This window comes from Faecalibacterium sp. OF04-11AC (genome assembly GCF_003460645.1).
In the GTDB taxonomy this organism is placed as follows: domain Bacteria; phylum Bacillota; class Clostridia; order Oscillospirales; family Ruminococcaceae; genus Faecalibacterium; species Faecalibacterium prausnitzii_I.
Genome location: NZ_QTVP01000001.1, coordinates 57672 through 249235, shown reverse-complemented (window position 1 = coordinate 249235; position 191564 = coordinate 57672). Strand labels below are relative to the sequence as shown.

At 49.0% G+C, this 191564-nt stretch carries 179 protein-coding genes, 1 tRNA gene, 18 pseudogenes and 1 riboswitch (1 of these 199 only partly in view); of the genes and pseudogenes, 20 read left to right on the top strand and 178 right to left on the bottom strand.

Annotated elements, in window-relative coordinates; translation table 11 throughout:
* Positions 1 to 242: IS3 family transposase (locus tag DXA70_RS01215; RefSeq protein WP_147341633.1), on the top strand; the 242-nt coding region annotated here is incomplete at its 5' end.
* A gap of 114 nt (positions 243 to 356) precedes the next feature.
* Here the strand turns inward: DXA70_RS01215 and DXA70_RS13690 are convergent.
* The 10 genes and pseudogenes from DXA70_RS13690 to DXA70_RS01170 form a co-directional block, all read right to left on the bottom strand.
* Positions 357 to 527 (bottom strand): hypothetical protein, encoded by a 171-nt coding sequence (locus DXA70_RS13690; protein ID WP_172678648.1) that lies wholly within the window; start codon positions 525 to 527, stop codon positions 357 to 359.
* Between the two features lie 134 nt (positions 528 to 661).
* A complete protein-coding gene (locus DXA70_RS13905; protein WP_243000928.1) occupies positions 662 to 805 on the bottom strand; it encodes a hypothetical protein in 144 nt (47 codons plus the stop codon).
* 158 nt (positions 806 to 963) lie between these two features.
* Positions 964 to 2703: an adenine deaminase gene (gene ade / locus DXA70_RS01205; RefSeq protein WP_128117353.1), complete on the bottom strand. Its 1740-nt coding sequence runs from the start codon at positions 2701 to 2703 to the stop codon at positions 964 to 966.
* A 171-nt stretch (positions 2704 to 2874) separates the two neighbouring features.
* Positions 2875 to 3909, bottom strand: coding sequence for an alcohol dehydrogenase (locus DXA70_RS01200; RefSeq protein WP_097785050.1), 1035 nt, complete (start codon positions 3907 to 3909; stop codon positions 2875 to 2877).
* A gap of 107 nt (positions 3910 to 4016) precedes the next feature.
* Entirely contained in the window at positions 4017 to 4874 is an 858-nt protein-coding gene (locus DXA70_RS01195) for a YitT family protein (RefSeq protein WP_128117352.1), read from the bottom strand.
* A 248-nt stretch (positions 4875 to 5122) separates the two neighbouring features.
* Positions 5123 to 5305, bottom strand: a pseudogene (locus DXA70_RS01190) (Hsp20 family protein); the annotation flags it as partial.
* Positions 5306 to 5360: 55 nt separating this feature from the next.
* Positions 5361 to 5651: pseudogene (locus DXA70_RS13900) on the bottom strand (pyridoxal-phosphate dependent enzyme); the annotation flags it as partial.
* A gap of 35 nt (positions 5652 to 5686) precedes the next feature.
* Positions 5687 to 6043 (bottom strand): PfkB family carbohydrate kinase, encoded by a 357-nt coding sequence (locus DXA70_RS01180; RefSeq protein WP_128117350.1) that lies wholly within the window; start codon positions 6041 to 6043, stop codon positions 5687 to 5689.
* 7 nt (positions 6044 to 6050) lie between these two features.
* Positions 6051 to 6874: pseudogene (locus tag DXA70_RS01175) on the bottom strand (purine-nucleoside phosphorylase).
* Between the two features lie 165 nt (positions 6875 to 7039).
* Positions 7040 to 7198, bottom strand: a complete 159-nt coding sequence (locus DXA70_RS01170; RefSeq protein ID WP_199522833.1) for a hypothetical protein — start codon at positions 7196 to 7198, stop codon at positions 7040 to 7042.
* Between the two features lie 113 nt (positions 7199 to 7311).
* Between DXA70_RS01170 and DXA70_RS01165 the strand changes: the two genes are divergently transcribed.
* Entirely contained in the window at positions 7312 to 8433 is a 1122-nt protein-coding gene (locus DXA70_RS01165) for an AI-2E family transporter (RefSeq protein ID WP_128117349.1), read from the top strand.
* 98 nt (positions 8434 to 8531) lie between these two features.
* On the opposite strand, the gene DXA70_RS15005 is transcribed toward DXA70_RS01165, so the two are convergent.
* Positions 8532 to 8660 carry a hypothetical protein gene (locus tag DXA70_RS15005; RefSeq protein ID WP_278321296.1) on the bottom strand — a complete coding sequence of 43 codons (129 nt, stop codon included), beginning with the start codon at positions 8658 to 8660 and terminating at the stop codon, positions 8532 to 8534.
* A gap of 682 nt (positions 8661 to 9342) precedes the next feature.
* On the opposite strand from DXA70_RS15005, the gene DXA70_RS01160 reads away from it, so the two are divergent.
* On the top strand, positions 9343 to 10020 hold the full coding sequence (locus DXA70_RS01160; protein ID WP_128117348.1) for a hypothetical protein: 678 nt from the start codon (positions 9343 to 9345) through the stop codon (positions 10018 to 10020).
* 99 nt (positions 10021 to 10119) lie between these two features.
* Here the strand turns inward: DXA70_RS01160 and DXA70_RS01155 are convergent, their stop codons facing one another.
* On the bottom strand, positions 10120 to 10527 hold the full coding sequence (locus DXA70_RS01155; protein WP_243000926.1) for an aminoacyl-tRNA hydrolase: 408 nt from the start codon (positions 10525 to 10527) through the stop codon (positions 10120 to 10122).
* Here DXA70_RS01155 and DXA70_RS01150 point away from each other — a divergent pair.
* Positions 10492 to 10761 carry an alpha/beta hydrolase gene (locus DXA70_RS01150; RefSeq protein WP_243000925.1) on the top strand — a complete coding sequence of 90 codons (270 nt, stop codon included), beginning with the start codon at positions 10492 to 10494 and terminating at the stop codon, positions 10759 to 10761. The two genes, DXA70_RS01155 and DXA70_RS01150, sit on opposite strands and share 36 nt — an antisense overlap.
* 80 nt (positions 10762 to 10841) lie before the next feature.
* Here the strand turns inward: DXA70_RS01150 and DXA70_RS01145 are convergent, their stop codons facing one another.
* The 26 genes and pseudogenes from DXA70_RS01145 to DXA70_RS01025 all read right to left on the bottom strand — a co-directional run bounded on the left by DXA70_RS01145 (position 10842) and on the right by DXA70_RS01025 (position 29644).
* Positions 10842 to 11294 (bottom strand): aminoacyl-tRNA hydrolase, encoded by a 453-nt coding sequence (locus DXA70_RS01145; RefSeq protein WP_128117347.1) that lies wholly within the window; start codon positions 11292 to 11294, stop codon positions 10842 to 10844.
* A gap of 12 nt (positions 11295 to 11306) precedes the next feature.
* On the bottom strand, positions 11307 to 11894 hold the full coding sequence (locus tag DXA70_RS01140) for a pentapeptide repeat-containing protein (RefSeq protein ID WP_015536933.1): 588 nt from the start codon (positions 11892 to 11894) through the stop codon (positions 11307 to 11309).
* Between the two features lie 12 nt (positions 11895 to 11906).
* Complete coding sequence (locus DXA70_RS01135; protein ID WP_128117346.1) at positions 11907 to 12356, bottom strand: low molecular weight protein-tyrosine-phosphatase; 450 nt, start codon at positions 12354 to 12356, stop codon at positions 11907 to 11909.
* 149 nt (positions 12357 to 12505) lie between these two features.
* Positions 12506 to 13342, bottom strand: a complete 837-nt coding sequence (locus DXA70_RS01130; RefSeq protein ID WP_347553449.1) for a site-specific integrase — start codon at positions 13340 to 13342, stop codon at positions 12506 to 12508.
* A 74-nt stretch (positions 13343 to 13416) separates the two neighbouring features.
* Positions 13417 to 13701: an integrase DNA-binding domain-containing protein gene (locus DXA70_RS15190; RefSeq protein ID WP_347553448.1), complete on the bottom strand. Its 285-nt coding sequence runs from the start codon at positions 13699 to 13701 to the stop codon at positions 13417 to 13419.
* 84 nt (positions 13702 to 13785) lie between these two features.
* Positions 13786 to 13980 (bottom strand): excisionase, encoded by a 195-nt coding sequence (locus tag DXA70_RS01125; RefSeq protein ID WP_128117345.1) that lies wholly within the window; start codon positions 13978 to 13980, stop codon positions 13786 to 13788.
* Between the two features lie 55 nt (positions 13981 to 14035).
* Entirely contained in the window at positions 14036 to 14374 is a 339-nt protein-coding gene (locus DXA70_RS01120) for a replication initiator protein A (RefSeq protein ID WP_128117344.1), read from the bottom strand.
* Positions 14375 to 14479: 105 nt separating this feature from the next.
* Positions 14480 to 16141, bottom strand: coding sequence for a relaxase/mobilization nuclease domain-containing protein (locus DXA70_RS01115; RefSeq protein ID WP_158565120.1), 1662 nt, complete (start codon positions 16139 to 16141; stop codon positions 14480 to 14482).
* Positions 16113 to 16508, bottom strand: coding sequence for a plasmid mobilization relaxosome protein MobC (gene mobC / locus DXA70_RS01110; protein ID WP_128117342.1), 396 nt, complete (start codon positions 16506 to 16508; stop codon positions 16113 to 16115). Before mobC (DXA70_RS01110) ends, DXA70_RS01115 begins: the two co-directional genes overlap by 29 nt.
* A gap of 812 nt (positions 16509 to 17320) precedes the next feature.
* Complete coding sequence (locus DXA70_RS13895) at positions 17321 to 18112, bottom strand: hypothetical protein (protein WP_243000922.1); 792 nt, start codon at positions 18110 to 18112, stop codon at positions 17321 to 17323.
* Between the two features lie 2 nt (positions 18113 to 18114).
* A complete protein-coding gene (locus DXA70_RS01100; RefSeq protein ID WP_128117341.1) occupies positions 18115 to 18498 on the bottom strand; it encodes a VOC family protein in 384 nt (127 codons plus the stop codon).
* A 118-nt stretch (positions 18499 to 18616) separates the two neighbouring features.
* Complete coding sequence (locus DXA70_RS01095) at positions 18617 to 18946, bottom strand: hypothetical protein (RefSeq protein ID WP_128117340.1); 330 nt, start codon at positions 18944 to 18946, stop codon at positions 18617 to 18619.
* A 71-nt stretch (positions 18947 to 19017) separates the two neighbouring features.
* Positions 19018 to 19926, bottom strand: coding sequence for a hypothetical protein (locus DXA70_RS01090; protein WP_128117339.1), 909 nt, complete (start codon positions 19924 to 19926; stop codon positions 19018 to 19020).
* Positions 19919 to 20365, bottom strand: coding sequence for a type II toxin-antitoxin system antitoxin SocA domain-containing protein (locus DXA70_RS01085; protein WP_128117338.1), 447 nt, complete (start codon positions 20363 to 20365; stop codon positions 19919 to 19921). Before DXA70_RS01085 ends, DXA70_RS01090 begins: the two co-directional genes overlap by 8 nt.
* A 171-nt stretch (positions 20366 to 20536) precedes the next feature.
* A pseudogene (locus tag DXA70_RS01080) lies at positions 20537 to 21438 on the bottom strand (sugar phosphate nucleotidyltransferase).
* A gap of 16 nt (positions 21439 to 21454) precedes the next feature.
* The gene (locus tag DXA70_RS01075) at positions 21455 to 22141 is read right to left on the bottom strand and encodes a glycosyltransferase (protein WP_158565119.1); all 687 of its coding nucleotides are present in this window, start codon (positions 22139 to 22141) and stop codon (positions 21455 to 21457) included.
* 540 nt (positions 22142 to 22681) lie between these two features.
* A complete protein-coding gene (locus DXA70_RS01070) occupies positions 22682 to 22921 on the bottom strand; it encodes a hypothetical protein (protein ID WP_199522832.1) in 240 nt (79 codons plus the stop codon).
* A gap of 56 nt (positions 22922 to 22977) precedes the next feature.
* Positions 22978 to 23133: pseudogene (locus tag DXA70_RS01065) on the bottom strand (UDP-glucose 6-dehydrogenase); the annotation flags it as partial.
* Positions 23134 to 23608: 475 nt separating this feature from the next.
* Positions 23609 to 23839: a DUF6718 family protein gene (locus DXA70_RS01060; protein WP_128117335.1), complete on the bottom strand. Its 231-nt coding sequence runs from the start codon at positions 23837 to 23839 to the stop codon at positions 23609 to 23611.
* A 63-nt stretch (positions 23840 to 23902) separates the two neighbouring features.
* The gene (locus DXA70_RS01055) at positions 23903 to 24433 is read right to left on the bottom strand and encodes a hypothetical protein (protein WP_243000918.1); all 531 of its coding nucleotides are present in this window, start codon (positions 24431 to 24433) and stop codon (positions 23903 to 23905) included.
* 358 nt (positions 24434 to 24791) lie between these two features.
* A complete protein-coding gene (locus tag DXA70_RS01050) occupies positions 24792 to 25100 on the bottom strand; it encodes a helix-turn-helix transcriptional regulator (RefSeq protein WP_128117334.1) in 309 nt (102 codons plus the stop codon).
* Complete coding sequence (locus DXA70_RS01045; protein WP_128117333.1) at positions 25091 to 25504, bottom strand: hypothetical protein; 414 nt, start codon at positions 25502 to 25504, stop codon at positions 25091 to 25093. Before DXA70_RS01045 ends, DXA70_RS01050 begins: the two co-directional genes overlap by 10 nt.
* 14 nt (positions 25505 to 25518) lie before the next feature.
* Positions 25519 to 26343 carry a hypothetical protein gene (locus DXA70_RS01040; protein WP_128117332.1) on the bottom strand — a complete coding sequence of 275 codons (825 nt, stop codon included), beginning with the start codon at positions 26341 to 26343 and terminating at the stop codon, positions 25519 to 25521.
* 13 nt (positions 26344 to 26356) lie between these two features.
* Complete coding sequence (locus DXA70_RS01035) at positions 26357 to 28183, bottom strand: recombinase family protein (protein WP_128117331.1); 1827 nt, start codon at positions 28181 to 28183, stop codon at positions 26357 to 26359.
* On the bottom strand, positions 28180 to 28671 hold the full coding sequence (locus DXA70_RS01030) for a hypothetical protein (protein ID WP_128117330.1): 492 nt from the start codon (positions 28669 to 28671) through the stop codon (positions 28180 to 28182). Before DXA70_RS01030 ends, DXA70_RS01035 begins: the two co-directional genes overlap by 4 nt.
* A complete protein-coding gene (locus tag DXA70_RS01025; RefSeq protein WP_128117329.1) occupies positions 28655 to 29644 on the bottom strand; it encodes an AAA family ATPase in 990 nt (329 codons plus the stop codon). The genes DXA70_RS01030 and DXA70_RS01025 overlap by 17 nt, the downstream gene beginning before the upstream one ends.
* 602 nt (positions 29645 to 30246) lie before the next feature.
* Between DXA70_RS01025 and DXA70_RS01020 the strand changes: the two genes are divergently transcribed.
* Positions 30247 to 30588 carry a helix-turn-helix transcriptional regulator gene (locus DXA70_RS01020; RefSeq protein ID WP_158565118.1) on the top strand — a complete coding sequence of 114 codons (342 nt, stop codon included), beginning with the start codon at positions 30247 to 30249 and terminating at the stop codon, positions 30586 to 30588.
* A gap of 153 nt (positions 30589 to 30741) precedes the next feature.
* Here DXA70_RS01020 and DXA70_RS01015 read toward each other — a convergent pair whose 3' ends face one another.
* The 28 genes and pseudogenes from DXA70_RS01015 to DXA70_RS00885 form a co-directional block, all read right to left on the bottom strand.
* Positions 30742 to 32355: a recombinase family protein gene (locus DXA70_RS01015; RefSeq protein ID WP_158565117.1), complete on the bottom strand. Its 1614-nt coding sequence runs from the start codon at positions 32353 to 32355 to the stop codon at positions 30742 to 30744.
* Between the two features lie 7 nt (positions 32356 to 32362).
* Positions 32363 to 32746, bottom strand: coding sequence for a TnpV protein (locus DXA70_RS01010; RefSeq protein WP_128117326.1), 384 nt, complete (start codon positions 32744 to 32746; stop codon positions 32363 to 32365).
* A 19-nt stretch (positions 32747 to 32765) separates the two neighbouring features.
* A complete protein-coding gene (locus DXA70_RS01005) occupies positions 32766 to 34343 on the bottom strand; it encodes a recombinase family protein (protein WP_128117325.1) in 1578 nt (525 codons plus the stop codon).
* 16 nt (positions 34344 to 34359) lie between these two features.
* Positions 34360 to 36033, bottom strand: a complete 1674-nt coding sequence (locus DXA70_RS01000; protein ID WP_128117324.1) for a recombinase family protein — start codon at positions 36031 to 36033, stop codon at positions 34360 to 34362.
* A gap of 238 nt (positions 36034 to 36271) precedes the next feature.
* The gene (locus tag DXA70_RS00995; RefSeq protein ID WP_128117323.1) at positions 36272 to 36547 is read right to left on the bottom strand and encodes a DUF6870 family protein; all 276 of its coding nucleotides are present in this window, start codon (positions 36545 to 36547) and stop codon (positions 36272 to 36274) included.
* 15 nt (positions 36548 to 36562) lie between these two features.
* A complete protein-coding gene (locus DXA70_RS00990; protein ID WP_128117322.1) occupies positions 36563 to 37399 on the bottom strand; it encodes an ATP-binding protein in 837 nt (278 codons plus the stop codon).
* Positions 37396 to 38097, bottom strand: a complete 702-nt coding sequence (locus DXA70_RS00985; RefSeq protein ID WP_128117321.1) for a replication initiator protein A — start codon at positions 38095 to 38097, stop codon at positions 37396 to 37398. The genes DXA70_RS00990 and DXA70_RS00985 overlap by 4 nt, the downstream gene beginning before the upstream one ends.
* A 104-nt stretch (positions 38098 to 38201) precedes the next feature.
* Entirely contained in the window at positions 38202 to 39809 is a 1608-nt protein-coding gene (locus DXA70_RS00980; RefSeq protein WP_128117320.1) for a relaxase/mobilization nuclease domain-containing protein, read from the bottom strand.
* Positions 39781 to 40065, bottom strand: coding sequence for a plasmid mobilization relaxosome protein MobC (gene mobC / locus DXA70_RS00975; RefSeq protein ID WP_158565116.1), 285 nt, complete (start codon positions 40063 to 40065; stop codon positions 39781 to 39783). Before mobC (DXA70_RS00975) ends, DXA70_RS00980 begins: the two co-directional genes overlap by 29 nt.
* An 855-nt stretch (positions 40066 to 40920) precedes the next feature.
* Positions 40921 to 41130 (bottom strand): annotated as a pseudogene (locus tag DXA70_RS00970) (phosphoglucosamine mutase); the annotation flags it as partial.
* Position 41131: 1 nt separating this feature from the next.
* Positions 41132 to 42253, bottom strand: a complete 1122-nt coding sequence (gene aepY, locus DXA70_RS00965; protein WP_128117317.1) for a phosphonopyruvate decarboxylase — start codon at positions 42251 to 42253, stop codon at positions 41132 to 41134.
* Positions 42254 to 42264: 11 nt separating this feature from the next.
* Positions 42265 to 43560: a phosphoenolpyruvate mutase gene (gene aepX, locus DXA70_RS00960; RefSeq protein ID WP_128117316.1), complete on the bottom strand. Its 1296-nt coding sequence runs from the start codon at positions 43558 to 43560 to the stop codon at positions 42265 to 42267.
* Between the two features lie 2 nt (positions 43561 to 43562).
* Positions 43563 to 44711: a 2-aminoethylphosphonate aminotransferase gene (locus DXA70_RS00955; RefSeq protein ID WP_243000915.1), complete on the bottom strand. Its 1149-nt coding sequence runs from the start codon at positions 44709 to 44711 to the stop codon at positions 43563 to 43565.
* A 32-nt stretch (positions 44712 to 44743) separates the two neighbouring features.
* Positions 44744 to 45634 (bottom strand): sugar phosphate nucleotidyltransferase, encoded by an 891-nt coding sequence (locus DXA70_RS00950; RefSeq protein ID WP_128117315.1) that lies wholly within the window; start codon positions 45632 to 45634, stop codon positions 44744 to 44746.
* 161 nt (positions 45635 to 45795) lie between these two features.
* On the bottom strand, positions 45796 to 46887 hold the full coding sequence (locus DXA70_RS00945) for an NAD/NADP-dependent octopine/nopaline dehydrogenase family protein (RefSeq protein ID WP_128117314.1): 1092 nt from the start codon (positions 46885 to 46887) through the stop codon (positions 45796 to 45798).
* Positions 46888 to 46938: 51 nt separating this feature from the next.
* The gene (locus DXA70_RS15000; RefSeq protein ID WP_278321295.1) at positions 46939 to 47217 is read right to left on the bottom strand and encodes a hypothetical protein; all 279 of its coding nucleotides are present in this window, start codon (positions 47215 to 47217) and stop codon (positions 46939 to 46941) included.
* Entirely contained in the window at positions 47175 to 47903 is a 729-nt protein-coding gene (locus DXA70_RS00940) for a hypothetical protein (RefSeq protein ID WP_278321294.1), read from the bottom strand. The genes DXA70_RS15000 and DXA70_RS00940 overlap by 43 nt, the downstream gene beginning before the upstream one ends.
* A gap of 56 nt (positions 47904 to 47959) precedes the next feature.
* The gene (locus tag DXA70_RS00935) at positions 47960 to 48793 is read right to left on the bottom strand and encodes a LicD family protein (RefSeq protein WP_158565115.1); all 834 of its coding nucleotides are present in this window, start codon (positions 48791 to 48793) and stop codon (positions 47960 to 47962) included.
* 22 nt (positions 48794 to 48815) lie between these two features.
* On the bottom strand, positions 48816 to 49532 hold the full coding sequence (locus tag DXA70_RS00930) for a LicD family protein (protein WP_128117312.1): 717 nt from the start codon (positions 49530 to 49532) through the stop codon (positions 48816 to 48818).
* A gap of 4 nt (positions 49533 to 49536) precedes the next feature.
* The gene (locus DXA70_RS00925; RefSeq protein ID WP_128117311.1) at positions 49537 to 50250 is read right to left on the bottom strand and encodes an acyltransferase; all 714 of its coding nucleotides are present in this window, start codon (positions 50248 to 50250) and stop codon (positions 49537 to 49539) included.
* On the bottom strand, positions 50240 to 51655 hold the full coding sequence (locus DXA70_RS00920; protein WP_128117310.1) for a flippase: 1416 nt from the start codon (positions 51653 to 51655) through the stop codon (positions 50240 to 50242). Before DXA70_RS00920 ends, DXA70_RS00925 begins: the two co-directional genes overlap by 11 nt.
* Positions 51648 to 52880 carry a hypothetical protein gene (locus DXA70_RS00915; RefSeq protein WP_128117309.1) on the bottom strand — a complete coding sequence of 411 codons (1233 nt, stop codon included), beginning with the start codon at positions 52878 to 52880 and terminating at the stop codon, positions 51648 to 51650. Before DXA70_RS00915 ends, DXA70_RS00920 begins: the two co-directional genes overlap by 8 nt.
* Before the next feature lie 31 nt (positions 52881 to 52911).
* On the bottom strand, positions 52912 to 53955 hold the full coding sequence (locus DXA70_RS00910; protein WP_128117308.1) for a glycosyltransferase: 1044 nt from the start codon (positions 53953 to 53955) through the stop codon (positions 52912 to 52914).
* 8 nt (positions 53956 to 53963) lie between these two features.
* On the bottom strand, positions 53964 to 55148 hold the full coding sequence (locus DXA70_RS00905; protein ID WP_128117307.1) for a radical SAM protein: 1185 nt from the start codon (positions 55146 to 55148) through the stop codon (positions 53964 to 53966).
* A gap of 25 nt (positions 55149 to 55173) precedes the next feature.
* Positions 55174 to 56373 carry a glycosyltransferase gene (locus DXA70_RS00900; protein WP_128117306.1) on the bottom strand — a complete coding sequence of 400 codons (1200 nt, stop codon included), beginning with the start codon at positions 56371 to 56373 and terminating at the stop codon, positions 55174 to 55176.
* 6 nt (positions 56374 to 56379) lie between these two features.
* Positions 56380 to 57279 (bottom strand): annotated as a pseudogene (locus DXA70_RS00895) (glycosyltransferase family 4 protein); the annotation flags it as partial.
* 134 nt (positions 57280 to 57413) lie between these two features.
* Positions 57414 to 58253, bottom strand: coding sequence for a nucleotidyl transferase AbiEii/AbiGii toxin family protein (locus tag DXA70_RS00890; RefSeq protein ID WP_128117305.1), 840 nt, complete (start codon positions 58251 to 58253; stop codon positions 57414 to 57416).
* A complete protein-coding gene (locus DXA70_RS00885; protein ID WP_128117304.1) occupies positions 58254 to 58832 on the bottom strand; it encodes an abortive phage infection protein in 579 nt (192 codons plus the stop codon).
* Positions 58833 to 59019: 187 nt separating this feature from the next.
* On the opposite strand from DXA70_RS00885, the gene DXA70_RS00880 reads away from it, so the two are divergent.
* Positions 59020 to 59499 carry a flavodoxin gene (locus tag DXA70_RS00880; RefSeq protein ID WP_128117303.1) on the top strand — a complete coding sequence of 160 codons (480 nt, stop codon included), beginning with the start codon at positions 59020 to 59022 and terminating at the stop codon, positions 59497 to 59499.
* 104 nt (positions 59500 to 59603) lie between these two features.
* On the opposite strand, the gene DXA70_RS00875 is transcribed toward DXA70_RS00880, so the two are convergent.
* The 5 genes from DXA70_RS00875 to DXA70_RS00855 form a co-directional block, all read right to left on the bottom strand.
* Complete coding sequence (locus DXA70_RS00875) at positions 59604 to 61199, bottom strand: recombinase family protein (protein WP_128117302.1); 1596 nt, start codon at positions 61197 to 61199, stop codon at positions 59604 to 59606.
* Complete coding sequence (locus DXA70_RS00870; RefSeq protein ID WP_128117301.1) at positions 61192 to 62883, bottom strand: recombinase family protein; 1692 nt, start codon at positions 62881 to 62883, stop codon at positions 61192 to 61194. Before DXA70_RS00870 ends, DXA70_RS00875 begins: the two co-directional genes overlap by 8 nt.
* The gene (locus DXA70_RS00865) at positions 62867 to 64396 is read right to left on the bottom strand and encodes a recombinase family protein (RefSeq protein ID WP_128117300.1); all 1530 of its coding nucleotides are present in this window, start codon (positions 64394 to 64396) and stop codon (positions 62867 to 62869) included. The genes DXA70_RS00870 and DXA70_RS00865 overlap by 17 nt, the downstream gene beginning before the upstream one ends.
* The gene (locus tag DXA70_RS00860; protein WP_128117299.1) at positions 64393 to 66042 is read right to left on the bottom strand and encodes a recombinase family protein; all 1650 of its coding nucleotides are present in this window, start codon (positions 66040 to 66042) and stop codon (positions 64393 to 64395) included. Before DXA70_RS00860 ends, DXA70_RS00865 begins: the two co-directional genes overlap by 4 nt.
* 169 nt (positions 66043 to 66211) lie before the next feature.
* Entirely contained in the window at positions 66212 to 66481 is a 270-nt protein-coding gene (locus DXA70_RS00855; RefSeq protein WP_243000913.1) for a DUF6870 family protein, read from the bottom strand.
* Positions 66482 to 66855: 374 nt separating this feature from the next.
* On the opposite strand from DXA70_RS00855, the gene mobC (DXA70_RS00850) reads away from it, so the two are divergent.
* Both mobC (DXA70_RS00850) and DXA70_RS00845 read left to right on the top strand, forming a co-directional pair.
* Entirely contained in the window at positions 66856 to 67248 is a 393-nt protein-coding gene (gene mobC / locus DXA70_RS00850; RefSeq protein WP_158565114.1) for a plasmid mobilization relaxosome protein MobC, read from the top strand.
* A complete protein-coding gene (locus tag DXA70_RS00845; protein ID WP_128117297.1) occupies positions 67220 to 68824 on the top strand; it encodes a relaxase/mobilization nuclease domain-containing protein in 1605 nt (534 codons plus the stop codon). Before mobC (DXA70_RS00850) ends, DXA70_RS00845 begins: the two co-directional genes overlap by 29 nt.
* 66 nt (positions 68825 to 68890) lie before the next feature.
* On the opposite strand, the gene DXA70_RS00840 is transcribed toward DXA70_RS00845, so the two are convergent.
* The 37 genes and pseudogenes from DXA70_RS00840 to DXA70_RS00665 form a co-directional block, all read right to left on the bottom strand.
* Positions 68891 to 69745 (bottom strand): hypothetical protein, encoded by an 855-nt coding sequence (locus DXA70_RS00840; RefSeq protein ID WP_128117296.1) that lies wholly within the window; start codon positions 69743 to 69745, stop codon positions 68891 to 68893.
* A gap of 132 nt (positions 69746 to 69877) precedes the next feature.
* Positions 69878 to 70453, bottom strand: coding sequence for an ImmA/IrrE family metallo-endopeptidase (locus DXA70_RS00835; RefSeq protein WP_243000910.1), 576 nt, complete (start codon positions 70451 to 70453; stop codon positions 69878 to 69880).
* 80 nt (positions 70454 to 70533) lie between these two features.
* Complete coding sequence (locus tag DXA70_RS00830) at positions 70534 to 70896, bottom strand: helix-turn-helix transcriptional regulator (RefSeq protein ID WP_128117295.1); 363 nt, start codon at positions 70894 to 70896, stop codon at positions 70534 to 70536.
* Positions 70897 to 71040: 144 nt separating this feature from the next.
* A complete protein-coding gene (locus DXA70_RS00825) occupies positions 71041 to 71847 on the bottom strand; it encodes a YodL domain-containing protein (RefSeq protein ID WP_128117294.1) in 807 nt (268 codons plus the stop codon).
* Positions 71844 to 72077 (bottom strand): transposon-transfer assisting family protein, encoded by a 234-nt coding sequence (locus tag DXA70_RS00820; RefSeq protein WP_128117293.1) that lies wholly within the window; start codon positions 72075 to 72077, stop codon positions 71844 to 71846. Before DXA70_RS00820 ends, DXA70_RS00825 begins: the two co-directional genes overlap by 4 nt.
* Positions 72074 to 76114, bottom strand: a complete 4041-nt coding sequence (locus tag DXA70_RS00815) for a DUF3849 domain-containing protein (protein WP_128117292.1) — start codon at positions 76112 to 76114, stop codon at positions 72074 to 72076. Before DXA70_RS00815 ends, DXA70_RS00820 begins: the two co-directional genes overlap by 4 nt.
* The gene (locus DXA70_RS00810; RefSeq protein ID WP_128117291.1) at positions 76104 to 76565 is read right to left on the bottom strand and encodes an XF1762 family protein; all 462 of its coding nucleotides are present in this window, start codon (positions 76563 to 76565) and stop codon (positions 76104 to 76106) included. Before DXA70_RS00810 ends, DXA70_RS00815 begins: the two co-directional genes overlap by 11 nt.
* A gap of 64 nt (positions 76566 to 76629) precedes the next feature.
* Positions 76630 to 80451 (bottom strand): DEAD/DEAH box helicase family protein, encoded by a 3822-nt coding sequence (locus DXA70_RS00805; RefSeq protein WP_347553447.1) that lies wholly within the window; start codon positions 80449 to 80451, stop codon positions 76630 to 76632.
* Positions 80452 to 80516: 65 nt separating this feature from the next.
* Positions 80517 to 82373: an N-6 DNA methylase gene (locus DXA70_RS15185; protein WP_347553451.1), complete on the bottom strand. Its 1857-nt coding sequence runs from the start codon at positions 82371 to 82373 to the stop codon at positions 80517 to 80519.
* A 1799-nt stretch (positions 82374 to 84172) separates the two neighbouring features.
* Positions 84173 to 84514: a TnpV protein gene (locus DXA70_RS00800; RefSeq protein WP_128117290.1), complete on the bottom strand. Its 342-nt coding sequence runs from the start codon at positions 84512 to 84514 to the stop codon at positions 84173 to 84175.
* 494 nt (positions 84515 to 85008) lie between these two features.
* Entirely contained in the window at positions 85009 to 85374 is a 366-nt protein-coding gene (locus tag DXA70_RS00795) for a hypothetical protein (protein ID WP_128117289.1), read from the bottom strand.
* Between the two features lie 14 nt (positions 85375 to 85388).
* Positions 85389 to 87437, bottom strand: coding sequence for a type IA DNA topoisomerase (gene topB, locus DXA70_RS00790; protein WP_128117288.1), 2049 nt, complete (start codon positions 87435 to 87437; stop codon positions 85389 to 85391).
* Positions 87438 to 87504: 67 nt separating this feature from the next.
* Positions 87505 to 87936 carry a CD1107 family mobile element protein gene (locus tag DXA70_RS00785; protein ID WP_243000908.1) on the bottom strand — a complete coding sequence of 144 codons (432 nt, stop codon included), beginning with the start codon at positions 87934 to 87936 and terminating at the stop codon, positions 87505 to 87507.
* 11 nt (positions 87937 to 87947) lie between these two features.
* A complete protein-coding gene (locus DXA70_RS00780; RefSeq protein ID WP_128117286.1) occupies positions 87948 to 88148 on the bottom strand; it encodes a hypothetical protein in 201 nt (66 codons plus the stop codon).
* Positions 88132 to 88404 carry a DUF4315 family protein gene (locus DXA70_RS00775; RefSeq protein ID WP_055187021.1) on the bottom strand — a complete coding sequence of 91 codons (273 nt, stop codon included), beginning with the start codon at positions 88402 to 88404 and terminating at the stop codon, positions 88132 to 88134. The genes DXA70_RS00780 and DXA70_RS00775 overlap by 17 nt, the downstream gene beginning before the upstream one ends.
* Before the next feature lie 11 nt (positions 88405 to 88415).
* Positions 88416 to 90368 carry a C40 family peptidase gene (locus tag DXA70_RS00770; protein WP_128117285.1) on the bottom strand — a complete coding sequence of 651 codons (1953 nt, stop codon included), beginning with the start codon at positions 90366 to 90368 and terminating at the stop codon, positions 88416 to 88418.
* A gap of 73 nt (positions 90369 to 90441) precedes the next feature.
* Positions 90442 to 90762 (bottom strand): hypothetical protein, encoded by a 321-nt coding sequence (locus DXA70_RS00765; RefSeq protein ID WP_128117284.1) that lies wholly within the window; start codon positions 90760 to 90762, stop codon positions 90442 to 90444.
* Positions 90759 to 93065, bottom strand: a complete 2307-nt coding sequence (locus tag DXA70_RS00760; protein WP_347553450.1) for a conjugal transfer protein TraE — start codon at positions 93063 to 93065, stop codon at positions 90759 to 90761. The genes DXA70_RS00765 and DXA70_RS00760 overlap by 4 nt, the downstream gene beginning before the upstream one ends.
* A gap of 85 nt (positions 93066 to 93150) precedes the next feature.
* The gene (locus tag DXA70_RS00755; RefSeq protein WP_128117282.1) at positions 93151 to 93519 is read right to left on the bottom strand and encodes a PrgI family protein; all 369 of its coding nucleotides are present in this window, start codon (positions 93517 to 93519) and stop codon (positions 93151 to 93153) included.
* 78 nt (positions 93520 to 93597) lie between these two features.
* Positions 93598 to 94434: a VirB6/TrbL-like conjugal transfer protein, CD1112 family gene (locus tag DXA70_RS00750; RefSeq protein WP_330577007.1), complete on the bottom strand. Its 837-nt coding sequence runs from the start codon at positions 94432 to 94434 to the stop codon at positions 93598 to 93600.
* Between the two features lie 65 nt (positions 94435 to 94499).
* Complete coding sequence (locus tag DXA70_RS00745; RefSeq protein WP_113998658.1) at positions 94500 to 94715, bottom strand: Maff2 family protein; 216 nt, start codon at positions 94713 to 94715, stop codon at positions 94500 to 94502.
* 233 nt (positions 94716 to 94948) lie between these two features.
* Positions 94949 to 95773: pseudogene (locus DXA70_RS00740) on the bottom strand (TraG/TraD/VirD4 family protein); the annotation flags it as partial.
* Positions 95774 to 95814: 41 nt separating this feature from the next.
* Positions 95815 to 95973, bottom strand: coding sequence for a transposon-encoded TnpW family protein (locus tag DXA70_RS00735; RefSeq protein ID WP_128117280.1), 159 nt, complete (start codon positions 95971 to 95973; stop codon positions 95815 to 95817).
* Positions 95974 to 96115: 142 nt separating this feature from the next.
* Positions 96116 to 97986 (bottom strand): annotated as a pseudogene (locus DXA70_RS00730) (AAA family ATPase).
* Positions 97983 to 99478, bottom strand: a pseudogene (gene mobQ / locus DXA70_RS00725) (MobQ family relaxase). Before mobQ ends, DXA70_RS00730 begins: the two co-directional pseudogenes overlap by 4 nt.
* Entirely contained in the window at positions 99444 to 99803 is a 360-nt protein-coding gene (locus DXA70_RS00720) for a DUF3847 domain-containing protein (RefSeq protein ID WP_128117279.1), read from the bottom strand. Before DXA70_RS00720 ends, mobQ begins: the two are co-directional and overlap by 35 nt.
* Before the next feature lie 360 nt (positions 99804 to 100163).
* Complete coding sequence (locus tag DXA70_RS00710) at positions 100164 to 100682, bottom strand: ClbS/DfsB family four-helix bundle protein (RefSeq protein ID WP_117485977.1); 519 nt, start codon at positions 100680 to 100682, stop codon at positions 100164 to 100166.
* A 135-nt stretch (positions 100683 to 100817) separates the two neighbouring features.
* A complete protein-coding gene (locus DXA70_RS00705) occupies positions 100818 to 101162 on the bottom strand; it encodes a TnpV protein (RefSeq protein ID WP_117553333.1) in 345 nt (114 codons plus the stop codon).
* Complete coding sequence (locus DXA70_RS00700; RefSeq protein ID WP_199522837.1) at positions 101159 to 104080, bottom strand: DUF4368 domain-containing protein; 2922 nt, start codon at positions 104078 to 104080, stop codon at positions 101159 to 101161. The genes DXA70_RS00705 and DXA70_RS00700 overlap by 4 nt, the downstream gene beginning before the upstream one ends.
* 116 nt (positions 104081 to 104196) lie before the next feature.
* Positions 104197 to 104703 (bottom strand): PcfB family protein, encoded by a 507-nt coding sequence (locus tag DXA70_RS00695; protein WP_347553446.1) that lies wholly within the window; start codon positions 104701 to 104703, stop codon positions 104197 to 104199.
* 21 nt (positions 104704 to 104724) lie between these two features.
* Complete coding sequence (locus DXA70_RS00690; RefSeq protein WP_055185257.1) at positions 104725 to 104910, bottom strand: hypothetical protein; 186 nt, start codon at positions 104908 to 104910, stop codon at positions 104725 to 104727.
* Between the two features lie 4 nt (positions 104911 to 104914).
* Positions 104915 to 105217, bottom strand: coding sequence for a phage antirepressor KilAC domain-containing protein (locus tag DXA70_RS00685; RefSeq protein WP_158565113.1), 303 nt, complete (start codon positions 105215 to 105217; stop codon positions 104915 to 104917).
* On the bottom strand, positions 105214 to 105576 hold the full coding sequence (locus tag DXA70_RS00680) for an antA/AntB antirepressor family protein (RefSeq protein WP_128117275.1): 363 nt from the start codon (positions 105574 to 105576) through the stop codon (positions 105214 to 105216). Before DXA70_RS00680 ends, DXA70_RS00685 begins: the two co-directional genes overlap by 4 nt.
* Before the next feature lie 12 nt (positions 105577 to 105588).
* Positions 105589 to 106470, bottom strand: a complete 882-nt coding sequence (locus DXA70_RS00675; RefSeq protein WP_128117274.1) for a DUF6017 domain-containing protein — start codon at positions 106468 to 106470, stop codon at positions 105589 to 105591.
* Positions 106471 to 106846: 376 nt separating this feature from the next.
* Positions 106847 to 107002: a hypothetical protein gene (locus DXA70_RS13555; RefSeq protein WP_158565112.1), complete on the bottom strand. Its 156-nt coding sequence runs from the start codon at positions 107000 to 107002 to the stop codon at positions 106847 to 106849.
* A 14-nt stretch (positions 107003 to 107016) separates the two neighbouring features.
* Complete coding sequence (locus DXA70_RS00670; RefSeq protein WP_243000934.1) at positions 107017 to 107679, bottom strand: sigma-70 family RNA polymerase sigma factor; 663 nt, start codon at positions 107677 to 107679, stop codon at positions 107017 to 107019.
* Between the two features lie 400 nt (positions 107680 to 108079).
* Complete coding sequence (locus DXA70_RS00665) at positions 108080 to 108265, bottom strand: hypothetical protein (RefSeq protein WP_128117272.1); 186 nt, start codon at positions 108263 to 108265, stop codon at positions 108080 to 108082.
* A 292-nt stretch (positions 108266 to 108557) separates the two neighbouring features.
* On the opposite strand from DXA70_RS00665, the gene DXA70_RS00660 reads away from it, so the two are divergent.
* Positions 108558 to 108995, top strand: coding sequence for a helix-turn-helix transcriptional regulator (locus DXA70_RS00660; protein WP_158565111.1), 438 nt, complete (start codon positions 108558 to 108560; stop codon positions 108993 to 108995).
* Positions 108996 to 109041: 46 nt separating this feature from the next.
* Positions 109042 to 109590 (top strand): ImmA/IrrE family metallo-endopeptidase, encoded by a 549-nt coding sequence (locus DXA70_RS00655; protein ID WP_158565110.1) that lies wholly within the window; start codon positions 109042 to 109044, stop codon positions 109588 to 109590.
* Positions 109591 to 109737: 147 nt separating this feature from the next.
* On the opposite strand, the gene DXA70_RS00650 is transcribed toward DXA70_RS00655, so the two are convergent.
* The 29 genes from DXA70_RS00650 to DXA70_RS00510 form a co-directional block, all read right to left on the bottom strand.
* Positions 109738 to 110400: a hypothetical protein gene (locus DXA70_RS00650; RefSeq protein WP_128117269.1), complete on the bottom strand. Its 663-nt coding sequence runs from the start codon at positions 110398 to 110400 to the stop codon at positions 109738 to 109740.
* A gap of 432 nt (positions 110401 to 110832) precedes the next feature.
* The gene (locus DXA70_RS00645; protein ID WP_128117268.1) at positions 110833 to 111237 is read right to left on the bottom strand and encodes an NUDIX domain-containing protein; all 405 of its coding nucleotides are present in this window, start codon (positions 111235 to 111237) and stop codon (positions 110833 to 110835) included.
* Complete coding sequence (locus DXA70_RS00640) at positions 111221 to 111877, bottom strand: hypothetical protein (RefSeq protein WP_128117267.1); 657 nt, start codon at positions 111875 to 111877, stop codon at positions 111221 to 111223. Before DXA70_RS00640 ends, DXA70_RS00645 begins: the two co-directional genes overlap by 17 nt.
* 351 nt (positions 111878 to 112228) lie before the next feature.
* Positions 112229 to 112567 carry a helix-turn-helix transcriptional regulator gene (locus DXA70_RS00635; RefSeq protein WP_128117266.1) on the bottom strand — a complete coding sequence of 113 codons (339 nt, stop codon included), beginning with the start codon at positions 112565 to 112567 and terminating at the stop codon, positions 112229 to 112231.
* Positions 112568 to 112584: 17 nt separating this feature from the next.
* A complete protein-coding gene (gene glmS / locus DXA70_RS00630; RefSeq protein ID WP_128117265.1) occupies positions 112585 to 114453 on the bottom strand; it encodes a glutamine--fructose-6-phosphate transaminase (isomerizing) in 1869 nt (622 codons plus the stop codon).
* An 89-nt stretch (positions 114454 to 114542) separates the two neighbouring features.
* Positions 114543 to 115928 carry a phosphoglucosamine mutase gene (gene glmM / locus DXA70_RS00625; RefSeq protein ID WP_128117264.1) on the bottom strand — a complete coding sequence of 462 codons (1386 nt, stop codon included), beginning with the start codon at positions 115926 to 115928 and terminating at the stop codon, positions 114543 to 114545.
* A gap of 109 nt (positions 115929 to 116037) precedes the next feature.
* The gene (locus tag DXA70_RS00620) at positions 116038 to 116490 is read right to left on the bottom strand and encodes a hypothetical protein (protein WP_128117263.1); all 453 of its coding nucleotides are present in this window, start codon (positions 116488 to 116490) and stop codon (positions 116038 to 116040) included.
* Between the two features lie 40 nt (positions 116491 to 116530).
* Positions 116531 to 117238: a metallophosphoesterase gene (locus tag DXA70_RS00615; RefSeq protein ID WP_158565109.1), complete on the bottom strand. Its 708-nt coding sequence runs from the start codon at positions 117236 to 117238 to the stop codon at positions 116531 to 116533.
* A 102-nt stretch (positions 117239 to 117340) separates the two neighbouring features.
* Positions 117341 to 118417, bottom strand: coding sequence for a hypothetical protein (locus DXA70_RS00610; protein ID WP_128117261.1), 1077 nt, complete (start codon positions 118415 to 118417; stop codon positions 117341 to 117343).
* Positions 118418 to 118421: 4 nt separating this feature from the next.
* On the bottom strand, positions 118422 to 119543 hold the full coding sequence (locus DXA70_RS00605; protein ID WP_128117260.1) for an ATP-grasp domain-containing protein: 1122 nt from the start codon (positions 119541 to 119543) through the stop codon (positions 118422 to 118424).
* 47 nt (positions 119544 to 119590) lie between these two features.
* Entirely contained in the window at positions 119591 to 119929 is a 339-nt protein-coding gene (locus tag DXA70_RS14995; protein WP_278321291.1) for a hypothetical protein, read from the bottom strand.
* Positions 119926 to 120699, bottom strand: coding sequence for a Coenzyme F420 hydrogenase/dehydrogenase, beta subunit C-terminal domain (locus DXA70_RS13885; RefSeq protein ID WP_278321297.1), 774 nt, complete (start codon positions 120697 to 120699; stop codon positions 119926 to 119928). Before DXA70_RS13885 ends, DXA70_RS14995 begins: the two co-directional genes overlap by 4 nt.
* Before the next feature lie 9 nt (positions 120700 to 120708).
* Positions 120709 to 122133 (bottom strand): oligosaccharide flippase family protein, encoded by a 1425-nt coding sequence (locus DXA70_RS00590; RefSeq protein WP_128117257.1) that lies wholly within the window; start codon positions 122131 to 122133, stop codon positions 120709 to 120711.
* A gap of 32 nt (positions 122134 to 122165) precedes the next feature.
* Positions 122166 to 123086 (bottom strand): deacetylase, encoded by a 921-nt coding sequence (locus tag DXA70_RS00585; RefSeq protein WP_128117256.1) that lies wholly within the window; start codon positions 123084 to 123086, stop codon positions 122166 to 122168.
* Between the two features lie 11 nt (positions 123087 to 123097).
* Positions 123098 to 123694 (bottom strand): DapH/DapD/GlmU-related protein, encoded by a 597-nt coding sequence (locus DXA70_RS00580; protein ID WP_243000906.1) that lies wholly within the window; start codon positions 123692 to 123694, stop codon positions 123098 to 123100.
* Positions 123691 to 124773: a polysaccharide pyruvyl transferase family protein gene (locus DXA70_RS00575; protein ID WP_128117255.1), complete on the bottom strand. Its 1083-nt coding sequence runs from the start codon at positions 124771 to 124773 to the stop codon at positions 123691 to 123693. The genes DXA70_RS00580 and DXA70_RS00575 overlap by 4 nt, the downstream gene beginning before the upstream one ends.
* Positions 124774 to 124791: 18 nt before the next feature.
* On the bottom strand, positions 124792 to 126282 hold the full coding sequence (wzy, locus tag DXA70_RS00570; RefSeq protein ID WP_128117254.1) for an O-antigen polysaccharide polymerase Wzy: 1491 nt from the start codon (positions 126280 to 126282) through the stop codon (positions 124792 to 124794).
* A 20-nt stretch (positions 126283 to 126302) separates the two neighbouring features.
* Positions 126303 to 127184: a glycosyltransferase gene (locus DXA70_RS00565; protein WP_128117253.1), complete on the bottom strand. Its 882-nt coding sequence runs from the start codon at positions 127182 to 127184 to the stop codon at positions 126303 to 126305.
* Between the two features lie 263 nt (positions 127185 to 127447).
* On the bottom strand, positions 127448 to 128653 hold the full coding sequence (locus DXA70_RS00560; RefSeq protein WP_128117252.1) for a glycosyltransferase: 1206 nt from the start codon (positions 128651 to 128653) through the stop codon (positions 127448 to 127450).
* Positions 128654 to 128837: 184 nt separating this feature from the next.
* Positions 128838 to 129455 carry a glycosyltransferase gene (locus tag DXA70_RS00555; RefSeq protein WP_243000904.1) on the bottom strand — a complete coding sequence of 206 codons (618 nt, stop codon included), beginning with the start codon at positions 129453 to 129455 and terminating at the stop codon, positions 128838 to 128840.
* Between the two features lie 203 nt (positions 129456 to 129658).
* Positions 129659 to 130909 carry a nucleotide sugar dehydrogenase gene (locus tag DXA70_RS00550; RefSeq protein WP_278321290.1) on the bottom strand — a complete coding sequence of 417 codons (1251 nt, stop codon included), beginning with the start codon at positions 130907 to 130909 and terminating at the stop codon, positions 129659 to 129661.
* A 28-nt stretch (positions 130910 to 130937) separates the two neighbouring features.
* Entirely contained in the window at positions 130938 to 131678 is a 741-nt protein-coding gene (locus tag DXA70_RS00545) for a nucleotidyltransferase family protein (protein ID WP_128117251.1), read from the bottom strand.
* A gap of 13 nt (positions 131679 to 131691) precedes the next feature.
* Positions 131692 to 132864: a galactokinase family protein gene (locus DXA70_RS00540; RefSeq protein ID WP_128117250.1), complete on the bottom strand. Its 1173-nt coding sequence runs from the start codon at positions 132862 to 132864 to the stop codon at positions 131692 to 131694.
* 22 nt (positions 132865 to 132886) lie between these two features.
* A complete protein-coding gene (locus DXA70_RS00535; protein WP_128117249.1) occupies positions 132887 to 133963 on the bottom strand; it encodes a GDP-mannose 4,6-dehydratase in 1077 nt (358 codons plus the stop codon).
* A 243-nt stretch (positions 133964 to 134206) separates the two neighbouring features.
* Positions 134207 to 134710 carry a DUF1972 domain-containing protein gene (locus DXA70_RS00530; protein WP_128117248.1) on the bottom strand — a complete coding sequence of 168 codons (504 nt, stop codon included), beginning with the start codon at positions 134708 to 134710 and terminating at the stop codon, positions 134207 to 134209.
* Between the two features lie 18 nt (positions 134711 to 134728).
* A complete protein-coding gene (locus tag DXA70_RS00525; protein WP_128117247.1) occupies positions 134729 to 135976 on the bottom strand; it encodes a nucleotide sugar dehydrogenase in 1248 nt (415 codons plus the stop codon).
* Positions 135977 to 136209: 233 nt separating this feature from the next.
* Positions 136210 to 136485, bottom strand: coding sequence for a hypothetical protein (locus DXA70_RS00520; RefSeq protein WP_341458695.1), 276 nt, complete (start codon positions 136483 to 136485; stop codon positions 136210 to 136212).
* An 89-nt stretch (positions 136486 to 136574) separates the two neighbouring features.
* Entirely contained in the window at positions 136575 to 136841 is a 267-nt protein-coding gene (locus tag DXA70_RS00515) for a hypothetical protein (protein WP_128117246.1), read from the bottom strand.
* A 340-nt stretch (positions 136842 to 137181) separates the two neighbouring features.
* Positions 137182 to 139545, bottom strand: a complete 2364-nt coding sequence (locus DXA70_RS00510; protein ID WP_243000902.1) for a Helicase associated domain protein — start codon at positions 139543 to 139545, stop codon at positions 137182 to 137184.
* A gap of 278 nt (positions 139546 to 139823) precedes the next feature.
* On the opposite strand from DXA70_RS00510, the gene DXA70_RS00505 reads away from it, so the two are divergent.
* Complete coding sequence (locus DXA70_RS00505) at positions 139824 to 140939, top strand: site-specific integrase (RefSeq protein WP_128117244.1); 1116 nt, start codon at positions 139824 to 139826, stop codon at positions 140937 to 140939.
* Between the two features lie 230 nt (positions 140940 to 141169).
* On the top strand, positions 141170 to 141412 hold the full coding sequence (locus tag DXA70_RS00500; RefSeq protein ID WP_112148272.1) for a helix-turn-helix transcriptional regulator: 243 nt from the start codon (positions 141170 to 141172) through the stop codon (positions 141410 to 141412).
* 242 nt (positions 141413 to 141654) lie between these two features.
* Here DXA70_RS00500 and DXA70_RS00495 read toward each other — a convergent pair whose 3' ends face one another.
* From DXA70_RS00495 to DXA70_RS00455, 8 genes and pseudogenes are all read right to left on the bottom strand, one after another.
* The gene (locus DXA70_RS00495) at positions 141655 to 142431 is read right to left on the bottom strand and encodes an HAD family hydrolase (protein ID WP_128117243.1); all 777 of its coding nucleotides are present in this window, start codon (positions 142429 to 142431) and stop codon (positions 141655 to 141657) included.
* The gene (locus DXA70_RS00490; protein WP_117535089.1) at positions 142416 to 142877 is read right to left on the bottom strand and encodes a DUF523 domain-containing protein; all 462 of its coding nucleotides are present in this window, start codon (positions 142875 to 142877) and stop codon (positions 142416 to 142418) included. The genes DXA70_RS00495 and DXA70_RS00490 overlap by 16 nt, the downstream gene beginning before the upstream one ends.
* Before the next feature lie 413 nt (positions 142878 to 143290).
* Positions 143291 to 143668, bottom strand: coding sequence for a desulfoferrodoxin family protein (locus tag DXA70_RS00480; protein ID WP_128117242.1), 378 nt, complete (start codon positions 143666 to 143668; stop codon positions 143291 to 143293).
* 110 nt (positions 143669 to 143778) lie between these two features.
* Complete coding sequence (gene sfsA, locus DXA70_RS00475; RefSeq protein ID WP_128117241.1) at positions 143779 to 144444, bottom strand: DNA/RNA nuclease SfsA; 666 nt, start codon at positions 144442 to 144444, stop codon at positions 143779 to 143781.
* A gap of 14 nt (positions 144445 to 144458) precedes the next feature.
* Complete coding sequence (locus DXA70_RS00470) at positions 144459 to 145541, bottom strand: hypothetical protein (RefSeq protein ID WP_128117240.1); 1083 nt, start codon at positions 145539 to 145541, stop codon at positions 144459 to 144461.
* 18 nt (positions 145542 to 145559) lie between these two features.
* Positions 145560 to 146077: pseudogene (locus tag DXA70_RS00465) on the bottom strand (O-acetyl-ADP-ribose deacetylase).
* Between the two features lie 10 nt (positions 146078 to 146087).
* Entirely contained in the window at positions 146088 to 146615 is a 528-nt protein-coding gene (locus tag DXA70_RS00460) for an isochorismatase family protein (protein WP_055191168.1), read from the bottom strand.
* Between the two features lie 114 nt (positions 146616 to 146729).
* On the bottom strand, positions 146730 to 146891 hold the full coding sequence (locus tag DXA70_RS00455) for an HFLK protein (RefSeq protein WP_128117239.1): 162 nt from the start codon (positions 146889 to 146891) through the stop codon (positions 146730 to 146732).
* 177 nt (positions 146892 to 147068) lie between these two features.
* Between DXA70_RS00455 and DXA70_RS00450 the strand changes: the two genes are divergently transcribed.
* Positions 147069 to 147665, top strand: a complete 597-nt coding sequence (locus DXA70_RS00450) for a sigma-70 family RNA polymerase sigma factor (RefSeq protein ID WP_243000900.1) — start codon at positions 147069 to 147071, stop codon at positions 147663 to 147665.
* A 19-nt stretch (positions 147666 to 147684) separates the two neighbouring features.
* Here DXA70_RS00450 and DXA70_RS00445 read toward each other — a convergent pair whose 3' ends face one another.
* The 6 genes from DXA70_RS00445 to DXA70_RS00420 all read right to left on the bottom strand — a co-directional run bounded on the left by DXA70_RS00445 (position 147685) and on the right by DXA70_RS00420 (position 151734).
* Positions 147685 to 148464, bottom strand: a complete 780-nt coding sequence (locus DXA70_RS00445) for a ZIP family metal transporter (RefSeq protein ID WP_022256201.1) — start codon at positions 148462 to 148464, stop codon at positions 147685 to 147687.
* A gap of 128 nt (positions 148465 to 148592) precedes the next feature.
* The gene (bilS, locus tag DXA70_RS00440; RefSeq protein ID WP_128117237.1) at positions 148593 to 149084 is read right to left on the bottom strand and encodes a flavodoxin family protein BilS; all 492 of its coding nucleotides are present in this window, start codon (positions 149082 to 149084) and stop codon (positions 148593 to 148595) included.
* Positions 149085 to 149128: 44 nt separating this feature from the next.
* Positions 149129 to 149326 carry a hypothetical protein gene (locus DXA70_RS00435; protein ID WP_128117236.1) on the bottom strand — a complete coding sequence of 66 codons (198 nt, stop codon included), beginning with the start codon at positions 149324 to 149326 and terminating at the stop codon, positions 149129 to 149131.
* Positions 149327 to 149353: 27 nt separating this feature from the next.
* On the bottom strand, positions 149354 to 149965 hold the full coding sequence (locus DXA70_RS00430) for a sugar O-acetyltransferase (protein WP_128117235.1): 612 nt from the start codon (positions 149963 to 149965) through the stop codon (positions 149354 to 149356).
* Positions 149966 to 150033: 68 nt separating this feature from the next.
* Complete coding sequence (bilR, locus tag DXA70_RS00425) at positions 150034 to 151161, bottom strand: bilirubin reductase (RefSeq protein WP_128117234.1); 1128 nt, start codon at positions 151159 to 151161, stop codon at positions 150034 to 150036.
* 500 nt (positions 151162 to 151661) lie between these two features.
* Positions 151662 to 151734, bottom strand: a tRNA-Ala gene (locus DXA70_RS00420).
* Between the two features lie 200 nt (positions 151735 to 151934).
* Here DXA70_RS00420 and DXA70_RS00415 point away from each other — a divergent pair.
* The 5 genes from DXA70_RS00415 to DXA70_RS00400 all read left to right on the top strand — a co-directional run bounded on the left by DXA70_RS00415 (position 151935) and on the right by DXA70_RS00400 (position 154886).
* Complete coding sequence (locus tag DXA70_RS00415) at positions 151935 to 152702, top strand: threonine/serine exporter family protein (RefSeq protein ID WP_128117233.1); 768 nt, start codon at positions 151935 to 151937, stop codon at positions 152700 to 152702.
* Between the two features lie 222 nt (positions 152703 to 152924).
* Complete coding sequence (locus tag DXA70_RS13880; protein ID WP_243000899.1) at positions 152925 to 153158, top strand: threonine/serine exporter family protein; 234 nt, start codon at positions 152925 to 152927, stop codon at positions 153156 to 153158.
* Positions 153159 to 153179: 21 nt separating this feature from the next.
* Positions 153180 to 153950, top strand: a complete 771-nt coding sequence (locus tag DXA70_RS00405; RefSeq protein WP_347553445.1) for a pyruvate kinase — start codon at positions 153180 to 153182, stop codon at positions 153948 to 153950.
* A complete protein-coding gene (locus tag DXA70_RS15180) occupies positions 153869 to 154129 on the top strand; it encodes a pyruvate kinase (RefSeq protein ID WP_347553444.1) in 261 nt (86 codons plus the stop codon). Before DXA70_RS00405 ends, DXA70_RS15180 begins: the two co-directional genes overlap by 82 nt.
* Before the next feature lie 256 nt (positions 154130 to 154385).
* Positions 154386 to 154886 carry a hypothetical protein gene (locus DXA70_RS00400; protein ID WP_128117232.1) on the top strand — a complete coding sequence of 167 codons (501 nt, stop codon included), beginning with the start codon at positions 154386 to 154388 and terminating at the stop codon, positions 154884 to 154886.
* 140 nt (positions 154887 to 155026) lie between these two features.
* Here DXA70_RS00400 and DXA70_RS00395 read toward each other — a convergent pair whose 3' ends face one another.
* The 20 genes and pseudogenes from DXA70_RS00395 to DXA70_RS00300 form a co-directional block, all read right to left on the bottom strand.
* Entirely contained in the window at positions 155027 to 155539 is a 513-nt protein-coding gene (locus tag DXA70_RS00395; protein ID WP_022256723.1) for a nitroreductase family protein, read from the bottom strand.
* A gap of 102 nt (positions 155540 to 155641) precedes the next feature.
* Positions 155642 to 156539, bottom strand: a pseudogene (locus tag DXA70_RS00390) (hypothetical protein).
* 36 nt (positions 156540 to 156575) lie between these two features.
* Complete coding sequence (locus DXA70_RS00385) at positions 156576 to 157376, bottom strand: DUF975 family protein (protein ID WP_128117231.1); 801 nt, start codon at positions 157374 to 157376, stop codon at positions 156576 to 156578.
* Between the two features lie 211 nt (positions 157377 to 157587).
* Positions 157588 to 158888 (bottom strand): annotated as a pseudogene (locus DXA70_RS00380) (TRAP transporter large permease).
* A 3-nt stretch (positions 158889 to 158891) separates the two neighbouring features.
* On the bottom strand, positions 158892 to 159446 hold the full coding sequence (locus DXA70_RS00375; protein WP_022256719.1) for a TRAP transporter small permease: 555 nt from the start codon (positions 159444 to 159446) through the stop codon (positions 158892 to 158894).
* A 12-nt stretch (positions 159447 to 159458) separates the two neighbouring features.
* Complete coding sequence (locus DXA70_RS00370; RefSeq protein ID WP_243000896.1) at positions 159459 to 160490, bottom strand: TRAP transporter substrate-binding protein; 1032 nt, start codon at positions 160488 to 160490, stop codon at positions 159459 to 159461.
* 211 nt (positions 160491 to 160701) lie between these two features.
* Entirely contained in the window at positions 160702 to 161490 is a 789-nt protein-coding gene (locus DXA70_RS00365) for a response regulator (protein WP_022256717.1), read from the bottom strand.
* Complete coding sequence (locus DXA70_RS00360; RefSeq protein ID WP_128117230.1) at positions 161487 to 162956, bottom strand: histidine kinase; 1470 nt, start codon at positions 162954 to 162956, stop codon at positions 161487 to 161489. Before DXA70_RS00360 ends, DXA70_RS00365 begins: the two co-directional genes overlap by 4 nt.
* A 159-nt stretch (positions 162957 to 163115) precedes the next feature.
* Complete coding sequence (locus tag DXA70_RS00355; protein ID WP_128117229.1) at positions 163116 to 164681, bottom strand: MFS transporter; 1566 nt, start codon at positions 164679 to 164681, stop codon at positions 163116 to 163118.
* 129 nt (positions 164682 to 164810) lie between these two features.
* On the bottom strand, positions 164811 to 167816 hold the full coding sequence (locus DXA70_RS00350) for a glycoside hydrolase family 3 protein (RefSeq protein WP_128117228.1): 3006 nt from the start codon (positions 167814 to 167816) through the stop codon (positions 164811 to 164813).
* A gap of 78 nt (positions 167817 to 167894) precedes the next feature.
* Positions 167895 to 169816 (bottom strand): annotated as a pseudogene (locus tag DXA70_RS00345) (glycoside hydrolase family 2 TIM barrel-domain containing protein).
* Positions 169817 to 170086: 270 nt separating this feature from the next.
* The gene (locus DXA70_RS00340) at positions 170087 to 171337 is read right to left on the bottom strand and encodes a GHKL domain-containing protein (RefSeq protein ID WP_128117227.1); all 1251 of its coding nucleotides are present in this window, start codon (positions 171335 to 171337) and stop codon (positions 170087 to 170089) included.
* A gap of 31 nt (positions 171338 to 171368) precedes the next feature.
* The gene (locus DXA70_RS00335; RefSeq protein WP_112115289.1) at positions 171369 to 172079 is read right to left on the bottom strand and encodes a LytTR family DNA-binding domain-containing protein; all 711 of its coding nucleotides are present in this window, start codon (positions 172077 to 172079) and stop codon (positions 171369 to 171371) included.
* Positions 172080 to 172115: 36 nt separating this feature from the next.
* Positions 172116 to 173333, bottom strand: coding sequence for a M20 family metallopeptidase (locus DXA70_RS00330; RefSeq protein ID WP_128117226.1), 1218 nt, complete (start codon positions 173331 to 173333; stop codon positions 172116 to 172118).
* A 61-nt stretch (positions 173334 to 173394) separates the two neighbouring features.
* Positions 173395 to 176234, bottom strand: a pseudogene (gene secA / locus DXA70_RS00325) (preprotein translocase subunit SecA).
* A 245-nt stretch (positions 176235 to 176479) separates the two neighbouring features.
* Positions 176480 to 177133: an HAD family hydrolase gene (locus tag DXA70_RS00320; protein ID WP_112115286.1), complete on the bottom strand. Its 654-nt coding sequence runs from the start codon at positions 177131 to 177133 to the stop codon at positions 176480 to 176482.
* A gap of 22 nt (positions 177134 to 177155) precedes the next feature.
* Positions 177156 to 177677, bottom strand: coding sequence for a QueT transporter family protein (locus DXA70_RS00315; protein WP_128117225.1), 522 nt, complete (start codon positions 177675 to 177677; stop codon positions 177156 to 177158).
* A gap of 6 nt (positions 177678 to 177683) precedes the next feature.
* Positions 177684 to 177786, bottom strand: a riboswitch (PreQ1-III riboswitch).
* Between the two features lie 175 nt (positions 177787 to 177961).
* On the bottom strand, positions 177962 to 178834 hold the full coding sequence (locus DXA70_RS00310) for a DegV family protein (RefSeq protein ID WP_128117224.1): 873 nt from the start codon (positions 178832 to 178834) through the stop codon (positions 177962 to 177964).
* 7 nt (positions 178835 to 178841) lie between these two features.
* Positions 178842 to 179347: pseudogene (locus DXA70_RS00305) on the bottom strand (tRNA (cytidine(34)-2'-O)-methyltransferase).
* A 12-nt stretch (positions 179348 to 179359) separates the two neighbouring features.
* The gene (locus DXA70_RS00300) at positions 179360 to 180193 is read right to left on the bottom strand and encodes a pyridoxamine kinase (RefSeq protein ID WP_243000894.1); all 834 of its coding nucleotides are present in this window, start codon (positions 180191 to 180193) and stop codon (positions 179360 to 179362) included.
* A 178-nt stretch (positions 180194 to 180371) separates the two neighbouring features.
* On the opposite strand from DXA70_RS00300, the gene DXA70_RS00295 reads away from it, so the two are divergent.
* Both DXA70_RS00295 and DXA70_RS00290 read left to right on the top strand, forming a co-directional pair.
* Positions 180372 to 180551, top strand: a complete 180-nt coding sequence (locus DXA70_RS00295; RefSeq protein ID WP_243000891.1) for a hypothetical protein — start codon at positions 180372 to 180374, stop codon at positions 180549 to 180551.
* A 160-nt stretch (positions 180552 to 180711) separates the two neighbouring features.
* On the top strand, positions 180712 to 181644 hold the full coding sequence (locus tag DXA70_RS00290; protein ID WP_128117222.1) for a carbohydrate kinase family protein: 933 nt from the start codon (positions 180712 to 180714) through the stop codon (positions 181642 to 181644).
* Positions 181645 to 181819: 175 nt separating this feature from the next.
* On the opposite strand, the gene tuf is transcribed toward DXA70_RS00290, so the two are convergent.
* The 7 genes and pseudogenes from tuf to DXA70_RS00260 all read right to left on the bottom strand — a co-directional run.
* A complete protein-coding gene (tuf, locus tag DXA70_RS00285) occupies positions 181820 to 183022 on the bottom strand; it encodes an elongation factor Tu (RefSeq protein WP_128117221.1) in 1203 nt (400 codons plus the stop codon).
* A 164-nt stretch (positions 183023 to 183186) separates the two neighbouring features.
* A complete protein-coding gene (gene fusA, locus DXA70_RS00280; protein ID WP_128117220.1) occupies positions 183187 to 185319 on the bottom strand; it encodes an elongation factor G in 2133 nt (710 codons plus the stop codon).
* A gap of 24 nt (positions 185320 to 185343) precedes the next feature.
* Positions 185344 to 185814, bottom strand: coding sequence for a 30S ribosomal protein S7 (gene rpsG, locus DXA70_RS00275; RefSeq protein ID WP_005930552.1), 471 nt, complete (start codon positions 185812 to 185814; stop codon positions 185344 to 185346).
* A 159-nt stretch (positions 185815 to 185973) separates the two neighbouring features.
* Entirely contained in the window at positions 185974 to 186402 is a 429-nt protein-coding gene (gene rpsL, locus DXA70_RS00270; protein ID WP_128117219.1) for a 30S ribosomal protein S12, read from the bottom strand.
* A gap of 305 nt (positions 186403 to 186707) precedes the next feature.
* Positions 186708 to 190282 (bottom strand): annotated as a pseudogene (gene rpoC, locus DXA70_RS14985) (DNA-directed RNA polymerase subunit beta').
* Between the two features lie 127 nt (positions 190283 to 190409).
* Positions 190410 to 190571 carry a hypothetical protein gene (locus tag DXA70_RS13865; protein WP_243000938.1) on the bottom strand — a complete coding sequence of 54 codons (162 nt, stop codon included), beginning with the start codon at positions 190569 to 190571 and terminating at the stop codon, positions 190410 to 190412.
* A 12-nt stretch (positions 190572 to 190583) separates the two neighbouring features.
* Positions 190584 to 191564 (bottom strand): annotated as a pseudogene (locus DXA70_RS00260) (DNA-directed RNA polymerase subunit beta); its annotated part runs 2669 nt beyond the window's last position; the annotation flags it as partial.

The following is a 191564-nucleotide window of genomic DNA, read 5'->3' as shown; positions in this document are numbered from 1 at the left end:
GAGCGAAAGGCATTACACAAAGTATGTCCCGGAAAGCCACTTGTCTGGATAATGCGGTTGCTGAAAACTTCTTTGGCTTGCTCAAGACGGAACTGTTCTATTTGGAAAAATTCGATTCCGTTGAACAGCTCGAAAAGGCCATTGTTGAGTATATCGATTACTACAACAACTGCCGAATCAAATTAAAACTAAACGGCCTGAGCCCTGTGCAATACAGGATTCAGACCGTTCAGGTTGCTTGATTTTAAATATTGTCTAACTTTTGGGGTTCATTTCATTCATCGGCCGTGAAATCTTTTGTTTGTTTATACTCGATTTCCATGATGCACCCCTTTATAACTTCCACAAACGCGAATTTAGTAACGCAAAAGGAAGTATATGACATACACCCAACTAAGTAATCCATGAAAAATCGCCCAACCGACAGACTTCCACGCTGTATAACTAATAACCATAGCTAATGCACTTCCAAAAGTTATTCCTGATTTTACCGTTTTCTTGACATTCGTTGATTTATTATCTTCCATATTTGTTTCCTCCACAAATTCTAAGTTGCTATTGTAAATCATTTTTTGATATTTCAATCGATGGATAGTGCTCTAAACTTGTTAAGTCAACATCTAATGGAGTAACGTATTCCATATAAAATTTTTCAGGATTTTTATCTTGCAATTTTTTTAAGTTTATTCTTAATTTTTTCCTCCTCTGTAGAAACAAAAACCACTGATACTACTCCTACCTTTTCACTTGGATTCATTCTGCTATCTTCAACATTTCCACATAAAATCATTCTAACTGTATTCATAATAATCCTCCTCCACATATAACTTACGATTTATCAAATAAGAATTTCCGTCAATTTTTCTCTTGATGCGGCTCGCTTCTAAGAGTAGGAACGAACTGTTCTGTTGCCGGAGACGGACCATTTAGGTCGATCTCCGGCAGTATTTTTGTTATCGCCTATTAAAAAACAGCCGGAACGACTTTCTGCTGTGCTACATCGATGATGCCGTATGTATTCAGTCTGAGTTTGGGAATGACCGGAAGGCTGACGAAGGCGAGGGTCATAAAGATGCCGATATCTTCCGCCACGCCATGTGCCTTGAGGGCATCGTTCAGCGCCTGCATTTTCGCCGCAACGCTCTCTGCGCTTTCGGTGCTCATCAATCCGGCCACCGGAAGCGCAAGTTCTGCCACGACCTGTCCATCTGCCACAAACGCAAGTCCACCTTTGTTTCTCCGCACAGTGTTGCCGGCCAGCATCATATCGGTATCGTTGTCCCCTGCCACAATCAGGTTATGGGAATCATGTGCGATGCTCGATGCAACGGCTCCGCATTTCAGGCTGAAGTTCCCTAAAAAGCCAATGCCCACATGGCCGGAGTGATGATGCCGCTCAAAAACGGCGAGTTTTACGATGTTGTGTTCCGGGTCCACACCGGGAGCTTTGCCCAGATGCCGTTGGAACGGGATGATTTTTTCCTCCGTAAGCAGCTCGCCCCGGTTCAGGCAGATGACACGCTCCTGCTCCCCGCTTTCCCGAAGTTCCAGGTCCTGCAGTGTGATCTCATCCAGATCAAAGGAATCCATAACGTGGGAAAATCTCACACGGTCGATGTCAAGCGGTGCGGGTTTCAGCGTTTTTCCGTGCTCGGCCACCAGCGTGCCATTCTTGTAAACCTGTTCGACCGTAAAGGATTCCAGATCAGGAACCACAACCAGATCTGCCCGGTACCCCGGTGCTACGGCACCGCGCTGCTTGAACCCAAAATACTGTGCCGGGACTAGCGTTGCCATTTTGACGGCCACTGCTGGATCTGCGCCCAGCCGGATCGCTTTACGGATGTTGGAATCGATGTGGCCGCTGTCCAGCAGGTCACCGGGGTGCTTATCATCCGTCACCAGCATACAGCGGCTGCAATAGGGCTCCCGGAACAGCGGCATCAGGGCCTCCATATTTTTGGCAGCCGTTCCTTCCCGGATCATGATGTATTGTCCGAGCCGGAGTTTTTCCATGGCTTCCTCGATGTTGGAGCACTCGTGATCGGACTGAACGCCTGCCGCAATATAAGCATTCAGGTCCTTATCGCTCAAGAGCGGTGCATGGCCATCCACGATCTTTCCCGCTTCGGTGCAGTCGCGGATCTTCTGCAGGATCTTCGGGTCGCAGCGCACCGTCCCATAGGCATTCATCAGCTCCGCAAGCCCCAGCACGCGGGGATCGCCGTAGTAAGGCCGGAGCTGTTCTGCGTTCAGCACCGCGCCGGATTCATCCAGATCCGTGGCCGGAACACAGGAGGGCAGCATGAAATAAACCGAAAGGGTCAGATTTTTTGTCGTTTCCCGCATAAAATCCAAGCCTTCCAGCCCCGCAACGTTCGAGATCTCGTGTGGGTCTGTGACCACCGCAGTGGTACCGTGGGGCAGCACTGCCTGCTCGAAAGCCGGACCACAGAGCATGGAGCTTTCGATGTGGATATGCCCATCGATCAGGCCCGGGCAGACATATTTGCCGTGCAGATCAACTTCTTTCCGGCCATGATACGTGCCCACGCCCACGATCGAATTTCCGCTGATGGCAATATCAGCGGTGTCGATCTCATCGGTAAACACATTGACAATTCTGGCATTTTTCAAAACCAGATCGGCCAGAGCATCTCCTCTGCCTGCCGAGATCCGGCGTTTCAGCTCATCAGACTGCATAGAAACATCTCCTCTCTCTGAAGTTCGATTTTCTCACCTGTGGATTGGTTCTGCCTTATTCTACCACGCCTTGCCGCTGCGGAAAAGATGTCGGGAAACAAAAATGGCCCCGGAGGGCTTGTTACAGCTCTCCGGGGCCACCTTATGTGCGTTGTGCCTTGGCGCAGACCGTCAGCACTCCACTGCCACCTTGATCACGCCGTCCCGTTTCTTTTCAAACAGCTCGTAGCCCTCTGCGATCCGGCGCAGGGGGTAGGTGTGGGTGATGAGCGGTTCGGTATCGATCTTGCCCTCTGCGATGAGACGCAGCGTTTCTTCACAATCGCAGCCGTCCACGCCGCCGGTCTTAAAGGTGAGGTTTTTGCCGTACATTTCCGGCAGCGGCAGGGTCTGTGCCTTATCGTACAGCGCCACCACCGTCACAACGGCGTTGGGCCGTGCACACTCCCATGCCAGCCGGAAGGTGGAGTCTGCCCCTGCCACCTCCAGCACCACATCGGCCCCGCCGTGGTCACTGTGGGCACGCACAAAGGCGGCGCAGTCCTCCGGCTGCACGGTGAGCACCTGCGGGTAGTGCCGACGGATGAACTGCAGGCGGCTTGCGTCCTTTTCACAGACGATGATGCGCTTGGGGCTGTGCAGCATGACGCACAGCAGCGTGCAGATGCCGGTCGGCCCTGCACCGAGGATCAGCACGGTATCCTCGGGAGTGATCTCCGAGATGCGTGCCGCCCAAAAGCCAGTGGCCAGCACATCGCCCACCAGCAGCGCCTGCCGATCGGTAACGCCGTCCGGGATCTTGTTCAGTCCCTGATCCGCAAAGGGCACCCGGACATACTCGGCCTGCCCGCCGTCGATGCGGCAGCCCAGCGCCCAGCCGCCGTTTTGATCGGTGCAGTTGTTCACGAAGCCTTTTTTGCAGAAAAAGCACTCTCCGCAGAAAGTCTCCACGTTCACGGTCACCCGGTCGCCGGGCTTCACGTTGGTCACTGCACTGCCCACTTCTTCCACGATGCCCACCATCTCGTGCCCTACCGTGATGCCGGGCACCGCCCGGGGCACGCTGCCGTGCTTGATGTGCAGATCGCTGGAGCAGATACTGGCAAGGGTCACCTTTACAATGGCGTCCCGCTCGTGCTGCAGCACCGGCTTTGGTTTTTCCATCAGGGCAAACGTCCCCTTTGAAACATAGGTATAGGTCAGCATGCTTTTTCCCTCCATGCGCTTTGATCTTTCCGGACTTGAGTATACCACGCAGCGATGGCAAAGAGCAAACCGCAAAAGGCCCACCCTTTGCGGCAGCTCTCCGCCGATCAGATCTTGGGCTGATACTGCATGCTGGACACATTGTAAATGGTAACAAAAGCCTTGGGGTCTTCCCGGTTGATAAAGTTCATCAGCTTCTGATATTCGCTCTTGTCCACGATGGTAATGATCTCGTTGTGCTTTTCCAGATTGTATGCACCGATGGCCTCGTACATGGTCGCACCGCTGTGCAGGTCATAGAGGATGAACTGACGCAGCGCCTCCTCTTTTTCGGTGATGATGCAGACGCGGCGTTTGATGCTGTTATCAAAGATGAAATGGTCCAGCACGATGCCGTTGAAGTAAGTACCGAGGATACTCAGCACCACGGTCTTTTTATCGTAGACCAGGGCCGCGGAAAGCGCCACACACATTCCCGACAGAGACATGGCTTTTCCCAATTCCATGTGCAGGTACTTGTTCATGATCTTTGCCACGATATCCAGCCCGCCGGAGGATGCATTGCGGTTGAACAAAATACTCAGCCCGACGCTGACCACCAGAATATAGCACAGCACGTCCAGCTCCTGACTGCCGGTCATCGAGCCGAACTCCGGGAACAGCTTTTCAAACAGCCCCAGAAACACCGGCAGCAGCACACTGGTGTATACGGTCTTTGCGCCAAATTCTCTGCCGCAGGTAAAGAACCCGATGATGAGAAGCACGACGTTCAGGATCATCGTAATGACCGACAAGGGCAGCGGCACAAAATTGGACAGCACGATGCCAAGGCCGGAAATGCTGCTGACGGATGTATGGCTCGGCACCAGAAAAAAGAAAACGCCCGCCGCAATGATCGCCACCGCCCCGGTCAGGACTGCCGTCTCCCTCAGGACTGCGCCGGTCTTTCCTTTTGCATCGCTCATCTTTGTCCCCCTAAAATCAAATTTGTTTCACCGATTTCCTCATCTTTGTCGATGCGGACAAGGAGCTTACCGCCAAAGCGTTTGTATTCCATAGTGAAGTACCTCCATAAATTCTGAGTTGCTGTTCTCAGTATACCATGGTTTTCCCTTACGGAAAAGATAGCGAAACAAAAATGCCCCCGGAGGCTTGTTGCGGCTCTCCGGGGGCATCTTATGTGCGTTGTGCCTTGGCGCACACGACCGGCGTTTTACTCGATCTCGATCAGGTTCGGGTTCTCAGGCAAAGCCTTCGTCTGCTGAGGAGCAGGCAGCTCAACGTGCAGGACTCCATCCTCGAACTTTGCGTGGATGTCTTCCTTCTTCACATCGCCCACGTAGAAACTGCGCGCGCAGGTGCCGGAGAAAGATTCGCGCCGCAGATAGCGACCCTTCCCTGATTCTCTGGTCTGGGCCCACCTGCACCGCTGCGTGCAAAGCCGCTGCTGCCGATGTGCCCAGAAACAGTCCTTCCGCCCGCAGCACCTCATGGGCCGTTTCGTAGGCTTCCTCGGTGCGGACATTGATGCACGCATCGCTCCAGTCTGGCCGCAGATAGTCGGAAAGTGTGCTTTCCGGCACATCATACGCCGGCAAAACGCCATCTATGATCTGCGCATCCGGGTGCTCCGGGGTCAGGCGGGAGTCCGGATGGGGCTGCACCAGAACCACTTGCAGATTCGGGTTGCGGCTGCGCAGATAACTTGCTGTGCCAAAACCCGTGCCGCCGGTGCCCGCCATGCAGACCAGAATATCCACATGGCCTTCTGTATCATTCATTTCAACTCTTTGATTTCCGAGATGGATGCCGCTGCACCTTTGCGCTGCACGGCAATTCCGGCTGCTTTGGTAGCAAGCCGCATGGCGTCCTCTACTGAACTGCCGCTGCAAAGGCCCGCCAGAAAATAGCCGCTGTAAGTGTCCCCGGCAGCTGTAGTATCCACGGCCTGCACCTTTTCGCAGGGGACAAACAGCCGCCGCTCTGCATCCAGATAGTAGCTGCCCGCACTCCCGGCTGTCAGAAGCAGACGGGTCTGCGGGTATTTTTCGTGCAGCAGGGTCAAAACAGCGTCCGCTTCAAAGGTCTCGGTTCCGGCAAGGGCGCAGGCTTCCACCTCGTTGACACAGAGCACATCTTTTTTACTCCATTCTCTGAATCACCGCGCCCAGCCATCGGCACAGGGTATCGCCTGCCTGATTTGCGATCTCCAGCACGCGGGCGTGGCTATGCTTGACCGTCTGGATGCCGGTGGCCATGTTAGTGATGCAGCTGACGGCCAGTACCTTCATGCCCATGTAGTTGCAGACCATGGTTTCCGGCACGGTGCTCATGCCCACGGCATCGGCTCCCATCCCCGCAAAGGCGCGAATTTCAGCCGCCGTTTCATAGCAAGGCCCATAAAGCCCATGTAAACGCCCTCCTTGTAGGCAATGCCCAGTTCATCGGCGGTCTGCTTGGCAAGGTTCCGCAGCTCCAGACTGTAAGGTTCGGTCATGTCCGGGAAGCGGGGGCCGAAGCGCTCATCGTTGGGGCCAATGAGGGGGTTCGTGCCCATCATGTTGATGAAGTCGGTAATGAGCATCAGGGTGCCCGGCGCAAACTCCCGGTTGATGCCGCCGCAGGCGTTGGTCAACACCACCTTTTCCACGCCCAACAGCTTGAACACATAGAACGGGTAGCAGACTTCCTTCATGGAGTAGCCCTCATAGAAATGGAAGCGGCCTTCCATGGCGTAGACTTCCGTGTCCCCCAGCTTGCCAGCCAACAATGCGCCTTTGTGTCCTGCCACCGTGGATACCGGGAAGTTGGGGATATCCTTGTAGGACAGTTCTTCCGTGTCCGTAAAGTCCGCGGTCAGCTTGCCAAGGCCGGAGCCCAGCACCACCGCGATCTTCGGGCGCTTTTTCGTGTGCGTCTTGATATATTCCGCACTTTCCAGTGCCTTTTCATAAAGATGTTCCATACCATTCTCTCCTTTTCCCAAAAAATTCGATATACTCTCTGGGTTCAGTATATCGGATTTTTCAGGCCGATGCAAGACGCCCTTCATCGAGTCTTATTAAAAACCAAGGAGCAGATACTTCACATCACGAGTGTGTTGTATCTGCTCCTTGGTTCTCCGAATGTCTTATCTCTGGCCGATGTTCCACCGAAACAGCTCATATCCTTCCCGGATATCCTCCGGCAGACGTTTCAAAGTCTCGTCCCGCAGTTCCTGCGGCATCCCATAAAAGGCTTCGGCAATGCCGCCGGTGATGCAGGCAGGGCCATCGCTGCGGGCCGCCACTCCCCTTCCCGGCGTCTTGACAAGCCTGTTCCTTCCCATTACAATACGATAAAAGAGTCCGCTGAGGAGCTTTTGCAATTTGCAGCTACAGGCTCCGGGAAAGGAATGTCGTCATGGAACCAAAAGCAAAACAATATCTGCTCGTGACCGTTGTGGGGGTAACGCTTTTTGTCGCACTGCTGCGGCTTTCTGCCGTTCTGGCCTTTGCCGCCGATCTAGTCGATCTGATCCTGCCCATTCTGGCCGGCGGCATTCTGGCGCTTTTTCTCAGCGTGCCTATGACCGGGCTGGAAAAGCGGCTGAGAAGCCTGTTCCGCAGGGCCAAAAAGCAGCCCTCGGGCAGCGCCATCCATCTTCTCAGCTTTTTCATCACCCTGCTCGGCGTTGTTCTTGTGCTGGTGCTGGCGCTCACCCTGCTGATCCCGGAGCTTGTGCAGTCGTTTCACAGCCTCTATCTGCAGATTGAGTCCAATATCCCCCGCTGGACCGCCTATCTCAGCGCACAGGACACCAACATGGACTGGTTGATGCACTGGCTGGAGGGCATCGACTGGGAGCAGCTGCTGCACAGGATCACCAACAGCATCGACACCGTGCTGGTCAATGCGGTCGGGGCGGTATCTGCCACCGTGAACATCGTGGTGACTGCATCTTTTGCCCTGATCATCTCCATCTATATGTCCCTCGGGGCCGAGAGTCTCTGCCACCACGCCCGCACACTGGTATGCGCCTATCTGAAGCCCAGCCACGCCGCCGGGCTGCTGAAATTCTGTCGGCTGTTCCGCCAGTCCTTTGCAAACTTTCTGACGGGACAATGCAGTGAGGCCGTGATCCTCGGTGTCCTCATGACCCTTGCATTTTCGGTTTTCCGGATCCCCTACGGCAGTCTGGTGGGGATGCTCACCGCCATCTGTGCCATCATCCCCTATGTGGGGGCACTGATCTCCTGCGTGGTCAGCGTGTTCCTTGTGCTTCTGGTGGATCCTGTGCTGGCGGTGCGCTGCCTCATCGTCTACCTTGCCGTGCAGTTTATCGAGAACCAGTTCATCTATCCCCGCGTGGTGGGAAAGTCCGTGGGGCTTTCTCCGTTTTACACCCTTGTGGCCGCCATGATCGGCGGAAAGCTTTTTGGCATCATCGGCATCATCTTCTTTATCCCTCTGACTGCGGTGGTCATTGAGCTTGTAAAAGAGGACGCTTTCCGACGCCTGCATACAAAAGAGACCCTGTCCTGACAACAGCGACCCCGGAGAGTGATTCCCACCGCTCTCCGGGGTCGCTGTTTTTTTATTCTGTGTTTCCCGTGTTAACGTGGCAGAAAAGGCTCCGCTCGTCAATGAGCCGCAGCAGCCGATGGCGGCAAAGTCCTCGCCGCCGCAAGATCGCGGCTGGTCATGTTGTTTACTTTCATGCGTTTTCTCACTTCGCCCATCCATTCAGGCGTAACGGTCGTCCGTTTCATTCTTTCACCTCGCTTGCGTACAATTGTTCATGTCCCCCCCCCAAAAAAAAAGCATTGCCAAGCCATACAAGATGGTGTAAAATGATATTGTGGGTATGTTTTACTCTTGGCAATATTTTTGGATTTAGGGCGGAAAGCAGATCGGAAGGTACGCGCGACCCTCTGCTTTTTGCACCCGGTGCCCGCGCATTGACACCTGATCAACAGGACGGTGTGGGGGAAAAACCCCTGCTGCTGTTGCAGAAGAACTTGTTTTTTCAAACTCTATGCCGACAAGCTGGAAAAACGGCGCTTTACCCAGAATGTCTAGCCGCAAAAAAATTGCGGACTACTTTGGCATTACCGTTGAAGAGCTTATTGGCACAAAAAAAGAGCCCGCCGGGATGGGCGAGCTCGACAAACAGATGCAGGAAATTGTGGAGTTGCTTAACAGCGCAACGCGGTGGAAACGCTGCTGCGCTCCAGGGCAAAGCCGGAGTGAATCAGCCGACAAACGGCAGATCTGTTTTGGCAGGGGCTTCGGTCAGGATGGCCAGAACCTCGGGGACCAGATCAGGGTACTGCCGCAGGATAGCAAGGATTTCTTCATTTGTCATTATGCCAAAACGCTCCTTTTTGTTGTATCTATGATTTTATGTTACAACAGCTATGAGCCGACGTCAAGAGAAAAGAGGAAAATCAAATGAAAATTTCGGAAAAATACAAAGTTATTGCGGCAGGCACAATTGTGGCAGCACTGATGGCAGGCACTGCGTTACCCGCGCTGGCGATCAGCCCCGCCGGGTGCACCTCGCTTGCGCAGATCGAAGAAATGAATGACGACGAAGAAGCCCAAGTTCAGGCATTGAAAGCCGCCATTGCGAAGGTGAACGTCAAGTATGACGAGGTACTGCGGAGCTGGCAGTTTGACAGCCCGATCTATGACAAGGCCGAGAAAAACAAGACCTGCTGCCTTTCTCCGTGGATCTACATCTTCGACGGATGCAAGGACGTGTATTTCGACGAGGACTTTTCCTACAACGGCTCTTCCTGCATCGACCTGAACACAGTCTATGTCCGCGCTGGAGATAATCTGTACACTTACGAGTGCGACCCGGATTATACAGATTACGCCTATGATACAGACCAAAAAGTTTGGTGGGCCTTCTCCAATTTTGAGATGGAGCCCAGCGAAATCGATTGGCTGCGTGAGATGCTCAGTGCCAAAACCATCATCACAAGATATTCCGGTGCATCCGGTACGCAGTACGATTACACATGGACTGCCGACGACCGACAGGCCGTCACCGATATGGTCAACCTCTACGATCTACTTGTCGCAGCGTCGCCGGAAGTGCGTGAAAAAGCACTGCGTAACTAATACGTTCGGCCTAGGGAATAGAAGCTTGGAAGATTTTTATGCGATTAAAGAAAAAGCATATTGCGGCAATTGCATTGAGCGTGGCTATTTGCGTAGGTGCTACCGGTTGTAAATCGGAAGAAGTCTGAACACGGAAAAGCTTATTAAAGAAATCGACAGCACCATCACATTATAGCAATTTTCAATAATACAGCACAGTACTTTAACTTTTGAGCAAAAAGAGGTATAACAAAGGAAGAAGTCTTTGTTTTCCACAAGGCCCAATTCCTCGGCAATTGTCTTTGTTTTCAGCAGTTGATCGCGGTTCTTTGCCCCGCAGATAGTTTTGGTAAAAGAGCCATCGAACCATTCTTCATAGGTTGCTTTCTCCAACATGATTTCTGCCCGATAGCCGGTAATTTCTCCGTCTTTCTCGATGGGTTCCACGCCCTGTCCCATACCGATGGGGTCGGTGAGGAATGCCAGCGAAGCATGGCAGCACTGCGCCGCCAGCTTACCGGGAGACATCTGCAGGTCTATGCCGCCTACGGCAGCGAGGACGGCGTACTGAACCGCGAAAAGTACGAAGCCGACCGCGTAAATCTTCCGCAGGACACTACCGAAACGGTCATTGACGGCGGCTGTCATGCCGGATTCGGCAGCTACGGTGCCCAGAAGGGCGACGGCGCGCCTGTTATCTCCGCCGAGGAACAGCAACAGCAGACAGCGGATGCACTGGCGGCGTGGATGAATCTTCAATAAAAAGCAAAATATCCCGACCATTTTCCTGCAAATCACAGGAGAATGGCCGGGACTTTCTTTCGTATTCTGTAAATCAGGAATCAATACAAATGAAATTTATGGCTGATCTGATGTGCAATTTCATCCGGCAGCGGGCGGAACCCGATGCAGGTCAGGGTCATTCCCTCTCCGTTTTCATCAAATTCTTCCGGTTCCAGCTCGGTGTGGCAGGCATCCCGGATGAGGAAGAAGTCTTTGTTTTCCACAAGGCCCAATTCCTCGGCAATTGTTTTTGCTTTCAGCAGTTGATTGCGGTTCTTTGCCCCGCAGATAGTTTTGGTAAAAGAGCCATCGAACCATTCTTCATAGGTTGCTTTCTCCAACATGATTTCTGCCCGATAGCCGGTAATTTCTCCGTCTTTCTCGATGGGTTCCACGCCCTGTCCCATGCTGATGGGGTCGGTGAGGAATGCCAGCGAAGCATGGCAGCACTGCGCCGCCAGCTTACCGGGAGACATCTGCAGGTCTTTTCGGGCAATGATGAGTTGACGCATTTTTTCTCCTTCTTACGACAGTTTGATCTTCAAATCTGCCAACAGATTCACCGCTTCCGGCAGGGAAAATTTCGCATCCTTCAGGCGGCTGCCCAGAATGTCCACCTTATAACCGGCGGCATCCCGGAAATCCGCCTTGCGCAGGTCACACTGGTAGAATTCCGTTTCGTGAAGTTCCACGCCCTTGAAATTCGCCAGCTGCATCTCGCATTTGGCAAACATAGAGCCGACAATTTCGTTGCCATCCGAAAAGTCGAAGCGGTTGAAGTTCATTTCGGTGAAGGTGTTATATTTCAGACTGCACTCTTTCAGCGTGTGGATAGGGTCCGGGAAGGCACCGTTGGACATCAGCGGTGCCCACTCAATTTCATTCAGGCGGCAGTCCTCAAAATCCAGCGACTGCACCGAGGAATGGGTACTGCGCAGACCTGTGATCTCACACCGCACGAATTTGCACTCATTCAGCGTGGTATGATCCAGTTCGCATTTGGTAAAGGAGCAATCCACAAACACGCAGTCGGTAAAGTCGCAATCCTCAAAAGCCTCCTCGGTGAACGACAGGTCAGCAAACCGTTCACCTTCACAATAACGCTCTGTCATAAAATTCTCCTGTCAGCGCAGTTCTTCCAGCAGGGCGGTGCAGCCCTCCAGCACATCCTGCCAGGTAGCTTCAAAGTCCCCGGTATACCATGGGTCGGCCACATCGCCGGGGCGGCGGGTATGATCCATCAGCAGAGACACTTTATGCTCCGGGTCGCCGCCCACAAAGCGCGCCATATTGCGCAGGTTGTTGTGATCCATGGCGATCAGGTAATCGTAGGTTTCGTAATCCCTCCGGGTCATCTGCCGGGCGGTTTTACCCTCGCAGGAGATGCCGTGCTCGGCCAGCTTCCGCCGGGCGGGCGGATAGACCGGGTTGCCGATCTCCTCGGTGCTGGTGGCGGCAGATGCGATTTCAAATTTATCAGAAAGCCCGGCTTTGGCCACCAAGTCTTTCATTACAAATTCGGCCATTGGGCTGTGGCAAATGTTGCCGTGGCACAAAAAAATTATCTTTGTCATTCCTTACGCATCCCTCCACAAGTCTTTATAATGCGATACATCGCATTATTTTTCAGCATCAGTTCTGCGTGCTTTTCACGCGTCTCTACGCTGCTCTCCACAACTTTTCAGCAAAATGGTGTAGTAATGGTGTACCAAACTGTGCTATATCAACCTGACATTTTTCGCTCCTGCCGGTCAGACGACCCCGGAAAATCGACCAGTTTCGCCATCTGTTCTGCAGCGTGGTCATAGCTTGCATGGGTGTAGACATTCAACGTGATGCTTGCATCGGAGTGCCCCATCACATACTGCAGTGCCTTGATATCCATCCCCGCATTTGCCATGTTGGTGCAGAAGGTATGCCGGAACACATGAGGCGTGATGTGCGGCAGCGGAGCATCCGGGTACAGCTTGCGATACTTTTTCATCGCCCACCGCATCTCGTTCTCGATGTGCAATGCCACCTTCGGGTGATCGTTTTTATCCAGCAGTAGAAACCCACTGTAGCCATCAATGATAACCTCATTCTTCAGCCGTTTGCGATTTGCAAGCAGGTTCTGCAAGCTCTGGAACACGTCCTCCGTCATCGGGATAAACCGGCGGCCACACTCTGTCTTGGTTTTCTCAACGTAGTATTTGCCGCCGCTCTCCCGGATCAGCTGATGATCCACACGGATCCTGCGGTTTTGAAAATCCAGATCCTGCAGGGTCAGACCGCAGAATTCGCTGACACGCATTCCGGTTCCCAGCAGCACCACAAATTCATCGTAGTACTTGGCGTAGCTCTTGTCCTCTCGGATGAAGTTCATCCAAACCTTCTGCTGTTTCTCGGTCAGTGAAATGCGTTTCTGCGAATCGTTGACCACCACATCCGTCAGCTTGAAATCAACCGGGTTGCGCCGTACAACTTCCTCGTTATAGGCCATCTGAAAAGCCGGTTTTACAACACCCCGGATGCTGGTCAGGGTGCTGTACCCCTTTCCTTCCTTTTGCAGTTTGATCATCCAACGCTGAGCATCCGACACCTTGATATCCCGGATCTTTCGTGCCCCGAATGGTTCTTTTTGTACGATGTTCATCACAAAGCCGTACCCGACCTCGTGTTATAGCGGACACCGCACTTCAGCGAAAGATAGCGCTGCAGCAGTTCGTATACCGTAATTTCGCCGCCTGCATAGTCAAGGCCATCTTCAAGGCTTTTCTGCAATTCATCCTCTTTTTCACGCAAGGTTTTGAGATCCGACGCATAGATGCACTTTCGGTTTCCCAAAGCATCCGTGTAGCGATATTGATAGATCAGGTCTTTTCGCTGGCTCTCTCCTGTCCGAAGAACACGTCCTTTATTGTCTTTTCTTCTTGACATCGTCAAACTCCTTTCCTGAATGGAAAGAGCCTTGATATGACACCCTCAGTATACCACATCAAGGCTCACTTGGCACGTCTGATTTTAGATGGAGTAGGCTTTATCGAGATATTCGTCCAACCTTCGGCGTTTGATGAGCCGTTTTGAACCGATCCATAAAACAAATTGACAGCGTTCATGGTCTGACAATGAGCGCAGCTTATTGATTCCCACCCCGGAGTAAGCTGCAGCTTCTTCCAGTGTTAAATTGCTTTTCTCCCAAATCGGGACTTCTTTCATAGGCAGTTCTCCTTATTTTTTATAAGTAGCATATTATTTCTTTTACCAAACCGCTTCAAACCTGCATTGTTTTCAACAGCTGCAGTTTTTCCTGTCCAGCGCGCGTTCTCATACTGGGGCCTGTGCAGGCAATCGGCGTACACAGTTCCAGCAGGGCACGGGTGACACTGGAAATGCTGCTCTGAAGATCTTCCGCCAGCCCTGCCAACGGATAGAGCACATATGCCCGGCCCTGCACATCCACCCAGCTGTTCTTCTGAGAAAGGGTCATGCGGTCCAGCAGCAGAACATATGTTAGCCGCGCTGTATGGGACAGGCTCATCTGCAGCAGAAATTTCGGATAAGGGAAATAAGCGGGTAGTGGGGTTTGTGCCTTGATGTACTCTTTACTCAAACTTCCTCCTAATCGTTTTCAAAAGTCCCTGCCGAATGGGAAAGTCCTGCACGGGCTTACGCATCCGGCAGGGTTCCGGGGTGCGGGGTGGAAGACCCTGCTAATTTACAGGCTCATATCGTAGCTACGCTTCTTGCGTTTCGGTTGACGTACGCGCTGTTCCTGTCGAACCTGCTCCTGCCTTGCCTTTTCGCGGACATTAGCCTCCCACTCGCGTTTCCATGCAAGGTCGGATTTCATCTCATTGGTTTTTCGGAAGATGCTGTACACATTATCCGATGCAATTTCCAGACGCCTGGATTCTTCCCTCAGGGGAGCATATGCTTTTTTCCTCTCCGCGATTTCTTTGGTCAGTTCTTCTTTCCGTTTTTTCAAGGATTTCAGCGATGGCAGTTTTCCATCGTTTTCTTTTCGGAAATATTTCACGGATTCTGTATAGGCATCCAATTCCTTGGAATGCTCTGCACGGAATTTTTTCTTAAAAATTGCTTTCGCAAGTTGCTGTTGGACATCTTTTGTAGAAAGGTACTGCCCTGCATAATGAATCTGTTCATTGGTTTTGTACAGTTCATCCTCTGCCTGTGACAGCCGTTCATACGCAGCCTGCGCGCTGGCCTTCGCCGTCTTACACAGATCGTTCAGTTCCGTCAGGTCGTTGATGTTGTTTTCCTGCACCCATACCAGCGTTTCGGCCATTTTCTGCAAATTGCTGATTTTGACCTTTAGTGCATAGGCCAGATTTTCCTGTGCCTTGACATTCTCCTGCAGGTCCACAACGAGCCGCAGTTTGGTTCTGGTTGTAAAGATCAGTATGGGTTCTTCCTTGTACCGCAGATTCTTTTTGGCATTCTGAACAAAGAATCCTTCCAGACATTCTCTTTTGCAGCTTTCTCCCAGAGAACGCTCCGATATGAACTTGTTCCGTTCCGGCGGCAGATAGCTATAACGCCCACGTTGGGTTTTGACGAAAATGTTGTATTCGTCCTGCAGGATGTCTTGAAAATCTTCATACGAGATTGCTTTCTCACGAACAGCGGCAACGGCATCCCGGATAAGCTGCTTCTGTGTTTGAAACTTTGTCGGATTGGGCGTAAATCCTTCCGTTTCGATTTTCTGTTTTTTCTCATCCAGCCGCCGCTGTGCCCAATACTCCGCTTCGGTCACACCCGTTTTGGATGGTGACAGTAAATCGACCTGATGCAGAAATTCGCGGCGGCACAAATCCATGAGGGATTTCTGCAGGTGTTTCAGGTACTCGTTCGTCACATGGTGCTTGTACCCTGCTTTGCAGTCAATGGGCCGCTCAATAAAGGGCTGCTTAGGCACATCCAGTTTTCGCAGACTGTTGATTACGATATGGACATGAATGTTGCCGCTGCCATTGTGACCGTCCATGTGCGTACAGACCAATGCCTGATGCCCCGGAAAATTTGCTTTTGCGTATTCCAGCCCAAGCTCCTGTGCCCGTTTCCCCGTCAAGCAATTTTCTGTGCTGTCCCGTGGGTCAAAGCTGATGATGTAATGGTGCGATTTAATTTCATCCTTGTTTTTGTTCTTCTGATATTCGCGGTTCAGTTGCTGACAGGCAGCATCGAAGGAGTAGGGTTCACAGTTCAGACCGTCCAGATAAAACTCATCTCGCATGATACGATTTCCGTTCTGGTCAAGGATCGGAGTTTTCCGAAGCTCGTCATGCTTGAAAATCAGATACTCCAGTGCAGCACCATAGTTGGAACTCTTACTTACGATGTGCTTTAAGATTGCCATAGTTCTTTCCTGCCATTTCTGCGACCTGCTCCCGCATTTCAAAAATACAGGAAATCGCATGGTTGATGTTTTCGAGCATAGCGCGCGACTGGATACCGCCGCTGTTGAAGAACGCTGCAATCTGGTTCAGGTTGTTCCCGATGGCGGCAAACTCCCGTGTGATGGCTTCGATCTCGTCCGGGTGGACATAGAATACATACGAGGTATTCACGCGACCTTTCATCAGCATCTGCGCTGCAAATTCAGAGAGCGTCATTCCGGCATCTTCGGCCTGCTGGTGTAAAAGTTCATGTACTACTTCTGTAACTCGTGCGGAGATTACTTTTGTCTTTACGATAGATTTCACTTTTTTCTTCGTTCTTGGCATGGAGTCTCCTTTCCAAAATCAAAAATTTGATTTTCCCGGCAGTGCGTTTGCACTCCGGCTGTGACCTGTTGCAGCAGGCCACCAACAGGCAAAATCATGTGATTTTGCACGATGTGAGGGTATGGGGAGCACAATCCCCATCAAGATGCCGCCGTAGAAAAATCGCCCGTAGGAGCGGTTTCGTATACAAAGGCGAATCTTGCTCTTAACTACCGTCCACTCTGTCCCAGCCTGTTCCTGCCCGATTTTCTCCGACGTATTTTCCGATAAGACGCGCAGAATGCACATTCAGTACCAGAGGTATCCTGCTGGGGTGGCTCATGTGATTTTCAAGGTGCGATGTGACTTTGTAAGGAATCGGGGAATTTCATCAGTGATACCGTAGTGAATTGGCTTACTTTTGAAAACACTTCCTATACCCTATACAAACTTTAAGGGGTGTTTTTAAACCGGGTCTTTTGAAAGTTCAAAGAAAATTCATTTTTCCAACGTTCCCCTCTACCTATAACAATCTAAAATGGATTTATGGCATACAGATTTTCAAATTTTATTTGAACTTCTTCTTACTCCTTACACCAATATGAATCTATAAGGCCGTTTTGGAATACAGTTTTGAAAATTTCACAATTTTGGATAAAAAGAGAAACGGCAAAGTTCAAAATTAAACCTTACCGTCATTCATAAAGACACTGTATAAAACGAAACGCCCACGATAAGCAGGTGGCGTGCCTGTTCATCGTGGACATATTGCTATTTTAACGTTGTGTAACTGTTATCGATGTTCCTACACGGGCAACCTTGACACATCCGTGTCAGGACGATTCACTGAACGATCTCTTCATCTTCTCCTTCACTTCATCCGGCACATCGATCAATCCGAACCGATAGAACATGCCATAAATGTAAGTCACTCCCCGGATATCGCCCAGAGCTTTCGGGCGGTCTACCACCTCTCCCACCTTTTTAATATTCCGTAGTGCCAGCAGCACTGAACTCCACGCCAAACTTTTACTCTTCTCCCGACGGTCGATCCACAGCTCTTTTGTGTACTCGCCATTCCTGCCTTTTTTAATTTCGTAAGTGAATGGCAACCCAGAGTAGGTTTTGAATTTCACACCAGCATAGGCCAGAACCACGCTCCAGAAGTTTTCTTCTGTCGAATCAGCTTTCCACCGCTTCATCGCCCTGTATCTCCGCTGCCGCTCGGCTCCGACACTGATCTTTTCCTTTTCTGTACTGGGGAAGTACACACCTTTCTGATAAGGCAGGTACGAGGTGACGGAGGCTTTGGATAGGTCAAGGGCTGCTGCGGTTGAAAGGATGGAGGTTTTGTAGTCCTGTGTTTCACGGTATTCTTCAAAAGTGTTTTTTACTTTCTCCGCCACATCCGATTCATACACACCAGCCGTGATGAGGAGCTTTCTTACTTTGATGTGGTTTAAAGCCAGAGCGTCTGCGATGAATTGAAGGGAGCACTCCTCCTCATAAAGTGCCACAGCACTTGCCATCTGCTCTTTCAGATTCTTCCCGGCATCGTACTCCGGCTTCAACTTCTTTCGACCGCCACCGGGCTTTCGGGGCTTATACGCTCTTTTCTCTCCCATAATTATTCGTGCAGCTCCAGCGGCAGACCATCCGGGTCATGGAAGAATGTCATCTTCTTGCCGGTGTAATCATCCACACGAATTGGCTCACATTCAATTCCTACCTCCGCCAGCTCCCTCACCGTCTGCTCCACACTGTCTACGCAGAATGCAAGGTGACGCAGCCCACAGGCCTCCGGGCGGTTCACACGCTTCGGCGGGTTTTCTTCTGCAAAAATCTCCAGCTCTGTGTGCTCATTGACACGAAGATCTAGCTTCCAGTCCTTACGCTCCGGGCGATAGTTTTCCCTGATAACAGAGAAGCCCAGCTTGTTCACATAGAAATCCTTTGCAGCTTCGTAGTCAGATACGATAATTGCGATGTGGTGTATTTTAGATAGGTTCATTTTTTTCACGCTCCATTTCTTTTAATTTTGTTCTTCTTTTATTTTCGTTACAAACTATACTACGGCCTCAAAAAAACCGTGTGAACTTCTGGAGTTCAGTTTGTCCACACGGCCGATCTTATTTCAGTTTTTCGAGGATTTCATCCGCACTCATGCCGCTAGCCAGCAGCTTCTTCAGCACAGCCTCTGCTTCGGTCTTCTTCGCTTCTTCAGCGGCCTTAGCATCTGCCTTTGCCTTCTTCGATTCCAGGGATGCCACTTCTTTTTCGGCCTTCTTCAAAGCAGTCTTTTTTGCTTTCAGATCAGCCTTCAAAGTGTCAATGTTTGCGGTGATGGATGAAATCTCAGCAGTCAGGGAAGTGATAGATTCCTGCTTCTCCGCGATCTGAGATGCGTAGTCGGTATGGGTAGTTTTGGGACGGTTTTTGCTGCCTTTTGTTCTGGGCATAGGTGATAACCTCTTTCCTTTTTAGTGGTTTAAGTATAGCACTGTGTCGGTACGCATACAATCCTCGAATCTCATTTCTCTTGCTGCTCAGGACAAGCAACATCAAGCTTATTTGCTGAATCTTCAGTCGATTCCTCTACAAGCTGATACCGATGTTGACCAATATTAATTTGCTGCGGAAACGACATACGCGAAATTCCAATACAAATCACTGTAACAACAGCTATCAAGGTTAAAAGTGCGATTCCACTCACTACTTTTTTATTCCATTTTTTCTTCCCATTTTTATCGTAAACAACTTTGTCGTTAATGTCTCGCAGAAAATCTATTAAAATTGATATTAAAAGGACAAAGACTAATCCTATTACTATCGCCACAACCACAAGTTCTAATGTATCTGCTTTTCCAAGATTGTTAAGCACTGAAGTTGAAAAAGTAAATGCCCCAACAAATGCAAGCATTATTGCAGCAAAAATTCCAAGTATCGTTATATATTCTTTTTGAATTCCTTTAATCTCTTTATGAGATTCTTCAACTTCGTCTTTCATAGCTGCAGCAATCCCAGCTTTTGTAATGACGCTTGCGCTTTCTATCTGTATAAGATTTAATTGAAAATGGTCATACAGTTTTACGCATATTTTTCTAGTATCTTCCGATACTTGATTCTCATCATCTAAAACATATTGAAGTAGTTTATCAACATTTGTAGAAAAAACGCCTCGCGACTTTTCATCAAGACCAACAATAAAACCACTTATCACCGAATACAAAATTCTGTCAACTTTTTCAGTCGATGCTATATAGGCATCAACACTATTGGCTGTTCTCTTAGGTTCATAAGCTTCTGTATCAATCAGCAACGAACGGCAAATGCCATTCAATCTCTTTTTTGATTCTCTCAGTTTCTTCTGTGATGCTGCCGGTTTAATTAGACTGCTGCTATCTTCATTTTTCAAAAGTTTACCAATTTCATCAGCCATTAAAATATTCCTTTATCGCTTCGGGTGTAATTTCTCTGTTCATATGTGGGATATACGCATCAATCCACGGGGACTGTTTATGTGTCAAACCAACTAAGTCCGTTGCTGAGTAATCCGCAAATTTATCAATTACGGTCTTAATAAGATTTTTATCATCGCCAGTTATGCAATCGTTACTGTCAGACTTTTCAAAGTCTATAATTGTCGGTATATCACTACTGCCAAATTGTTTGTATTTTCTATATGCTTTTGGAACAACCGGGCCAAAATCCCAGGCTTCAATCTTATCATCAAAGCAACATCTATTAGGTTGTTTTATCAAAAAATATGCTTGGATAAAGTAAAGAATCTTCTGCAATTTCAAATTAGAAATTCCGTATTCTTTTTCGTTACTATAATCAATCACATATTTACACACATCTAAAACTTTATAGCTCATTCACCCAGCCTCCCTTCATTTATTTTATTGGATTTTATAGTATATCATAAATTTCAGCTAAAATCCATCTTTTTCTCACATCTCAGTCGACCATAAGATCGTTGCCTGCTGCTCACCACGGAGAGGTGTGTGATTATCAGAGCAGCACAGGGAGCTTCCGCTCCCAGTATATCACAAATCTGCAAATAAATCAGCCTTATACACGCCGTTCTCCAGCATCTCCTTGAAACTGCCCTTTACTGCTGCGACATCCTCATGATAGGTCATGCCATACCATGTATCATTGGTTTTCAGAACCCTCACAGACATCTTTCCCTGCTCCAGTAATTCTCCAATGAAAATGGGAATCAGATACTCTGCCTTCAGCGGATTGCTCGGTACTTCTTTCTCGAAGAACTCTTTGAATCCGTCCTCCAACACATCCAGAAAATCAGGAGTCAAGCCCCACATATTCATGGAAACCAGAGAATTCACATCAACAACCACGCCGTCTGCCTCTGCTCCATCTGCTGTCTTTACGATGTTCTTAGTCTCAACAACCTCTGTCAGATTGTTTGATCATCCATTTTGCAGATGCCACGGGTCACACCGCCATTATCAGACAGCGTGTTCTTCAGCACAAAGCCTGCCATGCAGGACTTGCCACCATTCACCAGATACTCATGTACGGCTTTGAAACCTTCCTTGCCGTAGTAATCGTCTGCATTGATGACGATAAACGGGGTCTTGATGACCTTCTTGGCGGCAAGCACAGCCTGACCGGTTCCCCACGGCTTTGTACGGCCTTCTGGCAGAGTTCCCGGGATATCATTGATATCTTGGAAAGCATAGTCAACAGTTACATTATGAGAAGAACAAATGGAGGCAATGCGATTGCCGATAACCTCTTTGAATTCCTTCTCAATATCCTTGCGGATGATAAATACCACATGGTTAAAGCCTGCCTCAATCGCATCATGAATCGAGTAATCCATGATGCTGTGATTTGAAGCATCCACCGGCTCCAACTGCTTAATTCCCGTTCCGAAGCGGCTACCGATACCAGCAGCCATGATAAGTAATGTTGTTTTCATAATCTCTTTTCTCTTTCTACTCTGTAAGTTCTTCTAACAACTGAACCCAATTTGCAACAATTTTATTTTTTGAAAACTGGTACATATTTCGCTGGGAATCTTCTGTAAAATGTGCTCTCAGCTTATCATCTTTTATAAGCACTTTTAATTTTTCAGCAAACATACTTATGTCAAAAGGTGGTACTATATAGCCATCCACACCATTCGAAACAATTTTATTTGGTCCATTTCTTATATCAAAGCTAACTATTGGAAGTCCAAATGCTTTAGCTTCAAGCAAAACAAGGGCAAATCCTTCAAATCGACTTGTCATCACATAGATAGATGCATTTTTATAATTTTCCTCAATGTGCTCTGTAAATGGCAGCCATTGTACTCGATCCAACCCTAAAGTCTTTTCTTTCTCATGCAGTTTCTGTTCAAGAGAACCACTACCTACAATTTGCAGTTTCCAGTTCGTCAGTTCTTCATCGCTTTCAACCAGCTTCCATATATCAAGTAAATAATCAAATCCCTTTTGTTCTTCAAGTCTACCCACTGCTAAAACCGTCCTACAGTCGGCATCAAACTTAAGACTTTCTAAATCAAAACACGGGAAATTATAAATCTGTTTTAAGCATTCTGTATGTTTTACATCTGCTTTCCACGCCTCGTAATCAGCTTTTGAAAGGACCACAACGACATCACTTATTCTTGCCGCCACTCTTCTTCCCCACCATCTCGGAGAATATTTTCCACCAAAATTATAGTTGAAATGTTCCCATGATATTAACTTTGTGTTTTTCTTCTTTAGCAAAGGCATGAGTGGAAGAAAACACAGAGATTTATATGTATCTACTACTACAAATGCATCGTCCCCCCCATAATCTCATGTCCTAAGCACTTGAATGTTTTAATACGCCTACTTATAACATTTTCTATTTTTTGTGAATTGAAGACTTTGACAGTCACACTGGAATTTATCTCGTATTTACTTCTTTTTTTACTTGCATTTATTGACAAAATAGAAACATCAAATCCAATATCAGCAAGCAAATTAGACAAAACTGCTGTGCATCTCATCTTTTGTAATATCAGCAAGCAAATTAGACAAAACTGCTGTGCATCTCATCTTTTGTAATATCATCAATAAAAAAGGCTACTTTCATTATTTTATTCCTTTCAATCTTTTACTAGGTCGTTCAGCTGTATTTCAATCTTCAACCGAAAATTATTTTTTAGGCAATAATTTATTTTGCAACGCCTATCCAAATTTCTCCAAATCAGGTAATCTAAAAAGTTTCCTCATTACTTTATTTTTGTTAAACAAAACAGTAAATACTACTGGTATACCTACCCCAATCAATACGTAAACACTGCGACCATAAGCCAATTCAGTTTTCCAGTGATTCAGCGGGATATGCATAAACATGATTGGAATAGTTGCTTGCCCGCAAAGCACAAGGAAACGATTCAAGCCATCAATCCGGTTGATTTTTTCCATCCAATAAACCAACCTTGCAAATACCATTCCAAATGCACACGGAATCAATAATGCGGATAATCATCTTGAATCGGAGATTTCTTGTTGTTGATCATATCGACCTTAGCCTGCACAATATCGACTGCAACTACCTGATGATGCTGGCTCAGAAGCACTCCCAGCGAAAGCCCTACGTATCCCGTGCCGGCCACAGCGATTTTATAATTTTTCATAGTTCTGTTCTCCCTCACTAATTTTTCATTTGATAAAACAGCAAACAAGCCCACGGCGGATCACTCAATGGCAATCCACCGTAGGCTCGATTCGTTCTCCTTAACTCTTTACTTGCTGCTCATTTTGTGGGTCAAAACAGCGCTGCGCCAAAGCCTCCCACCTATAACCTCTGGATTTCAGCTTCTCCGCAGCCTGTCAGCAAATAAATACTTTTGTTGAACGAGTCGAGCCGTCAAAACCCTTTAGTTATCGTGGTTTTTCTTGGTTGACCCTATGCGGTTGTCAAGTAAGGAACAAAAATTTTTGCAAAAAATAAGCCCTACAAGGCTTTCAATCGGTTCTTACACCAATTTGAGCCTTGTAGGGCTTATCTTCTTATTCATAATTCGGGGGCTTAACCTGACTACAGATGATATTATTCCAGCATACACCAATCGCCTGAACTGAAATACACCGCTCCCACGTACAGCATTTTTATGGACGAAGACTCTTTACAAGAATCTGAAATTCCTGTTCTGTATCCACAAAGTGGTAAGGCGCATACTCACCATACGCTGTTGGCCTGCTGATTGTTACAAGCTGTACTCCCTTATATCCAACCTCTCTGTTCAATTCTCTTTTTAATTCCACCAGATGCTTCCCATGCGTCGTTTTTAGAGCAAAGCAACCATGTGCATTACGATCTTTTGCTACCAAATAGCACATTATTCAGCACCTCCTTAAATTCATGTTCATTCCGAATCAATCCATTTTCATACATTTCACGCATTATCTTCCTGTTTCCACGGGATAACTCTTTTTATACAGATAATCATGAAGCCAGTTATTTAATTGCCTATCAAACAACGTATTAAATTGGATTTCTATGGGGTAATGCCTTCCACTTTTCTGATAGTACACATGGACACCCCTGTAACCATCATCCACTGCCTTTCCTTTTGCCATATCAGCAATCCGGAACGGTGAATGCTCTTCCTCCAATATTTGATCGTAGCTATCACAAAAAGCCCGGAAGCCCAGAATATCATTAAATACTTTTCGTGTCTGATGATCCGGGTAGTAACGATCATACTTCAAAAGCATAGAATCCAAGCTCTTAACCCTGTAGTCTAGCGCAATATTAGAAAGGATTTCCTGTTCATCCAACCACTCAGTCATCGAAATCAGTTCAGCAATTAACAAATCTTTATCAAAATAATGCAAGTTCTTCTTCAACGGAATTCCCAAATGCGACTCAAATGATAGTGCATCTAAAATTCCCACCGATAAGCCATTCATTTTCAGCAATTGCTCATTCATAGAGATGCCCCACTGTTTATTAGGATTCCTATGTTATCGGTTTTCAATTAATTGAGCCTCGTATAGCCTATCTGCTCATTCGATATAGTTTTAGTGACCAGCTGTTCTTAGCAGCCTTATCATCACTCGAATTATATTTCGTCTGAGTTATCGCATGAGCAAGCTGGTTTTCCATCAGCATTCACTTCCCAGCAACAGGTTCAACGGGAGTGTATACTCTTCCTATTATGCTTTCATCTTACCATAAAACGCTTTGCATATCAAGCTGACATATGTAAACTTTTCGGCACAGATTTGTCCGTATCGCTCTTTTCGGCATCATGCCGTCATTTAAATTGATGTTTTCCCCTGCCACCAATCATTTGCTTTCAATAGTTTTCAGTTCTTCAAGGTAATAGTCGCCATGATAGAATTCAGAAACATCCATATCAAGAGCTTCAATTACTCGACACGCCAAGCCAAAAGAACAGGTCAAAATACTTCTTTCCCCAGATTCCAACCTTTGATATTGACGCAAGGTTATTTTTGCGCGATCAGCAATCTCTTGTTGCGTCAGCCTTAACATTTGTCGTTTTTTCAATAAGACGGCTGCCGCTGTTGGAATTATCGTTTGAAAGCCATCTAAAATTCCGGCATGCATAATATCGGCTCCCTTCATCACGTCCATTTGGACGTATTATACGTCCAAGTGGACGTGATGTCAAGTTCTACACTTTTGAGGCGAGAGGGCACTTTGTTCATCTTTTCAAGCGAAATGATAACCGCATTTTTCTCGGCATCATATCGCCCCTTAAATTGATGATCCTTTCCTGCCACTAGGCCATTTGCCTCCAGCAGTGCCTGAATGAACTGTATTCCGTTAATCATCATCCGGCACTGCCCATCGGTCAGCAGCCTGTCCGGGACCTTAAAGGACATGGGATGTTCGGCGGTACACGGTGTAATCACAATAGACTTCCGATCTTTCCTCTGCAAAACGCAGATATAGGCCGGACTCCCAAGAATGCGAATAACGTCTTTTCCTACATTCATTCTTCGGCTTTCCGCCGGAATCGTCACCCGCAGGTTCATAAGTCGTCCCGAATTCATGTCGGCATTCCTCTCTCGTCAAGCTCATAACTCGATTGCTGCATATTCACAGGTTGTTCCGGCAAATGGGGCAACGCTGTATTTTCTGGTAGTTCGTTTTTCTGTGTCATCGGTAGCTTCGGCACTGTATCCTCTTCCCGTACAGATTCATCCAATACTGCTGACCCCTGATACCCAATGAAGTCCTCAAACATATTCAGCTGGTGGTCCGCAACGTAATCATTATAAGATTTTCCGATTCGATTCTTATAGGCATCCGGGAAGAATTTCATTTGTTTTTTCTTCATTTCACCAGTAATCGGGTCCGTATATTCCTGTGGTTTTGGGGTGAACATGATTGCTTCTTCCAAATCGAACAACATACAAAGCCCCTGATCTGAGTTGGCTACCCGTCCGAGCACTTTATAGCGGCATTCCCGGTTCCAGTTCATGATTTTGAAGATATTTTCCACAAATTCCAAAGAGGTAATATCCTTATTTACCCAGTTTTCGCCCTTTTGCCTTGCCCACTCAACAGATGCGCTGTCCTCTTCCGGGCACATAATCAGCGCAAGTCGCTTTTTGTTTGGATGCAAAATCGGAAGGACGTACTTAATTCCTTCAAAAAGCCGGATGCAGGCCATATTGAATTTCATAACACCGTACTTTATGCTCACTGCGGGCTTATTCAGCATGGAAAACTGTGTGCGTGGCGGCAATCCATAACCATCGAATTTTTCGTACTCCAATTCTCTTTTATGTTCTTTCCGTATCTGCGCCAGTTCGCGAATCAAGGAGATTTCCCGAACGCTTAGTTCCTGCTCCCTGCTTTTTTCTTCCATTTTACAAATCCTCCTACATCGACATTAAAAGGTCGTCCAGTTCACGCTGAACTTCATTTCTGCTCGGAATTGTGCCAATCATGGGATTTTCTACGACTTGGCCAGATTCCATCACATCACGCGCCGTAATGCTCTGAATCCACTTGCTCCGATACAATCGGCATTCCAGATTCATCGAACGATTCTCCGCCTGTTCATACTGATTTTTCCTAGTCAAAATCCGGGACTCATCCAATTCAAAAAGCAGGAATTGTGCATTTTCCTGTCCACGGCAGATGCCACGGCACTGATAACGGCAATTCATTCTCCAGTTCAATGTTTGAAAGACCAGACCAGAAAATGCTCTGGCTGAAAAAGCACTATGAACGTCATTGCCCTCTCGCCATTGCATCGCCGTTGAAGAGTCACAGTTGCTCTTTCGCAGGATCACGACCTGTAAAATCGGATGATAAAGCAGTTCCACATACTCGCAGTCGTCCAACCGGGTATGGCAAGCCTTGCTGAAACGGATTCCGTTTTGGGAGATTGTCATAACCGGGCTGCTTTGATTGATAAAAAACGCACCGGAAAGCGTCAAATAATCAGATGGCAATGCCATATCTGACTTCTTTCCAGATCGCATTTCTGCCATCTTGTTCAGTTCGGTCACTTCTTCTGGCATATAAGCACTCAGACTAAGGCTGCGAATACTTTCAACATTGATACCACTCCAGTTCGGATGGATGCCCACAAATCCTTTTAATGCTCCCTGCCGGATTACCACAATATCCTGCACCCCGCACTTTTTGCTGCTGGATGCCACAAGATGTGCAGCCCTTGCAATCTCCGGCGAAACAATCGCTTCGTGATGTTCTGGAACGTAGGCAGAGCAACGATTTCCGTTATTCTTTGTGACCTTACCCAACTTGTAGTCCACCACAATGCTCTTCCGAGCTTCCAGATCACCCCAGCGGCGTTCATTTTTCATGATGTTTGCTACCATCACACCGTTCCACTCCTGCCTGCCGCGCAGGGTGCTGCGCTTTTTCTGCGTCAGGATCATTGCAATCTGATCGTAGTTATACCCTTGAATAAATGCCAGAAAGATAAACCGCACCGTCTTTGCTTCTTCCGGCTCGATCACCAACTGGCCATCCTTAGTATGCCGATACCCCATCAGGTCAGCCACCGGGTACTGACCTGTCATAATGCGCTGATCATACGAAAGGATCATCCGGCGGCTCTTGTTGCCCGATTCCCAGTCTGCCAAAAGTGCCTGTATATCGAGGTTGTACTGGCTATTCGGGTTAAGCGTGTAGATATTTTCGGTTTCAAAGTACACACCGATGGGATGCGCCGGGTGCATGGTTTTCAGTGCTGCGATCTGTGTCATGCAATCCGAAAAATTTCGCGCAAACCGCGAAATGCTGGCACAGATAATCAAATCCATCTTCTGGTCTTTGGCATCCTGCATCATGCGCTTAAACGCATCCCGTTTCCGCAGTGAAGTACCCGATTTTCCTTCGTCACTGTAAATATCCTGCAAATTCCAGTTTTCCGTTTCTGCAATCTTTTTGGTGTAATATAGAGTCTGGTTTTCAATGGAAGAAATCTGTTCTTCGCTGGAAGTGCTGACACGGGCATAAACGGCTACACGCTTCAGGTCGCTGTCGTAAATCGACGGTGTCGGTTTCGCCGGACGAAAGTAGTCTTTTGCCGTTTTCTGGCCCTGTTCTGCCTGCTTATGGATTCTGTCACGAATTTCTGCTTTTCGCCTTTCAGATTCCAGATGTCGGCTCTGCCAGTCTGCTTCACTCGGCAGAACGTCCACATCTTCTGCCGGGATATGTTCTACGTTCATTTCTTTTCAGCCTTTGTCATTTCATGTTCCAGTCGGATTCTCCACTCAAGATAATCTTTCCTTCGGATCGATGTATATTTTTCAGCCAATTCTTTCAGGCTCTGCCGTTGGTTATCAACATCAAGAATGGTGTCGATTCTCTGGTCGTCATCATCCGTAACAACATCCACTCGCATCGGCATGTCAAACAGATATTTCAGCAGAAAACAGAAATCACAGGTATTTGCTGCAAGATAGGCCCTTGTCTGCGAGAAAATCAGATTTACGGAACCATTTTTGCAATCTTTGAGCAGATGCACCATTTCCGGGCGTTTATAAATTTCCTTATTTCCTGTAATGTCAATATAGACACCAACCAGCCTTTTATCCGCATCATCCCTGAACTTTTCAGCATAGTAGGAGCTATGATAGGCTACCGCTGCGTCTTTGGAACGCTCCCACAGCTTTGCAAGTTTCACATAGCCGCCAACTTTATGCCTGTGGTCCATTTACAGCACCTTCTTCCGGCTGAACACTCCAATACCATCTCCGCTTCTTCTGATAGCAGTGGATTCCCATTTCCGTTTTTACCATCCGTGCTACTCGCCTGCTGATACCCTCATTGTCCAGACGACAATACATTTCATTTGCGCTCATATCGCCTTTTTCAAGGAAATGCTTGATCCAGTAAACAGCTTTCTGCTGCTCGGTATCAAATTTAGGTTCGGTATCCGACTGTTGATTTTCAAAGGGTTGTGGTCTGCATTCCAGCCACCGAAAGCCCTTGTCGGCAGAAATGGAAAAACGGATGTCTTCTGCCGTAGGCGCAAGACTGTTTTTGATTTGATGTACGATTCTTATATCAGGGTTCTCGGCATCCCGTTCAACCTGCAAAACACTTCGTGCTGCTGCCACAACATCAATGCTGCCAAGGCTGCGGTACAGCCCTTTGGAACCTTCTTTTTTGTTGAGATGTCCAATCAGAACGATAGCGCAGTCGTAACCAGCAGCCCACATTCCAAGGCGGCGCATGAGTTTTCGCGCTCTGCCTGCAATCTGCAAATCAGAATCACTGCCAAGATAAGCCTGAATCGGGTCGATCACGACCAATCGCGGCCGGAATTCAATGATTGCCTGACGGATACGCTCATCGTCCAATGTAAGGCCGTTATAAACTTCTTCGTTGATGAAAGCAATCTTCTTGCAGTCTGCTCCGCAGCGTTCCAGACGGGGCTTTATCGTGTCTGAAACGCCATCCTCGGAGCACTGATAAATCACTTTTTGCGGCGCACCGATCTTACAGCCGTCCGGGGTCTTACCACCCGTTGAAAGTTCCGCAATCAGATTCATCATCATGGTGGATTTTCCATCGCCGGGATCACCCTGCAGCAGTGTGATTTTCCCGATTGCAATAAAGGGATACCACAGCCACCGTACATCCGTTGACTGAACTTCGCTATACAGTGTCAGCAGCCGTTCCATTTCGTTTTCCCCACTTTATTTTGCAGTTTGATTTCATGCTTTTATTATACGCTTATCAGATGATTTTTTCTGTGAACCAGCAGTTCACTTGTTCCTTAAAATGTGACCTACTGGATCACATTTTGGCCTCAGAAGCCATCTCCGCTAGAGGGGAAAAATAATAATTCTGACTTCTATGCAAATTGCCTCTTTGGTTCTTATTGATTCATTTCTCCATAAGTCAAAGCATTCTTATGCGGACCATATCCAGCCTTTTCTCTATACAGTTCTTCTGACCGAAAATGGTAGTATATCTGTGTTAACTGTGCCCCACTATGCAGCGCCAGTAAGCATTTTTCTTCGTCTGCATCCGTTTTATCATGCAGTTCGATTCCACGCTCTTATTATACACTTATCAGATGATTTTTTCTGTAAACTGCCAGTTTACACATGCCCCAAAACGTAAACCAGCAGTTACATTTTGCCCTCAGAATACACGCCTGCTGGGGGTGTGCCCACCGAATTCTGAGCTATACATTCGGTTCTTTTCTCTATTGTTATAGTGCTGCAAATCTAAAATAATAGTATTGGCTTATGTGGGGCATGTGAAAGGAATGTTTTGTATGTCCATTAATTGTATTGCTTTGGGGAAACGAATTAGTTTCTATCGTTTGAAGTTCAACATGACTCAGGAAAAGCTTGCTGATTTAACCGACTGTAGTCGTGAATATATTGCTTATCTTGAAAGCGGTGCTAAGACTCCCAGTTTGCCAATCCTGATTAATCTTGCCAACGTTCTACATATTTCTGTCGATGAGTTACTGGTTGACAGCCTTGATTATTCGATTTCCTCTTCTGATTCCGATTTGCATCGCCTCTTGTTGGACTGTAGCGAAGTCGAACAGACTGTCATTATTCGCATGGCAAAGGAGTTAAAGGCCACTCTTGTCAGCCTTGGAATTTAACATTTTTTCGCAGTAAAAACACAAAATAAAACGGCCCGCATAAGCTGCAGACGCACCCTCGAATCTTCCTGGGTGCCGTCTGTGGTTTATGCGAGCCTTTGTTTTTTGATTATCAGAACGCTGTATTTACCTTAAATCAGGAAATCACTGCACTCACTTTTCCTCATAGCTGTTCAATGTGTCCTCAAATGTAAAACGGATTTTCACACGCTCATCGTTGAAAACCTCAATACGGTCAATAAAGGTTTCCACCACATTCTGCGATAAGTGCATCACATCGCCTGCTTCTCCCACCTTATTCATCACGGCTTGCAAATTATCCGTATCCTTTTTCACAGGATGGAAAATTTGATTTTTCTCGGTACGCAGCCGTTGAATCTGCTCCATCCGTTCATCTTCCTGCACTCTGTAGGCATCTCTCTGCCGGATAAATTCTTCCTTGCTCATGTTTCCATCGGCATACTGCTCATACAGTGCAACGCGCTGTTTTATGATTTCTGCCTTTTCTGCACTCAGCTTTTCTTCCTGCCGTTCCAGTGCGGAAAAGCAGATCAACGCTTTGCGTTCCCGTTCGTGCAGAATTTCCAGTATATGCTCCGCCTGTTTTATTTGCGCTGTCAGTGCACTTCGGGCAATCTCTTCCAGCAGTTCCTCAGAAATCGGGATTCGCTTGCAGGGGCTGTCCACCGCTGTGGCCGAAAATCTGCAGTTAAAAGAAGGGCCAAGTTTCTTGAGAACACGGTATTTCATCAATTTCTGGCAGTAGCCGCAGTAGACCTTTCCTTTCAGCGGATACTGGCGTTTTGTGTAGTTCCCGGTTTGGTGATTCCCATGCTGCAGCATAATGACCTTTTGTGCCTGTTCAAATTCTTCCGGGGTCACAATGGCGGCATGACTGTCTTCAATTCGTACCTGCTGTTCCAACGGCGCGCGCAGGACCCGATGCTTGCACGGAACAGGCATAATGAATTTCGCGCCCACATAGGTGCCCTTATACTTCTCATTTTTCAGAACATGATAAACCGTTCCGCTTGTCCAATGGCTGCGCTGCAAGTCCCATGCTTTCTGCTCGCTGTACACATGGTTTTCCGCCACATGATATGCTGCCGGGGTCGGGATCTGCTTTTCATTCAGGATTTTTGCGATGGTGCCCGTTCTGTTGCCCTGCAATGCCAGTTCAAAGATCAACCGTACATACTGGCTGGCTACCGGGTCAAGGATCAGCTTATGGCAATCGTTCGGGTCCGGTAGGAATCCGAACGGGCGGTATCCTCCGAGATACATTCCTTTCTTCTGCATCACATGGTCGGCTGCTGCGATTTTGGCAGAAAGGTCCCGGCTGTAGGATGCGTTGATGATGTTCTTGATGGCCACTTCCAGCCCTCGCACATCGTTTCCGGCGTGTATTCCACTGTCATACCCATCGTTGACAGAAATAAAGCGAACGCCCAGCAGCGGGAAGATGCGCTCCATATAATCGCCTGCCTCAATGTAATCACGGGCAAACCGAGAAAAGTCCTTTACAATAATTGCTTTCACCTTTCCGGCCTGCGCGTCCTCAATCAACCGCTGAAACGCAGGGCGGCTTGTAGAGGTGCCGGAATAGCCATCGTCAACGTACTCCTGACGCGGCTCTGCAGCCAGTTCCGGGCGAGCCATGATATACCCCTCTACCAGTCCGCGCTGGCCCTGAATGCTGTTGCTCTCGGCCTTATCAGCACCCACATCCTCGTCCGCAAGGGAAAGTCGGTAATAGGTTCCGATCATCTGCTGCTCACCGCCTTTCATACGTGTAGATCAATTCTGTCTTTACAATTTCCGCTGCACGATTTTCCAGATTGCTCATGCGGCGCACCCATTCCATCTGATTTTCTTCTTTCAGTTTTTCCGATACCCCCTCCCGCTGGCTCATCTGCTCAATCAAAACCTCATATCGCTCTGCTGCCTGTTCTTCCACATCTGCCAAAACAGTATCCAGCTTTCCACTCAGCAGCAGGCTCTGATAATAAGCTGGTTTTCGCAGTTTCAGGTACGCCTTGTATAGCATTCCCCAGCGGCCAATCGGACGAGTCCGTGGCAGTTTCAAGGCTGGCAGGTAATAATCGCCAACCAAAACATATTCCATCCCTGTCCGGGCATCATAGATTTTTTCTTTCATTGTCTGTCCTCCTTCTTCTTTAGAACACAAATTCCGTGTAAGTATTTTTCTTGTGATCCACTTCAATTTTCTTTACATACTGCTGCAGATTGTCTGCCGTCAAAAGGACTTCTGTGCTGCCTGCAATCTGCTTTTTCTGCTGCAGTTCTTCTTGAACAACGTCCAGTTCTTTCTCTTTTTCAGCTTTCGTCTGTCTCAGTGTTGTGATTTCATTTTCCAAACCCTGCTTCAGTTCCAGAAATTTTTCTTTTGAAATTTTCCCAAGGACATACTGCTCATAGCTGCTGCGCTTCTGTGATTCCAGTCGAACGATGCTGCCCGACAGCTGTTCAATTTTACGGTTTAATGCCACTTTCTTTGTTTCAAGTACGCTTTTCCCGGAATTCTTCTGTATCAGCTTTTTCAAGTTCTTATGTTCTTCTAACCGCTGGTGCAGTTCCTTATGGATGCCGTTCCAGAGGTCTTTCTCGGAGATGGAAACATGGCAAGATGCACAGTAAAAATACAGCGTACCATCACTTTGCCAATGACAAACCAATTTTTCTCCGCACTTTTTGCAAGAGATTCTGCCTTTGAAGATGTTCGGATTGTTCTTTCTGCGCTGTCTGCACCACTTTTTTCGCTCTTCCTTGACTGCTTGCTCGGCTTCCCGTAATGCGGAAACTTCATCAAACAGTTCCCAGCTGATAATCGCCGGATGGCTGTCCGGCACCATCCGCCAGCTTTCCCGTGGATTCTGCCCGATTTTCCGATTCGTTTCATCGTAGGCGATGCGGTTATAGACCATTGTTCCTGTGTAGATTGGATTTTCCAGCACCTTTGTCACGAACACGGTCTGCCATGCTGGGTCCTTTACCCGCAAGGTGTTTTTCAGGTATCCCAGCTGACAGCGGCGTGTAAAAGGTGTCGGGATTCCCTGCGCAGACAGCTTCTTTGCAATCTCGCGCTCTTTCATGCCGGATTTCTTCCAGAGAAAAATCCGAACTACCACATCGCTGACTTCCTCGTCCAGAATCAAATGATTCTGCTGATTTCTCTTGTAACCGAACGGAACAGGCGTATAGATTTCTCCTCGTGCTTCCTTGGAACGAAAGCACGACTGAATCTTCTTGGACAGGTCTTTCGAGTACATTTCATTGATCATGCTCTTGATCGGCACCAGCATCCCGTCCCGACTTTGGCTGTTCAGGCTATCATAATTATCATTGATGGCGATAAATCTTACGCCAAACAGTGGAAACACTTGCTCCAGATACTGACCTGTTTCTACGAAATTACGACCCAGTCGGGAGAAATCCTTTACCACGATGCAGTCGATTTTCCGCTCCTGCAGTGCTTTTAGAAGCCTCTCAAATTCCGGGCGGTCAAAATTTGTTCCTGTACACCGCTTGTCTGCAAACACATCCAGCAGCATCAGGTCATCTCGATGGTTAATGTACTCCTTGATATAGGAAATTTGCACTTCCAGTGATTCCGTATTCCGAAGCACATCATCGAAATCAGACAATCGTGCGTAAATTGCGGTTTTCCAGATACGGTGCTGCGCGTTCTCGGCTTCCCGCTGCGCCGCACTTACCTTCTTGCTTACTCTTGCCATAAGTCACAGCCTCCTTTCAAGCGGACACTTCATGCTGCCCCATCTGCTTTTGATGCAGTTCTTCCAGCAGGTCCGAAATTTCATCCTGAAATCGGAACGTGATTTCCACCCGGTTGCCCTCATACACTTCAATTTTCTCAATCAACTCAACGACCATTGGGCGGGTGACTTCTTCCAGTTTCCGATACTTGCGGTACACGTCCAGAAACGGATAAGCATTCGGGGCAGTCTGCAGATTTTGCTGTTCCGCTTCCAGTTCCATGATTTTGCGGTCATATTCTTCGATCCGCTTGCTGTACAGTTCGTTGTAGTTCAGAAAATCTTCCCGTGTGAGGATTTCGTCTGCATAGTCCCCGTACAGCTTTTCCTTAATGCCCTGCGTATGGGCCTTTTCTGCGGTCAACTGCCGAATCTGCCGCTCGATACGCCGCACACGGTATGGCTCCTGCCGGGCCTGCCGGATGCTTTCTACAAACTCGGCTTCCTCCATCACGATCTGGATCTGCATCTGGAGTGCGTTCCGCACGATGTTATAGAGCTTTTCATCCCGCAGGTTATGGCTCGTGCAGCTGCCTTTGTTCTGCTTGCTGCCGGAGCACTGATAATAGATGTACCGCTTGTCTTTATAGCTGGCTGACCTGCGCACCAGCCGACTGCCGCAGTCCCCACAGTAGAGAAAGCCTGCAAACAGAGCCACCGTTTCGGCATCGTTCGGCCTGCGGGTTTCGGTTTTCAGAATCCGCTGCACCAGCTCAAACTGCTCTGCCGGAACGATTGCCTCATGGGTGTTGTCCACGATCGTCCAGTCCCGCATCGGCACGTTCATTTTCTTTTTAGAGCGATAATCCAGTCGCCGGGTTTTTCCTTGTACCAGTTTCCCGGTATAAACCTCATTGTGCAGAATGCGATCTATCGCCTTGGCAGACCACGGCGGCTCATCGCTCTTGCGGAAATGCAGGCTCAGCTTTGCCCCGCTCTGCAGCTTTCGCGCGGCTGGGGACGGCACTTTCTCTGCATTCAATCGGTCTGCGATGCCCTGATTGCTCATGCCGCTGATCTTCCAGCGGAAAATATCTTGCACCGTTTCCGCTGCCAGTTCGTCTATAATCAGTTTGCTGTGATTTGTAGGGTCTTTCTGGTATCCATACGCTGCAAAGCTTCCCACAAAATCGCCGCGCTTGCGCTTGACCGCAAGCTGGCTCTTGATTTTGACGGAAATATCCCGGCAGTAGGCATCATTGAGCAGATTCCGCATCGGGACCATGATGGAATCACTGGTCTTCCACGCAGATTGGCTGTCATAGTTATCTGTTACTGCAATCAGCCGGACCCTCATGACCGGGAAAATCCGTTCCAGATAACGCCCCACTTCAATGTAATTTCGACCGAAACGGGACAAATCTTTCACAAGAATGCAGTTGATAGTCCCTTGTTCCAGTTCCTGAAACAGCCTTTGAAACGCAGGGCGTTCAAAGTTCGAGCCGGAGTAGCCATCATCCACAAACTCATCCACAATGCACAGTTCCGGGTGGTCTGCGGCATAGGCTTCCAGCAAGGTACGCTGGTTTGCAATGCTGTCGCTCTCTGTTTTATCGCCATCCTCACGGGATAAACGTAAATACAGGGCTGTACGATAACGAGTTGAATTTTTCTGCGGTTTCTTCTGCGAATTTAAATCAGGGTATAACAAAAGCCTTCCACCTCCTTAACGAATCGGCAATACTGTTCGTCAGAGAAGCGAAAGGCTCCACATTTTTCTATGTAGAACAAGCCTGCCGAGCATACTTTACTCAGCTGGCACATTCCTATTTTCTTACCCACAAACAGCTTACCAGAATCATCACCCTTTGTCCAGCACTTTATCGCATTAAAGCTCGAAATTTTTCTGTGCGATTTTTCAGCAGCTTGCCGAAACTTTCTCTACCGTTTCAGCTGGCAGACTGAAAACATCTGCCAATGCGCTCAGACAGTGTGCTGCTCCCTCTCGGTGCGAAATTCAGCTTCACAATGATTCCGTTGTCCAGATAGCAATAAGGATTTCTGACCTTATCCAGCAGATTTTTCAGCCTTTCCTCCTGCTGCAATCCGTGTTCCACTGCATCCTGCGGCAGTTCCTGCAGTTCATGCTGTTCTATCGTGCGGATGTCCCGGTTCTTCATCTGGTGGATCTGCTCCAACCAACTCATTGTGCTGTTTTCTTTCAATCGCGTACCTCCCATTCAAGCCAGAAGTGTTTTCAGCAAGTTCAATTTTTCCTGTCCTATGTTCTTTCTCATGCTGGGACCCGTGCAGGCAATCGGGGTACACAGTTCCAGCAGACGGTCATAGATACGGGCGTGAGCGGTATCCTGTGGGTTCTTCAACTCCGTCAGGGTCAGGTTCGTGGTAACAATCAGCGGTTTCCGACTGCGGTAACGGCTGTCGATGATGTTATAAATCTGCTCCAGCGCATATTCCGTGCCGCGCTCCATACCGAAATCATCAATGACAAGCAGCGGATAACTGCACAGCCTGCCCACGACTTCGTTTCGCCCGGCAAAAGCACTGTTCAGTTCGTTCATAATTCGGGCAAAATTCGTCATGCAGACTGCCACCTCCTGCTCTATCAGGGCATTGGCAATACAGCCCACCATGAAACTCTTGCCTGTACCAACACCGCCCCAGAGCAGCAGCCCCACATTCTTCTCCCGCATTTCCGGCCAGTGATTCACATACCGCTGTGCCAGCTGCATCTGTGGATTTTGCCCATTGTCGTTTTCAAACGTCCAATTCTGCATCGCCCAGTCGGTAAAGCCCTGCAGCTTCAGCCGCCGCACGTTCTCGTGATGCAGCCTTGCTTTTTCTTCGGCTTCTTGCTTTTCTCTCACCGCCTGCCTGCACAGGCATTCAGCCGGATGGCGGTCACGACCAAACAGCTTTCTTCCGTTCGGGAAGAACGCTTCCTTAGGGGTATTGCAGCTGCCGCAGTACAGCAGCCCATCTTCTGCAACGTAATCCTGCGGTTCTGCCGAAATCGTCATAAGCCTGTCCATCGCTGTTTGGATCGTTTCCGTCATAAACTTTCCTCCTTGCTGTAGGTGTAGTCAGGGATTCCTGTTCCCGGTTTCTGTTGTTTTTTCTTTCGTGCCGACCAGCTGCGCAGGGTCGCCGCATGGTCTGCGTACTTTTTGCCTGTAGACTGCATATAGGCCGAAAGGTCTTCGATCAGAGTATCCAACTCTGCAATTTCGATTTTCAGTTCCGAATAATTTTCCAGAAAAACATTCTGATACCGCCCATATGCTTCTTTGGTTCTATTTATTTTGTTTAATCTTAGGTTATTCTTATTTATTTGGTTAGGTGTGCAGTTTTGCGCAATCGTATTGCTCACTTTTGAGCAATCAGGCTGCTCATTTTTGACCATCTCGCTTGCGCATTTCTGCACAGTCTGAGGAACGCCGAGAAATATCTGATTGGGCTTGGAAAAGCCATTGGACCGCCGTTCGATCAGCCGTGCGGCTTCCAGTTCCCGCAGAGCACGGGTGACACTGGAAATGCTGCTCTGCAGATCTGCCGCCAGCCCTGCCAGCGGATAGAGCACATATACCCGGCCCTGCGCATCCAACCAGCTGTTCTTCTGGGAAAGGGTCATGCGGTCCAGCAGCAGAACATAGGTCAGCCGTGCTGTATGGGACAAGCTCATCTGCAGCAGAAATTTTGGATAAGGAAAATACGCGGGCAGTGGGGTTTGTGCTTTGATGTACTCTTTACTCAAGCTTCCTCCTAATCGTTTTCAAAAGTCCCTGCCGAATGGGAAAGCCCTGCACGGGCTTACGCATCCGGTAGGGTTCCGGGGTGCGGGGTGGAAGACCCTGTTGCTTACAGGCTCATATCATAGCTGCGCTTCTTGCGTTTCGGTTGACGCTCTCGCTGCTGCACTTTTTCCATTTCAAGGATGCTATCCACATTGGCAAGTACCGTCTGTATTTCTGCATTGCGTTCCTTAAAATAGTGATATGTTTCATACCGTGCATCCTTTGTGCGCATCAGAAGTTCTTTTTCATCCCGGAGGTCTTTCATCAGAGGGAATTTTTCGTCCAGGAAATCCTGCTTTAGAAATTGACGCGCTTCTTCATATTTGGTAATATCCTCTGCATGGGCCTGACGGAAACATTTCTTATTGGTAGATTTCAGAAAGTCACCATAGACTGATTTTGTAGAAAGATACTGTCCCAAATAATGAATCTGCTCATTGACCTCTTTCAGTTTGACTTCCGTGAATCTCGCATCACTTCGCGCTGCTGCCATTTTTCGGTCAATACTTTCTGCAGTTTTATAGAGTTCTTCATAAGAATCATACCCGTGCTCTTGCACATAGAGAACGGTCTGCGCCATCTTCTGTAAATTTGAGATTTTGACCTTCTGGGCATAGGCATAGCTTTGCTGAGCCTTTACGCAATCCTGCAAATTTACAACCAGCCGGAGATTCGATTTGATGTACAGTGCGTCCATAGGATCATCAACACGCCACTGCTGCTTTTCTTTCTCAGCTGCATTGCACTGAAAAAGCAGCAAAAGATGCTCACGGTCAAAACTGGCTCCCAGTGTTCTGGCTGAGATGAATTTATCTCTGTCTGCCGGAAGATAGCTGAATCGTCCTCGATGGTCTTTCACCAAAATGCCGTATTCCAGCTTTAATAGGTTTTGGAAATCCATAAAAGATACAGATTGTTTTGCTATATCGGTAATGGCATTTCGGATTTTTTCCTTCTCCGTTTCAAAAGTCGTCTTTGCTGGTGTGAACCCATCGCCAAGAAGTTCCAGATTGGTAAGGTCCAGGTTGATCTGTCCGCGCCGTTTAGCGTAATATTCCTGCTCCGAAACTTTCGCAAGAGAGGGGGAAAGCAAATCAACCTGATACAGATTTTCCCTCATGCAAATATCCATCAGAGATTTCTGTAAATGTTTCAAGTAGTCTTTTGTCAAATGGTGCTTGTAGCCAGCCTTGCTATCAATGGGCCGTTCCATAAAAGGCTGCGACGACACATCCAGTTTCCGCAGACTGTTGATTACGATATGCACATGAATGTTGCCGCTGCCGTTGTGCCCGTCCATGTGCGTACAGACCAATGCCTGATGCCCCGGAAAATTAGCTTTTGCATATTCCAGTCCGATGGCCTGCGCACGTTCTCCTGTCAGACCGCACTCATCCTTATCAGCAGGGTCAAAGCTGATGATGTAGTGGTGGGATTTGATTTCATCCTTGTTTTTATTCTTCTGATATTCGCGGTTCAGCTGCTGGCAGGCTGCATCGAAAGAATAGGGTTCACAGTTCAGGCCGTCCAGATAAAACTCATCCCGCATGATGCGATTGCCGTTTTTGTCCAGAATCGGCTTTTTCCGAAGTTCGTCATGTTTGAAAATCAGGTACTCCAGCGCAGCACCATAGTTGGAACTCTTACTTGCGATATGCTTTAAGATTGCCATAGTTCTTTCCTGCCATTTCTGCAACCTGCTCCCGCATTTCAAAAATGCAGGCAATCGCATGGTTGATGTTTTCGAGCATAGCGCGCGACTGGATACCGCCGCTGTTGAAGAACGCCGCGATCTGGTTCAAGTTGTTCCCGATGGCGGCAAACTCCCGTGTGATAGCTTCGATCTCGTCCGGGTGGACATAGAACACATACGAGGTATTCACGCGGCCTTTCATCAGCATCTGCGCTGTAAATTCAGAGAGGGTCATTCCGGCATCTTCTGCCTGCTGGTGTAAAAGCTCATATACTGCTTCTGTAACTCGTGCGGAGATTACTTTTGTCTTTACGATAGGTTTCACTTTTTTCTTCGTTCGTGGCATGGGGTCTCCTTTCCAAAATCAAGAATTTGATTTTCCCGGCAGTGCATCTGCACTCCGGCTGTGACCTGCTGCGGCAGGCCACCAACAGGCAAAATCATGCGATTTTGCACGATGTGAGGGTATGGGGAGCGCAATCCCCATCAAGATGCCGCCGTGGAGAAACCGCCCGCAGGAGCGGTTTCGTATACAAAGGCGAATCTTGCTCTTAACTACCGTCCACTCTGTCCCGGCCCGTTCCTACCCGATTTTATCCGGCGTATTTTCCGGTAAGACGCGCAAAATGCACATTCAGTACCAGATGTATCCTGCTGGGGTGGCTCATGTGATTTTCAAGGTGCGATGTAACTTTGTAAGGAATTAGGGATTTTCGGAAGTGAATCCAAGCAAATAGGTCTGTTTTGGAATATAGCCCTTACACCCTATACAAACTTTAAGGGGTGTTTTTAAACTACCTTTCCGAAAAATTCAGAATTTTTTCACTTTTTTAAACAACTTTCTACACCTATAGCATTTTAAAATAGGCATTTGGCAACCAAATTTTCAAATTTTATTTGAACTTTTTCTTACTCCTTACACCAATATGAATCTATAGAGCCATTTTGGAATACAGTTCTGAAAAAATTTATAATTTTAAATAAAAAGAAAAACGGCAAAGTTCAAAATCGAACCTTACCGTTTTATATGCACTTACGCTATTTCAATTTTTTCTAATGATGGTTTATCTCTAGTGGCTGGCCTTTCAATTTACAGGCTATATCCTCTATCACGAATTACATCGACAACTTCGGAAACATATTTCTGACAAGTGTCATGGTCGGGGGCTTCCACCATCACGCGCACCAGAGGTTCAGTGCTTGACTCGCGGACAAGGATACGCCCGGTATCGCCCAGAGCTTCAGCCACCTTAGACCCTGCTTCCTGCATGGCAGTATCATCATGAGTTTCTTTTTTATCGTTACAATGTTTTCAGGTATTCCATAAAATTAATCTTGTTTTCCAACGCCGTTGTCGTGGGGCGTCCAAGATTATCTCTCGCACCAATAGAACACTTTGCTTCAATGAAACTGAGCTCATTCCGAGATTTTGCGGCCTCCAGCTCGTCATCTAAATCCTTAAAATTATCTACACTCACCGCATTAGGATATCCACAAGCTTTTGCAATAGCTACAAGATCAATCTTAGAGGCAACTGTAGGCATACCGCCAACGGTCTCATGCGCACCATTGTTAATGACAATATGAATCATATTCTTTGGTGCATTGGCTCCCAAAACAGCCATTGAACCCATATGCATCAAAACTGCGCCATCGCCATCGATGCACCACACTCTTGTATCCGGCTTATTGATTGCAACACCAAGTGCAATACTGCTGCTATGCCCCATAGAGCCAACCGTTAAGAAGTCATATTTGTGACTCTGCCCATTGGCCACACGTGTTTCAAACAGTTCGCGACTGGCTTTTCCAGTGGTGCTTATAATAGGATCTTCTCCGCTGACATTCACTATATGCTGGATAATTTCTTCCCGAACCATCGTGTTATCATTCGCATACGTCACTTTTCCATCATAAGAAAGTGCGCCTTTACGAATAACAAAAGCCACATCTTTTCCGTCAGCAAGAATTGTCTTAAACTCCTGCATAGCAGACTCTACCTCTTCATCAGTCGTATCTTTACCAATGATGAAAGATTTGATTCCCATATCATCCAATAACTTAACAGTAACTTCGCCTTGATAAATGTGCTGAGGCTCATCGTGAATACCTGGTTCGCCTCTCCAACCAACTACAAACACAACTGGAATCGCATAGACCTTATCATTCAACAAGGACGCGACCGGATTGATGACATTACCTTCCCCAGAATTCTGCATGTACACTACAGGGATTTTACCGGTTGCAAGATGATACCCAGCAGCAAGTGCAGTACAATTACCTTCATTTGCAGCAATAATATGATGCTTCTGATCAATTCCATACTCTTTAATCAGGTAATTACACAGTGCCTTCAGCTGCGAATCAGGGACACCTGTGTAAAAATCAGATCCAATGATTTCTAATAGTCTCTCAACTTTCATATTATTCCCTCTCAGATTTCGTCGATCAATGTAATAATGTCCTTAATCGGAAGAAGCCTGTCATCAACTTCCTTGGCGCGATGATATTTCAAAATATCCTCTGCCGTTTTCTTCATTGCAGGAAATGCACTTCTTGTAAGCTGATTTGCATAAATTACAATGTTGACCCCATGCTCTGCCAGTTCAGCTTCCGTAATCGTGTTGAACGAAGAAGGAACGACTACGATAGGTGTCGTTTTGTTTTCTGCTCTAAATTGATCACAGAATTCCAAAATCTCTGTGGGATCTTTCTTTCTACTGTGAATCATAATCCCATCTGCCCCTGCTTTCACAAACGCATGAGCACGAGTCAATGCATCTTCCATTCCCTGTTCAAGAATCAGGCTCTCTATACGCGCAATAATCATAAAGTCATCTGTCAGCTGCGCTTTTTTCCCTGCCGCAATCTTAGCAGAGAAATTTTCAATACTATCCTGTGTCTGTTTTACCTCAGTTCCAAACAAAGAGTTCTTCTTCAAGCCCGTTTTGTCTTCAATAATGATTGCAGAAACACCCATCTTCTCCAAGGTGCGAACAGTGTATACAAAATGCTCCGTAAGCCCGCCAGTATCGCCATCAAAAATAATCGGCTTGGTGGTAACCTCTGTCACATCGTTAATCGTCTGGAACCGGGAAGTCATATCAACCAACTCAATATCAGGTTTTCCCTTAGCCGTAGAATCGCATAGAGAGCTAATCCACATCGCATCGAACTGATCCAACTCACCATTATGTTCGACAACCGTTTTCTCCGCAATCAAGCCGGTAATGCCATTATGCACTTCGATTGCCTTCACGATCGGGCGGATGGAAATCAGCTGTTTCAGCCTCTTGCGGCGATACTCCGGCATCGCAAGTTTTGCCTTAATGCGGTCATCTGTATTCTTGACATCTTCATTGTAGGTATAAGGAACATCAATGATCTCACCGCCATACGGCTCTAACAGGGCAGCCACATTGTCCCGAATAGCTTTCATTGGTCCATGCAACCAATTATCACCATGAATCACATAATCCGGATGAAGCTCTGCAACGACCTCATCGTACATCACATCATTCTGTATTACGACATTGCTTACCTCTGGAATGTCTTTTACAAGCTGAACTCGTTCCTCAAAACTCACTGTTGGGAAGCGATTGAAACGGATCATTGCAGCATCACTAAGCACGCCTACTACGACTTCCCCATATTTTCTTGCTTCATGAATAATATTTAAATGTCCCTCGTGAATAACATCAGTGCAAAAACAAGTATAAACTCTCTTCATATTTATGCCTCCTCTTTGTATACAACCGGAATTTGAATGTTATTTACTTCCAAAGCATCCCGGAACACCTTGAAGAAATCTTTAATGTCATTCTCGTCAATGGCTCCTAATGCGCAAAGCCGGAATGTATTCGTTGTGGAAATCTTGCCTGGATAGATGGTAAATCCCCTCTTGTAACAATAATCGTGAACTTTCTCAAAGTCCCAGTTGGGGTCATCAGGATAAATTGCAGAAACGACCAGACCCGATTGCCATTCCCGCTTAATCACATCTTTGAATCCCAACTCGTCCAAGCCAGCATGGATCGCCTCAAAAACGCGAGTATGGCGTGCCCACTTTGCCTCTTCTCCCTCTGCCCAGTATTCTTTCAATGCCTGAATCGTTGCATAAATAGTTTGCACCGGTGGAGTAAAGTGCATCTCACCTGTCTTTTCAAAGAATTCATATTGTAGATACAAGTTGCAATAATAAGAACGCTTAGGAAAATTCTTAGAATCCTCAATAATGGCACGGTTTCCCACCACAAAAGACAATCCTGTCATAGCCATCAATCCCTTTTGAGCAGATGCCATACAGAAGTCGATATTATCTTTTTCAATATCAATGGGTCGCATCGCATAGGTGGAGGTGGTATCAACGGTGAAAATCGCACCATATTTATGTGCAAGCGCACCAATTTCACGAATTGGATTCAGGATTCCTGTTCCTGTTTCGTTATGGGTTGTATGTACAAGACCAATATCAGGGTTATTTTTTAAAGCATCCTCAACCACCGAAAGCACCGGTCTCTGATTCACTGGGAATCGAAGATCAATATGAGGCAACCCATAATACTGGCATATTTCCACCGCTCTTGTACTATAAGCACCATTATTCACTACCAGAACCTTCTTGCCTTCGGGAAGTAACGAATTAATACACACATCAATGTTTATTGTTCCCGATCCGCAGAACAGAACACTGGTGTACTTGTCCAGATTTCCATGCACAATTCTCACCAAATCTTCTCGCAATCCCTTCATTAGGCCTGCAAATTCTTTTTCTCTAGGGCAAATATCAGGAACAACCTGCGCTAATTTCACTGTATCTGTTGTAGTCGAAGGACCCGGGTTCAAAAGTACATTCCTCTTAATGCTAATTCCATCTGACATTTCTCAGTTTCCTCCTATTGTTCATTTTAATTTTACACATCATAGGTTTTATCGATTGCCTTCAGTTCACAGAAGGTATCAATTTCCACAATATCCTCATCTTTACACTCACGGACTTCTACTTTATAATGGTCCTTTTTATATACAAGCGGAACTTGTTCCCAATAACGTTCCTTTCCGCCCGGTGCAGCATAAACATCTGGAATATCCTGAGAAAGCCTATGTCCATCATTTTCATTCCAGTAAGATATACCAACCATCTGCCAACAATCTTCACCACCAACTTTTTCTTCGGTGATAATGCCGTCATTTACCTCAAAGCACCAGTCATCTGTCCGATCTTTCTTGATTGCAAGGAAGTCCGAGTTGTAGTGGTATTTGGTTATAATTTTCGGATTAGAAATCAGCAAATCCGCTTCAAACACATAAGCATTTGACAGCATATAACGCGCTACCATCGAAGAAGAAATGTTATTTGCTTCGTTGTAAACAGGGTTTTCCAAGAACTTAATCATCGGATACTTGTAGAGCAACTGGTCAAACTGATCTGCCAGATAGCCGCGTACAATATAGATTTCATTGATACCAGCTTCCAAGCAGGCATCAATCAGACGGTCAATAATACGAACGCCATGAACACGAACCAGTGGCTTAGGGGTATTAAATGTAATGGGAACCAGCCGGGAGCCAAAACCTGCTGCAATAAAGATGGCGCGCTTAGCACGGTAGGGTTCCAGTGCAGCCAAGCCCTCATTCGTAATTTCTCCCTCATTTACATATTTAAGTTCGGTGAGTTCCTTCATCACGCGATTTACAGTTCCAAGAGAATGGCCGATTTTCTCCTCAATTTGACGCTGAGAGGGCGGACTTTTTTCTTTTGCCAGAAGTGCTAAAATGTCGAATTGCTTTCTTGTGAGTATCATTCTGTTTTCTCCTTTCATCTTATTCAGTTTATCTTTCATATTTTTATAGCAATGAACGCGAAGCATTCATTTTTGCTAATAAAAAACCTATAAATCGGCCGCTGTTCATCACATGCAGCCTTATTCTGTACTTGTGAACGGCAAAATCGCCGTCACTCTGTTCACTGTTTGTAAATACCATATAAATCATCTACTGTGTAAATCCCGTAATCAGAAAACTTAAAGTGCTCTGTATTGCCTGTCACAGAGCGATACCAGTCCATCGTTTTGCAAATATTTGGCATCCCAAATGCAACAATTTTTCCAAGATCTTCAATAATAGCCAGTCCATATGGAAAATCCGCTGTAAAATATCTTGATTGAAAATCAGGAATCCAGCCATTGTTTGTTTGAATCATTGGTGAGTGTAAATTGTGCAAGCTTTTGATGCTACATAGCTTTTCGGTCATTGCTTTCACTGTTTCACTTTCATAGTGCAGTTTTAACGAGCGAACATTACTCATGTCCAATTTCGTCAGCTTTTTGCACAGTTCTTGTAATTCTTCATCACAGGCAATTAAAAGTTCAGACGATTCATCATTCCACTCTCCATAGAAGAGAGGATTTTTCGAGTACACTTTGCCATCTTTATAATTCCTAAATAGCGTACTCAACCTGGCGGTGTGCAGAATTGGATTGCTCGGTGTCAACGTTACACTAAGATAATTAGGTAATACATGGCACGGAATTTCCCATAACGAAGAAATAAACATTGCAATCCTTTCAGCAGTGTCTGCTGGAATTGCCGCCAAAAACAATTCATTTCGCAGACCTTCGCAGCGAACTCTCTTTCCATACTGCTCAAGTCTTGCCACAGATGGCACACGCTGTAATCCGCACAAAACAGCTCCTGCGCGAATACAATCGCTAAATGCGAATTCAGCACCTCCTGTGCCGGGCATTACGCATATGACCATTCCCCTTTTCACAAAGGGAAGCATCTCCTCTGCCAGTTCTTTTAACTTGAAAGCCGGATATGTAACAAACACAAATTCGCTTCCCTCAATCGCATTTTTCAGGGATGATGTCACACTCTTCATTTTTCCTGTCGTAATGCAATCATTCGCATCTACGATTTCAAGTGTTCCATCGTAAGCATACGGACGTGAACTGTAAACCGTTACATCACATTCCTTTGACGCACAAACACAGGCCACCTGCGTTCCTATGTTTCCGCCGCCAATAACAGAAATCCTTTTATAAGAAAGATTCACCTAATTCTCCCTCCTGAATCAGCACCAACAGGAAAGAGGAATTTGCCAAAGTCAAATCCAAAACTTCTCTGTTGGTTCTTTCATATCTATTTCCTGCATCTGTTCCAATTTTCCGGTTTCCTTGAATAACTGATAAATAGAAGCCGCAAAATATATATCGTGAATTGATACGCCAATGTTATATGCCAGAATTCTTTCACTATCGTTTTCTCGCCCCGGTTTTACTCCATTGACGACATCCGAAACTTCTGCAAGTCGTTTAAATTTATCAAAATTCTTGAAGTTCTTTACATGCCCCACATCATCGGCAAAAACCTTGTCAAAAAACAAATCACAGTTTGTAAATCCCAACGTATGGATAGCTGAACTAAGACACCCTCGTCAAAGAACTTATCTTCACAGACATCGTTCGGAAGATAAGTGGCCCCGGATAATACCACATCCGAGCCTTTCACCATTTCTTCGGGAGTATCAACAAATGTGAAATGATAATTCTTATTCGCACAAAATCTCTCTGCCAAGTCCACTTCCTGCCCTTTGTATTTAAGGAGCTTAATGTGTAACTCTCTGTCGGGTAATTTATCTTCTAAGATTAAAAGCGTTGCGCGAACAACGTTTCCAAGACCCATAATGCCTATCGTAGAAAAATTTTCCTTTGCCAATAATAAAATCGAATGTGCTGCAACTGCTCCCGTGCGCATAGTGGTGATCCACGTTCCATCCATTAGAGCCAGAAACTCACCCGATGCTGCATCCATAAGGAGGATTCTGCTTTCAAGACTTGGCACCCGATTGGGATAGCGAGTTACAATCTTTACCCCCCCCCAGCTGAGATTTCCAGTTTGTGAAATAATGCTGGGCATCACATTACAAAATGTTCCATCAAACGGTTTCATGCTGATTTTAGGCGGCAGAATCGTATTCTTTTTATTGCGTATCATTTGCTCTGCCCAATCAAAGCATTGGCATGGACGGATATTCAATTCTTGAATATCTTTAAAGGTAATCAATTTCATATTAGTTTATCTCCCATTTGATATATCTTTTCTATACATCAGATCAGCAATAGCAGTTATTGAGTAAAATAACTTTCAAATGGCCTTTCCAACTCTACACTCTTTACCGAATGTCCAACAGATCTTTCTTCATCTGATGGATATTCGAGATAATTTCCATATGCTGATTTCAAAAAATCATCATAGTTTTTGGGAGCCTTAAATAAAGTGTCTTCAAACTTCACATCAATAAGCTCATCCACATATTCTCTTCTAAACACATATGTTCCTTTGAACATACCATCCCTCTCAATGTAATACTCGTTCCCGGATACGATTCCTTTTTGTATTTCACTTTCGATTTTATTGTCAATTTTTTCTTTTGATACTGGAATCCAAGCCAATATATCGTTAACCAATCGATTCAACGGATTTTTTGTTATATTATTCAACCCATACCCAGCTTTTAACATTTTTATTTTGCAAAGAAGCTGTAATTTTCTCATGTGGGAAGAACGTATCATACTTGAATTGGCTTTATCGTATGGGAGAATATCCACAAAAATCCCATCTTGTATGCCTAGTCCATCAGTGACTTTTTCTATAAAGTGTGTATGCTTCATCCGTACTTTTGCAAAAACATAACCGATATTTTTATCAATACTACTTGTCTGTAGAAAGAACCTCTCATCTAATTGATTTGGAGCAACTTCCAAAAATCGATTATAGTTTTCAGTAGTCATTCCGATGTCCATATCATCATCCCATGGGATAAATCCTTTATGTCGAATGGCTCCCAGTAATGTCCCATCAATAAGGAAATAATCTATTTGATTTTCTTCACATATTCTTTTGATCTCTTTTGCAATTTCCAATTCTAATAATTGTAATTTTCTGATTGGTATTCCCATAATATCTCCATCATCTATTCGCTTAATCAAAGTATTCTGCATATGCTTTAGCACTTGGAATTTCGTTCCATGCAGGACCCTTTTCAGAAATCCAATTAGGATTTGGTATGCGCCATGTTTCTGAATAAACACTAGCAAGATAAGATTCAGCCTTGTATGGAACTGAAACTTTAACGCCGTTAAAATCTCGAATCTCCGATTTGCCAAATCGATACATCTTTAATAATGTAAGATGATATTCATTATCCTGTGTATAGTCATAACCTTTTTTCTTGTAGGCCAGATAGACATTATCGTTGTTCTCAGTAAAAAAGTGCAGAAAAAAATCTATCGTCAAAACACCGCTGCTATAGGTTTGCTCAATGATTCTTCCATCATAAGTACAAGTTTTCTTCTTTCTGAGGCCAACATTCTTTAACGCATTTTCCAAAGCGTTCCACATATCAGCCTCATTTTTTTGGTCATCAGAAAGAACGCCAAAATCCATATCCGAATCCCATTTCATAAAGGCATTGTCTCGAACCAATCCAAGCAATGTTCCGAAATCAGCAAAATATGTAATGCCTGTATTCTTTAATGCTTCATCAACCTTTACAAGAACGTTCCCACCGTTTTCCTGCAGTTCTCTTTTCTTGTTCTCTACTTCTTGCCGCTCTCTTTTCTGGCCAATCAATTTATAATAAATCGCGTAAAGATGCTTTAGCTTTTTCGCTCTTCTTTTCAATTCTGTCATTTTCATAACTTCAATCTTTCTTTCTGCACCAATTCAAAAAATCTTCATAGTTGTCAAACTGAGGGTTTGTAGAATGAAATCTTCTGTCTGCTTTCTCGTATTCCCCCCCCAATTTTAGAACATCCTGAAAGCATGGGATAAGTTCTGCATTTCTATCTTCAAAAAGCCAAAAGAATTCTCTAAATATTTCTTTTGGAGGTTCTGAATCATATGACTTCTTATAGTTTTTATATAGTTCTTTCGCTTCACATAGTTGTGCTGCGGCTCTTTTCTTATAGTAGGTATTCAAGTCGCACATTACCCTAGCAGGGGAGCCAACAATAACACTGTTATCAGGATATATCCCCCCCGTCAGTAGACTGTTAGCACCAATAATACAGTTGTTGCCTATCGTGCTGCCTTTAAGAATTGTTGTGTTCATACCGATAAACACATTATTACCAATCGTCACTTCACTACAGCTTCCCATGCAGTCGCCGCTATAATGTTTAAACACAGACCAATCATAGCCGTGCGTAAGAATTGTAACGCCTTCTGTTATTTCAACGTTGTCTCCTATTTCAATCATAAAAGGACGCGTTTCATCAATGCTGCATTTTGTAGGAGCATAAATAGTTACATTTTCTCCAATTCTCATACCCTTACTTTTTAGCCATAACACATAGGTTGAAGAATCTGCTTTGTGACCGTAGATTAGCTTTTTAAGTATCTTTTTAATCTTCATTTTTATTATCCTTTTTCTGTAGAATCAATAAAAATCCGCGAATAATTTCTTGATTTTGCCAACAACCCCATACAACCAATACAAACAATACAATCATGCTCAGCATGATGTTTCTTAAGAAATAAGCCGTTGAAACAAGTGCAAGTATTATTGCTAACTGCACAGAATAGTTCAGTGAAAAACGCACTTTAATGGATTTGCAAACGACTTTATATCGACACAAGAATATAACGCAATAAGAAACAAGCGTTGAGATTGATGCTGCATATAGTCCAATCTTTTGAATCAGGCAAAGATTGATAAGGAAATTTACAGCTGCACCTACGGCCGTTGTCCACCCGGTAGCTTTAGAGTCTTTTAATCCTGTTAAAACACCACCCAGCAAGGAACACATAGAATTTGCAAAAATTGCTACAAGCAAAATGTAAATTTGACTATATGCTTGCGCATAGTTTTCTCCCACTAGAAGATCAAACATAAAGCTCATACAAATAATGATTCCCAAGTTCAAAAATGAAAAAAATTTGTAGCTTCTGTTCAGCATTGCATTGATGTACTGCTGATGATCCTTATCTTTCATAGAAAGGGAAACAGATTCAGACCATGCAAGGTTGAATACAGAAAAAAGCGTTGTATAAATTGTAGGAATTTTATTTGCCGCCGCATAAATACCATTGGCCGCAGAGCCAAGAAACATGAGAATCAAAATTCGGTCTGAAGTATTGGCAATCCACCATGAGATAGCATTCGGAATCAGTGGCACAGAGTATGCAAGCATCTCTTGCATTTTCGCTTTTCTAAATGCGTGGAAGGAAACCAACCGCCATACTTTAAGGCGAAATACCAAATATAGGCTGCCAAATACTTGAGATCCAGCTAAGGCCAAGAGAATTGATGAAGCACCTTTTCCTAGGCTGACAATAAAAACGATATTAATAATCAAGGAAGATAATGTTACAATAAAACTTGCTATCGAATAATCTGTATTTTTCCCCAGACCGCGTGCCAAATTGGATAAAAAGAAATAAAACGCTAGTGCCCATAGTGAAAGCAGAAACAGGCTCAAATAAGGAACGTTGTAATATCTATTTACCAACAATACAATCAGCGTAGTGATTCCTGTCATAGAAACCACAATAAAAAGCCCCGTAGAGATATATTCTTTTTTTATTTCCGTATTGTCGCGGTTATCAATAAGGAACCTAAATATTGCAGACTCAATTTGCAGTGTTGCAACATACAAAACAAGGTTAATCACGGTTTGCAGAACATCTACCACACCATAATCTTCCGGGAGCAGCAGAGATGTATAAACAGGCAGAAGCAGGAATGTAAACAGCTTCGAGCTTAATTGTCCTATCGCCAAAATTCCGGTATTCTTTATTAAGTTTTTTTCTCTACTCATTTATTTGCTCCCGGGCGCTCTTTTCCAATTCAGCCATGACAATAACTATAAACGATGCTTGAAATATCATATAAGTAAATGTATTGTCTGTCATGTAAGTTATCATGATATATACAATCAATAGCAAATATAGCTTTACTGTTTCTGTACTTTTGTGACCAAGTTTATATGGGATATATGCCAGATAATAGGAAATCCAAGCGAGAAAGCCCAAGAATCCAAAGTCGATATAGTTTCTCATAATGTCATTATGCACACCCTGCTTCAACATATCGGCAATCAGAGAAACCGTTCCCCACCCTCTACCAAAATAAAAAGGGGTAACCGAAAAATATTGGGTCAATTTTTCAAACCATCCCAATCTTGACATAAAATTGATTCCATATTGTGCCGCAAGTCTTGCAATTATATCAGTAGAAATAACCTCCAAATAAACATACATAAAAAGTGTTGTTCCAAGCCAAACCACACCATCAAAGAATTGAATACTTCGCACCTTATTTCTACGCTTAATCACAATATATATTGCAAGCATTAAAACCAATCCTATGAACTGTATTCGCTTAAAACCAAGATACAGAAGCACAGCACATATGATCAGATATACGCAATATGTTTTTCTTATTTCTCTCCGTTTTCGATTTTGATAGAAAGAATAAAAGAAGGAAATAAAGAAAAGCCCCAACGTAAATGTAACTTCATGGAGTTCAAGCGCATTTGAAATCCGTCCACCTGCCACCCATGTATTCCAAACATCGGCAAAAGGATTAGAAACAAACATTACAAACTGTCCAATTCCAAATTTAGCAATAGCCCAAATGACGCCGATGATATTATTTACCACTAATCCTCGAAAAAAAATTCTCGTGCTATCTATGCCAAACAGCCGGAATCCGGCATAAGCGAAGCCGATTGTCAAGCAAGCTTGAAGCATTTGACTTACCATTCTGGAAACAGATGAAACAAATGAAATTCCACTCACCGGATTAGCCAGAACCTGCAATGGAAATATAACGAACATTATTATGTAGGGCACAAAAACCAGCCTTGAAGTTTGCGTTGCCACTTTATTGCTTCCCATGCCAGTCACTGACAAGGCATATATTATCCACAGCAAAGCAAGTCCAAACTTTGCAAAAAAGGGGAATGTTATAAATTTGAATCCACACATCAAAACAACTGTTGATTCAAATAATAATTCTTTTACGTTTATTTTTATTGTCATTCTGTCTTTGCAATACTCCTATAAACTAGTCTCAGAACAATTCTTTTCTTTTTCTGTGGTTCTGAAGTGAAGCCATCGCATAAACTAACATTGTATTTTTATTACTGATTGCCTCGCAGAACAGCTTTTGTTTGGGCGGCATTTTAGAGTAATCATATGCCTTAATGGCTGTTTGTACACATTCATCGCAAATCATATTTTTTATGGAAGTTCTTGAACTGTGAAAATTTCTCCTGTAAGCCACCTCTTGCATAATGGTTACGCGCAAATTTGCCAAAAACATACTTGTAATACGCTCACACAGTTCTACGTTATATTTTCGGTTTTGCACCAGATGCTTTTCATATAGGTAAAGCTTTTTTATTTGCTCAAATCTTTCTGGTCTATATTTTGTCGTCAGTGTCCCGGCATTGTGATAGTAGTGATACCCCACAGAATCAATAATTGCAGCCGTATTACAGCAACTCAAAAAGTCAATGTCAAAAATTGCATCTTCGGAAATATATTCTCGCTCCGAGTGAAATTGAATATTATTATCTGCAATAATTTTCAGTGAATAGATACCTTTGCACACAGACATTCCTGCATAATTTGCGCCATATTTGTCATACCCCAACATACTTGGAAGTAACTCGTTCTGAATATCCCGTCCAAGAAATATTTTTCCTGCAAAGAGGTGAGGACTTGCTTTTTGTTGCGTTTCATACATGTCTGTCATTCCGCCAATGCAGATATCTGCATTGGCTTTCCGTGCCGCATCTAAAAGTTCTGAAAAGAAGTCCTGAGAAACCGCATCATCTGAGTCAACAAAGGCTATGTATTTTCCTTCTGCCATAGCAATTCCACTGTTTCGGGCAAAGCCCAGCCCCCCATTCGTCTTGTGCAGTACTTTAATATGTGCATATTTTTGCGCGTACTCATCGCACATAGCGGGGCTGCTATCAGACGAGCCATCATCTACTAAAATGATTTCATAATTATCCACTTTTTGCTTCAAAAGTGATTCAATGCATCGCTGCAAATGCTTCTCAACGTTATAGACGGGCACTACAATACTTAACTGTCGTTTCATCATTCACCCATTCAATCTTTCATCTGCTGTGCAATATCTGCATCCACAATTTCCTCACCGGTCTTATACTTCAGCTGCTCCTTAGAAGCTTCACTCAGACCGTTGTTGATTACACAGTTCATATCGCAAGTGCTGCACTTGTCCAGGTCCTCTTTAGTGACTTTGCCATCACGGTAGTCACGGCAGATCTTCAGCTCATACATGCTGTACGGATGCTTGGTGAACAGAGCCTTGAACTTATGAACCAGAACCCAAGTAACAGGCTTCCAGATGTACTTGTGCATAGCCGGGGAAACAGAACCGATCATCCAACAGTCACGGTCGCAGCAACGAACCTTTGCACGAACCTTCTCTGCTTCCGGGCTGTTCCACAGTTCGTCCCAAGTCTGGTTATTAAGGTTGCCCATGACCTCTTTATCCTTGGTACCATTGCAAGGCATAACATCGCCATACGGATCGATGAAGAAGGTGTCGAAACTCATGTCGCAAGGCAGCAGACGCTTCTGACCATAGATGTAGTTGATCAGGCCATGATTGAAGTAGGCACGGAACCACTTCTTCGGGCTGTTGCTGCGGAGCAGTTCGTTGACCAGATTCTCGAAGTTCTTTGCAACCATCGGACGATCACGGATGATGTTCTTAGCTTCGACAAAATAGAAGCTGTTGTGCAGAGAAGCCGTTGCAAACTCCATGCCCATCTCGTTGGAAATCTTGTACAGAGGTACGAGGTCAGGAGCATTCTTGTCCTGAACGGTCATACCAAAACCGACATCCTTCATGCCCATTTCACGCAGCTTCTTCAGTGTGCCGTAACCACGCTGGTAGCCGTTCTGCAGGCCACGAATCTCATTGTTGGTCTGCTCCAGACCCTCGATAGAGATACGAATACCGATCTGAGGGAACTCCTTACACAAATCAACGATACGATCTGTGAAGAAACCGTTCGTGGAAATAACGATACGGTCAGACTTCTTGTACAGTTCACGCACGATATCCTTCAGGTCGGTACGGATGAACGGCTCACCACCGGTGATGTTGGTAAAGTACATCTTCGGCAGTTTCTTGATGGTTTCGATGCTGATTTCCTCTTCCGGCTTGGAAGGTGCTTTATAACGGTTACACATGGAGCAACGAGCGTTGCAGCGATAAGTGACGATGACCGTACCATTCAGTTTCTTTTCGTTATTGTTATCCATTTTCTAATACCCCTATCTCTCTTTTTTATCTATAAACTTTCATAATTTTCTCGTAATACTCATCGATGGTATCGAAGCTGATGTCCTTACAGTTCTTGCTATACTGTTCACACAGCTTTTTATCACCCCAGAGCTTCTCGATCTTCTTCTTCAGATCTTCGGCATTACCGCTCTCGAACAGCTCGCCGGTCTTGCCAACCTGAATCAGTTCCGGGATGCCGCCGATGTTTGCACCCAGCACCGGCGTGCCGTACATCTGGGATTCCATCACAGAGAACGGGCAGTTCTCGTACCACTCAGAAGGGTAAATGGAGAACCGTGCCTCACGGATCAGCTTCTCCAGTGCCTCGCCTTTCTGGAAGCCAACGTTCTTGATGTTCTTAATACCATTTACTGTCTCTTCCAGCGGGCCAGTACCGGCGAAGATGAACTGCACATCCGGCAGTTCCTTACAGACCTTGATGAGCGTGCCGATGCCCTTCTCCTCAGAGAAGCGGCCAAAGTAGAGGACGTAATCCTTCTTCGGCGTCTCTTTCCACTCAACCTTGTCGATGAAGTTGTGCATCGCCACAGTCTTGGTCGCAAACTGCGGATTGCTGTCCATCTTGCTCTTCATGAACTCCGAGCAGCAGATCATGGTATCAATGTACTTGTAGGTACCCTTCCACTTCCAGAACTCTGCTTCCATCATGCCGATGGCAGATTTCGCCGTGGAGCCGTGGATGCACTTGCCTTTCATGCAATTCACGAAATGGCCGCCGAGGCACTTCTCACAGTTCTGGTGAGTGTTCGGATTATTCAGCATATGGTTCGGGCAAACCAACTGGTAGTCATGTGCCGTGAAGATGATCTTACAATCCCTTCCGGTCTCCTTGCGCCACTTCACGATTTCCAGAATGATGGAAGGTGTCAGCTGGTAGTTGAAATTGTTCAGGTGACAGACGTCCGGCTTGAAGTCATCCAGAACTTTCCGCAGCTGCACTCTTGCTTCCTTGCTGTAGATAGTTTTGATGGGGTAAGTCAGCTTGCTCAGTTTGCTGCCGCCGTGGAAGTCCATACCAGATGTATAAGCATTGACCCGGTTGCCCACGCAGCGGCCTTCATGCTCCATACCGAAGTACTGAACCTCATGTCCGTGCTGCTCTAGCGCCTCACCCAGCTTAAATATGTAGGTTTCTGATCCACCGTTTGGATATAGAAACTTATTTATTATCAATACTCTCATCTATTATTATCTCCTGTACAGTTCCATCGTTTTCTTTACAACTTCATCCCAGTTATATTTCTCGCAGATAAAGTCAGCTGCCTGCTTCTTCATTTTCATAACCATTTCAGGATGGTCACAGGCCTCTTGCAGTTTTTCTCGCAAGTTCTCTACATCTGACTTTTTGAAAATCAATGCCTTATCTTCCACAACCTCTGCGCACTCCGGAATATCCGAAACCAGACAGCAATTGCCGTAGCTCATTGCCTCCAGTAGGCTTAATGGCATTCCTTCCAGATCAGACGGCAGCGTGTAAATGTAAGCATTGCTGTACAGTTCATCCAGCATTGCTCCCTGCACAAACCCGGTAAAGAGAATCCGATCGTCACCCTTCGCCAGTTCTTTCAATTTCTCCATAAAGGAATCCGTATCACTGGAGCCGCCTGCAATGACCAGTTTTTTATCTGTCTTGACATTCTTGAAGGCCTCAACCAGATATCGAATGCCTTTCTCCGGCACCAGACGACCGAGGAACAATATGTAGGAATCCTTTTCCAGTCCAAAATTATCTCTGATCAGCTTCGCTTTCCGAACCTCTGGCCGATTTACACCATTAGGGATAAAGTGCGTCTCTCTTCCATAAGTTTCCTTAAAATAGTCCTGCACTCCTTTGCTCAGAACAATGACCTCGTCCGCATACTTCGCAGCATTTTTTTCACCTTGGTGGATAAACTTAGAACCAAGTCCTGATTGCCATTTCTCGCGCTGCCAGTCAATGCCATGGACGGTAACTACAACTCTTTTCCCAAACATCTTCGGCAGCCATGCAAAGAACGCCGGCCCTTCGGCATGGATGTGCACCACATCGTATTTTCCAAATGCACTATAAAGTGCCGCAAATGCGGAGGAGCTGACTGCAGCAAGTCCCCCTGATGTCAAGATAGGGGCAAAAACTTTTTAGAAAAAATCGCAAAAAAATAAGCCCCACAAGGCTTCCCGTCAGTTCTGAACCGACTTGAGCCTTGTAGGGCTTTACTCGCTATTCTATTTTCAATAGTTACTTATCGAATCCAATCCATCAATTTTCTTACGCCGTTTATCACACTGGCATAATCAATTTCTGCTGCATACGAGTATTTCTTCTGATATGCTCTCCACAGCACTTGAAGCTGTTCATCTGCTTCAATAATTTTGATAATCTCCTCGGCCTGCTCCTGCAGATGATCTGTTCCTCTCTTGTTACAAGTTGCCGCAAAAGCATCCTTCAAAACAACCTTATTGACTTTATCTTCGTATGTATCAAGCAGCATCCGTATATCGTAAAAATCTCTCATTCGGGTGTTTAAGATGCCCCTCGCCAAAACTGTCTGCAACTTCTCGGCTAATATAGTTTCCAAATTATACGACCATAGACTGATAGAACGATCTTCCAGCAAGAGATCATAATTGAACTCGATTGCCCGTGGGGTAATCACGTCGCCCGTGGAAATATCAATTTTCAAGGGCGTAATCAATCTTCCCACATTGGCATTCATGGTAACGCGGATTCCCGGATACTCCATTTCATCCATGATATTGGAAACGTCTTTAACATCAAAAGAAACACCATCGTCAAGGTCAATATCTTTGACCTGATTGACAACTCGCAAGGCATCCTCCGCAGATAGATTTAGATTCTTCATGCTGGTGTCTATGTCCATCGTGGAACGGTGCGCAACACCAATCATTGCCGTAACCAGTATTCCGCCTTTGATAATGAAGTTATCCCGATATTCTGATTGTGCCAGTCTTTCCAGAAAACGCTCCATCATATAGATTCGCATGAGTGTCCTTGCGTCCGCATTGTTCTGTTTTGCAACGCTCTTGATACGCCCTTTTATCTGTTCAGGTGTAAATCCCATTTACAGTAGTACCTCCATATAATTTCGGATGATCTTATCCACTCGAAATAGCTTTGCATACTTCATCAGTTTATTAAGGTCCTTATCTTTTCTCCCGACATACGCTTTTAATACTGCATTGAAATCCTGTACTTCTATAGAACTTCTACTCCGCACCAAGTCGCAAATTGTCCGTTCCAAATCGTACATAGGAATTTCATTTCCCTGATTGCTTTTTACGATTTGCTTGCCAACGTCAACAAGTTCCTTTTTTACTGTATAAACCTTATAGCCATCCTCTTTTAAGCGGTGAGCATTATACCCACTATAAATCGTGAGCGTATGAACAAGCGGTTCCCGATCTGTCAGCCCATAATAATAGAACGCTTCATCATGAGAAAACACTCCCATCGGGCAGCGGCGGTGTAGCATTTCTAATTCGTCAATCCAAGTATCTTTTGCTGCGTATACGCCATGTCCGACTTGTTCGTATTCATTGGCCTTTACATATTTATAAAACTCAAATTTCGTTAAACCTACTTTTGTTGCAAGCTGCGGTGTTAAAATCTCATGTGTCTGAGCCAAATTGTTCATGTTCATTATAAGCGTCACCTCGCCTTCGTGCTTATATTGTATTCCAAATAAGCACGAAAGTCAACGCAAATTTTCTTTTGTGCTTATTTTATTTGCAATATTAGCACATTCGTCCACTCAGACTTACTTGATGCTCCCTATTCAACGTGCTATACTTAAACTATGAAAATCAATCAAAGGGAGTGCATTTGTCATGAGCAAACGACTTGTTGCTTACTTCTCTGCCAGCGGCGTTACCGCAAGGGTTGCTGAAAATCTGGCTGATGCTATCGGTGCAGACATTTTTGAGATTCAGCCGGAAGTTCCGTACACCAAGGCCGATCTGAACTGGATGGACAAGAAATCCCGCAGCACCATCGAAATGAGCGATCCTACCTCTCGCCCTGCCATCGCTGCCAAGCGTGATAACATGGACGAATACGACACCATCTTTGTCGGATTCCCTATCTGGTGGTATATTGCTCCGACGATCATCAATACATTTCTGGAAAGCTACAACCTAAAAGGTAAAACCATCATCCCCTTTGCCACATCTGGCGGCAGCGGTATGGGCAAGACCAACGAAAAACTCGCGCCAAGCTGCCCCGGTGCCAAACTCCTGCACGGCAAGGTATTCAATGCTTACTCCAGCAAAGCCGACTTGTCTGCATGGGTGGAAACCCTTAGCCTCTAATAGACACATTCCTGCGGAATGAAATACCCGCCTGGTCGAGAAGATTTTCTGAATCCTCTCACCCAGACGGGTATTCTTTTTCTTATACCACTTCTTCCATCCAATTATGTGCCATACTTTTCCAACGCTCTCCGAATCACATCCTCACAGTTGAACTCTATTTTCATCGTTTGATCGTCATACAGATAAACCATGCTCACAAAAGCATCCACACATTCTTTTGTCAGCCCGCCGATGTACGTTTTCTCGCTGGCCTGCTTTGTCAGAGCGCGGATTTCTTCATCCAGTTCATCAGCACACTCCTGTTCTTCCTTTTCTGTCCGTATGCTATCCTGCAATGCGACAAGTTTTTCCGAAAGGATCTTTTTCTTTTCTATGTACGCATCTCGCCGCAGCACACCGTCCGCATACGATTCATATAGTTTGATTTGTTCTACCCGAATGGCTTCTGCTTGCTTTTCCAAGTCCTCAATGTCCATGCAGCGCACCGTGACAGACTGCTTTTCCTGCATCCCCTGATTTACCACATCCAGCGCATAGAATACTGTTTTTATCGCACGAGCCACTTTTGCGTTCACCGAATGTTCTCTGTAATAGCCGCCGTAGCATTTAGAGAACTTTCCGGCTGACCGTTTATAGCCGCAATAGAAAACCATTTCCCCATATTGCCTTTCGTGGCGAAGCTGCCGATTACAGTTTCCGCAGCAGATTTTTCCTTTTAACGCAAAATCATCGCCCACCTTATATTGAATTGGAGTTACGTTACGGATCGCTTTCTGTGCCTGATAGTATTCATCTCTTGTCACGATGGCCGCATGAGCGTTTTCTGCGATGATCCACTTATCCTCCGGGAGTGTCCGAATAGATGTAGTGTTTACATCAATTTTCTTTCTTCTCCCCATAACCAGCGCGCCCGTGTATTCATACCGTCTAAGGATTCTCCATACGATTGCCGCATTCCACAGCATTTCACTGTCCGGGGCAATAATAGGATTACTGCCCATCAGCAGATTCTTACGTTTCGCATACAATCCCGGCGTAGGAAGATTTAATTCGTTCATGCCATAGGCGATCTGCGTTGTATTGCGACCGGACAATGCCAATTCAAATACTTTTTTCACGCAGGATGCGGCCTCCGGGTCAATCTCCCACCGCTGCCCACCTTTCTTGTTCCACACATATCCAAAAGGAACATTCGTGCAGGTGGCTTTCCCATTCTTCCAGTTCGTTTCCAGAGCAGCCCGAATCTTTTTCGCAATATCCCGGCTATACATATTATTCACCAGATTGCTGACCGCCACTTCGATTCCCGGTGTTCCGTTGTTCAGTTTCATGCTGTCAAAGGAATTATTCACAGCAATAAACCGAACTCCCATCAACGGAAAAATCTGTTCAATGTAATCGCCAACACCGATATAGTCACGACCAAGGCGGGATAAATCCTTTACCATGATGACTTTTATATCGCCCTGCTTCAAATCCACGATCATTTTCTGAAAAGCCGGACGATTAAAATTTGTTCCAGTATAGCCATCATCTACATATTCTACAATCTCGCCAAACAAATCTTCCTGCTTCCCAATGTAATCGTGGAGCAGCATCCGTTGGTTCTCAATGCTGTTACTTTCATCCTTGCTGCCCTTTTTCAAATCTCCGTCTGCCAATGATAAGCGGAGATAGATTGCAATTTTATCATTCATTCTGAACCTCCGACATGATTGCAAGCACTTCCTGATAGGGGTCGCTACACTTAAATTCGACCTCCACAGAATTGTCCATTCCTACATAGATTCTCTTGATAAGTTCATGCACCAGTTCTTCATCAAATTCATTTTGATTCAGAATCCCGCGCATCCGCTCCATCTGCGCATCGCAGATTCTAATTCTCTTTTCCAGTTCCAATGCGCGCTGACGCTGCTTTTGCAGTTCATGTTCCAACCGCTGCTTTTCTGCTATGTAGTGTTCCTTTAGCTGACTATATTCATCTTCGTCCAGAATTTCAGCTTTATAGTCCTCATATAAACGCAACCACCGTTCTTCGGCTTCCTGAATCCGAAACAGGATAGAGTTTTCTTTCATCTTGATGGAACGGGCTGAATCCAGATTGCTGCCGCGCATCATGTCTTTTACCATCTTTTCTTCTTCACACATGGTAGACACCAGATGATGAATCTGATCCATCGCCACCATCATCAGCATTTTCTCCGGCACCGCATGATAGGCACAGGGAGTCGTGTTCTTCTTTCTTTTGCAAATGAACACTCCATAGTGCGTTTCTTTCACCGTACCATGCACACGCCGTTCAAACGTCATGTTGCGTCTGCAGCAGCCACAGTAAACCATTCCCGATAGATGGTTATAACACTTCTCTCTGGTTGCTTTGGAACGAGCCATCGCCCTTTCCCGTTTTTCCTTATTCTGCTCCCGCCGTGCCTGCACTTTTTCAAAATCCGATTTCAGAATGATTGCTTCATGAGCGTTTTCAACAATGTGCCATTCTTTCTTTTCCACTGGATGGAGGCCAATCCCTTTGTATGATGCAGTTTGCGTTTTCCCAGATACCAGTTCTCCAATATAGGCACTGCTGTTTAAAATACGAAGAACCGTACTGGGGTGCCATTTATTATAGGTAGGGTCATCTCCCTCATGCAATTTGCGATTCAGCCGTTCGTTCGGCCTTGCTACTTCTAAAAATTCTAACCTGTGGGCAATTTCGTTTGTGCTTACTCCTGCAAGATACCATTGATAGATCAGTTTGACCCACTTCGCATCCTCAGTCGCTTCAAACTTATTTCCCTGTTGGTTCAACTGATAGCCATACGGTGTACACCACGATGTGGGGATTCCCTTTTCGCGGCGCATTTGGTAACTAAGGCTGATTTTCTTTGAAATGTCCTTAGCGTACAAGCTGTTTACCATGTTCTTGATGGGAACCGCAAGACTATCCACATCCGACTGCCGGATGTTGTCAAAATCATCGTTGATGGCGATAAAGCGAACATGGAGCATCGGGAAAATAGTTTCCAGATAGCTTCCCGTTTCGATATAGTCACGACCAAATCGAGATAAATCCTTCACTACGATGCACTGAATTTTGCCTGTCCGCACATCTTGCATCATACGCTCAAATTCTGGTCGGTCAAAACGTGTTCCCGTAAAACCGTTGTCTGCATAGGTATCGGTCAGCGTCAGTTCCGGGTTCTCCCTGATATAATTATGAATTTGCAAAATCTGTGTGTGCAGGGAATCTTCTGTTTCATGCCCGCCGTTCTCAACCGACAGCCGCGCATACGCTGCCGTGCGCAGAAGTTCTTTTTCGTTTTGCTGTACGGCCTCCTGCGCAGCGGCCTGCGGCATCAGATTCTTTCTACTCTTTCTTGCCATTACAATCTTCCTCTCCGTTGTTCAGCCATTCTTCCGGGAAGAATCCCTTCCACTTACTTTCTTGTAGGATCACTTCTACCTGTTCAAAATCTACGATCCATACATGGTCAAGCCATTCTTTAAAATGTGTGCGCTCCAATTTTTCAGGAATTGAAATCGCTCGGAACTTCATCAACCAGGGATTCCCATGGCTAAATGCTTTTTCTATATCATTAACAGCTAGCATTACTTTTTTAAAGGCCGTTTCCTGCTTTTGGACTGCCATCTGATACTGATGTTCATACTCCTCTACCTGTTCTAGCGAAATTGATCCCTGCTCGTATTCCCGATAAACTGCTGTTCGTTCATCGTCCTTGGCCATCAAGTGCGTAACAATCTCATTTGCTTTTTTTCTGTACTGCAATAGTCCAGCATCCATGCACTGCTTGACTTTCTCAGGATTCAAGTCCAGCACCCTATCAATATGCGCAGCTTGCATTTTTTCTTTTTCCAAAGCTGAAAGAATCTCTCGAAAGATTTTCTCGCTTTCGATGAAAGGGGCTTTTCCAGAGAAGCATTTATACCCCTTGTCAAACGAATAGATTTGCTGGCTTTCATCTTCTGATGTTCTGCACAGCAGACCTTTTCCACTTTCCTTGTCAAAGATTTTTTTGAAGAGCAGATTTGGTTTTTTTCGGGCCTTTTTTCTCGAAGGCAACCTCGTAGATTCCAACTTTTTCTGAGCTTTCTGAAATTCCATCTCTGAAACAATCGCCGGAACCTCCAATTCTCGCTTTGCCTTTGCCAGTGTCAGCGTACACTTTCCGATATAGAGTGGATTTTTCAAAATCGAGCGAATTGTTGAATCCGGCCACTTGATTTTTGCTCTTGACCTTTTTTTCTTTGCCATCTGGATTTGTGGAGATGGAACGCCCTGTGCATCCAATGCTCTTGCGATTTCCGGGATTTTCATATCTTCCAGATACATCTGAAAAATCAGCTTTACAACCTGTGCGCTCTCAGGATTAAGAACAAGGTTTCTGCGATCTTCCGACAGCGCATAACCATATTTAGCCTGTCGATGAGTCAATGTACCTTCTTCAAAGTGATTCTGGCGATTGGTAATAAATTCCGAACGGATCTTATCAATGGTCTTTCCATTGAAATACTCTGCAACTTCTTCGGCAGTTTTGTCTGCACTGCAAAAGTCATCTTCCACAACTGCAAATTGGATACCAAGCGGATAGAACGTCCTCTGCAGTGCTTCAATGGCAAACGGAAGGGTTCTTCCACAGCGGAAGATAGAATCCACAACAACTGCATCAAATTTCCGAGCCATCCCATCCTGTACCAATTTGTCAAAGCCCTCTGTGGCTTCTGCTGTTCTCTTTCGGTCACTGTATTTTTCAGATACGTTGCACCCAAGCTTTTTTAGATACCGTGCAATGCGCTCATTCTGCTCCGCAATCGTATTGGATGGATTTTCGTCTCCGATCCTGCTGGAAATCGACCTTGTATAACTGACCCATTTCATTCCTCTGCCACCTCATTTCCGTGATGTGCTTGATATTCCATAAATTTTTCTGTGATACTGTGCAGTTCATCCTCGAAGCAGAAATGAATTTCAATCTCTGTTTTGCTATGAACATCTATGTGGTCGATCAGTTCCACCACGACCCTGCGTTCGAGCGTTTTGATATGTTCGTACTGCTTAAATTCTTCCAACCAAGTAGGAAGCAGTGTGTCGTGCTTTAATGCCTCCTGCTTCTTTTCGCGGATTTCCTGAATCTTATCCTGTGCCTCTTTTATCTTCTGCGCAAAGCGAGTATTCATTTCTCCGTACTCTTCGCGACTGACAACATCATCGCATAAGTCCTGATACAGACGGATTTTCAAATTACTGTACCGTTCTAATTCAGCTTCCAGTGCAGTGATCTGGCTGTCCAGAATCTTTATGCCAATCTGTTCGCCGCTTGCCAACTCTGCATTGGAGAGTACCTTTTCCGCTTCTACAAGAAGTGTCACTTGATGCCGAATCGCAGCCAGAACACTTTCCGTCAGCTTCTCACTGTTTATCATGTGCGGTGTGCAGCCGCCGCCATTCTTATAGGTAGAGCAGTGATAGTATTGATACTTCTTTCCGTTTTTCGTCACCGTGCGGCGAATCATATTCTGCCCGCAGTCTGCACAGCGCAGAAAACCTGATAATGGATAAACTGTTGTCTGCGATGGTGCGGTACGAGTGTCCAGTTCCAACAACTGTTGTACTTGCTGGAACTCGCCTTTGCTGATAATGGCATCATGCGCATCTTCCACCCGAATCCAGTTTTCACTTCCAACATCATGGCTCTTTTTTACTTTGTAATTGATTTTCCTGCGTTTACCCTGAATCAATGTTCCCGTATAGGATTCATTTTTCAAAATACGATTGACGGAAACCACTGTCCACTTCTGATTCAGCCCAGCCTGAAAACCGCAGGTATAGTTGAATCCATTGGCTCTCTTATACTCGTTCGGCGGCAGGACCCCAAGTTCATTCAAGTGACTGGCAATGCGCTGTGAACTCATTCCGTTCAATTTCTGTTTGAATATTTCCTGCACAATGCCCGCAGCGTATTCATCTATAATCAGATGATTTTTGTCTTTGGGGTCTTTGCGATACCCATACCCTGCGAAACTGCCAATGAACTGACCTTCTTTTCGTTTCACATCCAAGTGACTGCGAACGCGCAGTGAAATATCCCGGCAGTAGGTGTCATTGATAAGATTGTTGAACGGAATCAGAATACGGCCCTTATCATCGTTTTCCTCTGCACTGTCATAATGATCGTTGATGGCGATAAAGCGCACACCCATGAATGGAAAGATTCGTTCCAGATAACGACCCGTTTCAATGTAGTTTCTGCCGAAACGAGATAAATCCTTGACGATGATGCAGTTGACGTTCCTTTTTTCAATGTCCTGCATCATCCGCTTAAAATCCGGGCGTTCAAAATTTGTGCCGCTGTAACCATCGTCCACATACTCGTCGAACTTGTGCAATTCCGGGTGCTTTCCCATGTAATCGTTCAGCAACGCTCTCTGATTTTTTATGCTGTTGCTCTCCTGCTGGTCGCCATCCGAACGCGACAATCGAAGATATGTGGCACAGTTGTATTTTTCATTTTCCTGAAAAAACATAAAAAGCCGATAACCTCCTAATCTATTTGTCGTTCAGACAATAAACCAAGAAATTATCGGCTTTATCAGCATATTCTGTTTTGACCCAAAGCCATTATCTCATATTTCGCGGTTTATGTCAACGCTTTAATGTGCTAAAGTGTAAATTTTCTTCTGCTTTCTTCTTTTTTTATTTTCGATGTGTCCGTGCGCATTTTTTCAGCGTATCCTCCAATCGGTTCTCTCCGGCAAAACTGATCTTTACGACCATTCCCCGGTCAAGATAGCAGTAGGGGTTCTTGATCTGTGAAACAAAATCAACCATCCGTTCTCGTTGCGACAGGTCTTTCTTGATTTCCACATCGTTGATGTCCACCAGTTCTTCACGGTTCACATCCCGAAGTTCCACCGCTGCCAATTTCTTCAAATCCTCAAGTGTATGCGTCATTTTCTGGTACATCAAATACCTCCCTTCACCTATAGCATTCTAAAAGGGGTGTTTGGCAACCAAATTTTGAAATTTCACAAAAATATTTTTTTAAGCGGTTGCCAAAAGGTGGTTCCAGAATGATATAGGTATAAGGACAATTCTCGATTTTCCAGGTCGTGGGGCTTTTTTCTCTCTTAGCGCAAGATTCGCCCATAGCCGCTCAAAACTCACTTTCGTGGTTTTTCCCAGCGGGCAATCTTGATGGGGATTCCGTTCCCCATTCCCACGGTACGCACAAAATCTTGGATTTTGGCTATCCGGCTCCACATAAATGTGTTCGCAGCCGAACGCCTACGGCTTATCGGGAGTTGTTCTGCAACTATAAAATGCAGGAGGATTATGCTATGGCTCGACCAAAGAAAGAGAAATCTCTTCATAGGGGAAAGCGAGTTTACATCCGTTTCACAGAATTGGAATATGAGCTGGTGGCCGGATACGCTAAAGATGCCGGATACCCGATTGGTACTTTTGTACGCAAACAGGCTCTCCGCGAAAAGCTGGAAGTCAACTATAATATCGTTGCCGATCTTGGCGAGATTCAGAATTTGACGGTGCAGGCCGCAGGCATTGGAAATAATCTCAACCAGATTGCCCGCTATTTCCACGGCGGCGGTCTGGCATCACGCGGAATGTTGGAAGAACTGAAAAAGTGCATTGCGGAAATCCGTGAATTGCGGCAGGAAATCGTTCAGCTTGGAGGTGTGTATCGTGGCAATTCTAAAACACATCGCAAGTAAAAATGCCAATTATGGGAGTGCCATCGACTATCTCAAATACCAGCACGATGAGTTTCATCTGGTTCCCGTTCTGGATGAAAGCGGGAATATGCTGCTTCGGGAAGAATTTTATCTTGACGGTTTGAACTGCAATCCCGAAACCTTCGACCTTGAATGTGAACTGTTAAACCAGCAGTACCATAAGAACAACACCTATGATGAAATCAAAAGCCACCACTACATTATCAGCCATGACCCCAGAGATAACGCCGACCACGATTTAACAGGAGAACGTGCACAGGCCATCGGGCTGGAATACGCAAAAGCTAATTTTCCGGGGCATCAGGCTTTGGTCTGCACCCATACAGATGGCAATAACGGAACAGGCAACATCCACACCCACATCATAATCAACAGCCTGCGCAAATCCGATATAGAGCCTCAGACCTACACCGAACGGCCAATCGACTGCAAGGCTGGATACAAGCACCACCTTACCAAAGACTATTTGAAGCACCTGCAAAAATCTTTGATGGATATTTGCCAGCGCGAAGGGCTACATCAGGTCGATCTGCTCTCCCCTGCTGCGGATAAAATCACACAGCAGGAGTACCATGCGCAGCGGCGTGGGCAGCTGAATCTGGACATTGCAAACATGGAACTTCTGGGCGATGGCATCACCCCCATGCACACTACCTTTGAAACAAACAAAGAAAAATTCCGCAATGCCATTTCTGACATTGCGGAACGTGCCACATCTTTTGAGGAATTTCAACGGTTATTAAAAGCGGAATACGGAATTTTGGTAAAAGACCATCGTGGACGATTCAGCTATCTTCCTGCTGACCGGCAGAAATTTATTTCTGCCCGCGCTCTCGGTTCTAATTATGACCGCGACAGGCTTCTCCGCATTTTTGCAGAAAATGCGCGGAACAAAGAACGGAACAATCCTCATTGGGCAGCAGATGATCCTATGGCTATTTTGTTCATTAAGTCTGACCTGCGCCTTGTGGTTGACTTGCAGACCTGCGTAAAAGCACAGCAGAGCCGCGCCTATGCGCAGAAAGTCAAGATTTCCAATTTGCAGCAGATGGCACGAACAGTCGCTTATGTGCAGGAACATGGATACGATTCTTACGAAAAACTCTCCGATACCACTGACGCCATTCAATCTAAAATGGCAAAAGCCCGAAGTGATGCCAAATTCACCGAAGCAAAATTGAAAAAAGTCAATGAGCAGATTCGTTATTTAGGCCAGTATCTTTCTACAAAATCAGTCTATGGTGATTTCTTGAAATCCGGCAATAAGAAATCTTTCCGTCAGGCTCATGCAGAGGATATTGCCAAATATGAAGAAGCCCTCCGCATCCTAAAGCAGCACTCCCCAGATGGAAGGTTCCCGACCATGAAAGACCTCCGGGCTGAAAAGGAGCAGCTTACCATTCAGAAAGATGCCCAGTATGACACCTACCACTATTTCAAAGATTACCACAGGGAACTCCAGACTGTATGTGCCAATGTAGATAACATTCTGGGAACAGAACGAGAAGCACGGCGCGAACAGCAGCAATCCCGAAAGAACGAACACTCTCTATAAAACAAAAAGCCAGCCCTGGTCTTTCCTGCGAAAGACCAGGGCTGACCCTTTTCTACCATATTACTCTTAGAACAGGATTTGAACTGTCGCATCCTGAATCAAATCAATGAACTGCTCTTTCGTTATAACTTCTTTGCGGCAAATAATCGACTTATCCGCTTGCTGCCGTGTATAAGTCAATTTTCTATCATCGTGGCGAAGCTGCCGCACCGCATCCAAAGTCAAGGCTCCCTCACGATACATCTGACACAAAATAAAGTCATTTGACTTAAATGCCACCGAAATCGGAGAATCCAGTGCAGGAGTAAATTCAGAATTTCCCGTTAAAATGCGCTCTGCATTCGTTTGGAACTCATGCGCATCCGTATCCTGCGTATAGATTGTCAGGCTGTCCACTCCATCATGATACCACGCGAATATTTCAGCAAGGATCGTCAACGAGATTTCTCCCGCATTCTTTTTAAGAGTGCGACCCGTTGACAGCGTTCTTCCATGAATCGGCCATTCATCGTACAGCCGGTTCATCCATTCCTCTGCGGAAGGCAAATCAATCAGATCTTCGGTTTTTACTTTTCTGCGAAGGAAGCGCATCAACTCTGACACACGCGATACCGCAGCTTCAACGATGTAGTACAGGTTCACATCTTCATCATTGACAAAAGCACCGTACTTTGTTTCATCAATCCAACGAATAGGATACCCTTGTGCCTGAAGCTGCTCAACATAGGTGCTTCTGTATGTAGAATCCTCAATTTCCTCCATTACCCACTTTGGTATCAGAATCAAATCGTATACGCTGAGGATTCCATCAGATGGATAACTTCTCTGGCTCAACTCGTGCATAAATGCCAGTGATGAGTTATCCATAAGTGCTATTTTGGTTTCCCCAGCATATTCTTTATACTCTGGTATATTAAGCATCGGCCTCTCCCGTCAGCATTTTAAATTCACTTAAAACCGTTTTTAGAAATGCTTCATTGTCTTTATGGTATTCCACTTCCGGCTCATTGCGAATCGTCTTATTGATTTTCTCTTGTAGCGGACTTACATTTACTACATACGAGGCCGTACAAGGGAATCATCCAATCCCAAATCGCGGAATCTCTGTGCAATATCTTCAACCTGCACATCAAAGTTTTCCTTAACTTCTTCCACAATAGCCGTGTTCCCATTCTTTACTGCACTTTCATACAGAGAAATCAGCACCGCCTTATAGGGAGCTTGGAAAGCGTTCATGCACTGAAACGCTTTTGCTTGGAACTCCATATCCTTTAAGCCCTCAAAGTACGGCATAAGGTTTCCCAGAAGCATAAGCGCAGCAAAGTATTCTGCTTTTCGTTCTTCCATCAGGATTTCGGATTCAATTAAATGGTCAAAAGAAACTTCATCAAACAATAGATGATAAATTTCATGCCATGCCGTAAAATACTGATTTGCTCTCGGAAGTGCCGTATTTATCAAGGGGATTCGTTTTCCATCCCGAACAAAAATTGCTCCGCTTAAATAGCGATTATCAATCGGCAGCTGTATCAAACCATATGGTCTTAAAATCTGTAACGCCAACTGTATCGGAGAATTTATCTGCATCGGATTGTATTTTGACCAGATAAGCGAAGCACTCTGCTTCATCTGTTCCTCGATAACTTCGTTCCTTTTGATAACTTCATCTAAGTTGCTGCTGTAATTCGCTCACTCATAGCCTTCCGCCTTTAATAATAAACACTGCAAAGGTTTAGAATATCCTGCAACAGATCGTACTCCATTTTTGCCTTATCATTCATCTGATAATCAATCGGCGCATTCTGCGAGTACACGGCATCTACACTTTGCACTCTCGGTGAAAATCCCATCAAAGTATCCGGGTCAATGCTCAAACTGGTAAGAATCTTGTTCAAGTGCTTATCGAACGTGCTTTTGCTATCTATCTCGCCATTCAAAATCTTATCTAAAGTAGGGCGAGAAATCTCTGTTTTCTTGCAGAACGATACTTTTGAGAATCCATTGCTGCGAATATAGTCCTTTAATTTTGTTCCTGTCAGTTTTCTCATTTCAAAAAGTTCATCAAAACGCATTTTTCATCTCTCCCTTCTGCTATTATTATATACCATCAGCTTCGTGAAATCAATCGTAATGTAAAAAAGTTTTTACATTACGACTCTAACGCAAAAAAGATGGCCTCCTTTTGGGGGAAGCCATCTCAACGACATTACGGCATTTTAACTTTTTCGACTTCTTTCCTGCTCCTGCTGCGGTGCATTGTCTTTTTGTCGCCGCTCGGCCTGCTTAATATGCAGCCGATCAAGCACCGACCACCTACCACCGATGCGCCGGGGCTTTTTCGGCATATTATTGACGCAGCCATCTATCATATTGTAGTTTTGCTCTGTGCCGGATTCCTTTGCACGTTCAGCTGTGCCGTTTTCAAAGAATTTTTGGTGGTGCAACAGTTCAGGCTTTGGGTCTTGCAAGAAAGCGCGTATCTTTCTGGTAGCTTCTCCATCGAAACCTAAAGCTGTCTGCGTCACAAAGGCTCCGCTCTCGTGAAGAATAATACTCGGCGGCGGATTATTTGTTTGTTCACTTCTCATCTGAACAAACCGCTGACCATCGACCTCCACTTCATCCGATACCAGCCATGTGCCTTTTTGTCCTGCCACCTGATAGCCGCCCTCATCAAGAATCAGGTATGTGCCACTCTGGGGCTTTGGGAAAAAGCCGTTGAATCTCACCAACCTATCCTTATCAACATAGAAAAAAGATGTTTTGCCTGCCGCAGTCAATCCGATGACATCACTGACCCCAAATTTTCTAATTTTGAATTTGTCCGGGTTAATGCTTTCCATCTTTTTACGAATCGCTTCCGCGCCCATTCCTCGCGTAGCCGTACCAGAATAGCCCGTACCATAATTATCTGCGGTTATCATAAAGCCATGCTCAATCTGATACGCATAACTGCGGCAGCGATACTCACGATTTTTCTCAGAATTGTCGATCTGGTAAATCACAAATATATCTGAACTCATTCTCCTGCATCATCCTCCGGCCTATGCCATTCCAGTTCCAGCCCCTTAAACTGCTGCTCATTCAACTGCTGCATCTTCGGGATGGTCTGCTGGACAAGCGCAGCCATCTCTGCATCCTCTGCCACAAGCGGCTGGATCTCCGTCAACACCTGAATCGTGTCTTTGAGTGTCGGCTGCTCAAACATCGCCATCAGCATCAATTCCAGTTCATCAAAACGCACATTGCTCATAACTCAATATCTCCCCTCTTTTTGCTTTTCTGCGGTTTAGGCTGATCCTGTTCAGGCTGCTCCTGTTTCTTGGCTTTCAGACTGCGCAGGGCATCCAGAACAGACTTTTTCGTGTTGCTGCGTTCCTGCTCCTTACTCTGCTGCCGTGCCGCCATCAGTTTTTCCATATCGGAGATCGCCTGCTGCACCAGCTTATCATCCCTGAAATAGTTGATGGAGTTGATGTTCTCGCGCTGCACTTTATCGTTCACGACCAGCTCATACATTCCAACAAAGCCGCCATCTTCCTCGATGCAGAATCCAATGCACTTGTCGGCATTCATCCGTTCGGACGGAATCTTGTCGTAGGCTTCCAATGCTTCTTCCATTGTCAGATGGTCGTGGAACTCTCCAGCAAACGTGAACTCCAAACACTCCGCAACATAAAAGCTGAGCGTTTCTTCCGGCGCAGGTCTTTCTGCGGCGAGTTTTTCTTTCAAAACTTCTGCCTGCTGTTCAGCCACCGTATCAGCCTGTTCCCGCAGTTCTGCCGCGTCCATGACTTTACCCTCTGCCGCATCGCAGCTAAACGCTGCCAGCAACTCCGTCATAGCCTCCTGCACAGACTTATCTCCGTCCGTTTCAAGGACACCGCCATCCCGCTCCGTGAAGTCCTTATTATATAAGGTATAGTCGAAACCATCCTCACAGGTCTGGATATGGAAATAGGCATCCGGCAATTCGTAGGCCAGTTCCACATCCTGCACGGCTAAGGCCCCCTGCAACGGCTGGACAACATGATTCTGGATATACGGGTTATCCCAGCCCGGAACCGTTTTGTAGTCCTCCACAATGGTGTCAATGCCGTTCCTGCACTGCAAAATATCCAGCGAACCCGGCAGAGGATCAGGATTCTTCTCCACGCCCAAGGCTTTCATGCAATGGTGCGGAAGTGCCTGATACTGCGACATTGCATCGTCGAGATTTCCGAACCGCTCAATTTTCAAAGGCGCGGCCTGCAAATTTTCGACCACATAGAACTGCTTTACGAAAGGCCGCTCCTGTTCCAGTTCTTTCTGTGCATCCAGTTCTTCCCGGAACATCGTTGCAAAGCCATCCAGAATTGCCGGATGGCTGTCAACCACCCAATCCGTGCGGAAGGTCATGCGGTCTGCATTATGCTCCGGGGTGCTGACCTGCTCTGCCCATTTCTTATTGCCAGGAGAAAAGCGGCCATCGCAACTTTTATGATGCAGCGTGTTCGCCAGAATGTAGCCCACACGCTCCATGCCGTACTGCCGCACCACCTGATCGACTGCACCATCGCCAAGGTACATCCCGTCATAATTATCCGCAATCGCTTCTTGGATTGCCTGCTTGCACTCACTGTTCAGCCGATAGGAGGTGCGGTATAAATCCACCTCGTCATTTTCTTTGGCATAGCTGAACGGCTCATAGTAGACAGGCACATCCGAATAATCCTGTGCGCTGTTGTCCGGCACAGGCGCAGCCTTTTCAATGATCTCTGCTACCACATTTTCTTTTTTCGGCATATTCCATTTTTCAGAGAGATATTTCTGCACGGCCTCCTGAAAATCTTCATCGAAGCCATTCCATAAATCCTCTGCCACCAGCTTGCCCTGCTCATTGACTGCAACACAAGCCGCCATATCGCCGTGTTCCTCATGTTCCAGCAGGAAGAACTTTTCGCCACCGATTTCCGTTTCATCAATAGCGTACCATGTACCGATATGCCCCTCGACTGTGATGTGGTCGGAATCGCCATGGATCAGCGCATTGTTTTTCTGCTGCTGTTCCTCCATGAACTCTCGCACGGTCAACTCTGCGCCTGTGAAGTTCAGTCCTTCCTCACCCAGTTCCAGCCGTCCCTCTGCGCCAAGGTCAAGTTCTTCGGCCATCAGAACAGATGCCGCATGGTTCACCACCACAGTTTTCTCCACTGTAATGGGCTGGCCTGGGTCATAGTCCGAACCGCGCAGATCATAGCGATATAAGCCCTCCGGCACATCTTCATCCCGCAGTCGGCCATTGCTGAAAAGACCGGGCTTATCAAAGATTTCGATTTCCTGCAATTTTTCGTTCAAAAGGTTCTCTTTCTGCAAATCCATATTCCTTTCCTTAAAAAATTCCGGCAGTTTAGCAAATCCAATACTGTCCACATAGTAGGCTTTGACCGTACTGCCATCATTGAGCACCACCACATCACTGACCGACAGCGAATGCCCCGTAAAGTCTGCTGGACGCTGAATATTGAATCGTTCATAAATGCCATCTAGCGTATCCTTGTCCGTAAGCGGTGCGGCATAGATCAGGTCATAATCTGCACGGGAAACCGTCATGCCTTTCTTCTGCACATAGTCCAGCCCCATGAAACGATAGTTATGTTCCGGGTCACGCTCTATGATCTGATAAATACCGAACTGCTTTTCGTTGCCATACAGCAGCACATTTTCCTGTTCTGTCATGTTCCGCTCCTGCTCCAAATCTGCTATTGCAATCTGGAAGGTATCACTTCCGCGCTCGATTTCCTCTCGTGCCGTGACAAGAATCGGCCACGGGCTGACGCGGACGAGATAAATCTGCTTTCCCTCGTCATACAGCCGCAGAGCCTGTTCACGGTTTATTACTGTCAACTGAAAGTCTGGACGCGCGTACTCGTCCTCAGCATAATCTTCCCGTTGTTCTAACAAAATCGCATCCCATGCGTCAGCCTTAATGCCGAAAATGCCATCGTGCAGCTCGATTTCCTCTTGGCTTACATAATCACCTGCCGTACCATCACGGAACAACGGATAGATTCTCTCACCAAGCCGATGCCATTCCCGTGCGCCTTCTTTCGTCAGCGGCAGCACATCATCTTTCCGGTAGCCATAGTCGTGCATTTCCGAAAGACCAATCATCCCATCCGGGAGATTTTCGATTTTCTCCTGCGCATCGTACATCAGGCGGTTGACTTCTTCTTTGTCATCCTCGGCCAGTGCCGCCGCCAGACCGTTCACCAATTCTTCCGTTGCAGCCCGGTCATCCAGCTTGAAAGCAAAATTCACGATGAGATTTCGCTGCTCATCATCGAAAATCGTTATTTCCTGCTCCTTGTCGGCAATCAGCTTTTCCGCGTACTGCATCGCGGTCATGCGCTCTGCACTCCTTTCTGCCACCGCCGTTTCCAGCTTTTCCAGAAAGTCGGCAGCGGTCAATCGAATCGTATCCATCGAATCTTTCAGTTCCTTCATCTCCTTGCCGCTGGCCCAGCTTGCCACATACGGGAAAGAGTAATCGGACGTATCAATGCCCAGAGCCGAGCAGACCGTAAATGCAATGCTTTCCGCTTCGGTTTCTTTCGTAAGTCGGTCTTTTTCCTCGCCGTTCTTCTTCATGAAATCGCTGTTATGCAGCATCGCATGAGCAACCTCGTGGATCATCGTCTTGACTGTCTGGCTCTCGCCCATGCCGACCTGAATGCAGATTTCTTTGTCTGCATCACTGTAATAGCCTTTGGCATCCCCTTTGATTTCATCAAACCGCATCGGCACGGGCGATACCTGCTCGATTGCCGCCGTAAGCAGCGCATAGTCTTTAACGCTGGCGGTCAGTTCGTTCACTTCCAGCGACGGAATCGGTTCCCCATCGGTCTGTGAAACATCAAAAACCGTCGTCACTCGGAAACGCGGAACCACATACTCCACACGTTCCATTTCCGGCTCACCGTTTTCGTTCAGCACAGCAAGACCCGTATCCTTGTCGATTTTCTCGCGTTCCTCGACCTCCTTAATGGGAGCCGGAGCAATGATCTGGATGCCCCTTTCGCCTTTTTTAACGTAGCGGTTGAACTTGTTTTTCCATGCGTTGAACCCTGCCACCAGTGTGGCATCAGGCCGCTGCATAGCGATCAACAGCGTATTGTTGAAGCTGTAATTGTGGAATTTTGCCATCGTGCGCAGGTACGTCGTGTACATTTCCGATGTAAAAATATCCTTTACGCCCTGCTCCAGCCGTTCCGTGATTTCTTTCATCTGCTGTTTGCGGTCAACTGCCATGCAAGCCCTCCTTTTTCTTGACCCATCGTGTTTTCATCTGGCGCGGATACTGGTTGGCCTGTTTCGGTGCTTTTGCGCCGTTCCATTCCAATCCTCCAGCTCTGCCCTCACAGGTGTACCCGGCAGCTTTCAGGGATGCACCATTTTCCGTATCCAGAATGTAGGTGATCACTTTGTTGTAGCCCATTGCCCGTGCTGCGCGGTATGCCGCCGCATACAGAATGCTGCAGGCGTTCGGTGTTCCATCCGTACACAAGCGGTTGACTTCCAGCGTATAGCCATCATCCAGCCGCCGCGCCACTGGCCTGCCGCAGATAGCAACGCCCACCAGCGCACCATTGTCCGATACGCCGATAGAAAACTTATGCCCCTGCGTCGGTTTATGGTGGCGGTGATACTGCTGCACAAATGCGTTTGCCGTTTTCAGGTTGATTGGTGTTAATGTCAGCAAATGCCCTCCTTTTTCAAAAATGCCCCGTTAGATTCCTTGCAGAGATCTAACGGGGTTATCCTATTTACAGTTCCATATTGTGACTTTTCCGCTTGGGAAGATTCTGGGATTCTGCGCTGCGCTCTGCCTGCTTTGCATGAAGCTGTGCCAGCACAGAGGGTTTACGCACATTGTCCGCAGTGCGCTCTGCAACACGGCCTGCATAGTTCACAGGCTGGCGCGGCCTATCTGCGACTTCGGTTTCGGCTGCATCCTCATCCACTCCCAGCGCATCCTCACTACCCTTTTCATCCATGTTGAGCAGGGAGTTCAATTCAGCAAGGCGCGCAGATTTTTCTGTCAGTTCCGCTTCCTGTGCAAAAGGACGTTTGGCTTCTTCCTTTGCCTGCGCCAACTGCTGTTCCAGATTTTCCAGTCTGCGTTCCACCTGCGGCAATGCTCTTTCGATGCCTGCCAGTGCATTGGTAACGCGCAGGATATTACCCAGCGGGTCTTTGCCGACTTCCATCGAATAGTTCCATGCGCCCTTGATGGACAAACGGAACACCTTATCGAAGTTGTCAAACCGGGAATGCAGTTCAAACGCACCGTAGCTGCCGATTCTGCCCTCGGTACCAGCCGCCTTCAAAGCCTTACAAGCCTCGATAATGGCCGCGCCCGCTTCCTTGCGTTCGGTGTATACCTTGCCGCTGATTTCCATAGAGAAGTGGTCTTTATCCTGCGCCAGAAGCGGTTTTGCCGCTTCCATATCCGTTTTCAGTGCTTCGATCTGACCCTTTGCCGCAGTAATTTCTCGTGGATAGCGACGCGCAATATCGGATTCCAGACTATAAATCTGACTGGTGTGATTGGCTTTCAGCAGTTTGAGCTTGCTGACCTGAATATCCAAATCCATCTTTTCCTTGATGTAGGGATTGCCCGTCGCCAGTGCCTTGATTTCGGCATAGGACAGTGCAGTGTCATCTACATCATCGCAGGCGCGGACAGGAGATTTGGACGTCATGATCTGAGAAATGAACTTCTGCTTGTTTTCCAGAATCTGCCACATGTACGAATCAAACGTATTTTCAGTGACGTAACGATAGATTTTCACCTGCTTATTCCGGTTTCCCTGCCGGAGAATACGTCCTTCCTGCTGTTCCAGGTCAGAGGGTTTCCACGGGCAATCCAGATGATGCAGGGCAATCAGCCGATCCTGAATATTGGTTCCTGCGCCAAGTTTCGGCGTAGACCCCATCAGAATACGCACCTGACCAGCGCGCACCTTTGCAAACAGGTCAGCCTTTTTGGTTTCCGTGTTATACTCGTGAATGAACGCCACTTCCTCACGAGGAACACCTCTCGCCACCAGCTTCTCCCGCACATCATCATAAACATTGAATGTGCCATCGGCTTTTGGTGTCGATAAGTCGCAGAAAATCAACTGTGTTCCCTTGTCCGGCGCAGATTCTTCCCAGACCTTGAACGCATTGTCCACGCAGCGATTGACCTTGCTTTCCGGCTCGTCCGGCAGCATATCATTGATAAGCCGCTGGTCGAGTGCCAGTTTTCTGCCATCGTTGGTGATCTTCAGCATGTTATCGAACTTCGGATTCACGCTGCCGTTGCGTACAGCCTCGGCGCGATCTGCAAAAGAACTCACCATTTCTTCCTGCGTTTCGCTCGGTTTCAGCACTTCGTTGATGTACTCTGCTTGCGGCACAGGTAGGTTCAGCATGTCCGCCGTCTGCACATCTGCGGATTCTTTGAACAGAGAAATCAGCTCCGGCAGATTGAAGAACCGGGCAAAACGTGTTTTCGCACGGTAGCCGGTTCCTTCCGGGGAAAGTTCGATTGCCGTGACGGTTTCACCGAAGGATGCTGCCCAATCATCGAAGTGGCTCAGTCCCATCTTCTGCAGGGTGTCATACTGGAGATACCGCATAATGGTGTATAGCTCCACCATCGAATTGCTGACCGGGGTTCCGGTTGCAAAGGTCACGCCCTTGCCGCCTGTCAGTTCGTCCAGATACTGGCACTTTGCAAACATATCGCTGGACTTCTGTGCATCGGTCTGGGCGATACCTGCGATGTTCCGCATTTTTGTGTAGAGGAACATATTTTTATAGAAATGTGACTCGTCCACAAACAGACGGTCAACACCCAGTTCCTCAAATGTAACCACATCATCCTTTCTCGTCTGGTCGTTCAGCTTTTGTAGCTTTGCTTCCAGCGTTTTCTTTGTTTTTTCCATCTGCTTGACCGTAAAACTGCGGCTATCCTCACTCCGGGCATCGGCCAGAGCCAGCGTAATATCGTCAATCTGACGCTCGATAATAGCCTTCTGCCGTTCCGGGGAGAGCGGCACACGCTCAAACTGCGAATGACCGATCACGATGGCATCGTAATCGCCGGTTGCGATACGGGAGCAGAACTGCTTACGATTGCTGGGTTCAAAATCCTTTTTCGTTGCCACCAATACATTGGCATTGGGATAGAGCCGCAGGAAATCTGCGCCCCACTGCTCTGTGAGGTGGTTCGGCACCACATAGAGATTTTTCTGCGATAGGCCCAGCCTGCGGCTCTCCATGCCGGCAGCAATCATCTGGAAGGTCTTGCCTGCGCCCACGCAATGCGCCAGCAGCGTATTGTTGCCGTACAGAATGTGCGCTACCGCATTTTTCTGGTGCGGCATCAGAGAGATTTCCGGAGTCATGCCCTCGAAACGAATATGACTGCCATCGTACTCACGGGGACGAATCGCATTGAAAATCCGATTATAGGTCGCACACAAATCCTCACGGCGGTCTAAATCCTTGAAAATCCACTGCTTAAACGCTTCCCGAATAGATTCCTGTGCCTGCTGTGCAAGCATGGTTTCCTGCTTATTCAGTACACGGTGATCTCCATCCGCATCGTGAATCGTATCGTAGATTTTGGTATCCCGGAGGTTCAGTGCATCTTCCAGCAGCTTATAGGCATTGACCCGCATTGTTCCGTAGGTATTGGTAACAAGCGGATTGCCGCGATCCAGCGACTTGCCCGAAATGTTCCATGCACCAGAAATTTCGGAATAGGTTGCCTTAATGTCAATCCCGGCATAGTAGTTCGGTGTTTTGAACACTTCTTTCATAAACTGCGTGATATACTCCGGCTTCACCCAGTTCGCACCCAGCCGCACTTCGATTTCCGAAGCGTCCAGGTCTTTGGGCTGTACCCGTTTCAGGTAATCCACATTGATTTGGTACTCTGCATGGTTCGCCGCAAAGGTTTCTGCCGTGGCTAGTTTTTCACGAACATTGCCGGACAGGTATTCATCCGAGGTTTCCCACTGCTGTGTCACAGGATTTCGGAAAATCGCACCTGCCAGTTCATCCGTGATCTCGTGTTCCGGTTTACCGCAGAGCTGCACCATAAACGGCACATCCACCTTTGCTTTTTCTCCAATGGAAAGTGCCAGGGCTTCGCTTGGCGTGTCCACCGAGGTAACAGGCTCCGGCTTACGGATGGTGCGCTTTGTAAAAATATCGGCAAGCCGTTTGAGATTCTTCTCTTCATCCAGAATTTCCAGCGATGCCAGCAGACAATAACTGCTGTCCTGTCGGAACGCCCGCTTGTTGGCGGTGCTGTTGATTAGGCCATACTGCGCCTTAAATGCGGTGTACTGCTGTTTCAGTTCATTCTGCAAAAGCTGTACTTCCGCATCCGAACCATCATGCAGCTGACAATCCAACAGTTTTCGGGTGGTTTCTCGCAGAGCGATCATGCCCAGCACTCGCTCTGCAGTTACGGCAGGCAGTTCCACCTTATTCATAAAGGAATTTTCGCGGTAATAAATCTGCCCATCTACGTTCGTAAAGCTGAAATTCTTCACGCTGGGGTCTGCCGGGATAGGTTCCTCCTGCACATCCAGTTCATCGTCGGAGATTTCCGGCTCCGTGATGGTGGCATGGATGTTGCCGACCGCCTCTTTTAACTGCTTGGCAAGGTCTGCGCCTTCGATGGGCTTAACCGTAGTTCCTGCTTGCCGTACTGGGTGCTTTCCGTGGTGATCTCGCCCAGCACCATCTCAGGATGCTTTGCAAAATACTGGTTGATGGAATAGCCCTCCGGTGTTTCACCGAGATCCACCCAGTCAGCCCGCTCCACCGCTGCACGGTCACGCTTCTGCAGGAACAGAATGTCAGCAACCACGCCCGTGTTGGCATTGCGTTGGAACGCATTGTTCGGCAGACGAATCGCACCGACCAGATCGGCACGGTTGGCAAGATACTCACGGACAGAGGAATCTTTCTTATCCATCGTACCGCTGGATGTTACCACCGCCACCACACCACCCGGACGCACAAAGTCAAGACTCTTGGCGATAAAATAATCGTGGATGAGGAAATTGTGGCGGTCATACCGCTTATCCGGCACTTTGTAATTACCAAAGGGTACGTTGCCAATAACGCAGTCGAAGAAACTGTCCGGGAACTGCATTGTTTCAAAGCCCTGCACCGCAATCTTGTTTTTCTGGTACAACTGCTGTGCAATGCGGCCCGAAATGCTGTCCAGCTCCACACCATACATCCGAATCTTCTCCATGCTGTCCGGCACCAGACCCATGAAATTGCCGACACCACAGGACGGTTCCAGCACATTGCCTTTGGACAATCCCATATTGCCCAGGGCTTCATACATTGCCTTGATGACCGTAGGAGAAGTGTAAAACGCATTCAGGGTACTGGCGCGGGCTTCCTTATACTCATCTGCCGTGAGCAGGGACTGTAGTTCGGCATACTCTTTCGACCACTCCGCATTGCTTTCATCGAACGCCTGCGGAATGCCGCCCCATCCCACATACCGGGAAAGTATCTCCTGCTCTTCTGCGGTAGCCTGCCGCTGCTCTACATCCAGTGTCTGCAGCACCCGAATGGCTTCCACATTGGCTTTATACTTTGTTTTCGGCCCTCCTGCGCCGAGATCATCGTCCGTAATGCGGAAGTTCATAGGTTTCTGTTTGGGCTGTGCAGGCTGTTCTGTTTCTGCTCCACTGTCCAGCGGAAGATTGTGCTGCCGCCGTGCATGGTTGACCTCTGCCGGGGTCATAGGCTGCTGGGTCAGCGGTTCAAGGGCTTCCTCTGCTGCTGCACGGCTGATGGCATCCGTGCGGTTCTGCACATCTGCGATCAGCTGCATCTGTTCTGGCGGGAAGTCAGGATTCAGCAGTTCTTCCAACTCGCCGCCTGCTTCTGCCACCGAATAGATCACATCCATCTGCTCCGGGGAGAAATCCTCGTAGGCCACACCAGCATTGTGCAGAGCCGTAAAGACTGTGATTTCCACCGCTTCTTCCATCGGTACATCTGCCTGTTCATACACATGCCGAATGTACTCCAGTGGTTCCGTTCGGAAGATCGGATACCGGGCTTCTTTCGCAAGGGTCATGTCCTGCAAGCTGACCGTTCCCTGCTCAAAGTTGACCGAATCCACACGGAACTCTCTATCGTCCAGTTCAATGAGGGTATTAACAGGCAAGTATTCCTCTTTACGGAAATACTTTGTCTGCGCATGGGTTCCATCTTCCTGCTGGCCGGACAGATAGACGCTCTCCCCCTGCTTCCAGAGCTTCATTGCCTGTGAAGCCCACTGTTCACGCGGAAAACCAGATACCTCAACCTTGCCGAGTGCGGTTTCCTTTTCCAACAGCTTGCTGCCAAGAAGTTCTGAAACGCGCTTTGCATCCTCGCCGTAGAACTCAAAGTTACCGTACTGCTCATAGCCGACCAGAGCATCCGGGTAACGCTCTTTCAGAGCGTTATACTCGTTGGCAGCATCCAGCGGCATGGGCTGCAAGGTCGGCTCAACAGCCTTTTCTTCCGCTGCATCTTCTCTCGTTTGACGAATGACAGACTTTGCATCATTCAGACTGTTAAACGGCCCTGTTTCTGCTGTACCTGTTCCCGTTTCTTCGTCATAGTTGTAATGGTTATAGAACTTGCCATCGGAATATTGCAGAATTGCAATATCCTCGATATATCCCTCCTGCATCATCACCGTTGACTGATACCGCGCAACGACTTTTGCCTTTTGGGGTTTCTCAACCGCTGCGGCGATTGACTGCTCTTTCGATTGCGGCTCCTGCTCCATGAAGTCAAACATGGACATCTGCCCCTGCTCAGGAACCGCAATCTCAACAGCCTGCTTCTTTTCCGGGAAAATCGTGTACGTTCCCTCAACATACTGGTGCAGGATAGAGAGGAATTCTGCCTTGCGCTCATATTCTTCGGAATCCAGCGGCACAGACAGCAGTGCAGTGTCCATCTGCTCCAGAAGTTCCGTTGCTTGTTCAGGGTCTGCCAGCTTTTCGACGAGAGCCTTTCGACCATCTTCATGGTAAAGGTCTTGCGGATAAGGCCGTTCCACTTCGTTCGGCAGGTGATGATAGAAGCCCATCACCCGCATTGCCATCCGCTCGCGCTCATAAGCAGGCATCTGGGAGTAGTCTGTCGGCTTCAAATACTCACTGTCACGGATCAGCTGGTCGATTCGGCCTGCGGCCTGATTCCAGTTCAGATGAACGCTTGCATCCGGGTTCCCGTATGAGCCACGCTCCAAAGAAATGCCCCTGCCATCGTGATCTTCGTGAGAATCGTCTGCCCCGCAGAGTGCATGGCTGCTGCCGCCGATCCCGTAATGCTCTTTCAGGAAGTCAGCCCGTTCTTTTTTGTCCTCATGATTCAGGAAGAACGAATAGATTGCCAGCCGACTGTCCGAATAATTGCTGCCCCGTGTGAAGTAAGCATTGATTTCATCTTCCGTGATGAACTTCTTATACTCATTCCAGTGAAAGCCATCCCGCGCCGAGTAGTTCTGATAAGGTTTTGCAAACTGGTGGAACAGCGCCGCCACCTTATCCGGCTTATAAAAGTGCATCCGCATCAGGTCTTTATCTTCGGCGTAGGCTTCCCCCAGCGCAGATAATCTGTCGTTTAGGTCAGTCAGAAAATTCGTATCATCAAGCAAGCCTGCCAGCCTGTCTGTCAGTTCCGGGAAACCACCCCTGAAGATTTCTGTATCCTGAAACACTGCTTCGGCAACACCATCGGCCAAGTCACGTTCCATATAAGCCAACGTCTGCGCGTGTTCCTGCAAAGCATTCTGCCGTGCAGCGTCCAGAACCGCCTGCGGCGCATACTCGCCCTGCCGGAGCAGTTCATGGATACGGTTGCTCACATCCTCCCAGGATAAAAACGCATTGGCAATCGTACCGCCCCTTGCCGTGCTGCCTGCTGCAATACGCAGCCCTAAATCATCGAACCAGACCGCATACTTTGCACCGCCAATTTCAAAGCCTTTGCCGCCCGTACCATATTCGTTTTTCACGAACTCTGTATATTCTTCCGGGGTTTTCTCGACCATAAAATTGTAGATCAGACGAAGCTGACCTTTGCTGCGGTTGCTGCCCGTGCGCAGGATTTCATCGACCACTTCGGAATCAAGTGCAATTTCATCCGCATACCGCGCCTGGATCGGTGCTTCAATGGCGCGAATCTGCTGTTCCACGGTCGGCAAATCAGGAAAAGAAAAAGCAGAGGCAATTTCTTCCTCTGCTTCGCTCAAATCCTGTTCTGTTGTCGGTTCAGTTAATTGTACACCAATTCCTTCAAAACGATCTCTTCTGCCATCGCCGTCAGGTTGTTCTGGTGTGCCACCCATGCCAGCGGGTCCTTCTCCTTGCTCGGTGCCGGAAACTTCTCGTTCAGGCTGTCCAGCAGGGTTTCCATCCGGTTCTCCGCTGCTTCCTCGATCTGCGCCAGATGCTGGTTCAGTCTGCCGCTCATCAGCATACTCTGATACCAGTTCTTGCGTTTCTCTTTCAGGTACGTCCTGCGCAGCATCCCGTACTTCCCGATAATCTGCGGCTCGTCCTTCACGGCCAGATTCGGGAACAGATAATCTCCCTTGCGGTAATACGTCAACTCCATTTTCTTGTCCTCCTTTGGTCGTGTTTTCTTTGGTTTCGCGCTTTAATGTGCTAAAGTCCGTATTGGTATTATACAAGCTGTCAACGGATTTTTCAAGCTGCTGCGTGATTTCTTTTTTGTAAATTTTCCGCATCTCGCGGCCAATGTCAAAAAGAACCGCTTCGCACTGTTCGGAAACCGCGTTGCCAAGGAACGACAGCACCGGCAGCTTGTTGAAATCCACAATGCGGATAAAGTCATCATCGTCCAGCGCATCCATAGGCTCCTGCCCGCAGCGGCGGGAAAGCGTATAGAAAATACTGTTGGTCATCAGTTCCCGGAAGCGGACACGGATGTTATCTTCGTCCAGTTCTTCCAGAAAAGTGCCTTCCACCTCATAAGCCAGACCATCCATCGCTTCATCCAGATTGTCGGCAGTCAACTGCTGTGCCAGCTCCATCAGGCAGTATTCATGCTGTCTGTCTGCGACAGGCCGTAGGTATCTGCCAAATGGTCTAGGATAATCTGCCCATGCTCGTGGCTGTCCAGATTCCATAAGAGCGGTGTTTTTCCGCCGCGCACCAGATGGGTGTCAGCAATATCGACACATACCGCAGTTTGGTACGCGGTCCGGTATCATCCAGAAGCGCGATGCCTTTTGCGCCACGGTTGACCCATCGGCTCATTTTCTGATTCCAGAGTTCCATTTCTGCGCAGGCGGTTGCATCGGGCCGCTGCGCGTGGATCAGGAGCGTATCGGTGAACGAATAGCGGTACAGCCGCGCCGCCACATCCAGATAGCTCATCCAGTCCTGTGGCGAGTTACTGACATACCGGGCGTTCTGCTGCGCCAATTCTCGAATATCGTTAATCTGTGGCAAGGGTCAAACCTCCTTTATGTTTTCATTTTCATCGGTGCTTTGGGAAATTCCAGGCTGTACTGTGCGCGGCCATCTTCGATGCGCATCACAAGGTCAGCAGCAAACGTCTTATCTTTTTTCGCGGAATAAAAGTCTTTTACATGGGTGCGGCCTTTCTTCAAAAGGTCTACCGCCATCTTCTTGTCCAGCGTCTTTCTCATGTTGGACAAGTATCTGCTTTCTTTCCAGAGGGCAAATTTGCAGCTGCGGTCTGCACAACAAAAGCTGAGTTTACTTTCATGTACAGGGTTGCCACAGACCGGGCAGTTTCCTACGCTTACCTTATTATGATGGGGAGCCGCCGCAACGGTAGGAATCTGCCGGAGGTCAGCCAGCATCTTGTCGATCAGTCCGTGGATGCCCTGCATAAAATCATAGGGCTTGATCTCGCCGCGCTCCATCCGCAGCAGGTCATTTTCCCATTCGGCTGTCATGCTGGCAGATTTCAGGTAGTCCGGGATATTGCGGATCGCGGCCACACCGTCCTCCGTGGGAATCATCTGCTTGCCTTTACGCTGCACATAGCCGGAGGATACCAGCTTTTCCAAAATCGCAGCGCGCGTTGCAGGGGTCCCCAGACCTTTCTTCTCAGTGTCCTTTTCAAATTCCTTGTTGCCTGCTGTTTCCATGGCCGACAGCAGGGTATCTTCGGTGTAGACTTTCGGCGGTGAAGTAAAGCCCTGCTTTTTCTCTGCCCGTACCACCGGAATAACCATCCCCTGTTCCAGATCGTTCGGAAGTGACGCATCCTTGTTCTTCTCCGGCTCCACAAGCGGAACAGGTTTTGCAGTATAACCGGGCTGCAAAATTTCCTTATACTTTGCTGTAAAATTCTGTCCCTGGCAGCACACGGTTACCAGCACATCCTCATAGATGAACGGCGGCTGCACAGCCTGCACCAGTTTCCAGATGATAAGCGAAAGAATCTTCTGTTTGGTTTCGGACAACTTTTCCTTATTACACTTTGCGCTCTGCATGGTCGGCAGGATCGCATGATGGTCTGTGACCTTGCTGTTGTTGATAACACAGCTTACGTCTGCCGCCGTGCCATCCAAGGCCAGCACCAGAGATTCCACTGTCGTTCTCATATCCTCGGTCACAAACTGGCTGTCCGTTCTGGGATATGTCACCAGCTTTTCTTCATACAGTTCCTGCAACACCTGCAAGGTCTGGCTGGCGGTCAGGCCATAATAGCGGTTTGCTTCTCGTTGTAAGGTCGTCAGGTCATACAGCTTCGGGGGCTTCTTTTCTACCCTCTTGCGTTCGATGCTGCCAACCACCGCGCACTGCCCATCGCAAGCAGCCTGCATGGTATCGGCATCCTGCTCCTGCGTCATCTGTTCCGATGCCGCCACGACACCCGCACCGGATAGTTCCACTTTGTAATAGGGTTCTTTTACAAAGTTCTGGATTTTGGCCTGCCGTTCGGCCAGCATCGCCAGCGTCGGGGTCTGCACCCGGCCAATGGTCTGTTTTCTGCCGTACTTTTTCGTAAAAGCGCGGGTTCCGTTCATGCCGATCAGCCAGTCTGCTTTTGCCCTACACTCGGACGCTGCAAACAGGTTGTCGTAGGCCGCACCATCTTTCAGGTTTTCAAAGCCCTGCTGGATGGCAGCATCCTCCATGCTGCTGATCCACAGCCGCTTGATGGGGAGTTCACTTCCGGAAAGAGCATACACACGGCGGAAAATTGCTTCACCCTCGCGTCCTGCGTCGCAGGCGTTCACCACATAATCAAATTTCTTGCTGCGGAGCAGTTTGCGCAGGACATTGAACTGCGGCTTCTTTGTATTGTGTACCAGCAGTTTCCACTCAACAGGGAGAATCGGCAAATCCTCAAAACGCCAGCTTTCATAGCGTTCATCGTAGTGTTCCGGGGCTGCATACTCTGCCAAATGCCCCAGACACCAGCTTACCACGCAATCCCCACCTTCCAGATACCCGTCCTCCTGCCGATATGCACCGATCACTTTTGCAATGGATTTCGATACGCTCGGTTTTTCTGCAATCACCAGATATTTCAACGCTTTCTCCTTTTTGAAAAAAGCAGGGATAGCCTTTCGACTACCCCTGCCCCCTTATCTCATGGTTTTACTCCTGCTGGCTGTCCTCGTTCACAGTCGCAAGGCTCTGGTCGGTTTCCAGATTTTCACTCTGCGGCGTTTCTTCTTTCGGCTTCGGCTTATAAATGTAGAAGTAGAAGAAAGCACCTGCGCCGCCCAGCGCAGCCACGAACACCAGCAGCAGAATCTTATTCATGCCGCCGCTCGATTCTTCTTTCGGTTCTTCGATTTCCACATCCGGGGTAGGTTCGGGTTTGGTTTCGGGCAGAATTACCGCAGGCGTTTCTTCTTCCTGCTGGCCGTTCCGCTCTTCATCATCCAGAAACTCCTGCAAATCGTACTCGTCGATCATCGAGAGCATATAGACGTTTTCGCTGTTCCGCGCCCGGTCAATCACCAGAAAGAATGTGTTGCCGCCCTTGGTCTTGACCGTGAAGAACTCCTTGCTGGGGTCATCCACGATATTGTCCTCTACCTCGCCGTTGCCTGCGATGGTAAACGGAATCTTTTCTTCCTCCGTCGGCTCTGCTCCTCAATCACCTGTGTCGGTTCCTCCGTCACCTCAGTGGTGTCCACAAAGGCAAAGGCCGGGGTCGAAAAGCCCACCGCCATCAGCAGGGTCAGAATTGTGCTGGGGATAACAACACCCAGCCGTTTAAGCATCTTTTTCAATCGCTTCCTCCGTTTCTGCTTCCTCCGAAGCGTTGTTTACAGCGGTCAGGAACGTCACATTGCCTGCCTGAATGTTGTCCAGCAAAGCCAGCAGTTCGCGCCCGCCCATCTTGGTGCTGCGGATGGCACGGATGATCTCGCTGTCCTCCTCCTTTTTCTGTGCTGCCCGGATGGTTCTCAGCCGTTCTTCCAGTTCCGCGATCTGCTGTTCTGTCTTTTCGGCTTCATCCAGATATTTCTGTAATTTTTTGCCCATCGTTCCTCCTCTCAGTTGATACGGCCAAAGCCTAAAAAGTGGCTTTGCCAGTAGGTCGAATTGATGCTGGTATAGGAAATGGGGTCGCCGCAGTGGATCATCATGCCATTGCCGACATAGATTCCAACGTGCGATGCGCCAACGGTGTTATAGGTTTTCTCGAAGAAGATCAAGTCACCGGGCTGTGCATCCGCAGGGGAAACATAGCTGCATTTCCCGCGCAGGCCGTTGGCTGTTGTACGCCCAACGCTCCACCCATTGCCGCTGTTATTGATGACCCAGCAAACGAAGCCGGAGCAGTCAAAACTGGTGCTTGGGGAACTTCCGCCCCACACATACGGCATACCGAGATATTTTTCGGCTTCCTCAATCATCCTTGCGAACTTTTCATCCGAAAGGGCTTCCGAGGGAATGTCGTACTTGAAGCCACCGCCGGAGCCACCAGCACCACCACCTGTGCCGATACTGCCCGTTGTTCCGCCGCTGTAAGTCGGTGATCCTGCGCCGAACAGTTCAGGGCGGTTGCCGTAGGTCAGGTTATAGGCATCGTATCGCCCGGTCTGCTTCCGGTTCATATTCTTCCGCGCGATGGTATCGAAACCCTTATTTTTCAGCAGGATATTGAGGATTTTATACTCATACTCCACTTCTTCCTGATAGGTATAGGTTTCCATGCTGACATTTCCAAAAGCGTCAATCGTTGGCCGAACCCCTACTCTGATTTCCATGCGAGTGCGAATCTCAATAGTTTCCCACACTTTCAGGAGATACTGCTGCTTGAACAGTTCCTTGATAACAGGCTTGACCTGTCCTCTGGTGAACTGCTCATAAACTGCCGTCAAATGAGAAATCAGCTGATACGGGTCATGGCCGATCTCGTCCAGCTGATAGCGGTATTCATCATAGCCCGGATGTGTGGATTCCATCTGCCGGATCTGCTTATCCAGTTCCTTTTCCAGTTCCAGATAATCTTCTTCCGCGCCTTTCATGTCAGCATCCTTGCTGGGGTAGGTCGTTCCCACAAAGGTACTGCCCGTTCCCTGAATCGCTGCACCACAGCTTGAAAAGGCCCCCAGCATGACCATCACCAGCAGGATACCCACACCAATACCAACCCACAAAGTTTTATGCTGCACGACGATCTCCTGCACCGCCGCTTTCGCTTTCTCCGTAATGGTGTTGGTTGCCGCTGCTGCCTGCTTGCTGGCAGCAGTTCCGGCTTTCTGGCCGCGCTTGGCGGCTGCATAGGCATCCTTATACTGCTTTTTCTGGTAAAACTTCGCACCGACTGTTTTTGATTCACCTCCTGCGGCAGTCGGCGGTGGCTGGGGCTGTTTCTTTTTCAGCGACGGTTCTGCTGCATTTTCCACCGTACCACCCTCGCTCTCGGAAAATTTCAGGCGGCTGGATTTCTGATCCTCGCCACCTCTTTTCTCCGCTCTGGCAGATTTGTCTTTGGGCTTTTTTCTGCCTTTGACAAAGTGGTGCAGGCGTTCGGCGGCTTCTTCCGACTTGTGAGCAGCTTCCACGCCGGAATTGTCCTTTTCTACCTGATGTACTTTCTGATGGGCGAACCCGGTGGCGGTATCCACTCCTTTCTTGGCCACCTTCTTAACGCCCATCCCCATGCCACGGACAATGCCGCCTTTTTCATCCTCAAAAGAAAGTCGGCCTTTCTTTGTGGGCGGCTCTGCATTCGCTTCCGCAGGCGCATCCTTCGGCTTCCCATCCTCCTGATGGGCTTTATAATAGTCTGCGCTCTGCTTGGCGGTGCTGTGATGCCGGGGTACATCCTCCTCGTCCTCGGCATCCATGCACCGTTCTTCTTCCACGATAGGTTGTTCATCTGTTTCTTTTTCCGAAGTTTCCTTTGCCGAATCTTCCTGCTCCGGCTTTTCTGCTGCGGTTGCGGACTTCTGTTCCCCGGTGCGGAGGTTTTCATCCACCAGACCGTCTTTGGTCATTTTCTGGACGATTTTATCTCTGCCCCGAAATTTTTTGTCTGCTATGGAAATCACCTCCTTCCGGCTGGAACCGTCATGCGATCAGGGCTGCGTGGGTTTCCCACTTATCAAGCACCTGTTCCAGCTTCCGGGCAAAGGCGATCAGACGGGCATTCACTTCCTCACGGTCCAGATAACCGTGGGCTTCCATGTGAAAGCCGTCAGTCAGTTCATCGGCCAGTGTGCCAACGGCGTAAAAGTCCTCCAGCACCGTATGCACTACCGATTCTTCATCGTGGAAGTTGAGCGGCTCCACCTCACCAAAGGGCGGGCCGGAATCGCTTTCGTGCGGCTCCATGTCAGAGTGATGATGAATTTTGCGGCTCAGTCGGTCAAAAATATTCGATGTGTTCATGCTTCTTTTTTCTCCTTATATTTTCCCATCTCATTGGGCTTCGTGGTCATCAGGCTGTACAGTTTCAGCGAAGTGTCGAACTTATCCTTGAATGGGATAATCGTGTTGCCGTAGAACAGCAGCCCTTCACCCTCGTTGCTGTTCGTCACATACGACAGCTGGAACGGCGAGATATTCAGCTGCTTTGCAAGGATTTGCCGGTCGCCGGATGCCTGATTCAGCATATAAATGAAATCGCTGTTCTCGAAGATATTTTCGATTTCTCGGCTGGCCAGCAAATCCTTGATGTTCTGCGTAATTCCTGTCGGTACACCGCCCCATTTTCGGAACCGCTTCCAGATTTCGACGCTGTATGCTGCGGTCTGTTCCTCTTTCAGCAGGAGGTGGAACTCGTCTATATAGTACCGGGTGTTCTTTTTGCTGTTGCGGTTGATGGTGACACGGTTCCAGACCTGATCCTGGACGATGAGCATACCCAGCTTTTTCAGCTGTTTGCCCAACTCCTTGATATCGAAACAGATAATTCTGTTATCCAGTTCCACATTCGTCTGATGGTTGAACACACGCAGCGAACCATTGACGTAGATTTCCAGTGCCGTGGCGATACGCTGCGCCTGCCGTTCCTTCTGTTCCCGCAGGCAGTCGTACAGATCACCGAGCGTCGGCATATTCTCTGGCTTCGGGTCGTTCAAATATTTCTGGTAGACCAGCGGCAGGCAGCGGTCAATGACCGACTTTTCTTCCGGCTCCATGCCATCCCGTGCGCCCATGATAAGTTCGCACAGGGAAAGAATAAAGTCCGATTTCATACCCAATGGGTTATCATCGTCCGCATAATTGAGGTTGATGTCCATCGGGTTGATGTAGTCCTTACTGGTGGACGAGATATGAATGACCTGACCGCCCAACGCTTCCACCAGCGGATAATACTCTCCCTCCGGGTCTGCAACGATAATATCGTCCGTTGTGGTGAAAAACACGTTTGTAATTTCACGCTTTGCCGAGAAACTTTTACCGCTGCCCGGTGTACCCAAAATTAAGCCGTTCGGATTTTTCAGCTGCTTCCGGTCTGCCATAATCATGTTGTTGGACACTGCATTCAGACCGTAATAGAGGGAATCGCCCTCCATGAAAAGCTCCTGTGTCGTAAACGGGACAAATATTGCGGTGGAAGTGGTCGTCAGTGCGCGCTTGATGGGAACGAGATTATTTGCCAGCGGCAGGCTGCTCATAAGGCCCTGCTCCTGCAAATAATCCAGACGGTTCAGCGTACAGTTGAACTTCTGAGCGATACCAGCAGTCTGAAACACAGCACTATCCAACTCCTGTTTGGTCTTGGCCGTATTGAGGAACAGCACCGTAACAAGGAACATACGTTCATTACGGCTCTGCAGATCATCCAGAATCTTTTTGGCCTCGCCTCCATAAGTTGCAAGGTCGCTCGGAATAATTTCCATATCATAACCAGATCTCACAGCTTTCTTCTGTTCCTCAATTTTCATACGGTCCAGGTCAGTAATTTTGCCTTTGATAAGTTTGATTGCTTTCAACTGGTCTACCGACTGCACATGGATGCTGACCACCAGATTTTTGTCCATATCCAGAAACTCGGCCAGCACCTTATCCGTCAGTTCTGGGGCAAGGATGTTCAGATAGGATGCAGCACCATAGGTGTCCCCCATCATAAAGTCCTTGCCGCTCTTGAACAGGAAACTGGTCGGGGCAATGAAGTCTTTGGTCGTCATGCCGCTCTGCAGGATGCGGTCATATCTGAAATCGAACTTCTGCTGTTCCTCCTGATGAAAGGTTTCGTACATGATCTGAAGCCGTTCCACGCCGTTCAGCGGATAGGCTTTCACGCCCAGCACCTTGAAATTGTTGAGAATATCGGTTTCGATACGCTCTAACCGGGGCTTTGCTTCCCGGACGCTCTTTGCTTCAATGCTGAACGTGATGTACTTCGTCCGAACCAGACCGTTATTGCCCTTGGCAAGCTGCTGTTTCAGCATCTGCGCATATTCCATACGCACATCATCGAACTGGTCGTGCTGTGGTTCGATCTGAATGACCTTGTTGTACTCGCTCATATCGCTCTTATGGTTGATGAACGACAACTGAAAGCGAATACTGGCATCGAAGTAGTTGAGGAAGTCGCACCAGCTTTCAAAGATGGTGTTCTTGTCCTCGTTCTGCGCCAACTGATAGTTAATGTCGTAGAATCGGACGGTTTTGGAATACAGATGTTCCTCCACCCGGCAGATACCGTCGCGCCCCATTTCCAGATATGGAATGGAACGCTGCACGGTGAGCCGCTGCTCTTTTTCACTCTTTTCGGGCTTGCGGAAGAACTTCTGGAAGAAGCCGCCGAGGGGCAGTTTCTTCTTCGGTTCACTTTTTACCAAGAATGCCTCCTTTCTTCTGGATCGGTGCTGCGTTTTCCAGTTCCCTGCCATACAGGTTTTCGACCTCATAGCGGCGTACCGCAGGGCGTTTGAATCGGACGCTGATGAAATTCGTCAGGATGGTTTCAAGGTGCATCCCATTTTTCTCGTACAGCGCAAAGAAAAACTCCGGCAGCATCAGGAGCACCATGCCTGCCGCCGCATTGCTCGTTCCAAGCGTACCGCGCATGAGAAAGTAGAACGGAACACCAATTCCTGCCGCGAAACCCATACACACGAGCTGGCGTTTCGTCAGGTTCAGAAAGACCTTGTTTTTCACTTTGGAAAGGTCTTTGGGAATCGTTACATAGGCCATTGATTACCAGAACAGCCAGACCACCGCCGGGAAACGGCGTTGTCTGCTGTCTTTTCCTTTCATTGGATTTTCCCGGATTTAGTGACTGCCGAAGATCTGTTTGGACAGACTTCCCGTTTTGAGCAGCGAGAAGCAAAGAATCACCGTGTAGGCCATCGTGCCGAACAGAGCCGAGTGAATATCCGAAGATACCCGGATGCTGCCGATGAGAGCTGCATAGATCGCCACGCAGACCATCATCAGGAACGCCTGGAATGCCAAAGCGAACAACCCCCGGAAGTAGTTCGTACCCACATGACCCCATTCACGGTTGCTCATAGTTGCAAATGGAATCGGAGCAAGCGAAGTGTAGAGGTATATTTCTATCATTCTGCCGTACATAATTACCGTGATAACCACCGACAGAATTTTCAGACACCAGCTTACAACAAGGGTTTCCAATGCCAGCGTCACCAGTTCGCCAATCGCCATTGTTGCCATTGCCGCCTGCATCTGCATGGAAAGAGAACTAATATCAATGGCGGTATTGCCACGGATAATGCCGGAGGAAGAATTTACCACCGACTGTCCAATGTCAAATACCGCCATTGCAATATCGAACGTATGGCTGACGAGATAGACCGCGATCCACATCTTCACGAAATACTTGAAGAACATCCAAGTGTCTACATCGTGCAGATTGTTCCGTTCCGTCAGCATCGAAATCAGTTCGTAGCAGAGGATCAGCGTGATGATGATTCCCGCAATGGGGATCACCACCGAATCCGAAATGTTACGGATCATGCTGAAAATGCTGCTGTTCCACCCTTGCGGTGTCTGCCCGACCTGAGCAGCGATTTCACTGGTCTGTTGGTTGACTGCTGTGAACATCGTACTCAGGTTGGACTCCACCATGCCGGAAAGAAGTTCCCTCATCCATTTTTCGATTGCTGCGAAAATATTATCGAACAATGGCGGGTTTTCCTCCTATCGCTTGTTGATTAGCCGAACAGACCAGAGAGCAGCGGGATCAGCTGGGTGCCGATGAGAATGACACCGCCGCCGGACATGAGCTGCTTCATGCCCTGCGACTTTGCGCCAGGGTTATCGTTTCCGTACCCTTCCATGAGGTTCACAACGCCCCAAACACCAAGGCCCGCGCCGATGGCAACAACGAGAGTCTGCAGAACGGTAATAGCCTGATTAAAGAATTCCATAGTGTTGTTTCGCCAGATTGCAGCAATGATAAAATACACGATTCCAAAAGAAAAACAGGCTGGCACATCTTCGGTGCTGCCTGCTTCCTGCAATGCTGGCTTCTCCTTTCATTTTCATAAAAAATCAGCCTTTTGGAATCGCAAAATGTAGAGATTAGTCGGGTGAATTTCCTGCCACGGGGTCTGCCCGGACAGGCGGGCGGGCGAATTTACTTCGGATAATGACCTCCTTCCTATGCTGTGCTTTCTTCGGACACATCCACCTCGTAGCAATCAAATTCTTCATCCATCCGCAGCCTGAGTTCGTGCTTCAGATAGCGTTCTACATCGAAAGCATTCTTCTTATCAAAGTCCGAAAGCTCCTTGTACCGCTTATGCTTGGTAATGTCGAATTTGTCGCTCAGGAATGGCCTGACTCCGCGCAGCTGCAGGATGCACTTACTGCCATCCATGACAGAAAGCTCGTCCCGGCTCATAAGCTCCTTTCCGGTCTTTTGGTAGGTTGTACCAAAGGATGGGCTTTGACCGCGTGTATCGGATGTGTTATATAGGTCGATTGTTTCTTTTCCCAGCGTTTCGGAAATTTCTTTGAGCGTCGAACTTTCCTTGCCGCCGAGGAACAGCATGGTGTCGCAGTTACCGATGATGGTTTCTGCGGCATCCTTGTAGATGGTTTTCAACTGGCTCTGAGATTGCAGGATGATGGATGCCGAAATCTCGCGGCTGCGGATGGTGGCGATCAGCTTATCAAACTTCGGGATCAGCCCGATGTTTGCGAACTCATCGAGCAGCAGCCGCACATGATACTTTAGCTGACCTCCGCATTGATCGTCTGCACGGTCACAAAGTAGATTGAAAAGCTGGGTGTACATGATAGACACCACGAAATTGAATGTATCGTCCGTATCGGAAATGATAACGAACAAGGCCGTGCGGCGATCCCCCAGCAAATCCAGTTCCATTTCATCGTAGGCCATCAGGTCACGCAGCTCCGCAATGTCAAATGGGGCTAATCTGGCACCACAGGAAATCAGAATCGACTTAGCCGTTTTGCCAGAGACGAAAAGTCAAGGACTTTTTCATCAAATTCAAAAAGAAGTCACATTCTGCGGACTTCTTCACGGAGCAGACGCTTGATTTTGTCCTCCATCGTCTCTTTTGCGGTCTCGCTGAAATGGACACGGACGATATAGGTTGTCTTGCCGATCTGCTTTCTGACAGTCGGGCAAGGGGTGCTGTTGGTTGCGGTATTGTTCATTCAAAATCCTCCTGTAAATGAAAAATGCCCGGTGACTGTTCATCATCGGGCGGTGTCAGTATGAGGGAACAAGGCAAGGCGGCAACATTAAGGTATCTATAAAAACCTTGCCGTCTTTGCCACGCTTGCCGTGTTCCTGTTGTCAGTCTCGGAGATAGCAGACCCATGCTGTGCCGTCTTTCTCGGTCACAAGCCTGTCCCCGATACGGCTCTTTGCCGTTCTCATGGTGCGTGAGGAAATCCCACGCTCATTGACTGCCTTTTCCAGCTCTGCGCTCGGCATACGCTTTCCGTCCGCAAGCAGTTCCAGAATGAGCATTTGCGCCTGTGCGGTCTTGCTCTCGGTCTTAGCGGTGTCCGTCCCGGCAAGAAGCTCGTCAGCGGTAATGTCATAAGCCCCTATCCACTCAAAGCCTTTCTCGTCTCCCAGAGAAAATGCAAGGGACTGTCCGGGCGGCGCAAGGGAGCTTTTCTCATGGATAAGCACCCTCGTTGTGGGGCTGTCCTTCAGCTTGCCGATAAAAAGCAGACTGCGGACTGCCGCCGTAATGTCGATAGACCCCAATCCCCGGTAGGTGCTTTGCGTTCCTGCGGCTTTGTTCAGGTGTCCAATCAGCACGATAGCGCACCCGGTAGCCTGTGCAATGTCTCCCAGACTGCGGAATATCGGGCGCACCTCGTTTGCCCTGTTCATGTCCACATCTGCGCCCAAAAACGCCTGTACCGGGTCAATGATAACCAGCCTTGCGTTGTTTTCCCGGATTGCCCTTGCTATGCGTTCATCGGCAAGGGTCAGCGGCGTGTCTCTATCGTCAATGACAAGCACTTTTTCGAGGTCTGCGTCTGCTTCCATCAATCGGGGCTTGACCGTATCGCCCAGACCGTCCTCGGCGGTTTGATAGATGATGTTGAACGGCTCAAGGGTTTCCATACCGGGCAAGGGCTTTCGGTTGGTGCAAGCCGCCGCAAGACGCATGGCAAAGTAGGTCTTGCCCTCGCCGGGGTTGCCTGTATGATCGTCAGCTTTCCAAAGGGGATATACGGAAACCATAGCCAATCCACGCTCGTCAGCTCCACATCTGCCATGCGGAGCATGGGGACAGGCTGGGCGGTGGGCAGCTCTCGCAGCGTGATTGTCTCGGCTATGAATTTGCGGCTGGGAATGTCCCCTTGCTGACGGAGAACATCGTTCCAGTCTTTCCTTGCCGGGACAAGGCGAATGACGGCGATCTCGCCGGGAATGTCCTGTGCCAGCCGGGTGCAGGCTTCACTTCCTGCGGTGTCGCTGTCAAGGCAGAGGAACACTTTTCTGGTGTCCTTGCGTTCAGAAAGAAAACGGTCAAGGGCTTTGCCTGAAACGCCGCCCAGGGCAAGGTAGCTCCTTGTCTGCCAGTCCTGCGGATAAAGGCAGATAAAGGACAAAAGGTCAATCGGTGCTTCAAAGACAAAGAGCTGGTTGCCGTTTCCCTCATAGTGGAACGGATAGGATTTGTCAGACCCGGCAATGTCCTGTCTGAATGAGTCTGCCGTTCCTCGCACATGGGCGTATCTCGGCGTACCGCTTCGGTCTCTGCCGACAAACACAACATTGTGCCGCTTTGCGTCCTCGTAAATATCCCCGGAAAGAAGAAAAGCCTCAACAAACGTTTTGTTGAGACCTCGGCTTTCTGTGAGATATTGGATTGCTCTGTCGGCTGTCCTGTTGTGCAAGGGCAAGTGAAACGCTGTGGGCGGTGCTATGCTGGCTTCGGTCTGCCCCTCGCCGCTTTCGCCGGTCAGGAGCTGGACGGCTTCGGGAAAGGATTTTCCGTAAAACTCCATGACAAAATCAATGGGATAGCCGCCCTTGCTCTGGCTGTGGCGAAACCATTTGTTTCCCCGGACTGTCAGGCTGTCATGTTCTTTCCAGCGGTATTCCCGTCCGCTTTTGATAAGTGTCTCTCCCTGTGTGCGGAGAAAATCTTCCAGACTGACGGCGTTCGCCCGGTCAATCTGTGCTTGGGTGTAATTCATCGGGATAGTTCCTCCTTTTTCTGTCGTGTTTGGGGTCGATTTTGGTGCATTTGTTCCTCTGTACGCTCGTTAAATCGGGCGGCAGTATCTACACATGACTTGACCTTCCAAAGACGGTGTAAATCGTCTCTGACAGCCTTAAACTCGCCGTAGGTGGTGTTGTGCGCCTGTTCCAGCTCGTCATACTCTTCGGTCAGCTTTTTCATATCCACCTTGCCGTCCGGGAACTCTCCGGTCAGCTTGCGTCTGGCGGCGTAGAACTGTTTCAGTTCCGCTTCATGCTCTGCCTTGTACTTGGCTCTGGGCTTCTCAAACTTGATTTTCTGCAAGCCGTCATAGACAGGCTTCAAGCTCTGGAAAGCAGCGGAGCTGTCATAGAGCTGCTTAATTGCTTTCATTCGGGCGGTCTGTTCGTCCAGCGTTTTCTTCAAGCTCCCTGTGGCAGCACTGTGTTCGCTGACACGGCTTTCCAAATCTTCAAGGGTGTAAATGCCGTTTGCCCGGAGATAATTGAAAGTCTCGTTCATCTCCTTTAGGTTGCTGATTTTGCCTTTCTGGGAATAAGCACCGGCTTTGCGCTGAGTGTAATAGGCGTTCAGCAGAGAAACAAGGTCGGGTGCCTGTGGCTTGGCAAGTTCCGCTTTTGCTTCGGCAATCCAATCGAACAGGAGAGAGATTTTCTTTTTGATGTCACGGATAACGGCGTTGGTGGCTTTTATCCATCGGTTGAACTCGCCTTTCTCGGTGCGGATGCCTTTCTTCTCCATTGCCCGGACGGTTGCGCCCTCATGGACGGTGGGAAGTAAATCCACGCCCTGACGCTCATAGCTCCGGTGGTCGATACGAACGTCAAGCCCCTTTTCTGCAAACTTGGCGTTGCATAGCTCCGCCCATGTCTGCCGCCAGTGTTCCAGCGTTTCGGGACTGCCCCAGTCGGTAGTGGGAACGGCGTTGAACACAAACTTTCCGTCTGCGTCCCGGATACGGTTGCCGTCCTCGTCCAGCTCGTACACCCGGCGTTGCTTTAGCCCCATTTGCCGTTCTGCTCAATGGGACGGATAGGGCAAAGAACATGGAAGTGCGGGTTTGGTATGCCGCCGTCCTCCCGGTCTGGCTGGTGTACGGCGAAGTCAACCACCATGCCCCGGCTCACAAAGTTCTCCAATAAAAATTGCCTTGCAAGAGCGATGTTTTCCTCAAGGGAAAATTCATTCTGCAAGGCAATGTCAAAGCTGTATGCAAGCTGGGCGTTCTTTCCTCGCTCGGCTTTTTCCACGGCGTTCCATAGCGTCTGGCGGTCTGCGTATTCTGGCGGCGCATGGGACGGCAGGAGAATGTCGGAGCAGATCACACCGCCCTTGCGGGTGTAGTCGCTGTATTCGCCGTAATACTCGCTATACAATCGCTCCCCGGCTCGGTAGGCAGCAGAAGCGATAGCGGACTGTCCTGCGCTTCGCTTAGTCTGCGTGACACTCAGATGAAATAGTGCCATCGGCTTTCAACTCCTTTCCTACGTTCGCTTTGTTGATGTGGGTAATCGCCATGTGACGGACGGCTCGCTGGACTTCGGACAGAGAAAAGATGTGTTCCATCAGCTCTGTCATTTCGGTGCGTGTGAGATCTTTGACCTCCGGGGCAAGGCTCTCAATCGTGCCGCCCAGATTGCAAAGGCGGTGGGTGCGTTTCTTGCGTTCGCCTTTCTCCAGATACTTCTTTCTGTTCTCAAGACGGTTGAGCTTGTGCTGTTCCTGTGCAAGCTGCGTCTCGGCTCGTTCCTTTTCGGTTCGGAGCTGTTCAAGAGTTTTCGGTTTTGTCATTGTGATTGACCTCCTTTTTTGATTTTTGGGATAAAAAAAGACCGTCAACTTTTCGCACATTGCGACCAGTCAACGGTCTGATTTTCGGTATTCGGTTTTTCAAACTTGCTGGCGGCGAACAGCATTTTATGCTGTTTGCGGACGGCAAGTCCACAAGGGATAGCCGCTTTAGCGGCGCAAGGGGGTGTAGCCACCTTGACGGAACGAAGTGACGCAACATTCTCGGTCAAGCAGTTTTCTTCTGCTGACGGAGAATGAAGCTCCGCAGGACGCACGATACTCCCGATAGGAGAGTATAGAAGTGCGCCCTTTAGTTCCTAAAGGGATTTGCTCCGGCTTAACTTCTCGACAAACTTGAAGTTATAGTGCTATCTTTTTCCATTTTCTAATCTTAGTTCTAAAGGTTCCGAATGGAGCAACTGTGTTAACATGTATGAATTTGTATACTTCCCAGACAGCTGTTTTAGTTGCCTCGTCAGCCCATTTTCTCATATGTGGTTTGAATAATTCTTCCTCACTTAGCGAATCAATCATTGCATAAATAGAATTGATATTCTCATTCAACATATCTTTCAACTCTTGCAGTGACAGGTGCGCATATGTATCTGTGAACCACTGATATAATTCACCAAGCTGATTCCACTTAAAGTTATCAGAGGGAGTTTTGACCTGAATACCCTTTCTTTCGTCTGCTTCCCATTTAAGAATGAGCGCTGTCCATCCAACCTGATAAGCAAGATTTTCTGCAGGAGTTCGATCAACCTCATCAATTCTCTCATCTTTTAAGGATTCTGGAATATCATTAAATTCTGATATATACTTTGCAAAGCTTTTATTTATCTCGTTTTTAAGTTCGTCTTTATTCACATATGTTCTCACTATTCTATCTCCTCAAATTCCGATTTGTTTCTCAATTTCGTATTCAAATTATACCATAAAACTTGTGAACAATTCTACCGCAACTTTGGACTGTATGAGAAAAGTCCGGACGGTTTTCTGCCCGGACTTTCTCACTCAATCATAAATCAATTCCGCTTTCACAATCTCATCTGCCTGTGCCTTGCAAGCGTTCATCTGCCGCACCCATTCCATTTGGTTTTCGGCTTTCAGCTGTTCGGTCACGCCGTACTGCTTTGCCAGTGACCGCACGATCAGCTCCATGCGGTTTCGTGCCGCTTCGTCAATCTCGGCGCAATGCTCAAAGAGCTTGTCGGATAGCACCAGCTCATTGAACAGTATCGGGCGGCGCATTTCCAAATATGCTTTGCGAAGTCTGCCGTGGTGTCCGAGGGGCTTTGTCTTGCGGATAACGATGTTCGGGATAAGATAATCTCCGTTCTGTGTGTAAGTGATATTCATGCTGATTGCACTCCTTTCATCGGCTCTCTCTGCGGTAAACTGCTGACAGGGACGAACACTCCCTTTGCAATGTCCTCCGCACGAATGGCGGCTTTCTTGGCTTCGATTTCTGCCTTTTTTCTCCCCTTGATTTTGTCCTCGTATCGCTTCTGCGCTCCGCTGGCTTTCCGCTTCAAGTAGTTCTGATGAAGCCTGTCCTTGCGTTCCTCACGCTTGCGGATTTCCTCTAATTCTTCCGGGGTCAGCTCCACTTCTCCAAACGCCGGGGGAACGAATCGCCCAACAAAATTGAAGTAAATCTCGACCTCCTGTGTGGTCTGTATACTGCCTTTGCGGTCACGCTCATGCACAAGGATTTTCTCGATAAACTCGTTGAGCATGGCAATGGTCAGCTTGTCGAAGTTCTCATATTTATCAATCAGAGCGATAAAACGGTCAGCGTCCTTTTCGTGCGTTTCATAGCTCTTGACAGCCTTTTCCAGAGCAGAGATTTCAGCGGTAAGCTCGGCTTGCTCCTTTGCGTATTGAGCGTCCAGAGTGGCGTATCTGCTGTCGGACAGCTTTCCTAAAATGTTGTCCTCATAGATTTTGCAGAGCAGGACTTCCAGCTCGGAAACTCTCTGCTTTGCTGTGGCAAGGCGTGTCCGCTGTTTCCTGACCTCTGTGGTCTGCTGGCTGGACTGCGCTTCCTGCACCACACGGACAAACTCGGCTCGGTCATGCTTCGCATACTCGGCAATGGCTTTGAGCATTTCCGAGACAAGGGACAGTACCACATCTTCATTGATACGGTGCTGGGTCTTGCAGAGCGTTCCGCAAGGAACTTTGGTGTACTGTGAGCAGGTGTATTGAGAAATGCGCTTGCCGTTGTTGGTGCGGTGGACATACATCTTGCCGCCGCAATCGGCACAATAAAGCAAGCCTGTGAGGGGAGCTGCTTCGCCCCAGCCGTCCGGGTAGCGTCTGACATTCCCACGGATTTTCTGCACAAGGTCAAAGGTCTGCTGGTCAATGATAGCTTCATGGGTATTCTCGAAAATCGTCCATTCGTCCTCCGGGACATAATGGCTTTTCTTGTCCTTGAAGTGCTTTCGGGTCTTGAAGTTGATGGTGTGTCCCAGATATTCACGCTTTTCAAGAATGTTGCAGATGGTGGAAGAACCCCAGCCGTACACATCTTTGAAAGTCTTGTTTTTATTCACACCCTCGCCGTGCCGGGCAAGGTAAGCGGACGGAATGAGGATTTTTTCTTCTTTCAGCTTGCTGGCGATCTGATACGGACCGTAGCCGTCAATCGTCATGGAAAAGATACGCTTTACCACTTCGGCGGCTTCGGGGTCAACCAACCATTGGTCTCTGGCTTCGTTCCAGAGATAGCCGTAAATAACCGTGCCTGTGAGGTGCTTGCCGGACTTGCCTTTGGATTGAAAAGTGGAACGGATTTTACGGCTGGTGTCTCTGGCGTAGTATTCGTTCATAATGTTGCGGAAAGGGGTAAAATCATCGTCCCCTCTGGCGCTGTCCACGCCGTCATTGATGGCGATAAGGCGCACGCCACGCTGACGCAGGATTTCCATAATCTGACCGACTTTCAGATAGTCACGACCCATGCGGCTCATGTCCTTGATACACAGGTACTCCACATTCCCGGCTTCCACTTCTTTCATCATTGCCAAAAATCCGGGACGGTCAAAGCAAGTACCACTAATGCCATCGTCCGTGAAATGGACAATGTTCGTAAACCCCTGCCGTGCGGCGAACTCCTCCAACATAGCCTTTTGATTGGAAATGGAATTGCTCTCACGCTGCTGGTCATCATCTTTGCCAAAGTCATCACGGCTCAATCGTTCATACAGAGCAGTGATTTTCTCGTTTTTTCTCATAACTTGCGCTCCTTTCTTCGGTTTTAGGTTGTGTGTTCTAAGAGACTTCCCAACCGCTTGATTAAGAAGTCTTTTAGAGCATACAACACCGGCAGCCAACTTGTATTTCTTATACTGACGGACTGCAAAATGCTCCGGCTTCTTCTGTTCCAGTTCCTCGAACAGTTCATCCACAGGATTCTTAAATTCTTCATCATCCTCGCGGGCTTCGCTGGCGTTGATGAACTCCAGCAAGGTGGAGAAGTTCTGCTCTTCCTCCGGGGCTTCATACCAGATGTAGCCGATCAGTGCGCAGTAGAGCAGGCGTTCGGCCTTGACCCAGAAATCCTCGCCGGATTTTTCTCCATCGCCCTTTGTATTGGCGATGATGGTATTGACCAGCTTCAGAATATCTTTTTCGCTGCGGATGTAATGGAACGGATTGTACCGCATGGATTTTTTGAAGTTGATGGTGTTCAGGACTTTGATTTTATACCCGGCATCCGAGAGCATCTTTCCGCACTCGACAATAATTGTGCCTTTGGGATCGGTCAGGACATAGCTGACCTTTTCGGGCATCTGCATCAGATTCGGCTTGACGTAGAATCGCGTCTTGCCGCTGCCGCTGCCGCCGATCACAATGACGTTTTTATTGCGGGCATACTTCGGATGCTTTGGTCTACCACTCATCATCAGCCGTTCGGTCTGTGTGAGTAAGACGTTGTTCTCGAATACCGGGTCAATAAAAGGTTCGATGTCCTTCTGGTTGCCCCACCGGGCAGAGCCATATTCCTCACCTTGCCGATACTTCTTCGCGTTCTTTCCTTTGAAGTAGATCACTGCTTTCAGCGCAGCTGCGCCGACCAGCCCCACCATCAGGTCGAATGGGTGAAAACTGGGCAAGACACTTTTGTAGGCCAGGCCAAAATTCATAAAAAGTACCATCAGTCTGTCCACCACGGAATCGCCATTGCAATGGCGGTAGAGCCATGCGGCTTTCTCCACCATGTAAAAGGCGATGATGTACGGAAAATTCAGCAGGATCAGCTTTTTCATATCTGCTGCCTGCACTATCCTGCTGATTTCCGCAGCCAGTTTTTTGCCCCATGCCGTGCCGCCCGTCTGGTTGGACGGTGCTTTGCGCGGACGCTGGGCAGGTGTTTTCGGATTTTTCATCGTGTCGGTTCCTGCTCCCTCTTCTTTTCTTTTTTGAGCTGGCGGTGATTGGAAAGTTCTGCTTTCACCTTTTCCAGCTTTTGGCGCACCGATTCGCGTTTCTGCTTTTTCAGCGTTTCGCTGGTGTACTCCTTAAAGGCGGCGGTCATAATATCCACATCCTTGGCCTTGAAAAAGACGAGATACTCCGTCTTTCCTTCCTGCTCCACCTTTTTCAGACTATAATCAATGCCATATTTCCGGGCTACCCGGTCAAACGATTTGATATTATTGTCTGTGACAACGATGTTCGTGATCTGCGCGCCGCTCTTTTGCAGACTTTTAATGCTCTGCTTCCCGGTTTTCCTACATTGGACTTTTACTCCTTTCGCCTGCTTTTTCTTCTTGTTCAGTTCTGCCAGCAGCTTTATCAAAGCCGCTTTCAAAATCTGTGCCGTGATTTTTCCTCCTTTGATGCACAGTGAGATGGTTTTCTCATTGACTTCTTCCTGCAAGATGCTCACCTCCCATCTGTCACCGCTGTATCAGGGGCGGACTGCCCCGGCTGCAGGCGGTGCGGTATCCCCCAGCACCGAGCGAAACTTCTTACGGCACTGGTGCAGCAGATAGCCGCACTCCCATTTGTGCCGACAGTGCTTGCAGGGATGGCCGCTGTCCGTTCCCGGACGCTGGCGCATCATGCGTTCAAACGGGTTGTCTGTGAAATTCATAGGCTTAACCTCCCTGTTCAGCCAGCGGCAGCACACCGTGCCTCTTCAAAGTGTGATAAAGGAACTTCCGGCCTTTCTGCGTCCATGCCGTATGCAGCTTTTCCACCTCGGAGCCATCGCTGCGCTGGAGCCGAAACGTCAGGCTGGACGTATAGCCCTTGCCGTGGTGTTCCGAATACAGCACCCACTGGCCGTTGGCCCGGTACTGGATGCCGTGCAGATGCAGCAGCCGATTGAACACCTTGGCTCCGCAGCCGTACTCTTTGGCAATCTGCGTAGTCGTCACCAGTGAATCCGAATCGCTCAACTGCGCTTCGTAGCTGCTCCGGCGCGGCGGCTTCTTATGCAGCAGGCCCAGCAGTGTATCCCAGTCAAACGGCTGCGATGGTACGCCGCACCGACTGCCGTGTGGTGCAGCTTGCAGAGCTTCTTTGCCATGTCCTGTGTGATGCGGTAGTCTTTTACATACCGCTGGACCGTGCGCCCGCCCTCATCCTGAAGCCGGACACGGGGCATATACTCGTAGTCGCGGCCCTCGATGAAACCATACTGACACATACGCGGAAACCACTTGCGGAAATCGCTGCGAATGTGCATCTGGTCATACAGATCACGCGCCCACAGCGTAGAGGGCAGCGTGTCCAGATTCATAAAAACGATGTTCATGGGGTTGTCCTCCTAAATTTTATTTTCCCTGCCGCCCCACCCAAATTCATGCTGAACCTGTGCGGAATAATAGCTGTCCACGGTCACAGGTGCGTTATAGAGTGTTGCCAGCAGGTATTGCTTGATGTTCCGAATCTGAGTGCTGTTTTCTTTTAAGCACTCCAATATGTACTGGATGTGCGAGGAATCCAGCTTCATCAGGCGGCTTTTCACCACCTCCTTCGGCTTTTCTTCTCCACAGATACGCAGGAGCTTCTTCCTGCTGGTGACAGTTTCCACCAACAGTTCCAGAATCTCATACAGGACCGCTTTATCCGCTGGATAGCCCTGTTCCAGAATTTCCAGTTCCAGAGCTTCCTTGAAATAGCGGCGGTACTGTTCTTCTTCCTGCAATTCAGCCGGATAGATAAGATCAGTTTCACTATTATCTGTCTTATTCATCTTCTCAGTATTACTTCCGTTTGATTTTGGAACTCCCGGAAGTTCGTTTTTCAAACCGCCGGAAGTATGATTTTCATACTTCCAGTAGTTCGATTGCGAAAGCCCCGCATAAAGGTCTTTCACATACAGCAGATTGGGTTTGCCAAGTCCTTGTCTGCGCCGCTCGATAAGCCGGAACTCCCGTTCCAGTTCATCCAGCAGTTTGACCGCCTTTTGTCTGGCACAATGAATAGAGTCCATAACTTCCTCTATCGTGCAGATAATGTAGGCGTTGCCGTGCTTGTCCTGCCAGCCGTTCTTAATGGAAAGGCTCATACGATCCAGCAGCACAGCATACAGCAGCTTGGCGTCCCCGGACATCTTCTGGAACAGATCTGCCTTGACCAGTGCTTTCGGCACACGGTAAAAGCTGTATCGGTCTGCTTCAAGACCTTTGAAATACGGGTACTCCATGTAAATTCATCACCCCCTGTCTGTCGGATTGGATTTGCACTATTTGAAATAACAGTACATTCCTACGGTGGAACACGTTTCCTTGCTCCACCGCAGTGTATCTGCTGTTATTTGAGCTTTGCCATTCTGCCCCAGCCCGTTCCTGCCCCATATTTCAGCGGCGTTTTCTCTGGTAAGACGCGCAGGATGCACATTCAGTGCCAGAAGTATCTCTCTGGGATGGCTTATTCAGTTTTCAAGGAGCTTCGTAAGGTTCTCTTCTCTAACCCTTACACTAATATGAATTTGAAGGTGCCTTGGGGGATACAGTTCCCAAAGATTTTTTGAATTTTTTTATCATGCATTCATTTTTAACGGATTATCGAAACATTCATTCTTATTCAATTTGATATTTTTCATTGAGATAAGCTGCAATGCAGCTTTCCAACGAACTACTGCCTGCAAATTCGGCCTCGATGGTATATTCACCGCACCTATTGATATAAGGAGAACCGCTTGCTATGTTTTCTGTTTGCCGGGTATTCTTGCTCATCTGCTGTTTCCTTTTCATGTAAAATCTCCCACTGCCAATTCATAATGTGCTTCAAAATCAAATTTGCGGCGAATCCGTTCAAGTGCCTGATTGACAGACCTTGTAACCGACCCACGCGCGATTCCCATACCATCTGCGATTTCCTGATGGGTCTTGTCAAGAACATAATTCTGGTAGATCAGGTTACGCTGCTTTTCCGTTAGAACCGTCATCATTGCATGAAGTGCTTCCTTCTCAATATATTTATCCAGAACATTGATTTCAGAATCTGCCATCTCGCCCCAATCTTCCGCTACGGCATGATACGAAACACACACTTTGGTTTGACCCACGCCCTCGCACTTCAGCTGTGATTCCTCCACTCTCTGTTCGCCCTCAAACAGTGCGCGAATATGCCACTCGCAGTTTTCAAAGTATTCTTCCTTGATCACTTCGCCCTTTCCCTTTGATGCACCGTAGGCATAGTCCCCACGGCAGTCATGGATATGGAACACAGTATTGCGCTTTCCAGCAGAAAACCAAACATAGCCGCTGTGATAAAGCGTCAGGTGACTGTCGTGCTCAAATTCTTTACGCAGAAGAATCCGCCCATCTTCCAAAAGCACCTTTGGAGAGGGTACGCGCTTGGTATGTACAGGTGCTTTCACCATTTCCTTGACCTTTTTCAATGTAAGCATTTTATCCACCTTTCTGCCTTCCGGCTCCGGGTGAACTGAAAAAAGCAGCAAAAATCGTCTCAGATTCACCCGTTTTTTTGAACGGGAATCTAAGATTCCTCTTGCTGCTTTCTATTTGTCTGATACTCCCTATACTAATAGGAGTCCGCAGAGCCGTTTTGGAATACAGTTTTTCAAAAAATTTTGAAAAACAAAAAGGCCGGAACAGGATGAACTACTTGCAGGTGCACTGCTGCGCTGCATTCGCTCATTCTGTTCCGGCCTATACTCGTCATGCGGTATCGCTCTTATCAAACAGTTTTATTCTATTGTAGCATGACTGCCGTTTTGCAGAACTGGCCAGCTACTCATGGTGCTTACCTAGACTTCTGCAACAGCACACCCATTGCCTGCTTCCATCTTACAAGTCGCTGCACATGGTATCACTTGCAGCCGCATGATGGATTTTCTCTATCAGACGTTCCAGCAGGATGCAATCTTGCTTCTTTCCCTGTTTCACATGAAGTACAACCTTGCCATCAATCACTCCGCTGGTTCCGATCCGCACTCCACCATCGGTGCGGACAACAAACTGTTCTTTGTCCAAACTGCATCCTCCTTTTTAGTGTTTTACTTTTCCAATCCTCTATTGTATGACTATTGCGGAACTTAACTTTCTTTCATCTTTCTTATAATCATGCTCCTTTCATCTTGCAATCACTGGATTTTTCATGTATAATGCAAGCATTACATCGAATATAGCAATATTATATGCAACTAACGGCATCTTGTCAAGAAGAAAGTCGGAAACTTACTTTCTATAACAATTTTCAGAGATTCCGCTACATATCCCCTACTACCTGATGAACACACACCACACCAGAAAGGTATGCAATCACATGAAATTTGGAGAAAAACTCTATGATTTGCGGAAAAGAAATGGCTATACCAAGGTTGAACTAGCAAAAATGCTTGGTGTCACTACCCGAACGATTGCCGGATACGAAAAAGAAGAACGCTATCCCAAAAAACGAGAAATATACCAGAAACTCTCTGACATCTTTCATGTTCCCCTGAATTACCTGTACACCGAAAACACATCTTCCGATGAGTTTATCGCCAAGGCCGGGAAAGTTTTTGGAGAGCGTGGACGGATGGAAGCACAACAGCTTGCATTAGATTTATCAGAACTGTTTGCTTCCGGGGAACTATCTGATGAAGATATGGATGGTATTATGATCGTAATGCAAAAAGCCTATTTCAAGCACAAAGAAGAAAAGCTGCGAAAAGAAGCGGAGCATGTTCGCACTCAAAAATCAAGCGGCCAGACCGAATGACCTATCTGTTGCTCCCAGCAGCAGATGCCCCGAAAGGAGTATTTGTATGGATTCTCTTTTAATTCATCAACAGGCCAACGATCTCGTTCAAAATTTCGGAACAAGAAACATTAAGAAAATTGCCTTAAATGTCGGCATGGAAGTCAGCGAAACTGACTGTTTCCACGACTTGCTCGGATTGTTTGCTTTCCAGTGGCACGATCACATGATTTTCATTAACCAACACATTGATAAGTACACAAAGCAGATGGTATGTGGTTATGCCCTTGGGCATTATCTGAAGCATCCTGATGTGAACTCTATGAAAAAGTTCATCGCCATCAAGGACAAGCATATCATCCTGCATGAGCAAAATGCGTTCACATCTCATCTTATGCTGGACAGCAACGAGATTTATAATCTCACAAAGCAAGGATTAGACACTGCGCAGATTGCCGCCTTAAAGCGGATTCATCCTAACTTGGTACTTGTCAAATTGCTGGAGCTGTATCGCATGGGTTACGACCTCCGACACTACTATGCGCAGCATCACGCCTTTATTGAGTGCTTCAAACTTCCGGTCCATTTCAGATTTGATGCAACAGCCCTTGGCTAAAATACTATTCTAATAATGTAAAAGCCCGTAATGAACAGTCGTTGTGCTTGTCCATTACGGGCTTTGTCGTTGTTTGCGAGGACTATTATAAATCCATATTTATCAGGAAATATATCCCTCACTTTTTCATTCTTCTAACAAACTTTACTACGTTTTTATGACTTCATAGCCTACGGTACCATATTTGATTACCACATCTGACATTCTTATCAAATCTGCTTTAATTTCCTTTTTTATCGAATCTGGTTCTATAAATAAGGAAATCATTCCATACGACTTTTCCGATGCTATAACGTGCCTTATAAATAGAAAATATAATTCTTCACTTGAAAATCCAATCAGCGAAGACAACGTATCGTATATTGTTCTGTGTGGTATTCTGTATTGATTTTCTTCCGCTTTACAAATCTTTCTAAACCTATACCATGAATCATTCGCCGCTGTATGAACATCGGCAAATGATTCCGCATCAAAAAACTTAAACCCTTTTTGCGAAAATTCTTGCTTACTAAATTTTACCACTTTATCATCAAATGAATAGTGCGGTGAGAAGCAGTCTATAATTGATAAGTGTTTAGTAATCGTAGACAATTCTTCGTCCTTGAATGATCGACATATATCGAGGGGACTTCTATATGTTGTAGTATAGTCAACGGTGTCACCATCAGATATAGTTTCTTTAATATAGTCTGTCAAGATTTTTGTATAATCAACATTATCATCATACAAAAGCAATAGCGTTCCGCCTTTTTTCATCTTTTCAAGCTTTAGGCTATCAACTCCACTCTCACTAAAAATATCAAAATTCACTACGCCTCTATCCCTATAATTTTTTTCATAAAAAGTTTTATGTATAAATTTTCATAAAACCACGCCACAGGTCTAGTATATTTAATAAAACGTTTCTTCCTCAGATGATATAAGCTCCCATATATTGTGTAAAAAATTTTACACATATATATCCAACTGGCCATATAGGAGAATAAAAAAAGTAGTACAAGCACACTAGACGCTTTTGAACTTACATTATAGAATACAGAGTCCTCTTCACTTTTCGATATTATGAAATCCGTAACTAATGCGCCTGCGCAAAACATGATTGCAATAAGTTGTAGCATTACTGTTCCCCAAAACTTTTTTCCGAACTCTCTAAACTTAGAGTTATTCGACAAAAAAGTGTACAGAGCAATACATAGTGCTAAACTTGGTATTCCAACAGACAAATAATCCTTGATATTTATATTACATCAACCCCATATCAACCAATTTGGGAATCACAAACTTTCCCAACACACTACCCAATTTTATGCCTTCGGTAGTGTAATTTTTATCAATCCAAACCAAATCTTTGATTTCGCTATCACATTTGGGTTCACCCCGCGTCTCTGCAAAATAGACCTCAATATGAATTGGAATGTTTTCAAATATTGCAATGTCATCAAAACCGCCAAATGGCCGCATTTCAAAAAGTTCTACTTGAATTTCTTCTAACAGTTCTCGTTTCAATGTTTCAAAGTCGGTTTCGTTTCCTTCTCTTTTTCCTCCGGGTATAATATATTCTTCTCTATTATCTTTAGTTCTTTTTCTTACTACTAAGAGTTTCTTTCCTCTCAGAATGATGCCGCCAACTTTATCTATTTTTTTCATACGATAATCCCCTTTCTATTAGTTCTTTACACAAGCTCTTCTTTTCATCCAAGTATTGCTTTATCACCTCATCCTCTGCTATTGAAAATGTATTACTAAACAAGCACGTATCTTCTAACGGTTGTATTGTCATTCCACGATCAAATAGACCATATTTTATCTCTTTCTTTTCCATTTCATAGACCGGATTTTTATAAGAGATTCCATACTCGCCATAGAGTCCTTTAATAAAATCTAATGCAATTCCTCGTTGTTCTCCATACCGCTGCTGTCGCTTTGTAGAGCCATCAGCCATTGTAGTTATTTCAAATTTATTACAGAATATAATGCTTTGTACATGCATTGCTAGTTTACATCCAACACATATGAGGCTAACATTATACTTTTTTATATCTTCCTCCATAGAAACCAATGCTAGTTTTCTAAACATTCCTCCAATCTTATAATGGCACATATCTAAAATCTTATTTCCATATACCTCTTTTAACTCTTTGTAGCGAATATCAACTAAGTTATTTGAAATCAAAGCCCCTGTGTCGTAATGAAACAAATATGCCCCATAGCCATTTTCGATCATTTCACAAACAGCCAAACTTGAATCTAGTCCACCTGAAAAGAGAATCCCACAAGTCTTATCCATTTTATCCCCTCCTAGTGAATTCATTTTATCCTGCTTATGACAACTATAAAAATGCTCTGCCATACTTATATCCGCACTACATCTACGGAAACAAGTTTGACAGAGCATATGGGTAAATGCCCATCCTGACACTAGTACATTCTCTTATTGCGTTTCCAGATTCACATTTTTCTAGTGTGAATCAAGTCAGGACACGGTTTATAAACTTCTCCATTAACAGCATATCATATTTTCCATTCCGTTTGTATTTCGTTATAAAGAATCTCATATGTCGTTATAACTTCACACCCATTTAGATGAACGATCCCGTTATGCTCTCGCTCATTCTAAAGCAACAACTCTTTTCAAAAATCACAATTTTCCATTATATTCTATTAACATATCAAGATAAATTCTAATCAATTTCTTTTTCTCTTGTGATAGCATCCGATAGGTATGTATAATATGTTGCTCTTCGCTATTTCCTTCTTTATTATCTCCAAACAAATCCATTATAGATATATCTAACGCTGAGCATATTAACAGTATCGTATAAAGATATGGCTTTGTTTTTCCACTCATCAAATTGCTAATGCTCGAATTTGACAAGTTTGTTGCCTTTGCTAGTGCGTAATTTGTTATATTTTTCTTTTGACAAATATCTTTTAATCTAGCAAACATAAGCTGATAGTCTTTCTCTGGATCATACATAAGCGACTTTCCTGCTTTTACTCTACTGTTACACTTTTGGCAAGGTTTCGCGGTTTATCAACATCCAGTCCCTTCGCAACAGACACATAATAGCCCATCAGCTGCAGAGGAATCACTGCCAAACTGCCAACAAAGTGTTCGTCCACTTTTGGTACATAGACTGTAAAATTCACCTGATCCTCAATCTCATAGTTGCCATAGGTTGTCAGGCCCATCAAATATGCACCACGGCTCTTGCACTCCAACATATTGCTGATGGTTTTTTCATACAATTCTTTCTGTGTCAGCACACCTATAACCAGCGTTCCCTGCTCAATTAGGCTAATGGTTCCATGTTTCAATTCGCCTGCAGCATATGCTTCTGAGTGGATATAACTAATCTCCTTCAGCTTCAAACTGCCTTCCAAACAAACCGCATAGTCAATACCACGGCCTACAAAAAACACATCATGTGCATTAGCATACTTAGCTGCGAACCACTGGATGCGTTCCTTATCTTCCAGTACTTTTTGCATTTTTTCCGGAAGGGTCAGCAATTCAGAAATATAGTAGCTGTACTGCTCCTCTGTAATCTTTTCTTTGACTTTTGCAAATTGAACAGCCAAGCAATACATCGCCGCAAGCTGTGCGCTGTATGCCTTAGTTGTCGCGACAGAGATTTCTGGTCCAGCGAGTGTGTAAAACACCTTATCCGCTTCGCGAGCGATGCTGCTTCCAACCACATTAACAACCGCCATCGTGGTAATGCCTTTTTCTTTTGCAAGTCGTAGTGCGGCCAATGTGTCCGCAGTCTCACCCGACTGGCTGACCACAATAACTAACGCTTTCTGATTGACTGGCATCTTGCGATAGCGAAACTCAGATGCAAGTTCCACACGCACCGGGATATCCGCTATATCTTCCAGCACATACTGAGCAGCCATGCCCACATGCCATGCAGAACCGCAGGCAACGATATAGATCTGCTCAAAGTTCTTAATTTCCTCTTCGGTGATTTCCACACCGGACAGGTCGATAGCTCCATCTTTGATCACAGAATTCAGGGTATCTTGGACAGCTTTCGGTTGCTCATGGATTTCTTTCATCATGAAATGCTCAAAGCCGCCCTTTTCTGCTGCTTCTGCATCCCATTTGATCTCAGTGGTCTGCTTTTCGATTTCATCGCCGTTCAGGTCATAGAAATGTGCCTCACCCGGAACGAGCTTTGCGAACTCAAGATTTCCAATGTAATACACATTGCGAGTGTATTTCAGAATTGCCGGGACATCCGAAGCCACATAGGTCTCACCATCCGCAATGCCGATGATCATCGGGCTATCCTTACGTGCCACCCAGATCTCGCCCGGATAATCCCGGAACATCAGCTCAAGAGCGTAGGAACCACGGACACGCACCATCGTCTTAGCGATGGCATCAATAGGACCGAGGTTGTACTTTTTATAATAGTAGTCCACCAGCTTGATGACCACTTCCGTATCCGTCTGACTATAGAATGTATAACCGTGCTTCAGCAACTTTTCTTTCAGTTCGGTATAGTTCTCGATGATGCCGTTATGTACGCCAACGACCTCAGACTCCACTGTTCCGGAACCAGAACGGGTACAGTTACCTGAAACATGCGGATGTGCATTGGTTTGACTCGGCTCACCGTGGGTCGCCCAACGAGTATGACCAATACCACAGGTTCCTTTCAATGCCTTGCCGCCATCTGTTTTCTCGATCAGATTGGACAGGCGCCCCTTCGCTTTCACGACCTGTGCCAGATTTTCTCCGTCACGGACAGCCAGTCCAGCCGAGTCATATCCTCTATATTCCAGTTTTGACAGACCGTCCAGCAGGATCGGTGCTGCCTGTCGATTTCCTGTAAATCCAACGATTCCACACATAGGTTTTGCCCCTCCTATTATTCATTTTTCTATGATACTTTTCCACTTACACAAAACGACTCCGGACACTGCCAGAGTCGTCATTGACTTTATACCTTATATCCCTTTTCGCAGATCACATTGACCACTTCATCAACATACTTCTGGCAGGTATCATGGTCAGGTGCTTCCACCATAACACGAACCACCGGCTCAGTGCCAGACTCACGCACTAGAATACGGCCGGTATCGCCCAGAGCCTCAGCAACTTTAGACACTGCTTCTTGCACCGCCGGATCACTCTGTGCAGCCTTCTTATCAGTCACACGGACATTCTCCAACACCTGCGGATAAATCTTCAGAGGTGCCGCCAACTCGCTCATCGGCTTCTTCTTAGCCAGCATAACTTCCATCATCTTCAAACTGGTCAGGATGCCATCGCCGGTGCTTGCATACTTGCTGAAAATGATATGGCCGCTCTGCTCACCACCGATACGGCAGCCGTTCTTTGCCATATACTCATAGACGTACTTGTCGCCCACGGCAGTCTTAGCATAACCAATGCCCTGCTCATCAAACGCTTTGTACAGACCAAAGTTAGACATAACGGTCGTAACCACAGTATTGGTCAGCAGTTTGCCACGCTCTTTCATGTAGCAGCCATAGATATACAGGATATGGTCGCCAGTGATGACATTACCCTTCTCGTCCACGCACAGGCAGCGGTCGGCGTCACCATCGAAGGCAAAACCAACATCCAGACCTTTCTCCACAACGAACTTCTGCAAGCCCTCAATATGAGTAGAACCAGCGTTGTTGTTAATGTTCAGTCCATTAGGCTGATTGTTGATTACATAGGTATCTGCGCCCAGTGCGTCAAAAACGGACTTTGCAATGTTCCAAGAACTACCGTTAGCACAATCCAAACCAACTTTGATGCCCTTGAAAGAGTAGATGCCCAGAGAAATCAGGTAGCCCATGTAGCGGTTACGACCTGCCACATAGTCCACCGTGCAGCCAATATGCTCACGATGAGCAAAGGGCAGCTCCGGCCAGTCCTGGTCGAACACCTGGAGCTTACCGTCAATGTAATCCTCTACCAGCAACAGAGTCTCTTCCGGCATCTTCTCGCCGTAGCAGTCGATTAGCTTGATGCCGTTGTCGTAGTACGGGTTGTGGCTGGCAGAGATCATAATGCCACAATCGAAGTCATCCACGCGAGCGATGTACGCCACAGATGGAGTAGTGGTAACATGGAGCAGATAAGCGTCTGCACCGGAAGCGGTTAACCCAGCGACCAGGCTGTACTCAAACATATAGGAGCTACGGCGGGTATCCTTGCCGATGACGATACGAGCTGGATCAGTATCACCGTTGCGCTCATGCAGTGCATTGTAGTACCAGCCAAGGAAGCGCCCCACTTTATAAGCATGGTCTGCTGTTAATGTAATTCCGGCTTCACCACGGAAGCCATCGGTTCCAAAATATTTTCCCATTATAGTTTTCCCTATTACAAAGAGTGAATTAACGAATATATGCTTTAGCCGGAGTATAATCCGTTGCCTATTTATTCATCTTCAACTTGCTCCCTTCAAAACACACAGTTTATCTTCCTAATTGACTTTTCCAATCTTTAAAGCCTAAATCGTCGCTAATAAGATTCTTAAAAACACGATTAAGAGAATCTTCTGAAAGAGTATGCACCCACACTGCACCTATACCATATGCTTCCATCGGAACCGGACTAGAAAGTTGCAATTTTACAACGACGAGTTTCTTTCTACAACTTGCATTTTCCGCGATTGCAAAAGATATCCAGTTCCTAAATCCGTCAAGGCATGGATATGAATCATACCCATGCTCCCCAGCTATAACCATCATAAAATCCGATTCATGCACAGCTTTTGTTATTTCATCTTTTTTCTTCACTATCTCGTTCACGCCACTATAATCATCACAACATATGCCCCAAAACTCACAATAAGACAGTGCGTTCCATTTCAAAATGTTTTCAAATCTTTCTTTATCGCAACTGTTATAAAGAACAACGCATTTCATAAAATTTCCTCGTTAAGCTCACTAAGATGGTATCAGTTACCTACAATAAGGTCTTTTGTCTAGGAAGTAAATCAATATACACAAGCTCTATTGGGTTCCAAAAACGCGGAATCGGCAGCGTGTTGGATAATCCTCTACTAACAATAAGGCGGTTATCAAATATTCCTCCATCATATTTGGGAAATAGTCCCTGGTTTCTTGCATATACCCCCTTCCCCAGCAGTCGAATCTGTCCACCATGATTATGCCCAGACAATATTAAATCGATTTCTCGCATCCTAGTGTACTGATCATAATTTTCGGGATGATGATCTAATAATATCCTATACCCATTCTGCTTTTCAAAAAGATTAAGCCAGTTAGTATTGGGATACAGTTTCATTGGCACCTTAGGATCGTAATGTTCACATTTATGATAAAAAGATGATGTGAGCCCTCCTAGAACAATCTCGGAATTAAACCTCTCCCATGTATCATTCAAAACATGAACTCCTTGATTTTTCATGATATGAAAATCATTTTCACATATTAAATAATCATGATTTCCTAATGAAAGGGCGGTAAAACAAATATTAGCGCATTCTTTTAGAAAAGAAATAGCCTCTGAATTATCCTGCAACGACGAATCAACAAAATCACCCACAATTGCAATGATATCAGGATTTTCAGATTTTAAACTCTGTAATATTTCTGCATGAAACATTCCATGTAAATCTGAAATCAAAGCAATCGTATATTTCGTATCCATGGCTGTGTTTACTCTATATCGGACTATTCTCATTTTATCCCCGCCTAAATACAAATACAAAATCCGTACACACATTTGATGTGTGTATTCAATTGTAAGATATCACAGATTCATCTTAATAAACCTTTTGACATCGTGAACAACCATAAAAACGATCAGTAGGAATCCCATATATCCGTTTAGCCCATACAAAAAATTTAGTAGCCCTTTATATGGAAAAAAGCAAGAAGTAAGACACCCAATCATCCCCATGCAAACAGTAATCAGTTTATATTTACTTGCAAAACAGGTTATGTCAGACAATTTTTTTATGCCAGCCCATAGCAAAGGTACTGCTGTTGTGTATATTCCGAGAAATATAATAATTGCGAAAAAAACCGCGAATAACGGATTGATCTTTTTTGCCAATGCTAGTGCTGGAATCCCAACATTCCACGTAATATCTATGTTCGCTATTAAAGCAATACAACAAATTGTTGCCGTTCCAAATATAGCAACTGCCGACAGCAGCATTCCTTTGTTAACATCTCCAAGTTTATTTTTGGAACCAATCTCTGATATAAACGGCGCAAACCAAAGAATTACAAAGCCTGCATACGATACTCCTGAAGCAACAGGATTATTATTTCCGACTTGAGCAATTTCATAGTTACCTGAATCTATCTTCAAAAGACCACTCTGAAATGGCTCAACAGGTCTCAAGGTTGAAATCACAGCGATTGCCAGTATTGTAACTATGATTATAGGGCCAATTTTATTGAGTACCTTTAAAATTCCGTCCAGATCCATTATAACAGTTGCTATGACAGCAATCGTTAATATGATTGCACCCACGCCATTAGGAAGATTCCATTGTTCTGTTGCCGTAGAATTTGCGCCTCCACACATAACAATGAAACACATATAGCAAAAGAACGCACAAAATGCATCATAAAAAGCACCAATTTTCTTGCCACAATATAACGAAAAAATCTCACCGCCTCTTTCAATTTTACTGATATTTCCATTAGTTGCAAACGAGATATTGGTGTAAATATAAACAAGTGCTGTCACCAAAACAACAATCCAATACCGACTTCCGTACGATGCCTCGTACTGCATTACTTCTTGCATGGTTGCAAAGCCAGCTCCAATATAAAATGCGATACAAGCTCCACAAAATCCTATTGTTTTCTTCATAAAATTATCTTTTTCCTTCTAACTTGTGCATAAACATTGAAAGCACTGGCATTAAATCGTTTTTTCCAAGGAAATAGCGACACTTGCATTTTCTCAATTCATTAAACCACTGCAACTTACTAATTTTATTTGTTTTCACTCTATTTGCATAATCATGAACTTCTACCATAGCCGTGAAGTCAGAAGGCACTTTTTTTATAAAATCCGAATCAATCTTACCTTGCCTCATATATTCAGCCCATTTGTAAGGAAGATTCATACCTGCACATGTCGAAGCATAACTCCATGTAGAGTTTCTGAAATTAATTTCGCAAAACCAAAGTTGATCATTTTCATCTACAAGGAACTCTATTTCAAATATGCCTTCATAACCTATTTCCTTTAGAATTTCTTTCAATTTTTCTCCTAAAGCCGGCTTATCAAAATTTCTCACCGTCATATACGGACTATAGCCATTATCCAAAATGTAATTATAGCTTGAGGCAATTGATATTGCAACACTCTGTCCGTGCGCGACACTTAGTCCTTCCAAGCAGTATTCATTTTTCTTATGTATATATTTTTGCAATAACAGTTTTTCGCTTAAAATTTTTCCATACGCTTCCTTTAAGTCTTTTTCGCTATTGCAGATATACATATCTCCCTTCCATGCACCCATGGTCGAGGCAATTGGTTTTGTTATAATCGGATACTCAAGTCCCGATGGAATCTCTCCCTTATTCACAACAGTAGCGTTCAACACATTTAATCCATGCTTGATTGCAATACGATTAATATTGTCTTTATTCATGTAGAATGTAATTCTTCCCGGTTTACCGGCATTAAAGCAAAATGCCCTGCCACGTATTTCGTCATAATGTTGATCAATATGAGTCATCGTCTTATCGTCAGCTGTATATACATAAGGCGGGCATTTTTCATTTGCATAGGTTTCAAGTAGAAGATTAAAACCTTCCTCAATACTGTTTACAAAATGCAGTTTTTTGATATATTTACTTTTACTAGTCAATTGAAATTCATTTTTCTTAACGATTGCAATTGGTTTTATCCCTGCCTCTCCAAGGCTTCTTATAATGCCCAGTGGATTATAATGTTCACCACAAAGAACGATAAATTCCCTTTCCATTTTTATCTCCTTTTATATATCCAAATCATCTTTTTTAGTACGAACCGTTAATCTATACCCCCCCCTGGACGATATAGGTTAACTTTAAACAACAATCTTTTTACCCAACGTTTTATAACAATTTGAGGAAAAGCTCTTAGTGTTGCGATTCTAAACGATCCCTCATTTTTTACTGCATTTAAAAACATGCTTCGAGATGGAGACATTCTTGCAGGCTCTTGCAATTGTGTATTTGCATTTATAGCTCTTTCTATGTCAACATCTGTTAAAAAGGCGTTTAGTCCCGTTATTAAATCTTCTCCCTTTTGTGTTTGAATGAGTATCAAAGAAACTCCCTCGGCGATTTCGTCAGTAAAAACAGTTCCCCAGGAATCCCCCAATGTCATATCACTAATTCGTTCAAAAGAAGCATATTTGCATGAGTAACAGTTCTCTGTATAGATTGATGTCGATAGAAGGATAACAAATAATCATCTACACCCTCTGGGTTGAAAACCGCATAATCAGATGCAAGCTGGAATGAATTATGATTTCTAAATCTAATATCATCAACCGAATTTATATCAATTCCATGCTCTTTTAAATAATAACTTAAAACCCTCGGCGATGGAGTTCCGTGGCAAATAAGGTCAATAGTATATAAGTTGTCTTGAGCTTTTATATAATTCTTTAGCGCTGCAACTTGACACGGCAGCCCTATAAATAAGACCTTATGTGATTTTAGCCTGTCTTTTATTCTTTCATATATTCCTTCGGGGTTACTTTTAACATATTTGGAGCCTGCAAAGCACTTTGCAGTATCAAGATCATTTGTGATATCAAAAACAAACTCACCATTTCTAAACAAGCAGGAAGCCACATATCCACCAGACGAAATAAACGCCCGAATTATCTCAGATGCAATTCCTCCAGATGCCGCATTTCTTCGAGCATCACTGTAAGACCATCCCTGTTCCCATTTATAAGGCTTTACTTTCTGCTGAACCGAAAGATTAGGGCAAACTCTTTCACATGCGTTACAGTTGATACAAGCAGTTTGGTCTATAACTGCATTGTAATTATAAATGTCGTCTCTAATAGTAATGCATTTACGCGGACATACTGCGAGACACGCCATACATCCGTTACACTTGTTAGCATCGCATACTGTTTTCATTTTCACACCTTAATACTGTTGACTTTTAACTTTCTTTTTTACAGTCGCTAATATTTTTCTAATCATCTCTCGATTCACTGTGCAGAAAACAATACTTGCGACAAGGAGCATTGTCAAATGCAATACAACGCTGTCTTTATAATATAAGGCATAATATACTATCATAGTCGGAGCCATAAAACTCAAAACTTTAGTATTGATTTTCACTCTAAAGTAATCCTTCATTTGATTAGCTCTTAATAGCCATTGTGCTAAAAAAGCACATGTCGTTCCAAGAGCAGTGGCATATAATCCGATTTTACTAATGAGGCATGCACCAACAGCCACATTAATAATTGCTGCAATAATCGTTGTTGATAATGCTCCCCCTGTTTTTTTGAATGCTAAATAAGCGCTACCGTAAAACTGAGAAAATGCCGAAAAAACAGCGCCGAGAAGCAGTAACGGGTTATACAAATATCCAATACGATATTCCTCTGCAACCAAAAATGGCATTGCTAATCGAATAATTGGAAGCAAAACCACATAGCCCGATAGTAAAAATCTCATATATGAATCAAAGGTTTTTGTATAAAATTCATCACGTGTGGCCTTATCAGATTCAATAATCGAGCTTTCCTGCCAAGCCATTTGAAACACGCTTGTTATCATAGATAGCATTTGGGAGAATTTACCGGCGATGGAATAAATGCCATTAGCAGAAATCGAAAGAAAGAAAGAAATGACATATCTATCACAGGCAGATACGACCCACCAACAAACGCTATTAGGGACCAACGGCAATGAATACTTAAGTAATTCTTTAACTCGTTTAACATTAATTGCAGCAATGGAAAGATACTCCTCAATTCGGAGTTTATACTCCAAATATAGAACTGCAACAAAATACGAAACACAGTTTGCCAATAGCATACCGTCAACTCGCATCTTGAAAACTAAAAGTGCCATAGCTTCAACTGCCAGCATCACCGATGTGTTAATTACTCCCGATACCGCAACCAACGAATTTCTTTGCTGGCACCGAGCAATTTTTTGCATGTAATCAAATAAAATATTCGTAATATAATTTAAGTAAATTAAAAACGGATACTTTAAATCAATGCCAAACATTTGAATAAGGGCAATCACCGCTGCTAAAATGGTCATTCCTACAACTAAGGCAGCTGTAACCGAAGAGATCGTAACGCGCTTTTCTTCTTCACTCCCTCCAAATAAATATCGAAACATTGCCTCCACCAGTTGAAGCGTTGCAATTGGAGTGATTAAGTTAATTGTTGTAACAATCAGGTCGTAATATCCGTACTCTTCTGTCAGCAATACTGCCGTCAACAGCGGAAGTATCAACACTTGAAGAATCTTACTTCCAAGATTTCCAATCATATATATGACAGTGTTTTTAGCTAGTCTTGCACTTGCATTTTGATTTTGCGCCATTCCATTTTCTCCGATCCCAGATAACTTCGCACTTATTTCTCAAGAAATTTCTTTGCATAATCCCGCATCGTAATACCTTCAAACCCACATTGCACTGCATACGTAAATATAGTCCTCATATCTTTATATTCCCTTTCAACATCACGGGAATTTTTAAAATACGGACTTCCTCCAGGCATAAGTTCGGTAGAGTGAATCATGAATTCCGCATAGTCAGAGCCATTTTCAACCCGTTCGTCTATATGCAGCTTCATTTCCTTAACAGTGGAAATTGCAGGACGCAGCCAACGGTCTTTACCCACTATAAGATTCTTCGCACGGTTTTTTATGCTCTTACCCTCTAAGGTGTGAACGTGACTAACTGACATTGGAATTTCAATCAAATTATCCCTTACCAGATAAGCCTCATTGGGATACATTCTATAATCAAATCCATATGCAACCGTTTTTCCCGGATAATTAAGCATATTGCAACCGGAAACAACAGAACAGTCCGCTATGTATCCTAATTCACTAAGGATGTCAAACATACAATCACTTGATGCCCAACGACCCGCTCTATGAACAATTGGCCTGATTCCAACTTTACTTTCAATCAATTTCGTCATAAAGTCAATTTTTTCATAAACAATTTGCTTGGGGTATTCTGTAATGTATGGATTAGCCTCAAATTTTCTTTCCAATTTATGCTCAGGTGGAGAGTACCACGAATGGAGATGTGTTCCGATTTCGCAAACTCCTTCTTTTTGTTTTTTCTTTAAGTAGTCCATTAGAAAATCATTATTGGCCATTTCGTAATTAACCAGATACACCGGTTTAAAGCCAAATTCCTCACACATTTCCTGAAAACGAGGAATGAAATTTGCATTTTCGGTTGTAATATTTTGTCCGTTATATATGCTCCACTGATTGTCACCCTCGGTGTCAACTGTAATTATGAAGTTTCTTTTCAAAGCCTAGCCCCTCACTTTCTATGGTATCCATCAACAATTTCAGTTGCGCATATCACATTTTTGGCAGATCCATTGTAGTTTACTGGACGTGCTGGATTTCCTACTAAGGTTACATTATTATCTGCTACAGATTTAATAACAACAGCTCCCGCTCCAATCGTCACATTATTGCCAAGTTCTACCTCACCTATTACCTTTGCCCCACTACCGATAAAACAATTATCTCCAATTAAAGCTGCTCTATTACTACCGTTTGTTGCTCCAATAGTAACCCCCTCGTGAATTCGACAATTACTTCCAATATGCGCATTTGGATTAACAACAATACCGCCATAATGTGCAATACTCAAGCCTGGTCCAAAAACATTCGGCTTTATAGAAATAGACAGTTTTGCACTCATTCTTTCTAATCTAATTCGGTTATAATAGTACAAAAGTTTGTGAAACAATCCGCTATTATTTTTGTGGTATTCTGTATTTCGCAGGATTATCTCATATTTCCAGATTAAATCGAAAAAAGGTCGTGGAAAAAATCGATTTGAAGGAATTTTCAGTGCCACTTTGTCGCATTTTAAGTAGTATTCTAAATCATCCTTGCTTTTAATCATTGTACGTCACCTGCTACTTGGCTTTTTAAATAGTCAAATGATCTCTTTCTGAGTTTTTCTATATTAGTTTCAACGCAATTATAATCAATGCTCTCCTTAAATTGTTTTTCCAGCGGATCTTTAGACCTATTGTAAAGACCAACGGAATCCAGAACATCAACAATTTTAAATGCATTATTCCTCACTACAACTGCAAATTGCTTGGAAAACGTTAGCGAAAAGACAGTTCCATGAAATGTGTCTGTCACAATATAATCTGCATTTTCAAAAAGATCTATAAATTCCATCGGGCTGGCATTTACATTTTCATCGCACCATGTATGGATATATCCTACAGAAACAATTTTCAAGCCTTTATCTTCTGCAAACTTTTTTATAATGCGAATTTCGTTCGGGGTATCCATATTATATGTGTAAGAGTAGATTACCATATAAGGCATGCGATTGTTATGTTTTGCCCATAGTTTGCGTTCTTGTTTAAATCCGTAAAGCATCACTGGATCAATCGCTTTTACAGCATTATTCGCTCCACAATATTTTTTTAGAAGATGCCCCGTATTGTCATCCCGATAAGATAACGCCTTCATTTTCTTTATATACGCAATGATTTCATCCTTATGTTCATAAGTTTCAAACAGTTCGTCTGTAGTGTATCCAAAGCATGCTGCATACGCAAAAATATAATCACAATTCACGTTTTTTCCGTACATGAATGGGTTATATCCTTCATAAAAATCAAAGACCATATCACTGCCGATCAAAACTTTATCAAGTCCTTTTTCTGCACTGTACATATCACCTAGTGCAAACATCTCCGCTCTAAAGTCTGCAATTTTTTTAACTTTTTCATCATTCCATTCTGGTAGCATTTTTCTGACTTTTAATGCATCAGGCTTAAGTCTTTTAATTGCTCGCTTTAACCGCTTGCCAAAAGCATTATCCATATTATTATCATTTGCGATATAATCAAGCATCACGGGATTTGCACCTAATTTCTTTAACATTTCCTGTGAAGCATAAGCCTGTAAAACGGCACCGTGATTGCATTCCTTATGCCACGTTAAAATCCCAATTTTCATAGTTACCTCTTTATGCTTTTAGCGTTCGATTTTGATATACTGTTTTATCAAAATAACTGGTAATACCACATAAAAAATATAAGGTCTAAATACTGCAAACATACTACTTCGAACCGATGATTTCAGCAAAATCCCCATAAACAGAATTACTTGATAATTATCTAATATTGATTTCGGCGAATCGAATTTCCTATTCAGGCTGGCGATGAATTTGCCCCAGATTAGAAAAAATAGAAATCCAAATACTCCAAAATTGTAATAAGATTCTGCTACTGGTGTGCATCCAATTCCAAATGAAAACCTTAAGTATTCTTGTAGCCAACCGGAGATATTTCCATATTGATATGCCGGATGAACCGTCCAGAAATTCAAATTCGGAATAATTGATGTCATAGACACTAAATAGGATGATCCCAAACCAAACCCATGTGCGCTAGGGATTACCTTCTGGAACTCTAGTGTAGTCATCAGATTCCAGCCAATATCTCCCAAAAAATCCAAAACAGGATTATTGTCATCATCTGCTACATACGTAAAAAAGTCTGATATATCTGCTACAGAACCACTTCTGATCATATCAACCATGCGCATTCCTGCCATCAGAATCGCACACCCTAGAATTCCAAAAAGAATCCATTTTCTTGGTATTTTCTTATCTGTAAAATACAGAAATAAAATTGCAACGGTAAACAGAATAACTCCCGTTCTTTGGGAAAGCAACAGCTGAATGAACAGATGCAACCCTACTATTAGGTAAGCAAATGTACACTTTAATTCATAATTGTTTTTATTGTATTCTGTTTTTTTCCCCCATGCAAAAAGCAGTGTAACTACTCCAACTGGAAAAAAATCGGCAATCTTGGCGCCAATTGAATTCAATCCATATGAAACGCTATCGTACTGTGCTCCATACCCTTTAATTCGCATAATAGAATACGATTTTAAATTCGTCACTAAATATGGAACAATAGTTAAAGCAATCAATAGCATGCCGAATACAACAAGTATTTTGTATAACCTTTTGTCAATTGAGTTGAGTTGATTTTGTTTCTCTTTTTCAAATGCCTTCTCAACTCTTTTCATTTTCTTTGTACTGGGATCAACATACGCAAGAACTGCGACATGCAGCATCACAATACATAAATACGAATAGAGTAATGCATGACACAGCTCATTGTTCAGAAACGTCACAGTCCCATATGCAGCATATCTCAAGTCTCTATAGCCTGCTTTAAGTCCAAATGCCCATGCAACGCTTTGTCCACATAAAGTAAGATATAATGTAGATACAATAATTATATATGGGGAGAGAATTCGATAGTATACAGTTTTCCACGAAGCAATAATATAAAGTAAAATGCCTGTTCCTATTATTGAAACAAACTGTATATTATGAAGAACTCCCGAACCGACCATTGTAGATTCATAAGCATAAGCAATTATAAGGCACATCAAAAGCAGAAAAGCATATATGGTTTGTCTACAAACTTTTATCTTTTTACCTCCCATACTCCTCTTCCCCCTTGATTTTATAAATATACTTCAAGCATCTTATTCGCGCTATCTCTAATGTCATATCCTCTATTCCTTATTGCACTTTCAATATCTGATTGCGCTATTCTTTTTTTATTAGACACACACTGTTTTATCCTTGTAACCCAAATATCCTTCTCTAGGGGAAGCGCTTCCATTAATCCAAGATTGAAATCGGCTTCTGTTGGAACACCGTTCGAAACCAAGCACTTAACTCCTGCACTCTGTGCTTCAACCAATGTTACCGGAAGTCCCTCATATTTAGAAGGCAGTATAAACAAGTCTGATGCCTTGAGATATTCGTTGACGTTCTCTACACTCCCATGAAAGCATACTTCTTCAAGATTCATTTCATTAGCCATCTGATGAATTTCATCGAAGAGTTCGCCATCTCCTAGTAAATGCACTTGGAAATTTACATTATCATTTTTCAATTCCCTTGCAACTTCAAGGATAAACTTATGATTCTTAACATCAACAAACCGACCAACATGACATATTTGAAATGCGTCTAATTTCATGTTTAGTTTTCGACGCAAAATGCTGCGGGTGTTTTCATCATAGACATAGTACTTAGCGGTATTAATTCCATTTGGAATAACACTGAATTTGCTCTGTCCAAAAAGCGCTTTTCCCGCTTTTTGCCCGCACGCAACCTTCTTATTAGCAAATATTTTTATAAGGGTTTTTCCTAAAATAATAGTCGGAAATGAATTTGTAAAGCGTGTACTATGACTGTGGCTTATGCGAAGATTGATTCCCGACAACCAAGCCGAGAACATAATCAAGCCGGACATTACATTCATATGAGAATGTACCGCGCAATAAGGGCCATTCTGTTCTATAACGGCCTTCACATTTTTTATGTAATTTTTCACGCCTATTTTTTTGGGGCTTCAACATAAAAATGTGCCCTCCCAACGCCTTGACTTCTTGCTCGTAGCCATCATTGACTTTTTCCTTTAGTAAAAAATCGAACTGAAGATCTGAACGATTCATTTGACGGTAAACATTCATTACCATCGTTTCAGCTCCGCCTCTTTGCAGTGAACCCAAGACCTGTAAAACTCTTTTCATCTTTCTTATGTTTTCCCTTTTCTAGTGCTCCAAAAACGTGCCTCTGCGTAATAACATCAATATCTTATTTTTGTGTATCAACTAAATTACGTAATTTTTTATAAAATTCGGATCTTCTCTTATTAAGGATACTCGCCTCATACTCTTTTGACTTTTCAAATTGTATGTTTCTTTCTGCACACGCCATAGACCAATCATCCAAAAATGGTTCAATATGCTGTGCAAATGCATGACCATCCATATTCTCAACCAGCATTTTTTCATTTAGCAGCTCAACTACACCATCGATTTTTGAACCAAAACATAACAGCCCAGATGCCATTGCCTCAATCACCGATCTCGGCAAACCTTCGCCACTTGAAGGAAAGACAAAAAAATGCCCCCTCAACAACTCTGCTTGCACCTGCTTGAAGCCAGATTTCCACCCTGTAAACTCAATAGCATTTGAAACACCTAATTCTTTTGCCATCTTCTCAAACTCTTGACGCATTAATCCATCGCCAATTAAAATTCCCCTTACTGGATAGCCTTTTTCCTTTAATTCCGCAATTGCGTTAATAAAAACATCCTGTCCTTTTCGATAATCCAGCATCTCTCCAGAATGAACCAGAACAACTTCTGTAGGCCTTTGATTCGGCCACTCTCTTTTCAAATAGTCTTCTTTCTTTATATTAATTGTCGAATAAGAGCTTTCAAAATACTTTTCTGTCTCTTTATTATTTAATCTAGCTGTAGACGGATACAGCTCCTGTAGAACATGATCTGTTACATACGAAACGCCGTTTGCTGCTTTGCACATACGTTTCGTCTGATTTGTTATAAATTTCTGAATGATTGGTTGATAGAAATGATGCATTGACCCCGGAGAAAAATGTGTGAAAGGGTTGTTCATCAATTCAACAGCAAAAGGTTTTCCGCTTCTTCGAACGATACCATATGAAACCATTGAAATCGGACTGGGCGCTCTAAAAATAACACAGTCTGCCTCTTTTAATGCTAAAGACAGAGCTTTTTGAATCTGGAAATAGTGCTTTATAATACCTGCTGCACCTCTGAAATCAGGCATTCCAATAAATGAGACTTCATTTCTATCTGACCGCAATGCCTTTACGCCCAAACTATCTGCGCACTTCATTCTAGCGCACACAACTATCTCATCAAAAGCACTTAAGTAGCGTTCCCAAAATTTTGTATCAGACTGCTTATCGACCCAAACCTGACCATTTGGTAATTTTGTAAAATGTTGTTCTTGAATAACAAGTAGTTTCATAATATTTCTCCTTAATACCACTTATAGCCCCATTTTTCAAAATATTTTCGCATAGATTGGATATGATACATAAGCAACTTCTTGTTCTTATGAGATCCTTTCTCCCACCTATGAACGACAGAGGCTCCTGGATAATACATCAGTTTTGAAATTTCATTTACTCGTTTGCATAAGTCGGCATCTTCTAAATACATGAAAAATCTATCATCAAACCATTCAATTTCTTAAACAGTTCTGTTCTTATAACTAAAAAGCTCCCTTGTCCAAACGGAACTTGAAATGGTTGTGTATAATCCTGATCTTGCAAAGTATGCATCGCGTTTCTTTTTGGGAAGAGGTTCTTGCAAAACATTCGAATAAACATATCAAAAACCGTCAGCTCCCTTCTGTAAACTTGTAATCGTTCTCCTTTTTCATCTGTAATATTGGGAATACACATTCCAACATCTCTATTATTTCTCATGTATTCAATGATTGGAGAGAAAACATCCTCCGTAAAAATAATATCTGGGTTTACAATTGCATGATACTCTGATTCAAGTTCATCCAATATATAGTTATGGCCTTTTCCAAATCCTAGATTTGCTCCCACATTAATAATGCAAACATCATCATATCTAGCAATAACGCTGTCCAAAACAGCTAAGTTTTCTTCTTGCTCTTTTGAATACATGCTATTATCAACTATATACACTTGTTTTTTTATTTGTGAGGGCGTATATTCTTCAAGACTCGAAACTGCTTTCGCAACATCATCGTAATTATTGTATGCAACAATACATATTGATAGTTGTACTTTCATACGGTTTTTAATTCCTGTTCATTTAAATTTTATAAGATCATTATTAGCGCACTATATTTTATGCTTATAGTTCAAGGTCAACATTGTACATTGTTTATTGCCGTTCTTTGCAACTCTGCTCAGATTACTTAGTTACTAGTCAATTCGTTTCAAACCATACTAGGCCAGCCATTAAAATGTCAGAATATATTGCTTATTCTGCTTTAATCTCTCTGGAAAATATCTCTCGTATAAACTTTCTCTTTCACATCATCCAGACACATATCATAGCGGTTTGCAATGATTGCCTGACTCCTCTTTTTAAACTCATCCAAGTCATTCACCACAAGACTGCCAAAGAACTTTTCACCGTCTTTCAACGTCGGCTCATAGATAATAACCGTTGCACCCTTGGCTTTAATGCGCTTCATGACGCCCTGAATGGAACTCTGACGGAAGTTATCGCTATTGCTCTTCATCGTCAGACGGTAAACACCAACCACGACTTCCTTTTCCTTGCTCTCATCCCAGCTGTCATTTGCTTCATAAGCACCAGCAATTTCAAGCACACGATCCGCAATAAAGTCCTTGCGAGTACGGTTAGATTCCACGATTGCTTCAATTAAATTTTCCGGTACATCGGCATAATTTGCGAGCAGCTGTTTAGTGTCCTTGGGCAGGCAGTACCCGCCGTAGCCGAAGCTGGGATTGTTGTAATGAGTGCCGATACGCGGATCAAGGCAGACACCATTGATGATCTGCTGAGTGTTCAGGCCCTTCATCTCTGCATAGGTATCCAATTCATTGAAGTAGCTAACACGCAGAGCCAGATAGGTATTAGCAAACAATTTGACCGCTTCTGCCTCGGTAAAGCCCATGAACAGCGTATCAATGTTTTCTTTGATTGCGCCTTCCTGAAGCAATTCAGCAAAAATATGTGCAGCCTTCACCAGACGGGCGTTTTCTACATCCGTGCCAACGATGATACGGCTCGGATACAGGTTGTCGTATAGAGCCTTGCTCTCACGCAGAAACTCCGGGCTGAAGATAATGTTATCGCAGTGATATTTTTCACGAACACTTGCAGTGAAGCCAACAGGAATCGTAGACTTGATTACCATGATTGCTTCCGGGTTATACTCAATCACCAACTTGATAACCGCTTCAACCGCAGAAGTATCAAAGAAATTCTTCTTGCTGTCGTAGTTGGTAGGAGCAGCAATAACAACAAAATCTGCATCGCTATATGCTTCCTTTGCATCCAGTGTTGCAGTTAAGTTCAGTTCTTTCTCTGCCAGATACTTTTCAATGTATTCGTCCTGAATCGGAGACTTTTTGCTATTGATAAGTTCCACCTTTTCCGGCACAATATCCACTGCCATAACCTTATGATGCTGGCTCAGCAGCGTTGCAATGGAAAGTCCAACGTAGCCAGTTCCGGCCACAGCAATTTTCAAATCCTTAAAATCTCTCATGATTACTTTCTCCTCTCTCTTTGCGTTTTTATTTTGAAAACACACTCTTTACATACTCATAGCTGTTAATATCGCCAATGTCATACCTCTTACCCGGCATGACGTAAGCGTGCATCGGTGTCTGCTTGCTCAACCAAGCCGCAAAGCTGCCCGGTGCGTCATAGCCGCAGCCTTTCTCCAGAGCTTCCTGAATCCGCTTTACATCACAGGCACGATAGCAGTAGAACGGCGGCACAGCCAGATTTCCTTTTGGTTCCTTTGGCTTTTCCTCATAGCTCGTAATCAGATCCGAGTTATCGAGCGTGATGATTGCTGTTTTCTGCTGCTTTTTCAGTTCGTTTTCCTCATGGCACATCACACAGGAAGTATTCTTTTCCTTGGCAAAATCAACGAACTTTGAAAGGCTGAAATCCAGCACATTATCGCCAGCCATAACCAGCAAATCATCAGCCAGATTCAGCTTTTCTACCGCCAGTTGAATATCTTTGACTGCTCCCAGACGAGTTTCATTGGTGCTTGTACCATCGTCGATCACAGTAATCTCATAAGGCCGCGTCTTTTGCTTATTACTTTTCCAATCCTCAAAATGCTGTGCAAACTTGTGGTTGGAAATCACCACAAATTCGTCAATGTCGGTGGTGTCCACCAGATCATCCACCAACCAATCAAGGATGGATTTCTCGCCCACTTTCAGAAGCGGTTTCGGGAAATTCTCTGTCAGCGGATAAAGCCGTGTAGCATAGCCCGCTGCCAAAATCAAACATTTCATCTATGTACTCTCCTTATAGTTCCACGCCATCGGCACTCTCACACAAATGGAAACTATACTTTCCATTCAGTGCTGGGAACGCTTTCAGATACTCTGCTGTCACCCTCGCTTCAATATCTTCGGCCTTGTCCGGGTCAATCAATGCCATGCAGCAACCCTTGAAGCCCGCACCAGAGAAGCGGCCACCGTAGATACCATCGGTATCGGTCATGATCTCATACAGTTTTTTCAGTTCATCGCAGCCACACTCATAGCTATAAATAGAGGATTTTCCGCTTTCAAAAACAAGCTGACCGTAGCCCTCCAAATCACCTTTACGCCACAGTTCTGCACCCTTTTCGGCACGAGCGAACTCACTGTAATAGTGCTCTGCACGTCTGCGCCACAACTCTGGCAAACGATCTTTATAGGCTTCAAAGACCTCAAACGGTACATCACGGAGCCGGGTGTTTGCAAAGGTATCATAGTCCATCCCTGCATAGCCCATCAGTGCATAGGCCGCTGCCTTGCACTCATCTTGCCGCAGATTGTACTTAGAGTTTTTCAAAGAACGTTCCAAACCAGAGAAGAAAATTGCAACCTTGTAGGGCTTCATCTTCTCGCTGGTAGGGATCAACTCATAGCTATCATCTTTCGTATCGAGGTACAGCAAGTGATTTTTCTTGGAAAGCACCTCACAGCTCTGATCGAGCTTGCCACAAGAAACACCGACATACTGATTTTCCGCCGCTTTTGCTGTGAGGATCATCTCCATCGGTTCCAGATGGATACCATTCACTTTACACAGTGCCGACAGAAAGCAGATAATTACCGACGCGGACGAAGACAAACCGCCAATCGGCAGACTTCCCTCAATGATGCCAGACAGACCGACTTTCAAACGGTACTTTTCACCCAGCATCTTTGCTGCACCGCGCAGATGGTCTGCCCAGTCTCCCTGTTTTTCCTCCGGCACTGCACTTACAAAGAACTGGGCGCGCTTCGGGAAGTTCAGCGACTGCAATTCCACAACACCATTCTGCTTCGGGTGGTAGGCCATGTGGATTCCCTTGTCGATTGCCAATCCATTGATTTTTCCGTACTGATGGTCGATATGCGCACCTAGCGGACTGATACGGTACGGGCAAAACGCCACATCAAACGGCTCCTGATGGTATAATTCCTTGTAAACCACAACACACTTCATCGACTTGTTTTCCTATTCTTCCTTATTTGTAAAACTTTGCATACCACTCAGCGAACTTCCGTAAACCCTCGCGCAAGCTAGTAGAGGGCTTATATCCGAAGTCACGCTCCAACGCACTGGTATCTGCATAGGTCACAGGTACATCACCCGGCTGCATCGGAACCAGCTTCTTGTGTGCTTCAAAGTCGTAATCCTCCGGCAAAACACCTGCACGAATCAGTTCTTCCTGCAAAATCTGTACGAAGTCCAGCAGATTTTCCGGGTTCTGATTGCCGATGTTATAAACTGCATACGGAGGAACAGGCAGGCCATCTTCGCCGTTCTTGCGCGCCGGCGCGCCCTGCATCACACGGACAACGCCCTCGACAATATCATCCACATAAGTAAAGTCGCGCTTGCAGTTACCATAGTTGAAAATCTGAATCGTCTCGCCTTTCAGCAGCTTGTTGGTAAAGCCAAAGTACGCCATGTCCGGGCGACCGGCAGGGCCATACACCGTGAAGAAGCGCAGGCCCGTGGAAGGAATGTTGTACAGTTTAGAATAGGCATGAGCCATCAACTCATTGGATTTCTTAGTGGCTGCATACAGAGATACCGGATTATCGACCTTATCATCCGTGCTGTAAGGCACTTTCTTATTACTGCCATAGACCGAAGAACTGGATGCATAAACCAGATGCTCCACCGGAGTATGGCCATCATCATAAGAATGGCGGCAGGCTTCCAGAATGTTATAGAAGCCAATCAAGTTTGCTTCCACATATGCATCAGGGTTTGTAATGGAATAACGAACGCCAGCCTGAGCACCTAGGTTCACAACGATTTCCGGTTTATACTGCTCAAAGATAGCTTCAATCACAGACTTGTCTGCCAGATTGCCTTTTACAAAACTAAAATTTTCAAACTGCTCCAGTTCATTCAGTCGAGCTTCTTTCAAGCGAACATCATAATAATGGTTCATATTATCCAGGCCAACGACCTTAACCCCCTCCACCGTGGAGAGCAGTCGCTTCGCAAGGTTAGAGCCAATAAAGCCCGCCGCACCTGTAATGAAAACACTCTTATTTTTCAAGTCGATTTTTGTCTTATTTTCCATCATAATTTTTCTTATCCTCCCTTGTTGAATCCCCTACCTATTTCATTGCACGACAACAAGCCTGTATACAGATTGCGGTAACAATCTATACGCAGGCTTGTCCTCGTACCTCCTTATTCTGTTTTCTGCTCTATCAGCTTTCGCTGTGGTGGGTTAAGTATAGAGCGCAACCAGAAGCCATTAGCACCTGAAATCGCGCTGGCCGCAACGCACCATGACAGGCAGAAACAGGTTGAGGCGAAAAGGTCAAGCTGCGTAAACCCGCATGAAATCAGGCTTTTCTCTGGTTGTCCATATTATTTCACACTCCCCATCTGGATTCAAGTAAACCGTGCCACCAAGTTTATGGATTTCATGATAGAAATGACCTGCAAACGGTCCAATGCGGCAAGCCATTATGTAAACAATTGGATGTGGGATGTGATTCTTCTTGATATGATCACAGCAAGCCTTCAGTGCAGCCACATCATAGTAAATCGCTTGAGCAGGGCCAATCTGCGGAACGTCAATCTTAAAGCAGTGCGCATTGTGAAGTTCAAATTCATGGTCGTTGATTTTAGTCACACCATCAAATTTAGTTTCATCCATGCAGCCGTCACCATTGGCTTTGCAGGCAACGTGATATTTAATGTTCTCCTTGTTCTGGTGATGCTCCGTGAGCTTATACACAAAGGTCTCATAGCCGCCATATGCTCCCAATGATTTTGCACCCACTAGGTATATATGCTGAATTTCTGTCTTCGCTTTCATTTCTTTCCCCGCAACTCTTTAGTCCCTACCAAACAGATCTCTCGTGTAAACTTTCTCTTTCACATCATCCAGGCACTTATCGTAGCGGTTTGCGATAATGGCGTGGCTCATTTCCTTGAACTTCGCCAGATCGTTGACCACTACAGAACCGAAGAAAGTCTCACCGTCTTTCAGAGTCGGCTCGTAAATCACAACCGTGGCACCCTTTGCCTTGATGCGCTTCATGACACCCTGGATAGAGCTCTGACGGAAGTTATCGCTGTTGCTCTTCATGGTCAGACGGTACACACCGATAGTAACAGACTTTTCATGCTTCTCATCGTACTCATTGTCATCATCATAGCCGTAATATCCAGCCAGTTTCAGAACACGATTTGCAATGAAATCTTTACGAGTACGGTTGCTCTCCACAATAGCTTCAATCAAATTCTCCGGTACATCGGCATAATTTGCCAGCAGCTGTTTAGTGTCCTTAGGGAGGCAATACCCGCCATATCCAAAGCTAGGATTGTTGTAGTGACTACCAATACGAGGATCAAGGCAAACACCGTTAATAATTTGCTGGGTATTCAGTCCTTTGCTCTCTGCATAGGTATCCAGTTCGTTGAAGTAAGCCACGCGCAATGCCAGATATGTATTAGCAAACAGTTTAACTGCTTCCGCCTCGGTGAAGCCCATAAACAGTGTGTCGATGTTTTCCTTAATCGCACCTTCCTGCAGAAGACCAGCGAACTCATGAGCAGCCTCCACCAAGCGCTCATCGTTCAGATCCGTGCCGACGATGATGCGGCTCGGATACAGATTGTCATACAGAGCCTTAGATTCACGCAGGAATTCCGGGCTGAAGATGATGTTCTTGCTGTTGAACTTCTCACGCACGGATGCGGTGTAGCCCACCGGAATGGTGGACTTAATGACCATGATGGCGTTCGGGTTATATTCCATGACCAGCTTGATCACAGCTTCAACTGCAGATGTGTCAAAATGCTGGGTGTGGCTATCGTAGTTCGTGGGAGCAGCTATTACAACAAAGTCCGCATCCGAGTATGCAGCCTTTGCATCCAGCGTTGCGGTCAAGTTCAGTTCTTTCTCTGCAAGATACTTCTCAATATAATCATCTTGAATTGGAGATTTATGATTGTTAATCATATCCACTTTCGCTTGCACAATATCAACAGCCATCACTTGATTATGCTGTGCTAACAGAACGCTAAGGGAAAGACCGACGTATCCAGTGCCTGCTACGGCAATTTTATAATTTTTCATATTTTCATTCTCCTCATTTTTCTCTTTATAAAACAGCAATAAGCCTACGGCGGGTCGCACAAAGGCAATCCACCGTAGGCTTGAACTCTCCTTCAATCTTTATTTGCTGCTCCTTTTGTGGGTCAAAACAGAGCTTCCAAAAACCGCCTACATATAACCCCAGGATTTCCCGCTTCTTACAGTCTTTTCAACAAATAAAACTTTTGAAGGACAACTCAAGCCGTCAAAACCCTTTAGTTATCGTAGTTTTTCTTGGTTGACCCTATTATATCTCTAGCCCCGCGCCGTTCAATAGTCGGAACAGACTTCTGACGGATTCCCTCGTACTCCGTTTTACCAGCATCGTCATATTCTGCACCACTCACATGATGGCCTGCTCTGTTGTAACAGGTCACGTCACAACCATTCTGTGCCATTCGGGTGCAGAGCTCTTTGACAACGATTTCTACTCCGCCTTCTCTCGATAATCGCTTCTGTCCGAACATCGCAATCGCAAGTTTCTTGCTCATAAATCTTTCCCACAATCCCACTCAATTTTTTCATTAACATCTCGGCCAACACAAAGAGCGGATAGGCTCGCTCGCCTGTCCGCTGGCTGTCACCCCACCCTCATGGTCGAGATTTCTTTCTGGATGGCATTGCTGCCACCCAAAAAGATCAGTCGTTCATTCTTCGGGTAAGAAAATATGAACTTCAGGTTGCGGAGCCTTTCATTCTCTGCCGTACCCTTGTCCCTATTATGACAGCCGCGTATTATATCTCTAGCCCCAGTGCCCGCCACGGCGATTTTATAAGTTTTCATATTTTCATTTTCCTCGCTTTTCTCTTTATAAAACAGCAACAAGCCCACGGCAGATCGCTTCATAGCGACCTACCGTGGGCTTGAATTATCCTCCTAATTTTTATTTGTTGCTCCTTTTTGTGGGTCAAAACAGAGCTTCCAAAAGCCGCCTACATATAACCCTCAGGATTTCCCGCTTCTTGCAGTTTTTAACAAATAAAACTTTTGAAGGACAACTCAAGCCGTCAAAACCCTTTAGTTATCGTAGTTTTTCTTGGTTGATCCTATTATATCTCTAGCCCCACCATGTGTAATTACAATTCGAGCATCCTCCATATGCACCCAGTGATTTTTCACCTACAAGACATACGTGTTGCACTTCTTTCTTCAAATTCATTCCTTTATTCCATCCTCAACCACATTTTCACGCACTCTCCGGCAGAACTACTTTTCCAGCTCCCCCTATCAGTACCTCTTTCAATTTCTCAACCTGTTCCGGCTTCAGCTTTCCCGGTTCCTCCCGCAGCAGTTTTTTCTGCAGATACCACCATCTGCCCAGCCAGAAGCCCTCATCCGTTTTATACTTCGCTGGAATGTTCAAATCGCCATACTTTTTTTGATATGCTTTCACGCATTCCAAGTGAGCCTCCCACTGCTCTTCCCGGGACAATCGAACCGTTTTCGCTTTTGCAGCCGGCTTTACCCACTGCATCCCGATGGTATCCAGCATTGCAATGCGTTCCGGAGTCAGTTTTGTGCGGACATCTGTCTGTTTCTTTCGGGCATGACGCAAGGTTGCGATCCATTTTCCAAGCTTGATGCCATCCTCAGTCACATAATTTGCTGGAACATCCAAATCGCCATGCACCTGATAATAGCGTTCTGCCGCGTGATATTGCTCCATCCAGCGGCGGTAGTTCCGTTCACCCCAGTTCATGCCGATCTGCTCCAAACGGCGGATCTGCTCCGTACTCAGCAGCCCTTTCTGGTAAGCATCTTTCTGATAGGAGATCCACGCGCCCAGCTTCAAGCCACTCTCGGTAATATATTTCGTCGGGACTTCCAGATCAGCATACTGCTCATAGTAGGCGGCCGCCTCTGCATAACCGCGCTCCCACTTGGCACTGACTGCATTCCACGCCATTCCAAGGGCATCCAGCTGGCGAATTTCTTCTTCGGTCATCCGGCCATTGGAACGATCTTTCCGCTTTGTCATGATCCAATGCCCAAGCGCAAAATCATCTTTCGCCTTGTATTTTGCGGGTACCAGCAAATTCCCGTGCTCTTCAAAATACGCCTTAGCGTATTCCAATCCACGTTTCCACGCAAATTCTGCACGGTCATCCCAAATCATTCCGATGTTGTCCAATCGCCGGATTTGTGCCTCGGTCAGACTGCCCATCCGTTTTCCATTCCGGATTAGCCGCTGCAGCTGCACCCACGTGCCGAGATGCAAACCCGCCGATGTCGCATAGTCCACCGGCACCCGCAAATTCCTGTGCTCTGCGTAGTAGATGCTGGCCTCGGAAAAGTAGCGATCCCAAGTGGATGACAAGCTGGCCTGCAGCCGCTCAAACAGCACCCGGCAGTCCTGCACCTGCTCGACGACCTCAAAATGTTCGGTCACAATCTTGCTGCCTTCGCCATTGGCAAACAGTCGATGAACCGCTTCGTTGAGTTCTGACTGAATTCCCGAGATGCTGCTCAGACCCTCAAAATTGTTCACCACATCCAGAATCAGTGGTGTCTTGCTGTCTCCCGCTGTTAAAGCTCGGCCGATCTGCTGCTTATAGATGATGGGTGAAATCGTCGGCCGGAACAGGATCACACCCGAGATACCATCCACATGAACGCCCTCGTTGAGCATATCAATGCAGAACAGCAGCTTTAAACGTTTGCTTTGGTCTGCCTTGAAATCTGCGAATGCCCGATCCGTGCCGGGATCGTCCGAATAAGCTTCGTACACTGCTACATCCGGATTGACCCCCGCAAACCACTCTGAAACGCGCGAGATCATCTCATCCATGTGCTCCTTGTTGGCACAGAACACGATGTACTTGCCTGATTTATTTGTGATATGATGGGCAAAGACCTTGTCCAGACCGTCTGCCTTTTCCAAAGTCCGACGAAGTGCATCCAGATACTTCTGGTTCACGTCCTGAATCCCGGCAGAGCGCAGATTGTTGATTCTGGTCTGATATCTCGCCAGCTCTTTCTGATACTGATAAACGGTCGTTACATATTTCGGGGCAGGCAAAATCCCCCGGACAATGGCTTCGCCCAGGGTCATTTCCGATGCAATGTGGCCGTCAAACAGTTCCTCTGCCATATCACGGTTGTTATCAAGGTAGCGGATATTGGTAGCACTCAGACCCAGTATTTTCGCGTCAGGGCAGAGCTTTAGCAGTTCCAGTGTGCTTGCACCCCAGCATTCGGCACCTACACGGTGAAACTCATCCAGAATGATATAGGCTGGATTCACCCCTGCAATGGCCTCTAGTTCTTCGGTTGCGCAGCACATCAGCTTGGCATAGGTATAAAAGTGTACATTTGCCAAAGGGAAATCCGGGTTCTGCCGCTTCAGGTTTTCAATCTGAGTCTTAAAGATATACTCGCTGGGTGACAGCCAGAAAATGGTATCAGCAGGATGCTCCTCGATGAGCTTGAACGCAATATAGCTCTTGCCTGTTCCAGTAGGATGCACAATGGCCGCTTTGCCGCACTCCTCCATCATCTGCACTGCTGCACGGTAGGCTTTCTCATTATGTTCAAACAGCTGCAACAGCACGCATCTCACCCCCAGCCGCAACTCCGGGGTATCTTCCATAGTAATAATGGAGGATACCTGCATTTCGACGTAATTGTATTAAATCGCCTTATATTTTATCATGAGAGTATAGAAGTTGCAATAGATACAGGCAAAGTAAAGCTGTAAGTCTGACAAAAAAACATCGTTTAAACTAATACTTTCTCTTAAAATTGGCTATTTTATCCCAAAATCATTTGTGAAAGAAATATCTTATCGAATAAGTGGTCAGTTGGGAGTCGAGTACAGGAGGGTTTGCAATGGCAAGGCGTGGCGAAAACATCCACAAACGGAAGGATGGTCGGTGGGAAGGACGGTACATCAAGGCACGCACGCCAGACAGAAGAATTTGCTGGGGCTATATCTATGGCACAACATACGCGGAGGTCAAACAGCGGCTCATTCATAAGAAGTCAGAGTATGGGGGATTTCAACTCATAGATGCCCACTTGACTTTCACAGAGCTTGCCGAGGCTTGGCTGCAGTCTGTCAAATGTGGGCTGAAAGAATCCACTTGTGCCCATTATCAGTACACACTGTACAAATATGTTCTCCCCATCTTGGGTACAGTGCCAATCTCAAGACTGGAAGAAAATATTTTGGAACAGGCCTTGCAGAAAATAATCACGCCACCTGATAGACAGCACAAGGAACTTGGCTTCTCCTCTGCCAGAGAATGCCTATCTATGGTACGTCGTATTTGTAAGTACGCTGTGCATCTAAGGCTGATTCGACCGATGGAGTTATCTGTCCGTCTGCCGCAAGAGAAGAGCCATTCAATGACACCGCTCTCTGTAGTAGAGCAAAATCGGCTTCGCACCTATGTTTTATCCAATCCGACGCCCCGAAAGCTCGGCCTGCTACTTGGCATAGAATCCGGTTTGCGAATTGGAGAGGTCTGTGGACTGAAGTGGGACGATTTTGATCTGAAAACCGGAACAGTGCAAATCAAACGGGCGGTAAGCCGAATTCCCTGTGGTGACGGACATACCAAAATTGTGATCCAGACACCCAAAACTCGTACATCCCGACGGGAGATCCCACTCTCAAAGCACATGGTCCAGGCACTCAAGATTCTTCAAAAAAGTTACCCATCGGATGCGTGGTTCTTATCAGGCAACACGATTAAACCTGTAGAGCCGCGCTGTTATCGGAAGAGTATCAAAACCTATCTGAAACAGTCGGCAGTACATCAGGTACGCCCTCATGTTCTCCGTCATACTTTTGCCACTACCTGTCTGCAGTCGGGATGTGATATCAAGACTCTCAGTGAGCTATTGGGTCACGCAAATGCCAATATCACCCTGCAGCGGTATGTGCATTCTGATTTATCACGAAAACGGCGGGAGATTCAACGCATCTTTTCAAGAAGATAGAGCGTCCATCCGCAGTCAGGCCAATCAAAAATCAGCGGGATATCACTGTATCTTGGCAGTATTCTTCCATTATTACTATGGAAGATACCTTTTTTATTTTTGAAACGCTCACTTCCAGATTCATTACGCAATTGCGTACCGTCAAAAGGATAGAACATTTCAGTTTTATACGCAAGTGCGTATACGTGGGTGCGCACATCTCTATACAATTTTATTAGAGGTGATGCTGCATGACAGTAAAGGATGCTGTTGTTAAACGTTTCGAACAGCTTTGCGATCAACGAGGAATTCGGCCCAACGAACTGGCCAATCTTTCCGGGGTCACGCCGTCCACAGTCTACAGTATGCTTGACCCTGCTCGCCAGCGGATTTCCATTGCTACTATTAAGAAGTTATGTGACGGTCTTGAGATCACACTTGGCCAATTTTTCTCCTGCACGCTTTTTGATGACTTAGATCAGGAACTACAATAAATAAAAACCGCTGACAGCCTGCAATCTGCAAGACTATCAGCGGTTTTATTGTCATTCAAGGCTCTTACAAAATGGTGTAATTGTGGTGTAGTAAGCCACTCAAAACGCAAGTTTTCAATTTAGTATCGTTATTATTTTGCGTTTTCAAAGATATTCCCATGGCAGATGAAAAGCACTTTCGTCATACCAAAATATTTCCTTATATCGTATCATTTTGAATTTTGCACACATGCGTGCAAAATTCAGTTCTGCTTCAAGAACTCCCGTAGCACATCCTCTGGGCGGGGTGTATGGTTCGGGTACTTTTCCCGCAGCGGTGCGGCGGCACCATCCATAATGTAGGGCACACCCACAATGTCCAGCATCGACACATCGTTATAATTGTCGCCAAAAGCCATCACATCGGCAAGGGCGATGTCCAGAGTCTTGCAGATGCTGCGCACACCGATGCCCTTGTTGGCAAAGGTGGTGTCGATCCAGTACGGCCCTGCCACAGCGCAGTTCGCCTCTTTCCATCGTGGAACAAACCGTTCCGTGTAAGATTCTACGCCTTCGTGCAGATACACCGATACTTTTGTGATTTCCTCCGGCACCTCGGAAGGGTCGTGGATGATTTGATAATTGTTCCCGATGAACTGGATGCGCTGGAGCATTCCCAGACCCCGCTCCATCAGGTATGCAGTATTCTGGCCGGAGAGCATTACCTCGCCCTGCCCGTCGCTGCGGGTCCACAGGTCGTTGGCGATTTCTTCGGCCAATGCACGCGGCATCGGATTCTTGGCGATGCACTGTTCGTCCTTATAGATCACGCCGCCGTTCTCACAAAGAAACACACAGCAGTCTGCCACCGGTGCAAAGAGCTTGCGCAGGCTGGTATACTGCCGGCCGGATGCCGGGCAGAACAGAATGCCGCGCCGATGCAGCTCCCGTATCTGTTCAAAGATCTCGCCTTCCAGCTCTTTCCTGCCGTATTGCAGCAGCGTACCGTCAATATCGCTGCAAATCAGTCTGATTGACATTTTCCGTCCTCATTTTTCAAGATAATTTTAGGCAATTCCCCGGCATCCAGAACACGGACGCCTTCGTCCATCAGCATCTTGGCAAAAACGCCCTGTCCGGGAATCTTTGTCCCGGAAAACGTTCCATCGTAGATTTCCTTCACGCCGCAGCTGGGGCTGCGGGATTGCAGGATGGCAAGCTCCACCCCATTTTCTTTTGCGATGGCAAGGGCCTTGGCTGCACCTGCCCGGAACTCCCGGTCCACATTGATGCCCTCTTTGTTCGTGACAACGCCCTGCACGATTTCCGCCGGGCACCGCGGTGTGGGCAGGCCGCCCAAAACCTCCGGGCAGACCGGAACCACCTGATGCCCCCGCGCAAAATCACAGACCGCCTGATTGTAATTGTTTCCGCCGCTGTATTTGCAGTTTTCGCCCAGCAGGCAGGCGCTGACCAGAATCTTCATTGTTGCGCGCTCCGTTTTTCAGATACTGAATCTTTTCCCTATTCTACCACGCTTTTGGGCATTGAAAAAGAGGATTCTGCTTTTTCCTATCCCCATACCGGGAGGTCCGCCGTAATCTTTTCTAATTCCTGTGCAAGAAACGTCAGCCTTTCCCTCAGATGGTTGTTATGCGGTGCATCTCCGTTCAGCAGATAGTCCGTTCTGACATTCAGGCAGGACGAAAGATCCTGCAGCAACTCAATCGAGCAGCAGTGGCTTCCCGTTTCAACTTTTGCAAGATGGTTCGCACTAATGTTCAGCATTATACTCAGCTGTTCCTGCGTAATCCCTTGCTTTTTCCGCAAATCGCGGATAAAGTTCTCATCAAAAAACAGGGAGTGACATCAAATCACTCCCTGTTTGCATTGATTGTATTAGAGTTTCGTCATCCAGAGCCCATGCAGATTGCAGTATGCGTAAACGGCCACCGGCTTTTCACTTCCCAGTTCAAAAACAGTGCTGGGAGCCTGCCCCGGATTCAGATAGCGGATCTGCCCGCCGTTCTCAGTCTCCACAAAAATCCACTGAATATAGTGAACATCCGCCATGGGGTGCTCCACCGCGCCCACTGTGACCGTGAGACAACTGCCAGAAAGCTCTGCCACCGGCAGATGCTTCTCGCCGCTGGCTTCCACCGTATTGGGAACCAGCTCTTTCATCTTCTCCCCGCAGCAGACCAGCGGAACGCCTGCGTTATGGATGGTAGTGACGAGGTTGCCACAGTGATTGCAGATGTAAAACTTTGCCTTCATATCGAAATCCTCCATTGGAATGTTATCGGTGTGTTTCTTGTATCTATATGATAACACTTCCTATTTATGATTTCTGTGACTGAATCACGCAAAGCGTTTTTCTGCCGTCTTCACCCTTCCCTCTGCTCCACGATTTCCAGACTATCCCGCCCTACATGGCAGAGCAAAAACAGCACTTGCACACCTGCAGCCTTTGCTTCGGCCAGTGCCGTGCCAAACTCCGGCTGTGTGCTGACATTTGGCCGCACCTCGGTGATGCCTTCCATCTGAATCACAAAGGCCACAGCGCACTGATATCCTGTCCGCTGTGCCTGCGCCAGTTCGTGCAGGTGCTTCACACCGCGCTCGGTGGGTGCATCCGGGAAATAGCCGATACCGTCCACTTCCAGTGTGCAGCCTTTGACTTCCAGCAGGTACTTTTGCTCACCCTTTTCCATATAAAAATCAATGCGGGACTTGCCATAGGTGAATTCCGGCCTGATATAGTCGTAGCCCTGTTTTGCAAGCCACTCCCCTACCACCTTATTGGGTGCCTGACTGTCCATATTGACCCAGCCAAGGCCCTGCTTGTGTACCGCCACAAGGTCGTATTTCGTTTTGCGTTTCGGGTTGTCCGACACTTCCAGCCGAACCGCCGTGCCGGGCAGCAATAGCTCTTTGCACCGCCCGGTGTTCTTGACATGGACGGTTTCCACTGCTCCATTCACTTCCACATGGGCAATAAAGCGGTTGGGACGGTCAACAAAAATGCCGTCTGCGATTTCTCTGTATTTCAATCTTTACTCCATTTTCAGTACAGGATTCGGGAGCCATGCCCATCCTGTTTACCAAGATACAGTTCCACGACCATTCTGCCGCTTTCGCTGTTGCAGAGCTCTTCCTTGCAGTAGCCGCAGAGCTTTCCTTCCGCTTCCGATACATAGCGATGCAGCGGTTCCTGCAGGTCTTTCGGGATGCTGCCCCACGGAATGACATAGCTCATGCCCGTATCCCCCACATCCACGATGCAGGCCCGTTCACTGTCCTCATCGGATAAAATCAGGTTCACCAGAAACACATCCGCAAACGGTGCCCCCTGATACTCTGCCTTTTGCCGTCTGCGCTCCGTCCGAAGCTCATCCAGCGCTTGATTCAGGTCATTCTCAGGCAGTGTGGATTTATACAGCAGGATATGCAGTTTCTGCTCCGCCGCTTCACTGTCATTCAGTTTCCCTGCCGGGAGTTCCACATCTGCATGAATGGTGCAAATCTGTTTTTGCATTGCAGCACGCAGGTTTTCCAGTTTCTGCTGCCGTTCTGCTTCCAATTGCTGTGCAGACTTTTGATGTACTTCTTTGGCTTCTAGCTGTTGCGCAGCATGCTCCTGCTTGGGCTCTGGCTTAGGCTTTGACCATTCGCTGTGCTTTTCCGCGTCGGCCTCCGAAACGCTATGCCCTGCCATAGTCGGCACCGACACATTTCGGACGCTGCTTTGTGCTGCCGATGCTTTCTTCTCCGCAGAAGAAGGGCCGGTTTTCTTTGGTTTCACCGACCGCGTCGCACCTGTGCCCGTGTTTTTCGCTTCCGGCTTTGACTTTTTCTCCGCAGGAGCAGTATTTTTAACGCTTTCCGGCCGGGCTTGTTTCTGAGTCTGCCAGAAATCGCTGCCTGTGCGCTGATAATAGGACGTCTCCGCTCGTTTCCGGCTGCTGCGCACACCTTCACAGATCCACGAAAAAATCAGATAGCGTTCCAGCGTATTCCAAAAGCTGCTGCGCCGATGGCAGGGTTTATGCCGTCCACGGGACGCATACACAATCACTGACAAGCATCCGAAGAACAGAAATCCTGCCGCAAAACCGATCCCTGTAAACAGCTTTTTGAAAAAGCCCATCTCTCACACCTCTTCCGGTTACAGCCTTGCCTGATACACCCGCTCCGTCCGGGCATCAAAGCAGCAGAAAATCACCTGCATTGCGTAATCCGCATGTGCTTCCAGCCACTGCGCCACTGTTTTGACCGCAATCTCCGTGGCATCTTCCAGCGGGTAGCCATACACGCCGGTCGAAATCGCCGGGAACGCAATGCTATGGACATCATGCTCTTTGGCAAGGTTCAGCGAATTGCGGTAGCAGTCCGCCAGCTGCGCGGCATCCTCTGCTGTGCCGGAATAAATCGGGCCTACCGTATGAATGATATACTTTGCTCTCAACCGGTAGCCTTGGTGATTTTTGCTTCGCCGGTGCGGCAGCCGTGCAGCGTACGACACTCCGCCAACAATTCCGGCCCTGCTGCCCGGTGGATGGCACCATCCACACCGCCGCCACCCAGCAGACTGCGATTGGCCGCATTCACGATGCCGTCACAGTCCAGTTTGGTAATATCACCCTGCACCACTTGAATCTGATTTTTTACTTTTTCGGAAATCATTGTAAACACCTCACTTTTTGAGCAGCTCCAGCGCCTTGTCCATGGGCACACAATCGGCATAGCGGTCCGGCCAGAGGAATTCATTGTAATAGTGGTAGCTCTGCTCCCCTGTCATGTACTCGTTGTCCTGCGTGGAATTTGCATAGGCAGGAACGATCATGTGCAGACCATGCTCAAAGCCTGCCTCCACCGTTGCATTGATGCAGAAGTCCGTCATGATGCCGCAGACCATCACATCTTTTTCGCCCTTTTCCGTCAGATATTCCAGCAGACCGCTTTCTTTTTTGAACGCACTGCATACGGTCTTGACGAACCGTTTTTCAGTCAGCAGCGGTGCAAACCCGGAATAGACCTCAAATTCATCGTCCCCGATGGAGAAACCGGTGCCGGGCCCATCGTCATGCTGGACATAGACGACCTCGATTCCCTGTTCGCGGGCAGTCCGGATTAGTTTCCTGATGTTGCTGACAAACTTTTCAAACGCATACAGGCGTTCATCCACGATACCTTTTTGTGTATCCACAACCAGTAAAACCATGTGTAAGCCCTCCTGTTTTTCTTTGATTTCATGCTACCATAGACCGCCGTTTTCTACAAGCGGATTCAAAAAATCCCCACAGGGAAAACCTGTGTTTCACCTGCAGGGATTGATTCAGCCACCCAAGATGATCAGGATCAGCACCACGACCACTGCAATAGCGATCAGGCAGCCGCACCCGCTGCCGTCCCCGCCGCCACCGCCATTGTTGTTGTGGTTTCCGCCACCACCACCGCCGCCGGACGAGCCGCCGAAGTTGCGGTTGAACGCCGTCATATCATTCCGGCAATTATTTTTCAGTGGAAAACATGTTTTTCCTGTTCAAATCCACCTGTCCACCTCATACAGTAGCAACAAGGGGGTGTTGCTATGATTTTCCCGCTGCTGCAATTTTTTGCCTCAAAATTTCTGCTTCTGGCCCTTCACCTGGAGGCCGGAAGCTTCCCACGGCCATTGACCGCTAAAGAAGAAATCGAAACATTTGCCGCCCTGCGGGCAGGTGACTCTACCGCCCGGGAAAAACTCATCCGGCACAATCTGCGCCTGGTGGCTCACATCACCAAAAAATATTACGCCCAGCCTTGCGATCAGGATGATCTCATCTCCATCGGTACCATTGGCCTGATGAAAGCCGTGGACACCTTCGACTCCACCCGCCGGGCAAGGTTTTCTACTTACGCCAGCCGCTGCATTGAAAATGAACTCCGGATGCATTTCCGGCGGCTGCGGCGGGGCGGAACGATGGTTTCTTTGCAGGAAACGCTGGATGCCGGAAAAGAGGACACCGCCCTCACCTTTTCCGACGTTTTGCAGGACAGTTTCTGCATGGAAGAAAATTGTGAGCGTCAGGAAGAAGCTGCCCGCCTGCGCCAGCTCATTGAGGGGCTGCCTGCCCGGGAGCGGAAGCTGATTTTGCTGCGCTACGGCATGGCCGGCCAGCCGCCGCTCACCCAGCTGGAAACTGCACAGCTGCTGCAGATCAGCAGAAGTTACGTTTCCAGGCTTGAGACCCATGCATTGGAGCAGCTGCGCAAAGCGTGGCACTCTTAACGATCGGGTTCATTGCCTTTCAGCCCAGCGCCACATCCAGAACCATCATCAGGCTGAACCCGACCGCAAAGAGCACGGTGCCGATATCAGAGTGCTCGCCCTGCGACATTTCCGGGATGAGCTCTTCCACCACCACATACAGCATGGCACCTGCGGCAAAACTGAGCAGATATGGCAGAGCCGGCACGATGACGCTCGCCGCCAGAATGGTCAGCACTGCACCGATGGGCTCCACGACGCCGGACAGCACACCGCCCCAGAACGCCCGGCCTTTGCTCATGCCCTCTGCCCGCAGGGGCATCGAGATGATGGCTCCCTCCGGGAAGTTCTGGATGGCAATGCCCAGCGAAAGAGCCAGCGCACCGGCCGCCGTGATCTGTGCTGTCCCGGATAAGTACCCTGCGTAAACCACCCCCACTGCCATGCCTTCCGGGATGTTGTGCAGGGTGACGGCCAGCACCATCATGGTGGTGCGCTGCAGCTGGCTGTGGGGGCCCTCAGCCTGTTGGCTGTTCCGGTGCAGGTGTGGGATGATATGATCCAGCAGCAGCAAAAACAGGATCCCCATCCAGAAACCCACCACCGCCGGGAAAAACGCCAGCTTGCCGAGGGCTTCTGACTGGTCCATCGCAGGGATCAGCAGGCTCCAGATGGATGCCGCCACCATCACGCCCGCTGCAAATCCGGTAAGCGCCCGCTGGATGTAGTCTCCCAGCGATTTTTTGAGGAAGAACACGCTGGCCGCCCCCAGCGAAGTGCCCAGAAACGGGATCAGAATGCCATAAAATGCATCTGTCATTGAATCAACTCCTTGTCAGTTGGTTAGTTATATATAACCGCAAGGAGAGTATATCGCATCTCTCGTCTTCCGTCAATGCATTTTGTGATTGATTCTATATGGGTGCATCAAGAGAGGGCTGTTGGGGCTTATTTTACAGCCTGTTTCAGCCGCTCCAGATCATCCGCATCCGGGTGAGAAAGAGCCTTGTCGAAATTCTCGATCATGGCATCCAGATTGGGCAGATGAAGCGGCTGTTTTTTCATGTTCTCATATCGCTGGCGTACCGACATCGGCATCTTTCCCTGACACATAAAGCTGCCAATCACCGTGTTGCTGCTGTGCAGATCTTTTTGCACGGCTTTCAGGATCTTGTTAAAATATTCTTCGCTGCCGCCAAAACCAGCGGTACCAAACAAAAACACCTGTTTTCCCCGCAGCTGCTTCAAAAAGTCCGAAGAGCTTTCATCCGCTTTTCCCTTATCCGTCCAGAAGCCCACATAAAGGGTGTCCGCTTCCATGGCGGCAGGGTTCGGGCTGCCAAAATAATAGCAATCCGCCTGCGGCAGGCAGCTGTGCAATGTGTCTGCCAGTAATTCCGTGTTGCCTGTTTTACTGCTGAATACGATTGCGTAACTCATTTTTTCTCCTTTGGCTCATTCAATTCCTTGTATTGCGTAACGCATCAGACTTTCTGTGAGTTGCACTTTTTGAAGTTCAGAATAGACTCGGCTCCCCAGAAAATTCCGCAAAAAAGATTTGCCAGGAATGGAAAGGACGATTTTTCATCTGGTTTTTCAATGACATCAATACAAGTTCTGAGTACACAAGCAACTGTGCACAAAGTGCAAAGCACAGCAGGCAAATAATTATTCTTTTTCATAACCATACCTCCCATAATATTTTCTGATTATAACGCATCCCAGTTGATTTTTCGATCTCGATAGAAATACTCTTTGTCGTGTTCACTAATGGGACGCAGCACCCGGCAGGGATTGCCGACTGCTACAACATTGGCGGGAACATCCTTTGTCACAACGCTTCCCGCACCGATCACGGTATTCTCCCCAATGGTAACACCCGGCACCACGATCACGCCAGCACCCAGCCAACAGTTGCGACCGATGCGGATGGGCAGATTGTACTGGTATGCTTTCTCCCGCAGCTCCGGCAGGATCGGGTGATTTGCCGTTGCCAAAGTGCAGTGCGGACCGATCATGGTGTGCTCCCCGATGTAGATATGGGTATCATCCACGCAGGTCAACCCGAAGTTGGCATAGACATAATCGCCCATGTGAACGTGCTTTCCGCCCCAATTAGCGTGAAACGGCGGCTCGATCCAGCAGCCTGCGCCGCACTCTGCAAGCATTTCTTTCAAAAGCTGCGCCCGTTTTGCGTGTTCGGAAGGGCGGGTATGATTGTAATCATACAGCCGCTCCATGCAAAGTTCCTGCTCTGCCATAATGGAATCATCCGTGGGGTCATAGACTTGTTGGCCGTGGATCGCATTTTCAGTCGGCATCTCGTAGCCTCTTTTTTTGTGAATCGTTCTCTTTTATAACGGGTGCAGTATGTTTATTTGAAATACGTTTATGCTTTTTGGGCTTCTTTTTCTCGCAAAGCATCATAAACGCAGCGGGTTCCCTGATGTGCCATCAATCCGCCCAGACATTTCTTGTTGCAGCGGACGCAGCGGTGTATCTGTTCTGCCTGCCCATTTTTCAGCTTGTTTACCCAATCCGGGTCTGCCAGAAGCTGACGGCTCATGGCGGCGCACTGGATGCGTCCGTCGAAAAGCTGCTGCTCCACAAAATCCGGGTCGTTCAAGCCGCCTACCCCGCAAATGGGGAGGTCGGTATACTGACGCACTTCGTTGCAGAACTTGAGGAAACAACCGGGATGACCGAAGTACGGGTGGTTTGCAGGAGGAATCGTATTTTCCAACGCCGAATGGTTCGCCAAGGTCACATGGAAGCTGGTTACGCCTGCCCGCTCCAACAGCGGCACGAAAACAGGCAGTTCTTCTTCTACAACACCAGCATTCCCGTAATGCGGTTCTTTCTGCCGGACAGCCAGCTTATAATCAATGGGTATTCCCGGAACCGCTGCATGGACTGCCGAAACCGCTTCCACCGCAAAACGTGCGCGGTTTTCTGCACTGCCGCCATATTCGTCGGTACGATGGTTAAAGATGGCTGAACTGAAGCTGCCGCACATCCGGTCGCCATGCACCTGCACCATATCAAAGCCAGCCTGTTTTGCCAATGCTGCTGCTTTGCCAAATCCACTGATGATCTCATGGATCTTCCGCTGAGACATATTGGTAATGTACGGTGCCACTTCTGCATTCAATTTTTCCCGCAGCTGGTCCGGGGTGATTTTTTTCAGCAGCAGACCGGGAATGTATTTGAACATCGCCAGCAGATTGGAATCGCTCTGGTGCAGCTGAGCACAGACTCTGCAGTCTGCATCGTGTGCAATCTCCACGATTTTCTGATAAAAAGCGAATCCCTTTGAATCAAACAGAGATTTTTCAAATTTGCTCTTTCCAACAGGAACATCGCCAACGATGATCATGGCACAGCCGCCTTCGGCAATAGAGCGGATCCTTGCAAGATACTCCTCATCCGACAGGCCAAACGTGGTCGGAGCAAAAATAATGCGGTTTTTTAACTGCAACCCACCGTAATTGATCGGGCTTAGAATCGTTTCATACATCTCTTATACACTTTCTTTTTTCGCTGCTTTTCGCAGCAAGGCCACAAAGTCAAATCTGTTCTTATGACCGGTACCCACCCTTTTGAGGTAGGACGCACAGCAGTATAGCGCACTCATTTGACAAGTTCAAGTGGTATCTCCCGTTATTTACGAAAGATTTACAGTGGTATCCTGTATATTTTTAGGTATCTCTTTTTCAAGGGAGATCTGTTTTCTCTCCGCAGACGCATAAAACACAGCCAGAGGTAGAAATCTGCACGTTCATTATAATAAGCCGACCTCTCTTCGTAAACACTTTTGACAAATTCCAGTGATTTTGTGCATATTGTGTTTGATTGGCTCCAGATACTTTCCGGCGAATGTTCCTATTATAAGTGCTGCATCCTGAACATTCCTGCGAACTTCAACTTTGATCTTGCACAGTATTTGGAGAATCGTGATACACTTGCTTGCTGACAAAATAAAAAGCACTTCACAATTTCTCGTGAAGTGCCTCGGTATGGAGATTACCGGGATCGAACCGGTGACCTCTTGCATGCCATGCAAGCGCTCTCCCAGCTGAGCTAAACCCCCAAATGTTTGTTGTCGTCTGTGAAGACGCTAATAATTATAGCAGGTGAGAATGGGATTGTCAACTGTTTTTGCAAAGTTTTTTGCAAGGTTTGTTCTGCTGTGCACTTTTTGCCGCAGGGTTTCCCTTTTGGGCCATTCTGTGTTATGATAGGGAGGTACCGGGCGGGGCACTCCCCTGCCCACAGAAAGGGGTGGTTCTTATGAGCGAAGCAGAGGTCAGTCAGTTTCTCTGCGTCCTCATCAAAATGGGGGAAGCGCTGCAGAACAGCGGGGCCGAAGTGTTTCGGGTGGAGGACACCCTCAACCGCATTGCGGCGGCATACGGGGCTGAGGAGGTCAATATCTTTGTCATCACATCCAGCATCGTGGTCACGCTGACCATGCCGGACCTGCCGCCCCAGACCCAGACCCGCCGCCTGCGCAAGAGCACCGGCAACGACTTGCTGGAGCTGGAACAGCTCAATGCCCTGAGCCGCCGCATCTGCGCCGAAAAGCCTCCGGTGGAGGAGTTCCAGCAGCAGCTCAGTACCATTCTGGCACAGCCCGGGGAGCCCCGGCTCCATCTGGCGGGAAGCGTGCTGGGGGCGGCCAGCTTTGCGGTCTTTTTTGGCGGAAGCCTGTGGGACGGCGTGCTGGCGGGCGGGGTTGCAGTGTTCATCTGCTGGATGGAGCGGTGGCTTGCCCCGTTCTGCCTGAACGGCGTAGCGTTCCAGTTCATTGCGTCGTTCCTCAGCGGCATGGCTGCCCTGCTGTGCTGCCGGGTCTGCCCGGTGCTCCATGCGGACATGGTGCTCATCGGCGTCATCATGCTGCTGGTGCCCGGCATTCCGTTTACCAACGCCATCCGGGATATCCTGCTGGGTGATATCATCTCAGGCTCGCTCCGGCTGGTGGAGGCCGTTTTGCTGGCGGCCATGCTGGCGCTGGGCATGATGGCAGCCATCTGGCTGATGGGAGGTGCCGCATGATGCAGACGATCATCCAGCTCCTCAGCGGGGCATTGGGCTCCATCGGGTTCGGGCTGCTGTTCCACCTCAACCGCCGTTACCTGCCTGCGGCAGGCGTAGGCGGGCTGCTGGCCTGGCTGGCCTATCTGCTGGCCGCGCCCGCGGTACACGGCACGTTCCTGGCCAACCTTGTGGGCGGTGTCTGCGCGGCCCTCTACGCCGAGTTTATGGCCCGGTGGTACAATGCCCCTCTACCCCGTTTTTCATCACGGCGGCAGTCCCCTCATCCCCGGAAGCACCCTGTATTACTGCATGAACGCAGTGGTCTCCAGCAATCTGCTGGCCGCGGAGCACTATGGCGAGCAGACCTTTTTAGCCGCATTCGGCATTGCAGGCGGCATGGCCATTGCCTGGTGCCTGGCCGATCTCAGCCGCAAGCTGCATGCCCTGCTCACGGGCCACAACCCCGCAAAATAACACAGAAAGAAGAGCATTGTTATGGATTTTTACGGAACTATCGGCCCGGCCTGTGCGGAGCTTTCCACGTTACAGCAGATGGTCCGCGCCGGAATGACCGGCCTCCGGATGAACCTTTCTCACGGCTCACTGGCCGAGCACGCCGACTGGCTGGAGCTCATCCAGAAAGCAGGCATCCGCACCCTCCTGATCGACTTACAGGGCCCGGAGCTGCGCATCGGGCGGCTGGCGTCCCCGCTGACGCTCTCCGAGGGGCAGCAGGTGTCTCTGGGTACGGGCGGCATTCCCTGCCCGGCCTGCCTTTTGGACGCCATAACCCCGGGGCAGAAGCTGCTGCTGGACGACGGCAAGCTGCTTTTGCGGGTGAACGCAGTGGACACTGCTCTCCACTGCACCGTACTGCGGGGCGGCCTGCTCCATAGCCGGAAGAGCATCGCGGTGCCGGGCGTGGAGGTTTCCTCCCCTACCCTGACCGATGAAGACCTGCAGAACCTGCGCGTCGCCGCCGACTGCGGTGTCACAGGTGTCATGCTCCCCTTTGTGCGGAGCGCAGAAGACATCCGCACCCTGCGGGCCGCGCTGGAAGATGCCCACGCCGGGCAGATCCAGATCTTTGCCAAAATTGAGAACCTTGCCGGTGTCCGTACTTTGCCGGAGTTTCTGCCGCTGGTGGATCAGGTCATTATCGCCCGGGGCGATCTGGCAACGCCATGCCCCTGTGGGAGCTGCCCCGCTGCCAGAAGCAGCTGGCCTCCCTCTGCCGGGCCGCGGGCGTGCCTTTTATGGTCGTGACCCAGATGCTGGACAGTATGCAGACCCGGGCGGTCCCCACCCGCGCCGAGGTCAGCGACATCTACAATGCCGTACTGGACGGGGCCGCAAGCCTGATGCTGACGGGCGAGACCGCCGCCGGGCAGTACCCCGTGCAGGCCATGGAATACCTTGTCAAGACCGCACAGACCGCGCTGTAAATTTTTATGATGCGATGAAAAGACCTCCGGCGAGATTGCCGGAGGTCCAGCTTATTCCAAGCAAAGATTCTTTGCGAAGCCCGGTCTATTCTTCACAAATCGTTCATAGAATGATCGTATCTTCATTGATTTTAACGAAATTTCTTTTTGATTTTCATACAATTTCGCAATTGACAGAATCCCATGCGGTCCGATACAATAAAGCCAGAAAGGCACCTGATCTGGACGTGCCGATGATCATTCCTGCACCCCAAAAATGACAACAAAAATTCTGAAAACGACAGGAGGCATTTACGATGAAACACCTGAAAAAACTGGCCGCTCTTCTTCTAGTGGCGTTCTCGCCTTGTCCCTGCTGACAGCCTGCGGCGGCGGCGGTGGCTCTACCTCCGCAGATGCACAGGCGGAAACTGCCGTGATGGCCGCCATCAATGAGAAGCGTTCCGACAAACAACACCAACTGCAAAATAATCCGGCCCTCTGCGAAACGGCCAAGCAGGACCTGAATGCTGCTATCAAGTTTGGGAATTTCAGTTCTTCTTTTACATACGTAGACCATACTGATTTAAAAAATGGCAAATTCGGTGGCACAGTCATTGCCAAGTGTGATTACAAAAATACAGACCTCGCAAAACTTATCAAAACCTGCACCAACATCAACAGCCACCATGTGGACAACTGGAGCGAGGTCGGTGTGGTAGTCCGGACGTTTGACGGCCAGACTTACATCGCCATCTCGGTGGTTTTCAACACCTGATTTTATCCAGAAGATTCTTTTCTCCTCAAGATATCCCGCATTCCCCTGTGTAACAGAAAAGGTCAGGCTCTCCGGTAAAATGGAGAGCCTGACTTTTTGCTTTTTATTTTACTGTTCCGGTTTGTTCCGGGCAGTCTTCCTCAGCAGTAGACCACCGTTTCCTCCAGAGGCTTGCGGGAGGCGTGGTTGGGCAGCGGGCCAACGCCCTCGGCTGCATAGCCCAGGTCCAGGATCATCAGCACTTCCTCATTTTCCGGCAGGCCCAGCTCTTTGGCTGCCTTGTCCGGGTCAAAGAAGTTCAGCCAGCAGCTGTCCACTCCTGCGTTGGCGGCGGCCAGCATCATGTGCGTGGCTACAATAGAGGCATCCTCCACGCCGGAATCCCGCTTCTCGCCGGGGTAAGTAAACACATGGTTTTTATCAAAGGCCACCACCAGGCAGGTGGGAGCGCCATAGCGGCAGGGCGTTACAGCGTCGATCTTTTTCAGCCCCTCTTCGGACTGGACGACATAGACCCGCTGCTCCTGTAAATTTTTCGCAGTGGGGGCCACCCGGCCTGCTTCCAGAATGACCTGCAGCTTTTCCGCCTCCACCTTACGGCCACTGAAGTTTTTGCAGGAATAGCGGTTTTCCACGACCTGTGTAAATTCCATCTTGATTTCCCTCCTGATGTTCTCCTTTGGGGGACAGCCGTCCCCGGTTCCATATCCATTATACGCAAACCGGCTCCAGTCTTCAACCCTGCACGCAGGCGGTCAGAACAAGTCCAGCATGTTGTCGAGATAAATTTCTTCCCGGACTTCCAGCTGGTGCTCCGGCTTGACCAGATAGTAGAGCAAAAATTCCAGCACCAGCGCACTGCCCAGGCCCCGCCCCTCGATCTTGAAATTGGAAAAGCCCATGCAGATAGGTTTCCTTGATATCCTCCACCCCGATGAACGCCGGGCTCCGCATGGCTTTGGAAAAGCGGTACCCCTGCGCCGCGTCGGGCGCGGCACAGCGGTGATCCGGGCAGTCTTCCCCAAGGTTCTGGCGGCTGACCACCTCATAACAGCGCCTGCGGTCCCTGCAGCCCGTCCAGCAGCACTCATTGCAGAGGAATTCCACCTTGTCTTTTTCCGCCCGGGCAAGCGTTTCCAGCTGGGCAAAGGCCTTATTGAGCCGGAAATCCGGCACCACATAGGCAAAATCCTCCCGGGCCGTCTCCTGCCGGAACGCTTCAAACTCCGTGAGGACTTTGGTGGTGGAAGAGACGAGATAAAGCTGCGGGTAGTGCTCTTTCAGGTAGCCCGCCAGCAGGTCGGAATGGACGATGACGCCGTTCTGCGGGCCGTCGCTTTCTGCCAGCAGCCTGCAAAGCGCGTTGCAGCGCTCGTCCGCCAGATGCTCCTCCCGCAGCAGCGAGTTGCTGAATGTCAGCCGGGCCGAGATGCCGTATTCCCGCAGCAGGGCCATCATCGCCTGGGGATCACACTCCCCGCAGGAAAAGCGTCCCCCGCCCCAGAGGCAGTTTTCCGGGGCACCGTAGAGGGAACCGATCTCGCACCAATCGTAGAAATACTCCCGGTGTGTCCGGAACAGCGGCAGGAACCGGCGGTACAGCTCGTAAAACTCAAACAGCCCCGGGAGATGATAGATCGCAGTGTTTCTCATTCCGTCTTTCGTACTCCTTTTGCTTTCCGGTTCGGGTCATTCGGTTTCTGCCTCGGCCGCTGTGATGTCCCGGTAGAAAACCGCCCATGCGGCTTCCTCATAGGGGCGCACTACAAAAAAGCCCGCGCTCAGCGGAACTGCCAGCAGCGTCACCAGGACGATCCCCATGGCCGCTGCATCGGAGAAAGCTGCCACGACCCACGAAAACCCGGCCAGCATCGGGAGGACACAGAGCAGCTCCCACCCGATGAAGCTGAAATCCAGACAGAACAGCCGCCATTTGTTGCCGTCCATGATCCGCCGCGATTCCGTAATGGCCTCGTTGGCCGTCAGGGCAGGGTGTTCCGCCATGATGTACGGAGCCATTGCATAGCTGTAGGATTTTACAATGCCGGGGATCACCAGCAGCAGCGACCACAGTGCCACATACAGCCCCTGCAAAAATTTCAGGCAGAAGCCATCCCACAGGCGGCCTTTCTGGGAAAACAGGTCCGAAACAGCGGCCGCTTTTCCATCCGCCAGATTCAAGTTGAACCGGGCATATCCCAGCCGCACGGCACCGCCCACCACGAGGGTGAAGAGGGTCCAGACCACGATGCAGACCACCAGCACTGCCAGCAGCCTGCCGCCGTTGGCCTGTGAAAACAACTCAAGGTAACCATCGGGCGTGATGTTGGAATTCTGGTTGGCACGGTTCGCGTTGGATGTAATGTTCCCGGTTGCGTTTACAATATTGGCACCCAGCGCACTGGCGAGCAACCCGGCCAGCACCGCCGTTTTCCATCTTCCACGCAGGGCATCCCGGGCAAGAGCACGGTAATCAGCAGCTAGTTTCATATCGGCAGCCTCCTTATCCGCAATGGACCGCATTTCTTTCAACTGGAAATTGGTTCCTTTTTCTTAAATACGGTTCATCACACTGAAAAATTGCAGCTTCCCGGGCCGGCAGGCAAAAATTTTTCCGGCACACAAAAGGAAAAGGCGGCACTTGATTGCAGAAGTGCCGCCTTTTCAGGAGAAGAAAGTAGATGGTTCCGTTATGCGCTCATTACACCAGGCCCGTCAGCTGAGGCAGGGCCATGGACACTGCCGGGATGTAAGTGACCAGCAGCAGGCCGCCGATGATGGCGACATAGTACATAAGCATGTAAGGCAGGATCTTTTCCAGGCTGGTACGGCCCACCTTGATGCCGACGAACAGCGCGTTGCCGACAGGGGGCGTGATGTTGCCGATGCAGAGGTTGTACACGAGGATCATACCAAAGTGGATGGTGCTCATGCCAAAGCTCTGGCAGATGGGCAGGAACAGCGGGGTGAAGATCAGGATCGCCGGGGTAACATCCATAAAGGTGCCGGACACCAGCAGGATGACGTTCATGATCAGGAGGATGATGTACTTGTTGTTGGTCAGGCCCAGCAGCAGAGCCGCCACGGCATCGGGGATCTGCAGGAACGCCATGACCCAGCCCAGAATGTTGGACACGCCAACCAGGAAGACGACCATGCCGGACATCTTGGCAGAGTCCACAATGATCTTCCACAGGCTCTTGAGGTTGATGGAGCGGTAGCAGAATGCCAGGATGAGAGCGTAGACCACGGCGATGGCAGAGCCCTCGGTGGCGGAGAAGACGCCGCCCACGATGCCGCCGATGACCACGATGATCAGGGAGAGGGAGGGCAGAGCGCGCAGGGTGCAGACGCCGAGGTTCTTCCAATCGAACTTGCCGGGGGTCCCCTTATAGCCCAGCTTCTTGGCCAGGATGACACCGACCACGGCGCAGGCCAGAGCCAGATGATGCCGGGGACATAACCGGCCATGAACAGGGCAGCCACGGAGGTGCCGCCGGAAGCCAGCGAGTAAGTGATCAGGGCGTTGGAGGGAGGGATCAGCAGGCCGGAGCAGGAGGATGCCGCGTTGGTAGCAGCGGTGACAGCCGGGTCATAGCCCTGCTCCTCGGCACCGTCGCGGATCATGGAGCCAACGGCGGCAGCGGCGGCGGAAGCGGAACCGGAGATGGCACCGAACAGGGCGTTGGTGCCGATGTTGGTGATGAGCAGCGCGCCGGGCAGCTTGCCCAGGATGGACATGACGAAATCCACCAGGCGCTTTGCAATGCCGCCCTGGTTCATGATGTTGCCCGCCAGGATGAAGAACGGGATGGCCGTCAGGCTGAACTTGCTCATGCCCACGAACGTGCGCTGGGCAGCCGTCAGCACGGCAACGTTCAGGTCAATGGACGAGAGGATGGCCGTCAGAGAAGAAACGGCGATGGCGTACGAGATGGGCACGCCCAGGAACAGCAGCACCAGCAGGACTGCCAGAATGACCAACAATGCTTGAATTGCCACGGTTTAGCCCTCCTTCTTTTCGTTTGCAGCGGCTTTCTCGGCCTCGACCTTGGCGATGGCCTCGGAAGCCTCATCGGCGACCTCCAGCGAGATGGTGCCGTTGGCAATGCCGATGATGTTCAGGATGGAATACAACAGGATGACCACGCCGCAGATGGGCATGACCCAGTAGAATACGCCGACTGCCACGCCCAGCGAGGAGGTCTGCTGGCCCATGGCCAGCTTGGAGACCTGGAAGCCGCCGAAGACGAGGATGGTGGCGGAGAAGAGGAACGCCACGACCTCCCACAGGATGTGGAACGCCTTGCGCATCCCGGGGTTCATCCGGTCCACCAGAATGGGGATGTTCATGTGGCCGCGCTCACCGGAAACGATGGTGGCACCAAACAGGGTGCTCCAGCCGAACAGATAGCCCACCAGCTCCTCCGACCAGGTGGAGGGAGAGTTGAAGATATAACGGGCAATGACCTGATAGGTGGTCAGGATGACCATGACCGCCATGCTCAGGCCAGCCAGAAGCTCAAGCGCCTTGTTCAGCGCGGTACGAAATTTTTCCATATTGGCCTCTCCTTAGTTTGCGGACGCGTATTCAGCATTGTATTCCTGAATACGGTCATAGATAGACTGCAGCTCGGGGTTGGCAGCCAGCACCGAGGTATGCAGGGGTGCCATGGCCTCCTGGAACGGGGCGGTGTCCGGGTAGAGGAAGTTGACGTGCTGCTCGTTCTCGGCCTTGTCCTTCGCCTCTTCCACGGCAGCGGCCCAGGCATCCCGCTCCACCTGATTGATGAGCTGGAAGCCCTCCTCAAAGATGGCCCGCTCGTCGGGCGAGAGGTTGGAGAGGAACTCGTAGTTCGCCACCAGCAGGTCGGGGACCATCTGGTGCATGTCGTAGGAGTAATACTTGCAGATGTCGCCGTGGCCGTTGTCGGTCAGGGCCAGCTCGTTGTTCTCCGCGCCGTCCAGAATGCCGGCCTGCAGGGCGGTGTACACATCACCAAAGCCCATGGGGGTGGCGGTGCCGCCCAGCAAACGCATCATCTCCACATTGGTGGGAGACTGCTGGACGCGAATTTTGAGGCCTTTCAGGTCAGAGGGCTGGTTGACGGGGGTCTTGACGGTGTAGAAGTTGCGGGTGCCCGCGTCCAGCCAGGTAACGGTCTCCAGACCAGCTTTCTGGGTGGTCAGGAAGATCGGGTCGGTGACCTCATTGTCCTCCATGGCGGCGTGGTAAGCCTCCTCGCTGGAGAACAGATACGGCAGGTTGAAGATCTGGTACTGGGAGCTGAACGTCTCCATGATGGCGTTGGAGGCCACCACAAAGTCGATGGCGCCCGTCTGGGTCAGCTGCACCATCTCGGTCTGGCTGCCCAGCAGCTCGCTGGGGTAAACCTCCACGCGGTACTTGTCCCCCAGTTTCTCATTGATAAAATCCGCAAAGGCGGTCAGGCCCAGGTGGTCGGGGTGGTTGGCCGACTGCACATGGCCAATGCGGATGATCCGGCGGTCATCCGCAGCCTCTCCCCCGCCGCATCCGGTCAGCAGCAGGCCGCTTGCCAATGCGGCCGTGCCCATCAGCGACAGGAATCTTCTTCTCTTCATGCGTTGTATCCTCCTTTTTCGATTCACGGTTTGTAAATTTATTGTAGCAAAGGGTTCTTTGCCGCGAAACGGGAATTTTTTGTGAACCGCAGGACTATTTTGTCATTGTTGTATCCAAGTACAATTTTTTCGTCTCTGAGGAGAAAGAAACTGGCAAAAAAGAACCGGAAGCACGTCCAAATCAGACGCGCTTCCGGTTCTTTGCCACACTTTAGTTGTTTAAATTTTCTAGCCGGTATTCCGAGGGGGTCTTGCCGGTGATCCGCTTGAACACCCGGGTAAAATAGTTGGCATCGGCATAGCCGCAGGCGGTGCTCACGTCTTTCAGGCTGAGGCGGGGGTCCAGCACCAGCTGCCGTGCTTTCCCCACCCGGTACTCGTTGAGGTAGGCCGAAAAGTTGACCTTGAAGCACTGCTTGAACCTCTTGCAGAAATAGGCATCCGAGTAGCGCAGGGCTGTTGCCGCATCCTGCATCGAGATATCCTCCCGGTAGTGGGCTTCAATAAACGAGAGCATCTCCGCCCGGATGATGGAGGTGCGGACATCCTCGTCCTCTTCCTCGGTGTGGAGCGGGGCAGCCGGGGCCGTAGGCTGTGCCCGGGGCGGCAGCGGCGTGCTCCGGGCTGACACCTGCCGGATGGCGTCCTCTACCGCAAACACCAGCTCCTGCTCCTTATAGGGCTTGAGCAGGTAGTCCAGCGCCCGCACCGCAATGGCCTGCTTGGCGTAAGCAAATTTATCATATCCGGTCAGGAAGAGGATGCCGCAGTTCTTGTCCGTCTCCCGGATCTTGCGGGCCACTTCCAGCCCGGTGTAGCCGGGCATCTCAATGTCCAGGATGACCACCTGCGGGGCCTCCCGGGCAAACAGCTCCAGCGCCTCCCGCCCGTTGCGGGCCTCGTACAGGACAATCAGGTCGCCCAGATACTTTTGCAGCGTCTTGCAGAGGACTTTCCGCTCGATCAGCTCATCCTCCGCCACCAGCAGCTTGCACTTCATGCCCGTTCCTCCTCTTCTCCCTGAGGGATCTCAAACCGGATGACGGTGCCATGCCCCGCCCGGCTGAACACCTGCATTTTTCCTGTATCCGGGTAGAGCATGGACACCCGCCGGAAGATATTTCCCAGTCCGATGCTCTTTCCGGTCTGTTCGCTCTGCCGCATTTTTTCGCTCAGAGCGGCAAGTTCCTCTTCCGTCATTCCTTTGCCGTTGTCGGCCACGGTAACGTACAGCATTCTCCCCTGCCGCCAGACCCGCAGCAGGATGCGCCCGCCCTCCTCGCAGGCTTTCAGCCCGTGGGAGAACGCGTTCTCAATGACGGGCTGCAATGTAAACGACGGCAGCCGCGCCCGCGCCGGGTCTACCAGGATCTGCTTTTCCACGGTAATGCGTCCATCAAACCGCATCTGCTGGAGGTAGATGTAATCTTCCAGCCCGTCCAGCTCCTCTTCCAGCGTCACCTCCTGCTGCTTGGTGCGCAGGTTGTGCCGGAACAGGTTGCCCAGGCTGACGATCATCTTGTCGGTGGTCTCGGCGTCTTCCAGCCGGGCCATGCAGGAGATCATGTTCAGGGTATTGAAGAGGAAATGCGGGTTCACCTGGCTCTTGAGCATCTCCATTCGGGTGTGATCCAGGTCTTTTTCCAGGGCCAGATTCCGCACTTCCTCCCGGTGGAGGGCGTTCAGGGTAGCCAGATGCTCCTGCATGGCGTGCTTCATCTGGTTGAACGTCCCGGTCAGCCGCCCCACCTCATCCTGGCTGTGGACCGGCAGATCCTGCCCGGAAAAATCGTTGTCCGCGATGCTGCGGGAAGCCCGCGCCAGCGCCAGCAGGGGCCGCACCACGGCCCGGGACAGCATATCCAGCAGCACCAGCATCAATGCCAGCGCCATAAGGAACAGCCCCAGATACACCCAGGGCAGCTGCTCCAGCTGGTCGGCCTGTGCACTGTAAGCGGCGTTCTCCTGCTCCAATGTGGCCTGCGTCAGCCGGAGGGCGTACTCGGAGAGGTAATCCTGCAATTCCATCACCCGGTACATCTGGTCCACATAGGTATCCGCCGCCGGGGTCATCTGCAAAAAGGCGTCCCGGTACTTCTGGTAGCCCGCATAGCCCTGCAGCAGGTTCCAGGTGCGGGCGTAGCGGTCCTCGCCGATCTTTTCATAATCAAAGGGCAGCTCCGCCAGGCTGGCTTCAGTGATCTCGCAGGCCGTCTGATACTCCTCCGTGTTCTCTTGCGAGGGCTCCCGCACCATCCGGGAGAACGCCTTGGTCTCCGCCGCCAGCGCATCCTGCACGGTGTAACAGGCGCTGTTATCGGCCAGCATTGCGTCAAAGGCGGTGCTGGTCCACCGCCCCACAGCGGTAGCCATCCCGATGGACACCAGCGTCACGGCCAGAATCGCCCCCAGCCAGCCGGTCACTTTCCGCCGCAGCGAAAGTTCCCGCACCCGTTGCTCTGCCATCTTCTCCCCTCCCCGCTGTTTTGTCCGTTTCGCATTTTCTTTAGTATAGTGTTTTTGCGGGCAAAGTGCAAGCTGAACCAAAAAGCACCGCGCCCCTCCCCGTTTCCGGGAAGCAGAGCGCGGTGCCTTTCTGGTTTTATAGGGTCAAGGGGTCAGCCCTCAGCCGCGGTACTCGGCCGGCAGCTGGTCGAGGGTCTGCCACTTGGTCATGGCTTCCTCCAGCTTCATGCCGTTGGCCACAGCGTCACGGCGGCAGGCGTTGACCGCCTGGATCTCTTTCATCTTCTCACCGGTCAGGCTGTAGCCTTTCATGGCGATGAGGGTGGCAGCCCATGCCACCATGGGGATGATGCAGAACAGCACGATGACCACCCGGTTCATGCCGGGGGTGTAGGGGTCGTACTGGGTGGGCAGGCTCTCCAGGCCGACAAAGCTGACTGCAATGCCGACGACCGTGGCCGACAGGCTGGAGACCAGCTTGTCCACCAGGCTGAACAGGGTGCCCATGATGCCCGGGATGTAGTTGCCGGAGCGGTAGGTCTCGTAGTCGGAGCAGTCGGCCACCATGGGGATGGGCATATCAGCCGTTGCGTAGTAAGCGCCATAGCCGATGCCGAAGAATGCAATGAAGAGGATGGTGTACAGGTTGATCGACAGGCCGTTCTCGCCCATGATGGACAGGGTGAACGCATCGCTCTTGCCCCAGAGCAGCAGCAGCACCAGCACGCCGATGTAGCAGAGGAACGCCACGGAGACATACTTCATCAGGCTGGCCTTCTGGCCCTGCTTCTGGCTGGTGCGGACGGTGAGCAGGAAGAAGGGCACGCTGAACACATAGCCCAGCACCATCATGGGCAGGTAGAGGCCGTCGTAATTGCCCATCATGCAGCCGTACAGCATACAGAGCACGGTGGTGTTGGTGGCGATAGAGAGGGCCAGCTTGCAGCCGGCACCGGCCACCATCAGCCGCTGCATGGGGTTGTTGTTCTTGATGATCTGGAGGTACTCGTGCAGCTTGACCTTCTCGCTGACCTCGCCGCCGATGCCGAAGTACTTGGGCTGATCCTTCTCCCAGATGCCGATAACGGCCAGCAGGGTGAGCAGAATGGAGATGACGATGCCCACGGGAGCCAGGGTGCGGAAGAACCCGGCGGAAGCGTAGCCGCCCTCATAGTTCTTGGCCAGGATGGGGGCAAAGAACTGCATGGCACCCATGCCCAGCAGGCTGCCCACCGTGTTGAAGATGGTAAACAGGGGGCGCTGCTTGGGGTCGTTGGTCAACACGGTCTGGCCGGAGCGGGTGCAGCTGGTCTGGAACGTATAGCCGATGACCCAGACGGCGTACAGAGCCACAAAGGCCGCATAGCGCAGGCCCATGGCACTGGCCGGGATGAGGGGGGTCAGGCAGTACAGCGCCAGGATGCTGGCCGCCATGATGAGGTTGCCAATGACCATGAACGGCCGGAACTTGCCGAATTTGCCGTTGGTGCGGTCCATCAGCGCGCCGATGATGGGGTCGGTGATGGCGTCGAACAGGCGCATCCCCGTGACCATGACCGAGGCAAAGAGCATGGAGAGGGCCAGCACCTTGCTGCCGAAAGTAGCGATGTAGGAAAGCACCAGCACATAGTACACGTTCGTAGCGCCGTTGTTCAGCGGGAACAGCACCAGCTGGTAGGTTTTGGCGCGGTTCAGGCCCGGCGCCTTTGCGGTTTGTTCACCCATTTGCGGTGTCTCCTTTTTTCTAAAAAAGCGGCAGCCTGCCCGCCTTTTGTTGGGGGGACAGGCTGCCTTGGGTTTCTTGCGGGGGATCCTTGGGGAAATGAAAAGAAGAGGAAGGAATCTGCTTGGAGATTACTGCTGGTCCGCCGCGGGAGCGGTGTTCACAGCGCTCTTCTTGGCTTTGAGGGCCTTGCTGAGCTGCCATGCGCAGAGCACGGTCAGCACAGCCAGCACAGCGATCAGTGCATAGATTGCGGTCTGCCACCAGGGGGTCACGGTCTTCAGGGTATCGGTGGATGCCCAGCCGTTCATGGCGTTGGAGTTAACGACGGTGTACAGGATGTGATGCATTGCGTTGCGCATCTGGGTCACAATGTAAGCGTCGTTCTCATAGTTAGCAGCCTTGGTGGTGTGGATCTTGGGCATGGGGCTGTCCCAGATATCGGAACCGGCGATCAGGCCGTCCACCAGATCCATGTACTGGCTGGAACCAGAGAAGTCGGTGATGCACATGCCGCGCATCCCCAGCTCCTCACGCAGGAAGCCGGTCAGCAGGTTCTGGTTTGCGCCGCACCAGGTAGCGCCCCAGCGGTTGAAGCCGGTCATGACATCCCACGCGCCGCCATCGGTGATGGCCTTATCGGCCACTTCCAGATAGATCTCACGGGCGGTCTGCTCGTTCAGCCAGGTGTTCACGCCGCGGCGGCTGGTCTCGGAGTCGTTCAGGGCAACGTGCTTCAGGTAGACGTACACGCCCTTGGACTGGATGCCCTGCACCTCGGCAGCGCAGATGGTGCCAGCAATGAACGGATCCTCAGCGTAATACTCGAAGTTACGGCCGGAGTAAGCGGTGCGGTGCATGTTGATACCGGGTCCATACAGGCCGGAGTAACCCATAGCCAGGCAGTCCTCGCCAATGCAGCGGCCCACATCGTTGATGAGGTCCACATTGAAAGTAGCAGCCATGACATCCTCAGAGGTGTAGCACATGGCGGACGCGCCGCCGGTCAGGGCAGCAGTCAGGCCCTGGGGGCCGTTCTCGTCCTTGGTAGCCGTCTTGCCGATGGAGGCGGCAGCGGCCGTGTTGTGGAAGCCCAGGGTGATGGTGTTGACCATCTCGTCATAGGTCAGCTGATCCAGCAGGGTATTCCACTCGGGATCATCAAAGTCCTTGCCGATCATGGAAGCCAGGGCCAGACCGTTCTTTGCACCCAGAGTGGGCATCTCCACGCTGTCGGCCAGGCTGCCGTCGTACTGGGTGAATGCCAGGTCAGCAGCCAGAGTCTCGTTGGCAGTGAGCTGTGCAGGAGCGGTGGGGATGGTGCCGGTCCAGTCAGAGCGGCTCATCCAGGTGACAGCGCCGGGAGCGTCGCTGCTCTTGTTGGGGTCGGACTCGTCAAACAGGTTGGTGATGGCAGTGCCGTTGGCGCTGACAGCGTAAGTGGTGGTATCCAGAGCGGGGTTGTTCCAGGTGTAAACCAGAGAAGCATCGCCATCAGCGGTCATACGGCCGTTGGTGTTCTCCACGGTGTAGCCCTTGGCTGCCAGGATGTTGTTCAGGGCGTTGTGGGAGTCGGTGCCCACGGCGAAGTAGTAGTCGCCAGCGTCCACGATGTAGGTCTTGGCCTTGTTGGCATCGTAGGTGCGCAGCTCGCTCTTCTTGACGGTGATGTTCACGGTCTCGGAAGCGCCGGGAGCCAGGACATCGGTCTTTGCGAAGCCAGCCAGCTCGACTGCAGCCTTTTCAATGCCGTTGGCCTTGTCATAATCGGTGTAGGGAGACTGGAAGTAGACCTGCACGGTCTCCTTGCCGGAATAGGTCTTGCCGGAGTTGGTCACGGTCAGGCTGATGTCAAAGGCATCGTCAGACTCGGTGACGTTGAAGTTGCTGTAGGTAAAATCAGTGTAGCTGTCGCCGTAGCCGAACGGGTAAGCAACGGTGGTTGCCCAGTCATAGTCGCCTGCGTTGGCAGTGCCCATGACCACGTCCTCGTAGCGGGTCTCAAAGTAACGGTAGCCCAGGTAGATGCCCTCCTGGTAGACGCTGTACATGCCCTGCACGTCGGCACCTTCGGTCAGCAGGTTGTACTCTGCCGCGTTGGGGTAAGCCTGGGTGTAGAAGTTGTACATGGCGGGGTTTGCCAGGTTGTCGTACAGGTAGGTATCGACCAGAGAGCCGGAGGGGGTCACCGCGCCGGACAGCAGCTGGCCCACGCCGTTGATACCGGTCTGGCCCACGTCGCCGATCCACATGGCAGCGTCGATGCCGTAATCCTCACCGCAGATCTCGGGGTTGAGGAAGTCCAGCTCGATGGCGTTGGAACTGTTGAGCAGGACGATGATGGACTTAAAGGTGCCGTTGTCTTTCAGAGCCTTGAGGTTCTGCAGCAGCTCCAGCTCCTCCGCGGAGAGAGTCAGATAGTTGCCGTCGCCCTCCTGGCCGGAGATCCAGCTGTCGTTGGTGCCATTCTCACCGCTGGGCAGGTCAGCACCCTCGCCGCCGGAACGGGAGAGGACCACGATGGCAGCGTCGCCGTACTCAGCAAAGCTGCTCTCCGCGCTGGACAGAGCGCTCCAGGGAGCCTCGTTGACCGCATACTGGGTGTTCGCCTCCAGGGTATCGGAGATGGAAGCAGGGGTCATGCGGCTGTACTTGCTCATCATGGAGTCAGAGCTGTACAGGTTCCACAGGGTCTCGTTGACGGAGATGCCCTGGGACTCCAGAGCCTGCTTGAAGTTGGGAGCCTTGCTGGTATCGACAGAGCCGGAACCGGTACCGCCGTACATCAGGTCCACGGAACCGTGGCCGAACAGGCTGACCTTGGCGCCCTGTGCCAGGGGCAGGGCAGCGTTCTGGTTCTTCAGCAGGGTTGCGCCCTCGGCCTCGACCTGAGCGCACAGCTCAGCCTCATAAGCCTCACGCTCCGCGTCGGAAGCAAAATCGGATTTGAAGTACTCCGTGTCCTCGGTGTTGCTGCTGTCGTGAATGATCTTATAGGTCGATGCATTCAGAGCAACGTTGATGGTGGTGGCGTACTGGTTTGCAATGATATTGCCAACGATGGCCGCGATGGTCAGGATCGCGGTAATGGCAGTCAGAGCAGACCATAGACCCACCTTGGATTTCTTGTTCTTCATGGGTTCTCCTCCTTTTTATTTATACAATAGCCGGCTTTGTGGGAAAGGCGGCGCTTGCCTTGGGGAATCCGCCCGGGCTTACACCCAGTTGGCGCTCTTGGACTTGGTCTTGACCAGCTTGTAGCCGGGGTTGGGGGTGTCCACCTTGCGGAATGCCGCAGTGTCGATGCACTCCCCTGCCACAGCCTGCAGCTTGACCTCGCCGGAAAGGGGCACTTTGAACGTAAAGACATGCTCGCCGGTCTGCTCCGCGATCTTCTGGCCGTCAGCAAACAGGGCAACGGTCTTCTGGTTGGAGTAGACCTTGACTTCGATCTCGCTGGCCGTGCGGTCCGCAAACCGCTTGGAGCAGATGTGCACGAATGCCTCTTCGCTCCACCAGGCCTTATAAAGGTAGAAGCTGTCTTTTTTGGTCTTCCGGTCGAACGTGACCAGACCTTTATGGTTCATGCCCGGCTCGCCGCCCTGGTCGCGGGCGTCGGCTGCAAAATCGAACATGTTCCAGACGTGGGTGGACCACATCCAGGGGTGACGGTCGAAGCAGCGGAGCATGTACTCGTGGTATTTTGCCTGATACTCCTCGGTGTGGTCGCCCCGGCGGGGGTGCTCACTGTGGAGGTTGGGCATCCCCTCGGCGCCGTACTCCGAGAAGCCCAGCGCACGGTTGGGATACACCAAATGGAAGAAGTTGAGCCACAGGTCGTTGAGGAACAGCCCCGGCACATACCAGCCAGGTAGAGGTTCCAGCTCACCAGATCGGTGATGTGGGCCACCGGGTTGAACGGGCCGCACATCGCGTAGCAGGCCAGGGTGGTCAGGCGGGTGGGGTCCATCCGGTGGCACAGGTCGTTGAGCATGTGGTGGTTGTCCAGCATGTCGGCCTTATCCTTGGTGGAAATGGTGATCTCATTGGAGACGCCCCAACAGACGATGCAGGGATGGTTGTAGTTCTGGTAGATCAGCTCTTCCATCTGGGCGATGGTGTTGGCCCGGCCGTTGGGCATGTGCTCCGAGATGTAGGGGATCTCAGCCCAGACCACCATGCCGTACTCATCGCACAGATCGTAGAAGTACTGGTCGTGCTGATAATGGGCCAGCCGGATGGTGTTGGCACCCAGCTCCCGGATGAGAGTCATATCCTCCTCGTGCATCTCCCGGGTGATGGCGTTGCCCAGGCCCTTGCGGTCCTGATGGCGGGAGACGCCGTGGAGCGGGTAAGAGCGGCCATTGAGGAAGAAGCCTTTCTTGGGGTCTACCCGGAAGCTCCGGACGCCCACCCGGGTGCGGACGGTGTCCACCACTTCCCCGCCCTGCTCGAGCTCCACCACGCAGGTGTAGAGGTAGGGGTCTTTCACGCCGTCCCACAGGTGGGGGTGTGCCAGCGTCATGGTGACGTCTTTGCCCTCGGCGGCGGCCACGGTGTTGCCCTCGGCGTCATTCAGGGTGACGCGGACGGTGCCCTCGCCCTCGAGGCGGGTCTCCACCCGGATGTCGGCGGTGTGATCCTTGCACAGGGTGGGCGTCACTTTCACGCCGGTGTCGCCGTAATGGCCCAGTGCAATGTGATCTTTATGGACCACCAGCAGGCTCACGTCACGGTAGATGCCGCCATAGAACGTGAAGTCGGCTTTCTGGGGGTAGACGCGGTCGTTGACGCTGTTGTCCACCTCCACGGTCAGGGTGTTCTCCTCTCGCAGCAAGGTGGTGATGTTGGCGCGGAACGTGGAATAGCCGCCGTCGTGCACGCAGACCTCGGTGTCGTTCAAGACGACCTTTGCGCTGGCGTTCACGCCCTCGAACTGGAGCCAGACCTGCTGGCTGGCCTCCTCAAAGGCCGGAGCCGCAAAACTGGTGCGGTAGACGCAGGTGCCCCGCCAGTAATCGTTGCCGCCGTCCTGGCCGTCGATGGCGTTCCAGGTGTGGGGCAGGTCCACGGTAGTGGTGTTCCCCTCCGGGCCGATGAACTGCCAGTTTTTCATCAGTCGGACAATTTTGCGCATAAGTCGTCTCCTTAAACTTGGTCGTATTTTCACGGGATTCATTCCGTTCGTTTTCGTTCGTCAGTATTTTATCAAAGCAAATATTTTTTGCAAGATGGTTGCGAAAAGTGGTCGTTTTGAGAGGATATTCGGTTTTTTGCTTCCAAATCCAAAGCAAAATCATTGTGCAACTTTCACAATCAGTTGTATCCAACAAATGTTGTGAAAATAAACAGACCGGCAGGTGCATTCCAACACCTGTCGGTCTGTTTTGTTCCGTATTCCGTTTGTTTACCCCTGCTTCAGCGGGAAAATGATCTTGATGGCAAAAAAGCCGTTCTGCGTTTCCGTGGTCAGGGTGCCGCTGTATTTCTGCACGATGCGGCGGAGCACTTTCAGCTCGTAGGCCTCGGTACGGGTCGCGGCAGCCTCCGGCTCCCGAGCCGGGCTGATGACGTTGATGACGATAAAGCTCTGCCGCACGCAGACCAGCAGGTCGATGTTCCGCCGGGCCGGGTCGGGCGTCCGCACGGCTCCCTCTATGGCGTAGTCCAGCGCGTTGGCAAACAGGGCGTACAGGTCGCCGGGCTCAAAGCCCTGCAGGCAGCTGCCGTTGGCCACTGCATTGAGCTGCACCCGCCGGGACTGGCAGAGCAGGGTTTTCTCGGTGAGCACCACGTCCAGCACCTCGTTGCCGGAGTTCGCCCCGGCGTCGTAGAGGCGGGCGGCGTTCTCCGCCTCCTCCAGCGTCTCCCGCGGCACCGCGCCCGGGGCCAGCTTGCGCAAGGCCGCGATCTGCACCCGCAGCTCGTGGCAGCGCTTGTTGATGATGTTCACGTTCTGCCGCGCCACCTGATACTGCTGGCGCTGCCGCTCGTAGAGCAGATTCAGTGTTTCCATCTCCTTTTGGAGGTCGGATTTTTTGAACAGTTCCGTCTGCAGATAGAGCAGCGTCAAAAAGTAAAGCTGCCCGATGAGGGTGGTGCCCACAACACTCATGGGCCAGTCCAGCGCCTGGGCACTGCTTAAAAGCGCCGCCTGCAGCATGAACATAATCCCCATAAAAAACGCGCTGGCCAGCTGCCGGGGCCCGATGTGGTACACGCCTTTGTCCGGGATCTTCCGGGCCAGTGTCCCGCAGATGACTCCATAGAACACCACACCCGTCAGCACCTGCAGCAGCTTGACCGGGACACTGTTCATATTCAGCGGATGGCTTTTCACCGCGCAGAGCAGCTCAAAGAGGTTCCAGCCCTCGTAAGCCGTCTGGGCCGTCAGCAGGCTCCACACCGCGCAGTAGAGGGCACTCTTTTTGTCGATCTCCACACAGGCATAGATCATGGCACCCAGCAGGATAAAAAAGCCGACGTACATTCCCAGCAGGGAGACCTGCAGCTGCACCAGCGAGTTGCTCTGGGCCATGGGGTCCAGCAGCCAGGTCAGGGCCATCAGGGACAGCAGCAGCTCCACGGCCCGGAGCCAGAACCGTTCCCGGTGCTTGAGCGGGTAGCAGAACGCCAGCGCCGCGCCCCACCGCAGCACCGCCCGAAAAACACATGCCTGCCGACAACGATCACAGCACACCTCCCAGATAGGAGGCCACCGCCGTCATAAAGGCGGCTTTCTGGCGACGGCTGATCTCCAGGCGGGCGTCCCCCACCTGCACAAAATCATTTTCCACGCCCCGGACGTACTGCAAGTTGACCAGATAGCACTGGTTGCACCGGGCAAAGTGGTAGGCAGCCAACTGCTTTTCAGCCCCGGCCAGGCTCCCCCGCACCGCGTACTCCTGGGTGGCGGTGTGGTAGTAGAGCATCCGGTTGCGGGTCTCCAGATACAGGATATCGCCGGTGTCCAATAACTGCATCCCGCCGCCCGAAAGCTGCAGGGCCACCTGCCCACCCTTGCGGCGCTGCACCCGCTGGATGGCCCGGGAGAGCTTGGTGCAGAACGCCCCATAGCTGACCGGCTTGAGCACATAATCCAGCGCGTCCACCTCGTACCCCTTGATGGCGTACTGGGCCATGTTGGTCACGAACACCAGCACCACATCCGGATCCACCGCGCGGATGCGCTCCGCCGCCCCGAAGCCGCCCAGCCGGGGCATTTCCACATCCAGAAAAATGATGTCATACCCGGGCTGGTACCCCTCAGCAATGACGGCCCCGTCCGCAAAGGGTTCCACTTCCGCCTGCAGGCCCTGCTCCCCGGCGTACTGCCGGATGAACTGGCACAGGCTCTCCCGCACCTCGGTCTGGTCTTCCACCACCGCGATCTTCAGCACGGCTGCTCCTCCTTTTCACACTTCCTGTTTTTCGGCTTACCGGTGTCCCTCCAGCCAGCGCAGCGCAAAGTAGCTGTACGCCGCGCTGCCCTCCCAGAGGACGCTGTCATCAAACCGGACTTTGGGGTGGTGCTGGCCGTAGCGGTAGCCCCGCTCCGGGCTGCCGCAGGCCAAAAACATGCTCACCGTGGGCACCTCATGGCTCACGAATGCAAAGTCCTCACTGCCGCCGCCAGGTTTTCCACCCGTGAGCGGGGCCATATCCATGGCACCTTTCCCCAACAGGTCGGTCATATAGGTCATGGCATCCTGTGCCAGGGCCTTGTCCACCATCATGCAGGGGCAGTAGTCCGAGAACTCCACCTCCGCTGTGCAGCGGAACGCCTTTGCCACGCCCTCGGAAATCTCCGTCATCCGCTGCCGGATGAACGCCCCGGTCTTGTTGTCGGGGTCGGTGGTGCGGATGGTGCCCCACATCTCGGCGGTGTCCGGGATGACATTGGAAGCCGCTCCCGCCGCAAACCGCCCGGTGGTCAGCACGCCAAAATCATTCTGGGAGAGTTCCCGGGCATTGATCTCCTGCAATGCAATGTGGATATGGGCCGCGGCCGTAATGGGGTCGATGCAGTTTTCCGGCATGGAACCATGGCCGCCTTTGCCGTGCACCACAATGTGGTATTGCTCACAGCTTGCCATGGTGATGCCGCCGCCCGGCACCAGCACCTCGCCCAGAGGCAGAGGCATCCCGGCCAGCACATGGAACATGACCGCCGCGTCCACTTTCGGGTTTTCCAGCAGGCCGTTGGAGATCATATCCGGGGAGCCCTGGAAAATCTCTTCGGCCGGCTGGAATTCCATCTTGACGGTGCCTTCGATCTCCTCCTCGTGCTCTTTCAGCAGCTTTGCCGCACCCAGCATCATGGCCGTGTGCATATCGTGGCCGCAGCCGTGCATCTTGCCCGGCACCTCGGAGGCAAACACCTCTCCGGACTCCTCAAAGATGGGCAGGGCGTCCATATCGCCCCGGAGCAGGATGGTCTTGCCCGGGCGCTTTCCCCCGGCCAGGGCGAGGACACCCGCCCTGCCGCAGTCCTGCGGCGCATAGCCCATCTCGGTCAGGGCCTGCTTGACCAGCGCCTTGGTCTTGGGCAGGTCAAAGCCCACCTCCGGGTTGCGGTGGATCGTCCGCCGCCATTTCTGCAGCTGAGGCTGCAGGGTCTTCGCTTCATCCAGCAATTCATTCGGCTTCATCATTCAAACATCGCTCCTTTGCAAAACGCCCTCTCAGGCAGCTGAGAGGGCGGATGACCTTATGTTACTCCTGCGTGTTACCAGCTCCGTCCGGATGGTACTGTGCACAGGTGCACTTTTTCCATTTGAGGCCGCTGCCGCAGGGGCAGGGGTCGTTCCGGCCGATCTTGATGACCCGCACCGGCTGGCCCTTGGGGGCACCCTTGACACCGGGAGCACCGTTGCCGGGCACAAAGCCCTCTCCGGTAGGCTTGGCCACCTGCTCCCGCTTGGGAGCGGCACCGGCTTTCCGCACCTCGATGGTCAGCAGCATCTTGATGCTGGACTCCCGGATGGAATCCACCATCTGGTCAAACATATCAAAGCCCTCGATGCGGTACTCGACCACGGGGTCTTTCTGGCCGTAGCCGCGCAGCGCAATGCCCTGCCGCAGCTGATCCATATTATCAATATGGTCCATCCACTGGCGGTCTACGCACTTGAGCAGGCAGATACGCTCCAGCTCCCGCATGAGGGGGGCACCGTAGCGCTGCTCTTTATCGTTGAGGACATCCATGCCGCGGTCATACAGCAGATCGGCGATACCCTCGCGGCTCAGGCTGTCATAATCCTCCACCGTGTAATGGAAGTCGGCATCGGTGGTCAGCCAGCCCTGATAGTGACGGCGGAGAGCACCAAAGTCCCACTCATCCTTGACATCGCCCGCCAGGAACTGGGCGCAGGAAGAGTCGATGTTCTCCCGCAGCATCTTGTGCATCTCGGCGGAGATGTCTTCGCCGTCCAGCACTTTGTGGCGCTGGCCGTAGATGATCTCGCGTTGCTGATTCATGACGTCGTCGTACTTCAGCACGTTCTTTCGGATCTCAAAGTTGCGGCCCTCCAGCTTCTTCTGGGCACTTTCGAGGGTGTTGGTGATCATTCGGTTCTCGATGGGGGTGTCCTCGTCGATCTTGAGGGTATCCATCAAGCCCGCCACACGGTCGCCGCCAAACAGGCGCATCAGGTCATCTTCCAGGCTCAGGTAGAACCGGGAAGCACCGGGGTCGCCCTGACGGCCGGCACGGCCGCGCAGCTGGTTATCGATGCGGCGGCTCTCGTGCCGCTCGGTGCCGATGATGAACAGGCCGCCTGCCTTGCGCACCTCGTCGGCCTCGGCCTCAATGGCGGGCTTGTACTGAGCGTACAGCTCCTCAAACCGCTTGCGGGCTGCCAGAATATTCTCGTCGGTGGTTTCCCCGTGGCCGTCGGATTCGGTCAGCAGCAGCTCCACAGCGCTGGGGTCGGCGTCCTCAGGCTTTTCGGGGTTGAGCAGATTCTCACAGAAGTGCTCCTTGCGCATCTGGGCCTTGGCCATGAACTCGGCGTTGCCGCCCAGCATGATATCGGTACCACGGCCTGCCATGTTGGTGGCGATGGTGATGGCACCCTTTTTGCCGGCCTGCGCCACGATCTCAGCTTCACGCTCGTGGTTCTTGGCGTTCAGGACGTTGAAATCCCGGGTGTAGCGCTGGAGCATCTTGGCCAGCGTCTCGCTCTTCTCCACGCTGACGGTACCCACCAGCACCGGCTGGCCATTCTTATGGCACTCCATCACCTGCTCAATGACCGCCTTGTACTTGCCGTTGACGGTCTTGTACACGGCGTCCGGGTAATCCTTGCGGATGTTGGGGCGGTTGGTGGGCACGGTGACGATGTTCAGGCCGTAAATTTCCGTAAACTCGGTGGCCTCGGTCTTGGCCGTACCGGTCATACCGGCCAGCTTCTTGTACATGCGGAAGTAATTCTGGAACGTGATGGTGGCCAGCGTCTTGCTCTCGGCGGCGATCTTGACGCCCTCCTTGGCCTCGATGGCCTGGTGCAGGCCCTCGTTGTACCGGCGGCCAATCATCAGACGGCCCGTGAACTCATCGACGATGATGACCTCGCCATCCTTGACCACATAGTCGATATCCCGCTGCATGACGCCGTAAGCCTTGATGGCCTGGTCGATGTGGTGGGCCAGGGTCATATTCTCAGCAGCAGCCAGGTTCTCGATCTTGAAGTATTCCTCGGCCTTTTTGATGCCCTTGGCCGTCAGGGTGCAGGTCTTGTGCTTTTCGTCCACGACGTAATCGCCATCGGCCTGCTCATCGGTCTCCACCTTGTCTTCCAGCTCCACCACCACGCTCTTGCGCAGGGTGCGGACAAAGCGGTCCACCTGGGTGTACAGGCTGGAGGAGTCCTCGCCCCGGCCGGAAATGATCAGCGGGGTGCGGGCTTCATCGATCAGGATGGAGTCCACCTCATCGACGATGGCATACACATGGCCGCGCTGCACCATGTTGTCCTTGTAGGTCACCATGTTGTCGCGCAGGTAGTCAAAACCAAACTCGTTGTTGGTGCCGTAGGTGATATCGGCATTGTAAGCACGGCGGCGGGCATCGCCGTCCAGCCCCTGCACGATGAGGCCCACGGTCAGGCCCAGCCAGCGGTAGAGCTTGCCCATCCACTCGCTGTCGCGCTTGGCAGGTAATCGTTGACGGTAACGATATGCACACCCTCGCCGGTCAGAGCGTTCAGGTAGGCGGGCAGGGTTGCCACCAGCGTTTTGCCTTCACCGGTCTGCATCTCAGCGATGTCGCCCCGGTGCAAGGCGATGCCTCCCGTGACCTGCACGGGGAAATGCTTCATGCCCAGCACACGCCAGGCAGCCTCACGGCAGACGGCAAAAGCATCCGGCAGGATCTCATCCAGCGTGGAGCCAGCAGCCAGTTTTTCTTTCAAGGCCGGGGTCTGGGCCTGCAGCTCAGGATCGGACATGGCCTGATACTTGGGCTCCAGTGCCAGCACCTGCTTGGTCAGGGGGTTGATCTTTTTCAGCTCTCGGTCCGAGAAGCTGCCAAAGAGTTTTTCAGCAAGGGACATTGATCACACCTCATCTATCAAAAATCCGGGCAGAAGCCTGCCCGCGCGGAAAACTAACATACAGATATATGATACACCAAACCCGCAGAGCCGTCAAATCCAACTCCCCTGTTTTTCCGGTGTTTTGAATGAACTTTCTGTAAAATCATTCCCATCGGCGTCTCTTTGCCGCATCTTTTCCAAAACAAAACAGCGTCCGTACTTTTTGCAAAGCGCGGACGCTGTCGGTTTTTGTCTTCTGTTTTTTAAAGGGTTTCCAGCACCCCGGGCAGCTGGCTTATGTCGTCGATGACATGGGCGCACACGGCCTCCAGCCGGGCGCGGGACTGATGCCCGCTGGTGCAGAGGACGCATTTTGTCCCCATGGCAGCCGCCACCTCGGCATCGTGGGTGGTATCCCCCACCATCACGCAGGCGGCAGGGTCCACCCCGCTGTTCCGGAGCCAGTCTTTGCCCACCTGCACCTTGCTCACGCCGTAAATGTCCTGAAGACCGAGCAACTCGGTAAAATAGTCCTCAAGACCCCGCGCGCGTACCTGCTCGATCAGGTAATCGCGGCGGGAGGCGGAAAGCACAGCCTGCTGCCAGCCCCGGCGCTGGAGCTCTGCCAGCGTGGCGGCGGCGTTTGCCATGGCCGGGCAATGCCGCTCGACTCCGGCGTTATAGTGCTCCATAAACCGGGCAGCCAGCTCCGGGTAGGGGTGTCGGGCAAAATCAAACCCGGCGCGGAGGTAATATTCCTCAATGGGGAAACCAAAGATCTCCCGGTATTCGGCAAGGTCATACCGCTGGGGGTAGCCGTGCGTTTCCAGCATCCAGTTCAGGCACCCGTGGGTGAAATCCACATCGTCCAGCAGGGTCCCGTTCCAGTCCCAGAAGATGATTCCGTTTGGCTGCATGGCTTCCTCCTTTTGTGAGGGCTTACTCAAAAATCTTTTTCAGGGCGGTGTTGGATTCAATGATCTTCACCAGCAGCACACCCAGCACGGTACAGCTGATGAGCTCGCCGATGCCCACCGAGATGCCGTTGGACACGCAGGCCAGCCAGAGCGGAACCGAGGAGCCCGGCTCCGGGAAGAGCACCGCGATCTCAATGCCGATGATGACGGCATTGAACGCCACCGGAGGCAGCGAGGCCGGGATTGCCAGCCCGCCGATGCGGACATTGCGCAGCTTGTAGGTCACCACGCAGGCCAGCAGCGTTGCCAGCGTGCCAAGGATGACATCCACGATGGTGGAGCCCAGCAGGTTTGCCAGGAAGCAGCCCAGCACCACACCTGCAATATACTCCGCGCCAAACACGGGCAGCAGGCAGAGAGCCTCGGCCACACGCACCTGCACGGCACCGTAAGAGAGCGGCTGCAGCGCCATGCAGAGCACAACGTACAGGGCTGCCACCACCGCGCAGCGGGCCAGTTTGCGGACGGAAACATTATTTTTCATATACTACTCCGGCGGAATGAATTTTGACCGCGCAGGGACCGCCAGTTCCTGCGGGTTTGGCCCGGCGTGGTTCGAGACACACCGGGGAGCCTAAAATCCTAAGTTGCTCTTTGGAGCTGTGCACCAGGCACAACAGAGAGAATTATAGCATAAAAATGATGAGAATGCAACAAAAAGCCCTCTCCGCTTCGCTTTGCTCAGCACCTCTCCCAACGGGAGAGGCAAGACTTGGCTCCCTCTTTGGGGGAGCTGTCGAGCATTTGCGAGACTGAGAGGGCGTATTTTTAGTCTCTTGCGTGGCCCACATACACCAGCGCCAGGGTATCGGGGCCGGTGTTGGCAGAAACGACGCCACCCAGCGTAAAGGTGGTAAGCGGGTCTTTGCCAAAGGCTTTCTTGCAGGCCTTTTCCAGCTCTGCCGCCTGCGGGATGTTGGTGTGACCGATCATATAATCAAAGTCTTCCACATCCCCGGCGCGCTTCTTGCACAGCTCGATCATAGCAGGCACCACTTTGTCGTCGCCGCGCACTTTCCCCTCCACCTTGGTCTTGCCGTCGATGAGGGTGATGATGGGCCGGATGCCCATAAGCTCGCCCATGACAGCGGCGGCGGCGGAAATGCGTCCGCTCTTCTTCATCTGTTTGAGGCTGTAGGGTCCCAGGATGATCTCCATCCGGTTCATCTTGTCCTCAAACTCGTGGATGACCATGGGGATCTCCGCGCCGTTGCGCAGCTTGCGGGCCATCTCACACAGGTACCAGCCAAACACCATAGAGTAGGTGTGGGGGTCGATGAGGTGGATCTTCAGGTGGTGCTCCGGGCGCTCTTCCCGCAGCATTCCCTGTGCCATCACGGCGTTGTTGTAGGTGGAGGAGCCAGACTTGTTGATGGGCACATGGATGACATCCGTATAGCCCTCGTCCACATACTTGCAATACTGCTCACAGAACTGGATGGGGGTGATGGCCGCCGTGGAGGGGATGCCCTTGGCAGCGCGCATCTTGTCATAAAATTCAATGTTGGTGCAGCTCTCCCGCTCCACATAGTCCACATCGTCCAGCAGAATGTGGAAGCCCATAATGTCAATGCCGTACTTCTCGGCCAGCTCCTGCGGGATATCGCAGGAGGAATCGGTCAAAATTGCAATTTTGCTCATAGTTTCCTCATTTCCATTCATAGTCGCGCAGGTGGCCATGGTCCAGCAGCTCCGGGAAATCCCACTGACGCAGGGCTTCATACACGCCCACCGCCACACTATTGGAAAGGTTCAGGCTGCGGCAGGTGTCCCGCATGGGCATCCGGACGCAATGCTCCTGATTGGCCGCCAGCAAAGCCTCCGGCAGGCCCGCGTCCTCCCGCCCGAAGACAAGATACGCCCCGTCCGGGTAGGCCACGTCGGTGTAGCGCTGAGGCGCTTTGGTGGTAAAGTAGTAAAACGGGCCCTCGTTCTTGGCAAAAAAGTCCTCCAATCCATCATAGTAATGGATGTCGAGGTAGTGCCAGTAATCCAGCCCGGCGTGCTTGAGCTTTTTGTCATCAATGGCAAAGCCATAGGCCCCACCAGATGCAGCCGACAGGCCGTGCAGGCACAGGTGCGGGCCACATTGCCGGTGTTCTGGGGGATGCGGGGCTCCACCAGCACGATATTCAGCGTCGGTTTATGTTCCATCGGCTCGCCCCCTTAAAGCTCCCGCAGCGGGCACAGGCGGGGCAGCAGCGGCTCAAACCAGACACCGAAGCGGGTATCCTGGTCGGCGGGCGTCTTCTGGATGGCCAGGGAGACGAACTCCGCCGCGTTGTCCGCCGCCGCGCTCATGACATTGCCCTGAATGAGCGAGCCGATGAGCACTGCCCCATACAGATCTCCCGTGCCGGGGAAGCTCCGCTCAATGTGCAGCTTTTTGATGACAAAACGGTCCCGGCCCGCACCCGCGCAGCCAATGTACTTTCCCATGGCCACCCCGGTAACGATGGCATCCGGGGCCAGCGTGGTCAGCTCGTCGGCCAAAGCCTGGGCCCCAGCCTCGTCGAAATTCTCCGGGAGCGTTTCTTTCCGGAGCAGCAGCCCGGCTTCTGTCACGTTGGGCAGAATAAGGTCTGCCCGCTGGCAGAGGGTCCGCATCCGGTCGATGAATTCCGGGGTCACGGTGGAGTAGGCCTTGCCGTTATCCCCCATCACCGGGTCCACCACTTTCTTGGCCGCAGGCCACAGGTCAAAGGCTTTTTCCGCAATCGCCGCCTGCGCCTCGCCGCCGAGGTATCCGGTATAAATACAGTCAAATTCCAGTCCCAGCTCCCGGTAATGCTCCAGCGCGGCCATGCCGTAATCACAGCCGTCCAGCCGGGCCGGGGTGCCAAACCCGCCCGTATGGGTCGAGAGCACCACGGTGGGCAGCGCCACAGGCTGCACGCCCATGACCGACAGCACCGGCAGGATGACTGCCAGGCTGCACCGCCCCACCCCCGAAAGATCGTGGATGCAGAGAACTTTCTTTGGTTCCGTCAATTTCAGCAAAAAAGAAGCCTCCTTCGCAGAATGCGCTGCCCGGCACGGTGCACACACCAAGCCGATTTTATCAGCGTATGATACAGTATACCACATTTTCCTGCGCAAAAAAAGCGCATAGTGGATTCTTTGGCGGAAATACTAGGAACATCGCCTGAAAAATTTGTGAACAGAGAGGAGAGTCCCCATGAAAAGCACATCTCATTCCAGCCCCACCGGCTCCCTGCTGCTGGGCATGGCTGCCGGAGCCGCGCTGGGCGCCGTGGGCACCATGGCCGCTACCCAGAACCAGCGGCAGGTCAAGCGCACCGCCCGCAAACTGGCCAAAGGTGCCGAGCACGCTATCTGCAGCTGGATAAAATGGTAGATAACTTTGTAGAGCAGCATATGGACAGCTAAATTCTGATTCCCACCGCACGCGGGGCCTTTGGGCTCCGCGTGCTTTTTGCTGCCCTTCGCTCTTGACCCCGCCCTGCAAACCCGATACAATAAAGATAATCTGAATCGGAACAGGAAAGGAAAACACTATGGGAATCGTTGTAATTGGCGCGGTGTTTGTGGACATCAAGGGCTATCCCCTCTCCACCTATATCCCGGGCGGACGGAATGCCGGCCGGGTAGAGCAAGTGCACGGCGGTGTGAGCCGCAACGTGGCGGAGGACATTGCCAATGTGGAGCTGCGGCCCACATTCGTCAGTCTGGTAGACGACACTGGCATAGGCCAGGATGTCATCAACAAGCTGAAGGCCCACAAGGTCAACACGAAGTACATCCGGACGGTACCGGATGGTATGGGCACCTGGCTGGCTGTCTTTGACAACGACGGCGACGTCTGCGCCGCCATCTCCAAGCGGCCGGACACCAGCCCCCTCACCCGCCTGCTGGAAGAAAAGGGCGATGAGATCTTCAAGGACTGTGACAGCATTGCGCTGGAGCTGGATCTCGAAAAAGATACCGTCAAGCAGGTGCTCCGCTTTGCCAAGAAGTACAATAAAAAAGTTTTTGCGGCAGTCTCCAACATGAGCATTGCCATGGAGCGCCGGGATTTCCTGCAGCAGATCGACTGCTTCGTCTGCAACCAGCAGGAAGCCGGGCTCCTCTTCTCGGACGATTACAACCACCTGAGCCCCGCTCAGATGCGGGAAGTTCTGGCCGCCAATGTCCACAGTGCCAATATCCCCTGCATGGTGGTCACCATGGGTGGTCAGGGCGCTGTCTACGCCAGCCACAGCGGTGAGAGCGGTATTGTCCCCGCCAAAAAGGTAAACGTCATTGACACCACCGGCGCAGGCGATTCGTTCTTTGCCGGCACAGTCATTGGCCTGACCTACGGCAAAAATCCGGCCCAGTCCTGTGAGATCGGCAGCCGTCTGGCTGCCTCGGTCATCTGCACCTCGGACAATGTCTGTCCCCGCTTCCGCCCTCTGGAATTCGGGCTGGATATTCCTGTTGTAGACTGAATCCATCTCCCATAAAGTAAAAAAGAGTGCTGACAGCTCGTTTGAAAGCCGTGCAGCACTCTTTTTTTTGCAGTAAGTCCTCCGGAGACGCAAAAAGAGCCTTCCCACTCTCCGGAATGGGAAGACTCTTTGTAAGTTTAACCTTTTGCCTTAGAACAGGCGCACAGGGTCAAGATCACTCAATGATCTTGCCGACAACGCCAGAACCAACGGTACGGCCACCCTCACGGATAGCGAAACGCAGGCCCTCTTCCATAGCAACGGGGGTCAGCAGCTCAACGTGCATCATGACGTTATCGCCAGGCATGCACATCTCGGTGCCTTCCGGCAGGGTGATGATGCCGGTCACGTCGGTGGTACGGAAGTAGAACTGAGGACGATAGTTGGAGAAGAACGGGGTGTGACGGCCGCCCTCGTCCTTGGTCAGGACGTAGACCTGAGCCTCAAAGACGTTGTGGGGGTGCACAGTGCCGGGCTTAGCCAGAACCTGGCCACGCTCGATCTGGGTACGATCAACACCACGCAGCAGAGCGCCGATGTTATCGCCAGCCTCAGCGAAGTCCAGAGACTTACGGAACATCTCCAGGCCGGTGATGGTGGTGCTCAGACGATCGGGCTTGATGCCGACGATCTCCATAGCGTCGCCAACCTTGGCAATACCACGCTCAACACGACCGGTAGCAACGGTACCACGGCCAGAAATGGTCATGACATCCTCAATGGGCATCAGGAAAGGCTTGTCCTCCTCACGATCCGGGTTGGGGATATAGGAGTCAACAGCGTCCATCAGCTCTTTGATGCAAGCGTAAGCAGGATCCTCGGGATCGTTGGGAGCCTCCAGAGCCTTCAGAGCGGAACCACGGATGATCGGGGTATCGTCGCCCGGGAAGTCGTACTCGCTCAGCAGCTCACGGATCTCCATCTCGACCAGATCCAGCAGCTCTTCGTCGTCGACCATATCGCACTTGTTCATGAAGACAACGATATAGGGCACGCCGACCTGACGAGCCAGCAGGATGTGCTCACGGGTCTGGGGCATGGGACCATCGGTAGCAGCAACGACCAGGATAGCGCCGTCCATCTGAGCAGCACCAGTGATCATGTTCTTAACGTAGTCAGCATGGCCCGGGCAGTCAACGTGAGCGTAGTGACGAGCGTCGGTCTGATACTCAACGTGAGCGGAGTTGATCGTGATACCACGAGCGCGCTCCTCGGGAGCCTTATCGATGTTGGCGTAATCCATGAACTCTGCGTCGCCCTTCAGAGCCAGATACTTGGTGATAGCAGCAGTCAGAGTGGTCTTGCCGTGGTCAACGTGACCGATGGTGCCGATGTTAACATGCGGCTTAGAACGGTCAAATTTTGCCTTTTCAGCCATTGGAATATCCTCCCTTAATTAGGTTTTGATATTGGTTACAACAGTCCTGCACATACAGAATTGCATTGCAAAACTATTCTACTAAATTTGCCCTGTAAAATCAAGTGCTTTTACAGGAAATTTTGCCGGAGTGACACTACCCCGGCAAAATCATTATCCGTTTTTCAACGATCAGCCTTGGTGCGGCCAGCAATGATCTGGTCGGCAATGTTCTTGGGCACCGGCTCGTAGTGAGACGGCTCCATGACATACTGGCCACGGCCCTGAGTCTTGGAACGCAGGTCGGTGGCGTAGCCGAACATCTGAGCCAGAGGAACGAACGCGTTGACACGCTGGGTGCCAGCCATTGCCTCCATGCCCTGGATCTGACCACGGCGAGCATTCAGGTCGCCGATAACATCGCCCAGATACTCGTCGGGAACGATGACAGCAACTTTCATGATAGGCTCGGTGATGATGGGATCCGCCTTGCGCATAGCATCCTTGAATGCCATAGAACCCGCAATGGAGAACGCCATCTCAGAGGAGTCGACCTCATGATAAGAACCATCCCACAGGGTGACCTTGACGTCAACGACAGGATAGCCTGCCAGAACGCCGGACTTCATAGCACCCTGGATACCGTTGTCGATAGCCGGGATGTACTCCTTGGGAATCGCGCCGCCAACGATGGCGTTGACGAACTCGTAACCCTTACCGGGCTCGTTGGGCTCGATCTTGATCTTGACGTGACCGTACTGGCCCTTACCACCGGACTGACGTGCGTACTTGGTCTCCTGGTTGGCCTCTTTGCGGATGGTCTCACGGTAAGCAACCTGGGGTGCACCCACGTTTGCTTCAACCTTGAACTCACGCAGCAGACGGTCAACGATGATCTCCAGGTGCAGCTCGCCCATACCAGCAATGATGGTCTGGCCGGTCTCTTCATCGGTGTAGGTCTTAAAGGTGGGGTCCTCTTCGGCCAGCTTTGCCAGCGCAATGCCCATCTTCTCGTTGCCGGCCTTGGTCTTAGGCTCAATGGCAACGCGGATAACGGGCTCAGGGAACTTCATGGACTCCAGAATGATGGGATGATTCTCATCACACAGAGTATCACCAGTGGTGGTGTTCTTCAGACCAACAACGGCAGCGATATCACCTGCATAGCAGCAGTCGATATCCTTGCGGTGATTGGAGTGCATCTGCAGGATGCGGCCCATACGCTCCTTGGTGTCTTTCACGGAGTTGTAGACAGTAGTACCTGCCTCGACCTTACCGGAATAGACGCGGAAGTAAGCCAGCTTACCAACGAACGGGTCGGTAGCGATCTTAAAGGCCAGAGCGGCAAACGGAGCGTCGTCGGAAGACGGACGGGTCTCCTGCTCTTCGGTCTCGGGGTTCACACCCTTGATGTCCTCGACATCGGTCGGGGCGGGCATATAATCCACGATAGCGTCCAGCAGCTTCTGGACACCACGGTTCTTGTAGGAAGAACCGCAGGTAACGGGGACCAGAGTGTTGGCGATGGTCTCCTTGCGGATGGCAGCCTTCAGCTCAGCCTTGGTGATCTCCTCGCCCTCGAGGTACTTCTCCATCAGCTCTTCGTCGTTCTCAGCAACAGCCTCGATCAGGATGTTGCGATACTCCTCAGCCTGCTCGACCATATCCTCGGGAATGGGCTCACAGCGCATGTCGTTGCCCATGTCGTCGTAGTAGACCTCAGCGTTCATGTCAACCAGGTCAACGATACCACGGAAAGTATCCTCCTGGCCGATAGGCAGCTGAATTGCAACGCCGTTGGCGTGCAGACGATCATGCAGCATCTTGATGCAGCGGAAGAAGTCGGCACCCATGGTATCCATCTTGTTGACGTACACCATACGGGGAACCTTGTATTCGTCAGCCTGACGCCAAACGGTCTCAGACTGCGGCTCGACACCACCCTTAGCGGCCAGAACGGTCACAGAACCGTCCAGAACGCGCAGAGAGCGCTGGACCTCAACCGTGAAGTCCACGTGGCCCGGGGTGTCGATGATGTTGATGCGGTGACGGTTCTTCTTAAATGCAACGGGATCCTTCTGGGTCTCAGAATGGCTCCAGTAGCAAGTGGTGGCTGCGGAGGTGATGGTAATACCACGCTCCTGCTCCTGGACCATCCAGTCCATGGTAGCGCCGCCGTCGTGAACTTCGCCGATCTTGTGGTTGATGCCGGTGTAGTACAGAATACGCTCGGTAGTCGTCGTCTTACCAGCATCAATATGGGCCATAATGCCGATATTTCTCGTCATCTGAAGAGAAACTTCTCTGGGAGTAGCCATGAAATTAACCTCCTACAGAACAGATCAATAACGGAAATGAGCGAAAGCCTTGTTGGCCTCGGCCATCTTGTGGGTATCCTCGCGCTTCTTCACGGCGTTACCAGTGTTGTTGGCAGCATCCATGATCTCAGCAGCCAGACGCTGTGCCATGGTCTTCTCACCACGGCTGCGGCTGTAAGCAGTCAGCCAGCGCAGGCCCAGGGTCTCGCGGCGGGCGGGGCTCACTTCCAGAGGAACCTGGTAGTTAGCGCCACCAACGCGGCGGGTCTTGCACTCGAGGCTGGGCATGATGTTCTCCATCGCCTTCTCGAAAGTCTCCAGAGGATCGTTGCCGGTCTTCTCCTGAATCATGGAGAAAGCTTCATAAACGATCTTCTGAGCGACGCCCTTCTTGCCATCCAGCATCACGCTGTTGACCAGACGAGTGACCATCTTGGAATTGTAAATAGGATCAGCTAAGACATCGCGCTTAGCAATGTTACCTCTTCTAGGCATCTTTCTTCCCTCCTTCACAGAATGATATCATCGGTACTCGAAAGTAATAAAACTCCCGTTGTGTCACAAAGAGCTGACCTTACATAAACTGTTGCCCATCTGCATTGCAGACTTGTTATTTATATAATGGAAAGCCGTTTATGGCGGTTCGTTCCTTAATTACTTCTTCGCAGCACCGGCCTTAGGACGCTTCGCGCCGTACTTGGAGCGGGCCTGGTTACGGCCTGCCACACCCTGGGTATCCAGGGTACCACGGATGATGTGGTAACGCACACCGGGCAGGTCCCTAACACGGCCGCCACGGATCAGCACGACGGAGTGCTCCTGCAGGTTATGGCCGATACCGGGAATGTAAGAGGTGACCTCAATACCATTCGTGAGGCGAACACGGGCAACCTTACGCAGAGCAGAGTTAGGCTTCTTCGGGGTCATGGTACGGACAGCGGTGCAGACACCACGCTTCTGGGGGCTATTCAGATCAGAATACTGTTTCTTCTGAGAATTGTAGCTCTTCAGCAGTGCGGGAGCAGTGCTCTTGGTCTCCAGGACCTGACGGCCTTTGCGTACAAGCTGGTTAAAAGTAGGCATTTTGTTTCTCCTTTCTTAATAATGCACATCGGGCTTGTCCCGACTTTTTTGTCGCACTATCCCCGTAGGGACGCGCAACAGTTATATAATACTCGCTTTGATTCGGAATGTCAACAGTTTTTCCAAGATTTTTTTGTTTTATTCGCCGAATTTTCTTTTCATCCATTCGGCTCCCCGAACAGGGGAGCTGCCTGCGCCAAAGCGCGGCCTGAGCGGTTTATTTCCGATCAAAAAAGCCGCCTCCACTCATTTCTCAGTGGAAGCGGCTTCGCGTTTATTGATTCGGTTTCAGAGGAACGCAGCGCTTACTGCTGGTTTGCAGCAGCCAGCTCCTCGGCCACAGCGGCGTCGCGCTCTTCCTCGCGGCGCTTCAGATCCTCACGCACCTCCGGGAGACCGGTACCCGCGGGGATCAGTTTGCCGATGATGACGTTCTCTTTCAGGCCAGCCAGCGGATCGATCTTGCCCTTGATGGCAGCTTCGGTCAGCACGCGGGTGGTCTCCTGGAACGACGCGGCAGACAGGAACGACTCGTTGGCCAGGGCAGCCTTGGTGATGCCCAGCAGCACCTGCTGGTACTCCACCAGCTTGACACCCTCTTCGCCAGCGTCGATCCGCTTCTGCAGCTCGGCGTTGATGTTCTCGACATCCAGGCGGTTTGCCAGAGCGCCGCCGATCAGATCCGAAGAGCCGGAGTCGGTCACGCGGACCTTGCGGCACATCTGACGGACGATGACCTCGATATGCTTATCGTTGATCTCAACGCCCTGCAGACGGTAAACTTTCTGGACCTCGCTGATGAGGTAGTTCTGGACATCGCTCAGGCCCTTGATGGCCAGAATGTCCTGCGGATAGAGGACGCCCTCACGGGTGATGATGTCGCCCTTTTCCACACGGTCGCCCGGCATCACGCGTGCGTGCTGGGTGAACGGGATGGAGTAGCTCTTCACGACCTCCGCGCCGTTCTCATCCTTGCCAGTGACCTTGATGACCACGTTCTTCTTGGTGTCGTCCTGAGAGACCACACCGGAGATCTCGCTCATGATGGCCATGCTCTTGGGACGGCGGCTCTCGAACAGCTCCTCAACACGGGGAAGACCCTGGGTAATATCTTCAGCCGATGCAATACCACCGGTATGGAACGTACGCATGGTCAGCTGAGTACCGGGCTCGCCGATGGACTCTGCGGCGATGACGCCGATGGACTCGCCCAGCTGGACGGGCTCACCGTTTGCCATATCGCTGCCATAGCAGTGTGCGCAGACGCCGATCTTGGCGCGGCAGGTCAGCAGGCTGCGGATCTTCAGCTTGGTGATGCCGGCTGCCTCGATGTCATTGGCGTCGTACAGGTCGATCATCTTGCCCTCGGGCACGATGACCTCACCGGTAACGGGGTTGATGACATCGCCCACGGCGTAACGGCCGATGATACGCTCACGGAAGCTCTCGATCTTCTCCTTGCCCTCGTGGATCTCAGAGACCCACAGGCCATCGGTGGTACCGCAGTCGATCTCGCGGACGATCACTTCCTGAGAGACATCGACCATGCGGCGGGTCAGGTAGCCGGAGTCAGCGGTACGCAGAGCGGTATCCGCCAGACCCTTACGAGCACCACGGGCAGAGACGAAATATTCCAGAATATTCAGACCCTCACGGTAGTTGGCACGAATGGGCATCTCAATGGTCTTACCGGCGGTGTTTGCCAGCAGGCCGCGCATGCCGGCCAGCTGCTTGATCTGGTTCATAGAACCACGAGCACCAGAGTCCGCCATCATGAAGATCTCGTTGTCCTTGGGCAGGTTTGCCGCCAGAGCTTTGGAGACCTTATCGGTGGTTGCCTGCCAGATGTTGATGGTCTGGGTGTAGCGCTCGTTCTCGGAGATCAGGCCGCGGTTGAACAGCTTGCTCACCTGAGAGACCTGCTTGTCAGCCTCGGCGATCAGCTCGTCTTTCTGGGGCGGGATGACAGCGTCGCAGACAGCAACGGAGATGGCGGACAGGGTGGAGTACTTGTAGCCCTGAGCCTTGATGCGTCCAGCATCTTAGCGCACTTGTGGGTGCCGTTCCGGGTCATGCAGCGGGAAATGATGTCGGGCAGGGTCTTCTTGGTCACGCGGAAGCTGACCTCATACTCCAGCCAGTGCTCCGGATCGGTACGGTCGATATAACCGAGGTTCTGGGGCACAGGGTTGTTGAAGATGATGCGGCCGACGGTGGCATCCACCAGACCGGTGCGCTCCACGCCGTCAATGGTCATGGTGCGGCGCACCTTGATGGGTGCGTGCAGGGTGACAATGTGCTCGGCGTAAGCCATCAGAGCCTCGTTCTCGTCGCGGAAGATCTTGCCCGCGCCCTCCTCGTTCTCACGAACGGTGGTCAGGTAGTAGCTGCCCAGGATCATATCCTGCGTAGGAACGGTAACAGGAGCGCCGTCAGAGGGCTTCAGCAGGTTGCCGGAAGCCAGCATCAGCATCTTGGCCTCACGGCAGGCATCCTCGCCTAGGGGCAGGTGAACTGCCATCTGGTCGCCGTCGAAGTCGGCGTTGAACGCGGTACATGCCAGGGGGTGCAGCTTGATTGCACGGCCCTCCACCAGCACCGGGTTAAAGGCCTGAATGCCCAGACGGTGCAGCGTAGGTGCACGGTTCAGCAGAACGGGATGGCCCTTGATGACGGTCTCCAGGCTGTCCCAGACCTCAGGCTTTGCACGCTCGACCATCTTACGGGCGGATTTGATGTTGTTGGCAACACCCTTTTCCACCAGGTCTTTCATGACAAAGGGCTTGAACAGCTCCAGAGCCATCTCCTTGGGCAGACCGCACTGATCCATCTTCAGCTCAGGGCCGACGACGATAACAGAACGGCCGGAGTAGTCAACACGCTTGCCCAGCAGGTTCTGGCGGAAACGGCCCTGCTTGCCCTTGAGCAGGTCAGACAGGCTCTTCAGGGCACGGTTGTTGGGGCCGGTGACCGGACGACCACGGCGGCCGTTGTCGATCAGGCTGTCCACAGCCTCCTGCAGCATCCGCTTCTCGTTGCGCACGATGATGTCAGGAGCACCCAGCTCCAGCAGGCGGCGCAGACGGTTGTTGCGGTTGATGACGCGGCGGTACAGGTCGTTCAGGTCGGAGGTGGCAAAACGGCCGCCGTCCAGCTGGACCATGGGGCGCAGGTCAGGGGGCAGAACAGGCAGCACATCCATGACCATCCACTCGGGGCGGTTGCCGGAAATGCGGAAAGCCTCCACGACCTCCAGACGCTTCAGGATGCGGACACGCTTCTGGCCGGAGGACTTCTCCACCTCAGCGGTCAGTTCAGCGCTCAGCTGATCCAGGTCGATCTCTTTCAGCAGATCCTGGATCGCCTCAGCACCCATGGCGGCCTCAAACTCGTCGCCATAGCGCTCACGCATCTCGCGGTATTCTTTCTCGGTCAGCAGCTGCTTCTTTTCCAGCGGGGTCAGACCGGGGTTGGTAACGATATAGCTTGCAAAGTACAGCACTTTCTCCAGCAGGCGGGGGCTGATGTCCAGCATCAGGCCGATGCGGCTGGGGATGCCCTTGAAGTACCAGATGTGGCTGACAGGAGCGGCCAGCTCAATGTGGCCCATACGCTCGCGGCGGACCTTTGCTTTGGTGACCTCGACGCCGCAGCGGTCGCAGATCTTGCCCTTGTAGCGGATGCGCTTATACTTGCCGCAGTGGCACTCCCAGTCCTTGGTAGGTCCAAAGATGCGCTCGCAGTACAGGCCGTCGCGCTCCGGCTTCAGGGTGCGGTAGTTGATGGTCTCCGGCTTCTTCACCTCACCGTAGCTCCACTTGCGGATCTGCTCAGGAGAGGCAAGGCCGATTTTAATGGAATCGAAAACGTTGTTTTCCATGAAACGAACCCTTTCTTAATCTCTAGTTGTCTCGATGATAACAGGCGGCTTTGCAATCCTCTGTTCCCTGCCCGCGCGGCACGCGGCACGCGCGCCGCGCCAGGCAAAAAACAGCTTTGTTCAGGATTTACTCAAAGTCCACTTCGTCGGAAGCGGGAGCCGCGTCGCCGGAGTTGTTGTCGTCCAGCACAGAGGGATCATCGAAACCCGCGTCGGCGTCCTTGATGGTGTAGTCATTCAGCAGCTCGTTCTCGTTGGTAACGGTCTCGCTGCCGGCAACATCGCGCATATCAAAGCCAGTCTCTTCGTCGTCGAAGTTCTGGCGCATGTCGATCTCGTTGCCGTCCTTGTCCTGGACCACAACGTCCAGACCCAGGGACTGCAGCTCCTTGAGCATAACACGGAACGACTCGGGGATGCCCGGCTGCGGGATGGGCTCGCCCTTGACGATGGCTCATAGGTCTTCACACGGCCCTCAACATCGTCCGACTTCACGGTCAGGATCTCCTGCAGGGTGTAAGCGGCACCGTAAGCTTCCAGTGCCCAGACCTCCATCTCGCCGAAGCGCTGGCCGCCGAACTGGGCCTTGCCGCCCAGAGGCTGCTGGGTGACCAGAGAGTAGGGGCCGGTGGAACGTGCATGGATCTTATCATCGACCAGGTGATGCAGCTTGAGGTAGTACATATAACCGACGGTAACGCGGTTGTCGAACTTCTCGCCGGTGCGGCCGTCGTAAACAGTGGTCTTGCCATCGCGGTCCAGCTCGATCTTGGAGAAGTCGATGATGTGGCCCTTCTCGCCCATGATCTTGGGGAGCTTGGTGGGATATGCGGGAGCATTCTCGCCGTGCCACAGCTCGCGGGCGGTATCAAAGGTATCGCCGATATCAGCCTCGCGGGCGGAGTCGAAGACAGGGGTCATGACCTTGATGCCACAGGCCTTTGCCGCGTAGCCCAGGTTGACTTCCAGCACCTGACCGATGTTCATACGGGAAGGAACGCCCAGGGGGTTCAGCACGATGTCCAGCGGGGTGCCGTCGGGCAGGTAAGGCATATCCTCCTGCGGCAGGATGCGGGAAACGACACCCTTGTTGCCGTGACGGCCTGCCATCTTATCGCCGACGCTGATCTTGCGCTTCTGAGCGATGTAGCAGCGGACGACCTCACGGACGCCGGGCTGCAGCTCATCGCTGTTCTCCGGAGTGAAGACCTTGACATCCACGATGATGCCGTACTCGCCGTGAGGCACACGCAGGGAGGTGTCACGCACCTCGCGGGCCTTT

Bases quoted from the DNA above. Each gene is read 5' to 3' on its own strand.
- DXA70_RS13690 (WP_172678648.1), bottom strand. From the start codon at position 527: ATGGAAGATAATAAATCAACGAATGTCAAGAAAACGGTAAAATCAGGA.
- DXA70_RS13905 (WP_243000928.1), bottom strand. From the start codon at position 805: ATGAATACAGTTAGAATGATTTTATGTGGAAATGTTGAAGATAGCAGA.
- ade (WP_128117353.1), bottom strand. From the start codon at position 2,703: ATGCAGTCTGATGAGCTGAAACGCCGGATCTCGGCAGGCAGAGGAGAT.
- DXA70_RS01200 (WP_097785050.1), bottom strand. From the start codon at position 3,909: ATGCTGACCTATACCTATGTTTCAAAGGGGACGTTTGCCCTGATGGAA.
- DXA70_RS01195 (WP_128117352.1), bottom strand. From the start codon at position 4,874: ATGAGCGATGCAAAAGGAAAGACCGGCGCAGTCCTGAGGGAGACGGCA.
- DXA70_RS01165 (WP_128117349.1), top strand. From the start codon at position 7,312: ATGGAACCAAAAGCAAAACAATATCTGCTCGTGACCGTTGTGGGGGTA.
- DXA70_RS15005 (WP_278321296.1), bottom strand. From the start codon at position 8,660: ATGAAACGGACGACCGTTACGCCTGAATGGATGGGCGAAGTGAGAAAA.
- DXA70_RS01160 (WP_128117348.1), top strand. From the start codon at position 9,343: ATGAAAATTTCGGAAAAATACAAAGTTATTGCGGCAGGCACAATTGTG.
- DXA70_RS01150 (WP_243000925.1), top strand. From the start codon at position 10,492: ATGGCAGCACTGCGCCGCCAGCTTACCGGGAGACATCTGCAGGTCTAT.
- DXA70_RS01155 (WP_243000926.1), bottom strand. From the start codon at position 10,527: ATGTCTCCCGGTAAGCTGGCGGCGCAGTGCTGCCATGCTTCGCTGGCA.
- DXA70_RS01145 (WP_128117347.1), bottom strand. From the start codon at position 11,294: ATGCGTCAACTCATCATTGCCCGAAAAGACCTGCAGATGTCTCCCGGT.
- DXA70_RS01140 (WP_015536933.1), bottom strand. From the start codon at position 11,894: ATGACAGAGCGTTATTGTGAAGGTGAACGGTTTGCTGACCTGTCGTTC.
- DXA70_RS01135 (WP_128117346.1), bottom strand. From the start codon at position 12,356: ATGACAAAGATAATTTTTTTGTGCCACGGCAACATTTGCCACAGCCCA.
- DXA70_RS01130 (WP_347553449.1), bottom strand. From the start codon at position 13,342: ATGATCAAACTGCAAAAGGAAGGAAAGGGGTACAGCACCCTGACCAGC.
- DXA70_RS15190 (WP_347553448.1), bottom strand. From the start codon at position 13,701: ATGTCAAGAAGAAAAGACAATAAAGGACGTGTTCTTCGGACAGGAGAG.
- DXA70_RS01125 (WP_128117345.1), bottom strand. From the start codon at position 13,980: ATGAAAGAAGTCCCGATTTGGGAGAAAAGCAATTTAACACTGGAAGAA.
- DXA70_RS01115 (WP_158565120.1), bottom strand. From the start codon at position 16,141: ATGGCAATCTTAAAGCACATCGTAAGTAAGAGTTCCAACTATGGTGCT.
- mobC (WP_128117342.1), bottom strand. From the start codon at position 16,508: ATGCCAAGAACGAAGAAAAAAGTGAAATCTATCGTAAAGACAAAAGTA.
- DXA70_RS13895 (WP_243000922.1), bottom strand. From the start codon at position 18,112: ATGGGAGAGAAAAGAGCGTATAAGCCCCGAAAGCCCGGTGGCGGTCGA.
- DXA70_RS01100 (WP_128117341.1), bottom strand. From the start codon at position 18,498: ATGAACCTATCTAAAATACACCACATCGCAATTATCGTATCTGACTAC.
- DXA70_RS01095 (WP_128117340.1), bottom strand. From the start codon at position 18,946: ATGCCCAGAACAAAAGGCAGCAAAAACCGTCCCAAAACTACCCATACC.
- DXA70_RS01090 (WP_128117339.1), bottom strand. From the start codon at position 19,926: ATGGCTGATGAAATTGGTAAACTTTTGAAAAATGAAGATAGCAGCAGT.
- DXA70_RS01085 (WP_128117338.1), bottom strand. From the start codon at position 20,365: ATGAGCTATAAAGTTTTAGATGTGTGTAAATATGTGATTGATTATAGT.
- DXA70_RS01070 (WP_199522832.1), bottom strand. From the start codon at position 22,921: ATGGAAAAAATCAACCGGATTGATGGCTTGAATCGTTTCCTTGTGCTT.
- DXA70_RS01060 (WP_128117335.1), bottom strand. From the start codon at position 23,839: ATGTGCTATTTGGTAGCAAAAGATCGTAATGCACATGGTTGCTTTGCT.
- DXA70_RS01055 (WP_243000918.1), bottom strand. From the start codon at position 24,433: ATGAATGAGCAATTGCTGAAAATGAATGGCTTATCGGTGGGAATTTTA.
- DXA70_RS01050 (WP_128117334.1), bottom strand. From the start codon at position 25,100: ATGGACGTGATGAAGGGAGCCGATATTATGCATGCCGGAATTTTAGAT.
- DXA70_RS01045 (WP_128117333.1), bottom strand. From the start codon at position 25,504: ATGAACCTGCGGGTGACGATTCCGGCGGAAAGCCGAAGAATGAATGTA.
- DXA70_RS01040 (WP_128117332.1), bottom strand. From the start codon at position 26,343: ATGGAAGAAAAAAGCAGGGAGCAGGAACTAAGCGTTCGGGAAATCTCC.
- DXA70_RS01035 (WP_128117331.1), bottom strand. From the start codon at position 28,183: ATGAACGTAGAACATATCCCGGCAGAAGATGTGGACGTTCTGCCGAGT.
- DXA70_RS01030 (WP_128117330.1), bottom strand. From the start codon at position 28,671: ATGGACCACAGGCATAAAGTTGGCGGCTATGTGAAACTTGCAAAGCTG.
- DXA70_RS01025 (WP_128117329.1), bottom strand. From the start codon at position 29,644: ATGGAACGGCTGCTGACACTGTATAGCGAAGTTCAGTCAACGGATGTA.
- DXA70_RS01020 (WP_158565118.1), top strand. From the start codon at position 30,247: ATGTCCATTAATTGTATTGCTTTGGGGAAACGAATTAGTTTCTATCGT.
- DXA70_RS01015 (WP_158565117.1), bottom strand. From the start codon at position 32,355: ATGATCGGAACCTATTACCGACTTTCCCTTGCGGACGAGGATGTGGGT.
- DXA70_RS01010 (WP_128117326.1), bottom strand. From the start codon at position 32,746: ATGAAAGAAAAAATCTATGATGCCCGGACAGGGATGGAATATGTTTTG.
- DXA70_RS01005 (WP_128117325.1), bottom strand. From the start codon at position 34,343: ATGGCAAGAGTAAGCAAGAAGGTAAGTGCGGCGCAGCGGGAAGCCGAG.
- DXA70_RS00990 (WP_128117322.1), bottom strand. From the start codon at position 37,399: ATGACGGAAACGATCCAAACAGCGATGGACAGGCTTATGACGATTTCG.
- DXA70_RS00980 (WP_128117320.1), bottom strand. From the start codon at position 39,809: ATGGCAATCTTAAAGCATATCGCAAGTAAGAGTTCCAACTATGGTGCT.
- mobC (WP_158565116.1), bottom strand. From the start codon at position 40,065: ATGACCCTCTCTGAATTTACAGCGCAGATGCTGATGAAAGGCCGCGTG.
- aepY (WP_128117317.1), bottom strand. From the start codon at position 42,253: ATGAAAGTTGAGAGACTATTAGAAATCATTGGATCTGATTTTTACACA.
- aepX (WP_128117316.1), bottom strand. From the start codon at position 43,560: ATGAAGAGAGTTTATACTTGTTTTTGCACTGATGTTATTCACGAGGGA.
- DXA70_RS00955 (WP_243000915.1), bottom strand. From the start codon at position 44,711: ATGTCAGATGGAATTAGCATTAAGAGGAATGTACTTTTGAACCCGGGT.
- DXA70_RS00950 (WP_128117315.1), bottom strand. From the start codon at position 45,634: ATGATACTCACAAGAAAGCAATTCGACATTTTAGCACTTCTGGCAAAA.
- DXA70_RS00940 (WP_278321294.1), bottom strand. From the start codon at position 47,903: ATGAAATTGATTACCTTTAAAGATATTCAAGAATTGAATATCCGTCCA.
- DXA70_RS00935 (WP_158565115.1), bottom strand. From the start codon at position 48,793: ATGGGAATACCAATCAGAAAATTACAATTATTAGAATTGGAAATTGCA.
- DXA70_RS00930 (WP_128117312.1), bottom strand. From the start codon at position 49,532: ATGAAAATGACAGAATTGAAAAGAAGAGCGAAAAAGCTAAAGCATCTT.
- DXA70_RS00925 (WP_128117311.1), bottom strand. From the start codon at position 50,250: ATGAAGATTAAAAAGATACTTAAAAAGCTAATCTACGGTCACAAAGCA.
- DXA70_RS00920 (WP_128117310.1), bottom strand. From the start codon at position 51,655: ATGAGTAGAGAAAAAAACTTAATAAAGAATACCGGAATTTTGGCGATA.
- DXA70_RS00915 (WP_128117309.1), bottom strand. From the start codon at position 52,880: ATGACAATAAAAATAAACGTAAAAGAATTATTATTTGAATCAACAGTT.
- DXA70_RS00910 (WP_128117308.1), bottom strand. From the start codon at position 53,955: ATGATGAAACGACAGTTAAGTATTGTAGTGCCCGTCTATAACGTTGAG.
- DXA70_RS00905 (WP_128117307.1), bottom strand. From the start codon at position 55,148: ATGGATAACAATAACGAAAAGAAACTGAATGGTACGGTCATCGTCACT.
- DXA70_RS00900 (WP_128117306.1), bottom strand. From the start codon at position 56,373: ATGAGAGTATTGATAATAAATAAGTTTCTATATCCAAACGGTGGATCA.
- DXA70_RS00890 (WP_128117305.1), bottom strand. From the start codon at position 58,253: ATGGGATTTACACCTGAACAGATAAAAGGGCGTATCAAGAGCGTTGCA.
- DXA70_RS00885 (WP_128117304.1), bottom strand. From the start codon at position 58,832: ATGAACATGAACAATTTGGCTCAGACACATGAGATTTTAACACCGCAG.
- DXA70_RS00880 (WP_128117303.1), top strand. From the start codon at position 59,020: ATGAGCAAACGACTTGTTGCTTACTTCTCTGCCAGCGGCGTTACCGCA.
- DXA70_RS00875 (WP_128117302.1), bottom strand. From the start codon at position 61,199: ATGAATGATAAAATTGCAATCTATCTCCGCTTATCATTGGCAGACGGA.
- DXA70_RS00870 (WP_128117301.1), bottom strand. From the start codon at position 62,883: ATGGCAAGAAAGAGTAGAAAGAATCTGATGCCGCAGGCCGCTGCGCAG.
- DXA70_RS00865 (WP_128117300.1), bottom strand. From the start codon at position 64,396: ATGAAATGGGTCAGTTATACAAGGTCGATTTCCAGCAGGATCGGAGAC.
- DXA70_RS00860 (WP_128117299.1), bottom strand. From the start codon at position 66,042: ATGTTTTTTCAGGAAAATGAAAAATACAACTGTGCCACATATCTTCGA.
- DXA70_RS00855 (WP_243000913.1), bottom strand. From the start codon at position 66,481: ATGTACCAGAAAATGACGCATACACTTGAGGATTTGAAGAAATTGGCA.
- mobC (WP_158565114.1), top strand. From the start codon at position 66,856: ATGGCTCGACCAAAGAAAGAGAAATCTCTTCATAGGGGAAAGCGAGTT.
- DXA70_RS00840 (WP_128117296.1), bottom strand. From the start codon at position 69,745: ATGCTTAATATACCAGAGTATAAAGAATATGCTGGGGAAACCAAAATA.
- DXA70_RS00835 (WP_243000910.1), bottom strand. From the start codon at position 70,453: ATGAAGCAGAGTGCTTCGCTTATCTGGTCAAAATACAATCCGATGCAG.
- DXA70_RS00830 (WP_128117295.1), bottom strand. From the start codon at position 70,896: ATGCGTTTTGATGAACTTTTTGAAATGAGAAAACTGACAGGAACAAAA.
- DXA70_RS00825 (WP_128117294.1), bottom strand. From the start codon at position 71,847: ATGAGTTCAGATATATTTGTGATTTACCAGATCGACAATTCTGAGAAA.
- DXA70_RS00820 (WP_128117293.1), bottom strand. From the start codon at position 72,077: ATGAGCAATGTGCGTTTTGATGAACTGGAATTGATGCTGATGGCGATG.
- DXA70_RS00815 (WP_128117292.1), bottom strand. From the start codon at position 76,114: ATGGCAGTTGACCGCAAACAGCAGATGAAAGAAATCACGGAACGGCTG.
- DXA70_RS15185 (WP_347553451.1), bottom strand. From the start codon at position 82,373: ATGCCGCTGGATGCTGCCAACGAGTATAACGCTCTGAAAGAGCGTTAC.
- DXA70_RS00800 (WP_128117290.1), bottom strand. From the start codon at position 84,514: ATGGAGTTGACGTATTACCGCAAGGGAGATTATCTGTTCCCGAATCTG.
- DXA70_RS00775 (WP_055187021.1), bottom strand. From the start codon at position 88,404: ATGGGCAAAAAATTACAGAAATATCTGGATGAAGCCGAAAAGACAGAA.
- DXA70_RS00770 (WP_128117285.1), bottom strand. From the start codon at position 90,368: ATGACCAAAGACGGTCTGGTGGATGAAAACCTCCGCACCGGGGAACAG.
- DXA70_RS00765 (WP_128117284.1), bottom strand. From the start codon at position 90,762: ATGAACACATCGAATATTTTTGACCGACTGAGCCGCAAAATTCATCAT.
- DXA70_RS00755 (WP_128117282.1), bottom strand. From the start codon at position 93,519: ATGGCCTATGTAACGATTCCCAAAGACCTTTCCAAAGTGAAAAACAAG.
- DXA70_RS00750 (WP_330577007.1), bottom strand. From the start codon at position 94,434: ATGAGGGAACTTCTTTCCGGCATGGTGGAGTCCAACCTGAGTACGATG.
- DXA70_RS00745 (WP_113998658.1), bottom strand. From the start codon at position 94,715: ATGGAATTCTTTAATCAGGCTATTACCGTTCTGCAGACTCTCGTTGTT.
- DXA70_RS00735 (WP_128117280.1), bottom strand. From the start codon at position 95,973: ATGAACAATACCGCAACCAACAGCACCCCTTGCCCGACTGTCAGAAAG.
- DXA70_RS00720 (WP_128117279.1), bottom strand. From the start codon at position 99,803: ATGACAAAACCGAAAACTCTTGAACAGCTCCGAACCGAAAAGGAACGA.
- DXA70_RS00705 (WP_117553333.1), bottom strand. From the start codon at position 101,162: ATGAATATCACTTACACACAGAACGGAGATTATCTTATCCCGAACATC.
- DXA70_RS00700 (WP_199522837.1), bottom strand. From the start codon at position 104,080: ATGAAAAAGCTGATCCTGCTGAATTTTCCGTACATCATCGCCTTTTAC.
- DXA70_RS00690 (WP_055185257.1), bottom strand. From the start codon at position 104,910: ATGAATTTCACAGACAACCCGTTTGAACGCATGATGCGCCAGCGTCCG.
- DXA70_RS00680 (WP_128117275.1), bottom strand. From the start codon at position 105,576: ATGAACATCGTTTTTATGAATCTGGACACGCTGCCCTCTACGCTGTGG.
- DXA70_RS00675 (WP_128117274.1), bottom strand. From the start codon at position 106,470: ATGGAGTACCCGTATTTCAAAGGTCTTGAAGCAGACCGATACAGCTTT.
- DXA70_RS13555 (WP_158565112.1), bottom strand. From the start codon at position 107,002: ATGAGCAAGAATACCCGGCAAACAGAAAACATAGCAAGCGGTTCTCCT.
- DXA70_RS00670 (WP_243000934.1), bottom strand. From the start codon at position 107,679: ATGCTTACATTGAAAAAGGTCAAGGAAATGGTGAAAGCACCTGTACAT.
- DXA70_RS00660 (WP_158565111.1), top strand. From the start codon at position 108,558: ATGAAATTTGGAGAAAAACTCTATGATTTGCGGAAAAGAAATGGCTAT.
- DXA70_RS00655 (WP_158565110.1), top strand. From the start codon at position 109,042: ATGGATTCTCTTTTAATTCATCAACAGGCCAACGATCTCGTTCAAAAT.
- DXA70_RS00645 (WP_128117268.1), bottom strand. From the start codon at position 111,237: ATGAAAAAAATAGATAAAGTTGGCGGCATCATTCTGAGAGGAAAGAAA.
- DXA70_RS00640 (WP_128117267.1), bottom strand. From the start codon at position 111,877: ATGGATAAGACTTGTGGGATTCTCTTTTCAGGTGGACTAGATTCAAGT.
- DXA70_RS00635 (WP_128117266.1), bottom strand. From the start codon at position 112,567: ATGTATGATCCAGAGAAAGACTATCAGCTTATGTTTGCTAGATTAAAA.
- glmS (WP_128117265.1), bottom strand. From the start codon at position 114,453: ATGTGTGGAATCGTTGGATTTACAGGAAATCGACAGGCAGCACCGATC.
- glmM (WP_128117264.1), bottom strand. From the start codon at position 115,928: ATGGGAAAATATTTTGGAACCGATGGCTTCCGTGGTGAAGCCGGAATT.
- DXA70_RS00620 (WP_128117263.1), bottom strand. From the start codon at position 116,490: ATGAAATGCGTTGTTCTTTATAACAGTTGCGATAAAGAAAGATTTGAA.
- DXA70_RS00615 (WP_158565109.1), bottom strand. From the start codon at position 117,238: ATGGATACGAAATATACGATTGCTTTGATTTCAGATTTACATGGAATG.
- DXA70_RS00610 (WP_128117261.1), bottom strand. From the start codon at position 118,417: ATGAAGAAAACAATAGGATTTTGTGGAGCTTGTATCGCATTTTATATT.
- DXA70_RS00605 (WP_128117260.1), bottom strand. From the start codon at position 119,543: ATGGAAAGGGAATTTATCGTTCTTTGTGGTGAACATTATAATCCACTG.
- DXA70_RS14995 (WP_278321291.1), bottom strand. From the start codon at position 119,929: ATGACATTGGGGGATTCCTGGGGAACTGTTTTTACTGACGAAATCGCC.
- DXA70_RS13885 (WP_278321297.1), bottom strand. From the start codon at position 120,699: ATGAAAACAGTATGCGATGCTAACAAGTGTAACGGATGTATGGCGTGT.
- DXA70_RS00590 (WP_128117257.1), bottom strand. From the start codon at position 122,133: ATGGCGCAAAATCAAAATGCAAGTGCAAGACTAGCTAAAAACACTGTC.
- DXA70_RS00580 (WP_243000906.1), bottom strand. From the start codon at position 123,694: ATGATTAAAAGCAAGGATGATTTAGAATACTACTTAAAATGCGACAAA.
- DXA70_RS00575 (WP_128117255.1), bottom strand. From the start codon at position 124,773: ATGAAAATTGGGATTTTAACGTGGCATAAGGAATGCAATCACGGTGCC.
- wzy (WP_128117254.1), bottom strand. From the start codon at position 126,282: ATGGGAGGTAAAAAGATAAAAGTTTGTAGACAAACCATATATGCTTTT.
- DXA70_RS00560 (WP_128117252.1), bottom strand. From the start codon at position 128,653: ATGAAACTACTTGTTATTCAAGAACAACATTTTACAAAATTACCAAAT.
- DXA70_RS00555 (WP_243000904.1), bottom strand. From the start codon at position 129,455: ATGAAAGTACAACTATCAATATGTATTGTTGCATACAATAATTACGAT.
- DXA70_RS00550 (WP_278321290.1), bottom strand. From the start codon at position 130,909: ATGAGAGATTTTAAGGATTTGAAAATTGCTGTGGCCGGAACTGGCTAC.
- DXA70_RS00545 (WP_128117251.1), bottom strand. From the start codon at position 131,678: ATGAAATGTTTGATTTTGGCAGCGGGCTATGCTACACGGCTTTATCCG.
- DXA70_RS00540 (WP_128117250.1), bottom strand. From the start codon at position 132,864: ATGAAGTGTGTTGTGGTTTACAAGGAATTATACCATCAGGAGCCGTTT.
- DXA70_RS00535 (WP_128117249.1), bottom strand. From the start codon at position 133,963: ATGATGGAAAATAAGACAAAAATCGACTTGAAAAATAAGAGTGTTTTC.
- DXA70_RS00530 (WP_128117248.1), bottom strand. From the start codon at position 134,710: ATGAAAGCGAAGACAGAAATTCAGCATATATACCTAGTGGGTGCAAAA.
- DXA70_RS00525 (WP_128117247.1), bottom strand. From the start codon at position 135,976: ATGAAAAATTATAAAATTGCCGTAGCAGGCACTGGATACGTCGGTCTT.
- DXA70_RS00520 (WP_341458695.1), bottom strand. From the start codon at position 136,485: ATGAGCAAGAAACTTGCGATTGCGATGTTCGGACAGAAGCGATTATCG.
- DXA70_RS00515 (WP_128117246.1), bottom strand. From the start codon at position 136,841: ATGAAGCGATCTGCCGTGGGCTTGTTGCTGTTTTATAAAGAGAAAAGC.
- DXA70_RS00505 (WP_128117244.1), top strand. From the start codon at position 139,824: ATGGCAAGGCGTGGCGAAAACATCCACAAACGGAAGGATGGTCGGTGG.
- DXA70_RS00500 (WP_112148272.1), top strand. From the start codon at position 141,170: ATGACAGTAAAGGATGCTGTTGTTAAACGTTTCGAACAGCTTTGCGAT.
- DXA70_RS00495 (WP_128117243.1), bottom strand. From the start codon at position 142,431: ATGTCAATCAGACTGATTTGCAGCGATATTGACGGTACGCTGCTGCAA.
- DXA70_RS00490 (WP_117535089.1), bottom strand. From the start codon at position 142,877: ATGAAGATTCTGGTCAGCGCCTGCCTGCTGGGCGAAAACTGCAAATAC.
- DXA70_RS00480 (WP_128117242.1), bottom strand. From the start codon at position 143,668: ATGAAGGCAAAGTTTTACATCTGCAATCACTGTGGCAACCTCGTCACT.
- DXA70_RS00470 (WP_128117240.1), bottom strand. From the start codon at position 145,541: ATGGGCTTTTTCAAAAAGCTGTTTACAGGGATCGGTTTTGCGGCAGGA.
- DXA70_RS00460 (WP_055191168.1), bottom strand. From the start codon at position 146,615: ATGGTTTTACTGGTTGTGGATACACAAAAAGGTATCGTGGATGAACGC.
- DXA70_RS00455 (WP_128117239.1), bottom strand. From the start codon at position 146,891: ATGACGGCGTTCAACCGCAACTTCGGCGGCTCGTCCGGCGGCGGTGGT.
- DXA70_RS00445 (WP_022256201.1), bottom strand. From the start codon at position 148,464: ATGACAGATGCATTTTATGGCATTCTGATCCCGTTTCTGGGCACTTCG.
- bilS (WP_128117237.1), bottom strand. From the start codon at position 149,084: ATGAGTTACGCAATCGTATTCAGCAGTAAAACAGGCAACACGGAATTA.
- DXA70_RS00435 (WP_128117236.1), bottom strand. From the start codon at position 149,326: ATGAAAAAGAATAATTATTTGCCTGCTGTGCTTTGCACTTTGTGCACA.
- DXA70_RS00430 (WP_128117235.1), bottom strand. From the start codon at position 149,965: ATGCCGACTGAAAATGCGATCCACGGCCAACAAGTCTATGACCCCACG.
- bilR (WP_128117234.1), bottom strand. From the start codon at position 151,161: ATGTATGAAACGATTCTAAGCCCGATCAATTACGGTGGGTTGCAGTTA.
- DXA70_RS00415 (WP_128117233.1), top strand. From the start codon at position 151,935: ATGAGCGAAGCAGAGGTCAGTCAGTTTCTCTGCGTCCTCATCAAAATG.
- DXA70_RS13880 (WP_243000899.1), top strand. From the start codon at position 152,925: ATGCCCCTCTACCCCGTTTTTCATCACGGCGGCAGTCCCCTCATCCCC.
- DXA70_RS00405 (WP_347553445.1), top strand. From the start codon at position 153,180: ATGGATTTTTACGGAACTATCGGCCCGGCCTGTGCGGAGCTTTCCACG.
- DXA70_RS15180 (WP_347553444.1), top strand. From the start codon at position 153,869: ATGCCCCTGTGGGAGCTGCCCCGCTGCCAGAAGCAGCTGGCCTCCCTC.
- DXA70_RS00400 (WP_128117232.1), top strand. From the start codon at position 154,386: ATGACAACAAAAATTCTGAAAACGACAGGAGGCATTTACGATGAAACA.
- DXA70_RS00395 (WP_022256723.1), bottom strand. From the start codon at position 155,539: ATGGAATTTACACAGGTCGTGGAAAACCGCTATTCCTGCAAAAACTTC.
- DXA70_RS00385 (WP_128117231.1), bottom strand. From the start codon at position 157,376: ATGAAACTAGCTGCTGATTACCGTGCTCTTGCCCGGGATGCCCTGCGT.
- DXA70_RS00375 (WP_022256719.1), bottom strand. From the start codon at position 159,446: ATGGAAAAATTTCGTACCGCGCTGAACAAGGCGCTTGAGCTTCTGGCT.
- DXA70_RS00370 (WP_243000896.1), bottom strand. From the start codon at position 160,490: ATGAAGAGAAGAAGATTCCTGTCGCTGATGGGCACGGCCGCATTGGCA.
- DXA70_RS00365 (WP_022256717.1), bottom strand. From the start codon at position 161,490: ATGAAGTGCAAGCTGCTGGTGGCGGAGGATGAGCTGATCGAGCGGAAA.
- DXA70_RS00360 (WP_128117230.1), bottom strand. From the start codon at position 162,956: ATGGCAGAGCAACGGGTGCGGGAACTTTCGCTGCGGCGGAAAGTGACC.
- DXA70_RS00355 (WP_128117229.1), bottom strand. From the start codon at position 164,681: ATGGGTGAACAAACCGCAAAGGCGCCGGGCCTGAACCGCGCCAAAACC.
- DXA70_RS00350 (WP_128117228.1), bottom strand. From the start codon at position 167,816: ATGAAGAACAAGAAATCCAAGGTGGGTCTATGGTCTGCTCTGACTGCC.
- DXA70_RS00330 (WP_128117226.1), bottom strand. From the start codon at position 173,333: ATGATGAAGCCGAATGAATTGCTGGATGAAGCGAAGACCCTGCAGCCT.
- DXA70_RS00320 (WP_112115286.1), bottom strand. From the start codon at position 177,133: ATGCAGCCAAACGGAATCATCTTCTGGGACTGGAACGGGACCCTGCTG.
- DXA70_RS00315 (WP_128117225.1), bottom strand. From the start codon at position 177,677: ATGAAAAATAATGTTTCCGTCCGCAAACTGGCCCGCTGCGCGGTGGTG.
- DXA70_RS00310 (WP_128117224.1), bottom strand. From the start codon at position 178,834: ATGAGCAAAATTGCAATTTTGACCGATTCCTCCTGCGATATCCCGCAG.
- DXA70_RS00295 (WP_243000891.1), top strand. From the start codon at position 180,372: ATGAAAAGCACATCTCATTCCAGCCCCACCGGCTCCCTGCTGCTGGGC.
- DXA70_RS00290 (WP_128117222.1), top strand. From the start codon at position 180,712: ATGGGAATCGTTGTAATTGGCGCGGTGTTTGTGGACATCAAGGGCTAT.
- tuf (WP_128117221.1), bottom strand. From the start codon at position 183,022: ATGGCTGAAAAGGCAAAATTTGACCGTTCTAAGCCGCATGTTAACATC.
- fusA (WP_128117220.1), bottom strand. From the start codon at position 185,319: ATGGCTACTCCCAGAGAAGTTTCTCTTCAGATGACGAGAAATATCGGC.
- rpsG (WP_005930552.1), bottom strand. From the start codon at position 185,814: ATGCCTAGAAGAGGTAACATTGCTAAGCGCGATGTCTTAGCTGATCCT.
- rpsL (WP_128117219.1), bottom strand. From the start codon at position 186,402: ATGCCTACTTTTAACCAGCTTGTACGCAAAGGCCGTCAGGTCCTGGAG.
- DXA70_RS13865 (WP_243000938.1), bottom strand. From the start codon at position 190,571: ATGCGCGATGTTGCCGGCAGCGAGACCGTTACCAACGAGAACGAGCTG.